The organism is Acidovorax sp. 1608163 (assembly GCF_003669015.1).
Lineage (GTDB): Bacteria > Pseudomonadota > Gammaproteobacteria > Burkholderiales > Burkholderiaceae_C > Acidovorax.
The window spans coordinates 1118346-1349031 of record NZ_CP033069.1 but is presented as its reverse complement, the minus strand read 5'-3'; the positions used below and the strand labels follow the sequence as shown (position 1 = coordinate 1349031).

Below are 230686 nucleotides of genomic sequence, written 5' to 3'. Positions count from 1 at the left end.
GGGCTTTCTCGGCCCACTCGGCCGCGATCGCTTCTTGCCCCTTGGCCCGGCGAATCTCATCCAGACGCTCGCGCACCGCGCGGGCCGCGCCCTTGTCCCGGCCACTCAGCTCCTTGAACACCTCTTGCAGTTGCTCAGGCGCCGGCTGCGTGGTGAGCCAATCGCGGATACGCGAAGCGCGCTCACCAGAGGTCGCTGCTGAAAAAGCACCACCAGTCAGTGCGTCCAGCGGGTGCAACTCTTGGGTTTTGGCCGGGGCCGGATTCACTTCAGGGGCTTCAGACATTTTGCTGCGGGAAAAAAAAGGAAACATGGATCAATCAAAAACGAATGGGGCCTGGAGGCCAACACCCCTAACCAGACCAGCCATGGCACCGGCCTTACAGACAGGCCATGGCAAAAGAAACTATTGTCACAGACAGGCCAACCGACCTGCGTGGGGATGATGCCCGGGCATCATCCCGATCAACATGACATGGCACAAACACCCCCTGCCCATGCACAGCAACCCTGCTGGCCAGTGACCAGGGTCTAGGGCAACCCCAAGGGCAACAGCGCCCATTATCTATATATATGCAAAGGCACCGATTGACAGCCCCTGGAGCCGAGGAAAAACCAAAGGGGTGTCAACCACACCAAGCGCCAGCCCACAAACAAGAAAGCCCGATGAACACGGCCATGTGGCTTGCTCACCGGGCTTGACGGCTGACACAACGGTCTTTGCCATCGCTTCGCAACGCGGAGGTTCACGTCCCCGCTGCGAGGGGGCAATGGATTGCCCCCATGGGGTGCCATGAAAGCCTCGTCTGCTGCACCTAGGCACTGAATGCGGTTGGAGGGAGATTTGGCTTCGTCCGGCGATGCCTGATCTTTCAGGCGCCTCCACGTTAACAAACTACGCCAACCGCTTCAAACAGCAATTTCAATCACCACACATCAATTGATTGAAAAAATCTTTCAAACAACACCCTCCCCTCGACAAACCGAGGCCACAAAGCACTTCCTCCGTCAAAAATATGGATGCAATCACAGTGTTTTTATAATTTTTATGTCTTAAAATAATTTTTGATAGTATTGACCATGAATTAAGTACCCTCCTAGAATCCGCCAGCCTTCAAAACCAAGGCTGGTAAAAACCCCAACCCGCTGCCGAACCCGGCTAAGTCAACTCTGCCAGCGTCGCAACCTGCGATCGCACCGACACAGAGTTTGATGGCGTACCAATCCAAGCGGACACCCGCAACCGCACTGCCAACACCGGCAGGCGCCCCGTGCGGAATCCGCCTCAGAAAGGAAGAGCTATGACAGCGTCAGGAAAAATAGTCTCCGGCGTACGAACCTTCGTTGCCGATGTGACCAACGGTTTTCTTGAGATCACCCACAACAGCTTTGCCCTCATCGGCTTGGCAGTTGCCTTTGTGGCCATCACTTTGACGGCCCGACCCGACCTGCGCCAAGCCGGCGAGGAGCAGCTCATGGGCTGGCTTCAGGCCCGGCAGGTCGCAGCCATTGGCATGCCCGTTGAGCCCGAGGCCAGCGAGCGCGCCACGGCCAGCAACCCCAAAGACCTGCCCAAAGAGCAGGCTGCGGTGGCCTTCTGGCTCAGCAAAAAATACAAGGTGGCAGCAGAGCCCCTGAGCGCGCTCGTGGCGGAAGCCTACGAAATCGGCGGGCGTACCAAGCTGGACCCCACGCTCATCCTTGCCATCATGGCGATTGAGTCCAACTTCAACCCCTTCGCGCAAAGCGCGGTGGGTGCGCAGGGCCTCATGCAAGTGATGACCACGGTGCACACCGAGAAGTACCAGAATTTTGGCGGCCACTTTGCCGCGTTTGATCCCGTCTCCAACCTCCGGGTTGGCGTCAAAGTGCTGCAGGAATGCATTGCACGTGCAGGCTCGATCGAAGGCGGGCTGCGCTACTACGTGGGCGCAGCCAATTTGGCAGACGACGGCGGCTACACCGCCAAGGTGATGGCCGAACATGCCCGCCTGAAGCAAGTGGCCAGCGGCCGCTCGGTGCCACTGAACGCACCGACGATGCTGTCAACCCAGGCGCCAGCGACACCAGCCCAGGCAACCCCCACAACCTCGCGCAACACGCCTTCCGCAGCAGGGAACGACAGCAAGGTCGCGCTGCTCACGACCGGGCTCTGACAACCCGGTCAGCGGGCCACCAAGGCACCGCCATGGCCCGCAGCGGGAGCACATTGCTTCGCACAGCCCCACAGCAAAGTCAGGCAAAGTGGCAGTCCCCAGACCTCAGCTACACTACGCGGGTACGCAACTGGCGATAGGCGCAAGGCCCTCACGGGTGTTGCCGCTGACGTGGAAACCAGCAAGAACCTGCTTCTTGTGAACCACTGGGGAGCGTGCCGCAAGGTCCCAAGACTTTGCGTTCCGCCGTTCGCCTGGGCAGCCCTTGTTTCAAGGGACACAAGTTCATAGGACTGCCAACACCATGTACGACCGCAATATTCTTGTCGAACAAACCGATCCCGAGCTGTTTGCCGCCATCCAGGCTGAAAACGCCCGCCAAGAGCACCACATCGAGCTGATCGCCAGCGAGAACTACGCATCCCCTGCCGTGATGTGGGCGCAAGGCACCCAGCTCACCAACAAGTACGCCGAAGGCTACCCAGGCAAGCGCTACTACGGTGGCTGCGAGCATGTGGATGTGGCCGAGCAACTGGCCATTGACCGCGTCAAGAAGATCTTCGGCGCCGATGCCGCCAACGTGCAGCCCCACTGCGGCGCCTCCGCCAACGAAGCCGTGTTCCTGGCCTTCCTCAAGCCCGGCGACACCATCATGGGCATGAGCCTGGCCGAAGGCGGCCACCTGACACACGGCATGCCGCTGAACATGTCGGGCAAGTGGTTCAACGTGGTCAGCTACGGCCTGGACAAGAACGAAGCCATTGACTACGACGCAATGGAAGCCAAGGCCCGCGAACACAAGCCCAAGCTCATCGTGGCCGGTGCATCCGCCTACAGCCTGCACATCGACTTTGCCCGCTTCGCCAAGATCGCCAAGGAAATCGGCGCGATCTTCATGGTGGACATGGCCCACTACGCGGGCCTGATCGCTGCGGGCGTGTACCCCAACCCCGTGCCCCACGCTGATGTGGTGACATCGACCACCCACAAGAGCCTGCGCGGCCCCCGTGGCGGCATCATCCTGATGAAGGCCGAGCACGAAAAGGCCATCAACAGCGCCATCTTCCCCGGCCTGCAAGGCGGCCCGCTGATGCACGTGATCGCAGCCAAGGCCGTGGCCTTCAAGGAAGCAATGCAGCCCGAATTCAAGGCCTACCAGGAACAAGTGGCCAAGAACGCCAAGGTCGTGGCCGAGACGCTGACCGCACGCGGCCTGCGCATTGTGTCGGGCGGCACACAAAGCCACGTGATGCTGGTCGACCTGCGTGCCAAGGGCATCACCGGCAAGGAAGCCGAGGCCGTGCTGGGCGCCGCCCACATGACCATCAACAAGAACGCGATCCCCAACGACCCTGAAAAGCCGATGGTGACCAGCGGCGTGCGCATTGGCACCCCTGCTATGACCACACGCGGCTTCAAGGAAGAAGAAGCCCGCATCACGGCGAACCTGATCGCCGACGTGCTGGACAACCCACGCGATGAAGCCAACATCGCCGCCGTGCGCGCCAAGGTCAACGCCCTGACCGCACGCTTCCCTGTCTACCGCTAAGCCGTCAAGCCGATAGCGATCAGCGACCATGAAATGCCCCTTCTGCAGCCACCTGGAAACGCAAGTCGTTGAAACACGGGTGTCTGAAGACGGGGTGTTCATTCGCCGTCGCCGCCAGTGCGGCGCGTGCGATAAGCGCTTTACCACCTACGAACGGCCGGAAGTGAACTTCCCGGCCATCGTCAAAAAAGACGGCCGCCGCATCGAGTACGAGCGCGGCAAGCTGCTCGCCTCCTTCAACCTGGCGTTGCGCAAGCGCCCGGTGAGCACCGAGCAAATCGACAGCGCCATTGAGCGCATTGAAGAAAAGCTGCTGAACCTGGGCCAGCGCGAAGTGAACTCGGGCCGCATCGGCGAGTTGGTGATGCGCGAGCTCAAGAAGCTCGATAAGGTCGCCTACATCCGCTTTGCGAGCGTGTACCGCAGCTTTGAAGACATTGATGAGTTCCGGGCACTCGTAGACGAAGTACGCAAGTAAGTCACTGCACCTTGCATTGGCGACCCAGGGCAAAACTGCCGCAGACTGCACTGCAGTCATTCCACTTCTTCGGTAGCCCAGCGCCCAATTGCTACCAAATTTATAGCTGCCAGCGCTTTAAGCACAATCGCTAGAGGCCTTTTTGACTTAAACTCCAGCAAAAGCCCCAGCGCGCTTGCCGCCTGATGTGCAGTGCGAGGCAACGATCCCACAGGCATCCATCCCAGGCGGCGGGCTCACCCCGCAGTGGGCCGGGTCCGTAGACCTGGTAGCCACCGCGCAGGGCGAAGCCCCTCAAGCCATCAGCGCACCACCCGCTGGATGCGATTGGTGGCAGGTGGCACCACCGGGTTCTGCGCCCGCACATAGGCCTCCAGGGCATCCAGGTCCTGATCCCCCCCAGGGTGTCACGCCCCTCAGAAAATACGGTGAACCCATCGCCCCCACTGGCCAGAAAGCTGCTGATGGCCACGCGCACCTGGGCGCCCTCTTCCAGCGGCTTGCCGTGCAAAGTCATGTGGCTGATGCGAGCCCCCGCAGGTTGCGAAAGGTCGTACCGGTAGCCAAAGCCTTCAGACACCGACAGCACCCGAGGCGCCTCTGGCCGGCTGGTGCCGCCGCTGAACTGCTGCTCCAGCACCGCGCGAATCTGAGCCCCGGTGTAGGTGCGCACCATGATGTTGTTGCCAAAGGGCTGCACGCTGAACAGCTGCCCATAGCTCAAGCGGCCCTGGACATCAGGCACCAGGTCGGCACGCAGGCCACCGGGGTTCATGAACGACAGCTGGGCACCGCCCTTGTCGGGCGCCTGGGTAGCGGCCAGCTGCGCGTCGGCAATCAGGTTGCCCAGCGCGCTTTCCTGGGATGCGGCACGCGCCCGCAGCACCGGGGCGCTGGCCCGCCCCACAGGCCGCTGGGCCAGTGGCTCGGCCGCAGCGCGGTAGCGGGCCACCAGTTGGTGCACGAAGGGGTCTGCAGCGAAGGCTGGCACGGCCGGGTTCAGCGGCACCAGCCCCTGGCTGCCGGTAAAGGCCTCGCCTTGCACGATGTGGTTGTGTGCCGCCTTGCGCACCACGCGGCGGGTGCTCAGGTCCACCTGCAAAGCCACCTCGGTCACCAACGAGCCATATTGCCCCGCACTGGTCAGCAAAAAGGGCCGTGCGGGATTCACCCGGCCGTAGTCGCACACATAGGCCTGGTGGGTGTGGCCCGACACCACCACATCCACCGCAGGGTCCAGCCGCTCCAGGATGGGCACGATGTCCCCATTGATGCCCGAGCAGCTCTGCTCCAGCACCTTGGCGTTGGTATAGCCGCCTTCATGGATGGCCACCACAATCACATCGGCGCCTTGGGCACGCAACTGGGGAATCAGCGCATTGGCGGTGCTCGCCTCGTCTTCAAAGCGCAGGCCCTTCACCCCCGAGGGGCTGACCATGGTGGGCGTGGCCTTGAGGGTCATGCCAATAAAGCCCACGGTCACGGTCACCCCGCCTTGGGTAAAGCGCTTGATGCCCGTGGCAGGCAGCAGCGGCTGCCCGTCTTCACGCAGGGTGTTGGCGGCCAGAAAGCCAAAACGCGCCCCCTCAAAGGGCTTGCTGATCTGGCACGGCTCGCGCACCGTGAACTTCTCGCAGCCGCCCCGCTGCAGGCGCAGCAGTTCCTGCCAGCCCCGGTCAAACTCATGGTTGCCCACGGCAGAAAAGTCGATCTGCATGTGGTTCACCGCTTCGATGGTGGGCTCGTCCAGAAACAAGGCCGAGACCAAGGGCGAGGCCCCCACCATGTCCCCAGCCGTGATCACGGCGTGGTGCGGGTTGCGCGACTTGAGCTGGGCGATGGCACTGGCCAGGTAGGCCGCTCCACCGGCAGGCACGCGTTCGACGCCAGCGGCACCACGGATGGGCACCGCGATGTGCGGTGGCTCCAGGTTGCCATGCAGGTCATTGAAGGCGATCAGCCCGATGTCCATCGTGGCGGCGCCAGGGGCTACCGCGCCGGGCTGCATCGCCGGGCCCGCTTCAGGGCCATGGGCACAGCCCACCAATGCGGCCGCAGCCAGCACGCAGGCCGCAGCACCCACCCATCGCACTTTGCCCGTTTGAATCTGATTCATGTCATCTCTCCCTATTCACTGCGGAAGGCGGGCAGCCAGCCGCCCCACCCTCCACGCACACACACAGGCCAGCAGGCTGCTGCCCATGGCCAGCCAGTACACCGAGGCCAGACCCAGCGCCGCGCCCACCGCACCACCGGCCAAGGCCCCCAGCACCCCTGGCAGGCCATAGGCCAGCACCGAGTACAGCGCCTGCCCCCGGCCACGCAAACGCCCTGGAAAGAACTGCGACAGCAACGCAATGCACGCCGTGTGGTGCGCGGCAAACGTCAGGGCGTGCAGCACCTGCGCAGCGCACAACACCGCCCACCACTCGCCGCCTGCCGCCGTCATGCCCATGCGCAAAGCCATGGCGGCAGCGCACACCAGCAGCCAGCCCGTCAAGGGCCAACGCGGCAGCCACCGGCTTTGGGTAAAGAACCAAACGATCTCGACCACCACCGACACCGCCCACAAAATGCCAATGGTGGATTTGGCGTAACCCAGCGCGTCCAGGTACAGCGAAAAAAACACATACACCGCCATGTGCGCCAGCACATGGAAAAACGCGGACGCAAAAAACCACCGCACCACGGGCTGGCACAGCACCGGCCACACAGGCGGGTTCAGGGTGCCGGGCGTAGCGGCCTCGGCAGCGTCTTCCTTGAGCCCCGGCAACAGCCAGGTGCTGACCACCACGGCCAGCAAGGTACCCAGCGTCCAGCCCGGGAAATGCGCCATGCCATGGCGCTCAAACCAGGCCCCAGCCGCAAACACCGTGACCAAAAAGCCCAGCGAGCCCCACAGCCGCACCCGGCCATAGCGCCGCGCATCAAAGCTGCCACCCTGGCTGACAAGGTGCGCCATGGCGGCCTCGCTCATGGGCATCATGGCGCTGGTGTGGGTGAACATGAGCAGCAGCACAGCAGCCAGCCAGAACACACCAGCCTCCCACCACAAGCCCAGCGACACCACCAAGGCCACCGTGGCACACAAGCGCAGCCAGCGCACCCGCTCGCCCGTGTGGTCGCTGAGCATGCCCCAGCCATAGGGCGCAAACAACCGCGTGAGGGACTGCACCGACGTCAGCACGCTGATGGTGAGCAATGGCAAGCCCAGGCTTTTGAGCCACAGCGGAAGGTACGGGTTAAAGAACCCGATGTGCGCAAAATAGCTGGCCGACAGCGCAGCAAATGGCAGCAAGGGGCGGCTCGCCCAGGCCGTGCGCAGCCTGTTCATGCCTGTCAGGCCGCGCAGGCACAACGTGCCCGCGCAGCAACGCCCATGCCATCACGCTGCAAATTGCGCACAGGCCGTGCGGGTCTTCAGAGGAACGAGGCTTTGATCGGTGCCACGTCGTGCACCACATCGCCGCACTGGGCGCGGTGGCGCAGGGCATGGTCCATCACCACCAGCGCCAGCAGCGCTTCTGCAATAGGGGCTGCACGGATGCCCACGCACGGGTCGTGGCGGCCCTTGGTGATGACTTCGGTGGGGTTGCCGTGGATGTCAATGGAGTCGCGCGGACTGATGATGGAGCTGGTGGGTTTGATGGCAATGCTCACTTCCAGGTCTTGCCCGGTGCTGATGCCGCCGAGCACGCCGCCCGCGTTGTTCGAGAGAAAGCCGTTAGGCGCCATCGAATCGCCATGCGTGGTGCCCCGCTGGGCCACGCTGGCAAAACCGGCACCAATCTCCACGCCCTTGACGGCATTGAGCCCCATCATGACAAAGGCAATGTCGGCATCCAGCTTGTCGTACAAGGGCTCGCCCAAGCCCACTGGCACACCCGTGGCCTGCACCCGGATGCGCGCACCACACGAATCACCCGCTTTGCGCAGGGCATCCATGTAGTCTTCGTACTGGGCCACATCGGCTACCGGGGCAAAAAACGGGTTGCTGCGCACGTGGTCCCAGCTCTCGAAGGGAATCTCCAGCTCGCCCAGCTGCGTCATGCAGGCGCGGAACTGCGTGCCATATTGCTGCTGTAGCCACTTTTTGGCCACGGCGCCCGCCGCCACGGTGGGGGCCGTCAGGCGTGCAGACGAGCGACCACCGCCCCGAGGGTCGCGAATGCCGTACTTGTGCCAGTACGAATAATCGGCGTGGCCAGGGCGAAAGCTCTGGGCGATGTTGCCGTAGTCTTTGCTGCGCTGGTCGGTGTTGCGAATCAGCAGGGCAATGGGGGTGCCGGTGGTCTTGCCCTCGTACACGCCCGAGAGGATTTCCACCGCGTCAGGTTCGTTGCGCTGGGTCACGTGCCGGCTGGTACCAGGGCGGCGGCGGTCCAGGTCGATCTGGATGTCGGCCTCGGTCAACGGCATGCCGGGGGGGCAGCCGTCAATCACGCAGCCAATGGCTGGACCATGGGATTCACCAAAATTGGTGACAGCGAAAAGGGTGCCTAGGGTATTGCCGCTCATTCAAGGATTATCCCAGAGCAAACCTGTCCCGCATGCGTATCCAGCGCTTGGCAGAGCGCCCGCCAAGGGCTAGCATGGGGTACGACTCCTCCTGAGAAGCGCATGCCAGCCTCCATACTGCCCCCCGGAGACCCAGCCACCGCTGCAACGCAGCCAGCACCGGCCCCATTGCCGGAACTGGCCAATGGCCCTTTGCGCAACGCCCTGGACTGCAGCGACAACGCCATCGCCATGACCAACAGCGACCGCCAGGTCGTGTACGTCAACCACGGCTTCACGCGCCTGTTTGGCTTCAGCATGGACGACATTCGCGGCAAATACCTCAGCAACCTGCTGCAAGGGCCGCACACACAGCAAGGGCTGACCGACGCCATTCGCAACGGGCTGCGCCTGCACGGGCACTACCACGGCGATGCCCTCATTTACAGCCGCGACGGCCAGCCCCGCTGGGTGTCGATGGTGGTCAATGCGGCCGACGAAGCTGTGGGCGGACCCGGTGGGTCCATCACCGTGCTGACCGACATCACCCTCACCAAGATGCACGAAGTGCTGCAAAAGCGCGTGCTGGAGAGCATGGTCAGCGAAACCAGCCTGCCCGCGCTGATGGCCAAGGTGTGCAAAGAGGTCGAAGGCATTGCCCCCGAAGTTACTGCCTCCATCCTGGCGGTGGATGCCAACGGCCTGATCCACCCGCTGGCAGCCCCCGGCTTGCCGCCAGATATTTGTGCAGCGCTGGACGGCTTGCGCATTGGCCCCAAGGCGGGCTCGTGCGGCACCGCCGCCTACTGGGGGCTGCCCGTGGTGACCACCGACATTGCCACCGACCCACGCTGGGACGACTACCGAGCTCTCTTCCAGCCCACCGGGCTCAAGGCCTGCTGGTCCAGCCCCATCCGCGACCACCAGGGCCTGGTGGTGGGCACCTTTGCCTTCTACTTCAAAGAGCCCCGCGAACCCAACGCACTGCACCAAAGCCTGGTGCAGGTGTGCCTGCACCTGTGCGCCCTGGCCATCGAGCGCGATGCCGCACGCCAGCGCATCCACCAACTGGCGTTTTTTGACGCACTCACCGGTCTGCCCAACCGCGCCATGTTCCGCAGCAATGCCGAGCGGGCCCTGTCCCAGATGGAGCGAGACCACCAAAGCGGCGCTGTGCTCTTTGTGGACCTGGACCGGTTCAAGCAGGTGAATGACACCCAGGGCCACGCAGCGGGCGACGCACTGCTGCGCGAAGTGGCACAGCGCCTGGGCGAATGCGTGCGTGCGCAAGACGGCATTGGTCGCCTCTCGGGTGATGAATTCGTGCTGCTGCTGTCCAATTGCAGCAGCCAGCAGGCGGTGCAAACGGCCCAGCGCGTGCTGTCCAGAATCGCCCACCCGGTGGACATCCAGGGCCAGGTCAACCTGCCCAGCGCCAGCATCGGCATTGCCATCTACCCAGACGACGGCACCGACATCGACACCCTGCTGCTGCACGCGGACCAGGCCATGTACCAGGCCAAAAGCGATCATCTGCACAGCCTGCAGCTCTTCAGCCTGGAGATGAACCGCCGCGCCCAAGAGCGCGCGGCCATGGAAAGGGCCTTGCGCCAGGCACTGGAGCAGCGCCAGCTCACGCTGCACTACCAGCCGCAGACCACAGCGGACCCAGTGCTCACCCTGCACGGAGTGGAAGCCCTGGCCCGCTGGAGCCACCCCGAATGGGGCGCCATCTCGCCAGCCCAGTTCATCCCGCTGGCCGAAGAAACGGGTCTGATCCACCCTCTGACGCGATGGCTGGTGGACGAGGCCTGTACGCAGCTCACGGCCTGGCGCGCTGCGGGCCTGGTCGTGCCACATGTCGCACTGAACCTGTCGGGCCGCAGCTTCCACCAAAAAGGTTTTGCGCAAAGCATCAGCGCAACCCTGCTCCAGCACGGGCTCTGTGCCCAAGACCTGCTGCTGGAGATTACCGAGAGTGTGGTGATGGATGGCCGCGCCGTCACCCAAGAGAACATCGAGCAGCTCAGCCAGCAGGGCTTCAAGCTATCGCTGGATGACTTTGGCACCGGGTATTCCAGCCTGAGCTATCTGCACCGCCTGCCCATTGCAGAGCTCAAGCTGGACAAATCGTTTGTGCAAGACCTAGAACACAGCGAAACCGCACGGGCGCTGACCATTTCGGTGCTCAGCATCGCCAAAAGCCTGCACATGACGGTGGTTGCCGAAGGGGTGGAAACGCAGCACCAATGCCGCTGGCTCAAGGACCACGGCTGCGAGGTAATGCAGGGCTATTTGCTGGGCCGCCCCATGCCAGCAGAGATGCTGGCGTCGTGGATGCCAGGGGCTAGTACGGCCTGCTGCGCCTAGTGCTGCCGGACAGGGACTGTGGTTGCCAGTGATGACCTGCCCCACCTGGGCAGGCACCACATTGGCGCCCTAAAAACACCGTGACTTGTCAGGCCTTGGTGTCGTCCTCAGCGGGCCAGTCGCGGATGTAGGCCTTGAGCATCTGGTTTTCAAAGTTCTGGCTGTCCACCACGGCCTTGGCCACATCGTAGAAGCTGATGACCCCCATGAGCATGCGCTTGTCCATCACGGGCATGTAGCGGGCATGGCGGTCCAGCATCATGCGGCGCACCTCGTCCATCTCGGTTTCCAGCGTGCAGGTCAGCGGCGCATCGTCCATGGCCGATCGCACCCGCAGCGTGCCCACCGAGCCCCCATTGCGCACCACGGCCTGGATCACCTCGCGGAAGGTGAGCATGCCCACCAGGTCACCCAGCTCCATCACCACCAGCGAGCCAATGTCTTTCTCGGCCATCACCTGAGCGGCGTCGGCCAAGGGCTCGTCCGGTGTCACGGTGTAGAGGGTGTTTCCTTTGACGCGCAGGATGTCGCTGACTTTCATGGGGCAGGGTCTCCGAGGGGATGCGCGCAGCGCTGTAGGCTGCGTCTTAAGGCTGATTCCGGGTAAATATAGCCCACAATTTGCGCCCATATCGACAACATCGGAGACAGACACCTATGCCCGGATATTCAGACCCCGGCTTTGACACGCTCGCCTTGCACGCAGGCGCCGTGCCCGACCCCGCCACCGGCGCGCGTGCAGTGCCCATCCACCTGACCACCTCGTTCGTGTTCGAGTCCAGCGAACACGCTGCCTCGCTGTTCAACCTGGAGCGGCCCGGCCATGTGTACAGCCGCATCAGCAACCCCACCAACGCGGTGCTGGAACAGCGTGTGGCCGCTCTGGAAGGCGGCGTGGGCGCCATTGCCGTGGCCAGCGGCCAGGCCGCGCTGCACCTGGCCATTGCCACGCTGATGGGCGCGGGCAGCCACATTGTGGCCAGCACGGCGCTGTACGGCGGCAGCCAAAACCTGCTGCACTACACGCTGAGCCGCTTCGGCATTGAAACCACGTTTGTAAAGCCCGGTGACATCGACGGCTGGCGCGCCGCCGTGCGCCCCAACACCAAACTGTTCTTTGGCGAAACCGTGGGCAACCCTGGCCTGGATGTGCTGGACATCCCCACCATCAGCGCGATGGCGCACGAGGCCGGGGTGCCGCTGCTGGTCGATTCGACCCTCACCTCGCCCTGGCTGATGAAGCCGCTGGAGCATGGGGCCGATCTGGTCTACCACTCGGCCACCAAGTTCCTCTCGGGCCACGGCACCGTGGTGGGCGGCATTGTGGTGGACGGCGGCAGCTTTGACTGGGATGGCGCGCGCGCGGCAGGCCGCTTTGCCGAACTCACGGCCCCCTACGCGGGCTTTCACAACATGGTGTTCACCGAAGAAAGCTCGGTGGGCGCCTTTTTGCTGCGTGCGCGGCGCGAGGGCTTGCGCGACTTTGGCGCCTGCATGAGCCCGCACACGGCCTGGCTCATCCTGCAGGGCATTGAGACCCTGCCCCTGCGCATGGAGCGCCACATGCGCAACACGGCGCGCGTGGTCGAATTCCTGGCCAGCCAGCCCTTCGTCTCGCGCGTGGGCCACCCCATGCTCGCATCGCACCCCAGCCACCAGCTCGCGCAAAAGCTGCTGCCGCGCGGCGCGGGCTCGGTGTTCAGCTTTGACCTCAAGGGCAACCGCGAGCAAGGCAAGAAGTTCATCGAAACCCTCAAGGTCTTCAGCCACCTGGCCAATGTGGGCGACTGCCGCAGCCTGGTCATTCACCCCGCCAGCACCACGCACTTCCGCATGAGCGATGAGGCGCTGGTGCAGGCGGGCATCACGCAGGGCACCATCCGCCTGTCCATTGGTCTGGAAGATGCGGACGACCTCATCGACGACCTCAAGCGCGCACTCAAAGCGGCAGAGAAGGCAGGGGTCTGAGCCATGTACACCACCGTCAACGGACACCGCACCTTCTGCTACACCGGCGGCAAGCCCTTCGATGCTGCCAAGCCCACCGTGGTCATGGTCCACGGCGTGCTCAACGACCACAGCGTGTGGGCCCTGCAAAGCCGCTACCTGGCGCACCACGGCTACAACGTGCTGGCCGTGGACCTGCCAGGCCACTGCAAAAGCGCGGGCGATGCCCCCGCTACGGTAGAGCAGGCGGCCGACTTCATCGTGGCGCTGCTCGATGCCCTGGGCATTGCCCGCGCTGCGCTGGTGGGCCACAGCTGGGGTTCGCTCATTGCGCTGCAGGCCGCAGCCCAGCTGGGCGAACGCGCCACGCACCTGGCCCTGGTGGGCACGGCCTACCCCATGAAGGTCTCGCCCGCGTTACTCGAATCGGCCCTGAGCGAGCCCGAAAAAGCCCTGCACATGGTCAACGTGTTCTCGCGCTGCTCGCTGGCATCGCCCTCGGGCGCCGGGTTCTGGGTGTTTGGCGCTGGCATGGCGCTGGGGCGCAAGGTGCTGCGCAGCAATCCCACCGTCAATGTGTTCCACCGGGGCTTCAACGCCTGCAACACCTACGCCCATGGCGAACAGGCCATGGCGCAAGTCACCTGCCCGGTGCTGTTTGCGCTGGGCGAGCAAGACCAGATGACCCCACCCAAAGCGGCGCAGACCCTGGTGAAGGCCGCCCAGGCCGCAGGCAAAGCGGTGCAGATCCGCCACCTGCCCAGCGGCCACCACCAGATGACCGAAGCCCCTGAGGAGACGCTGGCAGCGCTGCGCGATTTTCTGGCGCAGTAAAGTGCGCACTCACGAGGAATGCAGCGGGCCACAGCCTACCCAGCGCAGGTAGGCACTCCAGGCCCCGTTCCTCGAGGGAGAAAACATGAATCTGCGCACCGCTTGGCTGGCCCTCGTCCAGCACCACGCGCTGGACCGCCCCACCGCGCTCCAGCTCGAATCCCTGGCCCCCTGGCACGAGCCCCCACCCCAGCTGCAGCGCCACCTGTGGCGCACCGTGGCCGTGCTGGCGGCCGCCCTCGGCGGCCTGGGCATCGTGATGTGGATCGCATCGAACTGGGACACGCTGGGCCGCCCCGCCCGCTTTGCCCTGCTGCAAGGCTTTGTGGCCGTGATGTATGCCGGGGCGCTGTGGCGTGCTGCGGCACGGGTGCCGCTGGGCATTCTGGCGCTGCTGGGCACGGGCGCTCTGTTTGCCTACTTCGGGCAAACCTACCAAACCGGGGCCGACCCCTGGCAGCTGTTTACCTGGTGGGCCGTGTTGACGCTGCCCCTGGCCGTAGCCGGGCGCAGCGATGCGCTGTGGGCCCCATGGGTGCTGGTGGCCACCACCGGCATTGCGCTGTGGGCGCAGGCCCACACGGGCCACCGCTGGCGCGTGCTGCCCCAGGACCTGGGCGTGCACCTGCTGGCGCTGTCGGCGGCGCTGGGCGTCACGGCCGCCATGCTGCCCCTGCCCGCCTTGCAGCGCGTGACGGGCGCCGGGCTGTGGTCCTTGCGCACCGCGGGCGCGCTGGCCATCACGCTGGTGACCACCACGGCCCTGCCCGCACTGTTCCACTCGCCGGTGGCGCCGCACTACGCGCTGGGCTTGTTGCTGCTGGCGGGCACTGCGGCCGTCACAGGGCAGCGCCGGTGTTTTGACCTGTTCTTGCTCAGTGCCTCCACGCTGGGGCTGAACGTGCTGCTGGTCACCGGGCTGGCCCGCTTGCTTCTGGAGGGCTCGCGCGGCGATTTGATAGGCGGGCTGCTGATGGTGGGCCTGATGGCCGCAGGTTTGCTGGCAGGCAGCGTGCAGCTGGTGATGCGCATGGCGCGCAATGCCCAGGCCCTGGACCCGCAACCCCAGCCAGCCCACAACAGTGCCGATGCCCACGCAGACGCCACCAAGGACAACGCATGAGCCAGACCGCGATGCCTCATACGGACAACACCCAGGCAAACAACGATTTGCCTGGATCGCCGCTAGAAAAAATGCTGCACAGCGCCCGAGCCCTCGGCCTGTTGCCCGCCAACGCTCAGCCCCCCGCAGACCCCGGCCGCCCCTGGCCCGTGGTGCTGCTGACCCTGCTGGGCGCATGGCTGGCAGCCCTGCCCGTGCTGGCGATTTTTGCGCTGTTTGCCGGCCGCTGGCTGCTGGACGGCGCGGGCACCTACGTGGTGGGCACGCTGGCCCTGGCGGGTGCCGTGGCGCTGCTGCGCGCAAAGGGGCTTGCCCTGTTCCTGGAGCAGATCGCCATCCCTGCGCTGTTCACCGGCGGGTGGCTGCTGGGCTTTGCCCTGGTACGCGATGGGCCTCACTTGCTGGCCGCGGCCACGCTGCTGTTGATCACGCTGGCCGTGGCCGCAGCCGTGCCCCAACACTGGCTGCGCACCCTGCTGGGGGGCGCGGCCGCAGGCCTGTGGGCCTGGACGGTGGGGGGCAGTTGGCACCACCTGCACCGCAGCATCGACGTCACTATTTTGTGGGGGGCCCTGCATGTGGCGCTGCTCACCTGGGTGGGCCTGCTGGCCCTGCAACACCAAGCCCTGGGCCAGCACAACCGGCTGGCCGTGGCGCTGGAGCCCCTGGCCTGTGGCTGGGTGGTGGCGGTGCTGTGCGGGCTGGCCCAACTGTCGGGCATGACGTTCATGCTGGCGGGCGTGCTGGGCGGCAGCGGTGGGCTGTGGGAGCCTGCCAACCACACCACGGGGTCGGGAGCCTCGTCGCTGGTGTCCGTGAACCAGGTGGGTTCTGTGGCGCTGGTGCTGGCGGCAGGCTGGGTGGCGCAGCGGGCCTGGCCTGCGCTGCGCCAGCCCCAGGCGGCTGTGCTGCTGCTGGTGCTGGCCGTGCTGGGCTTTTTCATGCCCACGCTGGGGGCCGCCCTGCTGGCGCTGGCCATCACCGGCACCACGCAGCGCTGGCGCCAGGCCGCTGTGGCCGCGCTGGCTGCGGCGTGGATGGTGGGCAGCTTTTACTACCAACTGGCCTGGCCCCTGGCCACCAAGGCCATGGTGCTGGCGGGCTGCGGCGCCGTGCTGGGGCTGCTGGCCTGGACGGCACTGCACGCAGCGCAACACACCGCCACCGCCCAGCCCGCCCACAGCACCGCGCCCGCAGCCCTGGCTGCTGGTGCTATCGGGGCTATCGGGGCTACACCGCGCATCGCCACCTGGGCCCTGGTGCTGGGCCTGGCCTGCACGCTGCTGGTGGCCAATGTGGGCATTGCGCAAAAGGAGCACACCATTGCCCAGGGCCGCAAGGTGTTTGTGCCCCTGGCCCCGGTAGACCCACGCTCGCTGATGCAGGGCGACTACATGCGGCTGAACTTCCAGCTGCCTGCAGAGCGCCTCACTTACGAGGAACTGGCCTGGGGCCAGCGCCCCCACGCCGTGGGCACGCTGGACGAGCGCGGCGTGGTGCAGTGGCTGCGCATCGACTTGGCCGAAGCACCGCTGCAGGCCGGGGAGATGCGCTTTGCACTGACCCCACGCGACGGGCAGTGGACGCTGGTGACCGATGCCTGGTACTTCCGTGAGGGCGATGCGACCCGGTGGGAAGCCGCGAAGTTTGGAGAGTTTCGCGTAGAGCCCGATGGCAAGGCCCTGCTGGTGGGCTTGGCGGATGCGCAGTTGCGCGGGATTGCCCCCTGACGGAGCAAAGGGTGCAAAGGGGGCAGAGCGCGACGCGAGCGGCTGCCCCGCGCGCCGCAATCTATTTCACACCAAACGCCTGATTAGCAACCTGCCCCAGACCGCTTACCCCCAAGCCGTTCGGGCTGAGCCTGTCGAAGCCAGGGCGCCTTTTGCCAACAGCCCTTCGACAAGCTCAGGGCGAACGGTCTATCCGAGGCAATTAGCCCTGATTGGCGACCTGCCTTAGACGCCTTCTCGTCCCCACCCGTTCGGGCTGAGCCTGTCGAAGCCTTGCACGCACGCGGCAAGCTCTGGCTTCGACGGGCTCAGCCCGAACGGATAGAGTGGTATCTGAGGCAAGTAGCCTTTCAGAAAAAAAGCCTCTAGCGCCTATTTCACAAGCGCTAGCAGCTATTTAATTGATAGCAAATCCTGCAACCGAAGCCGCGCAAATCCAGCGGCATCCCACAGGGGGGCCAGCCGCACGGTCTGGTCCAGCAGCAGGCGTTGCACCAGCGGCTCCAGCGCGGTGCGCTCGGGGTCGGCCAGCAGCACGTAGCGCAGCTCGGGGGCGTCGGACGGGCCCGCCACCGCATCGCTCACCTGGGCAATCCAGTCCAGCGACGTCAAGGTCTCCAGCACAGGCTCCAGCTGCAACGCATCCACGCGCAGCAGTTCGGCCAGTTGCGCTGCCCGCAGGCCTTTGCTGGGCAGCTGACGTGCGCGGTGCAGCTCTTGCAGCACCTCTACCGCCAGCTGAAACCCCCAGCCCGCCACCGTGCCACGCCGCGCCACGCCTGCCAGCAGGCTGGGCAAATACGCCGTGACCACCGCCCCCAACAGCACGATGACCCAGGCCACGTAAATCCACACCAGCAAGATCGGCAGCGTGGCAAACGCACCGTACACCACCGAATAGGTCGGCACCTTGGCCAAGTAGGCGGCCAGCACCTTCTTGGCCAGCTCTATGCACACGGCCACAAACAGGCCGCCCACCCAAGCGTGCTGCCACTTCACCGGCGTGTTGGGCACATAGTGGTAGAGCCCCGCCATGCCCGCCGCCAAGATCAAGAACTGGATCGAATCCACCAGCAGACCCACCCCATCGGGCAGCGTGCGCACCAGCCCGCTGGATGCCGACATGACATACGACGTGAGCGCCAGGCTGCCGCCCAGCAGCAAAGGCCCCAGCGTGATGGCCGCCCAGTAGATCAGCACCCGCTGGCCCAGCGGGCGCAGCCGCCGCACGCGCCAGATGTTGTTGAGCGTGCGGTCGATGGTGAGGATCAGCATGAGCGCTGTGCCCAGCAAGATGCTGAAGCCCAGCGCCCCCAGCCCGCTGGCCTTGGCCGCAAACTGGGTGAGGTAGCCCAGCACCTGGCGCGAGATGCTGTCGGGCACCAGGCTTTCAACCAGCCACTTCTGCACCACGCCCTGCAGCTTGCCAAAGATGGGAAAGGCCGTGAACACCGCCAGTGCCACCGCCAAAAATGGCACCAGCGCCAGCACCGTGGTGAAGGTGAGGCTGCTGGCCGTCAGGCCCAGCTGGTCCTCGCGAAAGCGCTCGCGCAGCGTCTGCGCCGTGGTGCGCCAAGGAAATTTCGACAGATCTTCCAGCAGCATCTCAATGCGCTGGGCCACTGTCTGCAAGGTCAATCGCATGGCCTATATGATCCAAAGCCCGTGATGGGCCCCAAGGGTTAAACGGGCGCCTGGCAGCTGCAGACCCATGGCCTGCAGCTGCCAGGGCAACAGCGCGCATTGTGACCGCTTGCCGCCCCCTGCCCTGCCCGGCCGCCTGCCCATGGCGCCCATCCCCCTGCACCCAACGTTTGCCCATGACCGACACCGCCCACCCCGCCCCGCTCCAAGCCGCCCCCCCGAAGTGGCGGCCACCCGCTGGGTGGCCACCGCCAGCCTCATCGCCCTGATTGCGCTGTGCGTGGCCTGGGAGCTGGTGCTGGCACCGCTGCGCCCCGGCGGCACCTGGCTGGCCATCAAGGCGCTGCCGCTGTGCATCCCGCTGGCAGGCATTCTCAAAAACCGCATGTACACCTACCGCTGGGTCAGCCTGGTGATCTGGCTGTACTTCACCGAAGGCGTGGTGCGCGCCTGGAGCGACAAGGCCCCCGGCAACTGGCTGGCCATGGCCGAGATTGCGCTGTGCCTGGTGCTGTTCACGGCCTGCACACTGCACGTGCGGCTGCGCCAGCGCAATGCGCGTGCGCTGGCCGCCACGCAAGAGCCAACCCTGCCCGCCAAGCCAGCCCACCCTGACACCGCGCAAGCCGACACCTCGCGAACTGACACCCCGCAAAGCGATGCAGCCAGCGCACCCACAGCCCTCACCGAACCTCTCGCGCGAAAGGACTAATGCCATGCCGAACCTGACGACCCCGCTGCTCGATACCCTGCGCTCCATCGTGGGCGATGCCCATGTGCTGACCGAGGGCGACCTCACCGCCTGGGAGCAAGACTGGCGCCGCCGCGTGCGCGGCAAGGCCCTGGCCGTGGTGCGCCCCGCCAGCACGCCCGAGGTGGCTGCCGTGGTCAAGGCCTGCGCCGCCGCGGGCACCGCCATCGTGCCGCAGGGTGGCAACACCGGGCTGGCCGTGGGCTCCACGCCCGACGACACCGGCACGCAGATCGTGCTGAGCCTCACGCGCATGAACGCCGTGCGCGCCGTGGACACCGCCAACCTCACCATGACGGTGGAGGCGGGCTGCATCCTGCAAAACCTGCAAGAGGTGGCGCGCAACGCGGGCCTGCTGTTCCCGCTGTCGCTCGCGGCCGAGGGCAGCTGCACCATTGGCGGCAACCTGGGCACCAACGCGGGCGGCACGCAGGTGGTGCGCTACGGCAACACGCGCGACCTGTGCCTGGGGCTGGAAGTGGTCACCGCGCAGGGCGAGGTGTGGAGCGGCCTCAAGGGCCTGCGCAAGGACAACACCGGCTACGACCTGCGCGACCTGTTCATCGGCAGCGAAGGCACGCTGGGCATCATCACCGCCGCCAGCATGAAGCTCTACCCCCAGCCCGCCGCCAAGCTCACCGCCTGGGCCGCAGTGCCTTCCATCGAGCACGCCGTGCAGCTGCTGGGCATGGCCCACAAACAGCTGGGCGCGGGCCTCACGGGCTTTGAGGTGATGGGCCAGTTTGCACTGAGCCTGGTGGGCAAGCACATGCCCCAGCTGCGCGTGCCTTTCTTGGGCCAAGACGACGCCCCCTGGTGTGTGCTGCTCGAAAACTCCGACAGCGAATCCGAAGAGCACGCCCGCGCGCGGTTTGAAGCCTTGCTCGAATCCGCCTTTGAAGCCGGCTGCGTGACCGACGCCGTGGTGGCCGAGAACCTCACCCAGGCGCACCAGCTCTGGCACATCCGCGAGAGCATTCCGCTGGCCCAGGCCGAAGAGGGCCTGAACATCAAGAACGACATCTCCATCCCCATCTCGCGCATCCCCGCGTTTGTGGCACACACCGACGCGCTGCTGCAAAGCCAGATCCCTGGCGTGCGCCTGGTCAACTTTGGCCACCTGGGCGACGGCAACCTGCACTACAACGTGCAAGCACCGGCCGAGGGCGATGCCAAGGCCTTCCTGCGCGACTACGAGGCGCAGGTCAACCACTTGGTCTACGAAGCCGTGGCCGAGTTCGGCGGCTCGTTCTCTGCTGAGCACGGCATCGGCGCGCTGAAGGCAGACAAGCTGGAGAAGTACCAATCGCCCGTGGCCCTGTCGATGATGCGCGCCATCAAGCAGGCGCTAGACCCGCAGGGTCTGATGAACCCCGGGCGGGTGCTGAAGGCCTGAACGGCCACCACCATGCAGCGCTGGCAATGACACCCACATCCCAAGGTTGCCCATGACCTCATCCGTTTCAGTGCGCCCCGCCCAGCCACACGATTACGCCGCATGGCGCCCGCTTTGGGATGGCTACAACGCCTTCTACGGCCGCTTTGGCGCCACCGCGCTGCCCGAGCACATCACGCAGACCACCTGGCAACGTTTGCATGACGCGGCCGAGCCCATGCTCTGCCTGGTCGCGCAGGACGATGCCAGCGGCGACCTGCTGGGCCTGGCGCACTGCGTGTTCCACCGCAGCATGACGCGCATCGAGCCTGTGTGCTACCTCAGCGACCTGTTCACCCGCGAAGCCGCCCGGGGCCGGGGCGTGGGGCGGGCGCTCATTGAAGGGGTGTATGCCGCCGCCCGCACAGCCCGGTCGCAGCGGGTGTACTGGCAAACCCAAGCCACCAACGCCGCTGGACGCCAGCTGTACGACAAGCTGGCCAAGCACCAAGGCTTCATCGTGTATGCGCACGAGCTTTGAGCGCACCAAACGCTACAAAAACAATAGCTTCTAGCGCTTATAGATAAAGCGCTAGAGGCATTTTTTAATTGAAATCTCCTTGTGTGCAGGCAGGCATTGCACACGCAACCCGCAGCGCCGCGTTGTGGGCCCCGTTCAAAGCCGCTTGCACATGGGCTGCGCCTGCAACCCCGCCCAGGCCTGCACAGCGCCTGCAGGCTCGTAGCCATGGCACCGGTAAAAAGCCTCTGCCGTGCGCGTGCTCTCCAGCACCAACGCAGCGATGCCCGCCTGCCGCGCACCCGCTTCTGCCGCCAGCAGCAAAGCCCGGCCTACGCCCTGGTGCAATGCCTGCGGCACCACATAGCACAGGGCCAGTTTGTCTTGCGTGAGCAGCGCAAAGCCCACCATCGTTGAGCCCGCCTCTGCGCCCCGATCAGCACCACGGTCAGCACCCAAGCCAACGCCCCAATAGGCTCCCCAGGCCATCGCGTGCGGCGCAGCCATCCATGCGGCAAGGTGATCTGCCGTTTTGTTGGCCAGCCAAGCGGCCAGCACGGCCGGGTCGTGGCGATGGTCCAGAGCACAGCAGTGGGTGATGGACTGGCGAACCACTTCGCAGGCCTGCGCGGCCTGCGTGGCTTGGGCGCGGCGCACCGCTGTGGGGGGCAGAAAAGGCGTGTCTGGCATGGCCCGCATTTCAACACGCCCGCCCACGGCCCCGGCACAGCAGACCGGTGCGCAGTGCGCCCTAACACCTCATCGCACGGCATTGCATGTCCGTTTCCAGCGCGACGGCAGCGTCCGCTTTGCACAAACTGGGCGCCTGATTTCAACGCAACCGCAAAGCAACGATTGAGAAGGACAACCTATGAATGCATTGACCGGCAAAGTGGCCATCGTGACGGGCGCCAGCTCAGGCATTGGGCGCGCAGCGGCCCTGCTGTTTGCACAAAACGGCGCACGCGTCGTGGTGGGCGCGCGGCGCCAGGCCGAGCTGGACAGCTTGGTCGCACAGATCCGCGCAGCAGGCGGAGAGGCACACAGCGTGGCGGGTGACGTGCGCGATGAAGCCTATGCACAGCGCCTGGTACAGCGAGCGGTAGAGCACTTTGGGGGGCTGGACGTGGCGTTCAACAACGCGGGCATCATCGGCGAGAGCGGCCCCACGCCCGGTATCTCGGCCGCAGGCTGGCAAGAGGCCATCGACACCAACCTGACCAGCGCTTTCTACGGCGCCAAGCACCAGATCCCCGCCATGCTGGCGCGGGGCGGTGGCTCCATCCTTTTCACATCCACCTTTGTGGGACACACCGTGGGCTTTCCTGGCGTAGCGGCTTACGCCGCCAGCAAGGCAGGCCTGATCGGCCTGACCCAGGCCCTGGCCGCAGAGTGCGGCCCCCACGGCGTGCGCGTGAACGCCCTGCTGCCCGGCGGCACCCTCACCCCCATGGCCCACGCCATGAACGGCACCCCCGAGGCCTTGGCCCAAGTCGCCAGCTTGCACGCCTTGAAGCGCCTGGCCCAGCCCGAAGAACTCGCCCAGGCCGCGCTGTACCTGGCGTCAGATGCATCGTCCTTCATGACCGGCACGGCCATGCTGGTGGATGGAGGGGTGTCGATCAACAGGACTTGAGAGGCGTGCAGGAAACATCTGCACAACGCAGGCGAGGCACGTACCGGGGCTGTTCGCAGGTCTGGCTAGCAGCGCGCGGCGGTGGCATTGACAGCCCACCGCTCATGATCGCGCCAACGTCCGCCAATCTTGAGGTAATGGGCTGAGAACCCCTCTTTGCGAAATCCACAGGCCTCCACCAATGCCAACGAGGCCTGGTTTGCAGGCTGAATATTCGCCTCCAGCCGATGCAGTTTGAGAACGCCAAACGCCTGCTTGACCACCGCCTGCAGCCCCTCGCGCATCAACCCTTGGCGCTCATAGCCCGCGAATGCGTAGTACCCCAAGTACGCACTCTGAAAGCAACCTCGAACGATGTTGGTGACGTTGATGACGCCCACCATCTCGTCCGTAGCGCGCAGACAAACCAGATACCCCTGGTTGGCTGGAAGCGCCATGGCATCGAGATACTGCCCAAACGCATCGGGCGTGCTGGGTGGCGAGACCCAAGGGCGATGGAGTGGCTTGCTCTGCCGTACGGATTGAAGAAAGGCGGGCTCGTCCGCAGCAACAGGTGAGCGGAGGTCAATGCGAGGTTTCATGGAATGGAGCAGAGATCAGCCGCAAGCAGGGGCAGCGAGGCAAATTACCAGTGGATGAACAACGGGGTACGCATTCAAGGAGCCCGTTCACACGCGTCAGGCCAACGATGCAACCCCAGCGGCAGCCAGGCCCAACAGCACGTAAAACGCCAGCCCAGCCAACTGCATACCGCTCCAGGTGAAAACCCGCTGGCCATCGCGCGAGAACGAGAGCGCGCCCGCAGGCCCATGCATGCGGCCCTCTGCGCCACTCAGCGACTCACCGCGCCAGCGGCCCAGGCTGACGCATTGGACGAACAGTTTTCCTGAGAGGACAAGAGCAAGCTCCATCGCACCCCACGCAAGCGCAGCAAGAAGTTCGAGCATTTCAGTCTCCCGGCACAAGAACGGGACACAGGATACATCCCGAATGAGAGAAGGAGGTCTGCAGCTCCACTTCCGCATTGGCAGAAAACCTGTGAAAGGCTTGCCCTAACACCGGACCAGCCGTACAGATCGATGGATGGGCTTCGATCAATAAAGCGTGAAGCTACCGACGGGACCAAGCAACGCGCCTAGCCCTGGCCCCCGCGCCACAAACACCGTAGCGGCGCGGCCTTTGAGACTGTTCCACCTGACCTATCTGCGACCACCAAGGATGTAGATGGGCACGTAAATGGCAGGGCTTACACACGCACTGGACACCGGCATCGCCCGCGTTTCTGCGCGCCGCACCTCGCCCGTCACGTTCGGATAGTGGGTCCGAAGGTAACGTGTCGCAGCGGCGATGTCGTCGCGGTACTGCACACCGATCTGAGCCCCCGATGGGGTGTATTCAATATCGCCAAGATAGACCACCGAGGCTTGCGGAACTTTGAGCACCAGTGCCTTCGCGCCGTTGCAGGGGGCATAGGGTTTCGCAAACGCTCCGGCGCGTGTATCGGCGATCATGGTCAGTCCGATCAACTGTTCAGACTTCACTTTGGCGACGAGATAGCCGTCGGTAGGGATGCCATTGATCACGGCATTCGACCAGCTGCTCTTGACGAATCTGCCTTGTTCCTCGGAACCAGGAAAAAACAGCACTTTGTAATGCGCCGGTTTGATACCAAGCACAACGACGGTTTCATCGGCTGCAGGCGCCTCCGCTCCCGCCTGCAAAACGGCAGAAGTACCGCAGGCCGACAACAGCGCCATGGATGCGCAAACGATGAGAGCTTGTATACGGTTCAAAAAATCTCCGAAAGTCTTTACAAAGATGTTGCCAACATCTCCGGTTGCTGGCCCGATCCGATGACCTGCGGCAAAACCAGCACCGTCTCAGGCAGACGCTTTGAATCAGCTAGGCGCGACACACACGACGCAATTCCGACAGCCCAAAACGTCGAGATGGTCAAAGCACGGCCCTTCGCAAGCGAAGCACACCATGCGGCGGTACGTATGGGTGATGTTTGCGCTACTAAACGGTCACTGTTTTTTGAACGACGACCACGCCCACCAGACGACCCAACCCAGCACCAAACCACCCACAGCGGCGCCAACGAATGAGCCGATGACTTCAGGGGTAGCAAGCTCCTTGCGGTTCACAAAATTATTGATGCGGACCACAAGACTGATGACAGTGGCAACCAGCAAGAATTTCCAACGAGCTTGACGCGCCGACTCTCTGACAACCATAGAACCTCTGTTGAATGAAGAAATCGGCGGCATGTTATCGATGGATGCTGTGCAAAGCTGATTCCATTTGTACGCAACCAATGCCCCCTCCAGAGACTCGTTTACCAGCGAGCGATCATGCCGTCTGCGCCGGATGCTTTTGCGCCCAATCCACCGCAGCCTCCCACCCCGGCGGCACACACCCCTGCTCCATCACGCACAGGCTGGCGCTGGCCAGGGCGTGGCGCAGGGCCTGTTGGCAGGCGGTGTCTGAAAGCGCCGCCAGACACTGCGCAAACGAGCCAGTCCCCGCTGCTTGAGACTGGCGCAGCAGGTGGGCCAACAGGCCTGCCAAAAAGCTGTCGCCCGCGCCCACGGTGTCGGCCACGGGCAAGGGCTGGGCCTCTTGGGCAAAGCACTGGGTGCCGTTGCGGTGCAGCAGCCATGCGCCGTTGGCACCGAGTGTGAGGGCCAGCAGGTGGGCTTGGGGGTTGGCGGCTAGCAGGTGACAGGCGCGGGCCAGGGCGTCGGCGCCGGGCACGGCGAGGTGGTCCAGGTCTTCGTCGCTGGCCTTGATGAGGTGGGCGTGCGCCAGGGCGGCGTGCACGGTGCTGCGGTAGGCAGCCAGGTCGGGCATGACGGAGGGGCGCAGGTTGGCATCGACCACCACGCAGTGGCCTGCGGTGCGCTGGGCGGCCAGCCAGGGCAGGTAGGTGGCGGCGTCGCGGGCATCGAGCGCCAGGGCGCCGGTGCAGACCACCTGCAAAGCGGGCAAGGCGGTGCAGGCTTCACCCAGGCCGTGCGCCGACACGGCTCGGTCGGCCACGCCTTCGCGGTAGAAGGCGTAGTCGGGGTGGCCGTGGGCGTTGAGGTTGACGACGGCCAGCGAGGTGACTTGCTGCACCGGATCGGGCTGCGCCAGGTGCACGCCATCGGCCACCAACTGGGCGTCCAGCTCGCGGCCAAAGCGGTCTCGGGACAAGGGGTTGAGGTACTGCGTGCCCACGCCCTGGCGGGCCAGTGCGCGGCACAGGTTGTAGAGCGCACCGCCCAGGCACGGCAGGTAGCTGCCGTCAGGGCGGCGGATCAGGTCGATGAGGGCTTCGCCCGCGATGGCGGCCTGGATGGAGGTTGCGGCGGGCATTGGAGAGAGATCAACAGCGTTCATGGGAATCGGTGGTGGGGTGGTTCAGGCACACATCCCGTTCACCCAGAGCTTGTCGAAGGGCCTGCATGGCACACGCCCTGGCTTCGACAGGCTCAGCCTGAACGGTGGTGGTGGCTTGGATACAAAACGGCCTGTAGACCAGATAAATTAAGCGCTGGAAGCTATGGTTTTTGATGATTCTGTGCCCAGGTTTCGACAGGCTCCGCCCGAACGGCGGGAGGAATTCACGGTGGGATTGCATGGGCAGCAATGCGCTACGGCCGTCAGAACTGCGCTTGCAGCGCCGGGTACAGCGCCACATAGCGGGCATAGCGCTCGGCCAGCAGGGCTTGCTGGGCGGGCTGCGGATCGAAGGTGGCATCGGCCACCAGGGGTTGGCACCAATGGGCTTCGTCGCCACCGCAGGCCATGGCGGCCAGGCGGGCTGCGCCCAGCGCGGCGGCAGCGTGGGCGCCCTCGGGGCGCTGCAGTGGGGTGCCCAGGGCGCTGGCCAGCAGCTGGGCCCAGGGGTTGCTACGGGCGCCACCGCCGACCAGGGCCAAGGGGCTGGAGTGGATTTCAGTGGTGGAACGGGGACGGGCTTCCACAGGCTCAGCCTGAACGGCTGGGGTGGAACCCGCAGCGCGCATGGCGTTGAGGCCGTCGAGCAAACCAAAACCCACGCCCTCCATCACGGCATAGGCCAGGTCAGCAGCGTCGTGCTCGGCCCGCAAGCCCATGAAGACGCCGGTGGCAGCGGCGTTGTTGTGCGGGGTGCGTTCACCACTCAGGTAAGGCAAAAACAGCGGGGCCTGGGCCTGACGCGCGCAGGGCAATGCGCCGACTGCGGCAGACAGCTGGGCCTCGTCGCCCCGGCCGGTCAAGCGGGTGACCCAGCCAAAGGCGCTGGCCGCGCTGAGCATGACGGACATGTGGTGCCAGCGCTGGGGCAGCGCGTGGGCAAAGGCGTGCACGGCGCGCTCGGTGGCGGGGGCAAAGGCATCGGTCACCCGAAACACCACGCCCGACGTACCCAGCGACACAAAGCCCTGCCCCGCAGTGCGCGCCCCCACGCCCACGGCGCTGGCGGCGTTGTCGCCCGCGCCTGCAGCCACGACCACGCCTTCGCCCAGCCCCCAGCGGCGGGCTACGTCACCCAGCAGCGTACCGGTGGGGGCATTGCCCTCAGCCAGGGCGGGCATGTGCGAGGCATCCAGCCCGCAGGCCTGCAGCATGGCCGGGCTCCAGGCGCGGCCCTGCACGTCCAACCACAGGGTGCCTGATGCATCGGACATATCGCTCACCGCCGTGCCGGTGAGCTGCAGCCGCAGCCAGTCTTTGGGCAGCAGCACGGTGCGGATTTGAGCGAAGACTGCGGGCTCATGCGTGCGCAGCCACAGCAGCTTGGGGGCGGTGAAGCCGGGCATGGCGAGGTTGCCGGTGATCTGGCGCGCAGTGGGCACGGCCTGTTCGAGCGCAGCGCACTCGGCGCTGGCGCGGCCATCGTTCCACAGAATGGCGGGGCGCAGCACCTGGCCCTGCGGCCCCAGCACCACCGCGCCGTGCATGTGGCCCGACAAGCCGATGCCACGCACCTGGGCCCAGGCGGTGGGCACCTGCGCGCGCAGCTGAGCCACAGCGGCTTCGACGGCGGCCAGCCAGTCAGCGGGGTGCTGCTCACTCCAGGTGGGCTGGGGGCGGTACTGGGGTACGGCGGCATCGGCCGTGGCGATGACGGTGTGTGCTGCGTCCAGCAGCAAGAGCTTGACGCCGGAGGTGCCTAAGTCGATTCCGAGGTACATGGGGTGGTGATGCTATGGGTCAGCCAAGGAAGGCAAGGACGGTGTAAGTGCGAGTGCGGTGGGCTGGCTTCGACAGGCTCAGCCCGAACGGTTGGGGGAAAGCTGGGAGCACAGGTTCTCAGACATCACCCCTTGCCAAACCGGCCCACGCCCTGCTTGCGGTATTCACTGGGCGTCATGCCCTTGATGTCCAGAAAGCGGCGGTTGAAGTTGGCCATGTTGTTGAAGCCCACGTCATAAGCAATGTGGGTGATGTAGCGGTCGGTCTCCATCAGCAGTTGGCAGGCGCGGTTCACGCGCACCAGGTTCACAAAATCAGTAAACGTGTTGCCCGTGGCGCGGCGAAAGAAGCGGGAGAAGCGGCTCTCGGTCATGTCCAGCTCTTGCGCCAGATCGGCAGCCGACAGCGGCTCAGCCAGGTGGTCGGTGATGCGGCTGACGATGGCGTTGATCTGTGCGAGTTGGGTGTCGCTGTCTTCGCTTTGCAGCTGGGCGCTGGAGAGCAGGCGATAGTCCGTGCAGCGGGCCAGCTCGCCCATCCATTCGCAAAACGCCGCAAAGCGCGCCAGCCCCTGGGTGGACTTGATGCGCCGCCAGTGCTCCGTGGCCTGGGCCTGCTGGCCAAAAAACTCGATGCCGTGGCGGGCGCGCTCCAGCAAGGGCAGCACTTCGCGCAGCTCAGGAATGCCCTCGCTGGCATCGACCAGTGGCTGGTGCGGGAACTGCACCACCAAGTCGCGCTCGGGGTAGCCCGCCTCGGGCACGTCCATGCTGATCCAGTTGTGCGGCAGGCGCGGCCCTGTCAACACCAGCTGGCCGGGGGCGAACTGGCCAATCCAGTCGCCCACAAACAATTTGCCCGACGAGGCCGTGATGAGGTGCAGCTCGTACTCGTCGTGGTAATGCCAGCGCGCCAGCGGGGTCGGAAAGCCGTGCGACAGGCAGCGGATAAAGCCCGCGGTCTCAGGCGGCTCGTAGCCGAGCTCGGGTGAGCGGGAGTAGGCATGCTCCAGCTCGGGCTTGGTCTGGCGCGGCAGTGCATGAAGCGAGGACATGGCGTTTGGAATGCAGAGTCGGGTGAGGTGACGGCTTATTGTGCGGCGGTGCTGCTGCCCTGCCCCACCGTGCGCGGGTGCCGGGCCACAAACGCGGCCACCTGGGCGCTGGCCGTGCGCAGGGCCTGCACCAAGCGCGGATCGCCCGCCAGCTCGCCCCACAGCACCTTGTCGGCAGCAAACGCAGCCACAGGGTCAGCGGCTTCGCAGATGGCATGGGCGGCGGCTGGGTCCATGGCCTGGTCTTGGTAGGTGTAGGGGATGTGCCCCGCGTGCCAGCGCTGCAGATAGGCCAGGAACAGCGCAGGCAGCACGGCCACGGCGGCAATGCCCTCGCCCCGGGCCAGGCGTTCGCGCACCGTGGGCGCGATGAAGCCGGGGATCTTGCTGTAGCCATCCATGGCCACGCGCTGGTTGGTGTCCTCAATGGCGGGGTTGCCAAAGCGCTCCAGCACCACGTCGCGGTAAGCGGCCAGATCAATGGGGCTGGGTTGCAGCACGGGGATGGTGTCTTGCGTCACGTAGTCAAACGCCAGCTGACGGATGGCGGCGTCGTGCGTGCCTTCGTGGATGAAGCGGTAGCCCACCAAGGTGCCCGCCCAGGCAATGCAGCTGTGCGTGGCGTTGAGCAGGCGGATCTTGGCCTCTTCGTACGGCGCAACGGACTCGACCAGCTCCACGCCCACGCGCTCCCATGCGGGGCGGCCATTGGCAAAGCGGTCTTCAATGACCCACTGGATAAAGCTCTCGCCCATCAGCGCAGCGGGGTCGGCGCGGCCGGTGGCCGCTTGCACGCGCGCCGCCACATCGGGGGTGGGCCGGGGGGTGATGCGGTCCACCATGGCGTTGGGGCTGGTGGTATGGGCTTCGATCCAGGCGGCCAGCTCTGCATCGCCCAGGGCCTGCACAAACTGCAGCAGGCCGCTGCGCGAGCGGTCGCCGTTGTGGCGCAGGTTGTCGCAGTTGAGCAGCGTGACGGCCCCTGCCCCGGCCTGCCTGCGCGCGCGCAGCAGGGTCGTGAGGGCACCATAGATGGTGCTGCCCGCGCGGCCTTCCCGCAGGGCTTGCAGGTCGGCCTGCAGATCGGGCGCGCTGGCCCAGTCGAGTTGGTGGCGGCTGTCGAGGTAGTAGCCCGCCTCGGTGACGGTGAAGGAAATGATGCAGGTGCTGGGCTGCGCGGCAATGGCGATGAGCCCCGCCAGATCGGGCGTGTAGGGCACCACGGTGCGGATGGACTCGACCCAGGTGTAGCTGCGCTCGCCCTGGGCGGTCACCGTCTCCAGCGTGTAGGCGCCGCCTTGGGCTTGAAGGGCGGCAATGGTGTCTTGCATGTCGGGGCGCAGGTTGCCGCCGGCCAGCACCCAGCGGGTGTCACCCAGCTGGTGCAACTGGTGCAGGTACAGCGCCTGGTGCGCGCGGTGGAAAGAGCCCAGCCCCAAGTGCAGGATGGTGAGCGTGTCTTGTGCGGTGGTCATGGAATGCGGCGTCTGAAATGCGAAATCGGGGTTGCAAACGAATGGGGAATCAGCGGGCAGTCAACGGGAATTGGCCTGGGCCAGCACCACACGGCCTGCGCTGTCAAACCAGTGGGCCTGCTCGGTGGCCACGTTGAGCGACACGGCATCGCCCGGCAGCAGCAGCGTGCGTTCATTGAGGCGGGCCACCAGTTGCGCGCCCTCGGCGGTGCGCACATACAGCAGCGTCTCAGCCCCCAGGGCTTCGACCAGCTCGACCTGGCCGGTGATGGCGCCCTGCCCTTTGGGCTGCACCGTCACGGCCTCGGGCCGCAGGCCGATGGAGCCCCCCGCTGCCGCGCCAGGCGCCAGTTGCTGCACCGCCGCAGGCAATTGCGCCAGGGGCACAACGTTCATCTGCGGGGTGCCGATGAACTGCGCCACGAACTGGTTGGCGGGGCGGTCGTACAGCTCCAGCGGCGTGCCCACTTGCTCGATCTGGCCGTCGCGCAGCACCACCACTTTGTCGGCCAGCGTCATGGCCTCGACTTGGTCGTGCGTGACGTAGATGGTGGTGGCGCCCAGGTCGCGGTGCAGCTTGGCAATCTCCACACGGGTCTGGCCACGCAGGGCGGCGTCGAGGTTGGACAAGGGCTCGTCAAACAAAAACACCTTGGGCGCGCGCACGATGGCGCGGCCAATGGCCACACGCTGGCGCTGGCCGCCCGACAGCTCCTTGGGCGTGCGCTGCAGGTACTGCGTGAGGTTGAGGATGCGCGCCGCGTTCTGCACTTTCTCGTCGACGACCTGCTTGTCCACCTTGGCGAGCTTGAGCGCAAAGCTCATGTTTTCGTACACGCTCATGTGCGGGTACAGCGCGTAGCTCTGGAACACCATGGCCAGGTCGCGCTTGCTCGATGGCTGGTCGGTGATGTCGCGGCCGTCGAGCATCAGCGTGCCACCGTCGATGGCTTCGAGCCCCGCGATCAGCCGCAGCAGCGTTGACTTGCCGCAGCCCGAGGGGCCGACGAAGACGATGAACTCGCCCTGGTTGATGGTGAGGTCAATGCCCTTGATGGCACGGTGCTCGCCAAAGAATTTTTCGATGCCGCGCAGTTGAAGGTAGGCCACTCTAGTGCTCCGAATAACAGGTTGATTCCGATCCGCCAGCAGCGGTGGTTTGAACAGGGGCGCAAGGCGCGGTAGCCGCGCAACCGGCTTTGCCGGGCCGCTGGCTGCGCCCCCTGCAGGGGGAGGCGCCGAAGGCGCTTCGGGGGGGAGTCATTTCACAGCACCGAAGGTCAGGCCCTGCACGAGCTGCTTCTGGCTGAACCAGCCAAACACCACGATGGGCGCAATCGCCATGAGCGACGCGGCAGACAACTTGGCCCAGAACAGGCCCTCGGGGCTGGAGTACGACGCGATCAGCGTGGCCAGCGTGCCCGCCTTGGCGGCGCTGAGGTTCAGGCTCCAGAAGGCCTCGTTCCACGACAGCACCAGGCACAAGAGGCCGGTGGATGCGAGGCCCCCCATGCCCAGCGGCAGCAGCACCAGGCGCACCTCTTGCCACAGCGTGGCGCCGTCCATGCGGGCGGCCTCCAGGATCTCGCGTGGGATGTCCTTGAAGTGCGAATACAGCATCCAGACCATGATGGGCAGGTTGGACAGCGCGAACACGATGATCAGCGCGAGCTGCGTGTCGAGCAGGTGGCTCTTTTGCGCCAGCACGTAGATGGGCACCAGCGCGCCCACGGCGGGCATCATCTTGGTCGAGAGCATCCACATCAAAATGTCCTTGGTGTACTTGCCCTTGAAGAACGCCATGGCATAGGCCGCGGGCGCTGCCAGCATCAGCCCCACCAGGGTGGACAGCACGCTGGTGATGACCGAGTTCTTGGCGTACAGCAGGTAGTCGCTGCGCTCTTGCACTTCGTGGAAGTTTTCGAGCGTGGGCGTGAACAGGATTTGCGGGGGCACTGCAATGGCCTGCAGCTCGGTCTTGAAGGCGGTGAGGAACAGCCAGGCCAGCGGAAACACCAGCAGCAAGGCCACGGCCCAGGCCACGGCAGTGCGCAGGGCCAAAAGGCCGAGCGGGAATTTGGAACGGCGGCGAGCAGTCATGGGCGTTCTTTCTTATTTGTCCAGGTTCTTGCCAACCATGCGGATCAGGAACACAGCCGCGATGTTGGCCAGCACCACCGCAAACAGCGCCCCGGCCGAGGCCACGCCCGCATCAAAGTTGAGCAGCGCCTGCTTGAAGATGAGGAAGGTGACGTTGGTGCTCGCATCACCCGGGCCACCGCCTGTGGTGGTGTAGATCTCGGCAAAGATGCTGAGCAGAAAGATCAGCTCAATCATCACAACCACCGCCACCGAGCGCCCCAGGTGCGGCAGGTACAGGTAGCGCAGCTGCTGCAGGTAGGTGGCGCCATCCATGCGGGCGGCTTCGAGCTGCTCGTGGTTCATGCTTTGCAGCGCGGTCATGAAGATGAGCGTGGCAAACGGCAGCCATTGCCACGACACCATGACGATGACGGAGAACAGCGGAAAGTCGGTGAGCCAATCCACCGGCTGCGCGCCAAAGAACATCCACACCTGCGCCAGCACGCCGTAGATGGGGTTCATCATCATGTTCTTCCACATCAGCGCGTTCACGGTGGGCATGACGAAGAACGGCGAAATCAGCAACACCCGCACAATGCCGCGCCCCGGAAACGGGTCGTTGATGAGCAGCGCAATCGCAATGCCCACCACCACCGTGATCAGGATCACGCTGCCCAGCAGCCACACGGTGTTGAGCACGGCGGTGCCAAACGACGGGTCGGTGACGAAGTACTCGAAATTCTCCAGCCCCGCAAAGCCCGACTGGTCGGGCTGCATGAGGTTGTAGCGGATGAGCGAGAAGTAGATCGTCATCACCAGCGGCACGATCATCCACAGGAAGAGCGTGGCCATGGCTGGCGTGAGCAGCAGGCGGGGGAGCAGGCGGTTCATGGGAGGTCCGAAATGGCGCGAATAAGGGGCGAGCGATCAGCACGCCAAGGTCTGACAAAACCAACGACACCCCAAACCGTTCGGGCTGAGCCTGTCGAAGCCAGGGCACTCTGGCACACAGCCCTTCGACAGGCTCAGGGCGAACGGGGATCACACCGATGATCCCGGTCGCGTCGCGGGTTTGCAGAGCCCCGGCTTACTTGTAATACCCGCCCTTCTTCATCTCACGCTCGGCGGTCACCTGGCTGGCCTTGAGCGCGGCGTCCACCGTGGTCTTGCCCGCCAGGGCTGCGCTCATCTGCTGGCCCACAGCGATGCCGATGGCCTGGAACTCAGGGATGGCAGCAAACTGCACGCCCACATACGGGCTCTTGGGCAGGGTCGAATCGGTGGGGTTGGCCGAGTCGATGGCCGTCTTTTCTGCGGCGGCAAAACGGGCGGCTTTCTGGAATTCAGGCGACGCGTAGGTGCTCTTGCGCGTGCCAGTGGGCACGCTGGCCCAGCCATTGGTTTTGGCCACGAGCTGGATGTAGTCCTTGCTGGTCGACCAGGTGATGAACTTCTGCGCGGCGTCGACCTTCTTGGAGCCTGCGGGGATGGCCAGATTCCACGACCACAGCCAGTTGGCGCCCTTGGGCGTGTTCATGGTGGGGGCCTGGGCAAAGGCCATGTGCTCGGCCACCTTGGACTGCTTGGGGTCGCTCACGAACGAGGCCGCAATGGTCGCGTCGATCCACATGCCGCACTTGCCGGAGTTGGTGAGTGCCAGGATTTCATTGAAGCTGTTGGACGACGAGCCGGGGGGGCCGTAGTTCTTGAGCAGGTCGACGTAGAAGGTGATCGCGTCCTTCCAGGGCTTGGATTCGAGCTGGGGCTTCCACTGCATGTCAAACCACTGGCCGCCAAAGGTGTTGACCAGCGTGGTGATAAAGGCCATGTTGTCACCCCAGCCGGGCTTGCCGCGCAGACAGATGCCATACACGCCGTTCTTGGGGTCGTGCATCTTGGCGGCCAGGTCCTTGATCTGCGGCCAGGTGGGGCGCTCGGGCACCTGCACGCCCGCCTTGTCGGCCAGGTCCTTGCGGTACATGAGCATGGAGCTTTCCGCATAGAACGGCGCGGCAAACAGCTTGCCGTCCACCGACAGGCCGCTGCGCACGGCGGGCAGCAGATCGTCTGCATCGTAGGCGGCGTCGGTCTTGAGCTCTTGCAGCCAGCCCTTCTTGCCCCAGATGGGCGCCTCGTACAGGCCGATGGTCATCACGTCGAACTGGCCGCCCTTGGTGGCGATGTCGGTCGTCACGCGCTGGCGCAGCACGCCCTCTTCCAGCGTCACCCACTTGAGCTTGATGTCGGGGTTGGCCTGCTCGAAGTTCTTGCTGAGCTTTTGCATCTCGATCATGTGGCCGTTGTTCACGGTGGCGATCACCAGCTCGGTCTGCGCGCTGGCAGCGCCGCACAACGACAGGGCCAGTGCAGCAGCCAGAGCGAGGCGCTGGGGAGCAACAACACGGGGGGAATGTGGCATCGGAATGTCTCCTTCGTAATTGGTATGGGATCGACCGTTCAACGCCAGTGCAGGCATACGGCATTGACGAACTGAACGATACCGATGCTGCAATGCTCGATTGGTACTGCAATCGCCATCACAAATACTAATTTGCACCAGATACTCAGGATTTACACCTAGAGCTGTCAATTGGGTATCTGGTTCTGGATTGTGGCGCTGGCTACCCGCGATTGCCTCCAGAGACATTTACTATCAAATATATAGCTGCTAGCGCTTATACATAAAGCGCCAGAGGCCAATTTGAATCATATTTTCAATCACTTCGCCGCACGCGGCTGCAGCGTGACCCACCAGCGGGTGATGTAGGCAACATCCACCGGCACCGCCGCCGTCAGAGCCAGCAGCGCTTGGTCGGTGTCGGCCAGCGGCAGTGTGCCGGTGACGCGCAGGCCTGCAATGGCAGGGTCAACGCCCAGATGGCCGGGACGGTGGCGCGCCAAAGTGGCCACCACCTCGGCCAGCGGCTGGTTGTCCACCACCAGCATGCCGTCCTTCCACGCATCGGCGTCTGTCCGCGCCGTGATCGACTCCATCTGGCCGCCGTGCAGACGCAGGGCCTGCCCGTTGGGCACGATGCGCTCTGACGTGCACAACTCCACCGGCGTGATGGCGCAACGTGCCGGGCGTGCTGCAACGGCGGACTGCAATACGGTGACCTCGGTGCCGCCGTCCTTGCCGGTTGCACTCTCGCCCCTTGCCCAGCGACGCACGACGAAACGCGTGCCCAGCGCACGCAGGCTGCCGTCCTCGGTCACCACGACGAGAGGCCGCTGCTCGGCAGGGTTGGCATGGCTGGTTTCCACCGCCACCTCACCCGCGCGCAGCCGCACTTCGCGCATGTCTTTGTTGAATGCGATGTCCACGGCGCTGCGGGTGTTCAGGTGCAATACCGTCTGGTCCGCCAGCACGATGGTGCGGCGCTCGCCCGTGCCCGTGTGGTGGTCGGCCAGCAACTGGCTCACGGGCTGAAAATGGTTCAGCATCGCCGCCCCGCAGGTGACGGCCAGTGCCACCCCCAGTGCGGCGCGCACGGCACGCGCCGGTGCCCGCGTGCGGCGCAGCACCGCAGCGCGCGCAGACGGGCCGCCCACGGCAGAAAGCTGGTGATGGATCTCGCCCAACTGGCGCCAGGCACGTGCGTGGTCAGGGTGTGCCGCCAGCCAGTCGTTCAGTGCCTGCGTGTCAGCCGCCGACGCGCCGGCATCGCCGACGCAGCGCAGCTGCCAGCCGATGGCCGCGTCGAGCACTGCAGCCGACACTGGAAGCGTGTCCATTGCGTCCCCGGGCACGACGCTTGCGGCTTGTGCAGTGTTCATTGCGTCGCACCGAAGCGCAGGCGATAGGCATGGCGCATCGCGTTCTCCAGCAGTTGCCGCACGCGCGGCACCGACACCTGAAGTTGCTGTGCGATCTCGGCCTGAGTGAGGCCGTCAAGCCGGCTCATCAACCAGGCAGCGCGCGTCTTGGGGGTCAGCCCCTGCATCAGCACATCCACCGCCCTGAGCATTTGCATGGCCGCCAGCCGCTCTTCGGGGGATGGTTGCAGTGCCTCGGGCTGCAGCGCCAGATCTGCCAGGTAGGCACGCTCAAGCTCACCACGTCGCCAGAAATCCACCAGCAGGCCTTTGGCGACGGTAGTGAGGTAGGCACGCGGCTCACGCAGGACTTCAGAGCCCTCTAAAGCAGCAGGACGCGCCAACAAGCGCACGAAGGTGTCCTGTGCCAGATCCGCTGCATCGTGCGTGCACCGCAAACGCCGCCCCAACCAGGCCTGCAGCCAGCTGTGGTGTTCGCTGTAGAGACGGTGCAGGGGGTGGGGAGCTGCGGACATGATCAAAATGAGAATGATTCTCGATTATAAGATCAATGACAGACAAATCACCTGCAGCCAACCGTGCCGGCCAATGTGCCAATGGCCGTTCAACCCCCGCGTTCGATACCCAATTGCCAGCGCCAGGCACGGATTTCGACAACTGGGTCAGGCCGACGCAAGGCGCATGTCACCTCGCGACGGTCGGCCGTTGGAACATTCTTTCAACAGGTGTTGAGAGATTACGGCCTCACTTCAGAAGTCGACACTGGCCGACAGTGCCAAGGTTCGCGGTGCACCTACAGACAATTGGCCCGATGACGCCGTGGCCGATGCCCAGTAGGCGCGGTCCAAAGCGTTGGTCAACTGTGCGCGCAATGTCAGCGTCCGCCCAACAGCCTGCATCCGGTAGGCTGCGCCCACATCCAGGCGCGTCCATTGCGGGATGCCCAGCGCATTGTTCGCCGTCACGCTCTGCCGCCCGGTGTACAACACGCCGCCGCTCAGCGTCAGGCCCGGCACGGCGGGTACATCCCAATCGATGTGGGCGTTGGCCTGCACACGCGGCGCCCCCACGGCTCGGCGGCCGTCGTTGGTGCCGCCTGCCGTCCGGCTCTGCCTCGCATCCAGCAGCATGAGCCCCGCCATCAGGCGTGTGCCCCGCGCCACCTGGCCAAATGCATTGAGTTCGACACCCCGGTTGCGCTGCTCGCCATCGACACGAAACTGAGGCAAGCCGCCGCCCGACACGGGCACGCTGATGGCGCTGGGTTGCTGGATCTGGAACAGCGCCACCGTGGCGCCCCAGTCCTGAAAATCGAACTTGCTGCCTATCTCGGTTTGCCGCGCGACATAGGGCGCAAAGATTTCGCCCGCGTTGGCGGTGCCCACAGGCGCCACCGGCCCCTGGGACAGGCCCTCGATGTAGTTGCCATACAGCGTGACCCCCGGCCGCAGCTTGAACGCAAGCGCCGCCGCTGGCGTCGCGCGGCGCTGGTCGTAGACCGGCAGCGTGACGGCCCCACTGGCCCCGTAGTTGACGCTGCCGACCGTCTGCAGGCGCACGCCCAGCGTCAGTTGCACCCGCTCATCCATGAACGACATCGTGTCGGCCAACGCCACGCTGGACAGCCGCTGGCGGTTCAGCAGCAGCGGCTCTGTGGAATACGTCGACAGATCAGGCTGCGGCACAAACACCGGCGTGTGGATGTTGGATGTGCCCGTGGCCACCGTGTGCGTCAGGTTGTAGCGCACCTGGCGCAGGGTGCTGGCACTCAACACCACGCGGTGGTTGACCGCACCGGTGTCGACGCTGCCGCGCAGCCCCACTTCGCCGGTACGCGAATTCACGTCGTCAAAGAAATACAGGTTGCGCTCGGTGAATGTCCCATCGGCGCGCGTGATCGCGGGAATGCTGACCAGCAGGTCTGTCGGGTTGTTGCGAAAGCCGGCCGCCACATAGGCGGTGAGGTTTCGGGTCAGCTCCACTTCGCCACGCAACGCGCCATGGAGCGACTCCAGGCCGACATAGCCCCAGAGCTGGGCAAAGTTGGTCCCTGCCCTGGGCGCCGAGGGCACGGATGTCAGCCCCGCAGCCACGCTGGCTGCACGCATCGGCGCACGCGAGGTCCGCTTGAGAGAGCCCAGGTCGGCACTGAGCATGACGCCATCGCCGCGATAGTCCAGCCCCGCAGCCAGGTGGCTGATGCGCGCGCCCTGCCGGTCGGTGGCCGTATCGCCGTCGCCATGCACGGCATTGACGCGCAGGCCCAGCGCCTTGTCGGGGCCAAAGCGGCGCCCCACATCAACGTGGCCCTGCATGTACCCCCCCGTTTCATAGCTGGTGATGAGGCGCGCCAATGGCTCGTCGCCCGCGCGCTTGGGAACCAGGTTGATCACCCCGCCCAGGGACGCACTGGGCGAGACGCCCGACAGCATGGCGCTGAGCCCCCGCATGACTTCCACCCGCTCCACGCCTTCCAGCGAGGTGAAGGTTCGGGGCGCAATGCCGTAGAGCCCATCGAAGGCGATGTCTCCTGCGCCGAGTGCAAAGCCGCGCATCGTGAAGCTGTCGCTGTAGCCGCCGCGCGAGGACCAGTCGCTGCGCACCGATGCCTCATTGGCCAGCAAATCGCCCAGCGATTTGGCCTGCTGCTGCTCGATGACCTCGGCGGTATAGCCCGCGACGGAAAACGGTGTGTCCATCAGGTCCTGATTGCCCAGCAGGCCAACGCGGCCGCCCCGCGCGACCTGCCCCCGGCAAAAGCGGGCGGCAGGTCGCCAGCCCGATCAGCACTGGCGGTGACGCGCACGGCGGGCAACGTGGTGCTTGAAGCATCGGGCATGGTGGGCGTGGCGGGCCCGGGTCGCAGTGTGTAGCCCCCTCCGCTGATCGCCAGCAGTTCGAGCCCCGAGCCAGCCAAGGCCTGGCGCAGTGCCGTGGCCGCATCCAGGCGGCCTCGCACGGCGGTGGCACGCCGCTCGGCGACCAGAGCGGCATCCATGGTCAGGGCCAAACCGGCATCACGCGCGATGCGGTTCAGGGTGGCCGCCAGCGGGCCTGCAGGCAAATCGTAGTCACGCAGAGCCGCAACGTCCGACATTACTTGCGCCTGCACCACACCATGTGACAGAAACGGCCAGGCGAAAGCGATCAGCGTGGCCAATGCCAGAGGCCTGGCACGAAACGGCGGACGGGAAAGAGGGGCAAGACAGGCAGGCAAGGCTGGCTCCGGCAGTGAGGTGGATGGAACAAATGAGTGACTTCAACCTGCTTGCCGTATGAGCCCGCCAAAGTGAGAGGGGTGTGCAGAATATTTTTTGCGCCTGCGCCCTCCCCGCAACACGGTCGCGGGCCTGTTTAACGCATGCGCCCTGCATATCCTCCTGGCGGCATCGGCAGACAGTGCCTCGGGGACCCTGAGGGACCTTGGGGGGCCTTGGTCCTGCGCACCCTATTCTTCATCACCGGTCAGCAGCTCTACCAGCGAAGTGTCGGTGGCGGTGTAGACCATGATGGCGGCTGCCTCGGCGCTGCTTTCGTGCGGCCGGTTGCCAGTGATGGTGTGCATGGAGCCGCCCTGCCGCAGCCGGCCGCTCACCAGCAAGTTCTGCAGCAGCATGTGGTGGCTGGGGAGACCGAGCAGCCCACGAGAGCCAGCTTAAGAACTCGGAGCCCACCTCCGAGCCACGGTAGCGGCAGGGCGCCAAAGACGCGCACGGTGCTCTCACCCTAAAATCGGCGGTTTCGCACTTCTACCGCCATGACCGAACACGCCCGCCCCGTCCGCTCGCAATACGAAGACTTCATGCGCCATGTGTTCACGCACGGTGTCGCAAAGGCGGACCGCACCGGCACAGGCACCCGCAGCGTCTTCGGCCACCAAATGCGGTTCAATTTGAAGGAAGGCTTTCCGCTGGTCACCACCAAGAAGGTGCACCTGCGCTCCATCATTCAGGAGCTGCTGTGGTTCCTCACGGGGTCGAGCAACAACAACTGGCTGAAAGAACGCGGCGTCAGCATCTGGGACGAATGGGCGCGCGAGGACGGCGAGTTGGGCCCCGTGTACGGCGTGCAGTGGCGCAGCTGGCCCACGCCGGACGGCGGGCACGTCGACCAGATCAGCGACGTGATCCAGACGCTCAAGACCAACCCCGACTCGCGCCGCATCATCGTGAGCGCCTGGAACGTGGCCGAGCTGAACAAGATGGCGCTGATGCCTTGCCACGCGTTCTTCCAGTTCTACGTGGCCCCGGCGCAAGAGCCCGGCGGGCGCGGCACGCTGAGCTGCCAGCTCTACCAGCGCAGTGCGGACATCTTTTTGGGCGTGCCGTTCAACATTGCCAGCTATGCGCTGCTCACCCACATGGTGGCGCAGCAGTGCGACTTGGACGTGGGTGACTTCATCTGGACGGGTGGCGATTGCCACATCTACAGCAACCACTACGAGCAAGTCACCACGCAGCTGGCGCGTGCGCCCCACCCCTATCCCACACTGAACATCAAGCGCAAGCCGGCCAGCATCTTCGAGTACGAATACGAAGACTTTGAGGTGCTGGACTACCAATGCCACCCCGCCATCAAGGCGCCTGTGGCGGTGTGATTCCATTTCCACATCATCCGTGTCGTTGTTGCTTCGCCTTGCCGTGCTACAGCACTGTCTGCGGCTTCGCGCCTAGACACGAATAATCTGGAAACGGAATGACACCAGTCCCCCGTTCGCTTTGCGCTGCAGCGGCTCCTCGCGCAGGGCAGCCCTGATTGCCGTTGCGGCATCCACTCAACAACCATCATCACAAAGAGCACCCACCATGTCTTCCGGCGGATTCCACGTACACGGCCCCCACGACCATGCCATCGAGCACGCCACCCAAGGCCACGGGGACGACCACGCCCCCGGCCACGGCGAGCAAGGGCACGGCGGCGGCAGCAGCACCAACAAGATCGCAATGTTCACCGCCATCGTGGCCACGGTGGGCGCCATCTTTGCCTACATGGGCGGCGCCACGCAGGCCAATGCGGGGTTGATGAAAAACGACGCCGCAATCAAGAAGACCGAGGCCTCCAACCAGTGGAATTACTTCCAGTCCAAAAGCACCAAGCAGTCCCTGGCCGAGCTGGCCCGCGACCTGACACCGGGCGAGCAAGAGAAGACCAAGTACCAGGCCAAGATTGACCGCTACGAGACCGAAAAGAACGAGATCAAGAAAGTGGCCGAGGGCCTGGAGGCCGATGCCCGCGCGTTTGACCACCAAAGCGATGCCCAGATGCACCAGCACCACCGCTGGGCCCAGGCCACCACGGCGCTGCAAGTGGCCATTGCCCTCGCCGCCATTGCCCTGCTGACGCGCAAGAAGTGGCTGGAATGGGGCATGTATGGCGTAGCAAGCATTGGCCTGGGCGTGGGCGTGCTGGCCATGCTGCACATCTGATCGCACCACTGACCGAAGCCCCCGCGCCATGACCCTGCCGCCACTGCACCTCATCTACGCCCGCGCTGCCAATGGCGTGATCGGCAGAGACAACGCCATGCCCTGGCACCTGCCGGAAGACATGGCGCACTTCAAGCAGCTCACGCAGGGCTGCGTGGTCATCATGGGGCGCAAGACCTGGGACTCGCTGCCCCCGCGTTTTCGCCCGCTGCCTGGACGCACCAACATCGTGGTCACCCGCCAGGGCGACTGGCAGGCCGAGGGTGCGCTGCGTGCAGACAGCCTGGAGCAAGCTCTGCAGCAAGCCCAGGCGGCCAGCACCGAGCCCGGCCGCCCTGTGTGGGTGATGGGCGGCGCGCAAATCTACGCCCAGGCCCTGCCCTTGGCCAGCCGGGTCGAGGTGACAGAGATTGCGCAAGACTTTGACGGCGATGCCTACGCCCCCACGCTGGACGCGCAATGGGTGGAGGCCGTGCGCACCCAGCACGTCAGCACCAACGGCCTGCCTTTTCACTTTGTGAGCTATGTGCGGGGCTGAGCGATAGCCACACCGCACACGGCCAATCGCTAACCGCTCCTTATTTCATAGCTGCTAGCGCTTATTCAAGAAGCGCTAGAGGCCTTTTTCATCCAAACCACAGGCCCATCTGCCTTGCCTGTTTTTCATTGGCTTGACGTAACACGCGTGTTACAACGACGACTTTCTTCGGAGGAAAAGCGTCCATGGCCCATCGGAAAAGTCTCAACCGCACGGCAAAGCAACGCCGCATCGCGCACTTCTTGTCACAGCCCCTGCAAGCGGCGGCCCCTGGCCAAAGCGCCACGCTGACGGCGGCCCAAAAAGCCGACCTGGAATCCCGCACCGTCGGGCACGTGGTCTTCCCGTGGGACCCCGACTACGACACGGACCGGCAGGAGACCAACCCTGCGTTCCAGTACTACCCCCTGGTCATTGTTTACTGCGCTTGCGAAACCGACGTGCTGGTGAGCATGGCCGTCGCACGGGACGCGGGGCTGGTGGTATCTGTCCGCTCGGGCGGGCACAGCACAGCAGGCTATTCCGTCAACACCGGCGGCATGGTGATTGACCTGAGCGAGATGAAGGGCGTGGTGCTGGACGAAGACCGGGCCCTGGTGCATGTGCTGTCCGGCACGCCGTTTGAGGTGTTCAACGGCGCACTCAATGGCACGGGCTGGCACGTGCCCACGGGGGCTTGCGGCAGCGTGTGCGTGGCCGGGTTTGTGCAAGGCGGGGGCTATGGCTATACCTCGCGGACCTATGGCATCCAAAGCGACAAGGCGGCGGCGTTTCGCGTGGCGCTGGCCAGTGGCAAGGTGGTGACCGCCAAGGCCGACGGCGAACATGCCGATCTGTTCTGGGCCTTGCGGGGCGGCACCGGCGGCAACTTTGGCGTGGTGCTGCAGGTCAGCTACCACATGGTGCGCCTGCCCTCGGTGTGGGGCTGGTCCATCACCTGGCAGGCCGAGCAGGCCGCGCAGGTGCTGGAGCTGCTGCAAAAGGATTACACCCGCCAGGGAGCCCCCGACCAGCTGGGCTACATGATGAACCTGGGCTACTACAACGGGGAGGTGGTGTACATGGTGCAGGGCATGTACTGCGGCCCGCGCGACGAGGGCTACGCAGCCATCCAGTCGCTGCTGCAAATCCCTGGCGCGCAATTGGTGGTGGACAAGGTAGGTACCTACCCCGATCTGAACAACTACTTTGAAGACCACCCCTACCCCCTGCCGCAAGACCTGCCCGACGGCATTCGCGAGACCAAGGCCAGCGGGTATGTCGACAAGCCCATCCCCCAGGCGGTGTGGCAAAAGGTGATCGACCAGTTCCACAAGGCCGTCAACCCCTGGAGCATGGTCTACACCGAGCCCTATGGCGGCGCGATTGCCCGCTACCCGGTGAAAGACAGCGCCTTCGTGCACCGCCATGTGGACATGGACATCGTGATCGATGGCTGCTGGCGCAATGAGGAAGAGCGCGTGAAGGTGCAGGCCTGGATCGACGGGCTGTACGACCTGCTGCGCCCCTACATGAACGGGCACGTGTACCAGAACTACCCCAACCGGGACCTCAAGGACTTTGCCCAGGCCTATTGGGGCGACGAGGCGTACCTGCGGCTGCGCGAAGTCAAGACGAAGTACGACCCGACCAACTTCTTCTGCTACGAGCAGAGCATTGCGCCTTTGTGAGCGAAGCGGCGCCCGTGGGCGCCGCGCCTTGCCGGACTGCTTGTGCAGCCCATTAAACGGGGGATGGGACGGCGTAATGCACGCTGCCCTTGCCACCCCGTTTGGCCTCGTACATGGCGTGGTCAGCACGGGTCAGCAGCTCGTCCACCTGCGCAGGCAGCGGTGGGTGGGCGGCCACCCCAATGCTCACGCCCAAGGTCACCCGCACGCCATCGGTGTCGGGCAGCGCAAAGGGCGTGGCAAAGGCCTGCATCAGGCGTTCGATGAACAGCTTGAGGTCGTGCGGGCTGGGGTTGCCACGCATCAGGATGGTGAACTCATCGCCCCCCAGCCGGGCCAGCGTGTCGCCCGCGCGCACGACGTGGGCCAGGCGCTGGGCCACCAGGCGCAGCACGGTGTCGCCCATGTGGTGGCCATAGCAGTCGTTCACGCCCTTGAAGCCATCGAGGTCCATGAACAAGATGACCACGCCATCGGTCGCGCCATCTGCCTCGTCCAGGCTGCTCACCGCCTCTTGGGCCCGGACAATGAACGCCCCCCGGTTCAGCAAACCCGTCAAAGAGTCGTGCTGTGCCTGGTGCAACAGGCGCTCGGCGGCGGCCACGCGTTCGGTGATGTCCTCGATCTGGCACATGATGGAGACCGTCTCGCCACGCAGGTTGATGAGCGCAGAGTTGAACCACATGCAATGCTGCACGCTGCCATCTGGTCGGACAAAGGAGGCCTCTACGCGGTTTTGGCGCTCGGCCCCTGACAGCAGCTGACCCAGTCCCTTGCGCAGAACGGTCACTCGCGCGCCTTCACCCACCAGGTTCAGCACCGACTCCCCCTGGTGCGAGGCGTGGTGCCAGCCAAACCACTCGGTGGCACGGCTGGAGCAATGCACCAGCCCCAGCTGGGCATCCAGCTCCACCACGGCCAGCGGGCTGTTTTCCATGTGCGAGAAAAGCTTTTGGTTGGCCGCACGCAAAGCCTCGGTGGTGACTTTGAGTTCGTGCACCTCCAGGGCCGAGTTCACTACGCCCCCCACCTGCCCATCCCGGTCCAGCCAAGGGTGCAAGCTGATGGAGAACCAGACCTCTTGCCCATCGGAGCCGCAAATCTGCCGCTGGTAGGTCACCTCGTGGCCTGCCAGAGCGCGGTTGATGTGGGGCTGGAACTGCACACGGGCGGCTTCGCTGTAAAGCGAGATCAGAGTGCGCCCCAGCAACTCACTGGGCCGTGCCTTGAACCAGTTCGCATAGGCCTCGTTGGCATACAGGATGTTCAAATCGTTATCGACCACGCAGATCGTCGCGCCGGTATGGCGAGTGACAATCTCCAGCAAATGCGGCGCTGGCAGTGACTCGACAAGGGCAGAGGAATAAGACAGACGATCGTTCATAGAGGACAGGTCGACACCGCGTAGCAACCGTTGCGCGCGGGGTCCAAGCCCATCCGGGACCCTCGCTCCAACGCCATCCCCCAAGCCAATGAAAACCGCCGAGGGCTGAAACCACCGCGTAGCGCCACTAGGATAACCCAGGCCACCCCAAACAACACCCCAAATTGCAGGGCAATCGGGCCTCAGAACCCCCTCAAACCGGTTCAGAGTCGAGCGGCCACCACAATGCGGCCTTGCGCATCGACCCCGTGCCGCACCGGGGTGCCCAAACGGGGTTCTAATGCGCTCCATCCTTGGCCCTCACACCCCACCCATCCCATGAAGCTTGCCACCTGGAACGTCAACTCCCTCTCGGTTCGCCTGCCCCAAGTGCTGGCCTGGCTGGCCGCCAACCCGGTCGATGCGCTGTGCCTGCAAGAGCTGAAGCTGACCGACGACAAGTTCCCCCACGCCGCGCTGCAAGAAGCGGGCTACCAAGCCGTCGCTTTCGGGCAAAAAACGTACAACGGCGTGGCCATCCTCAGCCGCCAGCCGCTGCGCGATGTGGTGCGCAACATCCCGGGCTTTGCCGACGAGCAGTCCCGCGTCATTGCCGCCACGCTGGACACACCTGAAGGGCCCTTGCGATTGCTCAATGGCTATTTCGTGAATGGGCAGGAACCAGGCTCAGAAAAGTTTGCCTACAAGATGCGCTGGCTGCAGGCCCTGCACGACTGGATTGCCACAGAAATGGCCACCCACCCACGCCTGGTGCTGGTGGGCGACTTCAACGTGGCCCCAGAAGACCGCGACTCTTACGACCCTGAGGGCCTGCGCGAGACGATTCACCACACTACCGAAGAGCGCAACCACTTCAAGGCGCTGCTGACACTGGGCCTGACCGATGCGTTTCGCCTGTTTGAGCAGCCTGAAAAGAGCTTTTCGTGGTGGGACTACCGCATGCTGGGGTTCCAGAAAAACCGGGGACTGCGCATTGACCACATCCTGGTCAGCGAGGCCTTGCGCCCCACCGTGACGGCCTGCGTGGTAGACCGTGCGCCACGCAAAAACCCGCAGCCCAGCGACCACACCCCCGTGGTGGTGACGCTGGGCGAGTCACCGAGCGAATAACTGCCGCCGCAAGGCCAATGTGCAAAAGCGCCAAGGGCAGCGAGCATGGTGCGCGCTGTCCTTGGAAATCAACATATCACTATAAATTTAATAGCTGCCAGCGCTTTATTAACAAGCGCTAGAGTGCTTTTTAACCCTCATCCGGCGCATCCAGCCCCAGCTCCTGGATCTTGCGGGTGATGGTGTTGCGGCCAATGCCCAGGCGTTGTGCGGCCTCCATGCGGCGGCCATGGGTGGCCGCCAAGGCCGTGCGAATGAGGCGCGACTCAAAGCGGCGGGTCAGTGCGTCCCACACATCGGGCTGGCCAGAGGCCAGCAGCTTCTGCGCATCACTCTCCAGCGAATGCTCCCAGCCAAGTACGGCGGCAGGCGCTTGCGACGCGAGGGCCGCAGGGGCGATGGAGGCAGGGCCCGCACCCGACGCGTCATACCTGTCTGCGCCAGCACCCACAGGGACGGCAGCAGCCGGAGCGGCATAGGGCACCGCCGGGCTCACACCCGCAGGTTGCCAATCGGCAGGCACCGCCGCCGCAGGCGCAGCCACGGGGGCCAATGCCACAGGCACGGCCAGGGCAGGCTCGTGTGTTGCCACAGGTGCTGCGGCTGGCGCTGCAGCGGCCACCGGCACCAAGGGGGCTTCGAGCACCTCAGGGGGCAGGTCTTGCAACGAAATCACCTGGGCGGGCGCCATCACCGTGAGCCAGTGGCAAATGTTCTCCAATTGGCGCACATTGCCAGGAAAGGCAAACTGCTCCAGGCGGGCCAAGGCCGCGTCGGCAATGCGTTTGGGCTCCACTCCCAGTTGCCGCGCGCTTTGCTGCAGGAAATGGCGGGTGAGCATGGGCACGTCGGCATGGCGCTCGCGCAGTGCTGGCAAGCGCAGGCGAATCACGTTCAGGCGGTGGAACAAGTCCTCGCGAAACCCGCCCTCTTTGACACGCTGCTCCAGGTTCTGGTGGGTTGCAGCGATCACGCGCACATGCGACTTGACGGCCGCATGGCCGCCCACGCGGTAAAACTGCCCATCCGACAGCACGCGCAGCAAACGGGTCTGCAGGTCAAAAGGCATGTCGCCAATTTCGTCGAGGAACAGCGTGCCGCCCTCGGCCTGCTCAAAGCGGCCACGCCGCTGCGTTTGCGCGCCGGTGAAGGCACCCCGCTCATGGCCGAACAGCTCGGACTCCAGCAAGTCTTTGGGGATGGCTGCGGTGTTGATGGCCACAAAGGGGCCGTCTGCCACGGGCGAATGCTTGTGCAGCGCACGCGCTACCAGCTCTTTGCCCGAGCCCGATTCGCCGGTGATGAGCACCGTGACCTGGCTCTGCGAGAGGCGGCCAATGGCGCGGAACACGTCCTGCATGGCGGGCGCCTGGCCCAGCATCTCGGGCGTCTCGGCCTGGCGCTCCTCAGTCACCTCTTCGCGCTGGCTTTCTTCCACCGCGCGGCGGATCAGCTCGACCGCCTTGGGCAGGTCGAAAGGCTTGGGCAGGTATTCAAACGCACCGCGCTGGAAGGCCGAGACGGCGCTGTCGAGGTCGGAGTACGCCGTCATGATGATGACGGGCAGCCCAGGCTGCAGCTCGCGCACCTTCTCCAGCAACTGCAGGCCCGAGCCACCAGGCATGCGAATGTCGCTGACCAGCACCTGCGGGCCTTGCCGGGCGGGGTCGCCCGCGGTCACATCGGCCAGCGCATCCAGCACTTCGCGGGGGTGGGTGAAGCTGCGCGTGGGCAGGTTCTCGCGGGCCAGCGCTTTTTCCAGGACGAAGCGGATCGACGGGTCATCATCTACTAACCAGATCGGCTTCATGTGTTTCTACCTTCCCTGTGGTTGTGTGCCTCGGACCTCAGGGGAGTGGAATCAGGATTCGGAAGTCGGTGCGACCCGCCACGCTGTCGCACTCGATCAACCCATGGTGGCGCTGCACAAACGTCTGTGCCAGCGTCAAACCCAAGCCCGACCCGCCATCGCGCCCCGACACCAGAGGGTAAAAAATCCGCTCTTTGATGGCATCGGGCACCCCCGGTCCGTTGTCGATGACATGCAATTCCAATGCCAGGCGATAACGCTGCCGGCCAAAGGTGACCTGCCGGGCCACGCGGGTGCGCAGGGTGATGACGGCATCGCCTTGCGCAATGCGCTCGGTCAGGGCCTGGGCGGCGTTCTGTACCACGTTGAGCAAGGCCTGAATCAGCTGGGCGCGGTCGCCGCGAAACTCAGGGATGGAGGTGTCGTAGTCGCGCACGACTTTGAGGCCCTGCGGGTATTCCACCAACACCAGCGAGCGCACACGCTCACACACCTCGTGGATGTTCACATCCCCCACCAAGTGGGGGTGGCGGTGGGGGGCCAGCAAGCGGTCGACCAGGCTTTGCAGCCGATCGGCTTCGTGGATGATGACCTGGGTGTACTCCTTGAGTTCACGGCTTTCCAGGTCCATCTCCAGCAACTGGGCTGCGCCGCGAATGCCCCCCAAGGGGTTCTTGATTTCGTGCGCCAGATTGCGAATCAACTCTTTGTTGGCCAGGGCCTGTTCCCGCAGGCGCTCCTCGCGGTCCTGCCGGGCCTGCTGCTCCAGCGGCCACAGCTCCACCAGCATTTCACCCAGGCGCTCTGAAGCCGCCACGTTCACATGCACAGGCACTGGGTCCTGGGTCAGGCGCCGCAGGCTGGCCTCAAAGCGCAGCGCGGCAAAGTCCTGCACCTTGGCACCCGACAGGGCCGTTTGCAGCAAGGCGGGGTCGGTGAAAAAGGCCGAGAAGTCAGCCCCCTCGAGCGTGCGGCGCGACAGCCCCAGCGTGTTTTCCAGAGCCGCATTGGCAAACTGCACCGAGCCATCGGTGCGCAACACGGCGATCAGGGTGGACAGCAGGTCCAGCGAATGAAAACGGCTGAGGCCCTGAGTGGCATCAGCCGTGTGGTTTGTTGTCACAGTGAAAATATCAGTTGGCGGGTAAACGGCTCAGTTCGCGTTTGATGCCAGCGACATCGCTCTCGCTGCGGGCGACTGCGGCCTTGAGCTCGGCAGTGCGCTCCATGTAGCGCTGTGGGTTGCGCAAATCCAGCGCATTGCGCTCTGGCGCGCCGCCGTTGTATTCCTTGACCAGTTCCGCCTGCCGAGCCTCGGCCTTGCGCAACTCGGACTCGAGGATTGCGCGTGCATCAGAGTCGCGCGCACGCTGGTCGTTGTTGCTGACACGCGGTGCTCCAGCGGGGGATGACGACGAGGCAGAGGAAGAAGCGGAAGAGCCACCAGACGAGGCCCCGCCGCCGCCCGAAGGCCGCGACCCCTGGATGACGGTGACGTTGCCACCTTCAACCAGTTTGCAGCCACGCTCTTTGGCCTGGGTGGCATTGTTGGTGTATTCGTTGCCGCAGCGGTAGATGCGGTCTTGCGCCAGGGCGGCGACTGGCAGCGCCGCCAAGATCCACAGGGTGAGTAGCGTTTTGTTCATAGATTTTCCTCGCACAGTGCATGCAGGGTTGCCGTGGAGTATCTCCCAATCACTCCGCATCGCCAATGTAGCGATGGGCACGGCTGGCAGGGATTTGTGTAAGGATGCAACGCTTTACACGACGGCCCTGCTGGGGTGGATAAACCGCGCTCACCAATGTTCCATAAAAAAAGGCGGCCGAAGCCGCCTTTTTGGCAAGTGACAGCCGCGTTGCGGGCTATCAGAGCGAGTAGTACATGTCGTACTCGACAGGGTGCACTGCCATGCGGAAGCGGGTCACTTCGTTCATCTTCAGATCGATGTAGGCGTCGATCATGCTGTCGGTGAACACACCACCCTTGGTCAGGAATGCACGGTCCTTGTCCAGGTGCTCCAGCGCTTGGTCCAGGCTGTGGCACACGGTAGGCACCAGCTTGTCTTCTTCTGGGGGCAGATGGTACAGGTCCTTCGTAGCGGCTTCGCCAGGATGGATCTTGTTTTCCACGCCGTCCAGGCCCGCCATCAGCAGGGCTGCGAAGCCCAGGTAGGGGTTCATCAGTGGATCGGGGAATCGGGCTTCCACACGACGGCCCTTGGGGTTGGCCACGTAAGGGATGCGGATCGAGGCAGAACGGTTCTTGGCCGAGTAAGCCAGCTTCACCGGGGCTTCGAAGTGGGGCACCAGGCGCTTGTAGCTGTTGGTACCAGGGTTGGTGATGGCGTTCAGGGCACGGGCGTGCTTGATGATGCCGCCGATGTAGTACAGGGCATAGTCAGACAGGCCTGCATAGCCGTCGCCAGCAAACAGGTTCTTGCCATCCTTCCAGACGGACTGGTGCACGTGCATGCCGGAGCCGTTGTCACCGTGGTATGGCTTGGGCATGAACGTAGCCGTCTTGCCGTAGGCGTTGGCCACGTTGTGGATCACGTACTTTTGCAGGATGGTCCAGTCAGCGCGCTCAACCAGCGTGCTGAAACGGGTGCCGATTTCGTTCTGGCCAGCGCCCGCCACTTCGTGGTGGAACACTTCGACGGGAATGCCCAGGGATTCGAGGATCAAGGACATTTCAGCGCGCATGTCTTGCGTGCTGTCAACCGGAGGCACGGGGAAGTAGCCGCCCTTGACGGTGGGACGGTGACCACGGTTGCCACCTTCGAGCTTGGCGCCAGTGTTCCAGGGGGCTTCGTATTCGTCGATTTCGTAGAAGGTGTTGTTGGGCTCTGTGCTCCAGCGAACGCCGTCGAAGATGAAGAATTCTGGCTCGGGGCCGAAGTAAGCTGTGTCGCCCAGGCCAGAAGCCTTCAGGTAGGCTTCAGCGCGCTTGGCGATGGAGCGTGGATCGCGGTCATAGGCCTTGCCATCGCTGGGCTCGATCACGTCGCAGGTCAGGATCAGCGTGGTTTCTTCAAAGAAGGGATCGATGTTGGCCGTGCTGGGGTCAGGGATCAGCTGCATGTCGGAGGCTTCAATGCCCTTCCAACCAGCGATTGAAGAGCCGTCAAAGGCGTGGCCCGAAATGAACTTGTCTTCGTCGAAGTGAGAGACAGGCACCGTGGTGTGCTGCTGCTTGCCACGGGTATCGGTGAAACGGAAGTCAACGAACTTGACTTCGTTTTCCTTCACCATCTTCATCACATCTGCAACGGTCTTGGCCATCAGGTTCTCCTGGGTAAAGCGCTTGTTGAAAAAATTTAACGAAATTAAGCAGGTTGCGTGCCAACTGGCCACAACCACTGCACTACCGTGGCGCAAAGCCTTGGCATCTGAAGTGCCGAGGACAAAGCAATGCACCAAAAGAAATCAAACCTCACAAAAAACCAACCCACTCACAAAGATCGCACCAATTCAGGGCCTAAATTTGCACCAATTGAGTGCAATCCCTGCAGCAAGCTGCTCCAACCGGCGGGCACCAGGTCTTTGGGCCCCTTCACCCCGAGCTCAATGTGGCGCCCATATTGGGGGTGATCCACACTGGGCAGGCTGAAAACACGCAGGCCATGGTGGCTTTGCTCAATCTGCTCCATGAGCGGCGTCAGCGACGACTCCATGGCGCCAAACACAATCACCGAGCGCTCGACTTGGGGGCTGAGTGAAAGTGGTCCTGGTAGTAGTGGTCTAACGCCCACTCCATCATGGGCCACGCCATGACGGGAAAGCCGGGTACGAAATGTACCCTGCCACCACCCTCGCCCAGACAACTGAAACCTGGAATTTTGTTGTACGGGTTAGGAATGATTTCTGCCCCTTGAGGGAAGACACCCATGTTCAATCGATGCAGATTGTCCGCGCGCTCGGGCTCATATGCAACGCCCTGCTCCCGCGCCACATCCTGCATTCGCTCGCGGATCAGCGCTGCGGCACCTTCGTGCAGCGCCAGCTCACGCCCCAACGCAGCCCCAGCGCATTGCCTGGTGTGATCGTCAGGCGTTGCGCCAATCCCACCGCAGGAGAAGACCACGTCACCCGAGGCAAAGGCTCGCTGCAACGTGGCCGTGAGGCGGGCGGGGTTATCTCCCACGTAGTCAGCGTAGGACAGCGACAGGCCACGGGCTGCAAGCAACTCTATGGCCTTGGGCATGTGCTTGTCCGCACGCTTGCCGGACAGGATTTCATCGCCAACGATGATCAAACCAAAGTGAGGGGTCATGGCGCAGCTCTATGTTGCTCTGTGAGGTTGTTGGCATCAGGCGCATGGGGAGGGTCAGACGCCGAGACATCCCGGGCCAGGGAATTCCCCTCGACAGGTTGGGCCCGCAGTTCACGCTCCGCTCGTAAACGCTCCAGCGCATGAAGACAAAAATGGGCAAACCAGAGCGAGGAAAACGCAAAGACCAGGGTGTAAATCCAGATCGCTAACGGTAGCAGCGCCACAAAAGCCGCGGCAAACACCACACCGGAGGCCCAAACAATGCTCGGTGCAGCCCCCAGGTATCCGGTCAATATGCCGATCCCTAGCAAACTGGGGCGGTACCGTTTAAACAGCTCCATGCGCTCTTCCTGGGTCGCATGCTCTGCCAAGGCATCGAATGCCATGACCCTGTAGCTCAGCCAGCCCCAAATCAATGGCGGCAGCACCAGCACCAGAGGTGGCACCAGCCAGAGGGGCATAGAGACCACCAACGCCACCAGCGCCATCAGCGTGGACGCGATGGACCAAAGCAGGCCAGAGATGAAAGTCCCCCCTTGCTTACGCATCAGCTGGGGAAATCGCCTGGCAGCCACCATGTTGACCAAGGCAGGCGTCATGAGCAGTGCCACCCCCAGGAGTGACAACACAACCAAAACAGGAGACACCAGTAGCACCAGCATCAGCGGCGCCAGCCAGTCCAGCACGCTCGACACGCCCCAGGCTTCCAGCCACGTCAAAACACTGGACAAGAGGGAGGAGCCATCCAGCAATCGGGTCATTGCAGCAACGGCGCTATCCCAATAAAAGTGATGCGACACCAACGCCAAAATCGCCATCAATACCAGCGGCGCCGCAGACAGCAGCATGACGCGTGGGCGCAAACAATATGCGGCAGCACGCCAAAAGGAATCAAAAAGCAGACCCATAGCGCGAGCATAACGCGCCTGCAGAAAAGCCTTGAATACGCCTACGCGCGCCCCAACAAACGCAACACTCCGCGCCATTGCTGCGACCAGAATCCCTGCCCATAGTCACGTACCCTGCCATTGGCGTCGGGCTCGATCTGATCGCGGACTCCAGTGGGGTCATAGCGTTGTTCAAAATTAGCGGTCCCCATCAACATGTCCCACCAGGGTAAGAGCACGCCAAAATTATGGCCACCCAGCACGACATGTTTTGCCGGTACAACCTGCCCATCTGCACCACGGCGGGCGTCCTTCACAGTTTCATGGCCGATACCGATGCTGTGATGCAAGCGGTGGAATCGCGGGCTCACCCAGAGGCGCTCACCAATCACTCCAAACCACACTCGTAGGTTGGCGTGCTGAAAGCTCTCGCTCAACTGGGCAATCGCCACGATCGCAATGAACTGGGCCGGTGCCACGCCAATGCACTGTGCAACGACCACCCAAATGACATCCCGCAATACGTCATCCAACAGGTGATTGCGGTTATCGGTCCACATGGTCATTTGCCGCTGCGAGTGATGCAGTGCGTGCAGCTTCCACCACCATTCAAAATAATGTTGACCTCGGTGAATCCAGTAGTCCACAAAATCGAATACCACCAAGTAAACGATCAAGCTGACCCAAGGAATATCTGTCCAGCCAGGCAGCAATCCGTCTAGTTGCAAAGGGCTGAAACCCGCCAGCCTCAGCACGCCAAACAGCGAATCCATCACTGGCGCCAAAAGAAAGAACATCGCGACGCGGAACAACCCAAGTCGATGGATCAAGGTGTAAAGCACATCCACGCGCACTGCGGCGCGATCCACCACCAGCTCTACAGGCCGCCATTTCTGCAAGGGCCCAATCACCAGACAAATCACTGCAATTTGAAGCGCACCAACCAGTAGCCAACCTGCCGCGTCGTAACCTGACTCAAGGATGCCCCCCAAGCCCATCGCAAACAAAAGCGGCTGCATGACGCTTTCAAAAATCCACTGCTGCGCGGCATCAAAAATACTGGCGACCCATTCCATAAAACAGCGACCTCAATTTCTTTCAACGCAAGCGACCGCAAAGAATCATCGACGACCAACAAGACCAAGCTGGGGATGTTCTCTCAAGGTCTTAAAGCAAAACCCTTTTTGCTTCAATCCCACGATCAAAGGCTCCAACACGGCGGGAGCCCAGGGCTCTTGCCGTGACCAGATTCCAAGATGGGCCATCAAAATATCGCCACTGCGTATGTCCCGCAGAGCCTTGGCAAGTAACTTGGCGTTACCGAACTTTTCGCTGGGCAGTTCATCACCCAAAAAACCTGCTTGAGCCCAGCCTACGTGGCTGTAGCCGCAGGATTTTGCGGCCTGCTCCAATGCCGGGGAGAGCTTTCCACCAGGCGCCCGGAACAGTGGCAAGGTCGCCTGCCCGGTGAGAGCTTCAAGTCGTTGTGAAGCTTGTGTGAGTTCAGAGCAATAGGCTGCAGTGTTCATCACAAAAGATTCGCCTTGGCGAGACCCTGCCGAAGGCTTGACCCTGAAGGCAGACGCGCTCACATCCGATTGCCAGTAAACGTGGTTAAAGGTGTGCGATGCAAACGCATGCCCCTCTTTTGCCCGATCACGCCACCAAGGAGCCCAATAGTCACCCAGGCTGCCATCGCCTTCTTTGGTTTTCTCATTTGCCGCGAAAAAAGTGACCAGCACCTTGTGTCTCGCCAACACATCCGCGATCAATGGGGCCACGCCCATGTGGCCCGTATCAAATGTCAAATAAAGCGGCTGACGACAAGGCTCGACGGACGTTGCGAAGACTGAAGAAGCAAACAACACTCCGCAAGACAGCAAAGGCACAACCAAGGCTCGCATGTTGAGCTACTTTTTGTGCGTATCAACGCGGTGCGTGCTGCAAAGTCCAGACGCCATGGGGTGATTTGCCTACCGGAACCTGGCGGACGACTTTTTTCTCAACGGTGTCGACGACCGACAGCTTCTTCGCCCAGCGGGAACTCACATAAATATATCGACCATCTGCAGACACATCCATGCAATCGGGGCCACCCGGCACTGGATAGCTCTCAACCACCTCCTGGCGTTGCATATCAATCTTGCTGATCGTATTGGCCACTCGGTTGCTCACATACAGATGTTTGCCGTCCCCTGTCGCGCGAAAAGCATGTGCGCCACTGCCCGTTTTGATTTTCTTGATGCTCTGAGGCTGCGAAGCAGACACGTCAAAGACCTCTACGCTGTCACTGCCGGTCAGCCCGACAAATAACTTCTTGTCATCTGCGCTGCCATACACATCGGCAGGCATAGGTCCGGTTTTGATGCGCCACTTGATGGACTGAGAGGCGATGTCCATTGCAACCAGCTCGTCACTGTCCTGCATCGTGACGTAAGCCGTGGTACTTTTGCTATCAATCCAAACATGGCTAGGGGTGCGTGAGGTAGCAACCCGCTTCACCAAGGTCAAATCCTTGCCATCCCATTTATAAAAATCCACGTGATTCAAACGGTTGGCAGCCGTAACCAACCACTTCATGTCTGGCGTAAAACGCAATTGGTAGGGGTCGACAATGTCCCGGACTGTCCGCTGCACTTCTGCAGTACGAGGATCGATAAACGTCAAAGTGTCACTCAAGGCGTTCGCAATGATCAGCGAACGCTCATCGGGCGTCAGATACAGGTGATGCGGTTCTTTGCCGGTAGCAATCCGCTGTGTCTCAGTCCAGGTCTCTGGGTTGATCACGCTGACGTTTGCATCCAGCGAGTTCAGCACAAACAATGGTGGGGACTGAGCGGCGAAAGCTGACACGGAGAGCAGCGTCGATGCCAAAAAGATGGGGACAAAACGGGAATAGACAGAAAAACCCACAAGCTACCTTTTGAATAAACGCACTCTAAGCATGCAAAGCACGTGCAATGTTCACAGACCTCATGAAACCAATCACGCGCGGAAGCCCAACTCTTTCAGATGGGTTGCATCCAGCCACATCCAATCGCCGGGCTTCATCGACTCAGGCAAAACAAGCGCCCCAATCTGCGACCGGTGCAAACGCTCCACGCGGTTCCCCACTGCTGCAAGCATTCGTTTGACTTGATGGTACTTGCCTTCCAGCAAAGTGAGCTTCAAATGCGTCGAACCCACCATCTGAGCCGCTGCGGCGCGCACAGGCACGGGATCATCATCCAAAACCACGCCACCTAACAGGCGTTGAATTTGATTTTCATCAAGAGGGTGCTTGGTTGTGACCTCGTAAACCTTAGGCACATGCTTTTTAGGCGAGGTCATCCGATGGATGAACTGCCCATCATCACTGAGCAGCAGCAAACCTGTAGTGTCTTGGTCTAGGCGCCCAACCGCTTGGACCCCCTGAATCGCATTTTTGTTGGGTCGTTGCCTTAGAGGGGCAGGTAAAAGCGTGTAAACGCTGGGGTGGATTGAGGGCTTTTGGGAGCACTCTGTGCCCTCGGGCTTGTACAACAGAATGTAGGCCTTCTCACACCATGGCCACTCAACACCCTGTACACGTAACCGCAAATCCTTGGGATTGAAATCCCGGGTTGAATCGGTAATCAACTCAAAACTGTCAGAGGAAGGAACATCGGCGACCGACACCCAACCTTGCTGAACCAACCCTGCACACACGCGACGCGTACCAAACCCCTGAGAAAAAAGAATATCTTGTAACTGCATTGCGATTCGGACTTGCCATTTATTGCAAATTCAATACCCATAACGCAAAACCCCCCAATCCTTATGGACTGGGGGTATTGGGGCTATAAGAGCCTGACGATGACCTACTTTCACACGGGAACCCGCACTATCATCGGCGCAAAGTCGTTTCACTGTCCTGTTCGGGATGGGAAGGAGTGGTACCAACTTGCTATGGTCATCAGGCATAACTTGGTGCTGGGCTGTTCGTGGAACAGCCTGGCGAATTCATAGAGTTTGGAATCAGATTTTATGTGTTTTGACTGCGTCAACTTGGCATAACAATCTTTGAGCTTTTCACACAAGCATGACTGCTTGAGCGTTGGCTATCAAAGTTATAGGGTCAAGCCTCACGAGCAATTAGTATCAGTTAGCTTAACGCATTACTGCGCTTCCACACCTGACCTATCAACGTCCTGGTCTTGAACGACTCTTTAGGGGGCTCAAGGCCCCGGCAGATCTCATCTTGAAACGAGTTTCCCGCTTAGATGCTTTCAGCGGTTATCTCTTCCACACTTAGCTACTCGGCAATGCCACTGGCGTGACAACCGATACACCAGAGGTGTGTCCACTCCGGTCCTCTCGTACTAGGAGCAGGCTTCCTCAAATCTGCAGCGCCCACGGAAGATAGGGACCAAACTGTCTCACGACGTTTTAAACCCAGCTCACGTACCTCTTTAAATGGCGAACAGCCATACCCTTGGGACCGGCTACAGCCCCAGGATGAGATGAGCCGACATCGAGGTGCCAAACACCGCCGTCGATATGAACTCTTGGGCGGTATCAGCCTGTTATCCCCAGAGTACCTTTTATCCGTTGAGCGATGGCCCTTCCATACAGAACCACCGGATCACTATGTCCTGCTTTCGCATCTGCTCGACTTGTCAGTCTCGCAGTTAAGCACGCTTATGCCATTGCACTATCGTCACGATGTCCGACCGTAACTAGCGTACCTTCGAACTCCTCCGTTACGCTTTGGGAGGAGACCGCCCCAGTCAAACTGCCTACCATGCACTGTCCCCGATCCAGATAATGGACCTAGGTTAGAACCTCAAACACACCAGGGTGGTATTTCAACGTTGGCTCCATGAGAACTAGCGTCCTCACTTCAAAGCCTCCCACCTATCCTACACAGATCTGTTCAAAGTCCAATACAAAGCTACAGTAAAGGTTCATGGGGTCTTTCCGTCTTTCCGCGGGGAGATTGCATCATCACAAACATTTCAACTTCGCTGAGTCTCAGGAGGAGACAGTGTGGCCATCGTTACGCCATTCGTGCAGGTCGGAACTTACCCGACAAGGAATTTCGCTACCTTAGGACCGTTATAGTTACGGCCGCCGTTTACTGGGACTTCAATCAAGAGCTTGCACCCCATCATTTAATCTTCCAGCACCGGGCAGGCGTCACACCCTATACGTCCACTTTCGTGTTTGCAGAGTGCTGTGTTTTTATTAAACAGTCGCAGCCACCGATTTTTTGCAACCCCTTTGGGCTCCCTCTGTACGAGTTCACCTACTTGGGGCATACCTTCTCCCGAAGTTACGGTATCAATTTGCCGAGTTCCTTCTCCTGAGTTCTCTCAAGCGCCTTAGAATACTCATCTCGCGCACCAGTGTCGGTTTGCGGTACGGTCGTCAATAGCTGAAGCTTAGTGGCTTTTCCTGGAAGCAGGGTATCACTCACTTCGTCTGCAAGCAGACTCGTTATCACCCCTCATCTAAGCCCGGCGGATTTGCCTACCAGGCACGACTACAGGCTTGAACCAACATATCCAACAGTTGGCTGAGCTAACCTTCTCCGTCCCCACATCGCACTATTGATCGGTACAGGAATATTGACCTGTTTCCCATCAGCTACGCATCTCTGCCTCGCCTTAGGGGCCGACTCACTCTACGCCGATGAACGTTGCGTAGAAAACCTTGCGCTTACGGCGAGGGGGCTTTTCACCCCCTTTAACGCTACTCATGTCAGCATTCGCACTTCTGATACCTCCAGCATCCGTTACCAGACACCTTCACAGGCCTACAGAACGCTCTCCTACCACGTGCAATAAATTGCACATCCGCAGCTTCGGTAACTGGCTTAGCCCCGTTACATCTTCCGCGCAGGACGACTCGATCAGTGAGCTATTACGCTTTCTTTAAATGATGGCTGCTTCTAAGCCAACATCCTGACTGTTTTAGCCTTCCCACTTCGTTTCCCACTTAGCCAATTTTAGGGACCTTAGCTGGCGGTCTGGGTTGTTTCCCTCTTGAGTCCGGACGTTAGCACCCGGTGCTCTGTCTCCCAAGCTGTACTCGTCGGTATTCGGAGTTTGCATAGGTTTGGTAAGTCGCCATGACCCCCTAGCCTAAACAGTGCTCTACCCCCGACGGTAATACTTGAGGCACTACCTAAATAGTTTTCGGAGAGAACCAGCTATTTCCAAGTTTGTTTAGCCTTTCACCCCTATCCACAGCTCATCCCCTAGTTTTGCAACACTAGTGGGTTCGGACCTCCAGTACCTGTTACGGCACCTTCATCCTGGCCATGGATAGATCACTTGGTTTCGGGTCTACACCCAGCGACTGATTCGCCCTATTCGGACTCGATTTCTCTACGGCTTCCCTATTCGGTTAACCTTGCCACTGAATGTAAGTCGCTGACCCATTATACAAAAGGTACGCAGTCACCCTTGCGGGCTCCTACTTTTTGTAAGCATGCGGTTTCAGGATCTATTTCACTCCCCTCCCGGGGTTCTTTTCGCCTTTCCCTCACGGTACTGGTTCACTATCGGTCGATTACGAGTATTTAGCCTTGGAGGATGGTCCCCCCATATTCAGACAGGATTTCTCGTGTCCCGCCCTACTTTTCTCTAACTTAGTACCACACGTCTGTTTTCGCATACAGGGCTATCACCTGCTATGGCCGAACTTTCCATTTCGTTTTGCTAACAGTCGTGCTATCACTAGAAGGCTCTTCCGATTTCGCTCGCCACTACTTTCGGAATCTCGGTTGATGTCTTTTCCTCGAGCTACTGAGATGTTTCAGTTCACCCGGTTCGCTTCGCATACCTATGTATTCAGTATGCGATACCTCTTGCGAGGTGGGTTTCCCCATTCAGAAATCTCCGGATCAAAGCTTATTTGCCAGCTCCCCGAAGCTTATCGCAGGCTATCACGTCTTTCGTCGCCTGTAATCGCCAAGGCATCCACCACATGCTCTTAGTCACTTGACCCTATAACTTTGACATCTCTTTCAAGATATCGCCATTATTTTCAAGGACTTGCCAGGTCTTTCACCTGACGCGTTATGCCGTAATGTGAATAATTCCTCGACTCCAGGTATTTCTACCTTTCATCTGAGAACATTCGTCATTACTGAATTTCAATCAGCTTTCGCTTATTGAATATTCGTTTTGACGCAATCAAAAAATTGTCATCAGAGGCACGGTCTGCACTAAACCTTTACGAATGTGCAGTTTCCTCTGACAACTCTGATTCGACTCTATGAATTTTTAAAGAACAGCCGATTGATCAATCGATATTGATCAACAACAAAGTGGCCTTTTGCAAAGCCGCTTTGGTGTTGAAGTCCTATGCTTGTTGGTGGTGGAGGATGACGGGATCGAACCGACGACCCCCTGCTTGCAAAGCAGGTGCTCTCCCAGCTGAGCTAATCCCCCAATTTCCTCTCACGTATCCGTCTATTGGAATATGGTGGGTCTAGTTGGGCTCGAACCAACGACCCCTGCGTTATCAACACAGTGCTCTAACCAGCTGAGCTACAGACCCATTCCGCCTTCTTGCGAATGACTTCGCAAGTCAGCAGCTTGTTCCAACAACCGATAAGTGTGGGCGTTCAATATTGAATGCAGTTTTCCAGAAAGGAGGTGATCCAGCCGCACCTTCCGATACGGCTACCTTGTTACGACTTCACCCCAGTCACGAACCCTGCCGTGGTAAGCGCCCTCCTTACGGTTAGGCTACCTACTTCTGGCAGAACCCGCTCCCATGGTGTGACGGGCGGTGTGTACAAGACCCGGGAACGTATTCACCGCGACATTCTGATCCGCGATTACTAGCGATTCCGACTTCACGCAGTCGAGTTGCAGACTGCGATCCGGACTACGACTGGCTTTATGGGATTAGCTCCCCCTCGCGGGTTGGCAACCCTCTGTACCAGCCATTGTATGACGTGTGTAGCCCCACCTATAAGGGCCATGAGGACTTGACGTCATCCCCACCTTCCTCCGGTTTGTCACCGGCAGTCCCATTAGAGTGCCCTTTCGTAGCAACTAATGGCAAGGGTTGCGCTCGTTGCGGGACTTAACCCAACATCTCACGACACGAGCTGACGACAGCCATGCAGCACCTGTGTTATGGCTCTCTTTCGAGCACTCCTCTATCTCTAAAGGATTCCATACATGTCAAAGGTGGGTAAGGTTTTTCGCGTTGCATCGAATTAAACCACATCATCCACCGCTTGTGCGGGTCCCCGTCAATTCCTTTGAGTTTCAACCTTGCGGCCGTACTCCCCAGGCGGTCAACTTCACGCGTTAGCTTCGTTACTGAGTCAGTGAAGACCCAACAACCAGTTGACATCGTTTAGGGCGTGGACTACCAGGGTATCTAATCCTGTTTGCTCCCCACGCTTTCGTGCATGAGCGTCAGTACAGGTCCAGGGGATTGCCTTCGCCATCGGTGTTCCTCCGCATATCTACGCATTTCACTGCTACACGCGGAATTCCATCCCCCTCTACCGTACTCTAGCTATACAGTCACAAATGCAGTTCCCAGGTTGAGCCCGGGGATTTCACATCTGTCTTATATAACCGCCTGCGCACGCTTTACGCCCAGTAATTCCGATTAACGCTTGCACCCTACGTATTACCGCGGCTGCTGGCACGTAGTTAGCCGGTGCTTATTCTTACGGTACCGTCATGGACCCCAGGTATTAACCAGAGTCTTTTCGTTCCGTACAAAAGCAGTTTACAACCCGAAGGCCTTCATCCTGCACGCGGCATGGCTGGATCAGGCTTTCGCCCATTGTCCAAAATTCCCCACTGCTGCCTCCCGTAGGAGTCTGGGCCGTGTCTCAGTCCCAGTGTGGCTGGTCGTCCTCTCAGACCAGCTACAGATCGTCGGCTTGGTAAGCTTTTATCCCACCAACTACCTAATCTGCCATCGGCCGCTCCGTTCGCGCAAGGCCTTGCGGTCCCCTGCTTTCATCCTTAGATCTTATGCGGTATTAGCAAAGCTTTCGCTTCGTTATCCCCCACGATCGGGCACGTTCCGATGTATTACTCACCCGTTCGCCACTCGTCAGCATCCGAAGACCTGTTACCGTTCGACTTGCATGTGTAAGGCATGCCGCCAGCGTTCAATCTGAGCCAGGATCAAACTCTACAGTTCGATCTTGATAAATTTAAAGTCTTTCGACTTAACTCATAAAAACGGAATTGAAGTGAACTTCACTTCTATTCTCATGAGCGTTTGTAGTGCTAAGCACTAGTTCCAAAGAACTTGGCACTCGCCATCAAACGCCCACGCTTATCGGCTGTATATTTTTAATGAACCGGATCACAAAGCAACCGAAGTTTTCTTTATTTTCCCGACTTAGCTGCAATCAGCTGAGCCTTGAATTCTAGCACAAGTTTTAAAGTCCTGTCAAACTTGAGGGTCTTTGCAGTTTGCAGCAATTACCCTTTTCAGAACAACCACCGCATTTAGCGCAGCCTTTGATTGTACAACAGTTTTTAACCCGCCGACAACAAAAACCTAACTTTCTGCAATCCCCTTCGCCACCTTAACAATCTAAACCGTCTCAGTAGCGAAGCCCTCGATCATAGCACTACTTTGCCCCCCAAACCTCAAAGCTTCCACTTTCCCAACAACCTATCGGGTCCCAAACTGTCGTAGCCTTCGAAAGGCTGATGTATCCAAGGGTTTGAGGGCAAGAATTCAACAGAATAGTCCGGAATGAAAGAAGACACCCCCTTTGTCCAGATCACGGCACTGCGAAGCTCTGTGATTGGCGCATAGTTTGTTCTCAACATATCCAGCACTGCCCTGAGCGTGTGACCCGAATCGGCCAAGTCATCCACCAACAGCACTCGCCCAGCAATTTCGCCTTTGGGTGTCGTGATGAAGCGCGCGATGTCCAAATGGCCTTGAACAGTGCCCGCTTCCGCTCGGTATGAACTCGTAGACATGATCGCCAGCGGTTTCGAGAAAATTCGACTGAGAATGTCTCCCGGCCTCAAACCACCTCGTGCCAAACAAAGAATCGTGTCAAATTCCCAGCCAGATTGATGCACCTTGAGTGCCAATTTTTCAATCAGGCTATGGTACTCATCGTAGCTTACGTATAGGTGCTTGCCATCTTCTGTCAGCATCATCTTGCTCCAAGCGTCAGTTCATTGCATAGGGGTGACGCATCAGGATCGTGTGATCACGGTCCGGACTGGTCGAAATCATCGCAATCGGGACGCCAGTAACCTCTTCTATGCGCTCCAAATAGCGCCGCGCATTCGCTGGCAACTTTGCATACTCCGTCACACCCACTGTAGAGTCCGCCCAACCGGGGACGCTTTCGTAGATAGGAACGCAGCGGGCAATATCGTCTGCCCCCATGGGGAGCAGATCAACACGCTCACCATCAAGCTCGTAACCAATACACAGCTGCAACTCGGTCAAGCCATCCAAGACGTCTAACTTTGTGATGCACAAACCACTTAAACCATTCACTTGGGCACTGCGCTTCAGCAGCGCAGCATCAAACCAACCGCAACGGCGGCTCCGACCAGTCGTCACGCCCTTTTCTGCACCGATCGTGCTCATGTGATATCCAGGAGTTCCTGGAACCTCCCAATCCAACTCCGTGGGGAACGGACCGCCGCCGACACGCGTGCAATAAGCCTTGGTAATCCCCAAAATATAGTGAAGCATTCCCGGCCCAACCCCTGCCCCCGCAGCAGCATTGCCAGCAACACAATTGCTAGAAGTCACATAGGGATAGGTGCCGTGATCAACATCAAGCAACGTACCCTGCGCACCTTCGAACAACAGATTGCTACCTTGACTGTGTGCAGCATTCAACTCGCACGACACGTCCGCCATCATGGGACGCAACAACTCGGCATGCCGCATTGCTTCGGAGTAGACCGGATCGAATTGGACTTCTCCATTCTTGAGATACGGAGCAAGCGACTCCCCGAACACGAACTTGGCCGAGCCCAGGTAGGTCGTTAGAACATGGTTGTGGAGGGCCAACAATTCCTTGAGCTTCGCGGCAAAACGATCTGGATACTTGAGATCTTGAACGCGCAAGGCACGACGGGCAATCTTGTCCTCGTATGCTGGGCCGATACCGCGACCAGTCGTTCCAATTTTTTCTACCCCACCCTGCTCACGTACTGCTTCACGGGCCACATCCAATGCCGCATGAAAAGGGAGGATCAGAGGACAGGCTTCACTCACACGCAAACGAGAGCGGACTTCAACACCTGCACGCTCAAGACCTTCAATTTCCTCAAACAATTTGGCAGCAGACAGCACCACACCATTGCCGATATAGCACTTGACCCCAGGCCGCATGATGCCGCTGGGGATAAGGTGCAAAGCCGTCTTTACTCCGTTGATCACCAATGTATGACCAGCATTGTGACCCCCTTGAAAGCGGACCACCCCTTGAGCACTCTCGGTAAGCCAATCAACGAGCTTGCCCTTGCCCTCGTCACCCCATTGGGTACCAACTACGACGACGTTACGACCTTTGGTTGCTTTCATCTCAAACCCAATTCAATTTTCAAAATCTTAGATTGCACGAACAGTCCAGCGACCGGATATTTCAACCAGCTCTCGGTCAAAGTTGAATTCATCAGCATCACTCTCATGTCCAGGAAGTATGCAGACAACAGTCTCACCTTGGCTGCGCAATGCGATAACCGCCTGGTTGACGGCCACACAATCCACCCAAGGAGCGCGTATTGCTGTTTGAAGAGATCTAGCAGGAACGACGCCCACAATCTGCTTGATATCCAAACTAAAGCCCGCAGCAGGTCGGTTGCGCCCAAACGCAGCACCGACCTCGTCATATCGACCGCCGCGGGCCATAGCGTCAGGGGCGCCAGGAGCGAACACAGCGAAACGCACACCGCTGTAATACGAATATCCACGCAAATCGGCCAAGTCAAAGGTAACGGTCTGATCGCTAAATGCTGAAGCCAAACGCTTCAACTCGTCAACCAAGTCAGTCACCCCGGGGAAGCTACTCAACACCCGCAGGGCCCTGTCCAAAACCGACGCATCGCCGAAAAGCCCCGGAAGGGCCATCAGCCCATCTCGGCTTGCCTTTGGAAAGGGCTGCGAAAGACGGTCAATTTCCGTCAAATCTTTGCGAGCCAATGCTCCATGCAAATCTCGCAATACAGACGGGCTTACTTGCACACCAGCAAGAAGGCAACGAACGATACGAACATCTGCAAGATCAATCGTCATTTTGACAATGCCAGCCCGATGCAAACACTCAACAGCCAGAGTCAGAGCCTCAATGTCAGCTTCCAGCCCTGCATGTCCATAAATTTCAGCTCCAAACTGGAGGGGCTCTCTCGTAGCATGCGGCTTGTCGGGTCGCGTATGCAAAACAGGCCCGCAATAACAAAGCCGAGTTACGCCTGGACGATTGAGCAGATGGGCGTCAATCCGTGCCACCTGTTGTGTAGTGTCAGCACGCAAGCCCATAGAACGGCCAGACAACTGATCGACCAATTTGAACGTTTGTAAACTTAATGCTTCACCCGCACCCGTTAACAAAGAATCCAAGTGCTCCAACATGGGTGGGATGACCAATTCGTACCCATAGCTGCGCGCAGTATCGAGCATGCCTCGGCGCAACTCTTCGATGTGTCGAGCCTCTGAGGGCAGAACATCGGCAACGTGATCCGGCAGGATCCAAGCAGACATGTAGAAAGAGGGAGGCTGTTAAAACCGCAATTCTACCGGGTGAGCGAACAAGGACCAGCAATCCCTACCGGTTCGTGCCGATCAGCATGCAAAAACTTCAGACAGATCGGTGCCGAAGAATCATGCGATCGGGCAAGCGACTAGCGACGAGCAGAGGCACTGCCAGCACCCTGCCCATCGCGAAAGACCTTGAAAAAATCTGATGTCGATGGATCCACAACAATCAAATCAGATTTCTTGCTCAAAGTCGCTTTGTAAGCCTCCAGGCTGCGATAAAAATGTGCAAACTGAGCATCGCGACCAAAAGCCTCGGCATAGACGCGAGCAGCCTCAGCATCACCCTCACCCTTGACTCTCTGAGCGTCTCGATTTGCATTTGCAATCGCAACTTCGCGCTGGCGATCTGCATCGGCGCGAATTTTCTCACCTTCAGCAGCACCTGTTGAGCGCAACTCGTTGGCAACCCGCTTACGCTCCGCCTCCATCCGACGGTACACGGATTCGGTGATAGCTTCCACATAATCGACCCGTGTGATGCGGACATCAACAACATCGACACCCCAAGGCTTTGCGCCACGCACGGCACCCAATACCTCTCGCTTGACGTCTTCCATGACGGCTTCTCGCTTCAGAGAGAGGAGTTCCTTGACCGTGCGTTTATTGATTTCTTCCTGGAAAGCATTCCGAACAACGCGATTGAGTTGAGCGGCGCCTGCCTCCTCATCCAGCCCGACATTGCGGATGTATTGGGCAGGTTCCGAAATACGCCAGCGCACATACCAATCAATCACGACCCGCTGCTTTTCGGCCGTCAGCATAGGCTCCGTGTCCTTGCTGTCCAGCGTTAGAAGCCGCTTGTCAATGTATGAAACATTCTGAAAAGGCGGCGGTAACTTGAAGTTCAAGCCGGGTTCGGTGATGACCTCTTTAATTTGTCCTAGTGCGTAGACGACACCAAACTGGCGTTGATCAACCACGAAGAACATAGAACTCATCAAGGCCAGCACAACCAGAAAAGTTGTAGCAATAAATCCAATTCGATTCACAAAACTCTCCTAGCGAACTTCGCGCTCACGGCTACGACCACTGTCACGCCCCCTGACGTCAACGGGCGCCGAGTTTGAAGAGGCTTGCGGAACAACGCTCCCCGAAACACCGGAAGCAGGCTCAATCAAAGCAGCCCCCGGAGCACTGGCAGCACTTTGCATGATCTTGTCCAAAGGCATATACAACAGGTTCGAACCTTGGCGAGACTCCACAATCACCTTAGTCACATTCCCATAAATTTGCTGCATCGCATCAAGATACATGCGATCCCGGGTGATCTGAGGCGCTTTTTGGTACTCCGTCAAAACCGAGGAAAACCGCTGCGCATCACCTTGGGCTTGGGCAACGATTCTTGCCTTGTATGCAGAAGACTCTTCAGCAAGCCGAGACGCCGCCCCCACAGCTCGCGGAATAACGTCATTGGCATAGGCCTGCGCTTCATTTTTCGCGCGTTCACGCTCTTGCCCTGCCTTCAAGACATCATCGAACGAGGCTTGTACCTGCTCAGGAGGTCTAACCCCACCCTGTTGCAAATTGATGCCGACAACCTCAACACCCACCTTGTACCGATCCAGGATCGTCTGCATAAGTTGACGCACCCTAGGAGCGATTTGGTCTCGTTCCTCAGATAACGCCGTGTCCATTCGCATCTTCCCAACGACCTCACGCACAGCGGTTTCTGCAGCCTGGACTACAGCGTCAGAGGGGTTTTTGCTCTCAAACAACCAAGCTCTGGCATCACTCAATCGGTACTGCACAGCGAACTTGATTTCGACGATGTTTTCATCCTCGGTCAACATCGCTGATTCACGAAGCCCAGTACTCTTGACAATCGAATCCCTGCCAACATCCGCAGAACGAATTTGGGTCACGAACACCAACTCGTGGCGCTCGATTGGATAGGGCAGTCGCCAGTTGAAACCAGCCCCTACAGTTGACTTGTACTTTCCAAACTGGGTGATGACGGCCTGCTGACCTTCTTTGACAATAAAAAAGCCCGAGGCCATCCACACCGCCAAAGCAATCCCCCCAATCAGGGCGATGCCAACACCCGCATTGCGCATGTCAGGCTGCCCACCTTTAGGAGCCCCGCCACCTGAGCCTCCACCAAAGAGACCGCTCAGCTTGCGGTTGATATCTCGCCAGAGTTCATCCAGATCGGAGGACTGCCCGCCGCCTGCCGCCTGGCCACGGTCTCTTGGACTGGGCGTTTTGTCCCCGGGTTGGCGACCTTCATCGGGCTTATCTTCGCCCCGCCCCCATCTAGGGTCATTCAGATTGAAAACCCCTAATGCCAACCTCTGCAATGCAGCTAAGCGCGAATCGCGATTTTGAAAATTCATGCGCAAAATCTCTTGGTCTCTATAGGTAACGATCAGAGCAGCATTGTGCCCAATCAAGCCGAAAGCTCTGAAAATTCAGCCCCGTCAGCTGGGGACATCTCTGCGGCTTCACGCGAAACGATCTCAGAGAGTATTTCCCTCAGTACGCCGACACCCATCCCCGTCAAGGCACTCACAAATACCCGCGTGCACAAAATGCCATTCAAGTCGTAAGTGTCTTTTGACACAAGAGGATGAGACGCCTCCGCCAAAGCATCAGACTTGTTAAATACCAAAATCTGAGGAATTCGGTCAGCGCCAATTTCGGTCAGCACGCGCTGCACTTGCTGAATTTGCTCGGGAAAAGCAGGGTTGGCCGCATCCACAACATGGAGCAACAAATCAGCATCCACAGCCTCTTGCAAGGTCGCCTGAAACGCATCGACAAGTCCGTGCGGAAGATCACGAATGAATCCAACCGTGTCAGACAAAGAGATTGATCGGCCCGCGTCAGCAAGGTACAGCTGTCGCGTTGTAGTGTCCAACGTTGCAAACAGCTGATCGGCAGCATAGGCACGTGCCTTGACCAAGGCATTGAACAAAGTCGATTTGCCTGCGTTCGTGTAACCCACCAGTGAGATGGTGAACGCGTCACGCCGCTCGCGCTGCTTGCGCTGCGTAGAGCGCTGGCGCTTGACCTTGAGCAACCGCTCCTTCGTCCGCTTAATGGCGTCTCCAATCATGCGCCGATCAAGCTCAATCTGCGTTTCCCCAGGGCCACCACGTGTGCCGATACCACCGCGCTGCCGCTCCAAGTGGGACCACCTTCGCACTAAACGCGTGCTCAAATACTGCAGCTTGGCAAGTTCCACCTGCAGCTTGCCTTCGTGGCTGCGGGCACGTTGAGCAAAAATTTCCAGAATGAGGAGAGTACGGTCGTTGACAGGAAGCTCTAAATGTCGCTCAAGGTTGCGCTGCTGCGCAGGACTTAGAGACTGGTCAAAGAGCACCTCGACGGCGCCATGCATTTGCGCCAGCATTCTGATCTCATCGGCCTTGCCACTACCAACGAACAAAGCGGCATCCGGAGCTTTGCGCTTGCAAGTCACACGCGCAACAGGGCTCAACCCCGCCGTTTGAGCAAGCAAACCCAATTCCTCCAGCTCAGCATCAAAATGAGGAAGCCCCATATCAACACCGACCAAGATGACTGGAGGTGTCGTTTGGGGCTTCATTGTGCAGACCTCGGCACGCTCTTAATGAGATATGCCACAAGCAAAGGAGAGTTTAGGGCGGTGATGAGCGTCAGGACTGAGCACTAACGTCCGTGTCCGATGACTCTGCAGTCGAAAAATTCACAGCACGTCCAGGAACGATCGTGGAGATCGCGTGCTTGTAGACCATCTGGGTCACAGTGTTACGCAGCAAAACGACGTACTGATCAAAAGACTCAATTTGACCTTGTAACTTGATTCCATTCACTAAATAAATGGACACTGGAACGTGTTCACGCCGCAGTGCATTCAGGAATGGATCTTGAAGAAGTTGACCTTTATTGCTCACGATATGCTCCGTGTTCAAAATGTTGTTGTAAAGCAGCACCATACCACACCAAGGATAGCTGGCAGGTGAAATGATGCATTGCCCTTTGGCCCTGACGGACAGTCAACCCACCGAGCCATTGGTTCAAGCGCCTTTCAAGCCAACGAAGCCACTGGGCTACGAGCTCTCGCCGTCCTTGAAGGGATTGTGAGACGTTTTCATCTCGATTCTCAGTGGCGTACCGACCAGTTCAAACTCTTTGCGAAAACGACCTTCAAGGAACCGTTTATACGCCGCAGTCACATGTTCCAGCGAGTTACCGTGGATCACGATCACTGGTGGATTCATGCCACCCTGGTGGGCATAACGCAGCTTGGGCCTGAACATGCCTGATCGCTGAGGGCTCTGAAATTGCACGGCCTCCAATAGCAACCTCGTCAAGACAGGTGTAGGCATTTTGCAGTTTGCGGCCTTGTGGGCCTGCGCAATGGATGCCCACAACGGACCAAGGCCCTGCCTCTTCTTCGCAGAGATGTAGTGCAAAGATGCAAATTTCAAAAAGGACAGCCGAGACTCGATAGAACGCTCGAGCAGTTGACGCTGGTAATCATCCACAGCATCCCATTTGTTCACTGCTATCACAACAGCCCGCCCACTCTCAAGAATGTACCCAGCGATGTGAGCATCTTGATCTGTCACCCCTTGGGTCGCATCCAAGAGCAGCAAGACGACGTTGGAGGACTCAATCGCCTGCAGGGTCTTGACCACCGAAAACTTTTCGATCGCCTCAAAGACCTGCCCTTTGCGTCGCAAGCCCGCTGTGTCAATCAACTCAAATTTCTGGCCATTTTTCTCAAACGGCACAGAAATCGCGTCTCGCGTGGTACCCGGCATGTCAAAAGCGACCAAGCGCTCCTCACCCAGCCAAGTATTGATCAACGTCGATTTCCCGACATTAGGTCGCCCTGCTACAGCCAGCTTGATGACATCAGAGGAAGTTTCCGAAACCGCCTCATCATCAAGATCGGGGATGTTGAGAAGAGCAAACGCGGCATCGACGATGCCGCGAATACCCTGGCCATGGGCCGCGGATGCAGGGACCACAGCCCCCAAACCCAACTCATAGAACTCAGCAAGCTGAACACCCTCCACCATACCTTCGGCCTTGTTCGCCACAAGCAGGCAGGGCTTGCTCAGGCGTCGCAGGTATTTGGCAATGTCATGGTCTTGTGCGGAAACGCCAGCACGAGCATCCACGATAAACAAAACCACATCAGCTTCGGCAACCGCTTGCTGGGTTTGTTTGGCCATCTCGCGGTAAATCCCCGCAGAAGCATCTGGCTCGAATCCACCAGTGTCCACCACGATGTACTCGTGCTTGCCCTGCCGCCCATTGCCATAGTGACGATCACGCGTGAGACCCGCAAAATCAGCAACGATAGCGTCCCGCGATTTGGTTAAACGGTTGAAAAGTGTTGACTTCCCAACATTTGGGCGCCCGACAAGGGCAATAACTGGCTTCATTCAATACCTATCACTATCAATCTGGACGGAAGCCGTACACGCCGCCACTACGCGTGACAACAACCAAAGTATCTGCAGCAACCACTGGGGCCGTAACCATGCCCGAGGAATCAGTCATGACGCGATTCAGAGGAGCGCCATCGGCGCGCGACAAAAAGTGGACCCAACCGGACTCATCGCCCAAGACCACAGATCGCCCCAAGACCAAGGGTGCTGTCAACTTTCGCAATCTGAGTCGATCAGAAGACCACAAGCGTGTTCCATCATCGCGGCGCCAAGCAATCACATGTCCATTGCTCTCAGCACCATAGATGGCTTCAGAGTCACCGTGAACACCTTCAGAGCCACTGGCCTGCTGAGACCAAACAACATTGGCCCGATCTCGGACCACATTCACACAGCCCACAGAGGCTTGGAATGCACGCACACAAACCGAATCCCCCACACGGCTAACGCGTCCCACCAACTCCACCAAACGCTCAACGTCATTGATTCCACGTGGACTGGCCAAGGGAGCCTCCCAACGAACCGTCCCAGTGTCAGGATTCAATCCGACCAGCCGACCTGACATACCAACCACCAAGGTATCACCCACAGCCGCTATCACGCCACCTTGCCTCAAGACCAAGGCTTCGCCTCCGGACCGTGCCTGGTTCCAGAGCTTTCGCCCCGTATTCAAATCAAACGCTGAAACCGAACGATCTGCAGCCAAGACGAATACGCGGCCACCAGCGACCAAAGGTGCCGTAAATACCTGCGAAGCAAGACTTTGACGCCACGCTTCTTTACCCTGGTCCAGCACGATCAGGGCATTGGATCGAGAGACAACCGCCGTATACCGAGCGTCACCACCGACGCCAGCCGATAAAGGCGCCCCAAGACTTGCACGCCACAAATCACCACCGGTTCGGGCGTCAATCGCAACCAGGCTGCCTTCGGACGATGCAATCGTCACCCGATAGTCCTGAACACGGACATCCAACGCTGCGCCAGACGAAGCGCCAACCTTGGCACTCCAAGCCTGACGAACACCCAGCACCGGGATATTTTCTCCCAAATCAGGGGCGACAGCTTTGCTTCCACCCCACATGGAGCAGCCGCTCAAAGCGATTGCAATCACCAGAGGAGCAACTCGCGCACACCATCTGGACGGACGAAGTGAAGACATGGAAGCTATTGATTTCATTTCTTTACATCCGGCGAAGCAATAGCACCAGAGGACGTGCTTTGAGGATCGACACCCAGTGCATTCAGTTTGACTTCCACCATGCGCCGGTATTCAATGGTTTCATCCAGTGCCTTGTAGGCCCGGCCGTACTCAACCACAGCGTCTGACCGGCGATCAAGCAACATCAGAACATCACCTTTGCGGTCGGCTGCGACACCCTCAAACTCAGGTGGGAAGCTGCCCTGCAATTGCTGCAAAGCTGCATCAAACTGCTTTTGCTCCATCAGCACACTAGACAACCGCAGCCTGGCAATGGCCTTGTAACCCGCATCCGTAGATTGCTCGGCCACCCAACCAAGCGCGGATTTAGCAGCATCCAGGTTGCCGGCTTCCTGCATCGTCTTTGCCAAAGCAAAACCCGCCATATCGGCCTGTGGCGTACCAGAGTACTTCGCCTTGATATCGGTAAACGCCTGCTCTACGCGTGATTGATCTTTTGCTTGGGCGGCAACTTCCACGGCATCCAGCAAAGCAGCCGCCTGAGAGGCTTGTCGATTCTGCCAATATTGGTAGCCATTCCAAGCCGCAAGCCCTCCCATCACCACCAGCAAAACTGCAGAAATAGGTGTACCCCAGGTATTCCAAAAATGCTTGAGTTGATCAAGCTGTTCTTGTTCTTCCAGATCTAAGTGATTTGCCATGAATGCTTTACGTCAGTTCAGTTGGTTGGGCGCGATTGTAGGTTGCCAGCCCAAAGAGAAACGGTTTCCAAGGATTGCTCGACCTGGGCCCCCACCCCATCGCGAAGTGATTTGATGGATACGACGCCACGCGTTAGCTCTTCATCACCAAAAACGAACGCATACGCAGCACCACTGCTATCGGCCCGTTTGAATTGCGATTTCATGCTACCCATCGAGCCATCAGCAGATGCCGACGCGTGCATCTGAATAGAGAGACCCAAAACACGGAGTTGCTCTATCGTCCTCATTGCCACAGGGAGGGACGAGATACTGGGAACCACTGCATACACATCGGGGGCTAGTGAAATCGCGGCCTTGTCCTGCTCTTTCAACAACTCCAACACACGCTCAACTCCCAAAGCCCAGCCGACGGCGGGAGCGGCCTTACCACCCACTTGCTCCATCAAATAGTCATAGCGCCCGCCACCACAGATAGTGCCCTGAGACCCAAGCTGGTCCGTCACAAACTCAAAAACAGTGAGGTTGTAATAGTCCATGCCGCGGACCAGCCTCGGATTGAGAGTCCATGCCACACCATTCGCATCCAAAATCGCCTTGACCCTGTCAAAGTGGGCCAGTGACTCTGGACCCAAGAAATCGATCAATCTCGGGGCCGCATTCACAATGGCCTGCAGCCCAGGGTTCTTCGTGTCCAAGATACGCAGCGGATTGCTATGGAGTCGGCGACGGGCCTCTTCGTCAAGGGATTCGCTGTGTTGCTCCAAGTACGCAATCAACGCGGCCCGGTGGGCTTGTCGCTCCTGCGGCTGACCAAGGCTATTCAACTCCAGGCGCACACCTTGCAGTCCCAACTCCCGCCATAAAGAATTGGCCAGAAGTATCAGCTCCGCATCCACTTCCGCCCCAGGAAAGCCAAGCGCTTCGGCACCGATCTGGTGAAACTGGCGATATCTTCCACGCTGCGGCCGTTCGTGGCGAAACATAGGCCCCATGTAATAAAGGCGTTTCCCACCGTCATAGAGCATGGAGTTTTCAGAGACAGCCCGCACAACGCCAGCAGTGGCTTCTGGGCGCAAGCTCAAATGCTCTCCGTTGAGACGGTCTTCAAACGAATACATCTCTTTTTCCACGATATCCGTCACCTCGCCCAAGCCGCGCACGAATAACGCTGTAGGCTCCACAATGGGGGTGCGGATGTTGCGGTAGGAGTAGCGATCCATCAGCGTGCGAACCTTACCCTCCAGCCATTCCCAACGGGCGGAGTCTGGGGGCAAGATATCGTTCATCCCCTTCACCGAGGTCACTTTTTCCGCCTTTGAGGCGGTTACGACTTTGTCTGTGCTCACAGCTTTGCTTTTCTAAAATCTGATATTTCAAGGGTGCGAAAAAACGCGCACCTCGTCGAGAGATGGCTAGGCAGCAACCACGCCACCGAATCGGCGTTCAATGTAGCTCTCAACGATCTGATGGAATTCGGCGGCAATGTTCTCGCCACGCAGAGTCAGGGCTTTTTCTCCATCAATAAACACAGGGGCCGCAGGCGACTCACCCGTGCCTGGCAAGCTGATACCGATATCCGCGTGCTTGCTCTCCCCAGGGCCATTCACAATGCAGCCCATGACAGCCACACGCAATCCCTCAACGCCGGGGTACTTGACACGCCACACCGGCATCTGCGAGCGCAAGAAGTCATCAATCTGCTTGGCAAGCTCTTGAAAGGTCGTGCTGGTGGTTCTCCCACAGCCAGGGCAAGCCGTCACACTAGGGACAAATACACGCAAACCCAGAGCCTGCAAAATCTCGGAAGCAACCACGACTTCCTGATTCCGAGACTCACCAGGTTGGGGTGTCAAGGACACGCGAATCGTGTCGCCAATCCCTTCTTGCAGAAGCACCGAAAGGGCTGCAGCAGACGCCACAGTGCCTTTGGTTCCCATACCTGCCTCCGTCAACCCCAAGTGCAATGCGTAGTCACACCGGCGTGCCAACTCACGGTACACACCGATGAGGTCCTGCACACCGCTTACCTTGCACGACAAAATAATCTGGTTGCCGTCCATCCCCATTTCCTCTGCGCGGTGCGCAGATTCAATAGCCGAGGAAATGAGCGCCTCGTACATGACTTGACGGGCATCCCAAGGCTGGCTTCGGCGGCTATTCACATCCATCAAACTCGCCAGCAACTCCTGGTCCAAGCTCCCCCAGTTGACGCCGATGCGAATGGGCTTATTCCAGCGCATCGCAGCTTCAATCATCTGACCAAACTGACGATCACGCTTCTCACCCTTGCCTACATTTCCCGGGTTGATCCGGTACTTTGACAAAGCCTCTGCGCACGCAGGAAACTGCGTGAGGAGCGTGTGCCCGTTATAGTGAAAATCACCCACAAGCGGAACGTTCTCACCCATACGATCCAGTTGCTCACGGATGTATGGAACGGCCGCCGCCGCTTCAGGCGTGTTGACCGTGATGCGCACAAACTCAGAGCCCGCCTGGGCGAGCTCTTTGACTTGAATCGCGGTGCCGATAGCGTCGACGGTATCCGTGTTGGTCATCGACTGGACGCGCACCAAAGCACCACCACCCACCGTGACAACACGATCGCCCCAAACCACTCGCGCCTGGCGAGATTTACGCACGGCAGGAGCTACCAACGGAATGGGGCCTGAAACGTTTGTGAAGTTGCTCACTATTTCACCTCAAAGCGCGCGACGTTCTCACGCGACACAGCATTCAGCTCCAGGGGCTTGCCACGAACGAAGACGTCAGTCACATCGGCACGCCCCACAACCACGCTCAAGGGCAAAACCCCCGACACGGGTGCTGCATCTCCTGAAGCTAACTTCTTCTCGAAAACCACGCGCCCTAATGCATCACGCACTTGAACCCAGGAGTCCCCTCGCGCGCGCAGCATCAACAATGCAGCAGACGTATCAGCGATCGCTGGCAACGCAGCAGAAGCGGGTGGAGCGACTGCAGGAGAAGGGACCACGGGCAAGGCAACCGCACTACTGGCAACCGTATTGATGGCAGCAGGCGCTGGCTCTACCGCCACCGGCGGCTGAACAGCAGCAGCGATCTCCTCAGTCTTTGAAGCCGACGCCTCTTGGCCCGAAGGGGTAACAGCGGCGCTACCCACCAAGGAGAGTGGTCCCGAATTCCAAGGCTGAAAGCCAGCAGGCCAATAAAAAACGGCAGCAGCTCCAATCAACAGCACGAACACACCGAACATCAACCACGACGAATGTCTCGAACCACCGCTGGAAACAAAAGTCTTGCCGGCCACACTTTTCACGGGTGTGTTGATATCGGATCGCTCAGGAATCAAGCGCGGATTTTTTGACTGAGGCAGAAGAGACAAGACTTGCGCAGGATCCAGCTTGAGTGTCCGGCACACACTGGAAGCCAAAGCCCGCATAAATACGGTATCGGGAAGCAACTCAAGCCGATTGGACTCCAACGCTTCCAGCTTGCTGACAGGCACCTTCAGAGCCACTGCCAACGCCTCAATGTGAACACCCGACGCCTCACGGGCACTGCGCAAAATTTCACCCGCAGTGGGCTGAGTCGTACCGTCTTGAGCCGATGCCAGGGCAACCGTGGACTCACTCATTGAAGGCTCCACGCTGGTACGCACCCATTTCAGCCGACTCTGGGAAGCGCTTGCGCAGTTGGTCAGCCAACTGAAGCATTGCGACGTTGTCGCCCAGCGCCTTCTCGACCTTAATTCCCAGCCAAAGGGACTCGGAGTTGGCCATGCCGCTGTTGTTCAGTCGCCGAATATAAAACTGCGCGCGCGTCAGTTCTTGGCGGCGAAACAGTAGCGAAGCAAGGTGATAACTCACCACCGGATTGCCGGCATCCAGTTGGTATGACTTGAGCAAGGATTGCTCGGCATCCTCTAATTTTCCAGAACTCGACTGACACAGACCCTTGCCCATCAAGGTCTTGCTTCTGGCTACGTAAGCGGGGTTCGCCAACGCCCTATCGAATTGCTGATCTGCTTCTGCATACTTTCTTTGCTGACAGAGCAACCAGCCATAGTTATGCAGCAGATTCGAGTCTGTAGAACGCATAGAAATCGCACGGCGGAAGCTGTCCTCCGCTTGGGCCACATCATTCAGCTGCATGTAAATCAACCCACGCATATTGAGGGCATCTACATAGGTGGGATCAGTTGCGAGTGCCTGCTTGACCTCATCCAACGCGACGCTGGCCTGTCCGTTTTCGAAATACTTGGCCGCCAACTCAAGCCGGATGCGGGCACGCCGACGCACGTCTGACTCGTCAGAGGGCGTCACCACACTGGAACTGGTGTCAGAGGCCTGCCCCCCCCATTTGTCGCACAACCAGGAAGTAGAAAACCCGTGCTTGCCACACCTAACACCCAAAGCGCCCCACGGCAATAGATTCGAATACGCCCCACCAATCTCACCATACAACGCCCCTCTTTGTGTCAGTGAATCAAGCTATCGGCTTCAGCACAATGGTGCGTTGTTTAGCCATGCGCTCTGCAGCGCGCGTTCTGTCCTTAACATCTCCAGCCAGTTGCCCGCAAGCAGCATCGATATCATCACCGCGCGTTTTGCGAACTGTCGTGACAATACCTGCATCGCTGAGCAATTTGGCGAAAGCAAGCACCTGATTCTGCGGCGATCGCGTCAAACCCGATGCTGGAAATGGATTAAATGGAATCAGATTGAACTTGCACCGAACACCGCGACCGCGTGCGGGTTGAACCAGCTCAATCAACTGCCTGGCATGCTCAGCTTGGTCATTGACGCCGTCCAGCATGCAATATTCGAAGGTGATGAAGTCACGCGGAGCATGCTCCAAATAACGCTGACAGGCATCCAGCAATTCATGGATGGGATATTTGCGATTGAGCGGGACCAAGTTGTCCCGCAGGGCATCATTCGGGGCATGCAGCGAAACCGCCAGCGCCACAGGGCAGTCTTGGGCCAACCGATCCATCATCGGAACAACGCCTGATGTAGAAACCGTCACCCGCCGCCTGGACAGGCCATACCCATGGTCGTCCAGCATGACGCGCAAAGCCGGAACCAACGCAGAGTAGTTCTGCAAGGGCTCACCCATGCCCATCATCACCACATTGGAAATCACCCGGTCAGAGGTATCCAACCGGGCACGCAGCGCATGCTCGGCAAACCAAAGCTGCGCGACGATCTCACCCGAAGTGAGATTGCGGCTGAAACCTTGGTGACCTGTGGAGCAAAAGCGACACCCCACGGCACAACCGGCCTGCGATGAAATACACAAGGTGCCTCGATCATCCTCGGGGATAAAGACCGACTCCACCGCGTTTCCATCGCCCACGTCAAAAAGCCATTTGACGGTGCCATCCGCAGACACATGCTCACTGATGACGGGTAACGCTTCGATGTGCGCGCAGCCTTTGAGCTTTTCTCTCAATGCCTTGGCCAAATCGCTCATGGCATCGAAGTCGCTGGCCCCGCGCTGGTGAATCCAACGAAATAACTGGGTCGCGCGAAAACGCTTCTCGCCCAATCGCTCACAGAAAGCGATTAGCGCATCCAGGTCAAATTCAAGGAGGTTGGTGGTCATTGCGGCAGCCTTGCGCGAGACCGCTCGCAGCTGTCCCCATGGCACATACACCCCACGCAGGTGGGACAGGTCATGGGGACCGCCATCTCAGCGGGAGTAAATGTTCAGGCCAGGGAAGAAGAAGGCAACTTCCACTTGCGCTGTTTCAGGAGCATCAGAACCGTGCACGGCGTTGGCATCGATGCTGTCTGCAAAGTCAGCGCGGATCGTGCCAGCGTCAGCCTTCTTAGGATCGGTAGCGCCCATCAGTTCGCGGTTCTTCAGGATGGCGTTCTCGCCTTCCAGAGCCTGGATCATCACAGGGCCGGAAATCATGAAGTCCACCAGGTCCTTGAAGAAAGGACGTGCCTTGTGCACAGCATAGAACTGCTCTGCTTCCAGGCGCGACAGGTGGGCCATGCGGGCAGCCACCACCTTGAGGCCAGCAGCCTCAAAACGGGCGTAGATCTGGCCGATCACGTTCTTGGCCACTGCGTCAGGCTTGATGATGGAGAGAGTGCGTTCGATAGCCATGTTGATATTCCTGAATAAATGTTACTGAAATTCTTTTGCCTAGCAGACAAAACCCTCGATTCTAACCGTGCTGCGTGGTCAAGAACGACCACGGCCGCGTCGAGCCCCACCACCACCCGGGGCGCGTTGCGCCTGGCGTTGGCGGGAGAGGCTATCGGACCCGATGTATCCCACCGACGTTTTCATCGGGTCGGGCTGGGCTCCACCACGCTGGCGATCACCTGCCGAGCCTGAACCACCATCATCACGACGGCGTGAACGTTGTCCGCCAAAGGCGCCCACAGCACCTCGGTCGTTGCGGCGGGCTGGCGCACCCGGGCCACCACTTTTGCCACGGGGGTTTGCACCTGCACGCCGCTGCGCGCCCGCATCGCCATCGCGGTCAGGCGCGGCACCGTTGCCCTCGCCTGCGGCGCGCAACAGCGAGCGGATATCGGAATCATCCAACTCCATCCAGGCCCCGCGCTTGAGCCCTCGGGGCAGCATCATGGCGCCATATCGGATGCGAATCAGACGACTGACGGCATGCCCGACCGACTCAAGCATGCGGCGCACTTCCCGATTGCGCCCCTCAGAGATCGTGACCCGATACCAGCAGTTTGATCCCTCACCGCCACCGTCTTCAATGGAGCCGAAGGCGGCCATGCCATCGTCCAGGCGCACACCATCAAGCAGCCGCTGCTTCTCTTCGTTGCTGAGCGCGCCCAAGACACGCACAGCGTACTCGCGCTCCAGCCCGAACCGGGGGTGCATCAGCTTGTTGGCCAGCTCTCCGGAGCTGGTAAACAGCAACAAGCCCTCGGTGTTCAAGTCCAAGCGCCCCACAGACTGCCATTTGCCATTTTGGAGTCGGGGCAATTTGCGAAACACCGTGGGCCGATTTTGCGGATCATCGTGGGTCACCACTTCGCCGACGGGCTTGTGGTACGCGATCACCCTGGGTGGCGGTGGGTCGATGCGGTAGCGAATGGGCTTGCCGTTGACCTTGACTTGGTCGCCGTACTGGATGCGCTGACCCACGTGGGCAGGCTCATTGTTGACAGAGATCCGCCCCTCCAGAATCAATTGCTCCATCTCAAGGCGCGACCCCAAACCCGCCTGGGCCAAGACCTTGTGCAACTTGGGGGTTTCCACCTGTGGCAACAGCACCCGCTTGACCGGCAGGGCATCACCCTCGGCATCCTCATCGTCAAACCGGCCCGACACCACGTCAGAGAATTGATAACCCTGCGCAGCACCTGCAGAGGGCTGAGGCTTGGCACCAGGACGCCCGCCACGGGACTTAACGGCCGAAGCCTCGGGTGCAGAATTTTCCAGCGCGGCGCCAGACACTACTGGCTCCACAGCAGCGCCAACACCATCTGCCAGGTCCGCCGCAGAGGATGCTGGTTTTTTGGCTGCGGCACGCTTGCGTGGAGCCCGTGCTGCAGGCGCAGCATCATCTTGGGTAAGTGGCTCGCGCGGAAGGTCTTCCGCATTCACTGGAGTCGAATCATTCATGTGGGGTTCCTGTGACGCCATCACTGGCATCTACCTGGTCATTGCGGAGCGTGTCCTCCGCCATTTCAAACAAATCACCGCCCAAAGCACCACCCGCGCCCGCAGCCTGCGCTGACGGCACATCAGCTGCAGCCTCCAGCGGAGTCAAGTCGCTCCCGCCACCTTCTTGTACACCTGTGGACTGGGCCGCTGCCATCGCCTCCAACACATTGGCGTGGGACGAAGGATCGTCCAACACCGGCAGTTGGTCCAGCGATGAAAGCCCCAGGTCATCCAAAAACTGCCGGGTCGTTGCAAACAATGCAGGACGACCCACCGTTTCCCGGTGACCAATCACCTCCACCCACCCTCGGTCTTCCAGTTGTTTGATGATCAGACTGTTCACGGTCACACCGCGAATGTCTTCAATATCCCCCCGGGTGACCGGCTGGCGGTACGCAATGATGGCCAAAGTTTCCAGCGTGGCGCGGGTATACCGGGGCGGCTTTTCAGGATGCAGGCGGTCCAGATACTCGCGCATCTCAGGCTTGCTCTGAAAGCGCCAACCTGTCGCCACTTGCACCAGTTCCACACCACGAGATTCCCAGTCCCGCTGCAAGTCTTGGAGCAGCATTTTCAGCGTGTCTGAACCCAGGGCATCATTGAACAACACCCTCAACTCACGCAAAGGCACGGGCTGAGGAGCACAGATCAGGGCAGTCTCTAGGACCCGCTTGGCATCCACCGTATTCATGGTTCAGCGATTCCGGAAAATGGCCCTCGCAACAGGAAGGGCTCACCGATAGCAGGGATTGGTCAAAGGGCGCTGAAAGCGCGGTCGGTATACGACAGGGCCCGGCGGGATTCCGTCTTCGGGCATTCTCAGGCCTCACGGCCCATTGCTACGGATTGTAGCTCAGGCCCCAATCGGACAGCGCCAGGCGCATATCCGCAGGCACAGGCGCCTCCAGCACCAAGTCCTCACCTGTGACCGGATGCCTGAAGGCCAGACGGTAGGCATGTAACGCCTGCCGTTGTATTGCCCCCACGGGAGAGCCGCCATACAACGCGTCCCCTACCAGCGCATGCCCCAGCGAGGCCATGTGAACGCGAATCTGGTGCGTGCGCCCCGTGTGCAAGGTGCATTCTACCCAGCACCCCTGCCCACAAGACTGCAGCAGGCGAATATCAGTGCGCGCCGCCTTGCCTGCATGGGCAGAGAGATCCACCACCGCCATGCGCAGCCGATTGCGAGGATCACGCCCTATTGGTGCATTCACCGCACGCAGGGCATTACCGACCCAGGGCTTGTGCGCCAACGCCAGGTACTTGCGGCTGACGTCGCGGGCCGCAATCATGGTCACCAGCGCGTCCATCGTTGACCGATCGCGCGCCACCACCATCAGGCCACTCGTGTCCTTGTCGAGTCTGTGCACAATGCCCGCACGAGGCACCAAAGCAGCCCGCTCATCACGCCCCAAAAGGCCATTGAGCAAGGTACCGCTCCAATTGCCAGGCGCCGGGTGCACCACCAAACCCGCAGGCTTGTTGATCACCAGCAGATGGGCGTCCTCGTACACCACATCAATGGGCATGGACTCTGGACGAAACGCCTGGCTTTGCAACGTAGGGCGCATTTCCAGCACCACTGCATCACCGGCCTTGACGCGGGTTGACGGCTTGGGCACCACCCGGCCATTGACAGCCACCAGTCCCTGCCCCAGCAGTTGCTGCAAATAGCTGCGTGAAAACTCAGGCACCAACTCTGCCAGAGCGCGATCCAAACGCTCACCGTGCTGCGATACAGGCACAGACATGGTCCGCAACTCAGACTCTGCCGCAATGCCATCGGCCAGCTCGCCCTCCAAACCCTCCTCTGCCACAGACTGGATGACGCCCAGGGCCCCATCTTCGGATTCAGGCTGCGCGACGGGCGGTGCTGCGTTTGCGCTCTCCAAAACGCTCAAAGGGGCTTTCGCCCCTTTGACTGACACAGATTTGGCCACGTTCAACGGGCCGCCAAGTAGCGCGCCGGGTCTACCGGCTTGCCCTGACGGCGAATCTCAAAATGCAACTTCACACGGTCTGCATCCGTGTTGCCCATCTCGGCAATCTTCTGACCGCGCCGCACCGCCTGGTCTTCCTTCACCAGCAAGGTCTGGTTGTGGGCATAAGCCGTCAAGAACGTGTTGTTGTGCTTGAGGATGATCAGGTTGCCATAGCCACGCAAACCAGCCCCCGAATACACCACACGGCCGTCTGCTGCAGCCAGCACCGCGTCTCCAGCCTTGCCGGCAATGTCATAGCCCTTGTTGCGGGCTTCATCAAATCCTGCCAACAAAGCGCCGGACGCGGGCCAGATGAAGGACACATCGTCTTCGACCGCACCTGCGGGAGGTGCCGCTGGTGCAGGGGCAGGCGTTGGCGTTGCAACGGCCACCACAGGCGCCGCACCAGAGGCAGGCGTCTTGGGAGCGCTGGATGCGCTGGCCGCAGCGGCTGGCGTCACAGACGACGATGTGACGGGACGCGTCACCACGCCGGTGTCGGAAGCAACGGCCGCAGAGGCGGCTGGCGCGGGAGCAGGCACTGAGGCACTCACTCGCAACACCTGCCCGACCTCAATCAGGTTAGGGTTCTCCAGATTGTTCCAGCGGGCAATGTCTTTCCAGCCCTGACCATTTTCCAAGCCGATGCGGATCAGGGTATCCCCAGGCTTGACGGTGTAGTAGCCCGGTTTGCCGGCATTTTCAGCGCCAGGCAACGGCTTGATGGGCGTTGCCACCACCACACCAGGCTGAGAGCTGGAGCCAGACGCGTTGCCAGAAGACGTTCCCCGATCTTCCACTGGGGCCTTGCTCAGCCGGGTGCCGCAGCCGGACAGCAGAACCCCCGCCATCGCCACAGAAAACCCAACGACAAGACCACGCGATACGAACATAAGCAATTCCCTTCAGGCAATCCCCGATTTTAGAGGGACAAAATGAACCGGTTCGAGCACGTTTTGTTTCAAACCGTGCACCGTTTTGTCGATTACGAGCAACATTTGCTGACCACCGGCCACCGCCATAGGGGCCACCAAGCGCCCCCCCACGGCCAATTGGTCGCACCAGGCCTGCGGCACCGAGTCGCCACCCGCCGCCGCAATGATGGCGGCGTAAGGGGCGCCCTTGGCATATCCAAGCATTCCATCGCCAAACAGCAGATGCACATTGGGCAAGCGAAAGGGGCGCAAATTGTCACGGGCTTTTTCATGCAGATTGCGCACACGCTCCAGCGTATAGACCTCGCGGGCCAGCAGGCTCAGCACCGCCGCCTGGTAGCCACAGCCCGTGCCAATTTCCAGAACGCGCCCCATCCCACCCGCGCGCGCACCTTCAGCACCCAGAAGCAACTCGCACATGCGGGCGACGATGCTGGGCTTGGAGATGGTCTGCCCCATGCCAATGGGCAAGCTGGTGTCTTCGTAGGCCTGGTTGCCCAAGGCGCTGTCGACAAAGCGATGGCGCTCCACCGCCCCATGGCCTGCAGCACCTGGGGTGAAGCAATGCCTGCGGCTGCCAGCTTTTGCACCATGCGGGCACGCACCGCCGCAGAATCAAGCCCCGTGCCCACCGCCGTCGGCACGGCCACCCGGCCCGCCACGGGCAAGGCTGGTGCCGGGGGCTTGGCCGCCGGGGCGTTGGACGCCCCCGGCAATTTGGCGGGGAAACCTGGGCGCCGCTGCATCAGTGCCCGCCTCCGCCAGTACCGCCAGACTGCATGCGGGCCGCGGTTTGCGCCCAATACCCCAGGTGGTCGTGGTCTGTCAGGTCAACCTTCAGGGGCGTCATCGACACATGGCCCTGCGCCGTGGCATGGAAGTCCGTGCCCTCGGCATCGTCTTTGGCAGGCCCCGCGCCGCCGATCCAATACATCACCTCGCCCCTGGGGCTTTCCTGTGTGATGACCCGCTCTGCAGCATGGCGACGCCCCAGGCGGCACAGCTTCAGGGGCTTGAGCGCTTGCAGCGGCATGTTGGGAATATTGACATTCAGCAGCCAAGGCGCTGCCGCCGAAGACGCCACAGGGGCCACCAAATTACTGTGCAGCAACTGCGCCACGATCTCACGCGCCTTGGCGGCCGCAGCGTCAATCTCGCCCCAACCCTTGTCCACCTGTGAAAAAGCGATGGCCGGAATGCCGAACAGATAGCCCTCCATCGCCGCCCCCACGGTGCCCGAGTAAATGGTGTCGTCCCCCATGTTGGCGCCGTTGTTGATGCCAGACACCACCAGATCGGGCCGGTAACCCAACAACCCCGTGAGCGCAATGTGCACGCAATCTGCGGGGGTGCCATTCACGTAGCGAAAGCCATTGGCCGCCTTGTGCACGTACAGGGGGGAATGCAGGGTCAGCGCGTTCGACTTGGCACTGTTGTTGTGCTCCGGGGCCACCACCTCAACGTCTGCCAGAGACTTGAGCGCCTCGTACAACGCCACAATTCCGGGCGCCTGGTAACCGTCGTCGTTGGAGATGAGAATTTTCATGGGGTACAGGTGCTGATTGCAGCGCATTGTAGGAGGGGTGCCCAAGAATGCCCCAAGTGGACATTCGCTGCTTTGGCGATACAGATCAACCCGGGCCCAACCATCCTGGCCACGAAGCGGCCGAGACGCGGGCCGGCGCCTGCCGAGGGTCTTTGCTGTCGGTTCCCGGGGGTCGCTCGTGGGACATCGCCCCACCCCAGCCCCACCTATCATCCGCGCCCATAACGACCCAAGGAGACAACCATGCACGCCTGGCTTTGCACCAACCCCACTGGCGTAGATGCGCTGGCCTGGACAGAACTGCCCACGCCCACCCCTAAAGCGGGCGAGGTGCTCATCGAGATCAAGGCCGCCAGCCTGAACTTCCCCGACCTGCTGATCGTGCAGAACAAATACCAGATGAAGCCACCGCTGCCGTTTGTGCCGGGCTCTGAGTACGCGGGCACCGTGGTGGCCGTGGGCGATGGCGTCAAGCACCTGCAGGTGGGGCAAAGCGTGGCCTGCCTCTCCGGCACCGGGGGTTTTGGCACCCACACACTGGCGCCAGCGGCGCTGTGCATGCCACTGCCCGCAGGATTTCCGGCGGTGGACGCTGCGGCCTTCATCATGATTTACGCCACCTCGCACCACGCCTTGGTAGACCGCGCCCAACTCAAGGCGGGTGAAACCGTGCTGGTGCTGGGCGCCGCCGGGGGCGTGGGCACCGCAGCCATCCAGATTGCCAAAGCCATGGGCGCCCGGGTGATTGCGGCCGCGTCCAGCGATGAAAAGTGTGCGCTGTGCACCTCCATCGGGGCAGACGCCACCATCAACTACAGCAAAGAGAACCTGCGCGATGCCATCAAGGCCCTGACCGATGGCAAAGGCCCCGACGTGATCTACGACCCCGTGGGGGGCGACTTTGCCGAACCCGCCTTCCGCTCCATCGCGTGGCGGGGCCGCTACCTGGTGGTGGGATTTGCCTCGGGGCCCATCCCAGCGCTGCCGTTCAACCTGGCGCTGCTCAAAGGCGCGTCCATCGTGGGCGTGTTCTGGGGCGACTTTGCCAAGCGCGAGCCCCAGGCCAATGCCGCCATGATGGCCGAGCTGGCCCAGTGGTACGGGCAGGGCAAGATCAAACCTGTGATTGACCGCACCATGCCCATGGCCGAGTTGCCCGCCGCCTACGCCCACATGGGCTCGCGGGGCGTCATGGGCAAACTGGTCATGGTCAACGGCTGACCGCCCACAGTGCCAGCCACCACGCCCCAGCCAGGGGCGTGCAGACGCCCCAAAGGCCACCAAAAGGCCACCGCGCCGCAGCGGGGCTGTGTCACACTCGGGCACCCTTGCTGTCCTTGATACTGGTGTTCGCACATGGCAGACCGTCAACCTTACGAAATCGCGCGCGAAACGCTCAAACAACTGGCCACCCGCCGGCTGGCCCCTACGCCAGACAACTACCTGGCCATTTACGACGAGATTGCCGGCACCCGTAGCAGCCAGCCTTTTCCTGACGCCCAGTTAAGCAGCATCCAGCGCCTGCTGCCGGCGCAAACGCCGCCCCAAAAGCGGCTGCTCACCCAGTTTGAAAAGGCTATTGCCAACAAAGACTGGTCGGCGCTGCAAAGCGTGATGGTGGGCTACGCCAACCTGGGGCTGAGCCCCGTGGCCGCAACGCCCGCAGCTGCCCCAGAGGGCGCCACCAGCGGCGTGCTGCCCCCCGACTTTGCCGAGCTGCTGGCCCGCCTTATCGACAACACCCTGCCCGCCCTGGGCGAAGACGATGCGCGCGTGCACGACATGGCCGGGCAGCTCACCGGTTTTCTGCGCGAACCTGCGCCGCCACTGTCCACCGTGCAACTCATGCTGGGCAACTTCACCTACCGCCTGTCGTTCGCCACCGAAGACCAGGCCGCCATCCGCGCCAGCCTGCTGCAATTGCTGCACATGGTGTTTGAGAACATTGCCGTGCTCAGCGTGGACGACCGCTGGCTGCGCGGGCAGGCCGAGGCGCTGATGGCGGCCTCGACCCCGCCGCTCACGCTGCGCCGCCTGGACGACGTGCAACTGCGCCTGAAGGACGTGATCTTCAAGCAGACCGAAGCCAAGGCCCGCACGGCCGAGGCCCAGGAGCAGATGAAGGACATGCTGGCCACCTTCATCGAGCGCCTGGCGCAGATGACGGCCTCCAGCACCACCTACCACGACACCATGGAGCGCTGCGCCGACCTGATCGGCAAGGCCAACAACCTCCAGGAAATCGCCCCGGTGCTCGAAGAGGTGATGACCGCCACCCGCGCCATGGCCCTGGACACCAAGCTCACCCACACCGAGCTGCAAGAACTGCGCGAACGCACCGACGCCAAGCACGCCGAGGTGGCCAAGTTGCAGCAAGAGCTGGACCGCGCCAGCGCCCAGGCACGGCACGACCCGCTGACCGGCACCCTCAACCGCAAAGGGCTGGACGAGGCCATGGAGCGCGAGGTGGCCCGCGCCCGCCGCCTGGGCAACCCCCTGTGCCTGGCGCTGCTGGACATCGACAACTTCAAGAACATCAACGACCGCCTGGGCCACACCGTGGGCGACGCGGCCCTGGTGCACCTGGCACAAGTCACCCGCGAAGTGATGCGCCCCCAGGACCTGCTGGCCCGCTACGGCGGCGAAGAATTCGTGCTGCTGCTGCCCGACACCAACGTGGACAGCGGCGTGGCCGCCATGACGCGGCTGCAACGCGAGCTGACCACGCGCTTTTTCTTGCAGGGCAGCGAAAAAATCCTCATCACCTTCAGCGCGGGCGTGGCCCAACTGCACGACAGTGAAACCAGCGTGGACGCCCTCAAGCGGGCCGACCAGAGCATGTACCTGGCCAAACGCTCGGGCAAAAACCGGGTGATGGCCGCGTGACCCCAAAGCCCCCGAGTCGCCTGCGGCGCCTTCCCCCACCGGAGGACGCCGCCTGCGCACGGAGCGAAGCCGACATTGGCATGTCGGGGCGGCCCTTGCGCGGCGGCTGCGCGCCTCGCGCTGTGCGATCTTGAAACGCTGCATCCCGCTACCACCGCACGTGACAATCCACGCGGGCTGGTAACGCAAGGGAACAACACAGCCCCGGAGCCTGCCATGCCCCCCAAGCAGAGACGACTCTTTTTGCAGCGCGCCGCCTTCGCTGCAGCCGCCACCACCCTGCCCCGCTGGGCCTGGCTGCAAACCGCGCACCTGGCGGACGACCCCTTTGCCCTGGGGGTGGCCAGTGGCGACCCGACCCCTGATGGCGTGGTGCTGTGGACGCGCCTCATCGCCCCGTCCGGCCAGCCCCTGCCCGCGCAGACCGTGCACTGGGAAGTCGCCCACGACGAGGGCTTTCAACGCATCGTGCAAAAAGGCCAGGCCACCGCCAGCCCTGAGCGGGGCCACAGCGTGCATGTGGAGGTGCAGGGGCTGGAGGCCGCCCGGTGGTACCACTACCGCTTTTTGCTGGGGCAGGCCACCAGCGCCACCGGGCGCACCCGCACCGCACCGGCGGCTGACGCCCTGGTGGCCAGGCTGCGCGTGGCCTTTGCCTCCTGCCAGCGCTGGGAGCACGGCCACTACGCCGCCTGGCGCCACCTGTGCGCCGATCAGCCAGAGCTGGTGCTCTTTTTGGGTGACTACATCTACGAATACGCCACGCCCAAAAACACCGACGGGCTGGCGCGCACCCACAGCCTGCGCCACGCCACCACACTGGCCGATTACCGCGACCGCTACGCCCTGCACAAAAGCGACCCCGCCCTGCAAGCCGCCCACGCCGCCTGCCCCTGGACCGTGACCTGGGACGACCACGAGGTGCAAAACGACTACGCGGGCACCAGCAATGGCCAGGGCGATGCCACCGCTTTCTTGGCGCAGCGCGCCGCCGCGTGGCAAGCGTTCTACGAAAACATGCCCTTGCGCGCCAGCAGCCTGGTCAATGCACAGTTTGGGCAATTGCAGGTGTACCGCCACCTGCGCTGGGGGCGGCTGGCCCAGCTGCACCTGCTGGACGACCGCCAATACCGCGCCCTGCAAGCCTGCCGTAAACCGGGTGCCAGCAACGCAGGCGCCGTGCGCCCAGGCGACTGCACCGAGCTGGCCGACCCCGCCCGCAGCCTGCTGGGCCCTGCGCAAGAGCAATGGCTGGACGCAGGCCTGGCCGCAGACGCGAAAAACGACCACACCCGCTGGAGCGTGCTGGCCCAGCAGACCCTGTTCTCGCCGCGCCACTACCCCAGCGGTCAGGTGGCTACTGATGGTTGGGACGGCTACCCTGCGGCGCGCGAGCGCCTGCTGCAGTCGGTACAGCGCCACCGGCCGCGCAACACCGTGCTGCTGGGCGGCGACATCCACCAGAACTATGTGTGCAATGTGCACGCCCCCGGTGCGGGCGCCAGCGGTGGCAGCCTGCCGGTGCTGGCCAGCGAGTTCTGCGGCACCTCCATCAGCTCGCGCGCGGGCACCACGCAAGACAAGGTGGATGCCATCGTCCGCCACAACCCCCATGTGCTGCTGGCCCGTTGCGAGCAACGCGGCTACGGCCTGGCCGACATCACCCCCACGCGCTGGACCACCACCTTGCGCGTGGTGGACAACCCGATGGACGCGGCCAGCACCGCCAGCACCCAGGCCCGCTTTGTGGTGGAAGACCGCAAGCCGGGGCCCGTGGCGGCGTAGGCCTGCGGTGCCAGGTGGCTTTAAATGCTATCAAATAAATAGCTGCTAGCGCTTATCGATCAAGCGCTAGGAGCCAAAATCATTGAAAACCCAGCCCCTCAAAGCCTGCCCAAGGCTGGTGCCAGGCGGCTGCGATGCTTCAGCACGGTGCTGTTGCGCAATTTTTAACAAAAAAGAGGGTGTAGCGCTCACCGAATAAGCGCGAGCAGCTATCAAAACATGAGCAATCATGGCAAGATTGCCCGCTCTGGAGAGCCTGCCGACGATCTCGCAAGAGGTCGTGACCCGGTTCTTGCTGCCGCCTTGCGGCCCCTCCACCCTGTTGCCCCGCACCACCATGCACACCACGCCCCGCCGCTGTCCGACCCTGCCCCTGCCTTCCCGCCCTGCATTGCGCACCGCCTGCCTGGCCGCCACGCTGTGGGCACTGGCGGGCTACAGCGTGGCGGGCAGCCTGCCCGCAGCCGCCAAGGCCGAGGTCAACGCCCTGCTCACCCGGCTGCAAACGTCTGGTTGCGATTTCAACCGCAACGGCTCCTGGTACACCGGCACCGAGGCCAAGGCGCATTTGCTCAAGAAGCTGGACTACCTGGACGGCAAGAACGCGGTGCAAACCACCGAGCAGTTCATTGAGCTGGGGGCCTCGTCCAGCAGCGCCAGCGGCAAGGCCTACCAGGTGCGCTGCGCCGGGGCGGCGGCGGTGGACGCCGGGCCCTGGCTCAAGGGCGAACTCAAAGCCGTGCGGTCAGGCGCTGCGGCGCCGATGGCGCCCGTCGCTCCTGCGGCGCCTGCGGCCAAGTAAGCCCAGCCACCTCACACGTTGATCGCGCTGGCCGACCCGGCCTGCTTGCGCAGCTCAAACTTCTGGATCTTGCCCGTGCTGGTCTTGGGCAGCTCGCCAAACACCACAGCGCGGGGCACCTTGAAGCCCGCCAGGTGCTTTTTGCAGTGCGCCACGATGTCTTCGGGGGTGGCGGTGGCGCCCGCCTTCAGCTCCACAAAAGCGCAGGGGGTTTCGCCCCACTTGGCATCGGGCTTGGCCACCACGGCAGCGGCCAGCACGTCGGGGTGGCGATAGAGCACATCCTCCACCTCGATGGACGAGATGTTCTCGCCGCCCGAGATGATGATGTCCTTGCTGCGGTCCTTGATCTTGATGTAGCCATCGGGGTACTGCACCGCCAAATCACCGCTGTGGAACCAGCCACCGCGAAAGGCGTCCTCGGTGGCCTTGGGGTTCTTCAGGTAGCCCTTCATTGCAATGTTGCCCTTGAACATGATCTCGCCCATCGTTTCACCATCCCAAGGCACGGGCTGCAGGGTTTCCGGGTCCAGCACACGCACATCGCGCTGCAGGTGGTAGCGCACGCCCTGGCGGGCGTTGAGGCGGGCGCGCTCGCCAATGTCCAGGGCATCCCACGCCTCGTGCTTGGCGCACACGGTGGCGGGGCCATACACCTCGGTCAGGCCGTACACGTGGGTCAAATCGAACCCCATCTTCTCCATGCCCTCGATCATCGAGGCCGGTGGCGCCGCGCCCGCCACCATGGCCTTGACGCCTGCGGGCACGCCCACCTTCATCGCATCGGGGGCGTTGACCAGCAAGCCGTGCACGATGGGCGCGCCGCAGTAGTGCGTGACGCCGTGGGTGCGAATGGCGTCAAAAATCGCCTGTGCCTCCACGCGGCGCAGGCACACATTGACGCCCGCGCGCGCCGCAATCGTCCACGGAAAGCACCAGCCGTTGCAGTGGAACATGGGCAGCGTCCACAAATACACGGCGTGCTTGGGCAGGTCCCACTCCAGCACGTTGCTGATGGCGTTGGTGGCCGCGCCCCGGTGGTGGTAGACCACGCCTTTGGGGTTGCCGGTGGTGCCGCTGGTGTAGTTCAGGGCAATGGCGTCCCATTCATCGGCGGGCAGCTCCCAGGCAAATTGCGGGTCACCGCTGGCCACAAAGGCTTCGTAGTCTGGGCCCGGCAAGGTCTGGGCTGGTGCGCCGTACAGGTCGTCTTGCACCTGCACCACCAGCAGCGGTGCGGTGGACTGGCGCAGCGCCAGGGCCTTGGCCAGGGTGGCGGTGAACTCCGGGTCCACGATCACGGCCTTGGCCTCGCCGTGGTCCAGCATGAAGGCGATGGTTTCCGGGTCGAGCCGGGTGTTCAGCGCGTTGAGCACGGCCCCGGCCATGGGCACGCCAAAGTGGGCCTCGACCATGGGTGGGGTGTTGGGCAGCATCACGGCCACGGTGTCGTTTTTGCCGATGCCGCTGCGCTGCAAGGCGCTGGCCAGCTGGCGGCAGCGGGCGTAGGTCTGCCCCCAGGTCTGGCGCTGCGCACCGTGCACGATGGCCAGGCGGTCGGGGTAAACCTCAGCTGCCCGCTCCAAGAACCCCAACGGGGACAGGGGTGCAAAGTTGGCCGGGTTGCGCGGCAGGTGCTGGTCGTACGCAGAGGTCATCACATCCATCCTTGGGCAGAAAAACAGGTAATTTCCCATTACAGCCCCCCGGGCTGACAGCGCGCTGAAAGCGCCCTGGCCGCAATTTACGGCGCCCCGCCCGGGAAGCACCACGCATGGGCGAAAATACCCCCGTGTCCATCCCCCAGTCGTTCATCCAAGAGTTGCTCTCGCGCGTCGACGTGGTCGATATCGTGGGCCGCTACGTGCAGCTCAAAAAAGGCGGCGCCAACTTCATGGGGCTGTGCCCCTTCCACGGGGAAAAGTCGCCCTCGTTCAGCGTCAGCCCCTCCAAGCAGTTCTACCACTGCTTTGGCTGCGGCAAGAACGGCAACGCCATCAGCTTCCTGATGGACCATGCGGGCATGGGCTTCATCGAGGCCGTGAACGACCTCGCCCAAAGCGTGGGCCTGCAGGTGCCTGACGACGACATCTCCCCCCAGGAGCGCGAGCGCGCCGCTGCCGCCCGGCAAAAGCAGGCCACGCTGAGCGATGTGCTGGAAAAAGCCGCCGACGCCTACCGCCGCCACCTGCGCGAGTCGCAGCGGGCCATTGGCTACTTCAAGGGCCGGGGCGTGTCGGGCCATGTGGCCAAGCAGTATGGCCTGGGCTACGCGCCCGAGGGCTGGCGCAGCCTGGCCAGCGTGTTCCCGGCGTACGACGACCCGCTGCTCGAAGAAAGCGGCCTGGTCATCGTCAACGATGAAGACGGCGGCAAGCGCTACGACCGCTTCCGCGACCGGGTGATGTTCCCGATCCGCAATGTCAAAGGCGAGTGCATTGGCTTTGGCGGGCGGGTGCTGGGCGACGACAAGCCCAAGTACCTGAACTCGCCCGAAACCCCGGTCTTCCACAAAGGGCGCGAGCTGTACGGCCTGTTTGAAGCCCGCACGCCCATCCGCGAGGCAGGTTACGCGCTCGTGACCGAGGGCTACATGGACGTGGTGGCGTTGGCGCAGCTGGGCTTCCCCAACGCTGTGGCCACGCTGGGCACGGCCTGCACGCCCGAGCATGTGCAAAAGCTGCTGCGCTTTACCGATGCCGTGGTGTTCAGCTTTGACGGCGACGCCGCCGGGCGCCGCGCCGCGCGCAAGGCACTCGATGGCGCCCTGCCCCACGCCAGCGACACGCGCAGCATCAAGTTCTTGTTTTTGCCCGCCGAGCACGACCCCGACAGCTACGTGCGCGAGCATGGCACCGACGCCTTTGCCCGCTGCATTGCCGAGGCCATGCCGCTGAGCCGCTTTCTGGTCGAAGCCGCCAGCGATGGCTGCGACCTGGCCACGGCCGAAGGCCGCGCCCACATGGCCAGCAACGCCCGCCCCCTGTGGGCCAGTCTGCCCGACGGCGTGCTGCGCCGCCAGTTGCTCAGCGAGCTGGCCCAGCTCACCCAGTTGCCCGCAAACGACCTGTCTGACCTGTGGAGCCAGGCATCGGCGCAAGACCACCACCGCCGCCCCGGCCCCAGCGCGGGCGCGCAGGGGCACAGCGCACCAGCCCATTCCCCCTACCACTCGCCGGACGAGCCGCCCTGGGGCGGGCCACCCGATGGCGCCGAGCCCTGGCATGGCGCCCCAGATGCGGGCTACGACGCAGGTTATGGCTCACACCAAGGCCAGGGCGGCAGCGCCAAGCCCCCGTTTCGCAAAAGCGGCGACTGGAAGGGCAAGGGCGACTGGAAAGGCAAAGGCAACTGGAAAAAGCGCGACGACAGCCCCTGGCCGCCCCAGCCCCGCCTGCCCAACACCCCCATGGCCAGCCGGGTGGACCATGCGGCGCGGCTGCTGCTGTCGCACATGGCGTTTTTGGAGCACCTGGCGCCGGACGACCATACCGCCCTGTGCGCCCTGCCCGCGCCCCACGGCCCGCTGTTTGCCTGGCTGGAGGCGCAATTCATGGAGCAAGGCCCCCTGGCCTGGGCGGTTCTGCGCGAGAGCCTGCGCGGCCACGAATGCGAAACGCTGGCCGTGAAAGTGATGACCGGCGCCCATGCGCAAACCGAAGGCGACGTGGCCGAGCTGCGGGCCGAGCTGAGCGACCTGCTGACGCGCATCCAGCTGGAGCAGATCAAAGAGCAGCTGAGCGCGGCCAGCGCCAGCGGCGACCTGGCCCTGTGGCGCGAGCTGGATGCGCGCTCGCGCACGCTCAAGGCCGCGCTGGAGCCTGCGGCGCCCAAATAACGCTCAGATAACGCCCCAGCAGCGCCTGGGCCCAGTGGCGTGGCAGCGCGCAGGCCACCGTCCACACGCCAAAACCAAAAAACCACAAAAGCCACACTGCGGGCCCCAACGGCTGAGAATTACAGCGAAAGTCCTTGAAAAAGCCCCCCGCTGGTATAATGTAGGGTTTTTCGGCAAGAGCGACAGCAGCACCTCCGAGCCGGGCCATCGTGACACGCGCGCACATCAGCGCAGATCAGCCCACTTATCGCAAGGACTGCACACCAAATGTTCGCCCAGACATCTTGCCAATGAGGGCCTCCCCTCCAAGCGCCTGAGCTTTTGCGCTCATGCGTTGCCACCCGCGCCGGGATCTGTGGCGTTTGCGTTTTCTTTGTGTCCGTTTTTGATTCTGAGGTTTTTCATGCCCGCTCAAAAGTCCGCGAAGCCGCCCAAGACTGCTCCAGACACCGCCGCCAAGGCTGTCTCCAAAACCGCTGCTAAAGCGCCTGCCAAGGCTGCAGCGACCAAGAAAGTCCAGACCGTGTACAAAAGCCCAGCCGAGCTGAAAAAAGCCGCCGATGAACTGCTGAAGAAGAAGCCCACCCGCGCCAAAGCCGCGCCGGCCGCCGAGGAAGAAGAAGCTGCTGCTGCCGAAGCCCCCAAGAAGAAGCCAGGTCGCCCTGCCAAGGCTGCAGCCTCCGCCGAAGCCAAGGTGCCCGCCAAACGTGGCCGCAAGCCCAAGGCAGCCGCAGCGGGCGATGACAGCGGTGACGACACCGACCTGTCGGACATCGAAGCAGACTTGGAAGGCGAAGTCGAGGAAACGACCGAGACGGCCGCTACGGTCGAGAAGGTCAAGCCTCTGCGCATGAAGATCAGCAAGGCCAAGGAACGCGCCTTGATGAAGGAATTCGGCCTGGACGAGACCGTCCTGTCCGAAGAAGACCTGCAAAAGCGCCGCTCGCGCCTGAAGACGCTGATCAAGCTGGGCAAGACACGCGGCTACCTCACGCACGTGGAAATCAACGACCACTTGCCCGACAAGCTGGTCGATGCCGAAACCCTCGAAGCCGTCATCACCACGCTGAACGACCTGGGCGTGGCGGTGTACGAGCAAACGCCTGACGCCGAAGCGCTGATCATCACGGACAACGCCCCCGCAGGCGCCACCGAAGAAGAAGCCGAAGAAGCCGCCGAAGCCGCGCTGTCCACCGTGGACTCGGAATTCGGCCGCACCACCGACCCCGTGCGCATGTACATGCGCGAAATGGGCACCGTGGAGCTGCTGACCCGCGAAGGCGAAATTGAAATCGCCAAGCGCATCGAAGGCGGCCTGATGGCCATGATGGAGGCGATCAGTGCATCGCCTGCCACCATTGCCGAAATCCTGAACATGGGCGAAGAGATCCGCGAAGGCAAGGTCGTCATCTCGACCATCGTGGACGGCTTCTCCAACCCCAATGAGGCCGACGACTATGTGGCCGAAGAAGACTTCGACGAGTTCGACGAAGCCGACGACGACGACGGCAAGGGCGGCTCTAAGGCGCTGACCAAGAAGCTCGAAGAGCTGAAGAAGCAGGCGCTGGAGCGCTTTGACAAGCTGCGCGAGCTGTTCGAGAAGATCCACAAGATCTATGACAAGGAAGGCTACGGCACCCCTGCCTACATGAAGGCCCAGGCCTCTTTGTCGGAAGAGCTGATGACCATCCGCTTCACCGCCAAGACCATCGAAAAGCTGTGCGACATGGTGCGCGGCCAGGTGGACGATGTGCGCAAGAAGGAGCGTGAGCTGCGCCGCATCATCGTGGACAAGTGCGGCATGCCCCAAGAGACGTTCATCAAGGACTTCCCACCCAACCTGCTGAACCTGCAGTGGGTCGAGAAGCAAGCCGCCGCTGGCAAGCCCTGGTCGTCCATCATTGCGCGCAACATCCCGCCCATCCAGGACCTGCAGCAAAAGCTGATGGACCTGCAGTCGCGCGTGGTCGTGCCGCTGACCGAGCTCAAGGGCATCAACAAGCGCATGAACGAAGGTGAAGCCACCTCGCGCGATGCCAAGAAGGAAATGATCGAGGCCAACCTGCGCCTCGTGATCTCGATCGCCAAGAAGTACACCAACCGTGGCCTGCAGTTCCTCGATTTGATCCAGGAAGGCAACATCGGCCTGATGAAGGCGGTGGACAAGTTCGAATACCGCCGGGGCTACAAGTTCTCGACCTACGCGACGTGGTGGATTCGCCAGGCCATCACCCGCTCGATCGCCGACCAGGCGCGCACCATCCGTATCCCGGTGCACATGATCGAGACGATCAACAAGATGAACCGCATCAGCCGCCAGCACTTGCAAGAGTTTGGTTTCGAGCCCGATGCGTCCATCCTGGCGGCCAAGATGGAGATCCCGGAAGACAAGATCCGCAAGATCATGAAGATCGCCAAGGAGCCGATCTCCATGGAAACGCCGATCGGGGACGACGACGACAGCCACCTGGGCGACTTCATCGAGGACGGTGCCAACACCGCGCCTATCGAAGCCGCCATGCAGGCCGGCCTGCGCGATGTGGTCAAGGACATCCTTGATGGCCTGACCCCCGCGAAGCCAAGGTGCTGCGCATGCGCTTCGGTATCGAAATGACCAGCGACCACACGCTGGAAGAAGTGGGCAAGCAGTTCGACGTGACCCGCGAGCGCATTCGCCAAATAGAAGCCAAGGCGCTGCGCAAGCTCAAGCACCCCAGCCGCTCGGACAAGCTGCGCAGCTTCATCGACTCGCTGTAAAGCGCTGCGAAGCTCTGTGCAGGGCCCGCCAGCCGGTGTCCCTGCCCCAGTCTTTGGACACCTAGCCCGCCGCCTTTGAACAGGCTGGCGGGCTTTTTCATTGGCGGGGTGGATTATTTAAACAAAATCAGGCCCTAGCGCAATCTAGATAAGCGCTAGCAGCTATGTTTTTCATAGCGAAATGCCACACGATGCAGCGCCTGCGCTGAGGGCCTCTGTTCAATCCCCTCAATACACATCGCGCCGGTAGCGCCCCTCGCGCAGCAAGTGGTCCAGGGCGTCTACCCCCAGAATCTGGCGCAGTGTGCTGTCCACTGCCTGGGCCATGCCCTGCAGGCTGCCGCACACGTACACCGCTGCGCCTTGCGCCACCCAGGCGCGCACAGTGTCGGCCTCGGCCGCCAGCAGGTGCTGCACGTACACGCGGGTAGGCTGGTCGCGCGAGAAGGCCACATCCAGCCGCTGCAAGGTACCTTGCCGGTGCCAGCCCTCCAGCTCGGCCTGGTGGTGAAAGTCGTACGCGGCATTGCGCTCGCCAAACAGCAGCCAGTTGGGCCCGGCCCCCACGGCCGCCCGGGCGCGCAGGTGGGCGCGCAGCCCGGCCAGGCCCGTGCCGTTGCCAATCAGAATCAAGGGGCGCTGGGCATTGCCCTCCAACCGGAAGTTGCTGTGCGCACGCAGCCGCAGGGGTATGGCTGCGCCCACGGCAGCACCCTGCGTGAGCCAGCCCGAGGCCAAGCCGAGCGAGCCATCGCCCCGCACCGCCTGGCGCACCAGCAAGTGGACGCCGCCGTCGCTGGCGATGGAGGCCACCGAGTACTCGCGCGGGTGATCGGGATCTTGCGGGGCACGCACCTGCACCAGGTCGCCCGACTCCCATGCCACGGCAGCGCCTGCAAGGTCTGCGGGGGGCACCAGTTCGAGGTGAAACACCACCCCGCCCGCGCTGCCGGGGTTCAGGTGCGTGCGGCCAGCCAGCACCCAGTCGGCAAACTCGGGCGCCTGCCAGGCGGGCAAATCGCTGACATGGGCCACCTGCCCCAGGTGGTGCTGCCACCGCTGCAGCGCCTGGGCATCGCCGTTGTCCATCTCCACGGTGTCAAACAAGCGCGTGGCGCCACAGCGCTGCAGCCACGCGTCCACCTGGCGCCCAAAGCCGCAAAAGTGGGTGTACTGCCGGTCGCCCAGCGCCAGCAGGCCGTAATGCAAGTTCGCCAAATGCGGCTCGCTGGCCAGGGTGTGGCTGGCAAAGGCGGCGGCGTGGTCGGGCGGGTCGCCCTCGCCGCAGGTGCTCACCACCCACAGCGCGCATCGCGCCTGGGCCAGCGCCTCGGGGGTGAGCTGGTGCACGGGGCACAGTTGCACGGGCTCTCCGGCGGCGTGCAGCAGGCGGGCGGTTTCTTGCGCCAGCTCCTGGGCCTGGCCGGTCTGGCTGGCGTACACCACCAGCAGCGCATGGAGCCCCTCGCGGGCAGCGGCCAGCGACGCGGCTTGCGCCTGGGCCGCCTGGCGCTTGTGGCGCTCGCGCCACCACACGGCAGCGCACAAGGCGGCATACAGGGCCACCAGGCCTGCGGCGGCCATCCAGCGCGCAGCACCCACCATCGCCATTTCACCCAAGAGCCCCATGGGGTTTTCCCAAAAAATCAAACCACCCGAGCGGGCAGGTCCAGCTGTTCAAAAGCAGCACTGGTGTGCACCACCAACCCCGCATCCGTGTGTTCGCACAGCAGCGCGGCAATGCCTTGGCGCTGCGCAAAGGCCAGCCCCTCGTGCGGCCCCAGCACCGTGAGCACGGTGGCCAGGGCATCGGCCTGCATGCATTCGGCATGCAGCACCGTGACGCTGCTGAGCCGGTGCAGCACCGGCTCGCCCGTGCGCGGGTCCAGCGTGTGCGAGTAGCGGCGCCCGCCCAGCTCGAACGCATGCCAATGGTCCCCCGAGGTGGCCACGGCCCTATCGCGCAGCGGCAGTACGCGGAGGGCAGCCCCCAGGGGCTGGCGCGCCCCATCGGCCACGCCCGCAATCTGCACCCGCCAGGGCTGCCCATCGGGGCGCTGGCCGCTGGCGCGCAGCTCGCCGCCCACCTCCACCAAAAAATGTTCAAAGCCCAGGCGCTGCAGGGTGCGCGCCACCAGGTCAACCCCATAGCCTTTGGCAATGCCGCTCAAATCCAGCTGCGCGCCGCCGGGCTGGAGCACACGGCGCTCGGCCGGGCTCAGTTGCAGCCGCTCAAAACCCACACGGGCCCGGGCCGCCTGCAACCGCTGCGGGTGGGGCAACTGGGCACGGTGGTCTGCCAAAGGGTTGGCACGCGGGCCAAAGCCCCAGGCGTCCACCAGCGGGCCCACGGTGGGGTCCCACGCGCCCTGGCTGGCGCGTGACCAGTGCAGCGCACACGCCATCACTTCCATGAACTCGGGCGATATGACCTGCCACGCGCCCGCCTCCGCGCGGTTGAAGCGGCTGATTTCTGAATGGGCCTCCCAGTGGCTCATCTGCTGCACCACGGTGTCCAGCGCCTGCTGCACCGCAGCCTGCACGGGCTCCAGCGCCTCAAACCCTGGGTTGGCCAGGCGCACCGACCACGTCGTGCCCATGGTGGCGCCCGCCAAGGTGTGCAGCGCAGCCGGATCGCGCGCGCGCAGCCCTGCGGCTGGGCCGGTGGCGTAGCCAGAGGCTGCGGGGGTCAAAGGCGCGGTGGGCAAACCACCCGGCCAGCAACCGGCCCCGTAGCGCACGCGGATGCGCGGGGCCTGGGGCGTGGTGTGCTGGGCGTACAAGGTGTGCGGTGCGCTCAGGGCAACACTTCCAGGGTGCCGACGTACGACAGGCGGCGCTCCTTGGCCTGGGGCACCGAGGTCTTGTCGTCCTTCACATCGGCATCCACCCAGTACATGCCAGCCGCTGGCCAGGTGATGCTGAACTGGCCCTGCGCATCGGTCTTGGCCTTGATCTCGCCGAGCTTGTCGCGGTAGCGCGAGCTGCCCGCCACCACCACCACCTCCACGCCTGCGGCAGGCTTGCCATCCACATGGAAGGCGAAGGTGGCTTTCTCGCCCTGGGCCAGGTCGTTGGGGTGCGTCACGGGCACCAGCTCCAGCCCCTTGCCGCTGGCCTTGACGGCGCTGGGCTTGCCCACGGTGACATAGGTTTCCACCCGCCCGGCAGACTGGGTGACCTTCAGGTCTTGCGCATCGGCTGGCACTTCGGCAGCGAACTTGTCGGGGGTACCGCGCCAGCGCTTGGGCTGCCCGGCCTTGTCCTTGTAGGTGGCCATCAGGCCGCCATTGAGCACGGCCAGGCGGTAGGTGCCGGGCTGGGTCAGGTTCAAATCAAACACGCTGCGCAGCTTGCCTTTGTGGGCATTCTCAGGCGCCAGCGTAGAACCATCGGGCGCTGTCACCACCAGGTTGTCCAAACCCAGCGGCACGTGGTTGAAGAAGAAGAGGTCGTTGGACACCGCAGCGTCCACCGTGATCCATTCCGACTTGGACAGCACGGTGCTTGAAGGCAGCAGCCACACGTTGTGGGCCTGGGCGGCCGAAGCAGCCGCCAACATCAGCGCCACGCCAGCGGCCAGGTGCGCCCACCGGGCGCGTGCAGGAACAGGAAATTTCATCAATGACTCCAGTTGGGCGAAGAGAGCAAAAAGAGCGAATCAAAAAAGGGGATGTGCCGGAGCAGCTCAGGGCTTCAGCTCCAGGGTGATCTCGCCCAGCTCACTGCTGCCTGCGGCGCGCAGTTGCTGCGCCTTGGCCGCAGGCCAGGTGAAGGGCACCGACACCACCTCGCGCCCACCCACCTCGCGGGCGGCTTCCACCACCAGCTTGTAGTTGCCTGCGGGCAGGGCGGCCAGCGGGCTCTTGCCTTCGGTGAACTGCAGCTGGTGCTTGCCTGCGGGGCGTGTGGGGCTGGTCACGCCATCGATGGGCATCTCCAGATCGCGCCCGGCGCGGCGCCACCACTGGCGCATGTCCTTGAGCCACTTGGTGCCCGTGCCCTCGGCGTTCTTGAGCTTGACGTCGTACCAGACCGACAGGGTCGATGCCACGGTGTTGTCTGCGCGCTCCAGCCAGATGGCCACATAGGGGCGGTGGTACTCGGCCACGTCCAGACGGGGGATTTCCACCCCCACATTCAGCCCCGCCGCAAAGGCAGGGGCGCCCAGGCATGCGCCCAGGGCCACGGTGTAGCGCAGTTTGGATGGGGAAGGCTTCAGCATAGGCAGGCTTTCTTTCGTGAAAGTTCAGTGGATAAACAAGAGCGCCAGCAGCGCAGGCACCACCAGGCCCAGCCCCACCATGGGCCAGGTCCAGGGGCGGTTGCCCGCGTGCATCTTCAAAATGAACAGGCCCGTGAAAGAGAACACCAGGCAGGCCACGGCAAACAGGTCGATGAACCAATTCCAGGCCACGCCGGTGTTGCGGCCCTTGTGCAGATCGTTCAGGTAGGCAATCCAGCCCCGGTCGGTGCTTTCGTACTCGGCCTCGCCGTCTTGCAGCCCCAGGCGCAGCCAGGCATCGCCGCCGGGGCGTGGCAAGGAGACATAGACCTCGCCGTCAGTCCACTCGGCCTCGCGCCCAGCCAGTGAGACACCCCACTGCGCGTGGGCCCACTGCGCCAGCTCGGGCGGCACGGCAGAGCGCTTGCCCGCACTCTGGGCCCGCGCTGACAGCACCTGCTGCAACGCCTGCGGGGCCTGCGCCTGGGCCCGCAACACGCGGGGCTTGGATTCGATCTGCCCTGCATGGTTGAGCGTGATGCCCGTCACCGCAAACAACAGCATGCCCAGCAGGCACAGGGCCGAGCTGACCCAATGCCACTCGTGCAGGGTTTTGAGCCAGAAAGAGCGCCGCCGGTGGTCTTGTAACTTGGTCATGCCTGGGGAGAAAGGAACACGAGGCCGCCCCAACCCGCCTTGGAGAGGCACAGCCCAAACCCGGCATTGTAGTTTTCAAAACGACAATCATTCTCATTTGCAAAAACTTTACACACCACATGACGCGCAACTAGGGGCCTTCTCACCGTGACCGCAACGGTAGTAACCCCTACAACCCAGACAGCAAACTGACAGCTTTGCAAGTCACGATTACATCCATTACAAAAACTTCCAGGCATGGGCCCGCTCGCCGGGCTGCATGACTTGGCGTGGCGCCGACTGCACCCACCGCAGAGCCTATGGAGACAACAAAGCAGGGCCCACAGACACCCCAACCGTTCGTTGTTCCATCGTTCGTTGTCTGGGTGCAGGCCATGAGCCCGCACCCGCTTCAGCCCATTTCGCAAGGACCCAAGGTTCCATGACCATGCAACGCAGACAGATCCTGGCGCGCAGCGCCGCAATGGCAGCCCTCCTGACCCCGCTGGCACCTGCCGCCCTGGCCCAGGCCACCGCGCCGCGCCCCGGCGCACCCGCCCCCAAGGCCGCCAAGGTGGCGGGCACGCTGCGCATCGTCATCCCGGCCAACCCCGGCGGTGGCTGGGACCAGACAGGCCGCGCACTGGGCGCCGCCCTCAAGGCCGTGGGCGCGGCCGACCAGGTGGAGTTTGAGAACATTGGCGGCAAGGGCGGCACCATCGGCCTGGCCAAATACGCCGAGAAGTACGGCAACGACGCCAACACCCTGCTGATGGGCGGCATGGTGATGGTGGGCGCTGTGGCCCTGCAAAAGCCTGCCGTGGACATGGGGCACATTCAGCCCATTGCCCGGCTGACCAGCGATTACCTGGTCACGGCGGTGCCCACATCGTCGTCCATCAAAAACGGCAAAGACCTGGCCGAAGCCATGCGCCGCGACCTGCCAGCACTGCCTGTGGCCGGGGGCTCCGCAGGCGGCGTGGACCACATCTACGCAGGCGTGCTGGCGCGCGCGGCCAAGGCCAAACCTGAGACCTTGGTGTACCGCCCGTTTGCCAGCGGCACCGAGGTGGTGGAGTCGCTGCTCAAAGGCGATGCCGCCGTGGGCATTTCGGGCTACAGCGAGTTCAGCGATGCCCTGGCAGCAGGCAAACTGCGGGCCATCGGCGTGTCGGCGCGGCGCAGTGCGTTTGGCATTCCGGCCTTCAAAGACCAGGGCATTGACGCCGTCATGGCCAACTGGCGCGGCGTGTTCACCGGCAAGGGCGTGAGCCCCGCCCGCACCGCCGAGCTGCTGGCGGCGGTAGAGCAGGCCACCCACCACGAAAGCTGGCTGCAAACGCTCAAGCAAAACCGCTGGGAAGCCTCCTGGCTGGCGGGCAAAGACCTGACCGAGTTCATGGAACTGGACCTGACCACCGCACGCGTGATGGTGTACCTGCTCAAGCTCAAGGCCTGAGCCCGCTCTCCAGCCCCCTGACTCAGCCCACTGCGGGGTCTGGGTCCGCACGGCCCAGCTGAGAACCTGTTCAAAGTCTTTTTGGAGTTGCACAAGTGTCTGGCCGGGATGGGATGCAAGGCGCGGTGCGCAGCCAATAGCTCGGCTATTGGCAAGCGCCGCAACGCAGCAGACCGCCCGGCAAGCCACTTGCCCGAAGGGTTGGAGTGAAATCGGGCGATTGGACGCCCCGGCTGCTTGCATGGGCACGAGCCCATGCGGCGCACCCGAAGCATCCACTCATCCCGATTGCACTCCAATGCAATCTCCAAAAAGACTTTGAACAGGTTCTGAGAGGTGTTGTAAGCCGCCCTCACCCGCCATGCCCCCCGCACAGCCCCGCTTGCGGGGCGCCGCCGCCCTCGGCACACTGGATTCAGCCCAGGTGCTTTTCTGGATCGCTGCACAGCCAGGCAGGCTGCGCCCGTGCCGGAGGGGGCCTGGAGCCGCAGTGCATCCCATTTTTGACCCGCCCTGACCCGCGAGGCTTTTTATGAAAATGTCCCACTTCTCCATTGGTGCACGCATGGCGGGAGCGCTTGGGCTGGTGCTGGCGCTGTTGATTGGTGCCGCACTCTTTGGCATTGCCGCGCTGTACAAAACCCTGGGCACCTACGACAGCACCGTGCTGCAACGCGTGGCGCAAGAGCGCGCCGTGAGCCGCATGGAAAGCGAGTTCAAAGCCCAGGTGCTGGAGTGGAAGAACACCCTGCTGCGCGGCGAAGATGCCCGCAAGCGCGAGCTGCACTGGGGCGCCTTCCAGGCCAGCGAGAAGCGCGTGGCCGAGGCCGCAAAGGCACTGGAGCCCCAGCTGACCGATCCGCAAGAAAAGGCAGCGCTGCAGAAGTTCACCGAGGCGCACACGCAGATGGCCCAGGGCTACCGCAAGGGGTTTGAAGTGTTCCAGTCCCTCGGGTTTGTGCCTTCCGCAGGCGATGCCGATGTGGCCGACATCGACCAGGGCCCGGCCAAGCTGCTCACCGCGCTCAGCGAGCAAGTGGCCAGCAGCAGCGCCGCCATTGCGCAAGAGGCCGCCCAGGACGCACGCCACGCGCTGGTCAGCAGCCTGGTGGCGCTGGCGCTGGTCACCGGGCTGGGCGTGGTGGCCGGGCTGGTGCTCACCCGCTCGGTGGTGCGGCCGCTGCGCGAGGCGGTGGCTGTGGCGCACAAGGTGGCTGCGGGCGACCTGACATCGACCATTGCACTGGAGGGCCAAGACGAGCCCGCCCGGCTGCTGCAAGCCCTCAAGGCCATGCAAGAGAACCTGGAGAACGTGGTGTCAGGCGTGCGCAGCAGCGCCGAGAGCGTGGCCAGCGCCAGCGCTGAAATCGCCCAGGGCAACGCCGACCTGAGCATGCGCACGGAAGAGCAAGCCTCGTCCCTGGACGAGACCGCTTCGTCCATGCAGCAGCTGCAGCAAACCGTGCAGCAAAACGCCGCCAACGCCCAGCGCGCCAGCGAACTGGCCCGCAACGGCTCGGCCGTGGCCGAGCGCGGCGGCGCCGTGGTGGAACAAATGGTGCAGGTGGTGCAAGGCATCCAGGAAAGCTCGCGCCGCATCGCCGACATCATTGGCGTGATCGACTCGATTGCTTTTCAGACCAACATCCTGGCGCTGAACGCTGCCGTGGAAGCCGCCCGAGCAGGTGAACAAGGCCGGGGCTTTGCCGTGGTGGCCAGCGAGGTGCGCAACCTGGCCACCCGCAGCGCCAGCGCCGCGCAAGAGATCAAGACCCTGATCCAAACCAGCGTGGAGCGCGTGCAGGCAGGCTCGGCCCTGGCCCAGAACGCGGGCGGCACCATGGCCGAGGTGGTGGCCTCCATTCGCGGGGTGAGCGAGCTGATGCAGGAGATCAGCCACGCCAGCAGCGACCAGACCAACGACATGCAGCGCGTGACCCAGGCCATCGTGCGCATGGACGAGGCCACCCAGCAGAACGCCGCCCTGGTGGAAGAAAGCGCGGCCGCCGCAGGCAGCCTGAGCGGCCAGGCCAGCGAACTGGTGCAGGCCGTAGCGGTGTTCCGCGTGCGGCACCAGGGCTCCCACGCACCGGCCTTGTTGCGTTGAGAACCTGCTCCTGATTAGCTACTTGCCAGATACCCCTGCATCCGTTCGGGCTGAGCCCGTCGAAGCCAGGGCTTGCCGCGTGCGTGCAAGGCTTCGACAGGCTCAGCCCGAACGGGTGGGGACGAGAAGGCGTCTGAGGCAGGTCGCCCATCAGGAACCTGTTCAAAGCGCCACGCAAAAGTACTGCGACACTCGCTCACATATTCATAGCTGCTCGCGCTTTATTAGCAGGCGCTAGAGGGCAAAAACACTGTTAACCCCGCCTCAATCCACCTTCACGTTGGCGGCTTTCACCACCTGCGCCATGCGCGCCGCCTCGGTGCGGAAGAAGGCGGCAGCGGCATCAGGCGGGGTGAGCTTGATGTCGTAGCCCTGGGCGATGAGGGCATCGCGCGCCTCGGGCATGTCCATGGCGGCCTTGAAGCCGTTGAACAGGCGGGCCAGCTCCGCCTTGGGCAGACCGGTGGGCGCCACAGGGGCGATCCAGCCGTCCAGCTCGTACGCGGGCAAACCTTGCTCTGCAATGGTGGGCACGCCGGGCAGCGAGGCCACGCGCGTGGCCGTGGTCACGCCCAGGGCGCGCAGCGATCCCGACTTGATGTGCGCGGCCGCTGGCGCCACAGCCACCACCGCCAGCTGCACCTGGCCGCCCAGCACGTCGTTCATCAGCGGGCCCATGCCCTTGTAGGGAATGTGCTGGATGGCGACCTTGGCCTGGTCCACAAACATGGCAGCCCCCAGGTGCAGGATGGTGCCGTTGCCCGACGAGCCGTAGTTGAGCACCCCGGGCTTGGACTTGGCGTAGGCGATCAGCTCCTGCACATTTTTGGCGGGCACCGACGGGTGGGCCACCAGCACAAACGGCGTGGCGCCCAGGATGGTGATGGGCGCAATGTCGGCCAGCGAGTCGAACGGAATGTTCTTGTACACGCTGGGATTGACCACATGGTTGTTCGACACCACGCCGATCACCGAGCCGTCCTTGGGCGCCCGCACGATCTGCGTGGTGCCGGTGATGCCGCCCGCGCCGGGCAGGTTTTCAATCACCACCGGCTGGCCCAACGCCTTGGCCAGGCTGTTGCTGATGGCGCGGATGGCGCCATCGGCCCCCGAGCCTGCAGACAGCGGCAAGATGATGCGCAATGGCCGGTCGCCCAGGCTTTGCGCCCGCACCAGGCCCGGGCGGGTGATGGCGGCAGCGCCCAGGGCGGCGGCCCCCAGCCACAAGGCTTGGCGCCGGGTGGGGGATACCAGAGATGCCGGGGTGGCAGAGGGAGCAAAGGGGCTGCACAGGCCTGGGGCCACGGCTTTCGGGGGCTGATTCGTCATGGTGTGTTCCGTTATGGTGGTCAATCCGCCGTGGGCCGCGCAGTCTGTTGCTGTGCTGGTCTCAGGCGGGGGTGTTCAAGGCCTGCCCAGTCAGTTCAGGCCACGGCGCCCGCCTGCTGCAGCGCCTGCACCTGCTCGGGCGTGTAGCCCAGCTCTTGCATCAAAGCCGCCGTGTGCTGGCCCAGCACCGGGGGCTGCAGGCGCACGCCCAGGCGCTGGCCGTCCATGGCCAACGGGAGCAGCGTGGTGCGGGCGGTTTGCCCGGCGCGCTCGCCGTCGGGCAAGGTGATGTCGGCCAGGCCGCCAGTAGCGTTGAGGTGCGGGTCGTCCAGCAACTGCTCGGGCCGCGAAATGGGGGCAAACGGCAGGCCGTGCTTTTCAAAAATGGCGGCCAATTCCGCCGCGCTGTGGGCGGCCAGGCGCTGGCGCAGGTCGGGCATCAGCGTGGGGCGGGCGCGCACGCGGTCGTTGTTGGTAACGAGTTGCGGGTCGGCCTTCAGGTCGGCATAGCCCATGGCGTCGCAGAAGGTGAGCCACTGCGCATCGCTCACGGCGGCCAGAAAGATCTGCTCGCCCTCTTTGACCGTGAACACGTCGTACAGCGCCCACGAGGAGATGCGGTCGGGCATGGGGGCGGCGGGCTTGCCGGTCACGGCGTACTGCATCATGTGCTGGCCGACGAGGAACACGTTGTTCTCGAACAAGGCCGAGTCCACCTCTTGCCCGCGCCCGGTGATGCCGCGCTGCATTAGCGCCGCCATGGCGCCAATCGCGCCAAACATGCCGCCCATGATGTCGTTGACGCTGCTGCCTGCGCGCAGCGGGTCGCCGGGGCGCCCGGTCATGTAGGCCAGGCCGCCCATCATCTGCACCACCTCGTCGAGCGCAGTGCGGTGCTCGTACGGCCCGGCCAGAAAGCCGGTGTGGTTCACGTAGATGAGCCGGGGGTTGAGCTGCGACAGCGCTGCGTAATCCAGCCCGTACTTGGTCATCACGCCGGGCTTGAAGTTTTGCGCCACCACGTCGGCCGACGCGGCCAGCTTGCGGGCCACTTCCAGCCCTTCGGGGTTGCGCAGGTCCAGCGCGATGCTTTTCTTGTTGCGGTTGAACATGGGAAAGAAGCCCGCCCCGGCGCCCAACAGGTGGCGAGTGCGGTCGCCCTCCACGGGCTCGACCTTGATGACCTCGGCCCCCAGATCGCCCAGCACCATGCCGCAGGTGGGGCCCATGACCATGTGGGTGAACTCAACGACCCGCAGGCCCGCCAGGGGCAAGGGGCCTGCGGACGATTTGGGCGATTCGGACGGGGAAGAAGAAGTAGAGGTGGTGCTTGTCATGGGCGAACGATACAGAAATCAAACCGCTGCAGCGGCCAGGTGGAGCGGTGTGTGGCGGGGAAGGCCTGCTTGCCACAGCGCACCGTGCAACACCTCGCCCGCCAGCCAGCCAGCCAGCCGCTGGCGCAGCGCCAGCAGCGCAGGCACGTCGACGCCGGTGGCGACGCCCATGCGCTGCAGCATGTATTCCAGGTCTTCGGTGGTGACATTGCCGCTGGCGCCCGGCGCGTGGGGGCAGCCGCCAATGCCCGCCAGGCAAGCGTCAAAGCGGGTGATGCCGGTTTGCCAAGCCGCGTAGGCATTGGCCAGGCCCATGCCGCGCGTGTCATGAAAGTGCGCGCAGGCCAGCCGCTCGCCCACCAGGGCGCGGGCCTTGGCAAACAGGCGCTGCACGCTAGCCGGGTCGGCAAAACCTACCGTATCGGCAAGGCTCACGCGGTCGGCCCCCGCGTCGAGCAGGGCTTGCATCAAGCGCAGCACTTCGCTCTCGACCACCTCGCCCTGCAGCGTGCAGCCAAAGGCGGTGCCTACGCCGCCTTCGATCAGCGTGGCGCTGCCTGCCGCATCGCGGGCAGCGCGGATGCGGGCCACCTCGGCCACCACCTCGTCGGGCGTCTTGCGCAGGTTGGCCAGGCTGTGGGCGTGGCTGGCCGACAGGGGCACGACCATCAGGTGCGCGCCACATTCCAGCGCACGCTCGGCCCCTTTCAGGTTGGGCACCAGCACCGAGGCGCGCAGGCCCGGCAGCGTTTGCGCGTAGGCCAGCACCTCGGCGGTGTCGGCCAGCTGGGGCAACAGGCGGGCGGGGACGAAAGAGCCCACCTCGATCTCGCGCTGCCCGGCGGCGTAGGCGGCGTTCACCCACTCGATCTTCTGGGCCGTGGGCAGCACACGGGCAATGCTTTGCAGGCCGTCACGCAGCCCCACTTCGCGAACGATGGCGCGGGCCACGGGGGGCTGCAGGTCTGACGGGATCGGGGAAGTGCTCACGGGATGTCTCTTTGGGGTGGGTTTGGGGACGATTCTAAAAATTCCAAAAAGAATCAGAAAATACATCTCGGAATCCATAACATTCCCAAACAGAACATCACACTCCCTGGAGACTTGCCATGCGCGACCTTGATTTGCAGACCCTGCGCCTGTTTGCCGCCGTGTGCGACCAGCGCAGCATTGCGCGGGTGGCCGAGCAGGAATCCATCGTGGGTTCGGCCATCAGCAAGCGGCTGGCGCAGTTGGAAGACGTGGTGGGCACGCCCCTGCTGCTACGCAAGCGCCGGGGCGTGGTGCCTACCCCGGCGGGCGAGACGCTGCTGGAGCACGCCCGCACCATGCTGGCCAGCGTGGGGCAGATCGAGCGCGACATGGCCGCGTATGCCACCGGCACCCGGGGCCATGTGCGCATGCTGGTCACGGCCTCAGTCATGGCGGAATCGTTGGCCGATGATGTGGCGGCGTTTTTGCAAGACCCTGCCCACCGCGACATCCAGATCAGCATGGAAGAGCGGGTGAGCCCGGACGTGGTGCAGGGCATCCGCGAGGGCAGCGCGTCCATCGGCATCTGCTGGGACGCGGCCGACCTGAGCGGCCTGCAAACGCGCAGCTACCGCAGCGACCACCTGGCCATCGTGGCCCACGCATCGCACCCTGTGGCACAACTGCCCACGGTGCGCTTTGCCGATGTGCTGGGTTACGAGTTTGTGAGCATGCCCGCGCTGAGCGCGGTGCAGGTGCTGCTGGCCCGCGCTGCGGCGGTGGAGGGCAAGACGCTGGCCCACCGGGTGCTGGTGTCCAACTTTGACGCGGCCCTGCGCGTGGTGCGGGCCAACCTGGCCATCAGCGTGGTGCCCCGCGAGGTGGCTGCGCCCTTTGCCAGCACAGCGCCGGTGCGCATCGTGCCGCTGAGTGACCCGTGGGCCCAGCGCCGCTTTGCCATTTGCTTTCGCGATGAGGCGGCGCTGCCCCCTGCAGCGCAGCTGCTGCTGCAGCACCTGGCCGTCCAACTCCCGGCTGCGCAGGCCCTGCCCGCGTAGCCTGCGTGCCACACTGGTCAGCCCACCCACGGCCAGGGTTGCCTGTGCCAAAAATCGGTGGCTGCACGGGCGAAAACCCCTGACAAAACCCCGCTGGGCAGGCATAAAAACAAGGCCCAAAATCAAGGGTCTATCGCATATGCAGATTGCCTTTTGAGCTACCAAACTTGTAGCAAAATAGGTTCCGCGCTATAGTCGCAGCGCATTGGCAGGTGCGCAAGCACCCTGCTCCCAAATAACCGACCCAACACTCGCGCAAGGAGAAGCATCCATGAGCTCCAAAGAAAACGCCGCCATCCACCAGCTGTTTGAACGGCTCGAATGCCGTTACGCGCTGCGCGTGCTGTGGGCCCTGCGGGACGGGCACCCCCAAACCTTCCGCCTGCTGCAAGACAGCGTGGGCGGCATCACCCCCAACACCCTGAACACCCGCATCAAAGAGCTGCGCGAAGCTGGCCTGCTGGACCACGGCAACGACGGCTACACCGTGACCGCCTCGGGCGCCGACCTGCTCAAGCGCCTGAACGATGTGCAAGCCTTCGCCACACGCTGGGTGGCAGGCCGCGCCAAGAAGCAGGCCTGAACCCGGCCCGCTGATGGCAGCGCCCAGGCGGCGCAAACATCAAGCAAAAACACCCCCTAAGGCTTGATAGACAAGCGCTACAAGCTATATTTTCAATAGCAAAAGGACATTCCATGGCCCTCACCACCACCGCCTCTGGCCTGCAATACGAAGACACCACTGTGGGCGAAGGCGCCGAAGCCACCAAGGGCGCCAGCGTTTCGGTGCACTACACCGGCTGGCTGTACAAGGATGGCGAGCAAGGCGCCAAGTTCGACTCCAGCCGCGACCGCAATGACCCCTTCGAGTTCTCGCTGGGCGCTGGCATGGTCATCAAGGGCTGGGACGAAGGCGTGCAAGGCATGAAGATCGGCGGCCAACGCACGCTGATCATCCCCGCAGCCCTGGGCTACGGTGCACGCGGCGCGGGCGGCGTGATCCCCCCGAACGCCACCCTGAAGTTTGATGTGGAACTGCTGAAGGTGCGCTGAGCGCTGGCAGCCCCGCGGCTCACGCCCCCCAACAAAAAAGCCAACCGGATCGGTTGGCTTTTTTCATGGTGAATCCGCTGGGTTGGGGCGCCCCTCCATCACCCAAACAGCGCCTTGCGCAGGGGTTCGTACTTGGCCTCTCCCACCGCTTCCTTGATCTTGGGGGCCAGTGCAGCCAGGTCTTCAAAGCTCGAAGCCGCCTCCACCGCCAGGTTCAGTCGAAAACCGCGCAGGCCCAGGGCGGCCGTCATGGCCGTGGCCACGGGGTAGGCATCTTTGTAGCGTTGCTGTGACGGCCTGGCAGTCTCGCCCGCCCCGCCCTCCGCAGGGGTTGCCGATGGCGCGGCAGCAGGTGCTGCAACCGCTGCTGCGGGCAGCGCAGCACCGCCCACGGGGGCCAGCAGGCCTTGCTCGATCATGGCCTGCACATCGTCCTGCGTAATGCCCATGGCGGCCGTGGCGGCCAACACCTCGCCCAAAGTCCGCTTGCCATCAAACAGGATGAATGCCGAGCGTTGCCTGGACGTCAGTCCACCGTGCCGATCCTTCATTGCATCCTGACCTGCCTGCGTTTTGACGAGAACCATGTGCCTCCTGGGTTTAAATCAGGCTGCACCGCTGGGCGCAACCTGGGGCACAGCGTGGCACATTTGGTGACAATTGGGTATGGGGTTTATCCATAAGAATTGGTTCACCTTTGTCGAACGCCGTGCAGCGCCGGAACAGAAGCCGAATCGCCACCGCAGGGGCTGAGACAGATTCTCAGATTTCGAGCCGCACCCCGGTGGGCACGGGCGCCGGGCGCGTGATGCGGCTGACCACCGCTGCCGCAACAAACCCCGCCGGCACACCAAACACCCCGGCCGAGATGGGCTGGATACCAAACCACAGGCCATTGGCCAGCAGCCATCCAGGCAGCGCACCGCGCACAGCAGGCACATGCGAGAGCAGGTAATACACCGCCACACCCAAGCCCGCCAACATGCCCGCCACCGCCCCCTTGCGGGTAGTGCCGCGCCAAAAAATGCCCAGCACCATCACCGGCACAAAGGCCGACGCTGCCAGCGAAAACGATGCCGAAACCATGGTCAGGATCTCGGACGGTTTGAGCGCTGCCACAAAGGCAGCCGACAGCGCCACCGACAGCAGCGTGAACTTGGTGAGAATCACCCGCTGCTCTGGCGATGCATCGCGCTTGGTACCCCTGAAGTACAGGTCGCGCACCAACGCATTGCTGATGGTGAGCAGCAGCCCATCGGCCGTGGACAGCGCCGCCGCCAGCCCCCCCGCCGCCACCAGGCCCGACACCACATAGGGCAAGCCCCCCAGCTCTGGCGTGGCCAGCATGATGAGGTCGGCCCCCAGGCGGATTTCGCCAAACTGCACGATGCCGTCGCCGTTGACGTCCTCAATCGACAGCAGCGAGCTGTCCACCCGCGCCCACTGGGCCATCCAGTTGGGCAGGGCCTCAAAGCTGCTGCCCACCAGGTTTTGCATGACCTCGAACTTGACCAGCACCGCCAAGGCGGGCGCGCTCAAATACAGCAGGGCAATGAAAAACAGCGACCACGCCACCGACGCCCGCGCCCCCGCCACCGTAGGCGAGGTGTAGTAGCGGGTGAGCAGATGCGGCAGGCCCGCCGTGCCCACCATCAGGCAGAACATCAGCGCCAGAAAGTTGCGGCGCGCCAGGTCGTATTCGCGCTGCTCTTCGGGTGTGCCGTTGGGGTCGCCCGCATAGGCCTGGCTGTGCAGCGGCAACCCGCCCAGGGGCTTGGCGCGCTCGTAGTTCTCGTGCATTTCGCGGGTCCAGCGCTCGCGGGCACCCGCTACGTCGCGGGGCAAGGCAGCCAGCTCGCGGCTGGCCGAGACGATCAGGCCCACATCGGCGTTTTGGGCACGCAACTGGTGGATGCGCTCACGCCCCAACTCGCGCTCGCGCTCCAGGGCGCCCTCCACATCCTGCAACCGCGCTTCCAGGTCTTTGGCGCGGCGCAGGTAGGCTTGCACCACCTGGTGCTCTGACGGCGAATCCAGCAGCTGCGCTTCCAGGTCCGCAATCTTGCCAATCTGCGCGCCATACACGGCGGGCGCCAGGGGGTTGCCCAGTTGCTTGTAGGCCAGCCAGGACACAGGAATCAAAAACGCCAGCAGCAGCACCACGTACTGCGCCACCTGCGTCCAGGTGATGGCGCGCATGCCGCCCAGAAACGAGCACAGCAACACGCCCCCCAGGCCGAGCATGATGCCGATCTCGAACTGCACCCCTGTAAGGCGCGAGGCGATGAGCCCCACCCCGTAAATCTGTGCCACCACGTAGGTGAACGAGCACAGCACCGCCGCCAGCGCCGCGATGATGCGCGGCCAGCGCCCGCCAAAGCGCACATGGAAAAAATCGGGCACGGTGTACAGGCCCATGGCCCGCAGGTGCGGCGCAATCAGCATCGCCACCAGGCAAAAGCCGCCCGTCCAGCCCAGCAAATAGGCCAGCCCACCGGCCTGCCCCGAGGTACCCGAAAACCCCTGCAGGTACAGCGCCCCGGACAGGCTGATGAACGAGGCCGCGCTCATCCAGTCGGCGGCAGCGGCCATGCCGTTGTACATGGGCGGTATGCGCCGCCCGGCCACGTAGTACTCCTCCGAGTCAGACGTGCGCCCGTACACGCCGATGCCGGCGTACACCATCACGGTGAGAAAGAGAAAGATCGGCCCGATCCAGTGGCGCGACAGGCCCTGGCTCTCAGCCCAGGTCATGAGGGCCAAAAAGCCCAGCACCCCCAGCACATAGAGCAGAAAAAACCGGTGGGGGCGCAAAAAGGAAGGCAGCCACCACCCCGTGGGGCGGCGCTCAGGCACGGTAACGCTCCGCCGATGGGCCGGGCCGCTGACCACCTGGTGCGTGGGCAGCCGCTGCGGCGCGTGCCGCCGCATCCTGGCGTTCAAACCGGCTCATGGCCCAGGCATACACCACCACGATGCCGATGAACACCAGCACGGCGCCCTGGGCGGCAATCCAGTAGCCCAGGGGCCAGTCACCCAGGGTGATGTGCTGCAGATCGCGTGCAAAGTAGGTGGCCACAAAAGACACCAGCACCCACACGCCCAGCAACCCGGCCTTGAGCCACAGGTGGCGCACGTCGTGCAGGTCGGGCGGAAACGGCCCCGCGAGCTCAGGTTCGGGCTGCGGGGGGACTGTGGATCGGGGCGCAGGGGCTCGCATCGGTCAGCGTCTCTTCAGCCGTGCATGCCCCAAGTGCCCCGCCTCTGGCCAGGGCGATCAGCCCGCCAGTTGCTGCCAGGTGGCAACCACGCTGTCAGGGTTCAGCGAGATGGACGAGATGCCTTCGCTGGACAGCCATTGCGCAAAGTCGGGGTGATCACTGGGGCCCTGGCCGCAGATGCCGATGTACTTGCCCTGCGCCAGGCAGGCCTTGATGGCCTGGTGGATCAGCGCCTGCACCGCAGGGTCGCGCTCGTCAAAGTCGTGCGCCAGTAATTCCAGGCCCGAGTCGCGGTCCAGGCCCAGGGTCAGCTGGGTCAGGTCGTTGGAGCCGATGGAGAAACCGTCGAAGAACTCCAGGAAGCGCTCGGCCAGGATGGCGTTGCTGGGCACCTCGCACATCATGATGACCTTGAGGTCGTCCTTGCCGCGCTCCAGGCCGTGGGCGGCCAGCAGCTTGGTCACGCGCTCGGCCTGGCCCAGCGTGCGCACAAAAGGCACCATCACCTGCACATTCGTCAGGCCCATGTCATTGCGCACGCGCTTGAGCGCCTCGCACTCCATGGCAAAGGCTTCACCAAAGTCGGCACTGATGTAGCGCGCTGCACCGCGGAAGCCCAGCATCGGGTTCTCTTCCTCCGGCTCGTAGCGGCTGCCGCCAATCAACTTGCGGTACTCGTTGGACTTGAAGTCCGACAGGCGCACGATGACGGGCTTGGGCCAGAAGGCGGCCGCAATGGTGGCCACGCCTTCAGCAACCTTGTCCACGTAGAACGCGCGGGGCGATGCATGGCCACGGGCCACAGACTCCACGGCCTTCTTCAGGTCGGCATCGATCTGGGGGTAGTCCAGGATGGCCTTGGGGTGCACACCAATGTTGTTGTTGATGATGAACTCCAGGCGCGCCAAACCAACCCCTTCATTCGGCAGCTGGGCAAAGTCAAACGCCAGCTGGGGGTTGCCCACATTCATCATGATCTTGGTCTTGATGGGGGGCATGGCGCCGCGCTGCACTTCGGTCACTTCGGTTTCGAGCAGGCCGTCGTAAATGTGGCCAGTGTCGCCCTCGGCGCAGCTCACGGTGACCAGGGTGCCGTCCTTCAGGCGCTCGGTCGCATCGCCACAGCCCACCACAGCGGGGATGCCCAGCTCACGCGCAATGATGGCGGCGTGGCAGGTGCGGCCGCCCCGGTTGGTGACGATGGCGCTGGCGCGCTTCATCACGGGCTCCCAGTTGGGGTCGGTCATGTCGGTCACCAACACGTCACCGGGCTGGACCTTGTCCATCTCGGAGATGTGGTGCACCAGGCGCACGGGGCCGGTGCCGATCTTCTGGCCAATGGCGCGGCCTTCTGCCAGCACGGCGCCCTGGCCCTTGAGTTTGTAGCGCAGCTCGGCCTGGCCTTTGGACTGGCTTTTCACGGTCTCAGGACGGGCCTGCAGGATGTAGAGCTGGCCGTCGGTGCCGTCCTTGCCCCACTCAATGTCCATGGGGCGGCCATAGTGCTGCTCGATCACCAGCGCGTACTGGGCCAGCAACTCCACATCGGCATCGGTCAGCGAATAGCGGTTGCGTTGCTCGGTGGGCACATCCGTGGTTTTGACCAGCTTGCCGGTGGCAGCCTTTTCTTCGGGTGTGGAGAACACCATCTGGATCAGCTTGCTGCCCAGGTTACGGCGGATCACGGCCTTCTTGCCCGCCTTGAGCATGGGCTTGTGCACATAGAACTCGTCAGGGTTCACGGCGCCCTGCACCACGGTTTCGCCCAGGCCGTAGCTGCTGGTGATGAACACCACGTCTTCAAAGCCAGATTCGGTGTCGATGGTGAACATCACGCCCGCTGCGCCCAGGTCCGAGCGCACCATGCGCTGCACGCCCGCCGACAGGGCCACCACATCGTGCTCAAAACCCTTATGCACGCGGTAGGAGATGGCGCGGTCGTTGTACAGCGACGCGAACACTTCCTTCATCTTGTGCAGCACGTCATCAATCCCCACCACGTTGAGGAAGGTTTCTTGCTGGCCCGCGAACGAGGCATCGGGCAGGTCTTCCGCCGTGGCGGATGAGCGCACTGCGAACGATGCACTGGGGTTGCCCGCGCTGAGCTTGGCGAATTCGTCGGCAATGGCCTTTTGCAGATCGGCCGGGAACGGCTGGGCCTCGACCATGGCACGGATTTCAGCGCCGACCTGCGCCAGGGCGCGGACGTCTTCGGTATCGAGTTTCGCCAGTTTGGCGCTGATCTTGTCGGCCAGACCATCGTGGGCCAGGAACTGGCGGAAGGCATGGGCCGTGGTGGCAAAGCCGGTGGGCACCCGCACGCCCTGGGGCAGCTGCGAGATCATTTCGCCGAGGGAGGCGTTTTTACCGCCTACCGACTCGACATCGGTCATTCTCAGGTTTTCAAACGGTACGACCAGGGCGGTCGGGCTGAAAAGTGCAGACATGGGAAAGCTCCAGAAGTTGAAACCGGGTCTGCATGCCTGGCCTCGGCGGGCGTCAGGCAAGCGGCCATGCACAGGCTGCAGCTTTGTCGTTGTGGTTGTAGGCCGACGGTGTGCATGGTGAGAATTTGGATAATTGTGACAATTGTAGGCCCGAGCTTCTGGCAACGGGCTGACGACGCAATAGGGCGGACACAAATCGGGACGCAACGCCTGCCCCAACCCTGTTTGGCGTCCATCGTGTTTACAAAAGGGCCTCCATGCACACCCGCACCGTATTTTTCGTGTCTGACGGCACCGGCATCACCGCCGAGACCTTCGGCAACGCCATCCTGGCCCAGTTTGAGATGAAGCCCCGCCATGTGCGCCTGCCCTTCATCGACACCGTGGACAAGGCCCACCAGGCGGTGCGGCAAATCAACCACACCGGCGAAGTCGAGGGCAAGAAGCCCGTGGTCTTCACCACCCTGGTCAACATGGAAGTGCTCAAGGTCATCCAGGACGGCTGCAAGGGCATGCTGCTGGACATGTTTGGCACCTTCGTCAACCCGCTGGAAGAAGAGCTGGGCATCAAGTCCAACCACCGCATCGGACGCTTCAGCGACGTGAGCCGCAGCAAGGAATACAACGACCGCATCGAAGCCATCAACTTCAGCCTGGCGCACGACGACGGCCAGAGCAACCGCGACCTGGCGGGCGCTGACGTGATCCTGGTGGGCGTGAGCCGCAGCGGCAAGACCCCCACCAGCCTGTACCTGGCCATGCAGTGCGGCCTCAAAGCGGCCAACTACCCGCTGATCCCCGAAGACTTCGAGCGCCGCCAGTTGCCCCCCGCCCTGGTGCCGTTTCGCAGCAAGATTTTCGGACTGACCATCAGCCCCGACCGCCTGGCGGAGATCCGCGCCGAACGCCGCCCCAACTCCAAATACGCCAGCCTGGAAAACTGCCGCGCCGAAGTAGCCGAGGCCGAATCCATGATGCGCCGCTCGGGCATCCGCTGGCTGTCCACCACCACCAAGTCCATCGAAGAGATCGCCACCACCATCTTGCAGGAAGTGCGGCCTGAGCGGCTGGTGTATTGAAACGGCAGCGCTCCATCCGGCTGCATGGCAGCACGAGGATCTGGCACAAGACGGCAGGTGCCTGAAGTGTCGGATCACGGCCTCGACGGCCTGGCCATCCATCAACGAACGCAGAAACCACCACCACGGGGGAGAACCGGACCCATGCTGACCTGTAAACACGCGCTGTGGGGCGCTATCGGCTTGCTGATTGCCCAGCCGCTTCTCATGCCGCACGCTCATGCGCAGCAAAGCCGCCAAGTGCCTGCCTACGACAAAGCCCAGACCCGAACGGTGCTTGATCGCAGCGTCTTCTATCTACCGATGTTTGGCGCGGTGTACCGCGACAAATTCACGGCACTGCTGCCGCGCCACCCCAATCTGCGCGGGCTGGTCATTCACAACCATGGCTGCGGCGGCATGTGGGGCTGGGAAACCACCGTGGCACAGTTCTACTACCGCGAGGGCTTTGCCGTCATCACGCCAGAATTTGTGACCCGAGAAGGCAACAAACTGGGATGCCCTGGAGGAACGCCCGAGGAAATGCTCAAGCGCGGTGGAGAGCGCGCACGCGAAGGCGTGTACACGGCGGTGAACCCGGCTCGACTTGATGCTCGGGGCGATGACATTGCGGAGGTCATCCGCTGGTTCGAGGCCTACTCGAACCTGCCCATCTTGCTGAGCGGCCACAGCGAAGGCTGCCGCACCACCTACCACTGGGATCGCGCCGATCCTCAGGTCGTGGGTGGCATCTGTCACAAACAAAGCGTGAACCGGCAGTACGAGCACCTGTGGAAGTGGGACACGCGGCTGCCCATGTGGTCTTCCATCGAAGACGAAGACCCCTGGGCCGGAGGCAGCAAGCAGCGGCCCGCCGTGGGGTTTCAGGAAAAGTTCAAGGACCACCCGGAAAACCTCACGGAGTTTCGCTACGCCGGCAACAGCCATGACCCGCTGGTGCGGCCCGGCGAAGGGCAGAGCTTGCGCGAGTGGCTCAACAAGCAGGTCGCCATACCGGCACAGAAAACACAAAATGGCTTCAACTACGAAGATGTGTTGCCGGCAGTGCAGGACGCAGTGGGACGGTCGGCGCGCTGAGAGGGCTGCACCCCGATGCCAAAAATCGCCGAGACAGTGCCAGGTGCCAGCTCTTGGCGATGGCCCACCGGCCCTCTTTCGCAGCGCCCCACAGCCCACCGAGACAAAGAACAGAGGGCGATCCCGCCAAGAGGCTATTTGCTATTTTTTATATAGCACCTAGCGCTTGACTATATTGCGCTAGCGGCCAAATCGTCCAAAAACCTCATCCGCCGCACACCGTCGATTCAGCCCCACAAAAGCAGCTGGCGCACCCCGTCGGCAGCCTGCACCGAGGTGCAACCCACACCCCACACCCGGCCCACGGCCTCAGGTGTGATGACCGCATCCACAGCGCCAAACTGCCCGCAGCCCTCGGCCAGCAGCACCGCGTCGTGCGCGTAGCGCAGGGCCAGGTTCAGGTCGTGCAGCACCACCACCACGCCCACACCGTGCTGCTCGGCCCAGTGGCGCAGCAGGCGCAAGGTTTGGTGCTGGTGGGCCAGGTCCAAGGCGGCGGTGGGTTCGTCCAGCAGCAGCCAGCGGTGCGGGGCGTCTGGCAACGGCTCCCAGATTTGCGCCAAGGCCCGTGCCAGGTGCGTGCGGGCGCGTTCCCCGCCTGAGAGGGTCGTGACGCTGCGCCCGGCCAGATGCGCGACGCCCGTGGCCTGCATGGCGGCGTCCACCACCTGCACCTCGTTGGCGCTGGGCTGGCGGCGGTGCGGGTAGCGGCCCATGTCCACCACCTCGCGCACCGTGAAGTCAAACGCCACGGCAGTGTCCTGCGGCATCACGGCGCGCCAGCGGGCGATGTGCTCGGGCGGGTGCGCCGTCACCGCCCTGCCCTGCAGCAGCACCTGCCCGTGTGCGGGCTCGGCCAGCCCCGCCAGCAAGCCCAGCAGGGTGGATTTGCCCGCGCCGTTGGGGCCCAGGATGGCCGTCACGCGCCCCGGTGCAAAGGTGCCGCTGGCCCGCACCAACACGGGCTGCCCCGGCGGGGCCACGCCCACGTCCAGGCATTGCAACCCGTGCCCGGCGCGGGCCAGCGGTGGCCGCTCAGCCGCCTCTCCTTCTGCCTCTCCCTCTGTAATCCCGTCGGGGTACCGCCTCACACCCGCCCCTTGAATTGCCGCAGCATGACCAGAAACAGCGGCGCGCCCAGCACCGCGGTGAGCACACCCAGCGGCAACTCCGCAGGCTTGACCGCCGTACGTGCCACCGTGTCGGCCAACAGCACCAGCGCCGCCCCCAGCAGGGCCGATGCGGGCAACACCACGCGGTGGTCTGGCCCCGCCAGCAAGCGCACGCCGTGCGGTGCCACCAGGCCGATGAAGCCGATCACGCCCGTGGCGGCGGTGACAGCGCCCACCGCCAAGGCGGACACACCGATGGCCAGGCGCTTGGTGCGCTCCACCGGCACACCCAAGAGGCGCGCCTGCGCCTCGCCCAGCGCCAGGGCATTGAGCGGGCGGGCCAACCAGCCAGCGCCTGCCGCCGCCACGCACACAGCCAACGCCACCACCAACGCCGTGCCCCAGCGCGCGCCGCCCAGGCTGCCCATCAGCCACATCTGCAGGTTGCGCAGTTGCTCATCGGTCGAGACAAAACTCAGGTACCCCAGGCCCGCCATGGCCAGCGCATTCACCGCCACACCCGCCAGCAGCATGAGCCCCACCCGCGTGCCACTGGCCGACTGGGCCAGCATGTAGATAGCGAGCGTGACCACCAGCCCACCGGCAAACGCCATACCCAGCAGCGGCCAGCTGCCCAGCGAGCGCGGCAGGCTGGGCCACCACAGGCCACCCAGCACGATGGCCGTGGCCGCCGCCAGTGCCGCGCCACTGCTCACGCCCACCAGGCCCGGGTCGGCCAGGGGGTTGCGGAACAGCCCTTGCATCAACGCCCCAGCCAGGGCCAGCCCGGCGCCTGCGGCGGCGCCCAGCAGCAGGCGCGGCAGACGGATGTGCATGAACACCAAATGGCCCGAGCCCGCAGGCTCCGCACCGGTCAGCGCGCTCAGCAGCACCTGCAGCAACTCTCGGGGGCTGAGTGCGTAAGCCCCCTGGGTACTGGCAATGCCAAGGGCAAGCAACGCCAAGGCTCCTGTCAGGCCCAGCACCCACCGGGCGGGCAAACGCCGCTGGCCCAGGGCCTGCAGGGCACGGCTGGCGCGCTGCCACCAGGGTAGGCGGGTGTTCAAAGCAGCCATGGCAAAGGCTGTGGATGGCATGGAAGTCCCCGTCCGTGCGGATCAAGCCACCAGGCTGCGCATGCGCGTGTGCAGCGCTTGCACCACACCGGGCAGGCGGGGCCCAAAGCCCAGCAGGTGGTTGGCCTCCATGGCCACCAGGGCCTTGCGGGCAAAGGCAGGGGTCAGGGCCAACTCGGGCCGCTGCCAGAAGGCCTCTTCACCGCCCATGGCTTCGATGCCCTGGGTGGTGTTGAGCAGCACGTCGGGCGCGGCCTCGGCCAGGGCTTCGGCCGTCCAGGGGCGGTAGCCCGCAAACCCGGTGACGGCATTGACACCGCCCGCATAGCGGATGAGCGCATCGGCCGCCGTGCCCGTGCCAGCCACCATGGGGCTGCCGCCGTGCGACAGGATGAACAGTGCACGCGGCTTGCGCGGGGCGGCAGCCACCTGCTGCTGCACACGGGCCCAGTCGGCATCCAGGCGCACCAGCAGGGCCTGGGCGACGCTCTCGCGCCCCACCACCTGGCCCACCACGGCCACCTTGCGCTGCACCTCGGCCCAGTTGTGGCTGGCGGGCACCAGCTCGATGCGCACCCCGGCGCTGCGCACCTGGTCCAGCACCACGCGGGGCCCGGCCTCTTCGGTGCCCAGCAAGCAATCGGGCCGCAGCGACAACAGCCCTTCGGCCGAGAGCTGCCGCATATAGCCCACCTTGGGCGTGCGCTGAGCGGCTTCGGGGAACAGGCTGGTGGTGTCCGTGCCCACCAGTTGGGCCTGCGCCCCCAGCAGGTACACCACCTCGGTCAGCGCGCCGCCCAGCACCACCAGGCGCTGCGCCGCACGTGCAGGGGTGGTCTGCGCCGACGCTGCAAGGGGGAAAGCCCATGCCGACGCACCCAATGCGCCCATCGCGCCCAGCACGGCTCTGCGCGGCAATGAACAGGCCGCAGAGCTGGCGGTTTTCATCTCGTGCTTCATGGCTGCAGCACCGGCATATCGACACGGGGCAAGCCCGCCACCAGGTCGCGCCAACCCATCAGCTCTGCTTGGCCGGGTTTGCGCTCGCCAAAGAACATGGCCATCAGCTCGCCGTCGTGGTCAAAGGCCTCGACCGAGGTCACCACGCCATCGGCCGTGGGCTTCTCCACCGCCCACACGGCGGCGATGCGGTCGGTGCGCAGGTGCAGGTTGAAGCCCGGGTCCAGCACATTGATCCAGCGGGCCTCGGCCGTGTCCATGGGGCGAATGGTGTGCACCGGCCCCGTGTGGATCTGGATGCAGCCACCACTGCCCACAAACACCATGATGGGCAAGCCATCGCGTGCGGCGCGCTCGAGCAGCCAGGGCACGGCCTGGACCTGCAGGCGCTGGGTGAACTGCCCCTCCACCAGCCGAAAGCTCTGCTGCCGCTCTGCGCCAAATTGGCGCAGCAGGCCAAAGAACTCGTGTGTGTCCTGCATGTCGCTCCAGCCCTGGCGCAGGCCCGGGGCGTCAATGTCCCCATCGGTCTGCACGGCGGGCTTGGGGCCTGCGGGCTGGAACACATAGCCCGCGCTGGGCTCGGCAAAGCGCGCCACCACGGCGTTCCACACAGCCAGGTCGGTCTGCTCGCGCACATAAATTTTGTGCACCGCATGGCCCTGGGCGTTGAAGAACTGCAGGCTTTGCGCGCTCGGGTGGCCGGGGCGGCCCGGCTCCGTCACGGCAAAGCCGGCATGCCACTGGGCAAAGAACAGGCGCAGGTCAATGTCTGGCCCCAGCGCCAGCCCCACAGGCCCGGTGGCCGAGACGTTCTGGTACACACCGGTCTTCTCGTGCACGGTGGATTCGTTGCGGGTCAGCGCCATCAGCGGGCCGCAGGCCTGCAAGGCTTGCAGCAACTCCAACCACGGCCCGCGCAGCGCCAGTGCCTTCAAGGCATAAGCGTGCTCGCCCGCATGGGCCGCCACCACAGCGCCCTCGGGCTGCTGCATGCGTTCGGCCGCATCGCGGGCGCGCAGGCCCTGGGCGCGCAACGCGGCAAACTGCTCGCGGATGGCGGGGGCCAGGGCCGCGGGCGGCACAACGTCCAACGGCGAAGACAGCACGGCGCTCATTGCACAGCCTCCGGTGCGGCCAGCCACAGCGCGCGGCGCTGCTCTGCCGCCGTGAGGGCTGCGCTGGCGTGCTCTTGCAGACCTTGCGGTTGCCAGCGCGCCTGCAGGTTCCACAGCATGGTGCGAAAGTGCGGGCTCAGCGCCTGGGCCTGGCCCAGCGCCTCCAGGTTGGTGGCGATCTTGCGGGCCATGGCTTCGCGGTGGCTGTCGCAGCAGGCCTGCGCGTAGCCGGTCATCAGCGCCAACGTGCCTGCCAGCAGGGCCTCCATGCATGGCATGCTGTATTCCTCGTCGCGGTTGGCCTCTGGGGTGGCGGTGTTGTCACCGGGGATGGTGCCCATGGGGTTCTCCTGGTTGGGGTGGACAGGGGTTGGGGTAGCGTGCGTCAGAAGTCCGCCACCAGCGACACGCGCACCGAGCGCCCTGGCTGGCTGTAAGCGTCGATGGTGCTGTTGCCAGCAGCCAGCCCACGCACATCGGCCCAGCGCCAGTACTTCTTGTCGGTGAGGTTGTAGAGGCCTGCATTCAGGCGCAGGTCCTTGCGGATGCGCCACTGGCCGCTCAGGTCCAGCGTGGTGTAGGCGGGGGTGAGGTATTGCGTGCTGCCCGCAGCGGTGTAGACGTCGTCTGCCTTTTTGGCAGCGCTGTGGGTGGCATCGAGGCGCACATGCCAGGCGGCGGTGTCGTAGCGCACACCGGCCGTCAGGCGCTGCGGCTCCACCGAGTTGACGGCTCGGCCCGTGTTGGTGTCGCGCCCGCGCGCCTGGCCGTAGGCAAAGGGCGTGCTGATGCGCCCGCCCTGCCAGTCGCCCCAGGCCATGTTGCCCTTGATTTCAAAGCCGTCGATCTTGACGCGGCCCAAGTTGATGGACTGATAGACCACAGGATTGCCAGGCGCACCCGTGCCGCCAACGACCTGCAAGTCCTCAATGAAATCTTTGTAGCGCCCCGTGAAAGCAGCCGCCTCGATGGAAAAAGCCTGCAGCCGCCCGCGTGCACCCACTTCAAAGTTCTGGCTTTTCTCGGGGCGCAGGTTGGGGTTGGGAATGCTCTTGTATCCCTGGGCGGTGTTCTCAAAGAACGCATTCACCTGCCCGGCATTGGGCGCACGGAAGCCTGCCGCGTAGTTGCCATACAGGCTCCATGCCTCGTTGGCACGGTAGAGCACGCCCAGCTTGGGCGATGTGGCGTGGCCCGAGAGCGAGACGGCGTTGGCCGCAAAACCAGCCTGGTCGGCTTTGATGCGGAAGCTGTCGAAACGCACGCCAGGCGTGATGCTCCACGGCCCACGGATGAACTCGTCCTGCACATACAGCGCAGCGCTGCTCTCGGTGGTGTCGGGGAAGCGCTTGAGCGGGAAGGTTTCGCCCGCAGGCGGCGTCACGCCGGTCTGCAGGTTTTCAACCTCTGCACGGGTGTAGTCCAGCCCGTAGGTGAGCTTTTGCGCCCAGGCATCTGCGCCCGACCCCATGCGGATCAGCTTGCTGCCCTGCAGGTTGGCCTGCAGCGTGCGCTCGTCATAGGTCACATCGCGCACGCGGTCGGCAGCGGTGTTGCGGTCTTCGGTGATGTACTCGCGCGACTGCGCATCCTGGTAGCTGAGCACCGCCTTCACATCGTCGGCCCAGGCGGTGTTCACGCGCCAGTTGCCCTCCCAGGTGGCGCGGCTGCGCTGCATGTCGGTGAACGAGGTGGAACCCAGCACCGAGGTGCTGGTGAGCGGCGCCTTGCTGCGGGCGCTCAGCAGCTCGTAGTCGGCCGTTTTGTCCACATGCTCCAGCGTGAACACATGGCGCTGTCCGCCGCCGGGCGTGACCACCACCTTGCCCAACACCGAGGCGTTCTTGTCCTTTTGCGGGTTGGGCAGCGTGCGGTCCACATTGGCCGCATCGTTGGTGCCCATGTTCTCTAGTTCGTTGGCACGGCCCACGTTGGCGCTGACCAGCCATTGCACTGTGTCATTGGTGCGGCCCGCCAGCGTGGCGCCCAGGCGCTTGCCATCGTCATCACCGTCATAGGCCGCACTCACGCGGCCACCCAGGGTTTTGCCGTCCTTCAAAAAGGCGGACGGGTCGGCCGTGATGAAGTTGACCAGCCCGCCCATGCCGTCAGACCCATACAGGGCCGACGTAGCGCCACGCAGCACCTCGATGCGTTGCAGCAGCCCCACGTCCACATAGTCACGGCCAAAGGCGTTGGCGCTGAACACATAGCTGCGCGGCAAGCGAATGCCATCGACCAGCATCAGCACCCGGTTGCCCTCCAGGCCCCGGATGTTGAAGCCCGCATTCTGGTCACGCCCCGTGGAGCCGCTGGCCAGCGTGAAGCGCGCAGGCGAGCGCGGCACGGTGATGTTGGGCTGATCGCGCGCCACATCGCGCAGGTCGCGCACCTGACCCTCTTCCAGCGCCTGGGCATTGATCACATCAATGCGCATGGGCAGGTCGTCCGGGTTTTGCTCGCTGCGCGTGCTGCTGATAACCACCTCTTTGAGCAGCGGCGTGCCACCGGCCTGGGCCAGCAGCTCTTGGCCGTGCACTGCCGACAAGGACGCGACGGTGAGGGCCGCTGCCAGCGCGACCGGCTTGAGGGGGAGCGGAGAACGAAAAAAGGATGCGTGAACGTGCGCCAAAGCGGGCCTCTTCCTGGGTCAAAAATGCGTGACAAGAAGCTGGCTCCGCGTGCAGACCATGCCCCAAGCATGGGCAGGCCTGCGCTGGCTGGCGTGGATGCAATATATTACATGAGAATAATTATCAATACCAACAACTCCCCCACACCCTCCAAGGAACTTGGCACAGCCACCCCATGAAAAAAGCCGGGGCAGCATCGCCACCCCGGCTTTCTGTTCAGCGCTGAAGGCGCCTGATTTGCTACGTTTTCTATAGCTTCTAGCGCCTTATCTATAAGCGCTAGAGCCCAATTTCACTCACATCAAGCGGCCACAGGCATGCGAATCATGTGATCGAACGCACTGAGCGCTGCCGTGGCACCGGCACCCGCCGCAATCACGATCTGCTTGTAAGGCACTGTGGTGCAGTCACCGGCGGCAAACACGCCGGGCACATTGGTGTGGCCCTTGGCGTCGATCACGATCTCACCGAACTTGGAGAGTTCGACCGTGCCCTTGAGCCATTCGGTGTTGGGCACCAGGCCGATCTGCACGAACACGCCTTCCAGCGGCACCAGATGCTCTTCACCCGTGGCGCGGTCCTTGTACTTCAGACCGTTGACCTTGCCGTCGGCACCCGTGATTTCGGTGGTCTGGGCGTTGGCGTGGATGGTCACGTTGGGCAGGCTCTTGAGCTTGTTGACCAGCACGGCGTCGGCCTTCAATTGGTCGGCAAACTCGATCAGCGTGACGTGCTGCACGATGCCCGCGAGGTCAATCGCCGCTTCCACGCCCGAGTTGCCGCCGCCGATCACCGCCGTGCGCTTGCCCTTGAACAGCGGGCCGTCGCAGTGCGGGCAATAGGCCACGCCCTTGTTCTTGTACTCGGCTTCGCCGGGCACGTTCACATTGCGCCAGCGGGCGCCGGTGGACAGGATCACCGTCTTGGACTTGAGCGTGCCACCGTTGGCCAGTTGCACCTCGATCAGGCCGCCGGGCTGCGCGGCGGGGATGATCTTCTCGGCGCGCTGCAGGTTCATGATGTCCACGTCGTAGGCGCGGGTGTGGGCTTCGAGGGCAGCGGCAAACTTGGGGCCGTCGGTTTCGAGCACCGAGATGTAGTTCTCAATGCCCAGCGTGTCGTTGACCTGGCCGCCAAAGCGCTCGGCAGCCACGCCGGTGCGGATGCCCTTGCGGGCGGCATACACCGCCGCTGCGGCACCAGCGGGGCCACCGCCAACGATGAGCACGTCGTACGCATCCTTGGCGCTGAGCTTGGCAGCTTCGCGGGCCGCAGAGCCGGTGTCGAGCTTGGCGACGATTTCTTCCAGCGTCATGCGGCCCGAGCCAAACAGTTGGCCGTTCAAAAACACCATGGGCACGGCCATGATTTCGCGCTCGGTCACTTCGGCCTGGAAGGCGCCGCCTTCGATCACCGTGGTCTTGACCTTGGGGTTCAAGATGGCCATGAGCGACAGCGCCTGCACCACGTCCGGGCAGTTGTGGCAGGTCAAGCTCATGTACATCTCGAAGTTGAAGTCGCCATCCAGCGCCTTGATCTGGTCGATGACTTCTTGCTCCACCTTCGGTGGGTGGCCGCCCGTCCACAGCAGGGCCAGCACCAGCGAGGTGAACTCATGGCCCAAGGGCAATCCTGCAAACCGCAGGCTGTTGTCGCTGCCCACGCGCTGCAGGCTGAAGGATGGCTTGCGGGCATCGTTGCCGTCGGTGCGCAGGGTGATCTTGTCGCTGCGCAGGGACTGGATGGTTTCGAGCAGCTCACGCATCTCGCGGGCGGTGTCGCTGTCGTCCAGAGAAGCCACCAGTTCAAACGGCTGTTGCACGCGTTCCAGATAGGCCGAGAGTTGCGATTTGAGTTGGTCGTCGAGCATGGTGGCTTCCTGAAAATTCGAGTTGTGGTTTTGTAGGTTTAAGGGCTTCAGGCGATTCATTCAAGCCTGATGGCCAAATTCCGGGCGAAAAAAAGCCGGACGGCATGGCGCGAACGCCATGGCGCTGTCCGGCTTTGGGGAGCGCGCTGCAGTCGCGCGCTCAGCCGACGCAATGCAGGGCTTAGATCTTGCCAACCAGGTCCAGCGATGGAGCCAAAGTCTTGGCGCCTTCCTTCCACTTGGCGGGGCACACTTGGCCAGGGTTGGCGGCGGTGAACTGGGCAGCCTTGAGCTTGCGCAGGGTTTCCGACACGTCGCGGGCGATTTCGTTGGAGTGGATTTCCAGGGTCTTGATCACGCCATCGGGGTTGATCACGAAGGTGCCGCGCAGTGCCAGGCCTTCTTCAGGGATGTGCACGCCAAAAGCGTTGGTCAGGGTGTGTGTTGGGTCGCCGACCAGGGGGAACTTGGCCTTGCCCACGGCGGGGGAGGTTTCGTGCCACACCTTGTGCGAGAAGTGCGTGTCGGTCGTCACGATGTAGACCTCTGCGCCAGCGGCCTGGAAGGCTGCGTAGTTGTCAGCAGCGTCTTCGATTTCGGTGGGGCAGTTGAAAGTGAAAGCGGCAGGCATGAAGATCAGCACGGACCACTTGCCCTTCAGGCTTTCTTCCGTCACGGTGATGAACTCACCCTTGCCATTGCGGTTCACAAAAGCTTCGGTCTTGAAAGGCTGGACTTGCGTATTGATCAGGGACATTGCTGTTTCCTTAAAGGGTTGGTTGACTGAACAGGACTGAAGTCTAGGCGCATTGGAGCCATGCATCCAATTAATTGATTTCATTGAATCAATTGCCTGTGACTATTTTATGAAAGAGTATCTGGTCCCCCAAAGGCCCGCGAATGCAAACGGTATTGCGCATCACACGCAGCCAATGCGGGCCAACAGGGGCTTGTGTTGTCAGCGCACGCACAGGCCCGGCACAATCGCGCATCCACACAACAAACAAGGAAGGAGCCCCCATGAAAGGCGACGCACAAGTCATCGCGCACCTGCAGGCGCAACTGAAGAACGAACTCACGGCCATCAACCAGTACTTCCTGCACTACCGCATGCTCAAGCACTGGGGCTTCGACAAGCTGGCCAAGAAGGAATACGAAGAGTCGATTGGCGAGATGAAGCATGCCGACTGGCTGATGGACCGCATCTTCATGCTGGACGGCCTGCCCAACCTGCAAGACCTGGCCAAGCTGCAAGTGGGTGAAGACGTGCCAGAGATCCTGGCCTGCGACCTGCGCGCAGAACAAGGCGCACAAGCCACCATCAAGGAAGGCATTGCCCACTGCGAAAGCGTGCGCGACTATGTCTCGCGCGACCTGCTGCAAAAAATCCTGGATGACACCGAAGAGCACATCGACTTTCTGGAAACCCAGATCGACCTGCTCGACAAAGTGGGCATCCAAAACTACCTGCAGTCGCAAATGGGCGACGCGGACTGATCACACCGGGGCGTGCTTGGCACGACCTCGTTGCGGCACCACCGCACTCTCAACGGGCCCAGGCCCGTTTTTTTTCGCCCAGGCTTGGCCCACGCACCCGCTTTAGGTCGTTGCAATCTTGCGCCAACACAAGCAAATCTTTACAAAATGAATACGAATACTTCTCAATAAAAGTAGAATCGCGGCCCAGCAAGCCAGCATGACCGGAGCCAACCCGGTGAGCAGCCAGCCTTTGAATTGGTCCTGAGGACCACCCCAAACTGGAGCCCCTGCCATGCCGCGCCGCGCACTCTGCACCCATCGTTTTGCCCCACGGGTGCAGCCATGAAAACCGCCCGAGTCGATTGGCGGTACCGCCTCACCATTGCCTCACGCACCCTGGCCGCTGCCGCCGGGGGCTATGCCGTGGCGGCGGCGTTTGCGGCGGCGCTGTCGCTGGCGCTGGCAAAGGCCATGCCCCGGGTGGATGCGGTGCTCACGGCCACCATGCTGGCCTGGCTGGCCTACGCTGCGGCGGTGGCCTGGGTGTTTTATGCGCGCACCAGCTGGGGTGCCTGGCTGGGCACGCTGGCGCCCGCAGCCGTGATGGGCGCTGCGGCCATGGCTCCGCGCTGGCTGGGGGCTGCAGCATGAGCACGATGCCAGCCACCGAGAGCGCCCTGCCCGCACAGGCAGGGGCCAAAGCCAAGACACCGAACGACCGCGAAGGCTTTCGCCAAGCCATGTCGTGGCTGCACACCTGGGCCGGGCTGGTGCTGGGCTGGCTGCTGTTTGCCATCTTCCTCACAGGCACGCTGTCGTTCTTCCGAAACGAGCTGAACCTGTGGACTCACCCTGAGCTGCACGGGCTGCCTGCCACCGCCGCAGACACCGAGACGAACACGGCAGAAAAAGCCCTGGCCGCCCTGCACCGCAAGGTGCCGGATGTGACCCAATGGATCATGCACCTGCCCGACGAGCGCGACCCGGCCGTGAACGTGCTGTGGCGCGACACGGGCAATGGCCGCTTTGAAACCTTGCGCATGAACCCGCAAACGGGCGAGGCGGTGGACATCCGCCAGTCCATGGGGGGCGACTTTTTCTACCGCTTTCACTTCGAGCTGCGCACCGCGCAAAAGGGCCGCTGGACGCTGGAGGGCCGCTGGGTGGTGGGCGTGGCCACGCTGCTCATGTTCATTGCCCTGCTGACCGGTGTGGTCACGCACCGGCGCATCTTCAAGGACTTCTTCACCTTCCGCCCCAGCAAAGGCGGCCAGCGGGCCTGGCTGGATGCGCACAACGTCTCGGGCGTTCTGGTGTTGCCGTTTTACCTGATGATCACTTTCAGCGGGCTGATGATCTTCCACTCGCTGTACCTGCCCAGCGGCATCGCCACGGCGTATGTCGGCGCCGATGGCAAGGTGGACTCGAACACCTACTTTGCCGACCTGCAGGGCGACAAGCCCGAGCGCCGGGCCCGGCGCGACCCAGGGGCCAAGGTCGAGCCCCTGCCGCTGGTGCCCGTGGCCACCATCATGGCCGCGGCGCAAAAGCACTGGGAGGGCGGCCGCATTGGCGCCATCCAGGCGCGGCGCGACACCAAGGGCAACCCGGTGGTGGAAGTCACCCGCCACGAGGGCGACCGCCTACAATACCGCCCGCCCCGCCTGCTGTTTGATGCCACCACCGCGCAACCCATTGCCGAGGCCAATCCCAACAGCGCTGGCATCACCACCTATGGCGTGCTGTATGGGCTGCACCTGGCCCGCTTTGCAGGCACGGGCCTGCGGTGGACGCTGTTTGGCTTTGGCCTGCTGGGCAGTTTGATGATTGCCACCGGCATGGTGCTGTGGTCCGTCAAGCGCAGCGCGCAGGCCCAGCGCAAGAACGCCGCCCAGACCCCACCGCGCCTGCCGCTGGGCGAGCGCCTGGTGGCGGGCCTGAACATTGCCACCCTGGCGGGCCTGCCGCTGGCCTGCGGCGTGTTCCTGGCCGCCAACCGGCTGCTGCCACTGGCCCTGCCCGAGCGCGCCGACACCGAACTGGCCTGCTTCTTTGCCACCTGGGCTCTGGCCCTGGTATGGGGCCTGCTGTGCCCCCGGCGTATGGGCTGGACCGTGGTGGTGGCCCTGGCCGCTGTGGTGTGGGCCTTGCTGCCCGTGCTCAATGCCTTGACCACATCCGCCCACCTGGGCATCACCTTGCCTGCGGGCGACTGGACCTGGGCGGGGCTGGACCTGGCCTTTTTGGCCACCGGTGCCGTGCTGGGTGCGGTGGCGTGGCACCTGCACCGCCGCCAGCCGACCAAGGCGTCCCCCACCCAACAACGGCCCGCCCGCCCCCACACGGCAGCGCCCCAAGCCTCCGCACCGGCGGCGCATGCCCTGCCCAACGCGGCCTCAGAAATCACCGCAGGAACCTGAACCCATGTCTGCCTTCCTGTTTTGCTTTGCGGCCTGGCTGGCCATGGCCCTGGGCATGGACAAACACCACGAAGACGCCTTGGGCCAAGAGGCCGCCGCCGCACGCCTGCGTACGCTGCGCCGCGTGGGCTGGGTCATCTTGCTGGCCTCGTTGTGGCTGGCCACCCGCACGCCACCGGGCGTGCCAGCCTCCATCGGTGTCACGGTGTGGGCCGCAGCTCTGTCGGTGGCGGCCGTGGCGGCCACCGCCACCGTGACCTGGTTGCCCCAGCGCGCCCCCCCACTGGGCGCCACAGCGCTGGCGGCAGGGCTGCTGGCGTACTTCAGCGGGTTTTAGCCCAGCGGGTTGCAACACCCAAGCGGCTTTCACTGCCGCCGTTGACCCATCTTCCAGTGCAGCGCCACCGAGCGCAGGCTGTTGCCTGCGCGGTGGTGCGGCGCCCCTGTGTTTCATCCACTCTCCGTCAGGAATCTCGTATGCGTTCATCCTCCCTATCGCCCGCATTGCGGCACACCGCGCCCTTGGCCCACACCCTCAGCCCACTCGCTGCAGCCGTGCTGTTGCTGGCCTGTGGCTCCGCCCTGGCCCAAGGCACCCCGGCCGACGCCGCAGCCCCCAAGGCGCTGGGCGAAGTCACCATCAAGGCCGCGCCGCAAGACGACACCTACACCCCCACGGCCACCTCCACCGCCACCAAGGGCAGCGCGCCCCTGCGCGATGTGCCACAGGCCGTGAACGTGGTGCCTGCCCAGTTGCTGCGCGACCAGGGCGCCCGTTCGATGGAAGACGCACTGCGCAACGTGCCCGGTGTGGCCATGAGCCACGGCGACGGCCAGCGCGACCAGGTGGTGATTCGCGGCTTCACCGCCATTGCCGACCAGTTTGTGGACGGGGTGCGCGACGACGCGCTGTACTTCCGAGACCTGGCCGACATCGAGCGCATCGAAGTGCTCAAGGGCCCGGCCGCCGTGCTGTATGGGCGCGGGTCTTCGGGCGGCCTCATCAACCGCGTCACCAAAAAGCCGCAGTTTGGCGAGACCTCTGGCGAAGCCTCGGTGGGTGTGGGCAGTTTTGACTATCGCCGCGCCACGGCCGACCTGAACGTGGGCATCAGCGATGCAGCGGCCTTTCGCCTCAATGCCGCCGTGGAAGACTCTGGCAGCTACCGCGACCAGCAGTTTGTGAAGCGCCACAACTTTGCGCCGTCGCTGGCCCTCAAGCTCGCGCCGCAAACCGATTTGCTGCTGCAATACACCCACGCCCGCGACAAGCGCCTGACGGACTTCGGCATCCCGGCGCTGAACGGGCGCCCGGTCAACGTGGCGGCCAGCACCTACTACGGCTCCAGCAACGCCGCGCAGGACGACACCACCACCAGCGCCATGCAGTCGTTCACCGCCACGCTCAACCACCGCTTCAACGACGACTGGTCGGTGCGCAACGTGACGCGCGCCTACGACTACAGCCTGGACCGCTACAACACCCTGCCCGGTGGCACCACCGACCCCGTCGCCATGACGGTGGGCCGCACCCGCGCCTTCATCCTGCGCGACGAGAAGGGCGTGTTCAACCAGACCGATGTGACCTGGCGCAACCAGCTCGGCGGGCTCAAGCAAGAGTGGCTGATGGGCATGGAGCTGGGCCAGCAAAAGAAGCGCTCTGAATCCGTCTCGGGCGGGGCCGACCGCGTGTCCATCCTCAACCCCAGCGGTGCAGCCCCCGTCATCCCGGCGGCCAACTACAACGCCGACAACGCCATCCCCAGCCACACCACACAAGACACCGCCGCGCTGTACTGGCAAGACCAGATCACCCTGGCCCCCCAGTGGAAGGCCCTGGTGGGCGCACGCTGGGACGTGTACGGGCAAGAGACGCGTTTTGACCGCAAGCTCGCCACGCTCTCGCGCACCGACAAAAAGCTCAGCCCCCGCGCCGGTCTGGTGTGGCAGCCCAGCGATACCGTCTCGTACTACGTGTCGTACAGCAAGTCGTTCCAGCCCTCGGCCGAGGCCTTTGCCCTGGCCACCAACATCACGGCGGCCGAGCCAGAAATCACCCAGAACAAAGAAATTGGCGTGAAGCTGGACCTGCTGGACGGCAAGCTGAACCTGACGGGCGCCCTCTTCAACCTGGAGCGCACCAACATCAAGAACACCGACCCCGCCAACCCATCGCGCCAGATCAACGTTGGCACGCAGCGCACCAATGGCTTTGAGCTGACCGCCAACGGCCGCCTGCCCGGCCGCTGGGATGTGAGCGCAGGCTACGCCTACCTGGACGGGCGCATGACCAAGTCGCTGGCCACCACCACCTCGTCGCAGCTGCCCACCGCCGCCGTGCCAGCCCTGGGCAAGGTGCCCGCCCTCACCCCCCGCAACAGCGCCTTTGCCTGGGTGATGAAGGACCTGGGCCAGGGCCTGCGCCTGGGCGGCGGTGTGAACCATGTGGGTGAACGCTTCACCTCGCTCACCAACCTGGTCACCCTGCCCGCCTACACCACGGTGGATGCGGCCCTGCAATACACGCTGGGCCAGTGGGACCTGGACGTGAACGTGAAGAACCTGGCCAACCGCAAGTACTACGTTTCGAGCCACGGCAGCAACGACAACCTGATCCTGCCGGGCTCGCCCCGCGCCCTGCAGGTCACGCTGCGCACGCACTTCTGACCCCCGCACGCAAACCGGCGTGCGCATCGCTCGCGCACGCCATTTCAAGCAAAACAGGCCTCCAGCGCTTTATCAACAAGCGCTAGCAGCTACAAATTCAATAGCAATATTTCAAACATCGGGGAGGAGAAGCACCATGCGCATGCACCCACTGGCCCTTGCGGTCTCGCTGCTAGCCACCATGGCGATGGCCCAGCAAACCCAGGCACAGACCACCACCGCACTACCCGAGGTGAAGGTGACCGACGGCGCCGACAGCGCGGCCACCGAAGGCTCGGGCCAGTACACCGCCCGCGAGGTGAGCGTGGGCAAGCTGGTGCAGTCGCCCCGCGAAACGCCGCAGTCCATCAGCGTCATCACGCGCCAGCGGCTTGATGACCTGAACATCACCAAGCTCGAAGACGCCGTCAAGCAGACCACCGGCGTGAACGTGACGCGCCTGGACGGCGCGGGCAACTACAACACCATCCAGGCCCGCGGGTTCGACATCGGCGCCATCCAGCTCGACGGCATTGCCATCCCACAGGGCGCCAACTTTGCGACGGCGCTGGACACCGCCATCTACGACCGCATCGAAGTGCTGCGCGGCCCCTCCGGCCTGCTGCAAGGCGCGAGCGAGCCGGGCGGCACCATCAACCTGGTGCGCAAGCGTGCGCGCAGCCAGCTGGGCCTGTCGGCCAACCTGTCCGCAGGCGCGTGGGACATGCGCCGTGCCGATGTAGACATCACCGGCTCGCTCAACGCCACGGGCAGCCTGCGCGGGCGGCTGGTGGTGGTCTCTGATGAGCGCAAGAGTTTTGTGGACACGCTGTCCAACGACAAACAAGCGGGCTATGGCACGGTGGAGCTGGACATCAACGCAGCCACCACACTGTCGGTGGGCCACACCCGCCAGCGCGTGCGCGCCACCATCGACCAGGGCCTGCCCGCCTATGCCGATGGCCGCCTGCTCGACGTGCCCCGCTCCACCTTTGCCGGGCTGGCGCGCAACCAGCAAAACCTCGACACCACCGACACCTTTGCCGAGCTGGAACACCGCCTGGCCAATGGTGGACTGGTGAAGCTGGCGGCGCGCCAGGTGCAGCGCGAATCGTTCTACAGCGCCGCCCGCGCCAACTCGGCCGTGGCCGCCAATGGCAGCTACCAGATGCAAACGGTGGACTACCTGCAGGAGAACACCGACCGCAACTACGACGCCTACCTGACCACGCCGGTGCAGTGGCTGGGCCGCACCCACCGCGTGCTGCTGGGTGCCAGCCACAGCCAGAACAACAGCCTGGGCGGCAACTACGTGTACGGCCCCACGTCCACCGCCAACATCTTTGCGCCCAACTACATCGCACCCTACCCCGTGCTGACGCTACCCGGGTATGACAGCGACACCCGCCGCACCGAGAACGCGATGTACGGCCAGGCCCAGCTGAGCGTGACCGACCGCGCGCGCGTGCTGGTGGGCGGGCGCCTGTCGTGGGCCAAGGTAGAGACCGTGCGCCTGAGCGACGGCAAGATCACCTCCACCGCCAACCCGGGGCGGCAGTTCATCCCGTCCGTGGCGGCACTGTATGACCTGAACGCACAGACCACGGCCTACGCCAGCTATGCCGAGACCATGGTGGTGCAGTCTGCGTTGACCGCTGCTGGCAGCCTGCTGCCCCCGCGCACGGGCTCGCAGGTCGAGCTGGGGGTGAAGGGCGAATTCCTGAACAAGCGCCTGCAGGCCCATGCGGCGGTGTTTCGCATCCTCGACAGCGACCGCGCCATTGCCGACCCGGTGGTGACCACCGCGTCCATCCCGGGCGGCAAAGTGCGCAGCCAGGGCCTGGAGATGGAAGTGAGCGGCCAGGTGGCGCCCGGCTGGGATGTGCTGGCGGGTTACGCCTACACCGACACCAAGTACCTGCAGGCACCCGCTGCGCAGCAAGGCCAGGTGTTCAGCCCGGTCACCCCACGCCACAGCCTGAACCTGTCCACCCGCTACGCCTTGCGCAGCCCCGGTTTGCAGGGATGGAGTGTGGGCGGTGGCGTGTCGTATCGCAGCGAGTTCTACGCACAAAGTGGCGCGCTGCGGCTGGTGTCGGGCGACTATGCGTTGCTCAACGCACAAGTGGCCTACCAGATCAATGACCACCTGGGCGTGAGCCTGACGGTGGACAACCTGCTGGACAAAACCTACTACGAAAAAGTGGGCAACTTGGGCCGCCAGAACTTTTACGGGGAGCCCCGCCGCATCACCGTGGCACTGAAGGCCAAGTACTAGTCCACCGAATCAGTGCAATCGAGGGTACGCCGGGGCTGCAGGGTGAGGGCTGCGCATTTCGGCGCAGGCGGGTGGCTCGGCCGCCGCTGTGCTTACATCGACGCCAGATGCTGGCGCGCATGCCAACCCGAAAGGTAGCGCTGCACCGCATCGTGCAGGGCCTCCAGGTCCATGCCTTTGACTTTGGTGGTGCCCACCACCAGTTTGTTCTTCTGGGGGCGGTAGGTGACACGGCGCAGGTTCGTGTGGGGGGCCTGCAGGCGCGGGGCGGCAGGGTCCAGGTCAAAGGTCATGACCATGTTGGAGCCGTTGACCACGGTGGAAGAATAGTTCGCCACGGCTGACCAGGGCACCACCTGCGGCCAGCCCGGCACGCGCATGCCCTCGGCCGTGAGCTGCATCACCATGACCGATGAGCGACGCCAGAACAACCAGGCCATACCTGCCAGCCCACCAAAGCAGGCCAAGGCAATCATCACCACATCCTGCACACGGGCAAACGACTTGCCCGCCACGAGGGCCTGGACGGTGATGGCCACGGCGCTGATCAAAGCCACCAGCGCCAGCCCACCAAACAGCCACACATTGCCCCGGCGCTCATACAGCTCCAGCGAGCCTTGCGCTTGCTGCACCGCCTCGGCCAGATCCTTGCGCACCTGCTCGTTGTGCTCTTGCGCCACGCCTTTGAAGTCATTCAACAGCCGTGCCTGCAGGCCCTGGCTGTCGGCGAACAGTGAGCGCACCCACACCAGCGCCTGCGCATCGGGCTGCACCAGGGCGGCTTGCACCATGGCATCGGTCACGGGGGCGTTCACGGCCTTGGCGCGTTCCAGCGTGGGGGGGTGGGTGTCGGTCGGGTGCACGGTGGCCACTTCGGTGGCGAAGTTGGGGGCCGTCAGGCCCTTGGCCTGCACAGCGTCGTGCAGCATCTGTACCACGTCACTGCCCACTTCTTGCGGGCGGCGGCCAATCTCATGGAGGACATCGCTCACCACCTCATGCAAGGCCGTCACGCGCACCAGCGAGCGGGCGATGGCGTCGCCGCTGACCAGCTTTGCCGCCACTTGGTCGGCGGCAAACTCGCGCTCGCGGCTCCAGTGCTTCACCGCCAGGTCAAAGCGCTCCAGCAGGTATTCGATGAACGAGGTGGCGGGCAGGTCCATCCACGGGCTGCTGTCCTCGCGCCCATAAATGGCGTGCAGGCTGGCCACCAGCCGCTGGTAGATGGGCGAGAACTGCAGGCTGTAGGCCGTGTCGGCCCCGGCAAAGTGGCCCAGCTCGTGGGCCAGGATGGCGCTGATCTCATCGCGCTGCAGCAGCGACAGGTAGGTGAGCGGCAAGTACATCGTCTCGCCCGTGAGCTGCTGGCCGCTGGGCACCAGGCGCATGGCATGGGCCGTGACGTAAAAGCCATCGGTCAACCCCACCACCAGGTGGGCGGGGGCTGCGGCACCGGCGCCCTGGGCCAGGGTGTCCACATAGGCCCACAGCGCGGGGGCCTCCTGGCGCGACACGGTCACGCCCATCACTTCGCTGGGCTCATCGTGCAGCTCTTGCAGCGACTTGTACAGCGCGCGCAGCAACGTCGCGCCGCACCACAGCACCGTACCCGCCAGGATCAAGATGAGCGCCTGGAACTTCATCTCACCCTTGCCTGCATGGCCCAGGATCACCACCTGGTACGCCACGCCCAGGCGCACCACCAGCAGCGCCCCCACCGTGGCCAGCAGCAGGCCCATGTGCACCGTGAGGTAGGTGGGCAGCAGGTTGCGCCAACGGGCAAACTGCACCATCAACGCATCGCGCGACTGCAAAGCCCGGCGGCCTGCGGCGTTGACGCCCCACAGCCCTGCCAGCGCCACCAGGGCCGCCAGCACACCCATCACCATGGCCACGATGCTGGCCGGGCGCACCACCGACGCCACCTGGTCATGGGCTTCGCTGTCGCCCTTGGTGCTTTTGGCGATCTGCTGCAGCTTGAGCGATGCAGAGAAACCGCTGTACTTTTGCCCATCGATGGTGAGTGAGGCGCGCGGGTTCTCGGCCAGTGCGGCCTGGGCCTGCGCCACCTCTTGCAGCAGCTGCAGCTGCGCTGGAGACAAAGCCGGGTGCTGGTACTGGCGGTACTCCCACAGCCCGATGCCAGACAGCAGCAAGGGAATGCACACCGCCCACAGCACCAGCTGTGCGCTGCTGGGCAAGCGGTTCCAGGCCTTGCGGAATTTTTGACCCAATGAAGATGCCATAGTGATTTGAATCGTTGGTTTGAATGGACAGGTAGGGCGTGGCCCAGAGGGTGCGCAAAGCGCACAGTGCCGGGCGCACAAGGGCTGCCTCCACGTCAGCCCCCCCCCGCGCAGCGAGCCCCATTGCCAGGGCCAGCACTGCAAGCGGGCCGATTCTGCCGCCACCCTGGGCCGCAGCGCGCAGCCCGCGCAACCAAGAAGCAACCGTTTGTGTATTTGTGCACGAAGGGGCGCGTGCATCGCATTGCCTGTCACCGCCCTGGCTTTCATGCCATGCACCACAGCTGTAACAAATATGACTTATGCGTTGTTTAAATTGGTAACAGCGGCTGCCAGAAAGTCACCGTCATCCTCTTCGATCAATTCAACTCATATCACGGCAATGAAAACAAAAAAAACGCGCTCGCACTACCTGGCACTTGCCATTGGCACATTGGTGACCTCTGCTTCCAGCTTGGCATTGGCGCAATCCTCCGTCACCGTTTTTGGCGTGGTGGACGTCGGCATCACCAGCGCCAAGGTTGGCAACGCCAGGCTCAATGCATTGAATTCCAGCCAAGGCAAGACCAGTCTGATTGGCTTTCGCGGCACTGAAGACCTCGGCGGTGGCAACCGTGCTCAGTTCTGGCTCGAAGGCGGCCTCAACCCAGACACCGGCAGTGGCGGTAGCAACGGCTCTTTGGGCTTCGAGCGCCGCTCCACCATCGGGCTCATCAACGACTCTTGGGGAGAAATCCGCCTGGGTCGTGACTACACCCCAGCTACAACATCTTTACCGCTTTTGGCGGCCCCGACACTACGACAGGCGTGCAGGCCAACCTGTTCCAGACGATCCGCCAGACTGCCTATAGCGCAGCCAGCCAGAGCGGCACCGTGGACCGCACGCGCATCAGCAACTCCGTAGGCTACTTGCTCCCGCAGGACTTGGGCGGTGTCTACGGCCAGGTCGCGGTTTCCTTTGGTGATGAAAACGCCTCCAACTCTGGCGCAAGCAAGGCGCGCAAATACGTCGGGGGTAACCTGGGCTATCGCTCTGGGCCACTGAACGTTGGCATCGGCTACGGCAAGATGAACGGCACTGCAGCCGTGACTTCGCCCAGCGCCATTGCCGCAACCAGCGATCTGGAAGATTTGGTGCTGGGCGCTTCCTACAACTTCGGTAGTTTCGTGCTCAATGGCGGATACAACAGCCTGAAGTGGGAACCCGCCAACGGCACAACCTCCGGGAAGGTCGATGGTTTCTACCTGGGCACCACCATCCCGGTGGGGCCGGGCAGCCTTCGCATCAAGTACGCCAGCGCCAAGTTCAGTGGTAACGCCACAGCCCTCACTCGCAGTGGTGGCAAGTCCGACAAGTATTCCGTCGGTTACGTCTACGACTTCTCCAAGCGCACATCGTTGTACGCAGGGGTTGCACGTGTCAGCAACAAAAACGGTGCCAGCACTGGCCTGATCGGCGGTCCCGCAGGTGTGGCAAATACCGGATCGACCGGTTTGGACCTGGGCATCAGCCACTCTTTCTGAGTCGCACAACGCTTCTTTCCATCACGAAGTCGCCAAGGTTGAGCAGGCCCTTGTCCACGAGGGCCTGTTTTTTTTGGGGCTTCCACTTCTCCAAGCCATTCTCACCATGCGCCACCTCACTTCTTCATCCTGCTTGATGGCAGTGACCGCCGCGGTTGCCTTGCTGAGCGCCTGCGCCAACACCCGCCCATCCGATGTCGCCAGCTCCGAGACGGTCACGCAGACCACCGGCGTTGGCAGCATCAGCGCCATCGTCACACGCCAGGACATCCAGTTCGACGACAAGTTCTATTTCCCCTATGAAGGTCACCACCCTGCCACCAAGGCCGATTTCCCCAAGGGCTTTCTGCCGGCCTACGGTTCCGGCCTGGCCTTGAAGGGCAGGCGCGCCGACGGAACGCTGGAGTTCTACGCCATCACCGACCGCGGCCCGAACGCCACCACCGGCCCCATCACGCAGATCACCGACGGCTCCAACCCCATGGGGTTCTCCAGCTCCACGGTGTTTCCTTCGCCCAACTTCACACCGTCCATCGGCGTGATCACCCTCGGCAAGGACGGAGCCAAGCTCGTCTCCACCCTGCCGATCAAGTTCAGCGCCACGCAAAATGCCAATGGTCGCGTCCAGCCACGCGGCATCACAGGCAACACAGGCGAACAAGTTTTAGACGACTCCTTCACCTACCCCGGTAAGGCCAAGGGCTACAGCGAGTTCGGCCTGGACACCGAATCCGTGGTGGTGGATACCGCACGCAATGCGCTGTGGGTGTCCGACGAATACGGGCCCTTCATCGTGAAAATTGATCCGGCTACCGGCATCATCCAGAAGAAATACAAGCCCGGCACTGGTGAGGCCGATCTGCCTGCCATCCTTGCCAAGCGCCGTGCCAACCGTGGCATGGAGGGCCTCAGCATTGATCTGGCCAGCGGCAAGCTGCACGGGTTCCTGCAAAGCCCGCTGAACGACGGCAAGGCTGACTACACCACCTCAGCCGTTCCTGACGCGACCGGCAAGTCGGAAAACGTGCGCGATTACGCCCGCTTTGTGCGCTGGGTGGAGTTTGACCCGACGACAGAGAAAACCCGTCTGTTTGCATTGCCCGTGGACAGCAGTTGGTACAGCCAGGGCAAGACCGGCAATGCCAAATTTGGTGATGTGGTCTCTCTGGGCAAGGGCAAGTTCATCGCCATTGAGCAAGGCACAGGCAAAGACAAAAAGGGTTTTAACGATTTAGTGTTGATTGAGTTTCCGGCCAACGCTACCGACATCACCGCGCTGGGCTCCGACCTGGAAAAGAGCAGCATGATAGGCAAGCCGGTCCATGGGGCGGACTATTCCAAGGTAGTGGCGCTGAAGAAAACCCGGCTCTTCAACTTGAATGCCACCGGCTGGACGGCCGAGAAGGCCGAGGGCTTGGCACTGGTCGACGACCACACCTTGGCGCTGACCAACGACACGGACTTCGGTGTCTCGCTGGCCGTGCTGGATACCAGCGGCAAGGAGATCGAAGGCTCCGACGTGACCCAATGCACGGTAGATGCCGACGGCAAAATCGTGAACGATGGCCACTGCGCCAAGGGTGCTGCGAGCCTGCGCTTTACCACCAATGACGTCAACGATCGCGCCCAGCGACTGTGGACCTTTCAGTTCAGCAAAAAGTTGAGCGAATACGGCGCTCACTGAACTACCGTGGCTGCGCAAGCGGCTTTCTGCTTCAGTGCGATGCGCCGCTGCACCGGCTCAGTCGACCCGATCGCACGAAGGCTGGCGCTTGTCTGCGCGGGCCGTAGCGCACATCCCAGGCATGGTGGCTCAAGGTGATGGCAGGGACTGAAATGCCTTTGCAATGGGGCGTTTTCTTGCATCCCCCTTCACCCTTGAAGATTCCGATTTTTCGCGCCCACGGCGGTCTTCTTTCTCAACGCTGCGCCATCGCTGACCGCTGCGACCCGCCGACCGCACTGTTGCAATCACACACAAAATCGATAAAAAGAACCATTCTCATTTAGAATGTAGCCTCACTGCGAGCCACCGCAGCGGGCACTCAGGCGACACGCCGCCCCGCGCACCAGCCAGCAATCGCCCTTCACCCCTTTCGCGGGCTGGACAGGGTTGGAGATGGGCTGGCCCTGCGCTTTTCTTTTCCATGGCCTGCGCGCCCTCCTCCGGCCCACACCCAGCTGCCCCGGGGCCAGGGCTATCGCCCCCTCTGACGACACCGCTGCCACAGCGTGCGCCCTGCGCACCAAACGCTGCCGCCGCGCCTTCGCTCTGGGTCCATCGCCATGCATTTCTTCACGCCTTTGGGTCACTCTTTCATGCACAGCCAACGTCGCCCCGCCCTCCAACCCACCGCCTTGGCTGCCGCCCTGGCCTGCCTGCTGACGGTGTCTGCCGCCCACGCACAAGACACGGCAGACAAAGCCCTGTCCACCGTCACCGTCAACGCCAGTGCCGACGCATCGGCCCAGGGCCTGTCGCCCGCCTACCCCGGCGGCCAAGTGGCGCGCGGCGCGCGTGCGGGCATCCTGGGCACGCGCGATGCGATGGACACGCCGTTCTCGGCCATCAGCTACACCAACGAATTGATCCTGGACCGTCACGCCCGCAGCGTGGGCGATGTGCTGCAAAACGACCCCACCGTGCGCGTGGCGCGCGGTTTTGGCAACTTCCAGGAGTCGTACTTCATTCGCGGCTTCCTGCTCGATTCGGACGACACCGCCTACAACGGCCTGTACAGCCTGCTGCCACGCCAGTACATCGCCACCGAGCTGTTTGAGCGCGTGGAGGTGTTACGCGGCGCATCGGCCTTCTTGAACGGTGCCAGCCCCGCAGGCGGCGGCATTGGCGGCAGCATCAACCTGCTGCCCAAGCGCGCGCCCAACGAACCCCTGAACCGCGTGAGCTTTGGCGTGGGCAGTGGCGGCAGCACGCAGCTGGCGGCCGACATTGCCCGCCGCTTTGGGCCGGACGGCAACACCGGTGTGCGCCTGAACGCGGCCACCCACAACGGCGGCACCGCCATCAACGACGAAGACGCCAAGCTAGGCCTGCTGGCTGTGGGCCTGGATTGGCGCAGCCGCGATGTGCGTCTGTCGGGCGACATTGGCTGGCAAGACCACAAGCTCAAGCGCACCCGCACCAACGTGACGCTGGGGGCTGGCGTCACCAGCGTGCCCAAGGTGCCCGACAACCAAACCAACTACGCCCAGCCCTGGAGCTACTCGAACGAGCGTGACACGTTCGGCACCTTCCGTGGCGAATGGGACATCACCCCCGACGTGACCGCCTGGGCCGCTGCCGGTGCGCGCCGCAGCGAAGAGGCCAACTCGCTGGCCAACCTCACCGTGAACAACGGCAGCACGGGTGCGGCCACCACCTACCGCTTCGACAACACCCGCGAGGACAGCGTGAACACCGGCGAGCTGGGCGTGCGCGGCAAGCTGCAAACGGGCAGCGTGGGGCACGAATGGGTCGCCACCGCATCGGTGTACGACTTTGAAAAGAAGAACGCCTACGCCATGGACTGGGGCAACACCCAGGCCACCAACCTGTATGGCCCCGTGTCCACCAACCTGCCTGCCTTCAGCGCGGGCACGCTGTACGGCGGCAGCTTGGCCAACCCGCTGCGCACCGGCACCACGCGCCTGACCAGCTTTGCCGTGGGTGACACCCTCACGCTGCTGGACAAGCGCCTGCTGCTCACCGCTGGCCTGCGCCACCAGAAGATCAACATTGCCAACTACCTGTATGCCAACAGCGCCCTCACCGACCGCTACGAGCAAAGCCGCACCAGCCCCCTGCTGGCCGCTGTCTACAAGCTGGACAAGAGCGTGTCGCTGTACGCCAACTACGTGGAAGGCCTGAGCCAGGGCCAAACCGCCCCCAGCACCGCCACCAACCGGGGCGAGATGCTCAAGCCCTACGTGGCCAAGCAAAAGGAAGTGGGCGTGAAGTACGACGCGGGCCGCGTGGGCGGCAGCCTGGCCTTCTTCAGCACCGACAAGCCCCGTGCTTACCTGGACGCCAACAACCTCTTTGGCACCAACGGCAAAGACCGCCACCAGGGCCTGGAGCTGGCAGTGCAGGGAGAAGCCACCAAGGGCCTGCGCCTGCTGGGCGGCCTGACCTGGCTGGACGCCAAGCAGCAGACCACCGGCTCTGCCACCACCGACGGCAAGCGCGTGATTGGCGTGCCTGAGGTGCAGGCCAACATTGGCGCCGAATGGGATGTGCCCGGCGTGCGCGGCCTGGCCGTGGACGGCCGCCTGGTGCACACCGGATCGAGCTACGCCAACGCTACCAACACGCTGAAGGTAGGCGGCTGGAACCGCCTGGACCTGGGCGTGCGCTACCTCACCGAAATGCAGGGCAAGCTCGTCACCCTGCGCCTGCGCATCGACAACGTGGCCGACAAGAACTACTGGGCCTCGGTCGGTGGCTACCCCGGCTCAGGCTACCTGACGGTGAGCGCACCGCGCACCGTGAGCCTGAGCGCCAGCGTGGACTTCTAAGCCCTCCAGGGCCTACCTGGGCGCAGGCTCTGCGCAGCCCGCGCCCAGCACACCCATCGCCTGACGCCGTGAAGCCGTACAGGCCCGCAGCCCCTGCAAAACAGGGGGCTGCACCCAAAGGTTTTAAGCAAAAACAGCCACCAACGCTTATCTAACAAGCGCAGGCAGCTATCAAAACATGAGCATTTTCGACCCCACCCACGTGGGGCGGGATGTGCTCGCCCTGTGATTTCTCAAACCCGTTTCGTTGAACCCACCGCAAGGAGCTGACTGACATGAACCAACCTTTGAACACCCGCACCCCAGGCCTGGCCCGTAACCTGCTGGCCGCCGCCCTGCTGGCCACCACCGGCCTGGCCGCACAAGCCCACCAAGTGTGGCTGGAGAACTCTGGCGGCCAAGCCAAGCTGCACTTTGGCGAATACAACGACAACCTGCGCGAAACCTCGCCCGGCCTGCTCGACAAGTTCAAGGGCGTGCCGGTGCTGGAGCAATCAGTCGCAGGCGCCAAGCAGCGCGTGGAAGGCCAGCTCACCAAAGAAGCCTTCACCTACACCGCCGCTGCGAATGCCGAGACACTGTTTGCCGACGCCGCCTACCCCGTGATCGACCGCACCAAGGCCAACCTGCCCGCACTGCTGTGGAAACCCACTGCCCGCTGGGTGGCCAGCCTGGCCCAGCCCGTGGCCCCCACCGCCGCGCTGGACCTGGTGCCCACCGGCAAGCCCGGTCAGCTCAAGGTGGTGTTCAACGGCGCCCCGCTGCCCAAGGCCAAAGTCGAGCTGGTGTCCCCATCAGGCTGGGCGCGCGAAGCCACCAGCGGCGACGACGGCACCGTCACCTTCGCCCTGCCCTGGAAGGGCCAGTACGTGGCCGAGGTCAAGCACAGCGACAAAACCCCTGGCGAGGCCCAGGGCCAGAAGTACGGCGAAGTGAGCCACCTCATCACGCTGAGCTTTGTGCAAGCCGAAGGCATGGCATCGCCAGCGATGCCTGCGGCCCACGCGCACTGAGCCGTACACCGCGCTGGCTGGCTCTGACGCCACCGGCCACCCCCATGGTGGCCGGTGAGCACCGGTGGCGCGGAGTTGCCCCATTTTTGGCCTCACGTTTGGCCCATTGCAACCCATTGCGCCCCATCGCACAGCACCATGATTCACCCCCATTTCTTGCGCACGGCCGTAGCCCACGCCGTGATGCTCGCCATGTGCGGCACAGCCTGGGCACAGACCAGCACAACGCCCGCTGCCCACACTGCAGAAGCCCCCACGGCAGCGCCCTCTTTGCGCCAAGTGGACGTGGTCGACTCCACGGCGGGCGCAGCGGCCACGCCTGCGCGGCGCGCGCAAAGCAGCTCGCGCCTGGGCCTGTCGGTGCTGGAGACGCCGCGCTCGGTCAGCGTGATCGACAACGCGCTGCTGGAGCAGCAGATGGCGACCACCGAGCGCGACGTGCTGCGCAACGCTTCGGGCGTTTCTGCGCGCAGCGAGTACTACGGCTCGTACTCGCAGTTCGCCATCCGGGGGCTGTGGGCCAACAACACCTACAACTTCCTGCGCGACGGCGCCAAGTTCGTCCACCTGCTGGACCCGCCGCTGTTCAATATCGAACGTGTCGAGGTCATCAAGGGGCCTGCCGCGCTGGAGTTCGGCCAGGTCGCACCGGGCGGCCTCGTCAACTACGTGAGCAAGCGCCCCCAGGCCGACCCACTGCGCACCGTGAAGATCGGTGCAGGCAGCGATGGCTGGCGCAGCGCCGAGTTCGACCTCACAGACCCGCTCAACGCCGATGGCACGCTGCGCTACCGGCTGGATGGCGGCGCCAGCCGGGGCGGCAGTTTTGTGGATGGCAATACCCCGCACAAACAGGGCGTGGCGGGCAGCCTGGAGTGGCAGATCACGCCCGACACTGTCTGGCGCGCGCAGGCGGAGACCCAAAGCGCCGACGGCATCTCCACCTCGGGGCTGGCCGTGCCCGACCCCAAGAACCCACGCAGCGCCGATGCGCTACCGGTGGGCGCGTTCTACGGCGAGCCATGGTTGAAGACCGACGGCCATCTGCGCTTTTACTCCACCGAGCTGCAGCACCGTTTTTCAGACCAGGTGGAAGCGCGTGTGCACTTGTCGCGCAACGAAACCTTTCGCAACGTGAACATCGTCTCGCCCATGGGCCCGGTGACCAACGGCCGGGTGGCGCGCACCTACTGGATGGCGCCGGGACAAAAATACACGTCGGACACTGCGCTGGCCGAGCTGCGCGCTCAGCTGCAAACCGGCGCCGTGAAGCACACGCTGCTGGCGGGTGTGGACTGGCGCACCATCTCTGGCTTTTACGGCGCGCGCACCTCGGGCAATCTGGGCAGCATCGACCTGTACAACCCCATCGCAGGTCTGGTGCCGCCCGTGGCCTCCACCGGCGTGGGCAAGCTCTCCTCCGACGCCCGCAACACCGGTGTTTTCGTGCAAGACCGCATGGTGTGGGGCGACTTCGGCTTGCTGCTGGGCCTGCGGCATGACCAGTTCAAGGACGTATACACCACCCCCATCACCGACGTGAGCAAGACCCAGCCCAGCGCCGCGCTGAGCTGGCAAGTGCAACCCGGCAGCATGCTGTACGCCAGCCATGCACGCTCCTTCCAGGCCAACTCGGGCACGCTGCTGTGGGGCGACCGCGCCGCGCCGCCGTCCGAAGGCAAACAGTTCGAAGTGGGCTGGAAGCAAGAGTGGCTGGGGCAGCGCCTGATGACCACGGTCTCGGCATTTGACCTGGAGTTCACCAACGCCCCCGCCGCCGATCCGGAACACACGGGCTACTCCGTGCTCACGGCACGCCAGCGCATCAAAGGCGTAGAGCTGGAGCTGCAAGGCCGCATCAGCCCCGGCTGGACGGTCACCGCCCAGACCAGCTTCCTGGACCCCAAGGTGCTGACCGACACCACGGCCGGCGCCAACGTAGGCAACCGCATCCAGCAGGCCACGCGCCGCACCGCATCGCTGTGGACGCAGTACCGCGTGCCGCAACTGCCAGGCCTATGGGTCGGTGGTGGCCTGGTGCACCAGGGCGACAAATTCACCGCCAACGACAACAAATGGCGCCTGCCCGGCTACACCGTGGTGGACCTGGCGATGGGCTACCAGTTCGCAGGCGGCGTGCGGCTGCAAGCCAACCTGAAAAACGCAGGCAACCGGCGCTACTACATAGACGGCACCACCACGGCCGCAGGGTTTGGCGCCGTGGTACCCGGCCAGCCGCGCAGCCTGCAGGTGTCGCTGGACTACACGTTCTGACGCTGCACCGTGCTCGCAGTGCCTACCCCACCGCGCACTGCGGGCGCCCTGCAAGGCCAGCGCAGCCCGGCGCACATGCCACGCGCACAACGCGCGCCCTTTCGTGTTTTTATTTTTGGAAAGACCACACCATGACCCCATGCACCACCCTGTGCCGCACGGCCATCGCACAAGCCGCCCTGCTTGCCCTGTGCGGCGCAGCCTACGCACAAACGGCCAGCGATGCTACGGCCCCGTCGGCAGAGAAGGCCTTGGCCCCCGTTACGGTCAATGCCAACGGGGGAAAAGAGAACCCCACCGGTCCCGTCACCGGCTTTGTGGCCAAGCGCGCCTTGAGCGCCACCAAGACCGACACGCCCTTGCTGGAAACCCCACAGGCCATCAGCGTGATCACCCGCGACCAGATGGAAGCCCAAGGCGTGCAAACCCTGCGCCAGGCCACGGCCTACACGGCGGGTGCCGTGTCCAACTACTTCGACAGCCGCGTGGACAGCTTCAAGGCACGGGGCAGTGACGTGAGCCAGTACCAAGACGGGCTGCTGCGCAGCTACGGCACCTACAACACCAGCCGCCCCGACCCTTACACGCTGGAGCGGGTGGAATTTTTGCGCGGCCCCACCTCGGTGCTGTACGGCCAGGGCAGCGTGGGCGGGGTGCTCAACCTCAGCAGCAAGCGGCCCCAGGCCGAGCCATTGCGCGAAGTGCAAGTGCAGCTGGGCAACTACAGCCGCAAGCAAATCGCCACCGACCTCACGGGTGCACTCGACCAGGAAGGCCAGTGGCTCTACCGCCTGGTGGCCGTGGGCCGCGACAGCGGCAGCCAGGTCGACCATGTGGACGACAACCGCGTGGTGCTGATGCCCTCACTCACCTGGAAGCCCAACGCCGCCACCTCGCTCACGCTGCAAGGCTTGCACCAAAAGGACAAGAGTGGCTCGCTGATCGGCTTCTTCCCCTGGCAAGGTACGCAACTGCCCAACCGGTATGGGCAAATCCCCACCAACACCTTCATCAGCGAACCGGGCTGGGACGCCTACGACACCACCAACAACTCCTGGGGCTACCTCTTCAGCCACCAGTTCAACAGCGACTGGACCCTGCGCCAGAACCTGCGCCGCACCGTGAGCGAGGTGGACTACCGCACCCTGTACACCAGCTTCGCGGCCAACGCCGCTGCAGGCCGCCCCGCTCGCCCTGTGTTCAACAGCGATGGCCGCACCGTGGTGCGCGATGCGGTCTGGCAATTCAACACCGGCCGCATGCTGCTCATCGACACACAGCTCGAAGGCAAGCTCAAGGCAGGCAGCACCGAGCACAACCTGCTCACCGGCATCGATATCCAGCGCAACCACACAGGCCAGTCGGTCTGGCGTGGTCTCGCATCGTCCATCGATGTCTACAACCCTGTGTATGGCAACTTCACGCCCCCCACGGCATCGCAACTGGTGCGCCAGCCCAACGTGGAGCAAAAGCAGCTGGGCTTTTACGCGCAAGACCAGATCAAATGGGGCCGCTGGACTGCCACGCTGGGCCTGCGCCACGACAGCGCCCAGACCGAAACCGAAGGCCGCCCTGCCGCAGCCGTGGACGACAAGGTCTGGACCAAGCGCGCGGGCGTTACCTACCAGATGGATGGCGGCTGGGCACCGTACGCGGGCTACTCCGAATCCTTCCAGCCCCTGGGCGGCGTGGACGTGTATGGCACAGCCTACAAGCCCCAGCGCGGCGAGCAGTGGGAGGCTGGCGTGAAGTGGCAGCCGCCGGGCCAGGGCATCAGCGCCTTTGCCGCGGTGTACACCCTGCGCGAGAAGAACCGCAAGACCAGCGACCCCAGCAACCCGCTCAACAGCCTGCAGATTGGCGAGGTGAAGGTCAATGGCTTTGAAACCGAAGTGCAGGCCAGCCTGGCCCGCCAGTGGGACTTCACCCTGGCCTATGCCTACACCGACGCCAAGATCAGCCGCAGCAATGCAGGCGACCAGGGCCTGCCCGTGGCCAGTGTGCCCAAGCACACCGCATCGGCCTGGCTGAGCCACCGCTTTGCCGCCGAAGGCCGTGGCGGCTGGACGGTGGGGGCAGGCGTGCGCTACACCGGTTCGCAATGGAGCGGCACCACCGCCATCAGTGCACCGGCAGCCACCATTGCCGACGCCATGCTCGCCTACGACGCAGGCGACTGGCGCCTGGCCTTCAACGTGGCGAACCTGACCGACAAGGTGCAGATCACCCAGTGCCAAGCGCGCGGGGATTGCTTCTATGGGCAGGCGCGCACCTACACGCTGACGTCGACCTACCGCTTCTGAAGCGCCCCCCGCCCGCTCCCCGGTGCCAAGGCGTGCCCGCCCTGGCACCGGGCCCGCCCGCCGGGCCTGCGCCCCTGCCAAGCCAGGCCAGACCCCAAGCGGTATCCCGCGATCGAAGCAACGCGGGTCGATCACACCACTGGCCCTCCAACGGTTCTCCAACCTTCTACCCATGTAAAAGCCATGACCACATTCACCACCCATCGGCCCGCGCTGACTGCCGTGGCGCATGCCACCTTGGCGCTGCTGTGCGCCTGCGCAGCGCAGGCGCAGGCGCAAAGCGCTCCAACACCGGCCGCCGACAAAGCCCTGCCCTCGGTCACCATCAATGCCGCAGCCGAAGGGGGCGAAACCGCTACCGGCCCGGTCACCGGCTTTGTGGCCAAGCGGGCCCTCAGCGCCACCAAGACCGACACGCCGCTGCTGGAAACCCCGCAGGCCATCAGCGTCATCACGCGCGACGAGATGGAGGCGCAAGGCGCGCAAACGCTGCGCCAGACCACGGCGTACACCACCGGGGTGGTGTCCAACTATTTCGACAGCCGCCAGGACTCGTTCTCGGCACGGGGCAACGACCTGTCGCAGTACCTGGACGGGCTGCTGCGACAGACCGGCTACTGGAACGACACCCGCCCCGACCCCTACACGCTGGAGCGGGTCGAGGTGCTGCGCGGGCCATCGTCCGTGCTGTACGGCAAAGGCACCGTGGGCGGTGTGCTGGCGCTCACCACCAAGAAGCCCCTGGCCGAAACCCAACGCGAAGTACAGATCGAACTGGGCAACCACCACCGCAAGCAAATCGCCGCGGACCTGACCGGGACCATCGACAAGGACGGTGAGTGGCTCTATCGCCTGGTGGCCGTGGGGCGCGACAGCGACACCCAGGTGGACTACGTCAAGGACGACCGGGTGGTGATTGCCCCATCGCTCACCTGGAAGCCCAACGCCGCCACGTCGCTCACGCTGCAGGCCACCCACCAGCGCGACAAAAGCGGCTCGCTCATCGGCTTCTTTCCGTGGCAAGGCACGTTGCTGCCCAACACCTACGGCCAGATTCCGACCTCCCGCTTCAATGGCGAGCCGGGCTGGGATGCCTACAACGCCAGCAGTGACGCGATTGGCTACCAGTTCAGCCACCAGTTGAACGACAGCTGGACGCTGCGCCAGAACCTGCGCCGCACGGTCAGCGATGTGGACTACAAGACGCTGTGGACCAGCTTCTCTCCGCGCCCCGTGTTCACGGCAGACAACCGCACCGTCCAGCGCGATGCCAACTGGCACCTGGGCAACGTGCGCATGCTGCTGGTAGACACCCAACTACAAGGCAAGCAGCAGTGGGGCGCCACCGAGCACAACCTGCTCATGGGCATGGACGTGCAGCGCGTGCGCTCGGGTGCATCAGACTGGTTCCAGTCCAACGCGGCCGACCTGGACCTCTACAACCCCGTGTACGGCAACTTCACTCCGCCCACGGCGGCAGACCTGACCCTGCAGCCCAGCGTGAGCGAGCGCCAGCTGGGCTTCTATGCCCAAGACCAGATTCGCTGGAACGCCTGGACCTTCACACTCGGCCTGCGCCACGACAAGGCCCGCTCTGCCACCGATGACAGCCCCGAGGCATCGACCGAAGACAAGGCCTGGAGCAAGCGCGCAGGCGCCACCTACCAACTGGGCAACGGCTGGGCGCCGTACGTGAGCTACGCGGAGTCATTCCTGCCGGTTGGAGGCGTTGACTTCTACGGCAAGCCCTACAAACCCACACGCGGCAAACAATGGGAGGCTGGCGTGAAGTGGCAGCCCGCAGGCCAGGGCATCAGCGCCTACGCAGCCCTGTACCAATTGCGCGAAACCAACCGCAAGACCAACGACCCCGCCAACCCCATGAACAGCCTGCAAGTGGGCGAAGCCAAGGTGCGCGGCCTGGAGGCCGAAGTCAAGGCCAGCCTGGCGCGCCATTGGGATGTGAGCCTGGGCTACGCCTACACCGATGCCCGCATCTCGCGCAGCAACGACGGTGACCAGGGCCAGCGGCTGGAGAGCGTGCCAAAACACACTGCATCGGCCTGGCTTTCACACCGCTTTGCCAACGCAGGCCGCACCGGCTGGACGGTGGGCGCAGGCGTGCGCTACACCGGCTCACAGTCAAGCAGCAGCGGCACGTATGCCATCAGCACCCCGGCCTCCACCATCGCCGACGCCATGCTCGCCTACGACGCTGGCGACTGGCGCGTGGCCTTCAATGTGGTGAATCTGACCGACAAGGTGCAGATCACCCAATGCCTGGCCCGTGGGGACTGCTTCTATGGGCAGGCGCGGACGTATACGCTGACGTCGACCTACCGGTTTTGAATGGACAGCGTGCGGGGTGTCCCCGCACGCTGGAGTTCAGCCGTCACAGGTCGGGCACTTCACCTGTCGCTGTGCCATGAATGAATTGCCTGCAGGTGTCAGCGATTCCTTGGGAGAAACTATCGGGGTCCACCCCGTCGTCTTGCGCAAACTCGGTCATCGCAGCGCACATGGCTTCAAAGTGCTTGGAGGCAATCGTATTGCGCTCGTACCGCTTTTGATAGCGCTCCAGAAGCTCTCTCGCGCTCTCCGAATGCTCGGCCAACGCGCTCAGATACTCGGCGTACTTAGCCTCCACAGGGGCTTGTGCCATATGGTCCGTCCACAGACGCCAACCCACTAGCAGAGCGAGGACGACAATACCGAAAGCGATGAGAGGACCCCACTCGCGTGCGAAAGATCTGGGTTGCGGCAAGGACGATGAGGTCGAAGAAGGCATGGAGACAATGTCGAAAGCGTGGGACCGCAGCTTGCGCAGCAGGTGCAGAAAGACGCGAAGCCTACCGCATACCGGCCTTGTGCAAGCACGCGGTGCCGAACACGACCTGCCTCCATGCCGTCCCCTCAGGTGGCAGAGCAGCTAAAGCTCTCTGCCTTGGCGGGGTCTCCCGTGCCGTTGTAGCGCGGGAACTGCGGGAACTCGCACACCGGGCGCTGCAGCACAGGCGTCTTGCTGCCCGCAGCAAACTTGGTGGCCACCAGCTTGTCGGGCGCGGTCTGCTTTTCTACCCAGCTGTCCAGGGCCGTGAGCAGGTCGATGGAGAGCGGGTCGGTGCCTGCACCATCCAGGTTGTGGCCCACGGATGGTGAGGTGAGCATGCGCGCAAAGCCCCGTGCCTTGGTGGCGCCCACCTGTTGCTTCATCGACTCAAAATAGTCGGCCGTGCGGTACACCGATACGCAAGCATCGGCCAGGCCGTACCAGATGAGCAGCTTGCCGCCGTTGTCCGCGAAGGCAGAGATATCGGGGTTGGTCGAATCGATCATCTCGGCCAGCCGCAGGTACTGCGACGGGAAGCGGGTCGGGTCGTGGTCGAGCAGGCTGAGCTTGGGGTTGCCCTCCACCAGGCGCGCGGCCTCTTGCGCCGCCATGAAGTTGAACGAATCCCGTGCGGCAAAGCTGTTGCCGAACATGTAGTCCTTCCAGTCTGACGTGGAAGCACCACCCCGCCCATAACGGGGGTAACCCCGTGCGCCCCGCGAGAGCGTGACAGGTGTGTCGTGGTCGGCGTAGATCAGGCGGATGGATTCGATCTGTCCAGCCGTCAGGCACGTATCGTTTTCGGCCCCGGTGCACAGCAGCTCGGTAGGCACGTAGTTACACGCCGCCACATTGCCGATGATGCCGTCCTTGAGGCCATCGAGTGCATCGCAGGCCGCCGTCTCGGCCTTGGCATACAGGGCGACCTTCTCAGCGCTCAGCCAATTCTCGGGTTTGGAAAAGATGTGCTTGAGCACCGTAGGCCCCAGGTTGACCTGGTGCGCCTGCTGGCTGATGGCGGGCTCCATGGCGATCACGCCGTCGTAATCCTTGGGGTAGCGCTGGGTCGCGGCCAGGGCCGATCGGCCGCCGTTGGAATGCCCCATGTGATAGCGGCGCACAGGCCGTTTTCCGTAGAAGTCGGTCGCCATCGCCGTGCCCACTTCCAGCACCAGGTGGTTGGCTTCAAACGCATGGTTGCGCAGCGCTACGTCGCTAGAGCCCCATGAGAAGCCTGCTGGCCCGTGCCCCGAGTCCGAGCTGATCTTGACGTAAGGGTTGGCCGATGGGCCGACGAGCTGCTGGTAGAACACATCGTCCGTGGGGATGAAGCCATCGAACCCGCCGCCCCCGATGGTGAGCGTTTTGCCATTCCACAGGCTGCCGCTGGGCAGCTCCACCGCCCAGTGGATGGTGGAATCGGCCGACGAAACGATTTCGCCACGCACGATGCACACGTCTGGCAGGCTGCCGTTGGATTTGCGGACCTCCGTGGCCGTGACCTTGGCACCGCCGGGCAATGCAGCCGGGCGGTAGGTGGGGCAGGCTTCGGCCAGAGGGCGGGCAGAGGGCGATGGCGTGCCGCCGCTGCCGCCGCCGCAGGCGCTCAAGGCCAGCGCGGCCACAACAGCCAGCGCTGTGCCCGCAGCGTTGCGTGCCAGCAAGGCCCTGCCCGGCGAGCGCAACGCAGACGCGTGAAAGGTGGGGGAAGTCATGTGCAAAGTCTCCATATGTCGTGATGGTTTTAGGAGCCCTGCTGGCGGTATGCAGGCAGATGGGCAGAGTGCCCCACATGCCTGCCGCTGCAATGGCTCCGGGCGCCACGATAGGAGGCCAGGGGCACAAATAAGCCTCTGCAAATGCAGAGGGGAAGGGAAAGTCCTGAGCGCACGTTCTGAGCCCCTTCAGCCTGTGCCGCGAAGGAGGAAGGCCCCTATTTGCGCAGGGCGCTCACCAGCTCGACCTTGTTGCGCACGCCCAGCAGGCCGTAGGCACTGCGCAGATAGGTGCGCACGGTGGCGGGTGACAAGCCCAGTGCCAGCGCAATGTCTTTGTACGAATGCCCGTGCGCATACAGCGTGGCCGCACCCAGCTCACGCGGTGCCAAAGGCGACTGCGACGGTGGCTGCGCACTGCCCGGCTGGCGCACCACCAAGCTGATGAGGACCAACGGGCCACAGGCCTCAAACCGCAGCCGGGTGCTCTTGCCCAGCGCCACGGTGCCAGGTAGCTTGCACAGCCCCGCATGCAAGGCGGCAGGCAGTGCGGGGCCGAACCACTGCGGGTGGGCCTGGTGCAGCGCCTGCCCCAGGCGCAAACCCACGTAAAGCAAATTGCCATCTGGCTCGGCCAGCGCATGGCCATCCCACGGGTGGGCCGATGGCAGCGCCTGCAGGCGCTGCAACGCATGGCGCCAGTGGCACAGCAGGTGGGCAACAAACTCTCCAAATAACTCTGCCTCCTGCCCCGAGAACGGCGGGCCTTGCGGTGGACGGTAAACAGAGACGAAGAACATCATCCCACTGCCCGGCAGTTCCACCGTGATGGCCATGCAGTGGAACAGGCCGTGGCGGCGGCAGAAGGCTTCCAGCTCCGGGGGGATGGCGCCGGGCGCATCCGGGCCGTTCTCGCAGATGACCTCACCCAGGCGCTCCATGGACATGCGCGCAAACTCATCGCCCGCCGCCAGCGCGTTCCACTCCTGGGCAAACCGCTGGCTCAGGCCGATGCTGCCATGCAACCAGTTGCGCGGCGCAGCCTGTGCATTGCCTGCGGACACTTCGCCCCACCATGCTGAATCAAACGGCACCAGCCGCTGCAACAGGTGCAGCGCGTCGTGCAGCATCTGCTGCGGCGGAGTTTGATGGGCCAGTGCCGTCAGATCCAGCAGGCTGGCGCTGAGGGCTTGCAAGGGTGGCAGGGGCGGCGCGTGCAGCCAACGCTGTGGGCGGGGTGCGCTGCCAACGGTGGGGGGCATGGGGCGTCTCCTGGTTATTTTTCATAACCAATGTACCGAAACACCCAGGTGCTGCGTACCCGTACATGCCCTGCCGCAGACGCGAGGCCCATCGGCGTGCAAACGCCCTCAGCGCAGTACATATTTCAGGTCAAATCAGGCTCTAGCGATTATTCAATAAGCGCCAGCAGCTATTAAAAATGTAGCAAATCACCGCAAAATCAGTGGAACTCCAGGCGCACATACCCCGCCTGTGCAAGCGCTTCAGAGCCGAAGCTGCCCCATCATGGGCAATGCCACGGGGACAGTCTGGCTCCGTCCCCAGGCCTCAGTGCCCGCCAAACGTCCCCACCTGCCGCAACCCGCCCGTCAGGCCCCACAGGCTGATGCACCAACCGTCACAGCCCTCCACCACCACCAATCCAGGCAGGTCATTGCCGTCGATGTCGACATAGCTCTCGGGCGCGCCCGGCACCTCGCCCATGTAGACGTAAGCGTCCTGCTTGCGCACAAACACATGGTGCCGCTGGGCTTCGTAGAACGCATTCACATCGCGCACCACCTTGCCCGGCACCACCAACGTGGTGCGCGCATCCGCCGCCGCCTGGGGCAGACGAACAGACATGGCCGATTCCCAGCGCAACTGGGGCTGTAGCCAGCCAAAGCGGCGCGTGTCGGATTGCAGATAGGCTTGCAGCCCGGCGCGGTGCTCAGGCTCGATCTTGCGCACATCCCACCTGGGCGTGGCGGGTGGCGTGAGTGAAAAAAGGCCGTACTCCCGGCGGTCACTCTGACGTGCAAGACCCTGCACCGTCACCCCCACAGACTCCCACTCGTCAGCGCCTGAAGCGTTCTTAAACACCTCGGCCTTGCACTGGTACTTGGCCCCGGTCTGCAACGCAAACACGGCCTTGCCTGTATTGCAGTGCTGCGCCAGTTGCTGCAGCGGTGCCTTGTCATTGAACCGCGCAATCACCTGCTCCACATCGGGCGTCAGCATGGCAAAGAAGAGGCCGCCACGGGTGCTGTGGCTTTCTTTTTCCATGCCGGCGAAGGCGGGCAAGGTGCAGGCGAGGGCCAGCAGGGAGGCAAGCAGACGTGGCAAGGTCATGGCAGCTTCTTATGGATAACTAGGGGATGCTAACGCGATGGGGGCTGGCAGCGTTGGGCCAATATTCTGCGATAACGTCGACGCCGAACTTCACGGGGGTATGTTGACCCTTTCCAATTCCGAACTCCGACTCCTTGTAGATATAGTTCGCCGATACGGCACATACCAGCAAATCTCTCTGGGTTTCCGCAATACACGCGCTAGCAGGACTAAGCCATGCACATTCGTTGCGAGTCTGATTTCTACGTTTCGATCGAGAGTGCAGAGCCTTCAAACGAAGACGTCCTCGTCATCGTTAAAGCCAGATGCCCCGGATTCCATGGCGAGATTGACACCTGGATTGCCCGAGATGCTTGGGTTGGGTTTTGCAACCAGTTGGCGGTCCTGAATGAACATCGCCAAGGTCAAGCTACTGTCGAGAGCATCAGCCCCAAGGAATTGCACCTCATTGTCCGATCCATAGATCGCTTAGGTCACATGGGGGTGGAAGGCGAGCTAGGCTATCGAGGTGTCCATGGCGAAACCCATCTTCGTTTCTCGACCATGGCATTTGATCCATCGACGCTTCCGCAGCTTCTGACTGAGGCACGTGAAATCGCGGGCTAAAAATCGACCGCAGCGGACCGACACCATCCTCGCTGGCTGGCCTGCTGAATTCAGATTTTGAGCGACCACTTTCATTGCGGCTGAACGGCTGCGCCGGGCCGATATCCGCCGTCATTTCATGGCGTTAGCGCCAGGGATTTTTCCGTCTACCTGAATAAGTATCGACTCATCGAGTTCGACGACCTCGAATCGACCGCCTTCTCGCTCATAGACTTCACCCGACAGAAATTGAACAACCGTCGAGCCGATCAGGGCATGGATCTCAATGACATTGCTTGTTGTTCCATCCCGTCGAAGCTTCAGGATTGTCATGAGGCCTGTCGGAAGTTCAGAAAGCTCCCGATGTCTAAAAATGCCAGACGAGGAATCAATCCGCATTAGCCCTTTGTCCATGGCTGAGCCCACGTAAAGCCCGTGCACCCCAGTTCCATCTTCGCACTGTGATTGCAAGGAAAGCGTTTGCCCGTCAGCAAGGGTCACGCAGACATCGACAAACTGCAGATAGGGGACATTCGGATGGCTCCACACAATCTCGCCTGGAGCGAAAGACGCCATCCCAGAGGCGTCCATTTCCCAGCTACCGCCCTCGGCCAATGCCATCTCGCAGCCCGTCCAGCGGACAACTACTTGTTGATCAAGCTTAGAAACCGAGTTGGGTAAAACAGTGATCATCAGCTGTGGTTGAAAAAAGCAGGCGCTAATTTTGAACTGAAAAAGCGAATGTCCGTGCTGGCTGATAGCAGCTAGCCACTCCAACACAAACAACGGGCCACTGCTTATTGCATTGGCCTCGCTGGTAACAAAACCCCTTCACATAACAGACACCATGGGCAGCGCGCCTTGCGCGCACCGCCCAACAGCGCCTGCAGTGTCAGAACATCACGCGTTCATGATCGACACCAGGCGTGTATTCAAGTGCGCCTCAATGGCTTCCGTGCCGCCTTCTGAGCCATAGCCCGAATCCTTCAAGCCACCAAACGGCAGCTCAGCCGCAGGGGCCGCAGCCTGGTTGATCCAGAGCATGCCCACTTCCAGGCGCTGGGACAGCAAGTGGGCGTTTTTCAGCGAGGTGGTGAAGGCGTAACCGGCCAGGCCAAACGGCAGGCGGTTGGCTTCGGCGATGGCGTCTTCGATCTTTTCAAAGCCACGCACGGCTGCCACGGGGCCGAAGGGTTCTTCGTTAAAGATGCGGGCCGACAGGGGCACGTCGTTGAGCACGGTGGGCTGGAAGAAGTTGCCTTCCGATCCAATGCGCTGGCCACCGACAGCCACCTGGGCGCCGTGCTGCACGGCGTCGGCCAGCAAGTCAGCCATGGCGGTGATGCGGCGGGGGTTGGCCAGAGGGCCCATCTGTGTGCCTTCGGCCAGGCCGTCGCCCACTTTCAAGCCCTGCGCGTGGCGGGCCAGTGCGGCCACAAATTCACCGCGGATGCTTTCGTGCACCAGAAAGCGCGTGGGCGAGATGCACACCTGCCCCGCGTTGCGGAACTTGGCACCGCCTGCGGCGCGGATGGCCAGCTCAACGTCGGCGTCCTCGGCCACGATGACGGGGGCGTGGCCGCCCAGCTCCATCGTCACGCGCTTCATGTGCTTGCCAGCCAGGGCCGCCAGTTGCTTGCCCACGGGGGTAGAGCCGGTGAAGGTGACCTTGCGGATGACCGGGTGCGGGATGAGGTAGTTGGAGATTTCTGCCGGGTCGCCATAGACCAGGCCCACGGTGCCTGCAGGCAAGCCTGCATCGGCAAAGGCGCGGATCAGCTCGGCGGGGCTGGCGGGGGTTTCTTCAGGCGCCTTAACGAGGATGGAGCAGCCTGCGGCCAGGGCGGCAGCGAGCTTGCGCACCACCTGGTTGATGGGGAAGTTCCACGGCGTGAAAGCGGCCACAGGGCCCACGGGGTCCTTGATCACCAGCTGCTGGGCCTTGAGGTTGCGCGAGGGCACGATGCGGCCGTACACGCGCTGGGATTCGTCGGCAAACCATTCGATGATTTCTGCGGCCGACATGGTTTCGACCTTGGCTTCGGCCAGGGGTTTGCCCTGCTCTTGCACCATGATGGCGGCGATGGCGTCGGCGCGTTCGCGGATCAACGCAGCGGCGCGGCGCATGGTCTTGGCGCGGTCCACAGCGGGGATGTCGCGCCAGGCTTCAAAGCCTTTTTGGGCGGCTTCCAGGGCGCGGTCCAGGTCGGCCTTGCCCGCGTGGGCCACCCGGCCAATTTCCTTGCCGGTGGCGGGGTTGTGCACGGCAATGGTCTTGCCGTCCGCAGCGTCCTGCCATGTGCCTGCAATGAAAAGACGGGTGTGGGGGTAGCTCATGCAAAAACTCCTGTGGATGGAACAAAAGACGGTGGCCAGCCCCGGGCCGGGCACCCTGGTGAATCTGCTTGAGCCCCAACAAGGCGTTGGGGGCCAAGCGCGCCCCACACTATAGGCGCAGCGCCAGCGGGCCGCCGTGGTTGTATGACAACCCGAGGCGAAGGTGGGGGTACTTGCCCCCTGCCCTTCGCACCCTGTCCACGCCCGCCGTCGCGCTGCGCCCTCGCCTGCAGGTCAGGGGGCTGCGGCCACACGCGGGGCCGCATCGCCCCAGTCGCCACCCAGGGCCCGGATGAGCCCCACCGTGGCCGTGTACTGCGCGGTGCGCACCTGCAGCGCCTGGCGACGGTTGCGCAGTTCGCTGCGGCGGGCGTCCAGCAGTTCCAGCTGGCTGACCAAGCCGTTGCGGTAGCGCGTGTCTGACAGCTGCGTGGCGCGGCGGGCGGCCGTCACTGCGCGGCCTTGTGCCTCGGCCTGGCCAGCAAGCCAGCGCAGCGAAGCCAATTGGTCTTCCACCTCGCGGAAGGCGGTGAGCACCTGCTCGCGGTGGCTGGCCAGGGCCTGCTCCAACCGGGCGTTGGCGCCCTGCACTTGCGCGTCGCGCTGGCCGCCGTCCCACAGGGGCAGCGAGAGCAAGGCACTCACGCCCCAGGCGCGGGCCGACCACTTGAAGAGGTCGCCCAGCTCGGGCGATGCGTGGCCCGCATTGCCCGTGAGCGTGATGGCCGGGAACCAGGCCGTTTGCGCCACACCCACACGGGCCTGCGCGGCCATCACTGCAGTCTGCGCAGCCGACACATCGGGCCTGCGGGCCAGCACGGTGCCAGGCACGCCGGGGGGGATGACCGGCAGGGCAGCATCGCTGGCAGCGGCGGGCAAGGCAAAGCCGCCAGGCACCTCGCCCACCAGCACGGCCAGGGCGTTGGACAGCAGCGCCTGCTGGCGTTGCAGGGCCAGGGCTTCGGACTCGGTGGCGGCCACCTCGGTCTGCACGCGGGCCACGTCCAGTTCGGCCACATCACCGGCCTGCTGGCGGCGCTGCGTCAGGCGCAGGGTGTCTTGGTACGCGGCCAGGCTTTCATTGACGAGTTGCAGCTCGGTCTGCGCAGCCCGCAGCTGCAAATAGGTTTGCGCCACGTCGGCCTGCACCAGGAGGCGCGTGCTTTGCAGCAGCGCGGCGCGGGCATCGGCATCCAGCCGCGCAGCATCGCTGGTTTGCGACAGCTTGCCAAACAGGTCCAGCTCGTACGACACATTGAGCCCGGCCGTGCCCAGTGTGGCGGGGGTGGCACTGCCCGTGGTGGCGGCACCGGCCTGGCGCGTCACGCCCGCCGATGCGCCCACCTGCACCGAGCGCGCAGCGTCGGCCGAGCGCAGCAGCGAGCGGGCCTCGGCCAGCCGCCCAGCGGCTTGCTGGATGCTGGTGTTGGCGCTGCCTGCGCGCTGTACCAGGTCGGCCAGCGCCGGGTCCTGAAAACCCAGCCACCACTCGCCGCGGGGTTGGGCCTCAGCGGGAGGGGCTACCGTCCAGGGGGCGGGCGGCACGGCGGCTTGCTGGCTGCCTGCGCTGAAGGACTCGGGCACGGGCACACCGGCGTGCGGTGCGGGCACCACCGGCTGTGTCATGCAGCCGGCCAGCACCAGCGCTGCGACCAGGGGGGCCAGCAGGCTGCGCCTGCGGGCTGCGGGGGTTGGCACGGCCCCGGGGTGATTTGCGTTGTCTGTCATGTTGAATCTCCTGCCGGGCCCACAGCCCCGGTCTTCCAGGGCTGTGGGCGGCTTTGGGCGCAGGGCCTGGGCCCATTGCAAATAGCTCAAAGGCACAAAGGCGTTCAGGCACCTTCATGGGGGTGGCGGGGCGCTGCCAGCACGGGGTGCGCGGCACTGCCTGCGGCGTGCGGAGCATGCGAGATGGGCGCCACATGCGCGCCATGCTCCACCAGCGGGCGGTTGCCTGCCAGCTTGCGCAGCAGCACGTAGAACACGGGTGTGAGGAACAGGCCAAAGGCTGTCACCCCAATCATCCCGGCGAACACGGCCACGCCCATGGCGCTGCGCATTTCTGCGCCCGCACCGGTGGACAGCACCAGGGGCAGCACGCCCATCACAAACGCCAGCGAGGTCATGAGGATGGGGCGCAGACGCAGGCGGCTGGCCTCAATGGCGGCCTGCACGGGGCTGCGACCCGCAAACTCCAGCTCGCGCGCAAACTCCACGATCAGGATCGCGTTCTTGGCCGATAGCCCCACCAGCACGATGAGCCCGATCTGCGTGAACACGTTGTTGTCGCCCTTGGTGAGCCACACCCCCGTCATCGCCGCCAGCAGGCCCATGGGCACGATCAAGATGATGGCAATGGGCAGCGTGAGGCTTTCGTACTGCGCAGCCAGCACCAGGAACACCAGCAAGATGGCCAGCGGGAACACCAGCACCGCAGAGTTACCCGCCAGGATTTCCTGGTAGGTCAGCTCGGTCCATTCAAACGTGATGCCCTGGGGCAGCGTCTCGGCTGCAATGCGCTCGATAGCGGCCTGGGCCTGGCCCGACGAGAAGCCGGGCGCAGGGCCACCATTCACATCGGCGGCCAGGTAGCCGTTGTAGCGCATGGCACGCTCAGGGCCAAAGCTGGGCTCGATCTTCATCAGCGCAGACAGCGGCACCATCTCGCCCGTGCTGGAGCGCACCTTGAGTGCAGCCACGTCCTCGGCCCGCGCGCGGTAGGCCGCATCGGCCTGCACGCGCACGCTGTAGGTGCGGCCAAACTGGTTGAAGTCGTTGGCGTACAGGCTGCCCAGGTAGATTTGCAGGGTGTCGAAGATGTCCGTCACGGGCACGCCCAGCTGGCGCGCCTTGGTGCGGTCGATGTTGGCGTACAGCTGCGGCACGTTGACCTGCCAGCTGGTGAACAGCCCAGCCAGCTCGGGCGTCTGGTAGGCCTTGCCCATGAAGGCCTTCACGGCGCCGTCCATGGCTTCGTAGCCCAGCGAGGCACGGTCTTCGATCTGCAGCTTGAAGCCGCCGGTGGTACCCAGGCCTGCCACGGGTGGCGGCGGGAACATGGCGATGAACGCTTCCTGGATGCTGCCAAACGCCTGGTTCAACTGCATGGCCACGGCACCGCCGCTTTGGTCAGCACGGGTGCGCTCGGCAAAGGGCTTGAGCGTGACGAACACGATGCCCGAGTTGGAGCTGTTGGTGAAGCCGTTGATCGACAGGCCCGGGAAGGCGATGGCGTCTTCCACATTGGGGTTGGTCTTGACGATTTCACCCATGCGGCGGATCACATCTTCGGTGCGGTCCAGCGTGGCGCCATCGGGCAGCTGGGCAAAGCCCACCAGGTACTGCTTGTCTTGCGCAGGCACAAAGCCGCCAGGCACCACCTTGAACAGGCCCCAAGTGGCACCCACCAAGGCCAGGTAAACGACCAGCATCAGCGCCTTGCGGCCAATGACGCGCTTGACGCCACCGCTGTAGGCGTCCGAGCCGCGCTGGAACACGCGGTTGAAGGCGCCAAAGAAGCGGCCCAGCACCTTGTCCATGCCGCGCGTGAGCGCGTCCTTGGGTTCGTGGTGGCCCTTGAGCAGCAGTGCGCTCAGCGCGGGTGACAAGGTCAGCGAGTTGATGGCCGAGATCACCGTGGAGATAGCGATGGTGACCGCAAACTGGCGGTAAAACTGGCCCGTGAGCCCGCTGATAAAGGCCAGCGGCACAAACACGGCCACCAGCACCAGCGCAATCGCGATGATGGGGCCAGAGACTTCACGCATGGCGCGGTAGGTGGCTTCACGCGGGGTCAGGCCCGCCTCGATGTTGCGTTCGACGTTCTCGACCACCACGATGGCGTCGTCCACCACGATGCCGATGGCCAGCACCAGGCCGAACAGGCTCAGCGCGTTGATCGAGAAGCCCAGCAAATGCAGCACCGCAAACGTGCCCACCACCGACACCGGCACGGCCAGCAGCGGGATGATGGAGGCGCGCCAGGTCTGCAGGAACAGGATCACTACGATCACCACCAGGGCGATGGCTTCGATCAGCGTCTGGATGACGGACTTGATGGACGCACGCACGAACTGTGTGGGGTCGTACGCAATGCGGTACTCCACACCTTCGGGCATGTTCTTCTGGATCTCGTCCATGGTCTTGCGCACATTGGCCGAGATGTCGAGCGCGTTGGAGCCCGGGGCCTGGAACACGCCCATGCCCACGGCGGGGTCGTTGTTGAGCAGCGAACGCAGCGAATAGTCGGCAGCACCCAGCTCCAGGCGGGCGATGTCGCGCAGGCGTGTCACCGCGCCGTCGGCGCTGGTCTTGACGATGATGTCGCCAAACTCTTCCTCGGTCGTCAAACGGCCCTGGGCGTTGATGGACAGCTGCAGGTCCACGCCCGGCAAGCCGGGCGATGCACCCACCACACCGGCAGCCGCTTGCACGTTTTGCCCACGGATGGCAGACACCACATCGCTGGCCGAGAGGCCGCGCTGCGCTACCTTTTGGGGGTCGAGCCACACGCGCATCGAATAGTCGCCGCCGCCAAAGATCTGCACCTGGCCCACGCCGCCAATGCGGGCGAGCCGGTCCTTCACGTTGAGAACGGCGTAGTTGCGCAGGTAGTCGATGTCGTAGCGGTTGTTGGGCGAAACCAGGTGCACCACCATGGTCAGGTCCGGCGCGCTCTTGACGGTGGTAACACCCAGGCGGCGCACTTCTTCAGGCAAGCGCGGCTCGGCCTGCGAGACGCGGTTTTGCACCAGCTGCTGTGCCTTGTCCGGGTCGGTGCCCAGCTTGAAGGTCACCGTCAGCGTCATCACGCCATCGGTCGTGGCCTGGCTGCCCATGTAGAGCATGCCTTCCACACCGTTGATGGATTCCTCCAGCGGCGTGGCCACGGTCTCGGCGATCACCTTGGGGTTGGCACCTGGGTACTGGGCGCGCACCACCACAGACGGCGGCGCGACCTCGGGGTACTCAGAGATGGGCAGACCGCGCAATGCGATGAGCCCCCCCAGGAAGATGAGCACCGACAGCACCCCGGCAAAGATGGGGCGGTCAATGAAAAAACGGGACAGGTTCATACAAATATTCCTGATAGCTCAAATCACTCGCTGCGCTCACACAGCGGGCGACTTGGTGGCGCCTTGGGCTTGCTTGCGCTCACCGGGCACCTCTGCTTTGGCCGACATGGGCACGGCTTGCGGTGCCAGCACAGCACCGGGGCGCACGCGCTGCAGGCCGTTGACCACAATGGTCTCGCCCGCCTTCAGGCCCGAGGTGACCACGCGCAGGCCGTCCACCGGGGCGCCCAGCGTCACCTCGCGGTACTCGGCCTTGTTGCCTTCGGCCACCACCATCACAAACTTCTTGCTCTGGTCGGTGCCCACGGCACGCTCGTTGATGAGCACCGCCTGCGTGTTGCGGGCCTGGCCCATGCGGATGCGTGCAAACTGGCCGGGGATGAGTGCGCCGTCGGCGTTGTCAAACACCGCACGCACGCGCACGGTGCCGCTCTTGGCGTCCACCTGGTTGTCAATCAGCTGCAGGTGGCCGGCGTGCGGCGTGCCGCCACTGGTGCTGGTGCCCGTGCCCATTTGCACAGGGATACGCTCCAGCAACTGGCGCGCACTTTGCCCCTTGGAGCCGCTGCCCAGGTCTTGCAGGGCCTTCACCACGATCTGCTCGTCGGTGTCAAAGCTCGCGTAGATGGGGCTGACAGAGACGAGCGATGTCAGCACCGGCGCGCCCGCACCGGCGGACACCAGGTTGCCCACCGTGACTTCGGCGCGCCCCACGCGGCCCGCCACCGGCGCGCGCACCTGGGTGTACGACAGGTTCAGGCGTGCGGTTTGCAATGCGGCCTGCGCAGCGCGCAGGTTGGCATCGGCCTCGCGGTGGGCGTTCTGGCGTTCGTCGTGCTCGCGCTGGGCGATGGCGCTTTCTTGCAGCAGACGGGTGGAGCGGTCCAGCTCACTGCGGGTGTATGACACCCGGGCCTGCGCGGCGGCCACCTGGGCTTCGGCGCGGTCCACCTCGGCGGCGTAGGGGGCGGGGTCCACCGTCACCAGCAGGTCGCCCTGCTTGACGAGGGCACCCTCCTTGAAGTGCACGGCCTGCAGCGCACCCGCAACGCGGGGGCGCACCTCTACGCGCTGCACGGCCTCCAGGCGGCCCGAGAACTCGTCCCACAGGGCTATGTCTTTTTGCAGCACAGCGGCCACCGACACGGGTACGCCCTGCGGGGCGGCCCCTGCCGTGGGCGATTCAGCGTGCGAGTCTTGCAGGCCCAAGGCCGTGCCCCCCACAGCCACAGCCGCCGCAATGGCGCCTGCCGTGGCCCACCAGCGGCGGCGGGGCGAAGAGAGAAGTGCGTTGTTCATGGTGTTTTCCTCCGTGTCATTGATTCGGTTCATCAGGTCTGTCCAGGTCTGCCGGGCATGCCGCTGGTGGCGGGCCCGCAGGGCTCAAAAGGCTCTCAGCGCCATTCGGAGCTGTCTCAAACGCCCCATACAGGAGCGCGGTGCAAAGCACAAAAATCCAGGCAAAGCACATCCCTCCGGCACTTCGGGCCAGATTCAAAATAGGTTGCGAAATCCAAGGGCAAGGCTGCGCCCAGCCAGCTCTGCAAGCAGGCTGGGCCAGCGGCGATCAAGCGCCGGTCCAGGGGTCAAGTCATCGGTGCGATCTGTGTCAGGACGGGGCCCGACATCGGGTGGCTTCAAAAAACCGCCGGAACTCCTCTTGCACCGCACCGGCGCAAGGGCATTCGTGCGGGCCAGTCTCCAGCAAAGGCTCTGGCCATTTCTCGGCCTTGGCAAACACATGCTGCGTCACCACCAAGCCTGCGGCACGCAGCCGGGCGGCATAGGCCAGGGCCTCGTCGTGCATGGGGTCGGTGTCACCCACCAAAATCAGCGTGGGGGGCAAGCCTGCCAGGCGGTGCGCAGAAGCCGGTACCGCGTAGGGGTGCTCGGCATCGCGTGGGCAGCGCAGGAAGTTGCGCCAGCCCTCCACCCACTTGCAGTCCACCGCGTCACCTGTCACCTGCCGCTGCGAGGCTGTGCCCACGCAGGGGTCGAGCATGGGCGAGAGCAAAATTTTCCCAGCCAGCGGAGGGTGGGACTGGTCACGCGCCATCAGGGCCACGGCGGCAGCCAGGTTGCCACCAGCCTCTTCGCCCGCCAGGTACACCAGCGCGCCCTGTCCGCCCAGCTTCGTGCGGTTGCGGTGCACCCACTTGAGTACGTCGTAGCCGGTGTCCACGGGTTGTGGAAACGGAGTGAGCGGGTAAGCCACCGACACCACCACGGCGCCAGCGCCTTCCAGCAAGCCACCCACGGTGCAGCCATTGTCCAGGTCACCCGACACAAAGGCGCCGCCATGAAAGTGCACCACCACTGGCGAGGTCTGGCCCGTCTTCTTGCGGCCGTACATGCGCACCGCCACGCTTTGGCCGGCAGCCAGTTCAATGGCGCTATCGACACAACGCGCTGCGGCTGGCTGCACCTTGGGTGCGGCGGCTGGCTTGGACTGCGGGGCGGGACGGGGGGCGTCGGGTTGCATGGCATGGCCCCGGAAAGGGGACCCTAAATCTTGGGATGGTTGAAATGTACCGACACAGCAGCACCTGATAAACCCGGCAAACACCACCGCAGTGTTTCCAAAAGCTCAACAATCAAGCCATAGGTTGCGTGTGAGAATTCTTCAGCCCCCGCAGAACAAAGTTCTGCGGGGGCTGATCAACCCGTTTCGAGGAGGGGCCATGGACCAAATTCAGGCCATGCGCATATTCACCCGTGTCGTAGAAGCAGGCACATTCACGCGGGCAGCCGACTCTTTGTCGCTGCCCAAAGCCACCGTCACCAAGCATGTGCAGGCGCTGGAGGAGCGACTGCGCGTGAAGCTGCTCAACCGCACCACGCGCCGCGTGACCGTGACGGCCGACGGCGCCGCTTACTACGAACGTACGGTGCGCCTGCTGGCCGACCTGGACGACATCGAAGCCAGCATGACCAACGCCCGCGCCAACCCGCTGGGGCGGTTGCGGGTGGACGTGGGCACCTCGGTGGCGCAGTTGCTCATCATTCCGCACCTGGCCGAGTTCCAGGCCCGCTACCCCGACATCCAGCTGGACCTGGGCGTGAGCGACCGCACGGTGGACCTGATTGGTGACAACGTGGACTGCGTCATTCGCGGCGGGGCGCTGAGCGACCAGTCGCTGGTGGCGCGGCGCATCGGCAACCTGGAGTTCCTCACCGTAGCGTCGCCCGACTACCTGGCGCGCAAAGGCACGCCCGCGCACCCCCTGGAAGTCGAAGAAAAGCACTCCAGCCTGCTGTATTTCTCGCCCCAGTCTGGGCGGCACTACCCGCTGGAGTTCCGCAAGGGCACCGAGTCCATCGACATCCACGGGCCGTACCAGGTCAGCGTGAACGAGGCCAATGCCTATGTGTCTGCAGCGGTGCAAGGCCTGGGCATCGCGCAGATCACCAGCTTTCAGGCGCAGCGGCACTTGCAAAGCGGTGCGCTGGTACAGCTGCTGCCTGAGTGGACCCAGCCCTTGCTGCCCGTCTATGTGGTGTACCCGCCCAACCGACACCTCAGCGCCAAGGTGCGCGCGTTTGTGGACTGGGCCGCAGAGCTGTTTCAGCGCGAACCTTACATGCAGCGCACCGAATCGCCTTCGGCGTGAGAACCTGTTCAAAGGCCGGTGCCCACAGCATCCAGTCGCTTTATGCTCTGGACCTATGAACACACCCCAAGCGCCCCAGGGGCCGCAGCCCCACAGCACTGACGCGCCAAACGGCACCAGCCCCGTGGCCGCCCCCTCCACCACCCCCAAGCCCACGGTGGCCGCCCCTGCCCCACCCGCCAAGCAGGCGCGCAATCCCTTGCATGGCATCACGCTGGAGGCCATCGTGGTGGCACTGTCAGACCACTATGGCTGGGCAGAGCTGGGCCGACTGGTGCCGGTGCGCTGCTTTCAAAGCGACCCCAGCGTCAGCTCCAGCCTGAAGTTTTTGCGCAAGACGCCGTGGGCGCGCGAAAAGGTAGAGAGCCTCTACCTTTTCATGCTGCGCCAGCAACGGCGCAACGGGTAAACCGCGCCTGGCGCAGTGGTCAGCCTCAGTCGCTGACCGCCACCAAAAAGTCGCGGCTGATGCCCGCGCCCAACTCGTTCACCTTGTCCAGGAACTGGGTCAGGAAGGCATGCAGGCCCTGCGACAGGATCTCGTCGATGCGGCCATATTGCAGATCGGCCAGCAGACGACCTGCGCGGCGCTGGGTTTCTGAAGAGTGGTCGTTGGCCAGCACGCTCAGGTTCTCCACCACTTCGTGCAAGCTGGCATGCAACGAGCGGGGCATGTCGCGCCGCAAGATCAGCAAATCCGCCACCCGCCCGGGCGTGATCACGTCGCGGTACACCTTGCGGTAAACCTCAAACGCCGAGACGCTGCGCAAGATAGCGCTCCAGTGGTAGAAGTCGTTCTCCTGGTTGCGCTCGCTGGCGCGGCCAAAGAAGTCGTTCTGCACAGCATGGAATTTCACATCCAGCAAACGCGCCGTGTTGTCGGCCCGCTCCAGGAACGTGCCCATGCGCAGAAAGTGAAACGCCTCGTCTTGCAGCATGGTGCCCAGCGTCACGCCGCGTGAGAGGTGCGAGCGGTATTTGACCCATTCAAAAAACTGCCCCGGGTCGCGCTCAAACGCATTGCCTTCCAGCTGGCGGTGCAGCTCCAGCCAGGTCTGGTTGATGGTTTCCCAGACCTCGGTGGTCAAGGCACCGCGCACGGCCCGTGCGTTTTCGCGCGCTGCGCGCAGGCACGACACGATGGACGATGGGTTGTTGCCATCACGCACCATGAACTCCAGCACACGCTCGGGCGTCACCTCGCCATGCTTGGTGGTGTAGGCAGGGATCAGTTCGCTGATGGACAGCAAGCCCTCCCACCCCTCTTGCGCGGCCTCGGCAGCCTGGGGCAACAGCGAGGTGTCGTAGCTCACGTTGAGCATGCGGGCGGTGTTCTCTGCCCGCTCTGTGTAGCGAGACATCCAGAACAGATGGTCGGCAGTGCGGCTCAGCATGATTCGGTCCCTCCATTTCCCAGCACCCAGGTGTCTTTGGTGCCGCCGCCTTGTGACGAATTGACCACGAGTGAGCCCTCTTGCAGGGCCACGCGCGTGAGGCCACCGGCCACCATCTGCACTTCACGCCCGCTGAGCACGAAGGGGCGCAGGTCGATGTGGCGTGGGGCAATGCCACTGTCCACAAAGGTGGGGCAGCTCGACAGGCTGAGCGTGGGCTGCGCGATGTAGCCCGCTGGGTTGGCCAGCAGGGCACCGCGAAAGGCTTCGATCTCGGCCTGCGTGGCGGCAGGGCCGATGAGCATGCCGTAGCCGCCCGCGCCGTGCACTTCCTTGACCACCAGGTCTTTGAGGTTTGCCAGCACGTACTGCAGGTCGTCCTGCTTGCGGCACATCCAGGTGGGCACGTTTTTCAGGATGGGCTCCTGGCCCAGGTAGAAGCGAATCATCTCGGGCACATAGGGGTAGACCGATTTGTCGTCAGCCACGCCGGTGCCCACGGCGTTGCAGATGGCCACGTTGCCTGCGCGATAGGCCTCCATCAGGCCGTAGCAGCCCAGGGTGGACTTGGGCCGGAAGACCTGAGGGTCAAGGAAGTCGTCGTCCACACGGCGGTAGATCACGTCCACCCGCTGCAGGCCGCGCGTGGTGCGCATGTAGACGAACTTGTCGCGCACCACCAGGTCTTGCCCTTCCACCAGCTCCACGCCCATTTGCTGGGCCAGGAAGGCGTGCTCAAAGTACGCGCTGTTGTGCATGCCCGGCGTGAGCACCACCACGGTGGGGTCGTCCGCCGTGGCGGGGGCGCTGGCGCGCAGGGTGTCCAGCAGCATGTCGGGGTAATGCGCCACCGGCGCCACTTTGTACTGGCTGAACAGCTCGGGGAACAGCCGCATCATCATCTTGCGGTTTTCGAGCATGTAGCTCACGCCGCTGGGCACGCGCAGGTTGTCTTCGAGCACGTAGTACTCGCCCTTGCCCTGGGCATCGGGCGCACGCACGATGTCGATGCCTGCAATGTGCGCGTAGATGTTCTGCGGCACCTGCACACCGGCCATTTCGGGGCGGTATTGGGCGTTGTTGAGGATCAGGTCGGCAGGAACGATGCCCGCGCGGATGATGTCTTGCCCGTGGTAGACGTCATGGATGAAGCGGTTGAGCGCCGTGACCCGCTGCACCAGGCCCTGCTGCATGCTGCTCCATTCGTGCGCAGGAATGATGCGGGGGATGAGGTCGAACGGGATGAGCCGTTCGTTGCCCGCGCCGCCCTCGTCCTTGGCGCCATAGACGGCGAAGGTGATGCCCACGCGCCGGAAGATCATTTCGGCTTCGGCCCGGCGAGCCTGCATCACGTCAGGGGGCTGTTGGGACAACCACTGCGCATAGCGCTTGTAGTGTTCGCGCACATCGCTGCCTGCATAAGGAAGCGTGGCGTACATCTCGTCAAATTTCTGCATGAACTGGCCTCCTGCGGTCAGGATAGCAAGTTGTGCGCCCGACTCTCGGCTGGATGCCCCGAAACCAGCACAAACCCTGACAAGGGTCGAAGGCGAACGCCGTTGCGCGCCCCATCCTTCGGGGATCTCTCAGAACCTGCTCTCAGGGCACCGCGTGCTGCCAATACCGGCGCCCGGTGTCGCGCTCACAGGCCACGGCCTGGGGCTGCGCAGACGACCAGCTCGCCGCGCCGCAGCGGGCAGACTCCACCACCGGCACATTGCGCTGGGCATAGCGCTGCAGCACTTCGGGCGCGGGGTGGCCAAAGCGGTTGCGGTAGCCAGACTGCACCAAAGCAGTGCGAGGCTGGACGGCATCCAGGAACGCGCCGCTGGACGAGGTTTTGCTGCCGTGGTGCGGCACCAGCAGCACATCGGCCTTCAGGGGCGCCGCGCGGGCCAGCAGGGCCTGCTCTTGCGGGGCTTCGATGTCGCCCACCAGCAAGGCCACGGCCTGCGTGCCAGGCATGCCTGCGGCGCTGGCCACCCGCAGCACACAGCTCATGGTGTTGGGGCGAACAGGGCGATCAAGGTGGTCGCTGCGGTCCAGCTCAGCGCCCGTGGGGTGCAGTACCTCCAACGCCACGCCATCCCACTCCCAGCGCTGCCCGGCCACACAAGGGGTGGCCGGGCGCAGGGCCTGCAGCGCATGCTCGGCTTCGATCGAGCCCGTCAAAGCCGCTGCGGGCTGCTGGGCCAGCACGGCCGCCGCGCCTCCGGTGTGGTCGGCGTCGCGGTGACTGAGCATGAGCACATCCACCCGCTCGCCCAGTGCCCGCAGCAGTGGCACCAGCACGCGGTGGCCCGCATCGCTCTCGCGGCTGAAGCGCGGGCCGGCGTCGTACAGCAAGGTGTGCGTGGCCGTGCGCACCAGCACCGCGTTGCCCTGGCCAATGTCGGGCGCCAGCAGCTCAAACTGGCCCACCGCAGGCCGGGGCGCCTGCCAGCACAGCAGCGGCACCAGCAAGGGCACCGCCCACAGACGCAACGGCCAGGGCAGGCGCATGGCCAACAAACAGCCACCCAGCAAAGCCAAAGCGCCGGCCCATAACGGCGCAGCAGGCAAGAACACCACGGCCCAGGGCCAACTGGCCAGCCACTGCAGCCCGGCCGCCAGGGGCTGCAAGGCCCACGCCGCCAGCGACCACAGCGGCGCCCACACCACCCCGGCCAGCGCCAGGGGCGTGACCACCAGCGTGACCCACGGTATGGCCAGCAAATTGGCCGCAAACCCCACCACCGACACCTGGCCAAACAGCAGCAGGCTCAGCGGCGTGAGCGCCAGCGTCACCACCCACTGCTCTCGCAATAATGCATAAAAATGGCCTCTAGCGCTTTTCTGATAAGCGCTAGCAGCTACAAAATCAGTAGCAAACAACACCCCCACCGCCACAAAGCTCAGCCAAAACCCCGCCTGCCACAGCGCCCAGGGGTCCGTCAGCACCACGGCAGCGCAGGCCAGCAGCCACACCTGCGGCCAGGGCCAGCGGCGGCCGCTAAGCTGCAGGGCCGCCACCACGGCCAGCATGGTCACCGTGCGCTGGGCAGGCACACCCCAGCCGCTGAACAAGGCGTAGCCGCCCGCCAGCACCACGCCACACACCAGGGCCGCCGTAGGGGCAGGCACAGCCAGGCACAGGCGCCGCGAACGCCGCCACAGCGCCCCCACCACGGCCGCCGCCAGCCAGGCAAACAAGGTGATGTGCAGGCCCGAGATGCTCATCAAATGGGCCACGCCCGTGGCGCGGAAGATGTCCCAATCGGCACGGTCAATGGCCCGCTGGTCGCCAGTGACCAACGCGGCCACCACGCCAGACACACGCGCTGCGGCAGGCGCACCCAGCGCACTCGGGGCATCCTCGTCCCCCACGGGGCTGCCTGCCAGGCGCTGCACGATGGCATCGCGCACCGACTGGCGCCACTGCTCCACCGGGTGGCGCCAGGTGCTGGCCAACCGCTCTGGAGGCGGGTCCTTAGGCCCAGCACGGACGTAGCCTGTGGCCTGCACGCCCTGCTCCCACAGCCACAGCTCGTAGTCAAAACCGTGCGGGTTGCGCAGGCCGTGGGGGGCCTTCAGGCGCACCGTCATGCGCCAGCGCTCGCCCGCGCGCAACTCGGGCGGCTGGCGCTGCAAATCGGCCAGGCCCTGTGCGTCACGCAGCGCGCGGCCGTACCAAGACACATCGATCAATGCGGGCACCTGCGGCGCGGCGCTCTGCCGATCGGGTGGACGGGCCTTGCCCGGCGTCCCTGGCACCGTCGCCCATTCGGCCGACTCCACCTCCAGCCGCAGGCGCACACCGGCCTCGCTGCGCTGGGGCATGGCCGCCACCACTGCGGTGATGCGCAGGTCCTGCCCCTCCAGGGCCGCAGGCAGGCCCTGCGCGGCAAACAAGCTGGCCCGCAAGCCACACAGGGCAAAGGCAGCCACCAACCCCCAAGCCAGGGCAGCCACCCACCACCCCGCCTGCCACCTGGGCGCCGCCCCCACAGCCCCCAAAGCCCCTGCAGGCCCTGGGCGCAAAGCCCTGTCAAGCCATCGCCTGCGCAAGGATTTGCGCCACACCACGGCGGCGCCCGCCCCCAAGGCCCCCAGCAAAGCCCAGCCATACACCGCCACAGGCCACAGTACGGGTTGCCACAGTTGCAGGGCCGACCCCACCACCACACCCATGAGCACCGCAGGCAAGCGCCAAGGCTGGCGCGAATCATCGTGGCCCTCATGCTCTCCATGCCCGCCGTGCGCCCCTTGCCCCGTGGCGCCGCCATCGCCCTCCCCCACCTCACGGGGCAGCGGCGGCGGGACATTAGAAGGACTTATGGCAAACATGGGCTGATGCTAATGCGCCTTGCAGCAGCCCTGCGCGCGCAGTGCACAGCCCCGGCTGTGTAACACTTGGCGCCGCAGCCCGGTGCAGGCATTGCCAGCACCGGGCCTTTATTTCTCGCACCGTTTTCCCGCGCCGATGGCGCACATCAACCAAGGAAGCCAACCATGAGCGTTTACGACAAACTGAGCGAACTCAACATCACCCTGCCCCCCGTGTCGGCCCCCGCCGCCGCCTACGTGCCTTATGTGCAAACGGGCAACCTGGTGTTCCTCTCCGGCCACATCGCCCGCAAGGACGGCAAGCCCTGGGCCGCGCAGTTTGGCAAGAACATCACCACCGAAGAAGGCAAGCTGGCCGCCCGCGCCGTGGCCATTGACCTGATGGGCACACTGCACGCGGCCACGGGCGGTGACCTCAACCGCATTCAGCGCATCGTCAAGGTGATGAGCCTGGTCAACTCGACCGGCGACTTCACCGAGCAGCACCTGGTGACCAACGGTGCCAGCGAGCTGCTGGGCCAGGTGTTTGGCGACAAGGGCGTGCACGCCCGCAGCGCCTTTGGCGTGGCCCAAGTGCCCATGGGCGCTTGCGTGGAGATTGAACTGATTGCCGAGCTGGCTTGATACCGAGCTACTGCGCACAACAAAAAAGCCAACCGTCGCCGGTTGGCTTTTTTACTTTCAGGCCAGCGGGTGTCACTCCACGCGGGTCACCGCGTTGGGCTTGAAGCCCAGGTCTGCCGCCTTGCCCTTGCGGCCGCGCGCGGCACGGGCGTTGTTCAGGCTGCGAATCTCCAGCGTTTCATCGCGCACCTTGCCGCCCCGGCCAATGCCATCGAGGCGAATGCTGCGCGTGTAGGCTGCAGCGCCTGCGAGCTGGTCTTTGTCTTCCAAGTCGATCAGCATCAGGCCCCGGCCGCCGTTGGCCATGGTTTTCAGCTCGGTGATCTCGAACGTGAGGATGCGCCCGCCCGTGGAGGCACAGGCCACATGCGTAGCGGGCAGCACCGGCTTGCTGCCCGTGGTGCCTGTGGCGTGCGACGGCACACACACGGTTTCGCCCTCGCCCAGCGTGAGGAAGGCCTTGCCGCCCTTTTGGCGCGACACCATGTTCTCGACCGCCGCCAGAAAGCCGTAGCCACCCGAGTTGGACAGCAGCAGCGTGGCGTTGGCGGGCCCTGCAAAGTAGTGCAGCACCTGCGTGCCAGTTTCCAGCTCGATGAGCGTGGTCACCGGCTGGCCGTCACCGCGTGCACCGGGCAGCAGCGACACGGCCACCGAGTACACGCGGCCATTGCTGCCAAAGGCCAGCAGGGTGTCGACCGTGCGGCACTCGAACGTGCCATACAGCCCGTCGCCCGCCTTGAAGGCAAAGCTCGCGGCCTCGTGGCCATGGCCGGTGCGGGCGCGCACCCAGCCCTTTTGCGAGACGACCACGGTCACAGGCTCGTCCACCACCTTCACCTCGGCCACGGCCTTTTTCTCGGCCTGGATGAGGGTGCGGCGGGCGTCGGCAAAGGTCTTGGCGTCCGCCTCGATCTCTTTGACCATGGTGCGGCGCAGCGAGCCGGGGTTGTTCAGGATGTCTTCAAGCTTGCCCTGGCTTTCGCGCAGTTCTTTCAGCTCCTGCTCGATCTTGATCGCTTCTAGGCGCGCCAACTGGCGCAGGCGGATTTCAAGAATGTCTTCGGCCTGCCGGTCGCTCAGGTTGAAGCGCGCAATCAGCGCCGCCTTGGGCTCCTCGGCGTGGCGGATGATGGCGATCACCTCGTCGATGTTGAGCAGCACCAGCTGCCGCCCTTCGAGGATGTGGATGCGCTCCAGCACCTTGTTTAAACGGTGCTGCGTGCGGCGGGTGATGGTGGTCTGGCGGAAGGCAATCCACTCTTCCAGCATCTGTCGCAGGGATTTTTGGGTGGGTCGGCCATCCAGCCCCACCATCGTGAGGTTGATGGGGGCCGAGGATTCGAGGCTGGTGTGGGCCAGCAGCGCGGTGATCAGTTCCTGCTGCGGAGTCTTGCCCGTCTTGGGCTCGAACACCAAACGCACGGGGGCGTCTTTGCTCGACTCGTCACGCACCACGTCCAGCACGGCCAGCATGCTGGCCTTGAGTTGGGTCTGGTCTTGCGAGAGTGCCTTCTTGCCCGCCTTGACCTTGGGGTTGGTGATTTCCTCGATCTCTTCGAGCACCTTTTGCGTGCTCACGCCGGGTGGCAACTCGTTGACCACCAGCTGCCACTGGCCACGCGCCATGTCTTCGATCTTCCAGCGCGCGCGCACCTTGAGGCTGCCCCGGCCCGTGCGGTAGGCATCGGCAATGTCGCCCGCGCTGCTGATGATCTGGCCGCCACCGGGGTAGTCCGGGCCGGGCACCAGGGCCAGCAGTTCTTCCTGGCTGAGCGACGGCGTCTTGATGAGCGCAACGCAGGCGTCGGCGATCTCGCGCAGGTTGTGGCTCGGGATCTCGGTGGCCAAGCCCACGGCAATGCCGCTGGCGCCGTTGAGCAGCGCGAACGGCAGGCGTGCGGGCAGCTGGCGCGGCTCTTCCGTACTGCCGTCGTAGTTGGGCATGAAATCCACGGTGCCTTCGTCGATCTCATCCAGCAGCAGGCTGGTGATACGCGACAGGCGCGCCTCGGTGTAGCGCATGGCGGCTGCGCCGTCGCCGTCGCGGCTGCCGAAGTTACCTTGGCCGTCGATCAGCGGGTAGCGCTGGGCAAAGTCCTGCGCCATGCGCACCAGCGCGTCGTAGGCCGACTGGTCGCCGTGCGGGTGGAAGCGGCCCAGCACATCGCCCACCACACGGGCGCTCTTGACGGGCTTGGCCGCTGCACTGCGCGTGGGGCCGCTGTAGCCCAGGCCCATGCGGTCCATCGAATACAGAATGCGCCGCTGCACGGGCTTGAGGCCATCGCACACATCGGGCAGCGCACGGCCCTTGACGACCGACAGCGCGTATTCCAGGTAGGCGCGCTGGGCATAGCCCGCAAGGCCCAGGGAGTCGCCCCCGTCGTCGCCTGCGGTGGTGAAATCTAAAGTGGGTTGGTCGCTCATTCGTTAGCGCTCATTCGTTCGGAATCGTCGGTAGAGGTTCGTTGCTGGCGCGGGTGTGCGCCACCAAAGTGTCGGGCGGCAGGTTGCCACGGCCTTGGGCGCCGCCCTGCAATTGCATGCGCACCCGCCCCGGCGCTGCGCGCTGGGCCAGCACGGGGGCGGGCGGCTTGAGCTGGGTGTACAGCGCCAGCACCGTGCGCACGTAGTTCTGGGTTTCTTTGAAGGCAGGTATCTGGTTACCGGCTTTTTGCACCGCCCCCTCGCCCGCGTTGTAGGCCGCCAGGGCCAGATCCATGCGGCCGGGGAACAGGTCGAGCAGGTAACGCAGGTAGCGCGTGCCCGTGGGCACGTTCACGGCGGGGTCGGTCAGCTTTTGCTCCAACGAGCGCTTGGCATCGGCCCGCACGCCAAAGCGGCTGGCCGTGGCGGGCATGAGCTGCATCAGGCCCACCGCACCCTTGGGCGAGACGGCCTGCGCATCAAAACCCGACTCTGTGGCAATCAGCGCTTGCAGCAGTTCGTAGTCCACCGCCTGCTGCTCTGCGGCGGCGCGCAGGTGGTGCTTGATGCTTTTGTAGCCGGGAGCGATGTCAAAAAACGCCAGCAGGCGCGCACCTGCACTGGGCATGCCGTGCGGGGTGGCGGGTGTGCCTGCAGGCATGTCACGGGTCGAATCGAACTCGGTGCCCCGAAAGAAGAGCTGGTACCGCGCATCGAGCTGCTCGGCGGCAAAGTGCGTCACCCCGCGCTCGTCCACATGCGCCCACAGGTCGGCATGGGCATGCTGCTGCAAAAAGCAGAGCAGCAAACCCAATGCAGACCAGCGCAAGAGGCCTATTTTGCGAAGTGGTGTCATGGCAAGCAGCGTGGGCGCCTGTGGCTCAGCCCGTCAGATGTCGATCTCGACCGCATCGCCATGCAGCTCCATCAACTCACGGCGCGCGGCGGCTTCGCCCTTGCCCATGAGCTTGGTGATGAGGCCTTCGGTGGCGGCAAAGTCCACGTCGCCCAGCTGCACGGGCAGCAGGCGGCGGGTGTCGGGGTTGAGCGTGGTTTCCCACAGCTGCTCAGCGTTCATCTCGCCCAGGCCCTTGAAGCGGCTGATCTGGCACTTCTCTTTTGGCACACCATCCTTGGCGCACTTGTCGAGGATGGCAGTCAGTTCGCCATCGTCCAGCGCATACATCTTGGCGGCGGGCTTCTTGCCGCGTGCGGGCACATCCACGCGGAACAACGGCGGGCGCGCCACGTAGATGTGGCCGGTTTCGATGAGCTTGGGAAAGTGGCGGAAGAACAGCGTGAGCAGCAGCACCTGGATGTGCGAGCCGTCCACATCGGCATCACTCAGGATGCAGACCTTGCCGTAGCGCAGGCCGCTCAGGTCGGGCATGTCGTTGGGACCGTGCGGGTCCACGCCAATGGCCACCGAGATGTCGTGGATTTCGTTGTTGGCAAACAGGCGGTCGCGCTCCACTTCCCAGGTGTTGAGCACCTTGCCGCGCAGCGGCAGGATGGCCTGGCTTTCCTTGTCACGGCCCATCTTGGCACTGCCACCGGCGGAGTCCCCTTCGACCAGGAAGACTTCGTTGTGGGCGATGTCCTTGCTTTCGCAATCGGTGAGCTTGCCGGGCAACACCGCCACGCCAGAGCCCTTGCGCTTTTCGACCTTCTGGCCGGCCTTCTGGCGGGTTTGTGCGGCCTTGATGGCCAGCTCGGCGAGCTTCTTGCCGTACTCGACATGCTGGTTCAGCCAGAGTTCGAGCGCCGGGCGCACAAAGCCGCTGACCAGACGCACTGCGTCGCGCGAGTTCAGGCGCTCCTTGATCTGGCCCTGGAACTGCGGGTCGAGCACCTTGGCCGACAGCACATAGCTAGCGCGCGCAAACACGTCCTCGGGCAGCAGCTTCACGCCCTTGGGCAACAGGCTGTGCAGTTCGATGAAGCTCTTGACCGCGTTGAACAGGCCGTCGCGCAGGCCGCTTTCGTGGGTGCCGCCCGCGCTGGTGGGGATCAGGTTGACGTAGCTCTCGCGCACGGGCTGGCCGTCTTCGGTGAAGGCCACGCACCACGAGGCACCTTCGCCTTCTGCAAAGCTCTCATTGCCGCTGTCGGCAAAGCCTTCGCCTTCAAACAACGGGATCACCGGGTCGCCGTTGAGCGTCTGCATCAGGTAGTCGCGCAGGCCGCCTTTGTACTGCCAGGTCTGGGTGTCGCGCGTCTTCTCATTGACCAGCGATACGGACACCCCCGGCATGAGCACCGCCTTGCTGCGCAGCAGGTGGGTCAGCTCGCCCATGGGCAGCGCACTCGACTCGAAATATTTGGCATCAGGCCACACCCGCACCGAGGTGCCCTGCTTGCGCTCGCCCGCCTCCAGCGGGCGGGCCACCAGCGGCTCAACCACATCGCCGCCCGAGAACACCAGGCGGGCCGACTGGCCCTCGCGGTGGCTGGTGGCTTCGAGCCGCGTGGCCAGCGCGTTGGTCACGCTCACGCCCACGCCGTGCAGGCCGCCCGAGAAGCTGTAGGCCCCACCCTTGCCCTTGTCGAACTTGCCGCCCGCATGCAGGCGGGTGAAGACCAACTCAATCACCGGAGCCTTCTCTTCGGGATGCATGCCAAACGGAATGCCCCGGCCGTCGTCTTCGATGCTGACCGAGCCGTCGGCGTGCAGCGTGACTTTGATCTTTTTGCCGTAACCCGCCAAAGCCTCGTCGGCGGCGTTGTCCAGCACTTCCTGGATGATGTGCAGCGGGTTGTCGGTGCGGGTGTACATGCCCGGGCGTTGCTTGACGGGCTCCAGGCCCTTGAGCACGCGGATCGAGCCTTCGGAATATTCGCTAGCGGAGACAGTAGTGGGTTTGGCAGCCATGGCGCGGATTGTAGTGCGGCAGCGCAACAAAGGCTGGATAAAACAACAGCCCAAACGCCTCAGCGGCCCTCCTCCCGCAGCCCCGCCCCTGCTGCCAACTGTATTGGTCGCCTCTGTACCAGCGCATTTCCCTCAATCTGGCTACATTCCCCCGCATGCATATGAATCCTCCCAAACTATCCATGCTCCAGGTGCTGGCCTGCGGCGCGGCCATCGTCACTTTGTCGATGGGCATTCGCCATGGCTTTGGCCTGTGGTTGCAACCCATCACCCAAGAGATGGGCTGGACCAGGCAGTCATTTGCCTTTGCGATTGCGCTGCAAAACCTGTCGTGGGGGGTGATGGGCATTTTTGCGGGCATGGCGGCCGACCGGTTTGGTGCCTTCCGGGTGTTGATGGGGGGCGCTGTGCTCTATGGGCTGGGACTGGCGGGCATGGCGCTGTCGCCCACCCCGCTGCTGTTTGCGCTGACCACCGGGCTGCTGATTGGCGCGGCGCAGGCGGGCACCACCTATGCGGTGATCTACGGCGTGCTGGGCCGCCAGATTGCGCCCGAAAAACGCTCCTGGGCCATGGGCGTGGCGGCGGCGGCTGGCTCGTTCGGGCAGTTTTTGATGGTGCCTGTGGAGGGCTGGCTGATCACCGGGCTGGGCTGGCAGCAGGCGCTGCTGGTGCTGTCGATGGCGGTGCTGATGATCGTGCCGCTGGCCTTTGGCCTGCGCGAGCCCGGGTTTCAGGGCGCAGCGGCGCCCAAGCGTGAGCAAACCATTGGCCACGCGCTCAAGGAAGCCTTCAGTTACCCCAGCTTCAATCTGCTGATGGCGGGCTACTTTGTGTGCGGCTTCCAGGTGGTGTTCATCGGGGTGCACATGCCCAGCTACCTCAAGGACCACGGCCTGTCGCCCCAGGTGGCCAGCTATGCACTGGCACTGATCGGGCTGTTCAACGTGTTTGGCACCTACATCGCAGGCACGCTGGGGCAGCGCATGCCCAAGCGGTTCATCCTGTCGTTCATCTACCTGGCCCGCGCCGTGGTCATCACCATCTTCTTGCTGGTGCCGCTGTCACCGCTGTCGGTGTATGTGTTTTCGGCCGTGATGGGTGCGCTGTGGCTGTCCACGGTGCCGCCCACCAATGCCACCATTGCCCAGATTTTTGGGGTGCAGCATCTGTCCATGCTGGGCGGCTTTGTGTTCTTCAGCCACCAGATCGGCAGCTTCCTGGGCGTGTGGCTGGGTGGCTATCTGTATGACGCCACGGGCAGCTACGACATCGTCTGGTACATCGCCATTGCGCTGGGCGTGCTGGCGGGGCTGGTGAACCTGCCGATCAAGGAAGCCCCCATCCAGCGGGCGCAACCCCACGCGGCCTGACACCTTAAAGACCGTATTGAAAGAGGCCTGCCGTGAACCCCTCCCAGCCCACCACCCCATCACTGCACGCCCCCCGCGCGCGGCGCAGCTGGCTGCGGGCGCTGGGCTGGCTAGCGGCCGTGGCCGTTTGCCTTGGGGTGTTTGCGATGTACACCGTGCCAGACTTCATGGTCATGGTGGCAGACAAAGTCTGGTCGTGCTTTTGATTTGTGGTATTTTCGGCCTCTAGCGCTTGCTATATAAGCGCAAGCAGCTACCAATTTAATAGCAAACAACACATGCACGGCACGGAAGCCCCCTCTGCCTGGGTTCAGCAATGGACGCACCTGGTCCCACCGCACGCCCATGTTCTGGACGTGGCCTGTGGCGCGGGCCGCCACATGCGCTGGCTGCAAGCCCAGGGCCATCCCGTCACGGGCGTAGACCGTTCGCCCGAGGCCATCGCCGCCTGCGCCGGGTTGGGTGAGTTGATTTGCGCCGACCTCGAAAACGGCCCCTGGCCCCTGCAAGGCCAGCAGTTTGGCGCCGTGGTGGTGACCAATTACCTGTGGCGCCCGCTGCTGCCCACCTTGCTCGCCAGCCTGGCGCCCGGTGGTGTACTGATTTACGAAACCTTTGCGCAAGGGCACGAAACCGTGGGGCGCCCCAGCCGGGCCGACTTTCTGCTGCGCCCGGGCGAGTTGCTGCAGGCTTTTGGGGCGCTGCGCACGGTGGCCTACGAGGACGGCTACCTCGAAAACCCGGCCCGGTTCGTGCAGCGAATCGCGGCGGTACGGGAAACACCTCACCCAGAGGCCCCCGCGCGCCATGGGCCGCAGCCCGCGTCTAGTTAGAATGCCCTTTTACCGTTTTCATCTGCGGACATGACCTCTTCCTCCGTGCCTCTTACCGGCAGCATCGTCGCCCTCGTCACCCCCATGCACGAGGACGGTAGCGTGGACTACCCCACCCTGCGCAAACTGATCGACTGGCACATCGCCGAGGGCACAGACTGCATCGGCGTGGTGGGCACCACGGGCGAATCGCCCACGGTGAATGTCGAAGAACACTGCGAGATCATCCGCGTGGCCGTGGAGCAAGCCGCCAAGCGCGTGCCCATCATGGCGGGCTGCGGTGCCAACTCCACCGCCGAAGCGATCGAGCTGGCCAAGTTTGCCAAGAAGGTCGGTGCCGACACGCAGCTGCAGGTCGTGCCTTACTACAACAAGCCCACCCAAGAAGGCCAGTACCTGCACTTCAAGGCGATTGCCGAGGCCGTGGGCGATCTGCCCACCGTCCTCTACAACGTGCCCGGCCGCTCGGTGGCCGATATGCAGCACGACACCGTGCTGCGCCTGGCCCAGGTGCCCGGCATCATCGGCATCAAGGAAGCCACGGGCAACATCGAGCGCGCGCAGTGGCTCATCCGCGAAGCCCCCAAGGGCTTTGGCATCTACTCAGGTGATGACCCGACCGCTGTGGCACTGATGCTGTGCGGCGGCCACGGCAACGTGAGCGTCACAGCCAACGTGGCGCCCAAGCTGATGCACGAGCTGTGCGTGGCCGCCATTGCGGGCGACGCGCGCCGCGCCATGGAAATCCAGTTCAAGCTGATGCCCGTGCACAAGCACCTGTTCGTCGAAGCCAACCCCATCCCCGTCAAGTGGGCCATGGCCCGCATGGGCTTGTGCGGCGGAACCATGCGCCTGCCCATGACTCCATTGACCCAGGGCAACGAAGCCGTGGTCGAAGGCGCCCTGCGCAGCAGCGGCCTGCTTTGAGCCTGCCCACCCCTCACCGACATTCCAAGGATTTCCGAGTGAAAGCAAATACCCGTCTGGGCCTGCTGGCCCTTGTTGCTGCCCTGTCAGCCTGCTCGACCCTTGAGGGCGACAAGATCGACTACAAAAGCGCAACCAAGGGCTCGACCCTGGAAGTGCCCCCGGATCTGACCCAGCTCTCCAAAGACTCGCGCTACGCCGTGCCCGGCGGCGCCGTGTCTGCCGCCGCACTGCAGGCCAGCCAACAGGCTGCACAGCCCTCCGCAGCCAGCCAGGCAGCCGCGACAACCATTGGTGACGTGCGCATTGAGCGAGACGGCAACCAACGCTGGCTGGTGATAAACCGCCCCGCCGACAAGCTGTGGGAGCCTGTGCGTGAGTTCTGGCTGGAGAGCGGATTCATCTTCACCCAAGACCAGTCCAACCTCGGCATTCTGGAAACCGACTGGGCCGAAAACCGCGCCAAGCTGCCCCAGGACATCGTGCGTTCGACCCTGGGCAAGGTGTTTGAATCGCTGTATTCGACTGGCGAGCGCGACAAGTTCCGCACTCGCCTGGAGCGCAATGCCAATGGCGGCACCGACATCTACATCAGCCACCGCGGCATGATCGAGGTGTACACCAACACGCAAAAAGACCAGACCATCTGGCAGCCCCGCGCCGCCGACCCCGAGCTGGAAACCGAATTCTTGCGCCGCCTCATGGTCAAGCTGGGTGTGAGCCAAGAGCAATCCAAAGCGATTGCAGCCACCGCCACCCCAGTGCAAGTGGCACCCGCAGCCCGTATCGCCACGGTGAACAACGCACCCGCTGTGCAGTTGGCTGAGAACTTTGACCGCGCCTGGCGCCGCGTAGGCTTGGCACTGGACCGCACCGGTTTCACCGTGGAAGACCGCAACCGCAAGGACGGCCTGTACTTTGTGCGCTACGTCGCCCCCAACGCAGACAAGAAGGAGCCTGGCTTCTTCGGCAAGCTGTTTGGCGGATCGTCGGCAGCCATTCCTCCACTGAAGTACCGCATCGCCGTGCGCAGCGAGGGCAACGCCTCCACCGTGTCCGTGCTCAATGAAGCTGGCGCCCCGGAAACGTCGGCCAATGCCGAGCGCATCGTGCGCGTGATTGCAGACGAACTGAAGTAACCAGCCCAATGCGGGGCACAGAGCACCGTGCCCCCATCCCGCCCCGCAGCCCCACACAGGAGCTGCGGGGCTTTTTTAATGGACAACACGGGACGCTGGACATGCTGCGCCTCAAAAACCTTGGCAGCGGCAGCTCGGGCAATGCCACCCTGATTGAAGGCAGCGATGGCCTGCACACACGGCGTCTGCTGGTCGATTGCGGCCTGGGCATACGCCAGCTGGAGGCCCGCTTGGCAGAGGCCGGGCTGGCACTGGCCCAGATTGACGCCATCTTCATCACCCACGAGCATTCCGACCACATTGGTTGCGCCCGCTCGTTGGCACTGAAACACCGCATTCCCGTCTGGATGAGCCATGGCACCCATGCCGCCCTGGGCTCCCCTGACCTGGACGGCCTGCTGCGCACCGCACACGATCTGGAGCCCATTGATCTGGGCAGTTGGCAAGCCACCCCCTTCACGGTGCCGCACGACGCCAGGGAGCCCCTGCAATTGCACTGCACCGATGGCGCCACACGCCTGGGGGTGCTGACGGACCTGGGGCACGCCAGCGCGCATGTCAAAGAGCAATTGGCGGGCTGCCACACCCTGATGCTGGAGGCCAACCACGATCCGCAGATGCTGGAGGCGTCGCGCTACCCGGCCTTCCTCAAGCGCCGCATCAGTGGCAAATACGGCCACCTGGCCAACACTGCAGCGGCCGAACTGCTCCGTGCCTTGCAACACCCCGGTTTGGCCTGTGTGATTGCGGCCCACCTCAGCGCACAGAACAACACCCCGGCGCTGGCCCAGCAGGCGCTGGGGGCTGCATTGGGCTGGCCCACCGAGCGCATCACCGTGGCCAGCCCGGCCAATGGAACGCCCTGGATCACCGTCGGGGCCGCATAGCCACAAGGGGCCACCGAGTGCACATGGGGCCGGAACAGCCAGCGCTTCCGAAAAATGGACGCCCCAATGCAAAAGCCCCGCTTTTTTGCAAAAGCAGGGCTTTGGTGTGTGGTTCAAGCCGTCCCTTGCGGGAGGCTACGACCCCTCCACGAATTACTTGGCTTGCGAAGCAGCGCCGGTGGCAGCAGCGGCAGCAGTGTCAGCAGCAGCCTTGGCAGCGTCAGCAGCAGGAGCGGCTTCAGCGGAAGCAGCAGGAGCGGCTTCGGAGGCAGCAGGAGCAGCTTCAGAAGCGGCGGGTGCTGGAGCTGGAGCGGGTGCTGCCACGGGAGCTGGTGCTGCAGCTGGTTCTTCTTTTTTACCGCAAGCGGCCAGGGCAGCAGCAGCGATCAGGGCGGCCAGAACGACGGAGTTCTTCATTTCAATTTCCTAGTTGGACAGACAAAAAGCTTGAAAAGCCACGGCGACCGGCCGGTTAAAGCCCTGGTACGCATTGGCGCAATGCACTTGAGGGTTGCACCATTTTCAGGCGCAGCCATAAATTATATTGGTATTTAGTCAATAGTGACTAACACCGAAAAAAGGTTTACGGCAAGTTGACATAGGCACAGACGCAACACCGCCGCGCGTGGCAGCCCCTCAGGCCAAGCCACAGCCCCTTGATTCGGATCAAAGCCCCAGTGTGGTGGACGGAAAACCTGGGGAGCTCTTGCTGCGCACCCACTCGTTCAACGACTCACGCACCAGAACGCGGCGATCCGACTCGGGGCCCGCCACGCCCACGCACCGTTCTGGGTCAAGCCGCTGCATCACCCAGGCAGGCGACCACAGCACGCTGGGCAGGTCCAGGGGGTCTGCCGAGGGGCTCTTGCGGCAAGTGATGATGTGGTCCCAAGTGCCACGCCACTGCACAAAGCGGGCATGGCGCCGGATGACCTCGTCGTAGTTCACTGCCAGCATGCTGAAACGGCGCCCGCTCCGCGCCCAGGCCTGGAGCGACTCCACCACCGCCCGTTCACCCAGCGGCCAATCGTGAAAGTGCGCGTCGCTGATCCAGATTTCAGGCCACCCCTCGCGCGCCGCCGTGGCAAAGGCATCGCGCACCATTTGCTGAAACGCCTCTCGCCCGCTGAAGCGGCCCTCTGGCAAGCCGGGCTGATCGGGTGAGCCATTTACGGGGTGGTCTGTGGAGGTCATGGGGTGGCTTCGTCGTCGGTGCAGGCGTGTGCCCAGCCGTCATCGCACCAGATGGACAGCAGCTCCAGCGCATCGTCGCTGGCGCGCTGGACCTCTTTGGCACTGAGGTAACGCTGGTTGGCCAGGCGGCGCATCAAGGTGGCATCCTTGCCTGCCGCACGGTAGCTTTCACCATTGATGAAGACATGCTGGGCGTCGTACATCATGCGGGTGCGGCGGTCCAGGCGCACCGCCTCCATCATGGCGCCTTTGCCACTGGCGTCAAACCAGACGCTGGGCTTGGGGTCAGTAAGGTACTCACCCAGCGCGCGCTCCAGAGCCAAGGGCTGCGACAAGGCACGCTCCAGCGCTTCGCGGGCAAAGGCCTGCAGGGTGGCAGGGATGGCACCAGGCTCGGCCACGGCCTCTTGCTTGGCGTCGCGGTACATCTGCACCTGCTCGTCGTCGGCCGCGTCTTCCGACAAGCGCACCAGCAGCTCCTGCGCCAGCTCGGCTCGGGCTGGAGAGCGAAAGCCGATGGAATACGTCATGCACTCGCCTTCGGCGATGCCGTCGTGCGCGTAGCGGGGCGGCAGGTACAGCATGTCGCCTGGCTCCAGCACAAACTCTTCCTCGGGTTCAAACTCGGCCAGCACCTTCAGGGGAATGCCCTCCTTGAGGGTCAGGTCCTTCTGGCGGCCAATGCGCCAACGGCGGCGGCCATGGGCTTGCAGCAGAAACACGTCATAGCTGTCAAAGTGCGGCCCCACCCCGCCACCATCGGTAGCGTAGCTGATCATGAGATCGTCCAGCCGGGCCTCAGGCACAAAGCGAAACTGCTGCATCAGGCGGTGCACAGCGTCGTCGTGCAAGTCCACGCCCTGCACCAGCAAAGTCCATTCGCGCTGGTTCAGCGCTGGCAGGGCTCGGCGCGAAAATGGGCCGTGGCGCAGCTTCCAGCCACCCTTGACTTGCTGCACCAGACGGGACTCCACAGACTCTTGCGCCGCCAGCGCAAACATTTCGGCGCGCAGCACCGGGGGCTGAAAATTCGGGATCGCCTGGCGCACCAGCAAAGGCTTTTTGTGCCAATGGCGGCGCATGAACTGCTCGGGTGTAAGCCCGCCCAGCAGGGACAAAGGTTGTTGGATATCCATGAAAAGGCACCTGCCCCTGGCGGGGCTGTTGGTCAAACTGCGACAATTCTCCTATGGAAATTACCCAACAATGTGTGGTCGCACTGACCTGGACCCTCAAAGACACCCTCGGAGAAGAGCTGGACGTGCTGGATGAGCCGGTGGAGTTCCTGCTCGGCGGCAACGATCTTTTGCCCCGCATCGAAGAAGCCCTGCAAGGCCACAGCGCAGGCGCCAAGCTGGCGCTGCACCTGGAGCCTGAGGATGCCTTTGGCGACTTCAACGACCAATTGCTTTTTTTGGAGCCGCGCCAGCTGTTCCCGGCCGAGATCGAGGAAGGCATGACCTTCGAGGGCTCCGCCCTGCCCGCCGAATGCAATCCGGCTGCGCCCCGCAGCGGCCTGTACACCGTGACCGAAATCTACCCCGAGCATGTGGTGCTGGACGGCAACCACCCGCTGGCAGGCATTGCGCTGCGCCTGCAGCTGAAAGTGGAATCGGTGCGCGAGGCCACCGAAGAAGAAGTGGGCCGGGGCACCACAGGCACGGGCTTCTTCCGCATTGAAGCCCAAGCCCCCGGCAGTCAACTGCTGCACTGACCCGCACCCCACGCCCGTCAGTGCCCGGTGGGCGTGGGTGCCGCCGCTGTGTTCGGCTTACTGGCGGGAGATTTGCCCGTTGTAGAGGCGCACGCGGTCTCCGATGCGCAGATCGCCCGGCGAACCCACGTCATACACGCGGTAACCGCCATGGTCCAGCTGGACGGAAATCCGGTAGCCCTCGACGTAGTCGCCAGAGCTGTTGCGGCCCTCGATGGCGTTGCCCGCCACGGCACCGCCGATCACCCCCACCGCAGTGGCGGCAGCGCGCCCACTGCCCTTGCCCACCTGGTTGCCCAGCAAACCACCCACCACGGCCCCCAGCACGGCGCCGCCGCCCGATGTCTGGCCAGAGCCACGGCTTTGCAGCACTTCGATGTTGGAGACACGCCCAAACTCCGTACCACGGGGGTTGTTCACGGGATAGGACGGTGCGGCCCCTTGGTAACCACCGCCATAACCGCCGCCGTAGTATGGGTCGGGCCGGTTGTGGCCGCAGGCGGACAGGGCCAGCACTGCGGCGATGGAGCAAGCCACGACGGCAGAGCGATTGAATTGGGGCATAAAAGGTCTCCTTGAGAGGATGTGCCGAAGGCCCTGTGGATTGCAAGGGCCCCGCACGGGTATCAGGTACAAATTACACCAACGCGCCAAGGATGCGCCCAGTGCACAGCCCCCTGATGAAGCGTCGGTAAAAAGCCCAACGAAACGTAAGAATCGACCGACGCCCATGCTGGCGGCGCGCCAGAGGCACCGCAGCGATCAGGCCTTGCCTGTAGAACCGTACCCGCCCGCACCACGCTCGGTGGCCACAAAGTCCGTCACCACGTTGAACTCGGCCTGCACCACGGGCACGATGACCATCTGGGCCAAGCGCTCCATGGGCTCGATGGTGAAGGCGACATCGCTGCGGTTCCAGGCACTGACCATCAACTGGCCCTGGTAGTCGCTGTCGATCAACCCGACCAAGTTGCCCAACACGATGCCATGCTTGTGCCCCAGGCCCGAGCGGGGCAGGATCAGCGCGGCGTAACCGGGGTCCTTCAGGTACACAGCAATGCCCGTGGGCACCAGTTGCCAGGCATTGGGTTGCAGGGTCAGGGGGGCATCCAGGCAGGCGCGCAGGTCCAGCCCCGCGCTGCCAGGGGTTGCGTAAGCCGGAAGTTGCTCGGCCATGCGGGGGTCCAGGATCTTGACGTCAATCTTCATAAGGTTCGCTCTCGAAATAAAACCAGGCGCAATGCCATAAAAAAAGCCCTCTGCGCTGGCATGGCCCGGCAGAAGGCGGTGCGTAGAAAAGGAGGGACCGGTGGTACTGGTTGCTTACCGCGCTCTCAGCGCTGCAGACGCCGGGCGATTTCGCCCACCAGTTGCTGGGCCAAGGCGCGCTTGGAGGCGCGCGGCAGTTCGCTGTGCCCCTGCGCATCCACCAACAACAAGGCATTGTCATCCTGCCCAAACGTGGCCGGGCCAATGTTGCCCACCAGCAGCGGCACACCCTTGCGGGCACGCTTGGCCGTGGCGTGCGCCAGAAGGTCGTGGCTTTCTGCGGCAAAGCCCACGCAGTACAGCGCCCCCGACTGGGCCTGGGGCGACTGGGCCACGCGGGCGAGGATGTCGGGGTTCTCCACAAAATGCAGCGCGGGGGGCTGGCCCGAGCCGTCTTTCTTTATTTTCTCGGTCGACTGCGCCGCCACGCGCCAATCGGCCACCGCCGCAGTTGCTATGAATACAGTAGCAACTTGCGCTTGTTCCTCAACCGCTTGCAGCATATTTTGTGCAGATCTCACATCCACGCGCCGCACCCCGCGGGGGGTGGGCAAGTGCACAGGCCCAGCCACCAGGGTCACGTCGGCCCCAGCCTCACGCGCCGCACGGGCAATGGCAAAGCCCATTTTTCCGCTGGAGAGGTTGGTAATGCCCCGCACCGGGTCGATGGCCTCAAACGTGGGACCGGCGGTGATCAGCACCCTCTGCCCGGCCAGCACCTTGGGTGCAAAAAAAGCGATCAATTCTTCCAGCAACTCGCTGGGCTCCAGCATGCGGCCATCGCCGGTCTCACCGCAGGCCTGGTCGCCATTGCCCACCCCCAGCACCGTGGCGCCATCTGCTGCCACCTGGGCCAAGTTGCGCTGGGTGGCAGGGTGTGCCCACATTTCGCGGTTCATGGCAGGCGCCAGCAACAGGGGCACGCGGTCGATGGGGCGGGCCAGGCACATCAGGCTCAGCAGTTCGTCCGCGCGGCCCTGCACCAGGCGGGCGATGAAATCGGCACTGCAAGGCGCAACCACGATGGCATCGGCCTCGCGGCTGAGGTTGATGTGCGGCATGTTGTTGGGCTCGCGCGCGTCCCACTGCGATCCGTACACGGGGCGGCCTGACAGGGCTTGCATGGTGACAGGCGTGATGAACTGCCCGGCCGCTTCGGTCATCACCACCTGCACGGTGGCCCCGGCCTTGATGAGCTGGCGGCAAAAATCGGCCGCCTTGTAGCAAGCCACGCCCCCACTCAGACCCAGAACAATGTGTTTGCCAGCAAGCTCATTCATGGGCGCGAATTTAGCAGACCCCGACCAGGGCTCAGCCGGCAGCTGCTTTCATGCCCCATCTATAATCCCAATTTCCCACCACCATAAAACGACATGACCAAATTTGTCTTCGTCACCGGCGGTGTGGTGTCTTCCCTCGGTAAGGGAATCGCCTCAGCCTCCCTTGCCGCGATCCTCGAATCGCGGGGACTCAAAGTCACCCTCATCAAGCTTGACCCCTACATCAACGTAGACCCAGGCACCATGTCCCCCTTCCAGCACGGCGAGGTCTTTGTGACCGACGACGGCGCGGAAACCGACCTGGACCTGGGCCACTACGAGCGTTTCATTGAAACGCGCATGAAGAAGTCCAACAACTTCACCACCGGCAAGATCTACCAGTCCGTGCTCGAAAAAGAGCGCCGTGGCGACTACCTGGGCAAGACCGTGCAGGTCATCCCGCACGTCACCAACGAAATCCAGGAATACATCAAGCGCGGCGCGGGCATTGGCACCGACGACGCGGTGGATGTGGCCATCTGCGAAGTGGGCGGCACCGTGGGCGACATCGAGTCGCTGCCGTTCCTTGAAGCCGTGCGCCAGTTGAGCCTCAAGCTGGGCCCCAACAACTCGGCCTTTGTGCACCTGACCTACCTGCCCTGGATTGCCACGGCCGGCGAGCTCAAGACCAAGCCCACCCAGCACACCGTGCAGGAGCTGCGCAAGATCGGCATCCAGCCCGATGCGCTGCTGTGCCGTGCCCAAAAGCAGGTGCCCGAAGAAGAGCGCGAAAAGATCTCGCTGTTCACCAACGTGCCTGAATGGGGCGTGATCAGCATGTGGGATGTGGACACCATCTACAAGGTGCCCCGCATGCTGCACGAGCAAGGCCTGGACGGCCTGATCTGCGACAAGCTGCGCCTGAACACCCCGCCCACCAGCCTCAAGCGCTGGGATGAGTTGGTGTACGAAACCGAACACCCACGCGGCGAAGTCACCATCGCCATGGTGGGCAAGTACGTGGACCTGTCGGACAGCTACAAGTCCGTCAACGAGGCACTGCGCCACGCGGGCATGAAGAACCATGTGCGCGTGAAGATCGAGCACCTGGACTCGGAGACCATCGACAGCGCCAACGCTGCTGGCAAGCTGACCAAGTACGACGCGGTTCTGGTGCCCGGCGGCTTCGGCAGCCGCGGTGTGGAAGGCAAGATCAGCACAGCCCAGTTTGCCCGCGAGCACAAAGTGCCTTACCTGGGCATCTGCCTGGGCATGCAAGTGGCCACCATCGAATACGCCCGCCATGTGGCCGGGCTGACCGATGCCAACAGCACCGAGTTCAACCCCACCACGCCCCACCCCGTGATCGCCTTGATCACCGAGTGGAAGGACGCGGACGGCACCATCAAGAAGCGCGACGAGAACTCGGACCTGGGCGGCACCATGCGCCTGGGCGCCCAAAGCTCGGACGTGTCCAAGGACACGCTGGCCCACAGCATCTACGGCGATGTGGTGACCGAACGCCACCGCCACCGCTACGAAGCCAACGTGAACTACCTGGACCAGCTACGCAAGGCGGGCCTGGTGATTTCGGCCCTGACGCAGCGCGAGCAGCTCACCGAAATCGTGGAGTTGCCACAAAACGTGCACCCCTGGTTCATCGGCGTGCAGTTCCACCCTGAGTTCAAGTCCACCCCCTGGAACGGCCACCCGCTGTTCAACGCCTTCATCAAGGCGGCGGTGGAACACCAAAAGCAAGCGGCGAAAGCCTGAGGAAAACGGCTATGCAACTGTGCGGATTTGACGTTGGCCTGCAGCAGCGCTTTTTCCTGATCGCAGGTACTTGCTCCATCGAAGGCCTGGAGATGTCGCTCGACGTCGCGGGGCAGCTCAAGGAAGCCTGCACGGCCTTGGGCATTCCCTTGATCTACAAGGGCTCGTTTGACAAGGCCAACCGCTCGTCCGGCACCAGCCAGCGCGGCGTGGGCATCGATGCGGGCCTGAAGATCCTCGATGAAGTGCGCCGCCAGTTGCAGTTACCCATCCTGACCGATGTGCACGACACCTCCCACGTGGCCGAAGTGGCCAGCGTGGTCGATGTGCTGCAAACGCCTGCCTTCCTCTGCCGCCAGACGGACTTCATCCGCGCGGTGGCGCAAAGTGGCAAACCGGTGAATATCAAGAAGGGGCAGTTCCTCGCGCCCTGGGACATGAAAAACGTCATCGACAAGGCCCGCGCTGCCACCAAGGAAGCCGGCCTGTCGGAAGACCGCTTTCTGGCCTGCGAGCGTGGTGTGAGCTTTGGCTACAACAACCTCGTGGCCGACATGACCAGCCTGGCCGAGATGCGCAACTCGGGCGCGCCGGTGGTGTTTGACGTGACCCACTCGGTGCAAAAGCCCGGCGGCCTGGGCGCAGTGAGTGGCGGCGCCCGTGACATGGTGCCCGTACTGGCCCGCGCAGGTGTGGCGGTGGGTGTGGCGGGCCTCTTCATGGAGACCCACCCCAAGCCCGCCGAAGCCTGGTCGGACGGCCCCAACGCCGTGCCGCTCAAGCATATGAAGGCGCTGCTGGAGACCTTGGTGGCGCTGGACGATGTCACCAAGAAAAACGGATTCCTCGAAAACAACTTTGGAGCCTGAGACATGAGCAGTGGTTACGTCATCGCATCCGTCACCGTCACCAACCCCACGCAGTACGAGGAGTACCGCAAGTGGAGCACCCTGGCCATGCAAGCCCACGGCGCCGAAGTGTGCGTGCGCGGCGGCAAGGTGGAAGTGCTGGAGGGCGACTGGAACCCCGGCCGCACCGTCATCCTGAAGTTCGCCAGCTTTGACGCAGCCCGCGCGTTCTACGACACGCCCGAGTACCAAAAGGCCAAGGCCGCGCGCGAAGGTGCGGCCATCATGCGCATGGTGTGTGTCGAAGGCGTTTGACCGCCTTCGCACCTGATCGCTCACTAATTGATAGCTGCTAGCGCTTATTAGATAAGCGCTAGAGCCCGATTTGATTTAAAACTTCTGCAAAAGGAAAACCATGAGTGCCATCGTTGACATCGTAGGCCGCGAAGTGCTGGACAGCCGCGGCAACCCCACCGTCGAATGCGACGTGCTGCTGGAATCGGGTGTGATGGGCCGCGCTGCGGTGCCGTCGGGCGCCTCCACCGGCAGCCGCGAAGCCATTGAGCTGCGTGATGGCGACAAAAGCCGCTACCTGGGCAAGGGCGTGCTCAAGGCCGTGGAACACATCAACACCGAAATCAGCGAAGCCGTGCTGGGCCTGGATGCTTCCGAGCAAGCCTTCCTGGACAAGACCCTGATCGACCTGGACGGCACCGAGAACAAGAGCCGCCTGGGCGCCAACGCCATGCTGGCCGTATCGATGGCCGTGGCCCGCGCTGCCGCCGAAGAATCTGGCCTGCCCCTGTACCGCTACCTGGGCGGCATGGGCAGCATGCAGTTGCCCGTGCCCATGATGAACGTCATCAACGGTGGCGCACACGCCAACAACAGCCTGGACTTGCAAGAGTTCATGATCATCCCCGTGGGTGCACCCACCTTCCGCGAAGCGCTGCGCTGGGGTGCAGAGGTGTTCCACGCCCTCAAGAAGATCCTGCACGACAAGGGCATCAGCACCGCCGTGGGCGACGAAGGCGGCTTTGCCCCCAGCGTCGAAAGCCACGAAGCCGCCATCTTGCTGATCCTGCAAGCAATTGAAGCCGCGGGCTACACCGCTGGCGAACAAATCGCCCTGGGCCTGGACTGCGCTGCCAGCGAGTTCTACAAGGATGGCCACTACGTGCTCGAAGGCGAAGGCGGCATCAAGCTCACCGCCCAGCAATGGACGGACATGCTGGCATCGTGGTGCGACAAGTACCCCATCATCAGCATCGAAGACGGCATGCACGAAGGCGACTGGGACGGCTGGAAGATTCTGACCGACCGCCTGGGCAAGAACGTGCAGCTGGTGGGTGACGACCTGTTCGTGACCAACACCAAGATCCTGAAGGAAGGCATCGACAAGCACATCGCCAACTCGATCCTCATCAAGATCAACCAGATCGGCACGCTGACCGAGACGTTTGCCGCCATCGAGATGGCCAAGCGCGCGGGCTACACCGCCGTGATCTCGCACCGCTCGGGCGAGACCGAAGACAGCACCATTGCCGACATCGCCGTGGGCACCAATGCAGGCCAGATCAAGACCGGCTCGCTGTCGCGCTCGGACCGCATCGCCAAGTACAACCAGCTGCTGCGCATCGAAGAAGACCTGGGCGACATCGCTCACTACCCAGGTCGCGAAGCGTTCTACAACCTGCGTTGATGCCACCACGGGCGGTGCGCCGCAGTGCACCGCCCGGCTGAACGGCACCAACTGACCAAGTCCTCGATCCCTCGCACCCTTCACCGATTTCATGAGCACCCGCCTTGTCCCTGTGATCCTGCTGGCCTTGCTGGCCGCAGTGCACGCCCAGCTTTGGCTGGGGCGCGGCAGCTTGCCGCAGGTGACTGCGATGCAGCAGAAGATCGACGAGCAAAAGACCGCCAATGCCCAAGTGCGCCAGACCAATGAGCGTCTGGCCTCTGAAGTCCATGACCTCAAGGAAGGGCTGGACATGGTGGAAGAAAAGGCCCGCAACGAGCTGGGCATGGTCAAGCCCAACGAGGTGTACGTTCAGTTCACGCCGCGCTGATCGCTCGCAAGCGAGTGCGCCCCTCAGGTTGGCATCTGCCAGCCCTCTCCTCACATGACCGTCCACATCCTGGGTGCCGCCCACACGGGCGCAGAAGCGCTCTGGCAGGCCTTGGCCGAGCGGCTGGGGCCCTTAGCTGGGCGCTTGCATCCACCAGGGGCCATGCCCGATGAGGCGCCCGCCCTGACTCTGCCCGCCCTGGTGGTGCTGATGGGCCTGGACTGGCCCTGCTCCGCTGCGGAACAGCCCCAGCGCGCCGAACAGGATGCCCAGCTGCGCCAAGGGCTGGCATTGCGCGGCATCGCCTACCGTGTGTTGTACGGCCCACTGGAGCGCAGGTTGTCCAGTGTTTTAGCATCCCTGGACGAGGGCAAGACCAAACCGCCACAGCCCGCCATGGCGGCATCGGCGCCCACCGCGCCAGACAGTGAAAGCAACCCAGACACCCGAGCCAGGCTGCGCGCATGGGGATGCGAGAAATGCAGCGATCCGGTGTGCGAGCACCGGCTCTTTACGTCTTTGAAACTGGCGCCGCCAGCCTAGGCGCAGCCTTGGGGCCTGGCCTTAGGCACTCTCCTGGCTCACGCTGTGCCGAATGGACTTGAGCAGGATGACGATCTGGTTGGAGGCAAAACGGTAACCGCCGTTGAGAATGGCCACCACACGCTCCCACTCCCCTTGCTGGGCCAGCTCCACGATCTCGGCGGCTTGCTCGTGAAAGTAGCGGTGCCGCGCCAGCAGCATGGGGTATTCGGGGTGGTGTCCCAGCATTTCGCGCCCGACGCCGTGCAGCCAGCGGCCCAAGGCACTGTAGTTGTCGCGCCGAATCACTTCGGGGTCCAGCCCCACCTGAGAGCGCCCTTCCAGATAGTCCATCAGCCGCACTTTCCAGCGCTCATGGGCATTGATGGCGGCATCCACATCCAGCTCGGCGGGCACAGAATCAACAGGGGGCGAGGCCAATGCCAGCAGGCCATCGACTGGTGCGGTTGACGACACGGAATTCTGGGCCGACGCCCCCAAAAATCGGCGAAGAAAATCCATGAAAACCCTCCCTTATGGGGGCGAATCTTATGTGAGGACTTGTCGCCAATGTGTCAACAATCGTCACATACGGGGAGCGGTTTCCAGGGGCCAGCGACAGGCCGCAGCCCGCCATGGGCAGCATTCAAGGTGCGCGTTTTGGCTGGGAATCAGAAGCAAAGCAACAGATCGGCGCCCCAAGCCAGGGCGCCGCCGCCGTTACTGCACCCCTGAAGGTGCGGGCGGTTGCGCCACCGTGGGGGGCACAAAGATCTGGGCAGCATCCACGGCGTCAAAGCGGTACTGCTGGCCGCAAAACTCGCAACCCACTTCGATCTCGTTGCGCTCGGCCAGGATGCTCTCGGCTTCTTCCGCCCCCAGGCTGCGCAGCATGTTGGCCACGCGCTCTCGGCTGCAGGTGCAGGCAAAACGGGGGCCCGACTCCCCTTGCTGCGGCTCAAAGCGCAGCAGCTTTTCTTCCCAGAACAGGCGGCGCAGGATGGTGTCCACATCCAGCGTCAGCAGCTCATCGCGGGTCAGGCTGGAGGCCAGGTGCGCAATGCGGTTGTAGTCTTCGTTGTGGCCGATCTGGTCTTCGTTCTCACGGTGCGTCAGCCCCTGCGCCAGATTGCCTTCGCCCTTGAGCGGCATGCGCTGGATCAGCAGCCCGGCGGCAACCTGGCTGTTGGCAGCCAACACCAGCACCGTATCGAGCTGCTCGGACTGCAGCATGTAGTGCTGCAGCACGTCCGACAGGCGATCGAGCTTCTCATGGTGGTCGCCATGCAAAGGCACCACGCCCTGGTAGGGCTGTTGGCCTGGGTGGCGGTCCTTGGGGTCCAGGGTGATGGCGCAGCGCCCACCGCCGCCCACGTTCACCATCTGGCTCAGCTTGGCATCTGGCGGCACCTCGCCATTGACCGTGGCGGTGGCCCGCAGGCTCAGGTCTGACTGCACCTCGGCCACGGCCACCTTGACGGGGCCATCACCAAAGACCTGCAGCACCAGCGCCCCATTGAACTTGATGTTGGACTGCATCAGCACACCAGCCGCAGCCATCTCGCCCAGCAGCTCCTGCACCGGGGCCGCATAGGCGCCCGTGGCTGAGTTGCTGGCACGGCGCTGCAACACATCGGTCCAGGCATCGGTCAGGCGCACGATCATGCCGCGCACAGGCTGGCCTTCGAAAAGAAACTTGTGGAGTTCAGACACTCAGGGATTCCAGAAAAACGTAAAAAAGGAGACGCACAACCAGCGGGGCTGCTGCGCGTCAGTCGATGCGGCGCAAGCCCGCCTTGAAGCGGCGGGCGTTCTCGATGTAGTGCAGCGCACTTTGGCGAAGGCCCTCGATCTGCTCGGGCGTCAGCTCGCGCACCGCCTTGGCCGGGCTGCCGATGATCATGGAGCCATCGGGAAACTCTTTGCCCTCGGTCACCAGGGCCCCGGCACCCACCAAGCAGTTCTTGCCGATCTTGGCGCCGTTGAGCACCACAGCGCCAATGCCGATCAGCGATTCGTCCCCAATCGTGCAGCCGTGCAGCATGACCTGGTGGCCCACCGTCACGCGCGCCCCCACCACCAGGGGTTTGCCAAAGTCGGCATGCAGCACGCTGGCGTCCTGGATGTTGGTGCCCGCACCGATGGTGATGCTGTCGGTGTCGCCCCGCACCACCGCACCAAACCACACGCTGGCGTCTTCACCCAACGCCACCCGCCCCATCACCTGGGCGCTGTCTGCCACCCAGGCCGATGCGGGCACCTGGGGGGCCACACCATCCAGTTCATACAAAGCCATGCCACACACTCCGGTTGAGGTAAAGAAAGAAACCCATCAAGAAACAAATGGCTGCCAATTGTTTACAAAGCGTGAGCAGTGCGGTAGGTGGCAGGGCCTAGAATTGTAAGGATGGAGCTTCGCCAACGTGCACTGCAGGTTTTATGCCTGACAGACCCAGACCAAAAAGCGGCCGCAGCGCTTGATCTACAAGCGCAACTAGCTACATATTCGATAGCAAACACATTCCCCACCGACACCGTAGACCCGGCCTGCTTGCCAGGCCACCCGGCCCGCCCCGCGCTGATGCGCCACACCGAAGTGGCCCGACGCTCACCCGCTACGGCGCAAGGCCGCGCCATCCTGATCCACGCCATTGCGCACATTGAGTTCAACGCCATCAACCTGGCGCTGGACGCCGTATGGCGCTTTGACGCCATGCCCGCTGACTATTACCGGAACTGGGTGCAAGTGGCGGCAGAAGAAGCCATGCACTTTGGCCTGCTGCGCGACCACCTGCGGGCCCAGGGGCATGACTATGGCGACTTTCCCGCGCACCAGGGCCTGTGGACCATGTGCGAGAAAACCCAGCACGACATCGTGGCGCGCATGGCGCTGGTGCCCCGCACCATGGAAGCGCGGGGCCTGGACGCCACCCCACAGATCCAGAACAAACTGCGGCAAGTGGGCACGCCCGACGCCCTGGCAGCGGTTGAGATTTTGAACATCATCTTGCGCGACGAGGTCGGGCATGTCGCCATAGGCAACCACTGGTACCGCTGGCTGTGCGAGCGCCAGGGGATCAACCCCGAGACGCACTACGCCGAACTGGTCAAAAAGTACGAAGCCCCCCGGCTCAAGCCCCCGTTCAACAACGCAGCCCGCCGCCAGGCAGGCTTTACCGAGGCAGAGTTGCAGTGGCTACAGCAGGGCTGAAAAGCCTGTCGGAATTGCGCGTTACCTACAATCGATGGCCCTGCCAGATGCCTTTCATGAACCGTCCACCCGTGAGTAACTCACCATGTCCAACACACCAGCCCCTGCAGCAGCCTACCCTGCAAGCGCCACACCGGGGCAATCCGCTGTGGCCATGATTGCTCGCCAGGCCATCGTCAATGCGCAGCAAGCGGTCATTGGCTATGAGCTGTTCAACCGATCACGCACGGGCATTGGGCACACGGCGGCCACAGACGTCACCCTGGTGTTCACAGCGCTGTCGCACGCAGGCACCGAAGAGCTGGTGGGCAAGAAGCTGATTTTTGTGAACTGCACGCACGAGAGCCTCTCGGGCGGCCACCTGGAATTGCTGGACCCTGACAAGGTCGTGCTGGAGATCCCCCCCCTGGGCCATGCTGCGGCACAGGAAGTGGAAACCCGCCTGCCCATCCTGATGGGCCTGCGCGAACGCGGTTTCCATCTCGCGTTCAACCACACCGTGCTCGAATCGGCCTACGCGGCCTGGCTGCCCCTGGCGGACTACATCAAGCTGGACTTGTCGGTGCTGGCAGCGGACCAGCTGACGGTGCTCATCCGTTACGCGGCCCGCCACACCCAGGCCGAGCTGATTGCGGAGAAAGTGGAGACCGCGCAGCAGTACGACATGGTCTCCAGCCAGGGCGTGCAGCTGTTCCAGGGCTACTGGTTTGCGCGCCCCTCGCTGGTCGAGACCAAGCTGCTGTCCCCCGCGCAGACCAGCATCGTGCAACTCATCAACCTGGTGCGCAAACAGGCCAGCACCGACGACATCGAAGAGGTGCTGAAGAAAGACGCAGGCCTGGCCTTCAACCTGATGCGCCTGATCAACTCCGCAGGCTTTGGGCTGAACCGCGAGATCACCTCCTTTCGCCAGGCCGTCATGCTGCTGGGGCTCAAAAAACTGTTCCGCTGGGCGGCGCTGCTGCTCACTGCTGCACGCACGGGCGGCGCACCCTCGTCGGTGGGCCAAACGGCCGTGGTGCGCGGCCGCTTGATGGAATTGCTGGCCCTGGAGAGCATGCCTGCGGAAGAAGCCGATCAGGCCTTCGTGGTGGGCATCTTCTCGCTGCTGGATGTGATGCTCTCCATCCCCATGGAATCGGCCCTGGGCCTGCTGACCGTGCCCGATGCCGTGGCCGCAGCCCTGTTGCGCCGCGAGGGCGTGCTGGGCGATCTGCTGACCCTGGCCGAAGCCTGTGAATCCAGCGACGACGCGGTGTTCCACAAGGCGGCGGGCACCCTGCACCTCACCAGCCAGCAAATCAACCTGGCCCACCTGCAGGCACTGGCCTGGGCCGATCAGATGGCCGACTGAGGGACGCGCCATGCGCTCGGGTGTGTGCGCTGCGCCACCTGGCACGGCCACAGGCGCATGGGCCGGCCCGGCAGGCCCTAGAATCTTGTGAAGCGCTTCGCTCAACCCATTCTTTAGCCGCACCATGTCGAGTACCCCAGACCAAGACACCCCCGACGTCGAGACCGCAGCCCCACAGGAAGACGTTGATGCCAGCAACCTGGCGATCATTGCCCGTCAGGCCATCGTGGACCACAACCGCATGGTCTATGGCTACGAGCTGTTTGACCGCTCTACCGCCGCAGACGCCCACACAGCAGCCAGCGATGCAGCGCTGCTCTTCAACGCCCTGTCCTACGCGGGCACTGAGGCGCTGGTGGGCAAGAAAACCGTGTTCATCAACTGCACGCACGAGAGCCTGGCTGGCGGCCACCTGGAGCTGATCCACCCCGAGAAGGTGGTGCTGGAAGTGCCTCCCCTGCCCGACACGGCCACCCAAGAGCAGATCGATCAGCGCGTGCCCGCACTGCAGGCGCTGTGCGAGCGCGGCTTTCGCCTGGCGCTGAACCAGAATGCGCTGCGCAAGCCTTACGCCAGTTGGATGCCTCTGGCCTCCTTCATTAAGCTGGACTTGCAGGCCTTCAAGCCCGAGCTGGCAGGCCCGCTGGTGAAGTTTGCAAGCCAATTCGCCAAAGCCAAGCTGGTGGCCGAAAAAGTGGAGACGGCCGAGCAGTTCAAGCTCATGTCCGACCTGGGCGTGAAACTGTTCCAGGGCTTCTGGTTTGCCAAGCCTTCGCTGGTCAAGGCCACCACCATCCGCCCCTCGCAGGCCACCATCATCCAGCTCATCAACCTGGTGCGCAAACAGGCCGACACGAGCGAGATCGAAGACCTGCTCAAGAAGGACCCCACGCTGTCCTTCAACCTGCTGCGCTTCATCAATTCGTCGGGCTTTGGCTTGTCGTGTGAGGTGACCTCCTTCCGCCACGCCGTGATGATCCTGGGCCTGAAAAAGCTGTTCCGCTGGGCGGCGCTGCTCATGACCACGTCACGCGATGGAGCCCCACCCGCCGTGGGCCAGACCGCCGTGGTGCGCGGGCGCCTGATGGAGCTGCTGGCCGCCGAAATGCTGCCCCCGAAGAGTGCGACAACGCCTTCGTGGTGGGTGTTTTCTCGCTGCTGGACTCGATGCTCAACGTCACGATGGAGAAAGCCCTGGAATCGGTGGCCCTGCCCCAGCCCGTGACCGATGCGCTGCTGCACGGCACTGGCGTGTTTGCACCGTTCCTGGCACTGACCAAGGCCTGCGAAAGCGGCGACGACGCCATGTTTGCCAAGATGGCCGACGAGCTGCACCTGTCCAACCGCCAAGTGAACTGGGCTCACTTGCAAGCCCTGACCTGGGCCGAAAGCCTGAGCATGGACTGAGCGGTCGTCGGCATACCGATGACCCCGTCAAAAAGGGCTCCCATGGTGGAGCCCTTTTTACATCGCGCTCAGTGCATCGGCCCGGCTCAGTCCCCCTGGATGCGCGCCGCGCGGATGATGCGGGCGTTGTTCTCTGACTCCTGCGCAATCTGGCGGGCAAAGTCGGCGGTGGTGCCGCCGGTGGGCACGTTGTCGGTCGCGTCCAGCTTGGCGCGCAGGTCCGTCTGGGCCAGGGCCTTGTTCACCTCTGCATTCAGGCGCGCCACCACGGCAGCAGGGGTCTGCGCCGGGGCAAAAATGCCAAACAACGAGGACAGGTTGGCCGCCGGGTGCTTCAGCTCCGCCAGGGTGGGCACATCGGGCAGCGAATCCAGCCGTGCAGGCGCGCCCACCGCCAGCGGCTTGAGCTTGCCTGCCTTGATGTGTTGCAGCACCGCCGGGCCCGCGTTGGTGGAGAGCACTTCAAACTGCCCGCCCAGCGCATCGTTCATCTGCTGGCCACCGCCCTTGTAGGGGATGTGCGTGATCTGCACCTTGGCCACGGCCTGAATTTGCTCCAGCATGATGTGCCCAAGGGACGCCTGGCCCGAAGTAGCCCAGCGCACACTGCCCGGCTGTGCCCGCGCTGCGGCCACCAGGGCATTGAAATCAACCGCCTTGCTGGCAGAGGTGCCCAGCAGCAGCACGGGCGAATACATCACGCTCACCACCGGGGCAATGTCCTTTTGCGGATCAAACGGCGACTTGCCCAGGTGCGGGTTCAGCGCCAGCGGGCTCACGGCCGCAAAACCCAGTGTGTAGCCGTCTGGCGCGGCCTTGGCCACCGCGTCCATGCCCAGGCTACCGCTGGCACCGGCCTTGTTTTCGATCACCACGGGCGTGCCCAATTGCGCCGCCAGTTTGTCGGCCAGGGCACGCGCCACGTTGTCGCTCACGCCCCCTGCGGGGTAGGCCACCACGATGCGAATGGGTTTGGCAGTGGGCCAGGCCTGGGCCGCAGCCCAGGTGCAGGCACCCAGAAGAAAAAGGCCCGTCAACAGTTTTTTCATGGTCAGAGAAATAGAGGAAGAGAAAACGAGAAACACCGCAGGCAGCGCCACACGCTCAGCCGCGCGGATGGTGCTGCGCATGCAGCGCCTTGAGGCGCTCACGTGCCACATGGGTGTAGATGGTGGTGGTCGAAATATCGGCATGCCCCAGCAGCAGCTGCACCACCCGCAAATCGGCGCCGTGGTTGAGCAAGTGGGTGGCAAACGCGTGGCGCAGCGTGTGCGGCGACAGCGGCACGGTGATGCCCGCCACCTGCGCCCACTTTTTGACGATCACCCAGAACATCACGCGGGTCATGCCCTCGCCGCGCTGGGTCACAAACAGGTCTTCGGTCTGCTGCCCGCCCAGAATGGCGCCACGCGCCTCGTGCAGGTAGCGCTGCAGCCAGCTGCGTGCTTCTTCACCAAAGGGCACCAGCCGCTCTTTGCTGCCCTTGCCCATCACGCGCAGCACACCTTCGTTGAGCCCCAGTTGAAAGGTCTTGAGCGTCACCAGCTCTGTCACGCGCAGGCCGCTGGCGTACATCAGCTCCAGCATGGTGCGGTCGCGCAGGCCCAGGGGGTTGCCCAGGTCGGGGGCGTTCAGCAGCGCCTCCACATGCGCTTGCGACAAGGTCTTGGGCACCCGCAGGGGCTGGCGGGCGGCCTGCAGACGCAGTGTGGGGTCTTGGGTGATGCGCCGCTCGCGCAGCGCCCAGTGAAAGTACCGGCGCAGCACCGTGAGCCGCCGGTTGGCCGAGGTGGCCCGCGTCTGCTCGTGGCGCGCGGCAAAGTAGCCGTTCAGGTGCGCCTCTTCGGTAGCGTCCAGCGCCAGCGGGGGCTGCTGCTGCGCCAGCCATTGGGCGTACAGCGTCAGGTCGCGGCGGTAGGCCGCCAGGGTGTTGCGCGAAAGGCCGTCTTCCAGCCATAGGGCGTCCACAAAGGTATCGATGGCACTCAGGCTGTCGTCAAGCATCTGAAAACGATAGCACGCGAAGCGGCAAGGGATGTCCTGCATAACCCTCGCGAGGCGGTGATAGCGCGGTTCGGGATGGGCCACAAGGCGTCTTTTTGCAGCCAATAGCCGAGCTATTGGCGAGAAAAGCAACGCAGTGGACCGCCCGAAGCCGTGCTGTCACCGTCCGCAGGGAGTTATGCAGGACATCCCTCTCCCATGAAAAAAGCCGCGCAGGCATGGCCAGCGCGGCTTTGTAGAAGAGGACCCATCAGGCCGATCAGTCGAGCGTCAGCTTCTGCTTGGCAACCACTTCCTTGTACACGCTGTACTCGGCCTTGATTTGCTCGGCAAACTGCTCTGGCGTGTTGCCCACCACCAAAGAGCCGGTGTCTTCGATGCGCTTTCGCACGGCCGGGTCTTCCAGCGCCTTGCGCACGGCGGCATTCACCTTGTCCACCACTTCCTTGGGCAAGCCCTTGGGGCCCAGGATGCCGTAGTAGGCCATGCGGTTCACTGGCTCCAGCCCCACTTCCTTGAAGGTCGGCACATTGGGCAAGGCTGCCACGCGCTGGGGCGCGGCCACCACGATGGGCACCAGGCGGTTTTCCTTGATGAAGGGCAGCGCGGAGGGCAGGTTGTCAAAAATCATGGGCACCTGGCCCGCCACCGTGTCGTTCAAGGCCGGGCCTGCGCCGCGGTAGGGAATGTGCGTCACGAAGGTGTTGGTCAGGCTCTTGTACAGCTCCATCTGCAAGTGGCCAATGCCCCCGGTGCCCGACGAAGAGTACGAATACTTGCCTGCCGATTTCTTCAGCTCGGCAATGAAGGCCTTGTAGTCCTTGGCCGGAAAGCTGGGGTGCACCGCAATGATGTTGGGCGTGGCCGCGATGTTCACGATGGGGGTGAAGTCGGTCAGCGGGTTGTAGGGCGTCTTGGGGTTGATGGCCGGATTGGCGGCCGTGGTCGACACCGTGGCAATGCCCAGGGTGTAGCCATCAGGGGCCGACTTGGCCGTTTCGTTGGCACCCACGATGCCGCCGCCACCCGCCTTGTTTTCCACGATGACGCTCTGGCCCAGGGCCTTGCCCAGCGGGTCAGCGATCACGCGGGCAATGATGTCGGTGGTGCCGCCGGGGGCGAAGGGCACCTGCAGCTTGATGATCTTGTTGGGGTAGCCTTGCGCTGCGGCAGATCCTGCGGCAGCGGCCAGCGCCAGGGCCATCCAGTGGCGACGGTTCATTGCATGCTCCTTTGTGAGGTTTTCAAACACCTGCGATGTTATGCGCAATGAATCCCCCCACCGCCTGGGGATTACGCACAAGCGCCCGAGCCATCTGACGGCCACGCTGCCTGCCGCCCACGGGCGCAGGCGGCTTCAGTTATTCTCGAAACGTGAACTACGCCCAGCTCCTGATCCCCGATTTTTCGCTCATCCTGTTTGGCTACCTGCTGTGCAGGTACACCGCCCTCAATCGCTCCATCTGGCAGCCGGTAGAGAGCCTGGTGTACTACCTGCTGTTTCCGGTGCTGCTGTTCCAGTCCATCGTCAAAAGCCCCATCGATGTGGGCGCGGCCTCCAGCCTGATCGCGGCGGGGCTGCTGTCGGGCGTGGCAGGCATTGCGCTGGCGTATTCGCTGCCCCACTGGCCCTGGCTGGGCCGCTTCGTCGACCAGCGCGACCACGCGGCCAGCGCGCAGATTGCGTTTCGCTTCAACTCTTTCATTGGCCTGGCGATTGCCGAGCGGCTGGCGGGCACGCAGGGCCTGCTGATGATTGCGGTGCTCATTGGCGTGTGCGTGCCGCTGTTCAACGTGGCCGCCGTGTGGCCCATGGCGCGCCATGGTGGCCAGGGCTTTGTGCGCGAGCTGCTGCGCAACCCGCTCATCCTCGCCACGGCCTCGGGGCTGGTGGCCAATTTGCTGGGGTTTCGCATCCCCGGCTGGCTGGAGCCCACGGTGAGCCGCATCAGCGCAGCGTCACTCGCGCTGGGCTTGATGGCGGCGGGTGCGGGCATGCAGTTTGGCCTGCTCAGCCGGGGCAAGGTGCTCACAGCCTCGGTGCTGGCCATCCGGCATTGGCTGCAGCCGCTGATCGCCTGGGGCCTGGCGCTGCTGTTTGGCCTCAACGCTGTGCAGACCACGGTGCTGCTGGCCTTCTCGGCCCTGCCCACAGCGTCCACCTGCTATGTGCTGGCCGCCCGCATGGGCTACAACGGGCCGTATGTGGCGGGGCTGGTCACGCTGTCGACCGTGCTGGGGGTGGTGAGCCTGCCGTTTGCGCTGGGCTTTTTGCGCTGAACCCGCAGCGGCGCGGGGCCCATCGGCAGCCCCAGCGCAAAACGCTACTTATTTGATAGCTGCTAGCGCTTATTAGATAAGCGCTAGAGGCATAAAACACTTAAAAAAATTTGACATCACGCCTGCGCCAGCGCCCAGGCCACATGCTCGCGCACCAGCGCGCTGGGGTCTTGCGCGCGCAGCGCCAGGGCGGCACGCAGGTCTTCCGCCCCGGTCTGGCGCAGGGCATTGCCCAGGGCCACGGCCACGTTGCGCAGCCAACGCTCGTGGCCAATGCGGCGAATGGGGCCGCCCTCGGTCAGGCGCAAAAAGGTGGGCTCGTCCCAAGCAAACAGGTGCACCAGTTGCTGGCCCGACAGGCCCTTGCGCTCGTCAAAATCGGGCAGGCGGCTGACCTGGGCGAACTTGTTCCACGGGCACACCAGCTGGCAGTCGTCACAGCCATAGATGCGGTTGCCCATGAGCGGGCGCAGCTCCAGCGGGATGGCGCCCGCGTGTTCGATGGTCAGGTACGAAATGCAACGCCGCGCATCCACCCGGTGCGGCGCCACGATGGCCTGCGTGGGGCAGGCATCGATGCAAGCGCTGCAACTGCCGCAGTGGGCGCTGACGGGCTCTGTGGCGGGCAAAGGCATGTCCACATAGATCTCGCCCAGAAAGAAGGTCGAGCCCGCTTCGCGGTTGAGCACCAGCGTGTGCTTGCCGCGCCAGCCCTGGCCGCTGCGGGCGGCCAGCTCGGCCTCCAGCACGGGGGCTGAGTCGGTGAACACGCGGTGGCCGAACGGGCCCACGGCCTCAGCGATGCGGTCGCTCAGCTTTTGCAGCCGGGCACGCAATACCTTGTGATAATCGCGCCCCCTGGCGTACATCGAGACAATGCCCTCACCGGGCTGCTGCAGGCGCTGCAACTCCATCGCCTGCCAGCCGCCCGCCTGGGCCACGGCCGGGTTGTGGTCGCGCCCCTGGGGCAGGTAGTCCATGCGCGCGGTGATCACGCTCACGGTGCCGGGCACCAGCTCTGCGGGCCTCGCACGCTTTAAGCCATGTGCGGCCATGTAATGCATGTCACCATGGAACCCTTGCGCCAGCCATTGCATCAACCCAGGCTCTGACGCGGACAAATCCACCCCCGCCACGCCGATTTGGGAAAATCCCAGCTCGCGGGCCCACTCCTGCATTTGAGGAACGAGTTGACTGTTGCACCACATACCGGCCAGATTGTAGAAAGCCCCAGCCCTGGCCCAGCCACATTCGTTTGGCGCAGCGAAGAAGACACCGCCGCCTGGGCCCAGCAGCTGGCCGCGCAGCCTGCGCTGGCCCATGCCTTCGTCACCCTGCACGGCGACCTGGGCGCAGGCAAGACCACGCTGGTGCGCCACCTGCTGCGCGCCCTGGGCGTGCAAGGCCGCATCAAAAGCCCCACCTACGCCGTGGTGGAACCCCACGAGACAGCGCAGCTGGCCATCTGGCACTTTGACTTCTACCGCTTTGACGACCCGCGCGAGTGGGAAGACGCGGGGTTCAGAGACATCTTTGCCAGCCCGGGCCTCAAGCTGGCAGAATGGCCTGAAAAGGCTGCAGCGCTGACCCCGACTGCGGACCTTGCTATCACCATTGAAGCAATGGACGAGACCGAAAGGAAAGTCACCCTGCACGCAGGCACCGCCACCGGGCGCAGCCTGGTGCAAGGCCTGACCCACGGATGCAGCCAAGGCAGCAGCCCAGGACGGAGCCAAGGACCGAGCGCATGACCGCTGACGCAAGCATGGACCACCCCGCCAAGACGGACAACGCCTACACCCCCAACCGCCGCCACCTGCTGCAGGCGGGCAGCCTGGTGCTGCTGCTGGGCACCCAGCAGATTGCGCGCGGCGCCACCATCGTGGCGGTGCGCGTGTGGCCCGCGCCCGAGTATTCGCGCGTCACCATCGAATCGGACACCAAGCTGGTGGCCAAGCAGTTCTTTGTGACCACCCCGCCGCGCCTGGCGGTGGACATTGAAGGCATTGACCTGAGCCCCGAGCTGCGCGAGCTGGTGGCCAAGGTCAAGCCCGACGACCCGAACATCGCGGGCATCCGCGTGGGCCAGAACGCCCCTGGCGTGGTGCGCCTGGTGGTCGATTTGAAGCAGGCCGCGCAGCCCCAGGTGTTCACCCTGCCGCCCATTGCGGCCTACCAGCACCGCCTGGTGTTTGACCTGTACCCCGCAGAGCCCGTGGACCCACTGGAAGCGCTGATTGCCGAGCGGCTGCGCGACGCGGGCACCCCAGGCCACGGCGGCGACAAGACCGCCGCAGCACCTGCGCCAGCGCCTGCCAAGGCGGCAGAGCCCGCCGACCCGCTGGGCGACCTGATCGCACAGCGCAGCAACCGCCCCGGCCCCAGCGCAGCGCCCTCTCCTGCCGAGCCTGCGACCACCACCGCCGCAGCCCCCGCCCCTTCCAGCGTCGCGACCAACCGCGCTGGCGGGCGCGCCACGGCCACGCAGACCGACCGCATCATCATCGTGGCGCTGGACCCCGGCCACGGCGGCGAAGACCCCGGCGCCATCGGCCCCGCAGGCACACGTGAAAAAGACGTGGTGCTGCGCGTGGCCCACCTGCTGCGCGACCGCATCAACGCCACCACCGTGGGCGGCAACCCCATGCGCGCATTCCTCACCCGCGACGGCGACTTCTTCGTGCCCCTGGGCACGCGGGTGGAAAAAGCCCGCCGCGTGCAGGCCGACCTGTTCGTCAGCATCCACGCCGATGCCTTCACCACCCCGGCCGCACGCGGCGCCAGCGTGTTTGCGCTGAGCCAAAGCGGGGCATCGAGCACCGCCGCCCGCTGGCTCGCCAACAAAGAAAACCAGGCCGACCTGGTGGGCGGGCTGAACGTGCAAAGCAAAGACCAGCATGTGCAACGCGCCCTGCTGGACATGAGCACCACCGCGCAGATCAACGACAGCCTCAAGCTCGGCACCGTGCTGCTGGGTGAGATTGGCAACATCGGCAAGCTGCACAAGCCCCGCGTGGAGCAAGCCGGGTTTGCCGTGCTCAAGGCCCCCGACATTCCCAGCGTGCTGGTGGAGACCGCCTTCATCAGCAACCCCGAAGAAGAGGCCCGCCTGCGCAGCAGCACCTACCAGCAGGAGCTGGCGGATGCGCTCATGCGCGGCATCACCCGCTACTTCGCCAAGAACCCGCCGCTGGCGCGCAGCCGGTCGGTGTAACGCTCCCTGGCCTGGGGGCACAGCCTGAGGAGCCTGTCGCGCTTCAGGCCTGTCTTCCTACAAGCTCCCATTCCGTTGGCCGACGCGGCAAACGCCGTGCCTGCGCCACAGTCTAGGCATGGGCTGCTGCACCGCAGCGGCTCAAGAAAAAGGTTCTCACCCAACCCCATGCCAAAGGAGCACACCATGCTGCAATCTCGTCACTGGATCGGGCTGACCGCCCTCACCGCCGCCCTGGCCCTGGGCGGCTGCGCATCGAACCCCACCAATGCACAAATCGGCACCGGCGTAGGGGCAGCCGCAGGCGGCGTGGCAGGCCATGTGCTGCTGGGCGGCCCCCTGGGCACCATTGGCGGGGCCGCAGCGGGCGCCCTGGTGGGCCATGAGATTGGGGAAGACAAGGACCAGCGCCAAAGACGCCGCTGATCCCAAAAAATCTAAAAAATAGCTGCTAGCTCTTGATTAGAAAGCGCTAGCAGCTATTCAATTGATAGCAAAATCAATCAGACCGTTGCCTTGGATGTGCGGCCCGCACGCCAGGCACCAAAGATGGCAATCAGTCCAGGCACAAAAATCATCGCCCAGATGATCTTGTCCAGGTTCTCCTTCACCCAGGCAAAGTTGCCGAAGAAGTAGCCCGCCGTGGCAATGCCCAGCACCCACAGCAGCGCGCCGCCCACATTGAAGGCCGTGAACTTGGCACGGCCCATCTCGGCCACGCCCGCCACAAAAGGCGCAAACGTGCGGATAAAGGGCATGAAGCGCGCGATCACGATGGTGATGCCGCCATAGCGTTCATAAAACGCGTGGGCCTGGTCAAACGCCTTGCGGTTGAACCAGCGCGAGTCTTCCCACTGGAACACCTTGGGGCCAAAGTAACGCCCGATGGAGTAGTTGCACTGGTCGCCCAAAATGGCGGCGGCCACCAGCACGGCACACGCCAGCGGAAAGCTCATCATCCCTGCGCCGCACAGTGCGCCCACGATGAACAGCAGCGAATCGCCCGGCAAAAACGGCATCACCACCACGCCGGTCTCCACAAACACGATCAGGAACAGCAGCGCATACACCCACATGCCGTAGGTCTGCACAAAGGCCTCCAGGTGCTTGTCCACGTGCAGGATGAAGTCGATCAGAAAGGTCACTATTTCCATGGGCTGGCCTTGAGGGCTTTGAGCGGGTTGAGCGGGCTTTGGGTTCAGCATGCATCCCAATGAACTGTTCACTGAGAGCAGTCGAAGCGACTGCGCAAGGTTTCGACAAGCTCAACCCGAACGGATATTTCAAGTTCTAAGAATCTGCTCAATAAAAAGCAGGGCGCATTATCGCTATCGCCCTGTAACCAAATCCCCACCAGAGCGACGCCTAAAATCCGTCCGGTGAACCCAACCGACTCCACCACCGACGCCCCCCTGGCCTCGCGCCGTCCCATCCGTGACCTGCCCGACGAACTCATCAGCCAGATTGCGGCCGGTGAAGTGGTGGAGCGCCCCGCCTCGGTGGTGCGCGAGCTGGTGGACAACGCCCTGGACGCCGGGGCCACGCAAATCACCGTGCGGCTGCTGGCCGGTGGGGTGCGGTTGATATCGGTCGAGGACGACGGCCTGGGCATTCCGCCCGAAGAGCTGCCCGTGGCGCTGCGCCGCCATGCCACCAGCAAGATCACCAACCTGCACGACCTGGAAACCGTGGCCACCATGGGTTTTCGGGGCGAGGCGCTGGCGGCCATCAGCTCGGTGTCGGAGATGGCCCTGCTCTCGCGCCCGCCCACGCAGGCCAGCGCCTTTTTGCTGGACGCCCGCAGCGGCGAGCTGCGCCCAGCCGCCCGAAGCCAGGGCACGACCATTGAGGTCAAAGAGCTGTTCTTCTCCACCCCCGCCCGCCGCAAGTTCTTGAAGACCGACGCCACCGAGCTGGCGCACTGCATTGAATCGGTGCGCCGCCACGCGCTGGCACGGCCCGATGTGGGCTTTGCCATCTGGCACGAGGGCAAGCTGGTGGAGCAGTGGCGTGCCACCTTTGTGCCCGGCGAGGGTAACCCGCAAGACGCGCTGGCCCGCCGCCTCTCAGACGTGCTGGGCGAAGACTTTGTGCAGCAGTCCGTCACCGTGCAGCACCGCGTGGGGCCCGTCACCGTCACTGGCCGCGCAGGCCTGCCCGACGCCGCCCGCTCGCGGCCCGACCACCAGTACTGCTACGTGAACGGCCGCTTTGTGCGCGACAAGGTGCTCACCCACGCCGCCCGCGCCGCGTACGAGGACGTGCTGCATGGCCACAAACAGCCCATCTACGCGCTGTATGTCGAGATCGACCCCGCCCGCGTGGACGTGAACGTGCACCCCACCAAGATCGAGGTGCGCTTTCGGGACAGCCGAGAGGTGCACCAGGCCGTGCGCCACGCAGTGGAAAACGCCCTGGCCGCGCCCCGCGCTGCGGCATTGGCAGCCGCCAACGCCGCACAAGCCGCTGGCGAAGGTGCGGCACCTGCGGCCCACACTGCAGACTTAGAACAAAAAAGGCCTCTAGCGCCCGCCTGGCAAGCGCAAGCAGCTATGAAATTTGAAGAACGCGGCCACCGTGTGCAAGACCTGCAGGCCCTGTGGGCGCCGCGCGAAACCCCTCCAGCAGCGGCACCAGATGCTGCGCTGGGCGGTCTGTGGGCGCCCTCGGCGCAGCCTGCGGCCGTGCAGCCCGGCGAGGCCACGGCCCATGGCACCGCCGCAGCCTCAATGGCTCTGCCCCCCAGCTCAGCGGGTGGGGCCGTGAACAATGCCTCAGGCGATGCGTCCCCCAGCGAGGCCATGGTGTGGCCCGAGCAGCGCGGCGACAACGCATCTGCCTGGCCGCTGGGCCGCGCCGTGGCGCAGCTGCACGGCGTCTACATCCTGGCCGAGAACGCCCAGGGCATGGTGATTGTGGACATGCACGCCGCCCACGAGCGCATCGTCTACGAACGCCTGAAATCTCAAGTGGACAGCGGCGCCCGCATTGCCAGCCAGCCGCTGTTGATCCCCGCCACCTTTGCCGCCACGCCGCAGGAAGTGGCCACGGCCGAAGAGTCTGTCGAGGTGCTGGCCACGCTGGGGCTGGAGGTGGTGCCCTTCTCGCCCAAGACCCTGGCCGTACGCGCCGTGCCCACCACGCTGGCGCAGGGTGATGCCGTGGAGCTGGCCCGCAGCGTGCTGGCCGAGCTGGCCGCACACGACGCCACCACCGTGGTGCAACGCGCCCGCAATGAAATCCTGGGCACCATGGCCTGCCACGGCGCCGTGCGCGCCAACCGCAAGCTCACGCTGGACGAGATGAACGCCCTGCTGCGGCAGATGGAAACCACCGACCGATCGGACCAGTGCAACCACGGCCGCCCCACCTGGCGGCAGTTGTCGATGAAAGAGCTGGACGGGCTGTTTTTGCGCGGGCGCTGAGGCGGCGCACCGGCGCAGTCCTGTCCGCACCAGTTAGCCAGCTCAGGATTCGCGCATCTTCGCGAAGGCCGCCAGCTTCTCGTACTTGCCGCTCTCTTCGGCCATGAAGCGGCCGATGTCTTCGCGCCCAGTGGCCAGCACCATGCCGGCGTCTTCCAGTTTCTTGCGCACGGCGGGGTCTTGCAGCGTGGCTTGCAGGTGGCTCGCCAACAGCGCGGTCACGTCGGCGGGCAGGCCCTTGGGGGCCATCAGGGCGTACCAGCCCACCAGCTCATAGCCCTTGAGGGGCGCAAACTCCGTCATCGCGGGCACCTGGGGCAGGCTGCCCAGGCGCTGGGTGCTGCTCACGGCCAGCGCGGTGATGCGGCCGCTGCGGATGAAGGGCATGGCCGAGCTGGGCGACAGCACGGCAAAGTCCAGGCTGCCACCGGCCAGGTCGCTGGTGAGCGGCGCCACGCCCCGGTAGGGAATGTGCGTCATGTACACGCCCGCCTTTTGCTTGAACAGCTCGCCCGCAAAGTGCAGCGTGGAGCCCACGCCCGAGCTGCCGTAGCTGTATTTGCCCGGGTTGCGCCGCAGCAGATCCAGCAGCTCAGGGATGGACTTGATGCCCGTGTGCGGCGCCGCCGTGAGCACCACCGGGGCGGTGGCCATCATGCCGATGGGGGTGAAGTCCTTGAGCCCGTCGTAGCGCTGCGCGGGGTTGACCATGCGCGTGCCCACCAGTTCGTTGCTGGAGCCGACCAGCAGCGTGTACCCATCGGGCGCGGAGGTGGCCACGCGCTGCGCGGCAATCGCGCCCGCAGCGCCGCCCTGGTTGTCCACCACGGCCGTGGCCTTGATGCGCGGGGCCATGGCATCGGCCAGCACGCGGCCAATCAGGTCCACCGAGCCCCCGGCGGGGTAGCCCACCACCAGCTTGATGGGCTTGGAGGGGTAGGCCTGCGCATGCCCCGGCAGGGCCAGCCCGGCGGTGCCCAGGGCAGCCAGCGCGCGCAGCACGTCACGGCGGGATGAAGAGGTGCCATGGAGTGCGTCGGCAGAGGTGAGGAAATCGTTCATGGTCGTGGCTCGCAGAAGAGGGGATGAAAAAGAGCGTCAGGCCGCCGCGTTGGCCGCCAGGAAGTGCTCGGTGAGCTGCACCCAGTACGAAGCCGCCACGGGCAGGATGCGGTCATTGAAGTCGTAGCCCGGGTTGTGCACCATGCAGCCGCCCGTGCCATGCGTCTCGCCCACGCCGTTGCCCACGATGAGGTAGCTGCCCGGGCAGGCTTCGAGCATGAAAGAGAAGTCTTCACTGCCCGTCAGGGGTTGCAGTTTGGGGATGAGGGCCTCCTCCCCAAGCCAGTCCACCACCACCTGGCGGGCGATGGCGGTGCAGGCGGGGTCGTTGACCAGCGCGGGGTAGCGCCAGCGGTACTCCACCTCGGCCTCGGCCCCCAGCGCAGCGGCCTGGGCATGGGCCAGCGCGGTGATGCGCTCACGCAGCTGCTGGCGCACCTCGGGCCGGTAGGCGCGCACCGACAGGCGCAGTTCCACTTCGTTCGGAATCACGTTGGGCGCATCGCCCGCATGGATGGCGCCCACGGTGACCACGGCCATGTCGCGCGGATCCACATTGCGCGACACCACGGTTTGCAGCGCCAGAATCAAATGGGCCGAGGCCACGACCGGGTCCCACGACAAATGGGGCGCCGAGCCGTGCCCGCCCTTGCCGCGCACCTTGATAATGACGGTGTCAGACGACGCCATGAACGAGCCTGGCATGAAGCCAAACTGCCCTGCGGGGAAGCCCGGCATGTTGTGCAGCGCAAAGATGGCATCGCACGGAAACAGCTGAAACAGGCCGTCTTCCACCATCTTGCGCCCCCCGCCCAGGCCCTCTTCGGCGGGCTGGAAGATCAGGTGCAGCGTGCCATCAAAAGACCGCGTCTGGGCCAGGTGGCGCGCTGCGGCCAGCAGCGTGGCGGTGTGCCCATCGTGCCCGCAGGCGTGCATCTTGCCCGCGTGGCGGCTGGCGTAGGGCAGGCCCGTGGCCTCGTGGATGGGCAGCGCGTCCATGTCGGCCCGCAGGCCCAGGCGCTTGCTGCCCTGGCCCACACGCAGCGTGCCCACCACGCCCGTGCCGCCCAGGCCCCGGTGCACCTCGTAGCCCCAGGCGGTCAGGCGCTCGGCCACCAGGTCGCTGGTGGCAAATTCTTCAAAAGCCAGCTCGGGGTGGGCGTGGATGTGGTGGCGCAGGGCCACCATCTCGGTCTCCAGCGCGCGGATGCCGGGCAGCACGGCGGTTTGCAAAAGGTCTTGGGTCATGCGGCGCAGTCTAGGCAGCGCCTGGCAGCGGCAGAAGACCAGCATTGCTTGGCCCGACAAGCTGCGCCATGCCCCTGCAGACCCAAGGCACAGAAAGTGCATCATCCCAGGCATGGACGCCGCGCGCACGCCCCCTCACCTGTCGATGAAGCTGCACCAGATCCGCTACCTGGTGGCGCTGGCCGAGTACGGCAGCGTGCGGGCCGCAGCGCGCACCCTGGGCGTGACGCAAGCCGCCGTGACCCAGGGCCTGCGCGAGCTGGAAGAGGCCCACCGTCTGCCCCTGTTCCAGCGCCACAGCAGTGGCATGGTGCTCACGGCTGCGGGGCAAGTGCTGCTGCGGCACGCCCAGCTCGTTACCGGCCAGCTGGAGCAAGCCGAGGCCGAGATGGCCGCGCTGCGCGACCCACAGGCCCACATCCGCCTGTCTGTGGCCGTCACCCCATGGATTGCCCACAGCCTGCTACCCCCCGTGCTGGCCAGCTTCCGTGCCGAGCTGCCCCAGGTGCGGCTGGAGCTGTTTGAAGGCCTGTCGGCCGTGGCCCTGCCCCGCCTGCGCGAGGGCAGCATTGACCTGCTGATTGGCCGCGTGCCCACTGGCAGCGCCGCACAAGACCTGCATGCCACGCCGCTGTTTCGCTACGAGGCGGCCGTGGTGGCGCGCACCAGGCACCCGTTGGTGCAAGCACGGTCGCTGCACGATTTGCACGACTGCGACTGGCTGCTGAACTACACGCCCAGCGAAGAAAGCGCCATTTTCGAAAAGCTGTTTTTGCGGCACGGCATCGCGGTGCCCACCCGGCGCATCCACCTGGTGCACTCGGCATCGCTGCTGCTGCACCTGGTGGCGCACAGCGACATGGTGTCGTTTTGCCCCTGGCCGCTGATAGAGACCGAAGGCCCCCACGGCCGCATCACGCCGCTGCGGCTGCAGGAACCCTTTGAGCCCCACACCGCCGGGGTGCTACAGCGCGGCCACGGCCCCCTGCCCTTTGCAGCGCAGCGGTTTGTGGCGCACCTGCTGCAACAGGTGCATGCCTGCCAGCACACGGCCGACCCGCAGTTGCAGCGGGTTTTCCGCTCGATCGACGTGCTGGATTAGGAACCTGCTCAAACACAACGGCCATGCAGGCGATGGGCTTGCATGGCCGTTGGTGCTGCGTGCCGCGCTGCGGCACGCGCTCATCCGGTGCCCGGTATCAGTTGTCCCGCGCCGCCTTGGCCGTGTCGGCAAAGTCGCTGAACACGCCGTCCACCCCCAGGTTGAAGAACAGCTTGTACTCGGCCTTGGGGTCGCCCTTGAAGTCCGAGGCCAGGCGCTTGGCTTCGTTGCGGAAGGTGTAGGCGTGCACAAACAGGCCGGCGGCGTGGGCATCCTTCACCACCGAGGTGGCGGGCATCATCACGCGGTCACGCTCGTCGATCTTGCCGTCGCCGTTCAGGTCGTCGGCCTTGCCATCGTTGTTGGCGTCCACTTGCTTGGAGGGGATCAGGTACGGCTTCCAGGGGCCAATGCCGTCAGCGTAGGTCTTGACTTCCTTGAGGCCTGCGGGGGTGAGCAGGCTGGCGAAGGTGCGGGCATCACCGGCCACCGCAAAGTCGTAGGGCTTGTCGTACGGGGCCACCAGCGACATGGTGCCATTGGGGTTCACATCATCGGCATCGACCAGTTGCACCAGGCGGATTTGTGTCTTGGTGCGCAGGTACTTGAGGTTGGACACCTCAAACGACTGCACGATCACTGGCGAAGCCTTGGTGGTGTAGCCATATTTGGCCAGGATGGTGAGCAGGCGGTCTTCCAGCGGCAGGCCCAGCTTGGCGTGGAAGGTGGGGTGCTTGGTCTCAGGGTACACGCCCACGGTGCGGCCCGCTTTGGCGCCTTCGGTCTTGGCCAGGTCCAGCACTTCTTCCAGGGTCGGAATCGAGAATTTGCCGTTGTACGACTGGTCGCGGTCCGACAGGGGCTGCACGGCGCGCAGGGTCTTGATTTCGGCCAGGGTGAAATCCGAAACAAACCAGCCTTCTTCCTCCACACCGTCGACCACCTTCTTGGTCTTGCGGCTGGCAAATTCAGCGCGGGTGGAGACATCGGTGGTGCCCGTGATGTTGGGCTCGTGGCGGGCGACCAGCACGCCGTCCTTGGTGGCGACCAGGTCGGGTTCGATGAAGTCGGCGCCCATGTCGATGGCGAGCTTGTAGCCCTCCAGCGTGTGATCAGGCCGGTAACCGGCCGTGCCCCGGTGGCCAATCACCAGCGGGGTTTCGCCATTGAGTGTGGGGTAGCTGGGGCTGTCGTTGCCGCCGCAGGCCGCCAGGGCCAGCGCGGCGGCCAGGGCCAGCGCAGCGGGCCGAATGCCATGGGGAATGCCCCGGGCAATGTCTTTGGAAATGCGATCGATATAGGTGTGCATTGCGGTTCTCCTCGTTGTATGTGATCCCAGCGGCGCACTGTGGGCCCGCCTTGTGACAGCGCCATGACGGTGTGCCAGCCGTGTCATGTGCCAGACATACCCACAGCATCAAAGCACCAAAACAGAGCAAAAACAGAAGACAAAAGCACCAAAACAATGCAATTGGCCTATCGAATCACCAAGTTTGTGCATTACCTTATGACGGTTTGACATAATTTGGTGCGCAGCGCCTTGCCTGTTGTTTTGATGCAGAAAGCCTTTTCCGACATGAAATACGAATCCGTGGACAGCTTCCTCTCCCAGGTCTCTCTTCGCAATCCGGGTCAGCCCGAGTTTCTGCAAGCTGTCACAGAGGTGATGGAAAGCCTGTGGCCTTTCATCCAGAAGAACCCCCGCTACGCTGAGCACGGCCTGCTGGAGCGCCTGGTGGAGCCCGAGCGCACGGTGATGTTTCGCGTGTCGTGGGTGGACGACCACGGCAGCGTGCAGGTCAACCGGGGCTACCGCATCCAGCACAGCATGGCGATTGGCCCCTACAAGGGCGGGCTGCGTTTTCACCCCTCGGTGAACCTGTCGGTGCTGAAGTTTTTGGCGTTTGAGCAGACCTTCAAGAACGCACTGACCACCCTGCCCATGGGCGGCGGCAAGGGCGGCAGCGACTTTGACCCCAAGGGCAAGAGCGCGGGCGAGGTGATGCGGTTTTGCCAGGCCTTTGTGACCGAGCTGTACCGCCATGTGGGCCCCGACACCGATGTGCCCGCAGGCGACATCGGCGTGGGCGGCCGCGAGGTGGGCTTCATGGCAGGCATGTACAAAAAGCTGGCCAACAACGCGGCCAGCGTGTTCACCGGCAAGGGCCTGTCGTTTGGCGGCTCACTGATCCGCCCCGAGGCCACGGGCTACGGCACGGTGTACTTTGCGCAAGAAATGCTCAAAACCCGTGGCCGCTCGTTTGATGGGCTGCGCGTGTCCGTCTCTGGCTCGGGCAATGTGGCGCAATACGCAGTGGAAAAGGCCATGGAGCTGGGCGCCAAGGTGATCACGGTGTCGGATTCGAGCGGCACCATCGTGGACGAAGACGGCTTCACCCCCGAGAAGCTGGCCATCTTGATGGACGTGAAGAACCACCACTATGGCCGCGTGAGCGACTACGCAGAGCGTACGGGAGTGAAGTTTGAAGCGGGTGTGCGCCCCTGGCATGTGAAGGTGGATGTGGCCCTGCCCTGCGCCACCCAAAATGAGCTGGACGCCCACGACGCCAAGCTGCTCATCCAAAACGGCGTGCTGTGCGTGGCCGAAGGCGCCAACATGCCCTCGACCATCGAAGCGGCCAAGGCCTTTGAAGCCGCAGGCGTGCTGTATGCGCCCGGCAAGGCCAGCAACGCAGGCGGCGTGGCCACCTCAGGCCTGGAGATGAGCCAGAACGCGGCCCGCCTGTCGTGGCCGCGCGAAGAAGTGGACGCCCGCCTGCTGCAGATCATGCAGGGCATTCACACCGCCTGCCTGCGCTACGGCCAGCGCGCCGATGGCAGCGTGAGCTACATCGACGGCGCCAACGTGGCAGGCTTTGTGAAGGTGGCCGACGCCATGCTGGCCCAGGGCGTGGTGTAAGGCGCAGGCCCTCAGGGCCGCCAAGCAAGGGGGCTACAGGAACCTGTTCCAAGCCCCCTTTTTTCATTTGGCCGACCACTCCAATGCCAGTATGCTGGCCGACAGTCTCCCGCCTGAGGCCAAGAACACCTTCAAGGCCCCGGCGGTGCAACCCGTGAAGGAACACAGCGCATGGAAATCTTCAACTTCCTGAACCTCATGGTCGAGAAGGCGGGCTCGGACCTGTTCTTCAGCGTGGGCGCGCCCGTTAACGTGAAGATCGAGGGCATCACCCACCCGCTCAAGATGCCCGCGCTGTTGCCGGGCCAGGTCAAGCAGCTGGCGTACTCGATCATGAACGAGCGCCAGATCAGCGAGTTCGAGGCCAAGCAGGAGATGAACCTGTCCATCTCGGCCGAGAACCTGGGGCGCTTTCGGGTGAATGTGTTTGTGCAGCGCGGCGAGACCGGCATGGTGGTGCGCTATATCAAGAACAAAATCCCGCCGCTGGCCGCACTGGGCCTGCCCCCGGTGCTGGAGAAGCTGGTCATGCTCAAGCGCGGGCTGGTGCTGGTGACGGGCGCCACGGGCTCGGGCAAGTCCACCACGCTGGCGTCCATGCTCAACTTCCGCAACGAGAACACCACGGGCCACATCCTCACCATCGAAGACCCGCTGGAGTTTCTGCACTCGCACAAGCTCTCGGTGGTCGACCAGCGCGAGGTCGGCATTGACACCCAGTCGTACGAAGAGGCCCTCAAGAACGCTCTGCGCGAGGCGCCCGACGTGATCATGATTGGCGAGATCCGCGACCGCAACACCATGAAGCAGGCCATTGCCTATGCCGAGACCGGGCACCTGTGTCTGTCGACCCTACACGCCAACAACGCCAACCAGGCCATGGAGCGGGTGATCAACTTCTTCCCGGAAGACGCACACCACCAACTGCTGATGGACCTGAGCCTGAACCTGGCGGGCGTGGTGTCGCAGCGGCTCATCCCCGGCCTGCAAGAAAAGCTGGTGCCTGCGGTCGAGGTCATGCTCACCTCGCCCTACATTGCCGACCTGATCGGCAAGGGCGAGTTCTCGGGCATCAAGGAGGCCATGGGCCACAGCACCGAAATTGGCATGTGCACCTTTGACCAGGCGCTGTACAAGCTCTACACCGAAGGCCGCATTGCGCTGGATGAGGCCCTGCACAACGCCGACTCGCGCACCGACCTGGCGCTGCGCGTGCGCCTGGCGGCAGGGGTAAATACCTCGGATGCCGGGGATTTGACCATTGAGCCCACATCGCCCCAGCACCGGGCGTCACAGCATTTTTGATACGTTGCGGCCTGATCCTGAGAACCTTCGTGGCAGAACTTTCTGCCCCCGGGCCGACTCAGTCGCTTTCATGAGACGCACGCCCCTCTTCATCGCCCTTGCCGCCGCCGTGGCCATCACCGCTGGTTGCGCCACGCTGGACGCCAAGCAGCGCGAATGGATCTTCCAGCCCAGCGACCGCAGCTGGGGCGGCGCCCAGTCCACCGAAGACATGCAGGACGTGTGGATCGAATTCCAGTCGGCCACCACTGGCCGGGCCGAGCGCCTGCACAGCCTGTGGATGCCGCAGCCGCGCGCCGGCGCCCCCGTGCTGCTGTACCTGCACGGTGCACGCTGGAACGTGGCGGGCTCGTCCGGCCGCATCCGGCGCATGCACGAGCTGGGCTTTTCGGTGCTGGCGATTGACTACCGGGGCTTTGGCAAAAGCAGCGCAGGTCTGCCCTCTGAGGTGACCGCCGCCGAAGACGCCCGCGCCGCTTGGCAGTGGCTGGCGCAACAGCACCCCGATGCGCCCCGCTACATCTTCGGCCACTCGCTGGGCGGCGCCATCGCCATCGAGCTGGCCCGCAGTGTGGACGACGAACGGGGCACCCTGGTGGAGGGCACCTTCACCAGCATCGCCGATGTGGTGAGCACCTTCCGTTGGGGCTGGCTGCCGGTGTCGCCCCTCATCACCCAGCGCTTTGAATCGGTGCGCAAGGTGGCAGACATTGGCTCGCCCCTGCTGGTGGTGCACGGCAGCGAGGACACCCTCATCCAGCCCGCCCTGGGCCGCAAGCTGTTTGAAGCCGCCCAGGAGCCCAAACAGTTCATCCTGGTCGAAGGCGGCTCGCACCACAACACCAACGCCGTGGGCCAGGGGCAATACCGGCAGGCGCTGGCCTCGCTGTTTCAGATCAAAGCCCCCTGAATCCAGCGGGCATCCACCCTTGCGCAGAGGGGCTCTCCAGCCTCCCCATCTGGTACCCTCAGCCGGTTATGTCTGCCCCTTCTGCCACCGCAGGCGCTGCGCCGCTCACGCCTGCCACACCGCCTTCGCCCACACCCGGCCTGGCCATTCTGGTGCTGGCCCTGCTGCTGAGCATCCAGCCCGTCACCACCGACCTGTACCTGCCCGCGCTGCCCGCCCTCACCCGCGACCTGGGGGCCGCTGTGGCCGCAGGCCAGCTCACGCTGAGCGCGCTGCTGCTGGCCTTTGGCTGCTCGCAACTGGTGTGGGGCCCACTGTCTGACCGCTTTGGCCGCCGCCCGGTGCTGCTGGCAGGCCTGGGCATTTACACCGCCGCCTCGGTGGCCAGCGCCCTGGCGCCCAGCATGGGCATGTTGATCGTGTGGCGCGTGCTGCAAGGCGCGGCCATGGGCGCGGTGGTGATGTGCGCCCGCGCCATCGTGCGCGACCTGTACACGCCGCTGACCGGGGCACGCGCCATGTCCAAAGCCCTGACGGGGCTGGGCGTGGTGGCCTGCCTGTGCGCGCCTCTGGGCGGCATGCTGGCGCAGTGGCTGGGCTGGCGCGCCGCGCTGCTGGCCCTCACGGCCTACGCCGTGGGCACGCTGGCCCTGGTGGCCCTGCGCATGCCCGAAACCGTGCAGCACAAAAACCCGCAGGCACTGCAGCCCGCCACCCTGCTGCGCACCTGGCGGCAGGTGCTGGGGCACCCCACGTTCTGGGCGTTTTCGCTGCTCACCAGCGCCACCTATGGCGGGCTGTTCACCTTTTTGGCCGCATCGTCGTTTGTGTTCATCGAGGTGCTGCAGCTCACGCGCACCGAATATGGCTGGATGCTGCTGTCCACCAGCGCGGCGTATTTTGTGGGCACCTTCTTGTGCCGCTATCTGCTCGCGCGCCTGGGGCTGCGCCGCACCGTGGCGGTGGCCGGGGGCATGAGCCTGCTGGGGGGCTGCGGCATGGCACTGGTGGCACTGGCGGGCTGGCACCAGCCAGTGGCACTGCTGGCGCCGTTTTACCTGTTCATGCTGGGCCACGGCATCCACCAGCCCTGCGGGCAAACGGGCTCGGTCGGGCCGTTTCCGCAGGCGGCGGGTGTGGCCTCGGCCCTCAATGGTTTTGTGATGATGATCGCCGCCTTTGCCACGGGCGGCTGGATTGGCGCCCACCTCAACGGCACCATCTGGCCGCTGATCTACGGCGTGCTGTTTTGGTCGGTGGTGCTGGGCGCCACGTCCTGGACTTTGGTACAAAAATTTGGAGAACCGCGACATGCTGCCTGAACACCTGCCCAACATTGCGCTGGCAGGCCCCACCGCCTCGGGCAAAACCGCTGGGGCACTGGCACTGGCAGCGGTGCTGGGGCGGCGCATGCCGGTCGAGATCATCAGCGTGGACTCGGCCCTGGTCTATCGGGGCATGGACATTGGCACCGCCAAGCCCACGGCGGCAGAGCGTGCCGCCGTGCCCCACCACCTCATCGACATCCGCGACCCGCTGCAGGCCTACAGCGCCGCCGAGTTTGTGCAAGACGCCACCCGCCTCATCGCCGAGATCCGCGCACGCGGTGCCCTGCCCCTGCTGGTGGGCGGCACCATGCTGTACTTCAAGGCGCTGATCGACGGCATTGACGACATGCCCGCCGCCGACCCCGAGGTGCGCGCCCAGCTCGAAGCCCAGGCCCAGGCCATTGGCTGGCCCGGCATGCACGCCGAGCTGGCCAAGGTAGACCCCACCACCGCCGCGCGCCTGGCGCCGGGCGACAGCCAGCGCATCCAGCGTGCGCTGGAGGTGTGGCATGTGTCGGGCCAGCCGCTGTCGAGCTTTCACACTACAAAAAAAGGAGCTGCCAGCGCAAGCGCAGCAAGCGCTACAGCCCTTTTTTCTTTAGAACCCGACAACCGTGCCTGGCTGCACGAGCGCATAGCCCAGCGGTTTGACGCCATGCTGGCCGCAGGCTTTATGGACGAGGTGCGCGCCCTGCGCGCACGCGGCGACCTGCATGCCGACCTGCCATCGATGCGCTGCGTGGGCTACCGCCAAGCGTGGGACGAGCTGGACTACCAGGCCCGCAAAGGCCCCGACGCGCCGCTGAACATCGCCCACTTCCGCGAGCGCGGCATCGTTGCCACGCGCCAGCTGGCCAAGCGCCAGGTGACCTGGCTGCGCAGCATGCCCGAGCGCCACGCCATCGCCTGCGACCACCCCACCGCCGTGGCCTCCCTGGTGCAGGCCGTGCTGCAGCGGCTTGACCAGCCCCAGTCCACCAACCCCAACCCCGCCGCCGCTTGACGGCCTGCGCGCCAGCGTCAACGCCACGCGCCACACACCCCATGATGGCCCACACCGCTAGCGACACCACCCCCGCCACCCTGCGCGTGCAACACCTGGGCAAGCACTACGGCAGCACGCCGGTGTTCTCGCAGGTGGACTTCAGCGTGGCGCCCGGTGAGTTTGTGGCCATCGTGGGCGATTCGGGCGTGGGCAAGTCCACCCTGCTCAACTGCCTGGCCGGGCTGGACCAATGGGACGAAGGCAACATCACCTACACCGCCCAGGGCGGCACCCACACCCGCCTGGCGGACCTGGACGACACCGCCCGCGCCCTGTGGCGGCGCGCCCATGTGGGCTTTGTGTTCCAGGCCTTCCACGTGCTGCCGCACCTGGACGTGGCGCAGAACGTGGCCCTGCCGCTGATGCTGCTGGGCCAAGCCGACCCCGCCCGCGTGCAGCGCATGCTCGATGCCGTGGGCCTGGGCACGCTGGGCAACCGCCTGCCGCAGCAATTGAGCGGCGGGCAACTGCAGCGCGTGGCCATTGCCCGCGCCCTGGTGCACCGCCCCGGCCTGCTGCTGGCCGACGAGCCCACGGGCAACCTCGACCCCACCACGGCGGCGTTGGTCATGGACCTGCTGCTGGCCCAGACCCGCGAGCACGGCGCATCGCTGGTGCTGGTCACGCACTCCGATGCCGCCGCAGCCCGGGCCGACCGGGTGCTGCGGCTGACGGCCAGCGGCATGGTGGGCTGAGCCAGCCGAAGCTGGTAAACCCCCCCAGACCCCGTAGGTCGGGTTAGCCCAAAAGAGCGTAACCCGACACCCACAGGGCACACCGCGTTCAGCCGTATGGGCGTCGGGTTACGCTGCGCTAACCCGACCTACACAGCAACCTACCCGTTCAGGCTGAGTCCGCCGAAGCCAGGGCCCTCACACCACCCGCCCTCACTCAATATGCAGCCGCTGCGCGTTGCTCGCCTGCTTCTTGGGCAGGGTCAGCGTCAACACCCCGTTGTCGTACTTGGCCTTGGCCTGGCTGGCGTCCACGTCAGCAGGCAGTGCAAAGCTGCGGGCCACCGAGCCAAAGTAACGCTCAGACCGCAGCAGCTTTTCGCCATCCTTTTGCGCATCGTGCTGGCGCACCTCGGCACGCAGACTCACTACGTTGCCTTCGAGCGAGACATGGATGTCCTCCTTGGCCACGCCGGGCACCTCGGCGTGCACGGTGTAGCCGCCGTCTGACTCTTTCACATCCACTTTGATCTGTGCAGGCGAGGGCAGGCCGTCGCCGTGCAGCGGGCGCACGTAAAAGCCCGGCGCCACATCTTTGAAGAACTCGTCCAGCAAACTGCCGCCACGGGGAATCAGAGAACTCATGGTGATGCTCCTTGAAGAAAGTCAGTGAAACAAACCTCCTGGCGCATGGGCTGAGCCCCGCATGCGTGCCAGACCACAGAGTGCAGCAAGGCATCCCAAAGATCACGGCACGCCTTCACGCACTCACCTCTCGCAAATTACGGCGCGCCCTCCACCATTTCAAGAGGTAGCGAGAAGGCTTTTGATCCTTCTCAAATGGCCCCCGCCGCCCGCCCAGCACCACCCCGGCGGCACAATGCCCGCATGCTCGCACTGCTTCGCACCTTCTCGTGGCAAGACCTTCGCCACCACCCCTGGCGCAGCGCCGCCGCCGTGGCTGCCGTCATGCTGGGCGTGGCGCTGGCGTTTGCCGTGCACGTCATCAACGCATCGGCGCTGGACGAGTTTTCGCAGGCCGTGCGCGCCGTCAACGGCCAGCCCGATCTGGAAGTGCGCGCCATGCAGGGCACGTTGGGCGAAGACCTGTTTGCCCAGATCGCCAACCACCCCGACGTGGCCCGCGCCAACCCCGTGCTGGAAGCCACAGCCATGGCCCGCCCTGCGGCACAGGCCCCAGGCAATGCCCCCATCCCCCTGCGCCTGCTGGGGGCCGATGCCCTGCTGCTGCCCGCCATGGCCCCGGCCCTCATGCCCCGGCCGTGGGAAGGCGCTGCGCGCGATGCCCTCTTTGCCCCCGCCACTGTCTACCTCAACCCCGCTGCGCTGCAGGCGCTGGGCGTGCCGCCCGAGGGCACCCAGCCCCGCCCCACCCTGCAACTGCAAACCGGCCTGCAAACCCTGACCGTGCAGGTGGCAGGCACCGTGAGTGCGCCGGGCGCCCCACTGGCGGTGATGGACATTGGCGCCGCGCAAGACCTGCTGGGCCGCGTGGGCCACCTCACCCGCATCGACCTGCAACTGCAGCCCGGCACCAACCGCAGCGCCGTCATGCCTGCGCTGCAAGCCCTGCCCGGCTGGCCCGCCCAGGCCACGCTGGCCGAGCCGGGCGATGCGGCGCAGCGGGTGAGCAACCTCTCGCGCGCGTACCGCGTCAACCTGACGGTGCTGGCGCTGGTGGCGCTGTTCACCGGGGCGTTTTTGGTGTTCTCAGTGCTGGCCCTCAGCGTGGCGCAGCGCGGGCCGCAGTTTGCGCTGCTGGCCGTGCTGGGAGCCACGCCGCGCCAGCGGCTGGCGCTGGTGCTGGCCGAATCGGCCCTGCTGGGCGTGGTGGGCAGCCTGGCCGGGCTGGCGCTGGGCACGGCCCTGGCCAGCGCGGCGTTGCAGTTGCTGGGCGGTGACCTGGGCGGTGGCTACTTTGCCGGGGTGCAGCCCCGCCTGCAATGGAGTTTGAGCGCCGCCCTGCTCTACGGCAGCCTGGGCGTGGCCGCTGCGGTGGCTGGCGGCTGGTGGCCCGCCCGCGCCGCGCAGGCCCTGCCCCCGGCCCAGACCCTGAAGGGCATGGGCAGTGCCAGCGGGCGCGCTGGGCGGGGTTGGGTTGGTATGGTTTTGATAGCTGCCAGCGCTGGTTTGGCGGCGCTTCCGCCCGTTTTTGGCATTCCACTGGCGGCCTATGTGGCGATTGGCCTGCTGCTGGTGGGCGGCATTGCGCTGCTGCCCTGGGGCGTGGCCTGGCTGCTGCATCGCCTGCAGCCGCTGGCCGTGCGCCACCCGCTCACCCTGCTGGCGCTGGAGCGCGCCCGCCGCATGCGTGGCACCGCCGCCATTGCCGTGGGCGGCGTGGTGGCCAGCCTGAGCCTGGCCGTAGCGCTGACGGTGATGGTGGCCAGTTTTCGCGGCTCGGTCATCCAGTGGCTGGACGCGGTGCTGCCCTCGCCGCTGTACGTGCGCTCGGCCCTACAAGCTGCGGGCGGCGACGCCGCCCTGCTGCCCCCCGGCTTTGCCGAAGCAGTGGCCCGCCTGCCGGGCGTGGACAAGGTATCGCCCCTGCGCACCAGCCCCCTGCAGCTGAGCGCCGCCCGCCCCGCCCTCACCGTGCTGAGCCGCCCGCTGGGCACAGACCCCGCCCAGGTGCTGCCCCTCACCGGCCCCGCCCTGCCCGTGCCCGCCGGGCACATCGGCGTGTATGTGAGCGAGGCGGTGGTGGACCTGTATGGCGTGCGCACCGGCCAGGCGTGGCCCGAGCTTTCAAAGGCTTTTGTACCTGTAGCGCTTGATAATCAAGCGCAAGCAGCTACGTTTTTTATAGCAGGCGTGTGGCGCGACTATGTGCGCCAGACCGGGGCCATCACCCTCGACAGCGCCGCCTACCAGCGCCTGACGGGCGACACCCGCATCAGCGACCTGGCCCTGTGGCCTGCCGAGGGGGTGGACTTGGCCGTGCTGCAGGCGAACATTCGCCACTTGGCCCAGCCATCGGCTTCGCCACCCGTTGCGCCCCCAGGGGAAAGGGCCGACACATCGCCCCAAGCCTCGTCCGCAGCAGCCGATGGAGCGCGGCCAAACGGCACAAGCAGCGACCACCCCAACGGCGCGGCCAGCCCATCCCCTAGCCTCATCGAATTTGTCTCCGCCCAATCCATCCGCGAACGCTCCCTGCAAATCTTCGACCGCAGCTTCGCCGTCACCTACTGGCTGCAGGCCGTGGCCATCGGCATCGGCCTCTTCGGCGTGGCCGCCAGCTTCAGCGCCCAGGTGCTGGCCCGCCGCAAAGAATTCGGCCTGCTCGCCCACCTGGGCCTCACCCGCCGCCAGATCCTGGCCGTGGTGGCAGGCGAAGGCGCGGCATGGACGGGCATTGGCGCCATCGCTGGCGTGCTGCTGGGCCTGGCCGTGTCCGTGGTGCTGGTGCACGTCGTCAACCCGCAAAGCTTTCACTGGACGATGGAGATGAACATCCCTGTGCCGCGCTTGTGGGCGCTGTGCGCGGCGGTGGTGGTGTCAGGGACGGTGACCGCGTGGCTGGCTGGGCGGGCGGCTGCGGGGAGGGATGCGGTGATGGCGGTGAAGGAGGATTGGTGAGGTGCATTGGGGGTTTGACGCAGCCAATCACATTACCTTCGCTAAGATGAAACCGCCCCACTCGCCAGCTACAGTTCGTCCAGGTAAGGCTTGCAGGGTCCATCCGAGTTTTTAGCTCTACACATGCATAGCTCCCATACGGCAACCCAGACTGCATGCCTGTTCTCACAGGCGTGAGATACACAACATGCCTCGCACGGTTCATTTTTTCGCAGGCTCTGCGAGACACATTTTTAAGCCCTCGGAATGACTGATCGCCTTTCTGCTGAACGTCCAGCCTTGGCAAATTCAATCAAAGCGCTTGAGCCTGCCTCGCAGCAACAACTTGCGCAAGAGTTAGCGGCGCTGCTACTTGCACAGTTCCCAGCGCTCGCGAAGCGCTTACGTACGGACGTCCCGAATCGGGCCGACTTGGCAGTTGCGTTTTCGGATGAAATGGACACTCACTACTTCGCGCTTCAGGACGCGGGCGATAACCAGTGCTTGGCAGCCTTCGAGCTCGCGAGAGCAGCGGCTGCAGTTGGCCTCGCGGACAGTGGAGATCCATGCGAAGCAGTTTATGAAGCCTTACACGCATTCGAGGACCCAGAGGTAGTTCTGGCTTTGGTCAAACGGGGTTTACGCGATGAGACCTGATTACTCCATTGAGCATGGTCGTCGTGCCATCGCACATTTCGAACCTGAAAACCAATGACCAAACATTTGTCCGCACGCGCAAAGCGTAGAGAGGAGCTCCTCTCAGGCGAAATGATCCATCGCGTCATGGCAAACACATTTCCACGCCGCAACGACTATGGCCAAGGCTCGTTCGAGGAGCTTGTACCTGAGCTTGCCAAATTTGGCATCACAACGCTGGGCAAATTCCAGCGGCTGATGATCAAGCACCGCAAAGAACTACTTCGAATTGACCGTGATCTACTCAGCCCCGCAGAGGAGCGCCAATATGCCGAGTGGTGGGGCGCAACATTCGTCAAAGACGCCGTGCGCAGACAATATTGGTTTGCCTATCCGGGCCTGGTCCGTATCGCAGCCGAACTAGAGTTCGGTGAGGGCGAAGCCATTACCGCAACAGAGCTCGACCATGGAGATGGACCTTGATACGCTGCCTCCCATCGGTCAGCACTGACATTGGGTTGCCAGACAGGTAACGTCCAATCCAAGCATCGTAATTCGACTACACGCCTTCATTCTGTCTACTCCCATGACCCTCCCCTCCCCCTGGCTCCACGAAGCCATCGCCCGCATCGAAGCCGATTACCAGCGCAGCGCCGATACGCACCTGATCCCGCTGCGCCTGCCCTCCTTTGCCGCGCACGGCATTGACCTGTACCTCAAGGACGAATCCACGCACCCCACGGGCAGCCTCAAGCACCGTCTGGCGCGGTCGCTGTTTTTGTATGCGCTGTGCAATGGCTGGCTGCATGAGGGCTCGACGGTGGTGGAGGCATCGAGCGGCTCCACCGCAGTGAGCGAGGCCTACTTTGCGCGGCTGCTGGGCCTGCCGTTTGTGGCGGTAATGCCGCGCAGCACCTCGCCCGAGAAGATTGCGCAGATCGAGTTTCACGGTGGGCGCTGCCATCTGGTGGGCAGTGCGGGCCAGGTGTATGAGGAGGCCCGCGCCATTGCGGCGGAGACGGGTGGGCATTACATGGACCAGTTCACCTATGCCGAGCGGGCCACCGACTGGCGGGGCAACAACAACATTGCCGAGAGCATGTTCACC

The 230686-nt window shown here is 63.8% G+C and carries 186 protein-coding genes, 2 tRNA genes, 3 rRNA genes, 7 pseudogenes and 1 riboswitch (2 of these 199 only partly in view); of the genes and pseudogenes, 80 read left to right on the top strand and 118 right to left on the bottom strand.

Annotation, left to right across the window (positions count from 1 at the left end; genetic code table 11):
- Positions 1 to 313: the start of a DUF349 domain-containing protein gene (locus EAG14_RS06035; protein WP_121728358.1), read on the bottom strand. 2429 nt of this gene lie to the left of the window's left edge; only the first 313 of its 2742 coding nucleotides appear in the window; it begins with the start codon at positions 311 to 313; its stop codon lies off the left edge, out of view.
- Positions 314 to 1301: 988 nt separating this feature from the next.
- On the opposite strand from EAG14_RS06035, the gene EAG14_RS06030 reads away from it, so the two are divergent.
- The 3 genes from EAG14_RS06030 to nrdR all read left to right on the top strand — a co-directional run bounded on the left by EAG14_RS06030 (position 1302) and on the right by nrdR (position 4183).
- Entirely contained in the window at positions 1302 to 2156 is an 855-nt protein-coding gene (locus EAG14_RS06030) for a lytic transglycosylase domain-containing protein (protein ID WP_121728357.1), read from the top strand.
- Positions 2157 to 2272: 116 nt separating this feature from the next.
- Positions 2273 to 2423: riboswitch (ZMP/ZTP riboswitch) on the top strand.
- A 37-nt stretch (positions 2424 to 2460) separates the two neighbouring features.
- Complete coding sequence (gene glyA, locus EAG14_RS06025) at positions 2461 to 3705, top strand: serine hydroxymethyltransferase (protein ID WP_099656215.1); 1245 nt, start codon at positions 2461 to 2463, stop codon at positions 3703 to 3705.
- 28 nt (positions 3706 to 3733) lie between these two features.
- Entirely contained in the window at positions 3734 to 4183 is a 450-nt protein-coding gene (gene nrdR / locus EAG14_RS06020; RefSeq protein ID WP_044402746.1) for a transcriptional regulator NrdR, read from the top strand.
- Positions 4184 to 4485: 302 nt separating this feature from the next.
- Here nrdR and EAG14_RS06015 read toward each other — a convergent pair.
- From EAG14_RS06015 to aroC, 3 genes and pseudogenes are all read right to left on the bottom strand, one after another.
- A pseudogene (locus EAG14_RS06015) lies at positions 4486 to 6299 on the bottom strand (bifunctional UDP-sugar hydrolase/5'-nucleotidase).
- Between the two features lie 15 nt (positions 6300 to 6314).
- Positions 6315 to 7517 (bottom strand): MFS transporter, encoded by a 1203-nt coding sequence (locus EAG14_RS06010; RefSeq protein WP_099658733.1) that lies wholly within the window; start codon positions 7515 to 7517, stop codon positions 6315 to 6317.
- A gap of 86 nt (positions 7518 to 7603) precedes the next feature.
- A complete protein-coding gene (gene aroC, locus EAG14_RS06005; RefSeq protein WP_099656217.1) occupies positions 7604 to 8701 on the bottom strand; it encodes a chorismate synthase in 1098 nt (365 codons plus the stop codon).
- Between the two features lie 102 nt (positions 8702 to 8803).
- Between aroC and EAG14_RS06000 the strand changes: the two genes are divergently transcribed.
- The gene (locus EAG14_RS06000; RefSeq protein WP_121728356.1) at positions 8804 to 11050 is read left to right on the top strand and encodes an EAL domain-containing protein; all 2247 of its coding nucleotides are present in this window, start codon (positions 8804 to 8806) and stop codon (positions 11048 to 11050) included.
- A gap of 88 nt (positions 11051 to 11138) precedes the next feature.
- On the opposite strand, the gene EAG14_RS05995 is transcribed toward EAG14_RS06000, so the two are convergent.
- Positions 11139 to 11591, bottom strand: coding sequence for a CBS domain-containing protein (locus EAG14_RS05995; RefSeq protein ID WP_099656219.1), 453 nt, complete (start codon positions 11589 to 11591; stop codon positions 11139 to 11141).
- A 116-nt stretch (positions 11592 to 11707) separates the two neighbouring features.
- Here EAG14_RS05995 and EAG14_RS05990 point away from each other — a divergent pair, with 116 nt between their 5' ends.
- From EAG14_RS05990 to EAG14_RS05975, 4 genes are all read left to right on the top strand, one after another.
- Complete coding sequence (locus EAG14_RS05990) at positions 11708 to 13018, top strand: O-acetylhomoserine aminocarboxypropyltransferase (protein ID WP_121728355.1); 1311 nt, start codon at positions 11708 to 11710, stop codon at positions 13016 to 13018.
- A gap of 3 nt (positions 13019 to 13021) precedes the next feature.
- Entirely contained in the window at positions 13022 to 13831 is an 810-nt protein-coding gene (locus EAG14_RS05985) for an alpha/beta fold hydrolase (RefSeq protein WP_121728354.1), read from the top strand.
- An 85-nt stretch (positions 13832 to 13916) separates the two neighbouring features.
- Positions 13917 to 14954 (top strand): DUF2157 domain-containing protein, encoded by a 1038-nt coding sequence (locus EAG14_RS05980; protein WP_121728353.1) that lies wholly within the window; start codon positions 13917 to 13919, stop codon positions 14952 to 14954.
- On the top strand, positions 14951 to 16684 hold the full coding sequence (locus EAG14_RS05975) for a GDYXXLXY domain-containing protein (protein ID WP_240456954.1): 1734 nt from the start codon (positions 14951 to 14953) through the stop codon (positions 16682 to 16684). Before EAG14_RS05980 ends, EAG14_RS05975 begins: the two co-directional genes overlap by 4 nt.
- Positions 16685 to 17077: 393 nt before the next feature.
- On the opposite strand, the gene EAG14_RS05970 is transcribed toward EAG14_RS05975, so the two are convergent.
- Positions 17078 to 18328, bottom strand: a complete 1251-nt coding sequence (locus EAG14_RS05970; RefSeq protein WP_121728351.1) for a YihY family inner membrane protein — start codon at positions 18326 to 18328, stop codon at positions 17078 to 17080.
- 142 nt (positions 18329 to 18470) lie between these two features.
- Here EAG14_RS05970 and EAG14_RS05965 point away from each other — a divergent pair.
- The 3 genes and pseudogenes from EAG14_RS05965 to EAG14_RS05955 all read left to right on the top strand — a co-directional run.
- Positions 18471 to 18914 (top strand): annotated as a pseudogene (locus tag EAG14_RS05965) (DUF2069 domain-containing protein); the annotation flags it as partial.
- A 130-nt stretch (positions 18915 to 19044) separates the two neighbouring features.
- Positions 19045 to 20475: an FAD-binding oxidoreductase gene (locus EAG14_RS05960; RefSeq protein ID WP_121728350.1), complete on the top strand. Its 1431-nt coding sequence runs from the start codon at positions 19045 to 19047 to the stop codon at positions 20473 to 20475.
- A 52-nt stretch (positions 20476 to 20527) separates the two neighbouring features.
- Positions 20528 to 20995 carry a GNAT family N-acetyltransferase gene (locus EAG14_RS05955; protein WP_099656227.1) on the top strand — a complete coding sequence of 156 codons (468 nt, stop codon included), beginning with the start codon at positions 20528 to 20530 and terminating at the stop codon, positions 20993 to 20995.
- Positions 20996 to 21130: 135 nt separating this feature from the next.
- On the opposite strand, the gene EAG14_RS05950 is transcribed toward EAG14_RS05955, so the two are convergent.
- A complete protein-coding gene (locus EAG14_RS05950) occupies positions 21131 to 21664 on the bottom strand; it encodes a GNAT family N-acetyltransferase (RefSeq protein ID WP_121730329.1) in 534 nt (177 codons plus the stop codon).
- A 181-nt stretch (positions 21665 to 21845) separates the two neighbouring features.
- Here EAG14_RS05950 and EAG14_RS05945 point away from each other — a divergent pair, with 181 nt between their 5' ends.
- Positions 21846 to 22610: an SDR family oxidoreductase gene (locus EAG14_RS05945; protein WP_121728349.1), complete on the top strand. Its 765-nt coding sequence runs from the start codon at positions 21846 to 21848 to the stop codon at positions 22608 to 22610.
- Between the two features lie 65 nt (positions 22611 to 22675).
- Here the strand turns inward: EAG14_RS05945 and EAG14_RS05940 are convergent, their stop codons facing one another.
- The 17 genes from EAG14_RS05940 to EAG14_RS22675 all read right to left on the bottom strand — a co-directional run bounded on the left by EAG14_RS05940 (position 22676) and on the right by EAG14_RS22675 (position 39780).
- Positions 22676 to 23191 (bottom strand): GNAT family N-acetyltransferase, encoded by a 516-nt coding sequence (locus tag EAG14_RS05940; protein WP_121728348.1) that lies wholly within the window; start codon positions 23189 to 23191, stop codon positions 22676 to 22678.
- Between the two features lie 96 nt (positions 23192 to 23287).
- Positions 23288 to 23557: a hypothetical protein gene (locus EAG14_RS05935; RefSeq protein WP_121728347.1), complete on the bottom strand. Its 270-nt coding sequence runs from the start codon at positions 23555 to 23557 to the stop codon at positions 23288 to 23290.
- A 252-nt stretch (positions 23558 to 23809) separates the two neighbouring features.
- Positions 23810 to 24367, bottom strand: coding sequence for a hypothetical protein (locus EAG14_RS05930; protein ID WP_121728346.1), 558 nt, complete (start codon positions 24365 to 24367; stop codon positions 23810 to 23812).
- Positions 24368 to 24637: 270 nt separating this feature from the next.
- A complete protein-coding gene (locus EAG14_RS05925) occupies positions 24638 to 24928 on the bottom strand; it encodes a hypothetical protein (protein WP_162995923.1) in 291 nt (96 codons plus the stop codon).
- Between the two features lie 34 nt (positions 24929 to 24962).
- Positions 24963 to 25994, bottom strand: coding sequence for a PfkB family carbohydrate kinase (locus tag EAG14_RS05920; protein WP_240456953.1), 1032 nt, complete (start codon positions 25992 to 25994; stop codon positions 24963 to 24965).
- Between the two features lie 263 nt (positions 25995 to 26257).
- Positions 26258 to 27775 (bottom strand): xylulokinase, encoded by a 1518-nt coding sequence (gene xylB, locus EAG14_RS05915; protein ID WP_121728343.1) that lies wholly within the window; start codon positions 27773 to 27775, stop codon positions 26258 to 26260.
- 125 nt (positions 27776 to 27900) lie between these two features.
- Positions 27901 to 28830: an AraC family transcriptional regulator gene (locus EAG14_RS05910; RefSeq protein WP_121728342.1), complete on the bottom strand. Its 930-nt coding sequence runs from the start codon at positions 28828 to 28830 to the stop codon at positions 27901 to 27903.
- A 35-nt stretch (positions 28831 to 28865) separates the two neighbouring features.
- The gene (gene dalD / locus EAG14_RS05905) at positions 28866 to 30305 is read right to left on the bottom strand and encodes a D-arabinitol 4-dehydrogenase (protein ID WP_121728341.1); all 1440 of its coding nucleotides are present in this window, start codon (positions 30303 to 30305) and stop codon (positions 28866 to 28868) included.
- Positions 30306 to 30365: 60 nt separating this feature from the next.
- On the bottom strand, positions 30366 to 31415 hold the full coding sequence (locus tag EAG14_RS05900) for an ABC transporter ATP-binding protein (RefSeq protein ID WP_099741724.1): 1050 nt from the start codon (positions 31413 to 31415) through the stop codon (positions 30366 to 30368).
- 150 nt (positions 31416 to 31565) lie between these two features.
- Positions 31566 to 32405: a carbohydrate ABC transporter permease gene (locus EAG14_RS05895; protein WP_121728340.1), complete on the bottom strand. Its 840-nt coding sequence runs from the start codon at positions 32403 to 32405 to the stop codon at positions 31566 to 31568.
- A gap of 12 nt (positions 32406 to 32417) precedes the next feature.
- Positions 32418 to 33278, bottom strand: a complete 861-nt coding sequence (locus EAG14_RS05890) for a carbohydrate ABC transporter permease (protein WP_099656239.1) — start codon at positions 33276 to 33278, stop codon at positions 32418 to 32420.
- Positions 33279 to 33474: 196 nt separating this feature from the next.
- Positions 33475 to 34806 (bottom strand): sugar ABC transporter substrate-binding protein, encoded by a 1332-nt coding sequence (locus EAG14_RS05885; RefSeq protein ID WP_121728339.1) that lies wholly within the window; start codon positions 34804 to 34806, stop codon positions 33475 to 33477.
- A 299-nt stretch (positions 34807 to 35105) separates the two neighbouring features.
- The gene (locus EAG14_RS05880; protein ID WP_121730328.1) at positions 35106 to 36122 is read right to left on the bottom strand and encodes a FecR domain-containing protein; all 1017 of its coding nucleotides are present in this window, start codon (positions 36120 to 36122) and stop codon (positions 35106 to 35108) included.
- Between the two features lie 38 nt (positions 36123 to 36160).
- Entirely contained in the window at positions 36161 to 36679 is a 519-nt protein-coding gene (locus EAG14_RS05875; RefSeq protein WP_121728338.1) for a sigma-70 family RNA polymerase sigma factor, read from the bottom strand.
- A 234-nt stretch (positions 36680 to 36913) separates the two neighbouring features.
- Entirely contained in the window at positions 36914 to 38863 is a 1950-nt protein-coding gene (locus EAG14_RS05870; protein ID WP_121728337.1) for a TonB-dependent siderophore receptor, read from the bottom strand.
- Positions 38863 to 39261, bottom strand: coding sequence for an STN domain-containing protein (locus tag EAG14_RS05865; protein ID WP_162995922.1), 399 nt, complete (start codon positions 39259 to 39261; stop codon positions 38863 to 38865). Before EAG14_RS05865 ends, EAG14_RS05870 begins: the two co-directional genes overlap by 1 nt.
- 351 nt (positions 39262 to 39612) lie before the next feature.
- Complete coding sequence (locus tag EAG14_RS22675) at positions 39613 to 39780, bottom strand: hypothetical protein (protein WP_162995921.1); 168 nt, start codon at positions 39778 to 39780, stop codon at positions 39613 to 39615.
- Positions 39781 to 39921: 141 nt separating this feature from the next.
- Here EAG14_RS22675 and EAG14_RS05860 point away from each other — a divergent pair, with 141 nt between their 5' ends.
- From EAG14_RS05860 to EAG14_RS05845, 4 genes are all read left to right on the top strand, one after another.
- Positions 39922 to 40761: a thymidylate synthase gene (locus tag EAG14_RS05860; protein ID WP_121728335.1), complete on the top strand. Its 840-nt coding sequence runs from the start codon at positions 39922 to 39924 to the stop codon at positions 40759 to 40761.
- A 208-nt stretch (positions 40762 to 40969) separates the two neighbouring features.
- Positions 40970 to 41590, top strand: coding sequence for a DUF4337 domain-containing protein (locus EAG14_RS05855; protein WP_121728334.1), 621 nt, complete (start codon positions 40970 to 40972; stop codon positions 41588 to 41590).
- Positions 41591 to 41618: 28 nt separating this feature from the next.
- Entirely contained in the window at positions 41619 to 42128 is a 510-nt protein-coding gene (locus tag EAG14_RS05850; RefSeq protein ID WP_121728333.1) for a dihydrofolate reductase, read from the top strand.
- Between the two features lie 185 nt (positions 42129 to 42313).
- Complete coding sequence (locus EAG14_RS05845; protein ID WP_121728332.1) at positions 42314 to 43798, top strand: FAD-binding oxidoreductase; 1485 nt, start codon at positions 42314 to 42316, stop codon at positions 43796 to 43798.
- Positions 43799 to 43850: 52 nt separating this feature from the next.
- On the opposite strand, the gene EAG14_RS05840 is transcribed toward EAG14_RS05845, so the two are convergent.
- Positions 43851 to 45182 carry a diguanylate cyclase gene (locus tag EAG14_RS05840; protein WP_162995920.1) on the bottom strand — a complete coding sequence of 444 codons (1332 nt, stop codon included), beginning with the start codon at positions 45180 to 45182 and terminating at the stop codon, positions 43851 to 43853.
- A gap of 318 nt (positions 45183 to 45500) precedes the next feature.
- On the opposite strand from EAG14_RS05840, the gene xth reads away from it, so the two are divergent.
- Positions 45501 to 46292 carry an exodeoxyribonuclease III gene (xth, locus tag EAG14_RS05835; RefSeq protein WP_121728330.1) on the top strand — a complete coding sequence of 264 codons (792 nt, stop codon included), beginning with the start codon at positions 45501 to 45503 and terminating at the stop codon, positions 46290 to 46292.
- A gap of 130 nt (positions 46293 to 46422) precedes the next feature.
- On the opposite strand, the gene ntrC is transcribed toward xth, so the two are convergent.
- From ntrC to surE, 37 genes and pseudogenes are all read right to left on the bottom strand, one after another.
- Positions 46423 to 48102, bottom strand: a complete 1680-nt coding sequence (ntrC, locus tag EAG14_RS05830) for a nitrogen regulation protein NR(I) (protein WP_121728329.1) — start codon at positions 48100 to 48102, stop codon at positions 46423 to 46425.
- A 37-nt stretch (positions 48103 to 48139) separates the two neighbouring features.
- A complete protein-coding gene (glnL, locus tag EAG14_RS05825; protein ID WP_099658735.1) occupies positions 48140 to 49162 on the bottom strand; it encodes a nitrogen regulation protein NR(II) in 1023 nt (340 codons plus the stop codon).
- Between the two features lie 73 nt (positions 49163 to 49235).
- On the bottom strand, positions 49236 to 49748 hold the full coding sequence (locus EAG14_RS05820) for a hypothetical protein (RefSeq protein ID WP_099656248.1): 513 nt from the start codon (positions 49746 to 49748) through the stop codon (positions 49236 to 49238).
- A 220-nt stretch (positions 49749 to 49968) separates the two neighbouring features.
- Entirely contained in the window at positions 49969 to 51384 is a 1416-nt protein-coding gene (glnA, locus tag EAG14_RS05815) for a type I glutamate--ammonia ligase (protein WP_099656249.1), read from the bottom strand.
- 170 nt (positions 51385 to 51554) lie between these two features.
- Positions 51555 to 52375 (bottom strand): annotated as a pseudogene (locus EAG14_RS05810) (competence/damage-inducible protein A).
- Positions 52372 to 53283 carry an EI24 domain-containing protein gene (locus EAG14_RS05805; protein WP_121728328.1) on the bottom strand — a complete coding sequence of 304 codons (912 nt, stop codon included), beginning with the start codon at positions 53281 to 53283 and terminating at the stop codon, positions 52372 to 52374. The pseudogene EAG14_RS05810 and the gene EAG14_RS05805 overlap by 4 nt, the downstream one beginning before the upstream one ends.
- A 41-nt stretch (positions 53284 to 53324) precedes the next feature.
- Positions 53325 to 54338, bottom strand: coding sequence for a sterol desaturase family protein (locus tag EAG14_RS05800; protein ID WP_121728327.1), 1014 nt, complete (start codon positions 54336 to 54338; stop codon positions 53325 to 53327).
- A gap of 45 nt (positions 54339 to 54383) precedes the next feature.
- Positions 54384 to 55166 (bottom strand): polysaccharide deacetylase family protein, encoded by a 783-nt coding sequence (locus tag EAG14_RS05795; RefSeq protein ID WP_121728326.1) that lies wholly within the window; start codon positions 55164 to 55166, stop codon positions 54384 to 54386.
- A gap of 22 nt (positions 55167 to 55188) precedes the next feature.
- On the bottom strand, positions 55189 to 56142 hold the full coding sequence (locus tag EAG14_RS05790) for a YncE family protein (protein ID WP_099658736.1): 954 nt from the start codon (positions 56140 to 56142) through the stop codon (positions 55189 to 55191).
- 105 nt (positions 56143 to 56247) lie between these two features.
- Positions 56248 to 56997 carry a 16S rRNA pseudouridine(516) synthase gene (locus EAG14_RS05785; RefSeq protein WP_121728325.1) on the bottom strand — a complete coding sequence of 250 codons (750 nt, stop codon included), beginning with the start codon at positions 56995 to 56997 and terminating at the stop codon, positions 56248 to 56250.
- Between the two features lie 91 nt (positions 56998 to 57088).
- Positions 57089 to 57201: ribosomal RNA gene (rrf, locus tag EAG14_RS05780) — 5S ribosomal RNA — on the bottom strand.
- Between the two features lie 153 nt (positions 57202 to 57354).
- Positions 57355 to 60233, bottom strand: a 23S ribosomal RNA gene (locus tag EAG14_RS05775).
- Between the two features lie 371 nt (positions 60234 to 60604).
- Positions 60605 to 60680 (bottom strand) — tRNA-Ala (locus EAG14_RS05770).
- Positions 60681 to 60712: 32 nt separating this feature from the next.
- Positions 60713 to 60789 (bottom strand) — tRNA-Ile (locus EAG14_RS05765).
- 91 nt (positions 60790 to 60880) lie between these two features.
- A 16S ribosomal RNA gene (locus EAG14_RS05760) occupies positions 60881 to 62409 on the bottom strand.
- The 16S, 23S and 5S rRNA genes sit together here with 2 tRNA genes alongside, the layout of an rRNA operon.
- Before the next feature lie 458 nt (positions 62410 to 62867).
- Positions 62868 to 63392 (bottom strand): phosphoribosyltransferase, encoded by a 525-nt coding sequence (locus tag EAG14_RS05755; RefSeq protein ID WP_121730327.1) that lies wholly within the window; start codon positions 63390 to 63392, stop codon positions 62868 to 62870.
- A 16-nt stretch (positions 63393 to 63408) separates the two neighbouring features.
- The gene (locus tag EAG14_RS05750) at positions 63409 to 64785 is read right to left on the bottom strand and encodes an adenylosuccinate synthase (RefSeq protein ID WP_121728324.1); all 1377 of its coding nucleotides are present in this window, start codon (positions 64783 to 64785) and stop codon (positions 63409 to 63411) included.
- A 27-nt stretch (positions 64786 to 64812) separates the two neighbouring features.
- Positions 64813 to 65961: an ATP phosphoribosyltransferase regulatory subunit gene (locus tag EAG14_RS05745; RefSeq protein ID WP_121728323.1), complete on the bottom strand. Its 1149-nt coding sequence runs from the start codon at positions 65959 to 65961 to the stop codon at positions 64813 to 64815.
- A gap of 140 nt (positions 65962 to 66101) precedes the next feature.
- Positions 66102 to 67007 carry a protease modulator HflC gene (gene hflC / locus EAG14_RS05740; RefSeq protein ID WP_099656257.1) on the bottom strand — a complete coding sequence of 302 codons (906 nt, stop codon included), beginning with the start codon at positions 67005 to 67007 and terminating at the stop codon, positions 66102 to 66104.
- A 9-nt stretch (positions 67008 to 67016) separates the two neighbouring features.
- The gene (gene hflK, locus EAG14_RS05735) at positions 67017 to 68351 is read right to left on the bottom strand and encodes an FtsH protease activity modulator HflK (protein WP_121730326.1); all 1335 of its coding nucleotides are present in this window, start codon (positions 68349 to 68351) and stop codon (positions 67017 to 67019) included.
- Between the two features lie 53 nt (positions 68352 to 68404).
- Positions 68405 to 69565, bottom strand: a complete 1161-nt coding sequence (gene hflX / locus EAG14_RS05730) for a GTPase HflX (protein WP_121728322.1) — start codon at positions 69563 to 69565, stop codon at positions 68405 to 68407.
- Positions 69566 to 69635: 70 nt separating this feature from the next.
- Entirely contained in the window at positions 69636 to 69893 is a 258-nt protein-coding gene (hfq, locus tag EAG14_RS05725; protein ID WP_121730325.1) for an RNA chaperone Hfq, read from the bottom strand.
- A gap of 156 nt (positions 69894 to 70049) precedes the next feature.
- Positions 70050 to 71396: a ribosome biogenesis GTPase Der gene (gene der / locus EAG14_RS05720; RefSeq protein WP_099656259.1), complete on the bottom strand. Its 1347-nt coding sequence runs from the start codon at positions 71394 to 71396 to the stop codon at positions 70050 to 70052.
- 16 nt (positions 71397 to 71412) lie between these two features.
- On the bottom strand, positions 71413 to 72564 hold the full coding sequence (gene bamB, locus EAG14_RS05715; protein WP_121728321.1) for an outer membrane protein assembly factor BamB: 1152 nt from the start codon (positions 72562 to 72564) through the stop codon (positions 71413 to 71415).
- Positions 72565 to 72578: 14 nt separating this feature from the next.
- Positions 72579 to 73265, bottom strand: a complete 687-nt coding sequence (locus EAG14_RS05710) for a tetratricopeptide repeat protein (RefSeq protein ID WP_121728320.1) — start codon at positions 73263 to 73265, stop codon at positions 72579 to 72581.
- A 17-nt stretch (positions 73266 to 73282) separates the two neighbouring features.
- Positions 73283 to 74554, bottom strand: a complete 1272-nt coding sequence (gene hisS, locus EAG14_RS05705; protein ID WP_240457027.1) for a histidine--tRNA ligase — start codon at positions 74552 to 74554, stop codon at positions 73283 to 73285.
- Positions 74555 to 74680: 126 nt separating this feature from the next.
- Positions 74681 to 75958: a flavodoxin-dependent (E)-4-hydroxy-3-methylbut-2-enyl-diphosphate synthase gene (gene ispG, locus EAG14_RS05700; RefSeq protein WP_121728318.1), complete on the bottom strand. Its 1278-nt coding sequence runs from the start codon at positions 75956 to 75958 to the stop codon at positions 74681 to 74683.
- On the bottom strand, positions 75958 to 76881 hold the full coding sequence (locus EAG14_RS05695; protein WP_121728317.1) for a RodZ domain-containing protein: 924 nt from the start codon (positions 76879 to 76881) through the stop codon (positions 75958 to 75960). The genes ispG and EAG14_RS05695 overlap by 1 nt, the downstream gene beginning before the upstream one ends.
- Positions 76874 to 77706: pseudogene (gene pilW / locus EAG14_RS05690) on the bottom strand (type IV pilus biogenesis/stability protein PilW). The gene EAG14_RS05695 and the pseudogene pilW overlap by 8 nt, the downstream one beginning before the upstream one ends.
- Positions 77707 to 77732: 26 nt before the next feature.
- Positions 77733 to 78854, bottom strand: coding sequence for a 23S rRNA (adenine(2503)-C(2))-methyltransferase RlmN (gene rlmN / locus EAG14_RS05685; RefSeq protein WP_121728316.1), 1122 nt, complete (start codon positions 78852 to 78854; stop codon positions 77733 to 77735).
- An 87-nt stretch (positions 78855 to 78941) separates the two neighbouring features.
- Positions 78942 to 79367, bottom strand: a complete 426-nt coding sequence (gene ndk / locus EAG14_RS05680; protein WP_099656266.1) for a nucleoside-diphosphate kinase — start codon at positions 79365 to 79367, stop codon at positions 78942 to 78944.
- A 78-nt stretch (positions 79368 to 79445) separates the two neighbouring features.
- On the bottom strand, positions 79446 to 80867 hold the full coding sequence (locus EAG14_RS05675) for a pseudouridine synthase (RefSeq protein WP_121728315.1): 1422 nt from the start codon (positions 80865 to 80867) through the stop codon (positions 79446 to 79448).
- Positions 80860 to 81600, bottom strand: a complete 741-nt coding sequence (gene scpB, locus EAG14_RS05670) for an SMC-Scp complex subunit ScpB (RefSeq protein ID WP_121728314.1) — start codon at positions 81598 to 81600, stop codon at positions 80860 to 80862. Before scpB ends, EAG14_RS05675 begins: the two co-directional genes overlap by 8 nt.
- A 148-nt stretch (positions 81601 to 81748) precedes the next feature.
- Positions 81749 to 82852: an RluA family pseudouridine synthase gene (locus tag EAG14_RS05665; protein ID WP_371414402.1), complete on the bottom strand. Its 1104-nt coding sequence runs from the start codon at positions 82850 to 82852 to the stop codon at positions 81749 to 81751.
- Positions 82853 to 82854: 2 nt separating this feature from the next.
- A complete protein-coding gene (locus EAG14_RS05660; RefSeq protein WP_121728313.1) occupies positions 82855 to 83787 on the bottom strand; it encodes a peptidoglycan DD-metalloendopeptidase family protein in 933 nt (310 codons plus the stop codon).
- A 12-nt stretch (positions 83788 to 83799) separates the two neighbouring features.
- Positions 83800 to 84575, bottom strand: a pseudogene (locus tag EAG14_RS05655) (protein-L-isoaspartate(D-aspartate) O-methyltransferase).
- Positions 84575 to 85375: a 5'/3'-nucleotidase SurE gene (gene surE / locus EAG14_RS05650; protein ID WP_099658742.1), complete on the bottom strand. Its 801-nt coding sequence runs from the start codon at positions 85373 to 85375 to the stop codon at positions 84575 to 84577. The pseudogene EAG14_RS05655 and the gene surE overlap by 1 nt, the downstream one beginning before the upstream one ends.
- Positions 85376 to 85618: 243 nt before the next feature.
- On the opposite strand from surE, the gene EAG14_RS05645 reads away from it, so the two are divergent.
- The 4 genes from EAG14_RS05645 (at position 85619) to EAG14_RS05630 (ending at position 90848) form a co-directional block, all read left to right on the top strand.
- Complete coding sequence (locus EAG14_RS05645; protein ID WP_121728312.1) at positions 85619 to 86596, top strand: NADPH:quinone oxidoreductase family protein; 978 nt, start codon at positions 85619 to 85621, stop codon at positions 86594 to 86596.
- Between the two features lie 135 nt (positions 86597 to 86731).
- Complete coding sequence (locus EAG14_RS05640; protein WP_099656272.1) at positions 86732 to 88261, top strand: diguanylate cyclase; 1530 nt, start codon at positions 86732 to 86734, stop codon at positions 88259 to 88261.
- Between the two features lie 216 nt (positions 88262 to 88477).
- Complete coding sequence (locus tag EAG14_RS05635) at positions 88478 to 90046, top strand: alkaline phosphatase (RefSeq protein ID WP_121728311.1); 1569 nt, start codon at positions 88478 to 88480, stop codon at positions 90044 to 90046.
- Between the two features lie 229 nt (positions 90047 to 90275).
- Positions 90276 to 90848 carry a DUF5329 domain-containing protein gene (locus EAG14_RS05630; RefSeq protein WP_240456952.1) on the top strand — a complete coding sequence of 191 codons (573 nt, stop codon included), beginning with the start codon at positions 90276 to 90278 and terminating at the stop codon, positions 90846 to 90848.
- Positions 90849 to 90859: 11 nt separating this feature from the next.
- Here the strand turns inward: EAG14_RS05630 and EAG14_RS05625 are convergent, their stop codons facing one another.
- The gene (locus EAG14_RS05625) at positions 90860 to 92506 is read right to left on the bottom strand and encodes an acyl-CoA synthetase (protein WP_121730321.1); all 1647 of its coding nucleotides are present in this window, start codon (positions 92504 to 92506) and stop codon (positions 90860 to 90862) included.
- Positions 92507 to 92622: 116 nt separating this feature from the next.
- Between EAG14_RS05625 and dnaG the strand changes: the two genes are divergently transcribed.
- Both dnaG and rpoD read left to right on the top strand, forming a co-directional pair.
- Complete coding sequence (gene dnaG / locus EAG14_RS05620; protein ID WP_240456951.1) at positions 92623 to 94686, top strand: DNA primase; 2064 nt, start codon at positions 92623 to 92625, stop codon at positions 94684 to 94686.
- 403 nt (positions 94687 to 95089) lie between these two features.
- Positions 95090 to 97443 (top strand): annotated as a pseudogene (gene rpoD / locus EAG14_RS05615) (RNA polymerase sigma factor RpoD).
- Positions 97444 to 97671: 228 nt separating this feature from the next.
- Here rpoD and EAG14_RS05610 read toward each other — a convergent pair.
- The 5 genes from EAG14_RS05610 to EAG14_RS05590 form a co-directional block, all read right to left on the bottom strand.
- Positions 97672 to 99072 carry a sulfite reductase subunit alpha gene (locus EAG14_RS05610; protein WP_240456950.1) on the bottom strand — a complete coding sequence of 467 codons (1401 nt, stop codon included), beginning with the start codon at positions 99070 to 99072 and terminating at the stop codon, positions 97672 to 97674.
- 17 nt (positions 99073 to 99089) lie between these two features.
- On the bottom strand, positions 99090 to 100190 hold the full coding sequence (locus EAG14_RS05605) for an FAD:protein FMN transferase (protein WP_121730318.1): 1101 nt from the start codon (positions 100188 to 100190) through the stop codon (positions 99090 to 99092).
- 50 nt (positions 100191 to 100240) lie between these two features.
- Entirely contained in the window at positions 100241 to 101065 is an 825-nt protein-coding gene (locus EAG14_RS05600) for a DUF4198 domain-containing protein (RefSeq protein ID WP_099741753.1), read from the bottom strand.
- A 66-nt stretch (positions 101066 to 101131) separates the two neighbouring features.
- Entirely contained in the window at positions 101132 to 101668 is a 537-nt protein-coding gene (locus tag EAG14_RS05595) for a DUF2271 domain-containing protein (protein WP_121728310.1), read from the bottom strand.
- 24 nt (positions 101669 to 101692) lie between these two features.
- A complete protein-coding gene (locus tag EAG14_RS05590) occupies positions 101693 to 102325 on the bottom strand; it encodes a PepSY-associated TM helix domain-containing protein (protein ID WP_121728309.1) in 633 nt (210 codons plus the stop codon).
- Between the two features lie 427 nt (positions 102326 to 102752).
- Between EAG14_RS05590 and EAG14_RS05585 the strand changes: the two genes are divergently transcribed.
- Positions 102753 to 103763 carry a Bug family tripartite tricarboxylate transporter substrate binding protein gene (locus tag EAG14_RS05585; protein WP_371414401.1) on the top strand — a complete coding sequence of 337 codons (1011 nt, stop codon included), beginning with the start codon at positions 102753 to 102755 and terminating at the stop codon, positions 103761 to 103763.
- A 532-nt stretch (positions 103764 to 104295) separates the two neighbouring features.
- The gene (locus EAG14_RS05575; RefSeq protein WP_121728307.1) at positions 104296 to 105870 is read left to right on the top strand and encodes a methyl-accepting chemotaxis protein; all 1575 of its coding nucleotides are present in this window, start codon (positions 104296 to 104298) and stop codon (positions 105868 to 105870) included.
- A 264-nt stretch (positions 105871 to 106134) separates the two neighbouring features.
- Here the strand turns inward: EAG14_RS05575 and EAG14_RS05570 are convergent, their stop codons facing one another.
- The 3 genes from EAG14_RS05570 to EAG14_RS05560 form a co-directional block, all read right to left on the bottom strand.
- Positions 106135 to 107199: a tripartite tricarboxylate transporter substrate binding protein gene (locus EAG14_RS05570; protein ID WP_121728306.1), complete on the bottom strand. Its 1065-nt coding sequence runs from the start codon at positions 107197 to 107199 to the stop codon at positions 106135 to 106137.
- A 95-nt stretch (positions 107200 to 107294) separates the two neighbouring features.
- On the bottom strand, positions 107295 to 108536 hold the full coding sequence (locus tag EAG14_RS05565) for a CaiB/BaiF CoA-transferase family protein (RefSeq protein WP_121728305.1): 1242 nt from the start codon (positions 108534 to 108536) through the stop codon (positions 107295 to 107297).
- Between the two features lie 18 nt (positions 108537 to 108554).
- Complete coding sequence (locus EAG14_RS05560; RefSeq protein WP_240456949.1) at positions 108555 to 109526, bottom strand: hydroxymethylglutaryl-CoA lyase; 972 nt, start codon at positions 109524 to 109526, stop codon at positions 108555 to 108557.
- Positions 109527 to 109645: 119 nt separating this feature from the next.
- Here EAG14_RS05560 and EAG14_RS05555 point away from each other — a divergent pair, with 119 nt between their 5' ends.
- The 3 genes from EAG14_RS05555 to EAG14_RS05545 all read left to right on the top strand — a co-directional run bounded on the left by EAG14_RS05555 (position 109646) and on the right by EAG14_RS05545 (position 111619).
- Positions 109646 to 110566 (top strand): LysR family transcriptional regulator, encoded by a 921-nt coding sequence (locus tag EAG14_RS05555; RefSeq protein WP_121728304.1) that lies wholly within the window; start codon positions 109646 to 109648, stop codon positions 110564 to 110566.
- A gap of 271 nt (positions 110567 to 110837) precedes the next feature.
- A complete protein-coding gene (locus EAG14_RS05550) occupies positions 110838 to 111149 on the top strand; it encodes a helix-turn-helix domain-containing protein (RefSeq protein ID WP_099656283.1) in 312 nt (103 codons plus the stop codon).
- A 113-nt stretch (positions 111150 to 111262) separates the two neighbouring features.
- Positions 111263 to 111619 (top strand): FKBP-type peptidyl-prolyl cis-trans isomerase, encoded by a 357-nt coding sequence (locus EAG14_RS05545; protein ID WP_099741760.1) that lies wholly within the window; start codon positions 111263 to 111265, stop codon positions 111617 to 111619.
- 98 nt (positions 111620 to 111717) lie between these two features.
- Here EAG14_RS05545 and EAG14_RS05540 read toward each other — a convergent pair whose 3' ends face one another.
- From EAG14_RS05540 to ppsA, 4 genes are all read right to left on the bottom strand, one after another.
- Positions 111718 to 112206, bottom strand: a complete 489-nt coding sequence (locus tag EAG14_RS05540; RefSeq protein ID WP_121728303.1) for a hypothetical protein — start codon at positions 112204 to 112206, stop codon at positions 111718 to 111720.
- A gap of 175 nt (positions 112207 to 112381) precedes the next feature.
- Positions 112382 to 114445, bottom strand: a complete 2064-nt coding sequence (locus tag EAG14_RS05535) for a VC_2705 family sodium/solute symporter (RefSeq protein WP_121730316.1) — start codon at positions 114443 to 114445, stop codon at positions 112382 to 112384.
- Positions 114446 to 114467: 22 nt separating this feature from the next.
- Positions 114468 to 114839 carry a DUF4212 domain-containing protein gene (locus EAG14_RS05530; RefSeq protein ID WP_121728302.1) on the bottom strand — a complete coding sequence of 124 codons (372 nt, stop codon included), beginning with the start codon at positions 114837 to 114839 and terminating at the stop codon, positions 114468 to 114470.
- 57 nt (positions 114840 to 114896) lie between these two features.
- Positions 114897 to 117287, bottom strand: a complete 2391-nt coding sequence (gene ppsA / locus EAG14_RS05525; protein WP_099656287.1) for a phosphoenolpyruvate synthase — start codon at positions 117285 to 117287, stop codon at positions 114897 to 114899.
- Positions 117288 to 117544: 257 nt separating this feature from the next.
- Between ppsA and EAG14_RS05520 the strand changes: the two genes are divergently transcribed.
- Positions 117545 to 118366 carry a pyruvate, water dikinase regulatory protein gene (locus tag EAG14_RS05520; protein WP_099656288.1) on the top strand — a complete coding sequence of 274 codons (822 nt, stop codon included), beginning with the start codon at positions 117545 to 117547 and terminating at the stop codon, positions 118364 to 118366.
- A gap of 144 nt (positions 118367 to 118510) precedes the next feature.
- On the top strand, positions 118511 to 119443 hold the full coding sequence (locus tag EAG14_RS05515; protein WP_121728301.1) for a hypothetical protein: 933 nt from the start codon (positions 118511 to 118513) through the stop codon (positions 119441 to 119443).
- Positions 119444 to 119670: 227 nt separating this feature from the next.
- Here the strand turns inward: EAG14_RS05515 and EAG14_RS05510 are convergent, their stop codons facing one another.
- From EAG14_RS05510 to ahpC, 8 genes are all read right to left on the bottom strand, one after another.
- Entirely contained in the window at positions 119671 to 120468 is a 798-nt protein-coding gene (locus tag EAG14_RS05510; protein WP_121730315.1) for a heme ABC transporter ATP-binding protein, read from the bottom strand.
- 62 nt (positions 120469 to 120530) lie between these two features.
- Positions 120531 to 121652: an iron ABC transporter permease gene (locus EAG14_RS05505; RefSeq protein WP_240456948.1), complete on the bottom strand. Its 1122-nt coding sequence runs from the start codon at positions 121650 to 121652 to the stop codon at positions 120531 to 120533.
- 21 nt (positions 121653 to 121673) lie between these two features.
- A complete protein-coding gene (locus tag EAG14_RS05500) occupies positions 121674 to 122522 on the bottom strand; it encodes a hemin ABC transporter substrate-binding protein (RefSeq protein ID WP_121730313.1) in 849 nt (282 codons plus the stop codon).
- 65 nt (positions 122523 to 122587) lie between these two features.
- Entirely contained in the window at positions 122588 to 123709 is a 1122-nt protein-coding gene (locus EAG14_RS05495; protein WP_121728300.1) for a hemin-degrading factor, read from the bottom strand.
- Positions 123706 to 124050: a hypothetical protein gene (locus EAG14_RS05490; protein ID WP_099658752.1), complete on the bottom strand. Its 345-nt coding sequence runs from the start codon at positions 124048 to 124050 to the stop codon at positions 123706 to 123708. The genes EAG14_RS05495 and EAG14_RS05490 overlap by 4 nt, the downstream gene beginning before the upstream one ends.
- Before the next feature lie 44 nt (positions 124051 to 124094).
- Positions 124095 to 126341 carry a TonB-dependent hemoglobin/transferrin/lactoferrin family receptor gene (locus EAG14_RS05485; RefSeq protein WP_121728299.1) on the bottom strand — a complete coding sequence of 749 codons (2247 nt, stop codon included), beginning with the start codon at positions 126339 to 126341 and terminating at the stop codon, positions 124095 to 124097.
- Positions 126342 to 126643: 302 nt separating this feature from the next.
- Positions 126644 to 128212 (bottom strand): alkyl hydroperoxide reductase subunit F, encoded by a 1569-nt coding sequence (gene ahpF, locus EAG14_RS05480; RefSeq protein ID WP_099656293.1) that lies wholly within the window; start codon positions 128210 to 128212, stop codon positions 126644 to 126646.
- A gap of 181 nt (positions 128213 to 128393) precedes the next feature.
- Positions 128394 to 128969 carry an alkyl hydroperoxide reductase subunit C gene (gene ahpC / locus EAG14_RS05475; RefSeq protein ID WP_099656294.1) on the bottom strand — a complete coding sequence of 192 codons (576 nt, stop codon included), beginning with the start codon at positions 128967 to 128969 and terminating at the stop codon, positions 128394 to 128396.
- Positions 128970 to 129232: 263 nt separating this feature from the next.
- Between ahpC and bfr the strand changes: the two genes are divergently transcribed.
- The 6 genes from bfr (at position 129233) to EAG14_RS05445 (ending at position 137035) form a co-directional block, all read left to right on the top strand.
- Positions 129233 to 129709 (top strand): bacterioferritin, encoded by a 477-nt coding sequence (gene bfr, locus EAG14_RS05470; RefSeq protein WP_099656295.1) that lies wholly within the window; start codon positions 129233 to 129235, stop codon positions 129707 to 129709.
- 324 nt (positions 129710 to 130033) lie between these two features.
- Positions 130034 to 130342: a DUF3649 domain-containing protein gene (locus EAG14_RS05465; protein WP_121728298.1), complete on the top strand. Its 309-nt coding sequence runs from the start codon at positions 130034 to 130036 to the stop codon at positions 130340 to 130342.
- A 5-nt stretch (positions 130343 to 130347) separates the two neighbouring features.
- Entirely contained in the window at positions 130348 to 132111 is a 1764-nt protein-coding gene (locus EAG14_RS05460; RefSeq protein WP_121730312.1) for a PepSY domain-containing protein, read from the top strand.
- Between the two features lie 4 nt (positions 132112 to 132115).
- A complete protein-coding gene (locus EAG14_RS05455) occupies positions 132116 to 132448 on the top strand; it encodes a DUF3325 domain-containing protein (RefSeq protein ID WP_121728297.1) in 333 nt (110 codons plus the stop codon).
- 140 nt (positions 132449 to 132588) lie between these two features.
- On the top strand, positions 132589 to 134778 hold the full coding sequence (locus tag EAG14_RS05450) for a TonB-dependent siderophore receptor (protein WP_121728296.1): 2190 nt from the start codon (positions 132589 to 132591) through the stop codon (positions 134776 to 134778).
- 136 nt (positions 134779 to 134914) lie between these two features.
- Positions 134915 to 137035, top strand: coding sequence for a TonB-dependent siderophore receptor (locus EAG14_RS05445; RefSeq protein ID WP_121728295.1), 2121 nt, complete (start codon positions 134915 to 134917; stop codon positions 137033 to 137035).
- Positions 137036 to 137127: 92 nt separating this feature from the next.
- Here EAG14_RS05445 and EAG14_RS05440 read toward each other — a convergent pair whose 3' ends face one another.
- Positions 137128 to 139281 (bottom strand): M48 family metallopeptidase, encoded by a 2154-nt coding sequence (locus tag EAG14_RS05440; RefSeq protein WP_121728294.1) that lies wholly within the window; start codon positions 139279 to 139281, stop codon positions 137128 to 137130.
- A gap of 295 nt (positions 139282 to 139576) precedes the next feature.
- Here EAG14_RS05440 and EAG14_RS23565 point away from each other — a divergent pair, with 295 nt between their 5' ends.
- The 8 genes from EAG14_RS23565 to EAG14_RS05405 all read left to right on the top strand — a co-directional run bounded on the left by EAG14_RS23565 (position 139577) and on the right by EAG14_RS05405 (position 153259).
- Complete coding sequence (locus EAG14_RS23565) at positions 139577 to 140185, top strand: porin (protein ID WP_256371476.1); 609 nt, start codon at positions 139577 to 139579, stop codon at positions 140183 to 140185.
- A complete protein-coding gene (locus EAG14_RS23560; protein ID WP_256371475.1) occupies positions 140089 to 140805 on the top strand; it encodes a porin in 717 nt (238 codons plus the stop codon). The genes EAG14_RS23565 and EAG14_RS23560 overlap by 97 nt, the downstream gene beginning before the upstream one ends.
- A 106-nt stretch (positions 140806 to 140911) precedes the next feature.
- The gene (locus EAG14_RS05430) at positions 140912 to 142489 is read left to right on the top strand and encodes an esterase-like activity of phytase family protein (protein ID WP_121728293.1); all 1578 of its coding nucleotides are present in this window, start codon (positions 140912 to 140914) and stop codon (positions 142487 to 142489) included.
- 635 nt (positions 142490 to 143124) lie between these two features.
- Entirely contained in the window at positions 143125 to 145320 is a 2196-nt protein-coding gene (locus tag EAG14_RS05425; protein WP_121730311.1) for a TonB-dependent siderophore receptor, read from the top strand.
- Between the two features lie 275 nt (positions 145321 to 145595).
- Entirely contained in the window at positions 145596 to 146333 is a 738-nt protein-coding gene (locus EAG14_RS05420; RefSeq protein WP_121728292.1) for a DUF4198 domain-containing protein, read from the top strand.
- 138 nt (positions 146334 to 146471) lie between these two features.
- Positions 146472 to 148607 (top strand): TonB-dependent siderophore receptor, encoded by a 2136-nt coding sequence (locus EAG14_RS05415; protein ID WP_121728291.1) that lies wholly within the window; start codon positions 146472 to 146474, stop codon positions 148605 to 148607.
- A 131-nt stretch (positions 148608 to 148738) separates the two neighbouring features.
- Entirely contained in the window at positions 148739 to 150910 is a 2172-nt protein-coding gene (locus tag EAG14_RS05410; protein ID WP_121728290.1) for a TonB-dependent siderophore receptor, read from the top strand.
- Between the two features lie 183 nt (positions 150911 to 151093).
- A complete protein-coding gene (locus tag EAG14_RS05405; RefSeq protein WP_121728289.1) occupies positions 151094 to 153259 on the top strand; it encodes a TonB-dependent siderophore receptor in 2166 nt (721 codons plus the stop codon).
- Between the two features lie 43 nt (positions 153260 to 153302).
- On the opposite strand, the gene EAG14_RS05400 is transcribed toward EAG14_RS05405, so the two are convergent.
- The 4 genes from EAG14_RS05400 to EAG14_RS05385 all read right to left on the bottom strand — a co-directional run bounded on the left by EAG14_RS05400 (position 153303) and on the right by EAG14_RS05385 (position 157807).
- Positions 153303 to 153572 (bottom strand): hypothetical protein, encoded by a 270-nt coding sequence (locus tag EAG14_RS05400; RefSeq protein ID WP_162995919.1) that lies wholly within the window; start codon positions 153570 to 153572, stop codon positions 153303 to 153305.
- Positions 153573 to 153823: 251 nt separating this feature from the next.
- Positions 153824 to 155455 carry a tannase/feruloyl esterase family alpha/beta hydrolase gene (locus EAG14_RS05395; RefSeq protein WP_240456945.1) on the bottom strand — a complete coding sequence of 544 codons (1632 nt, stop codon included), beginning with the start codon at positions 155453 to 155455 and terminating at the stop codon, positions 153824 to 153826.
- 218 nt (positions 155456 to 155673) lie between these two features.
- Complete coding sequence (locus tag EAG14_RS05390) at positions 155674 to 156717, bottom strand: helix-turn-helix transcriptional regulator (protein WP_121728286.1); 1044 nt, start codon at positions 156715 to 156717, stop codon at positions 155674 to 155676.
- 307 nt (positions 156718 to 157024) lie between these two features.
- Complete coding sequence (locus EAG14_RS05385) at positions 157025 to 157807, bottom strand: hypothetical protein (protein ID WP_121728285.1); 783 nt, start codon at positions 157805 to 157807, stop codon at positions 157025 to 157027.
- Between the two features lie 216 nt (positions 157808 to 158023).
- Between EAG14_RS05385 and EAG14_RS05380 the strand changes: the two genes are divergently transcribed.
- Entirely contained in the window at positions 158024 to 158413 is a 390-nt protein-coding gene (locus EAG14_RS05380) for a hypothetical protein (RefSeq protein ID WP_099741785.1), read from the top strand.
- A gap of 111 nt (positions 158414 to 158524) precedes the next feature.
- Here the strand turns inward: EAG14_RS05380 and EAG14_RS05375 are convergent, their stop codons facing one another.
- The 6 genes from EAG14_RS05375 to EAG14_RS05350 all read right to left on the bottom strand — a co-directional run bounded on the left by EAG14_RS05375 (position 158525) and on the right by EAG14_RS05350 (position 168286).
- Positions 158525 to 159178 carry a hypothetical protein gene (locus EAG14_RS05375; protein WP_121728284.1) on the bottom strand — a complete coding sequence of 218 codons (654 nt, stop codon included), beginning with the start codon at positions 159176 to 159178 and terminating at the stop codon, positions 158525 to 158527.
- Between the two features lie 114 nt (positions 159179 to 159292).
- Positions 159293 to 160729, bottom strand: coding sequence for an NAD-dependent succinate-semialdehyde dehydrogenase (locus EAG14_RS05370; protein ID WP_121728283.1), 1437 nt, complete (start codon positions 160727 to 160729; stop codon positions 159293 to 159295).
- Positions 160730 to 160963: 234 nt separating this feature from the next.
- Positions 160964 to 162457 (bottom strand): efflux transporter outer membrane subunit, encoded by a 1494-nt coding sequence (locus EAG14_RS05365; protein WP_121728282.1) that lies wholly within the window; start codon positions 162455 to 162457, stop codon positions 160964 to 160966.
- Positions 162458 to 162561: 104 nt separating this feature from the next.
- Complete coding sequence (locus tag EAG14_RS05360) at positions 162562 to 165804, bottom strand: efflux RND transporter permease subunit (RefSeq protein ID WP_121728281.1); 3243 nt, start codon at positions 165802 to 165804, stop codon at positions 162562 to 162564.
- Between the two features lie 36 nt (positions 165805 to 165840).
- Complete coding sequence (locus tag EAG14_RS05355) at positions 165841 to 167103, bottom strand: efflux RND transporter periplasmic adaptor subunit (RefSeq protein WP_121730310.1); 1263 nt, start codon at positions 167101 to 167103, stop codon at positions 165841 to 165843.
- A 310-nt stretch (positions 167104 to 167413) separates the two neighbouring features.
- A complete protein-coding gene (locus EAG14_RS05350) occupies positions 167414 to 168286 on the bottom strand; it encodes an alpha/beta hydrolase (protein WP_099656317.1) in 873 nt (290 codons plus the stop codon).
- Positions 168287 to 168485: 199 nt separating this feature from the next.
- Here EAG14_RS05350 and EAG14_RS05345 point away from each other — a divergent pair, with 199 nt between their 5' ends.
- Both EAG14_RS05345 and EAG14_RS05340 read left to right on the top strand, forming a co-directional pair.
- A complete protein-coding gene (locus EAG14_RS05345) occupies positions 168486 to 169415 on the top strand; it encodes a LysR family transcriptional regulator (RefSeq protein ID WP_099741790.1) in 930 nt (309 codons plus the stop codon).
- Between the two features lie 55 nt (positions 169416 to 169470).
- Positions 169471 to 169824 carry a VF530 family DNA-binding protein gene (locus EAG14_RS05340; protein WP_121728280.1) on the top strand — a complete coding sequence of 118 codons (354 nt, stop codon included), beginning with the start codon at positions 169471 to 169473 and terminating at the stop codon, positions 169822 to 169824.
- Between the two features lie 25 nt (positions 169825 to 169849).
- On the opposite strand, the gene EAG14_RS05335 is transcribed toward EAG14_RS05340, so the two are convergent.
- The 3 genes from EAG14_RS05335 to EAG14_RS05325 form a co-directional block, all read right to left on the bottom strand.
- A complete protein-coding gene (locus tag EAG14_RS05335) occupies positions 169850 to 170809 on the bottom strand; it encodes an alpha-E domain-containing protein (protein ID WP_099656320.1) in 960 nt (319 codons plus the stop codon).
- Complete coding sequence (locus EAG14_RS05330) at positions 170803 to 172266, bottom strand: circularly permuted type 2 ATP-grasp protein (RefSeq protein WP_121728279.1); 1464 nt, start codon at positions 172264 to 172266, stop codon at positions 170803 to 170805. The genes EAG14_RS05335 and EAG14_RS05330 overlap by 7 nt, the downstream gene beginning before the upstream one ends.
- Before the next feature lie 142 nt (positions 172267 to 172408).
- Positions 172409 to 174979 carry a DNA internalization-related competence protein ComEC/Rec2 gene (locus EAG14_RS05325; protein ID WP_240457023.1) on the bottom strand — a complete coding sequence of 857 codons (2571 nt, stop codon included), beginning with the start codon at positions 174977 to 174979 and terminating at the stop codon, positions 172409 to 172411.
- A 321-nt stretch (positions 174980 to 175300) separates the two neighbouring features.
- Between EAG14_RS05325 and EAG14_RS05320 the strand changes: the two genes are divergently transcribed.
- Entirely contained in the window at positions 175301 to 175759 is a 459-nt protein-coding gene (locus EAG14_RS05320) for a RidA family protein (protein WP_099656322.1), read from the top strand.
- Positions 175760 to 175831: 72 nt separating this feature from the next.
- Here the strand turns inward: EAG14_RS05320 and parC are convergent, their stop codons facing one another.
- Genes parC through EAG14_RS05305 form a run of 3 tightly spaced genes read right to left on the bottom strand, consistent with a single transcriptional unit; the run spans position 175832 to position 181061 of the window.
- A complete protein-coding gene (gene parC / locus EAG14_RS05315; protein WP_121728277.1) occupies positions 175832 to 178189 on the bottom strand; it encodes a DNA topoisomerase IV subunit A in 2358 nt (785 codons plus the stop codon).
- 10 nt (positions 178190 to 178199) lie between these two features.
- A complete protein-coding gene (locus tag EAG14_RS05310; RefSeq protein WP_121728276.1) occupies positions 178200 to 179045 on the bottom strand; it encodes a lytic transglycosylase domain-containing protein in 846 nt (281 codons plus the stop codon).
- A 33-nt stretch (positions 179046 to 179078) separates the two neighbouring features.
- Positions 179079 to 181061: a DNA topoisomerase IV subunit B gene (locus tag EAG14_RS05305; protein WP_121728275.1), complete on the bottom strand. Its 1983-nt coding sequence runs from the start codon at positions 181059 to 181061 to the stop codon at positions 179079 to 179081.
- A gap of 155 nt (positions 181062 to 181216) precedes the next feature.
- Between EAG14_RS05305 and EAG14_RS05300 the strand changes: the two genes are divergently transcribed.
- The 6 genes from EAG14_RS05300 (at position 181217) to EAG14_RS05280 (ending at position 186220) form a co-directional block, all read left to right on the top strand.
- Positions 181217 to 182434: an MFS transporter gene (locus EAG14_RS05300; RefSeq protein WP_099656326.1), complete on the top strand. Its 1218-nt coding sequence runs from the start codon at positions 181217 to 181219 to the stop codon at positions 182432 to 182434.
- A gap of 32 nt (positions 182435 to 182466) precedes the next feature.
- Complete coding sequence (locus tag EAG14_RS22670) at positions 182467 to 182640, top strand: hypothetical protein (protein ID WP_162995855.1); 174 nt, start codon at positions 182467 to 182469, stop codon at positions 182638 to 182640.
- 72 nt (positions 182641 to 182712) lie between these two features.
- Positions 182713 to 183267, top strand: coding sequence for a bifunctional 2-polyprenyl-6-hydroxyphenol methylase/3-demethylubiquinol 3-O-methyltransferase UbiG (locus tag EAG14_RS05295; protein ID WP_121728274.1), 555 nt, complete (start codon positions 182713 to 182715; stop codon positions 183265 to 183267).
- 30 nt (positions 183268 to 183297) lie between these two features.
- On the top strand, positions 183298 to 184194 hold the full coding sequence (gene dapA / locus EAG14_RS05290; RefSeq protein WP_099656328.1) for a 4-hydroxy-tetrahydrodipicolinate synthase: 897 nt from the start codon (positions 183298 to 183300) through the stop codon (positions 184192 to 184194).
- A gap of 38 nt (positions 184195 to 184232) precedes the next feature.
- Positions 184233 to 185333 (top strand): outer membrane protein assembly factor BamC, encoded by a 1101-nt coding sequence (gene bamC, locus EAG14_RS05285; protein WP_099656329.1) that lies wholly within the window; start codon positions 184233 to 184235, stop codon positions 185331 to 185333.
- A gap of 101 nt (positions 185334 to 185434) precedes the next feature.
- Positions 185435 to 186220, top strand: coding sequence for an MBL fold metallo-hydrolase (locus EAG14_RS05280; protein ID WP_121728273.1), 786 nt, complete (start codon positions 185435 to 185437; stop codon positions 186218 to 186220).
- 153 nt (positions 186221 to 186373) lie between these two features.
- Here EAG14_RS05280 and EAG14_RS05275 read toward each other — a convergent pair whose 3' ends face one another.
- The 3 genes from EAG14_RS05275 to EAG14_RS05265 all read right to left on the bottom strand — a co-directional run bounded on the left by EAG14_RS05275 (position 186374) and on the right by EAG14_RS05265 (position 188550).
- Positions 186374 to 186637 (bottom strand): hypothetical protein, encoded by a 264-nt coding sequence (locus EAG14_RS05275; protein WP_099741802.1) that lies wholly within the window; start codon positions 186635 to 186637, stop codon positions 186374 to 186376.
- 249 nt (positions 186638 to 186886) lie between these two features.
- The gene (locus EAG14_RS05270; RefSeq protein ID WP_099741803.1) at positions 186887 to 187414 is read right to left on the bottom strand and encodes a hypothetical protein; all 528 of its coding nucleotides are present in this window, start codon (positions 187412 to 187414) and stop codon (positions 186887 to 186889) included.
- Entirely contained in the window at positions 187411 to 188550 is a 1140-nt protein-coding gene (locus EAG14_RS05265) for a cupin domain-containing protein (RefSeq protein WP_099656333.1), read from the bottom strand. The genes EAG14_RS05270 and EAG14_RS05265 overlap by 4 nt, the downstream gene beginning before the upstream one ends.
- A gap of 53 nt (positions 188551 to 188603) precedes the next feature.
- Between EAG14_RS05265 and EAG14_RS05260 the strand changes: the two genes are divergently transcribed.
- A complete protein-coding gene (locus tag EAG14_RS05260; RefSeq protein WP_099741805.1) occupies positions 188604 to 189128 on the top strand; it encodes a peptidylprolyl isomerase in 525 nt (174 codons plus the stop codon).
- A 57-nt stretch (positions 189129 to 189185) separates the two neighbouring features.
- Here the strand turns inward: EAG14_RS05260 and EAG14_RS05255 are convergent, their stop codons facing one another.
- The 3 genes from EAG14_RS05255 to coaBC form a co-directional block, all read right to left on the bottom strand.
- Positions 189186 to 189692 (bottom strand): glycine zipper 2TM domain-containing protein, encoded by a 507-nt coding sequence (locus EAG14_RS05255; RefSeq protein ID WP_121728272.1) that lies wholly within the window; start codon positions 189690 to 189692, stop codon positions 189186 to 189188.
- A 198-nt stretch (positions 189693 to 189890) separates the two neighbouring features.
- Positions 189891 to 190337, bottom strand: a complete 447-nt coding sequence (gene dut / locus EAG14_RS05250; RefSeq protein ID WP_099656336.1) for a dUTP diphosphatase — start codon at positions 190335 to 190337, stop codon at positions 189891 to 189893.
- A gap of 125 nt (positions 190338 to 190462) precedes the next feature.
- Complete coding sequence (gene coaBC / locus EAG14_RS05245; protein WP_121728271.1) at positions 190463 to 191677, bottom strand: bifunctional phosphopantothenoylcysteine decarboxylase/phosphopantothenate--cysteine ligase CoaBC; 1215 nt, start codon at positions 191675 to 191677, stop codon at positions 190463 to 190465.
- Positions 191678 to 191770: 93 nt separating this feature from the next.
- Here coaBC and EAG14_RS05240 point away from each other — a divergent pair, with 93 nt between their 5' ends.
- From EAG14_RS05240 to EAG14_RS05215, 6 genes are all read left to right on the top strand, one after another.
- Positions 191771 to 193429 (top strand): CTP synthase, encoded by a 1659-nt coding sequence (locus tag EAG14_RS05240; RefSeq protein ID WP_121728270.1) that lies wholly within the window; start codon positions 191771 to 191773, stop codon positions 193427 to 193429.
- 11 nt (positions 193430 to 193440) lie between these two features.
- The gene (gene kdsA / locus EAG14_RS05235) at positions 193441 to 194298 is read left to right on the top strand and encodes a 3-deoxy-8-phosphooctulonate synthase (RefSeq protein ID WP_121728269.1); all 858 of its coding nucleotides are present in this window, start codon (positions 193441 to 193443) and stop codon (positions 194296 to 194298) included.
- 3 nt (positions 194299 to 194301) lie between these two features.
- Positions 194302 to 194592 (top strand): DUF1330 domain-containing protein, encoded by a 291-nt coding sequence (locus EAG14_RS05230; protein WP_056173684.1) that lies wholly within the window; start codon positions 194302 to 194304, stop codon positions 194590 to 194592.
- Positions 194593 to 194692: 100 nt separating this feature from the next.
- Positions 194693 to 195979, top strand: coding sequence for a phosphopyruvate hydratase (eno, locus tag EAG14_RS05225; protein WP_099741808.1), 1287 nt, complete (start codon positions 194693 to 194695; stop codon positions 195977 to 195979).
- 91 nt (positions 195980 to 196070) lie between these two features.
- Positions 196071 to 196349, top strand: coding sequence for a septum formation initiator family protein (locus tag EAG14_RS05220; protein ID WP_099741809.1), 279 nt, complete (start codon positions 196071 to 196073; stop codon positions 196347 to 196349).
- A gap of 54 nt (positions 196350 to 196403) precedes the next feature.
- Positions 196404 to 196892 (top strand): hypothetical protein, encoded by a 489-nt coding sequence (locus EAG14_RS05215; protein ID WP_121728268.1) that lies wholly within the window; start codon positions 196404 to 196406, stop codon positions 196890 to 196892.
- A 21-nt stretch (positions 196893 to 196913) separates the two neighbouring features.
- Here EAG14_RS05215 and EAG14_RS05210 read toward each other — a convergent pair whose 3' ends face one another.
- From EAG14_RS05210 to EAG14_RS05200, 3 genes are all read right to left on the bottom strand, one after another.
- The gene (locus EAG14_RS05210; RefSeq protein WP_121728267.1) at positions 196914 to 197393 is read right to left on the bottom strand and encodes a CZB domain-containing protein; all 480 of its coding nucleotides are present in this window, start codon (positions 197391 to 197393) and stop codon (positions 196914 to 196916) included.
- A gap of 198 nt (positions 197394 to 197591) precedes the next feature.
- Entirely contained in the window at positions 197592 to 198584 is a 993-nt protein-coding gene (locus tag EAG14_RS05205; protein WP_099656344.1) for an Hsp33 family molecular chaperone HslO, read from the bottom strand.
- Positions 198585 to 198642: 58 nt separating this feature from the next.
- A complete protein-coding gene (locus EAG14_RS05200; RefSeq protein WP_121453009.1) occupies positions 198643 to 199167 on the bottom strand; it encodes a gamma carbonic anhydrase family protein in 525 nt (174 codons plus the stop codon).
- A gap of 111 nt (positions 199168 to 199278) precedes the next feature.
- Here EAG14_RS05200 and EAG14_RS05195 point away from each other — a divergent pair, with 111 nt between their 5' ends.
- The 3 genes and pseudogenes from EAG14_RS05195 (at position 199279) to EAG14_RS05185 (ending at position 202843) form a co-directional block, all read left to right on the top strand.
- Complete coding sequence (locus tag EAG14_RS05195) at positions 199279 to 200082, top strand: ferritin-like domain-containing protein (protein ID WP_121728266.1); 804 nt, start codon at positions 199279 to 199281, stop codon at positions 200080 to 200082.
- A gap of 85 nt (positions 200083 to 200167) precedes the next feature.
- Positions 200168 to 201436, top strand: coding sequence for an EAL and HDOD domain-containing protein (locus tag EAG14_RS05190; protein WP_121728265.1), 1269 nt, complete (start codon positions 200168 to 200170; stop codon positions 201434 to 201436).
- A 124-nt stretch (positions 201437 to 201560) separates the two neighbouring features.
- Positions 201561 to 202843: pseudogene (locus EAG14_RS05185) on the top strand (EAL and HDOD domain-containing protein).
- 86 nt (positions 202844 to 202929) lie between these two features.
- Here EAG14_RS05185 and EAG14_RS05180 read toward each other — a convergent pair.
- The 3 genes from EAG14_RS05180 to EAG14_RS05170 form a co-directional block, all read right to left on the bottom strand.
- Complete coding sequence (locus EAG14_RS05180) at positions 202930 to 203892, bottom strand: tripartite tricarboxylate transporter substrate binding protein (protein WP_121730309.1); 963 nt, start codon at positions 203890 to 203892, stop codon at positions 202930 to 202932.
- A 55-nt stretch (positions 203893 to 203947) separates the two neighbouring features.
- On the bottom strand, positions 203948 to 204847 hold the full coding sequence (gene xerD / locus EAG14_RS05175; protein WP_121728264.1) for a site-specific tyrosine recombinase XerD: 900 nt from the start codon (positions 204845 to 204847) through the stop codon (positions 203948 to 203950).
- 259 nt (positions 204848 to 205106) lie between these two features.
- The gene (locus tag EAG14_RS05170; RefSeq protein WP_121728263.1) at positions 205107 to 206069 is read right to left on the bottom strand and encodes a tripartite tricarboxylate transporter substrate binding protein BugE; all 963 of its coding nucleotides are present in this window, start codon (positions 206067 to 206069) and stop codon (positions 205107 to 205109) included.
- Between the two features lie 152 nt (positions 206070 to 206221).
- On the opposite strand from EAG14_RS05170, the gene EAG14_RS05165 reads away from it, so the two are divergent.
- The gene (locus tag EAG14_RS05165; protein ID WP_121728262.1) at positions 206222 to 207127 is read left to right on the top strand and encodes an AEC family transporter; all 906 of its coding nucleotides are present in this window, start codon (positions 206222 to 206224) and stop codon (positions 207125 to 207127) included.
- 116 nt (positions 207128 to 207243) lie between these two features.
- On the opposite strand, the gene queG is transcribed toward EAG14_RS05165, so the two are convergent.
- Positions 207244 to 208305, bottom strand: a complete 1062-nt coding sequence (queG, locus tag EAG14_RS05160) for a tRNA epoxyqueuosine(34) reductase QueG (protein WP_121728261.1) — start codon at positions 208303 to 208305, stop codon at positions 207244 to 207246.
- Between the two features lie 12 nt (positions 208306 to 208317).
- Here queG and tsaE point away from each other — a divergent pair, with 12 nt between their 5' ends.
- The 3 genes from tsaE to EAG14_RS05145 all read left to right on the top strand — a co-directional run bounded on the left by tsaE (position 208318) and on the right by EAG14_RS05145 (position 210767).
- Positions 208318 to 208878, top strand: a complete 561-nt coding sequence (gene tsaE, locus EAG14_RS05155) for a tRNA (adenosine(37)-N6)-threonylcarbamoyltransferase complex ATPase subunit type 1 TsaE (protein ID WP_121728260.1) — start codon at positions 208318 to 208320, stop codon at positions 208876 to 208878.
- Entirely contained in the window at positions 208875 to 210341 is a 1467-nt protein-coding gene (locus EAG14_RS05150) for an N-acetylmuramoyl-L-alanine amidase (protein ID WP_205603501.1), read from the top strand. The genes tsaE and EAG14_RS05150 overlap by 4 nt, the downstream gene beginning before the upstream one ends.
- Positions 210342 to 210527: 186 nt before the next feature.
- Positions 210528 to 210767, top strand: a complete 240-nt coding sequence (locus tag EAG14_RS05145; protein ID WP_099658755.1) for a glycine zipper 2TM domain-containing protein — start codon at positions 210528 to 210530, stop codon at positions 210765 to 210767.
- 77 nt (positions 210768 to 210844) lie between these two features.
- Here EAG14_RS05145 and EAG14_RS05140 read toward each other — a convergent pair whose 3' ends face one another.
- Complete coding sequence (locus EAG14_RS05140) at positions 210845 to 211495, bottom strand: DedA family protein (RefSeq protein ID WP_121728258.1); 651 nt, start codon at positions 211493 to 211495, stop codon at positions 210845 to 210847.
- A gap of 225 nt (positions 211496 to 211720) precedes the next feature.
- On the opposite strand from EAG14_RS05140, the gene mutL reads away from it, so the two are divergent.
- Positions 211721 to 213766, top strand: a complete 2046-nt coding sequence (gene mutL / locus EAG14_RS05135; RefSeq protein ID WP_121728257.1) for a DNA mismatch repair endonuclease MutL — start codon at positions 211721 to 211723, stop codon at positions 213764 to 213766.
- Positions 213767 to 213808: 42 nt separating this feature from the next.
- Here the strand turns inward: mutL and EAG14_RS05130 are convergent, their stop codons facing one another.
- Both EAG14_RS05130 and EAG14_RS05125 read right to left on the bottom strand, forming a co-directional pair.
- A complete protein-coding gene (locus EAG14_RS05130; protein ID WP_121728256.1) occupies positions 213809 to 214828 on the bottom strand; it encodes a tripartite tricarboxylate transporter substrate binding protein in 1020 nt (339 codons plus the stop codon).
- 36 nt (positions 214829 to 214864) lie between these two features.
- Positions 214865 to 216076: a M20 aminoacylase family protein gene (locus EAG14_RS05125; protein WP_121728255.1), complete on the bottom strand. Its 1212-nt coding sequence runs from the start codon at positions 216074 to 216076 to the stop codon at positions 214865 to 214867.
- Positions 216077 to 216188: 112 nt separating this feature from the next.
- On the opposite strand from EAG14_RS05125, the gene EAG14_RS05120 reads away from it, so the two are divergent.
- Positions 216189 to 217178 (top strand): LysR family transcriptional regulator, encoded by a 990-nt coding sequence (locus tag EAG14_RS05120; RefSeq protein ID WP_240456944.1) that lies wholly within the window; start codon positions 216189 to 216191, stop codon positions 217176 to 217178.
- Between the two features lie 97 nt (positions 217179 to 217275).
- Here EAG14_RS05120 and EAG14_RS05115 read toward each other — a convergent pair whose 3' ends face one another.
- Positions 217276 to 218487, bottom strand: a complete 1212-nt coding sequence (locus tag EAG14_RS05115) for a glycerophosphodiester phosphodiesterase (RefSeq protein WP_233194988.1) — start codon at positions 218485 to 218487, stop codon at positions 217276 to 217278.
- Positions 218488 to 218754: 267 nt separating this feature from the next.
- On the opposite strand from EAG14_RS05115, the gene gdhA reads away from it, so the two are divergent.
- The 6 genes from gdhA to EAG14_RS05085 all read left to right on the top strand — a co-directional run bounded on the left by gdhA (position 218755) and on the right by EAG14_RS05085 (position 225381).
- The gene (gene gdhA, locus EAG14_RS05110; protein WP_121730307.1) at positions 218755 to 220098 is read left to right on the top strand and encodes an NADP-specific glutamate dehydrogenase; all 1344 of its coding nucleotides are present in this window, start codon (positions 218755 to 218757) and stop codon (positions 220096 to 220098) included.
- 171 nt (positions 220099 to 220269) lie between these two features.
- Positions 220270 to 221403, top strand: a complete 1134-nt coding sequence (locus EAG14_RS05105; protein WP_099656360.1) for a PilT/PilU family type 4a pilus ATPase — start codon at positions 220270 to 220272, stop codon at positions 221401 to 221403.
- Positions 221404 to 221473: 70 nt separating this feature from the next.
- On the top strand, positions 221474 to 222313 hold the full coding sequence (locus EAG14_RS05100; protein ID WP_121728254.1) for an alpha/beta hydrolase: 840 nt from the start codon (positions 221474 to 221476) through the stop codon (positions 222311 to 222313).
- A 68-nt stretch (positions 222314 to 222381) separates the two neighbouring features.
- Positions 222382 to 223635: a multidrug effflux MFS transporter gene (locus EAG14_RS05095; RefSeq protein ID WP_121728253.1), complete on the top strand. Its 1254-nt coding sequence runs from the start codon at positions 222382 to 222384 to the stop codon at positions 223633 to 223635.
- Positions 223625 to 224644: a tRNA (adenosine(37)-N6)-dimethylallyltransferase MiaA gene (gene miaA, locus EAG14_RS05090; protein WP_121730306.1), complete on the top strand. Its 1020-nt coding sequence runs from the start codon at positions 223625 to 223627 to the stop codon at positions 224642 to 224644. The genes EAG14_RS05095 and miaA overlap by 11 nt, the downstream gene beginning before the upstream one ends.
- 41 nt (positions 224645 to 224685) lie before the next feature.
- Entirely contained in the window at positions 224686 to 225381 is a 696-nt protein-coding gene (locus EAG14_RS05085) for an ABC transporter ATP-binding protein (protein WP_371414400.1), read from the top strand.
- 192 nt (positions 225382 to 225573) lie between these two features.
- Here the strand turns inward: EAG14_RS05085 and EAG14_RS05080 are convergent, their stop codons facing one another.
- A complete protein-coding gene (locus EAG14_RS05080) occupies positions 225574 to 226005 on the bottom strand; it encodes an Hsp20/alpha crystallin family protein (RefSeq protein WP_099656364.1) in 432 nt (143 codons plus the stop codon).
- Positions 226006 to 226248: 243 nt separating this feature from the next.
- Here EAG14_RS05080 and EAG14_RS05075 point away from each other — a divergent pair, with 243 nt between their 5' ends.
- The 4 genes from EAG14_RS05075 to EAG14_RS05060 form a co-directional block, all read left to right on the top strand.
- Positions 226249 to 228963: an FtsX-like permease family protein gene (locus EAG14_RS05075; protein WP_121730304.1), complete on the top strand. Its 2715-nt coding sequence runs from the start codon at positions 226249 to 226251 to the stop codon at positions 228961 to 228963.
- A 246-nt stretch (positions 228964 to 229209) separates the two neighbouring features.
- The gene (locus EAG14_RS05070; RefSeq protein WP_162995917.1) at positions 229210 to 229599 is read left to right on the top strand and encodes a hypothetical protein; all 390 of its coding nucleotides are present in this window, start codon (positions 229210 to 229212) and stop codon (positions 229597 to 229599) included.
- 54 nt (positions 229600 to 229653) lie between these two features.
- Positions 229654 to 230061, top strand: a complete 408-nt coding sequence (locus EAG14_RS05065) for a hypothetical protein (protein WP_121728251.1) — start codon at positions 229654 to 229656, stop codon at positions 230059 to 230061.
- 103 nt (positions 230062 to 230164) lie between these two features.
- Positions 230165 to 230686 carry the 5' end (the start) of a PLP-dependent cysteine synthase family protein gene (locus EAG14_RS05060; RefSeq protein ID WP_121728250.1) on the top strand. 534 nt of this gene lie beyond the right edge of the window, so the window shows 522 of its 1056 coding nt (coding positions 1–522); the start codon lies at positions 230165 to 230167; the stop codon falls past the right edge of the window.

What these genes read in the sequence shown, in the direction of transcription:
- EAG14_RS05195 (WP_121728266.1), top strand. Translation starts at nt 199,279, where the DNA reads ATGGAGCTTCGCCAACGTGCACTGCAGGTTTTATGCCTGACAGACCCA.
- EAG14_RS05590 (WP_121728309.1), bottom strand. Translation starts at nt 102,325, where the DNA reads ATGACCAAGTTACAAGACCACCGGCGGCGCTCTTTCTGGCTCAAAACC.
- EAG14_RS05745 (WP_121728323.1), bottom strand. Translation starts at nt 65,961, where the DNA reads ATGTCTGCTTGGATCCTGCCGGATCACGTTGCCGATGTTCTGCCCTCA.
- ntrC (WP_121728329.1), bottom strand. Translation starts at nt 48,102, where the DNA reads ATGAAGCCGATCTGGTTAGTAGATGATGACCCGTCGATCCGCTTCGTC.
- EAG14_RS05880 (WP_121730328.1), bottom strand. Translation starts at nt 36,122, where the DNA reads ATGGACACGCTTCCAGTGTCGGCTGCAGTGCTCGACGCGGCCATCGGC.
- xth (WP_121728330.1), top strand. Translation starts at nt 45,501, where the DNA reads ATGAAGCTTGCCACCTGGAACGTCAACTCCCTCTCGGTTCGCCTGCCC.
- EAG14_RS05820 (WP_099656248.1), bottom strand. Translation starts at nt 49,748, where the DNA reads ATGAACAAAACGCTACTCACCCTGTGGATCTTGGCGGCGCTGCCAGTC.
- EAG14_RS05340 (WP_121728280.1), top strand. Translation starts at nt 169,471, where the DNA reads ATGAACACACCCCAAGCGCCCCAGGGGCCGCAGCCCCACAGCACTGAC.
- hflX (WP_121728322.1), bottom strand. Translation starts at nt 69,565, where the DNA reads ATGAAGCCCCAAACGACACCTCCAGTCATCTTGGTCGGTGTTGATATG.
- EAG14_RS05910 (WP_121728342.1), bottom strand. Translation starts at nt 28,830, where the DNA reads ATGTCCTCGCTTCATGCACTGCCGCGCCAGACCAAGCCCGAGCTGGAG.
- EAG14_RS05980 (WP_121728353.1), top strand. Translation starts at nt 13,917, where the DNA reads ATGAATCTGCGCACCGCTTGGCTGGCCCTCGTCCAGCACCACGCGCTG.
- EAG14_RS05530 (WP_121728302.1), bottom strand. Translation starts at nt 114,839, where the DNA reads ATGCGAGCCCCTGCGCCCCGATCCACAGTCCCCCCGCAGCCCGAACCT.
- EAG14_RS05870 (WP_121728337.1), bottom strand. Translation starts at nt 38,863, where the DNA reads ATGGACACACCGTTTTCCGTCGCGGGCTATACCGCCGAGGTCATCGAG.
- EAG14_RS06000 (WP_121728356.1), top strand. Translation starts at nt 8,804, where the DNA reads ATGCCAGCCTCCATACTGCCCCCCGGAGACCCAGCCACCGCTGCAACG.
- EAG14_RS05845 (WP_121728332.1), top strand. Translation starts at nt 42,314, where the DNA reads ATGGCCCATCGGAAAAGTCTCAACCGCACGGCAAAGCAACGCCGCATC.
- EAG14_RS05355 (WP_121730310.1), bottom strand. Translation starts at nt 167,103, where the DNA reads ATGAACAACGCACTTCTCTCTTCGCCCCGCCGCCGCTGGTGGGCCACG.
- ndk (WP_099656266.1), bottom strand. Translation starts at nt 79,367, where the DNA reads ATGGCTATCGAACGCACTCTCTCCATCATCAAGCCTGACGCAGTGGCC.
- aroC (WP_099656217.1), bottom strand. Translation starts at nt 8,701, where the DNA reads ATGAGCGGCAATACCCTAGGCACCCTTTTCGCTGTCACCAATTTTGGT.
- EAG14_RS05890 (WP_099656239.1), bottom strand. Translation starts at nt 33,278, where the DNA reads ATGAACCGCCTGCTCCCCCGCCTGCTGCTCACGCCAGCCATGGCCACG.
- EAG14_RS05150 (WP_205603501.1), top strand. Translation starts at nt 208,875, where the DNA reads ATGACCGCTGACGCAAGCATGGACCACCCCGCCAAGACGGACAACGCC.
- EAG14_RS05385 (WP_121728285.1), bottom strand. Translation starts at nt 157,807, where the DNA reads ATGACCTTGCCACGTCTGCTTGCCTCCCTGCTGGCCCTCGCCTGCACC.
- EAG14_RS05115 (WP_233194988.1), bottom strand. Translation starts at nt 218,487, where the DNA reads ATGCACACCTATATCGATCGCATTTCCAAAGACATTGCCCGGGGCATT.
- EAG14_RS05610 (WP_240456950.1), bottom strand. Translation starts at nt 99,072, where the DNA reads ATGGGGCTCTTGGGTGAAATGGCGATGGTGGGTGCTGCGCGCTGGATG.
- EAG14_RS05310 (WP_121728276.1), bottom strand. Translation starts at nt 179,045, where the DNA reads ATGACACCACTTCGCAAAATAGGCCTCTTGCGCTGGTCTGCATTGGGT.
- EAG14_RS05895 (WP_121728340.1), bottom strand. Translation starts at nt 32,405, where the DNA reads ATGACTGCTCGCCGCCGTTCCAAATTCCCGCTCGGCCTTTTGGCCCTG.
- EAG14_RS05455 (WP_121728297.1), top strand. Translation starts at nt 132,116, where the DNA reads ATGTCTGCCTTCCTGTTTTGCTTTGCGGCCTGGCTGGCCATGGCCCTG.
- EAG14_RS05200 (WP_121453009.1), bottom strand. Translation starts at nt 199,167, where the DNA reads ATGGCTTTGTATGAACTGGATGGTGTGGCCCCCCAGGTGCCCGCATCG.
- EAG14_RS05065 (WP_121728251.1), top strand. Translation starts at nt 229,654, where the DNA reads ATGACCAAACATTTGTCCGCACGCGCAAAGCGTAGAGAGGAGCTCCTC.
- EAG14_RS05420 (WP_121728292.1), top strand. Translation starts at nt 145,596, where the DNA reads ATGAACCAACCTTTGAACACCCGCACCCCAGGCCTGGCCCGTAACCTG.
- EAG14_RS05920 (WP_240456953.1), bottom strand. Translation starts at nt 25,994, where the DNA reads ATGAACGCTGTTGATCTCTCTCCAATGCCCGCCGCAACCTCCATCCAG.
- EAG14_RS05080 (WP_099656364.1), bottom strand. Translation starts at nt 226,005, where the DNA reads ATGAGTTCTCTGATTCCCCGTGGCGGCAGTTTGCTGGACGAGTTCTTC.
- EAG14_RS05930 (WP_121728346.1), bottom strand. Translation starts at nt 24,367, where the DNA reads ATGGCGCTGTTGTCGGCCTGCGGTACTTCTGCCGTTTTGCAGGCGGGA.
- EAG14_RS05095 (WP_121728253.1), top strand. Translation starts at nt 222,382, where the DNA reads ATGTCTGCCCCTTCTGCCACCGCAGGCGCTGCGCCGCTCACGCCTGCC.
- EAG14_RS05335 (WP_099656320.1), bottom strand. Translation starts at nt 170,809, where the DNA reads ATGCTGAGCCGCACTGCCGACCATCTGTTCTGGATGTCTCGCTACACA.
- EAG14_RS05495 (WP_121728300.1), bottom strand. Translation starts at nt 123,709, where the DNA reads ATGAGCGCCGTGCTGTCTTCGCCGTTGGACGTTGTGCCGCCCGCGGCC.
- EAG14_RS06030 (WP_121728357.1), top strand. Translation starts at nt 1,302, where the DNA reads ATGACAGCGTCAGGAAAAATAGTCTCCGGCGTACGAACCTTCGTTGCC.
- EAG14_RS05105 (WP_099656360.1), top strand. Translation starts at nt 220,270, where the DNA reads ATGGAAATCTTCAACTTCCTGAACCTCATGGTCGAGAAGGCGGGCTCG.
- coaBC (WP_121728271.1), bottom strand. Translation starts at nt 191,677, where the DNA reads ATGAATGAGCTTGCTGGCAAACACATTGTTCTGGGTCTGAGTGGGGGC.
- dnaG (WP_240456951.1), top strand. Translation starts at nt 92,623, where the DNA reads ATGGGCGAAAATACCCCCGTGTCCATCCCCCAGTCGTTCATCCAAGAG.
- EAG14_RS05970 (WP_121728351.1), bottom strand. Translation starts at nt 18,328, where the DNA reads ATGCGATTGACCTTGCAGACAGTGGCCCAGCGCATTGAGATGCTGCTG.
- EAG14_RS05630 (WP_240456952.1), top strand. Translation starts at nt 90,276, where the DNA reads ATGGCAAGATTGCCCGCTCTGGAGAGCCTGCCGACGATCTCGCAAGAG.
- EAG14_RS05675 (WP_121728315.1), bottom strand. Translation starts at nt 80,867, where the DNA reads ATGAATGATTCGACTCCAGTGAATGCGGAAGACCTTCCGCGCGAGCCA.
- EAG14_RS05280 (WP_121728273.1), top strand. Translation starts at nt 185,435, where the DNA reads ATGCTGCGCCTCAAAAACCTTGGCAGCGGCAGCTCGGGCAATGCCACC.
- glnA (WP_099656249.1), bottom strand. Translation starts at nt 51,384, where the DNA reads ATGGCCAAGACCGTTGCAGATGTGATGAAGATGGTGAAGGAAAACGAA.
- EAG14_RS05085 (WP_371414400.1), top strand. Translation starts at nt 224,686, where the DNA reads ATGATGGCCCACACCGCTAGCGACACCACCCCCGCCACCCTGCGCGTG.
- EAG14_RS05985 (WP_121728354.1), top strand. Translation starts at nt 13,022, where the DNA reads ATGTACACCACCGTCAACGGACACCGCACCTTCTGCTACACCGGCGGC.
- ppsA (WP_099656287.1), bottom strand. Translation starts at nt 117,287, where the DNA reads ATGTCTGCACTTTTCAGCCCGACCGCCCTGGTCGTACCGTTTGAAAAC.
- xylB (WP_121728343.1), bottom strand. Translation starts at nt 27,775, where the DNA reads ATGTACCTCGGAATCGACTTAGGCACCTCCGGCGTCAAGCTCTTGCTG.
- EAG14_RS05540 (WP_121728303.1), bottom strand. Translation starts at nt 112,206, where the DNA reads ATGGTTCTCGTCAAAACGCAGGCAGGTCAGGATGCAATGAAGGATCGG.
- EAG14_RS05875 (WP_121728338.1), bottom strand. Translation starts at nt 36,679, where the DNA reads ATGTCCGCAGCTCCCCACCCCCTGCACCGTCTCTACAGCGAACACCAC.
- EAG14_RS05325 (WP_240457023.1), bottom strand. Translation starts at nt 174,979, where the DNA reads ATGGGTGTGGTGGTGGGGTCGGCCCTGCAACTGTGGCAACCCGTACTG.
- EAG14_RS05140 (WP_121728258.1), bottom strand. Translation starts at nt 211,495, where the DNA reads ATGGAAATAGTGACCTTTCTGATCGACTTCATCCTGCACGTGGACAAG.
- EAG14_RS05800 (WP_121728327.1), bottom strand. Translation starts at nt 54,338, where the DNA reads ATGGAATGGGTCGCCAGTATTTTTGATGCCGCGCAGCAGTGGATTTTT.
- hflK (WP_121730326.1), bottom strand. Translation starts at nt 68,351, where the DNA reads ATGAATTTTCAAAATCGCGATTCGCGCTTAGCTGCATTGCAGAGGTTG.
- dut (WP_099656336.1), bottom strand. Translation starts at nt 190,337, where the DNA reads ATGAAGATTGACGTCAAGATCCTGGACCCCCGCATGGCCGAGCAACTT.
- EAG14_RS05545 (WP_099741760.1), top strand. Translation starts at nt 111,263, where the DNA reads ATGGCCCTCACCACCACCGCCTCTGGCCTGCAATACGAAGACACCACT.
- bamB (WP_121728321.1), bottom strand. Translation starts at nt 72,564, where the DNA reads ATGTCTTCACTTCGTCCGTCCAGATGGTGTGCGCGAGTTGCTCCTCTG.
- EAG14_RS05070 (WP_162995917.1), top strand. Translation starts at nt 229,210, where the DNA reads ATGACTGATCGCCTTTCTGCTGAACGTCCAGCCTTGGCAAATTCAATC.
- EAG14_RS05440 (WP_121728294.1), bottom strand. Translation starts at nt 139,281, where the DNA reads ATGGCATCTTCATTGGGTCAAAAATTCCGCAAGGCCTGGAACCGCTTG.
- EAG14_RS05275 (WP_099741802.1), bottom strand. Translation starts at nt 186,637, where the DNA reads ATGAAGAACTCCGTCGTTCTGGCCGCCCTGATCGCTGCTGCTGCCCTG.
- EAG14_RS05885 (WP_121728339.1), bottom strand. Translation starts at nt 34,806, where the DNA reads ATGCCACATTCCCCCCGTGTTGTTGCTCCCCAGCGCCTCGCTCTGGCT.
- nrdR (WP_044402746.1), top strand. Translation starts at nt 3,734, where the DNA reads ATGAAATGCCCCTTCTGCAGCCACCTGGAAACGCAAGTCGTTGAAACA.
- dapA (WP_099656328.1), top strand. Translation starts at nt 183,298, where the DNA reads ATGACCTCTTCCTCCGTGCCTCTTACCGGCAGCATCGTCGCCCTCGTC.
- EAG14_RS05865 (WP_162995922.1), bottom strand. Translation starts at nt 39,261, where the DNA reads ATGTCGGACGTTGCGGCTCTGCGTGACTACGATTTGCCTGCAGGCCCG.
- EAG14_RS05785 (WP_121728325.1), bottom strand. Translation starts at nt 56,997, where the DNA reads ATGCAGTTACAAGATATTCTTTTTTCTCAGGGGTTTGGTACGCGTCGC.
- EAG14_RS05370 (WP_121728283.1), bottom strand. Translation starts at nt 160,729, where the DNA reads ATGAGCTACCCCCACACCCGTCTTTTCATTGCAGGCACATGGCAGGAC.
- EAG14_RS05425 (WP_121730311.1), top strand. Translation starts at nt 143,125, where the DNA reads ATGCACAGCCAACGTCGCCCCGCCCTCCAACCCACCGCCTTGGCTGCC.
- eno (WP_099741808.1), top strand. Translation starts at nt 194,693, where the DNA reads ATGAGTGCCATCGTTGACATCGTAGGCCGCGAAGTGCTGGACAGCCGC.
- EAG14_RS05520 (WP_099656288.1), top strand. Translation starts at nt 117,545, where the DNA reads ATGCACACCCGCACCGTATTTTTCGTGTCTGACGGCACCGGCATCACC.
- surE (WP_099658742.1), bottom strand. Translation starts at nt 85,375, where the DNA reads ATGAAAATTCTCATCTCCAACGACGACGGTTACCAGGCGCCCGGAATT.
- EAG14_RS05860 (WP_121728335.1), top strand. Translation starts at nt 39,922, where the DNA reads ATGACCGAACACGCCCGCCCCGTCCGCTCGCAATACGAAGACTTCATG.
- EAG14_RS05850 (WP_121728333.1), top strand. Translation starts at nt 41,619, where the DNA reads ATGACCCTGCCGCCACTGCACCTCATCTACGCCCGCGCTGCCAATGGC.
- EAG14_RS05795 (WP_121728326.1), bottom strand. Translation starts at nt 55,166, where the DNA reads ATGCGAGCCTTGGTTGTGCCTTTGCTGTCTTGCGGAGTGTTGTTTGCT.
- queG (WP_121728261.1), bottom strand. Translation starts at nt 208,305, where the DNA reads ATGCAGGAGTGGGCCCGCGAGCTGGGATTTTCCCAAATCGGCGTGGCG.
- EAG14_RS05585 (WP_371414401.1), top strand. Translation starts at nt 102,753, where the DNA reads ATGCAACGCAGACAGATCCTGGCGCGCAGCGCCGCAATGGCAGCCCTC.
- EAG14_RS05515 (WP_121728301.1), top strand. Translation starts at nt 118,511, where the DNA reads ATGCTGACCTGTAAACACGCGCTGTGGGGCGCTATCGGCTTGCTGATT.
- EAG14_RS05490 (WP_099658752.1), bottom strand. Translation starts at nt 124,050, where the DNA reads ATGGGCACCATCCCCGGTGACAACACCGCCACCCCAGAGGCCAACCGC.
- EAG14_RS05405 (WP_121728289.1), top strand. Translation starts at nt 151,094, where the DNA reads ATGACCACATTCACCACCCATCGGCCCGCGCTGACTGCCGTGGCGCAT.
- EAG14_RS05230 (WP_056173684.1), top strand. Translation starts at nt 194,302, where the DNA reads ATGAGCAGTGGTTACGTCATCGCATCCGTCACCGTCACCAACCCCACG.
- EAG14_RS05640 (WP_099656272.1), top strand. Translation starts at nt 86,732, where the DNA reads ATGGCAGACCGTCAACCTTACGAAATCGCGCGCGAAACGCTCAAACAA.
- EAG14_RS05600 (WP_099741753.1), bottom strand. Translation starts at nt 101,065, where the DNA reads ATGAAATTTCCTGTTCCTGCACGCGCCCGGTGGGCGCACCTGGCCGCT.
- EAG14_RS05320 (WP_099656322.1), top strand. Translation starts at nt 175,301, where the DNA reads ATGAGCGTTTACGACAAACTGAGCGAACTCAACATCACCCTGCCCCCC.
- EAG14_RS05380 (WP_099741785.1), top strand. Translation starts at nt 158,024, where the DNA reads ATGCACATTCGTTGCGAGTCTGATTTCTACGTTTCGATCGAGAGTGCA.
- EAG14_RS05365 (WP_121728282.1), bottom strand. Translation starts at nt 162,457, where the DNA reads ATGACAGACAACGCAAATCACCCCGGGGCCGTGCCAACCCCCGCAGCC.
- EAG14_RS23565 (WP_256371476.1), top strand. Translation starts at nt 139,577, where the DNA reads ATGACTTATGCGTTGTTTAAATTGGTAACAGCGGCTGCCAGAAAGTCA.
- EAG14_RS05130 (WP_121728256.1), bottom strand. Translation starts at nt 214,828, where the DNA reads ATGAACGATTTCCTCACCTCTGCCGACGCACTCCATGGCACCTCTTCA.
- EAG14_RS22675 (WP_162995921.1), bottom strand. Translation starts at nt 39,780, where the DNA reads ATGCTGCTGCAGAACTTGCTGGTGAGCGGCCGGCTGCGGCAGGGCGGC.
- parC (WP_121728277.1), bottom strand. Translation starts at nt 178,189, where the DNA reads ATGAGCGACCAACCCACTTTAGATTTCACCACCGCAGGCGACGACGGG.
- rlmN (WP_121728316.1), bottom strand. Translation starts at nt 78,854, where the DNA reads ATGACCACCAACCTCCTTGAATTTGACCTGGATGCGCTAATCGCTTTC.
- EAG14_RS05240 (WP_121728270.1), top strand. Translation starts at nt 191,771, where the DNA reads ATGACCAAATTTGTCTTCGTCACCGGCGGTGTGGTGTCTTCCCTCGGT.
- EAG14_RS05940 (WP_121728348.1), bottom strand. Translation starts at nt 23,191, where the DNA reads ATGAAACCTCGCATTGACCTCCGCTCACCTGTTGCTGCGGACGAGCCC.
- EAG14_RS05645 (WP_121728312.1), top strand. Translation starts at nt 85,619, where the DNA reads ATGCACGCCTGGCTTTGCACCAACCCCACTGGCGTAGATGCGCTGGCC.
- ahpC (WP_099656294.1), bottom strand. Translation starts at nt 128,969, where the DNA reads ATGTCCCTGATCAATACGCAAGTCCAGCCTTTCAAGACCGAAGCTTTT.
- EAG14_RS05305 (WP_121728275.1), bottom strand. Translation starts at nt 181,061, where the DNA reads ATGGCTGCCAAACCCACTACTGTCTCCGCTAGCGAATATTCCGAAGGC.
- EAG14_RS05350 (WP_099656317.1), bottom strand. Translation starts at nt 168,286, where the DNA reads ATGCAACCCGACGCCCCCCGTCCCGCCCCGCAGTCCAAGCCAGCCGCC.
- EAG14_RS05460 (WP_121730312.1), top strand. Translation starts at nt 130,348, where the DNA reads ATGCCAGCCACCGAGAGCGCCCTGCCCGCACAGGCAGGGGCCAAAGCC.
- EAG14_RS05660 (WP_121728313.1), bottom strand. Translation starts at nt 83,787, where the DNA reads ATGTTCGTATCGCGTGGTCTTGTCGTTGGGTTTTCTGTGGCGATGGCG.
- EAG14_RS05445 (WP_121728295.1), top strand. Translation starts at nt 134,915, where the DNA reads ATGCGCATGCACCCACTGGCCCTTGCGGTCTCGCTGCTAGCCACCATG.
- EAG14_RS05570 (WP_121728306.1), bottom strand. Translation starts at nt 107,199, where the DNA reads ATGACGAATCAGCCCCCGAAAGCCGTGGCCCCAGGCCTGTGCAGCCCC.
- EAG14_RS05075 (WP_121730304.1), top strand. Translation starts at nt 226,249, where the DNA reads ATGCTCGCACTGCTTCGCACCTTCTCGTGGCAAGACCTTCGCCACCAC.
- EAG14_RS05950 (WP_121730329.1), bottom strand. Translation starts at nt 21,664, where the DNA reads ATGCCAGACACGCCTTTTCTGCCCCCCACAGCGGTGCGCCGCGCCCAA.
- EAG14_RS05270 (WP_099741803.1), bottom strand. Translation starts at nt 187,414, where the DNA reads ATGACCTCCACAGACCACCCCGTAAATGGCTCACCCGATCAGCCCGGC.
- EAG14_RS05555 (WP_121728304.1), top strand. Translation starts at nt 109,646, where the DNA reads ATGCGCGACCTTGATTTGCAGACCCTGCGCCTGTTTGCCGCCGTGTGC.
- glyA (WP_099656215.1), top strand. Translation starts at nt 2,461, where the DNA reads ATGTACGACCGCAATATTCTTGTCGAACAAACCGATCCCGAGCTGTTT.
- EAG14_RS05840 (WP_162995920.1), bottom strand. Translation starts at nt 45,182, where the DNA reads ATGAACGATCGTCTGTCTTATTCCTCTGCCCTTGTCGAGTCACTGCCA.
- xerD (WP_121728264.1), bottom strand. Translation starts at nt 204,847, where the DNA reads ATGCTTGACGACAGCCTGAGTGCCATCGATACCTTTGTGGACGCCCTA.
- EAG14_RS06010 (WP_099658733.1), bottom strand. Translation starts at nt 7,517, where the DNA reads ATGAACAGGCTGCGCACGGCCTGGGCGAGCCGCCCCTTGCTGCCATTT.
- EAG14_RS05625 (WP_121730321.1), bottom strand. Translation starts at nt 92,506, where the DNA reads ATGACCTCTGCGTACGACCAGCACCTGCCGCGCAACCCGGCCAACTTT.
- EAG14_RS05215 (WP_121728268.1), top strand. Translation starts at nt 196,404, where the DNA reads ATGACCGTCCACATCCTGGGTGCCGCCCACACGGGCGCAGAAGCGCTC.
- EAG14_RS05550 (WP_099656283.1), top strand. Translation starts at nt 110,838, where the DNA reads ATGAGCTCCAAAGAAAACGCCGCCATCCACCAGCTGTTTGAACGGCTC.
- ahpF (WP_099656293.1), bottom strand. Translation starts at nt 128,212, where the DNA reads ATGCTCGACGACCAACTCAAATCGCAACTCTCGGCCTATCTGGAACGC.
- dalD (WP_121728341.1), bottom strand. Translation starts at nt 30,305, where the DNA reads ATGACCACCGCACAAGACACGCTCACCATCCTGCACTTGGGGCTGGGC.
- EAG14_RS05695 (WP_121728317.1), bottom strand. Translation starts at nt 76,881, where the DNA reads ATGAGTGAGTCCACGGTTGCCCTGGCATCGGCTCAAGACGGTACGACT.
- EAG14_RS05190 (WP_121728265.1), top strand. Translation starts at nt 200,168, where the DNA reads ATGTCCAACACACCAGCCCCTGCAGCAGCCTACCCTGCAAGCGCCACA.
- EAG14_RS05575 (WP_121728307.1), top strand. Translation starts at nt 104,296, where the DNA reads ATGAAAATGTCCCACTTCTCCATTGGTGCACGCATGGCGGGAGCGCTT.
- EAG14_RS05855 (WP_121728334.1), top strand. Translation starts at nt 40,970, where the DNA reads ATGTCTTCCGGCGGATTCCACGTACACGGCCCCCACGACCATGCCATC.
- hisS (WP_240457027.1), bottom strand. Translation starts at nt 74,554, where the DNA reads ATGAACGATATCTTGCCCCCAGACTCCGCCCGTTGGGAATGGCTGGAG.
- der (WP_099656259.1), bottom strand. Translation starts at nt 71,396, where the DNA reads ATGAAGCCAGTTATTGCCCTTGTCGGGCGCCCAAATGTTGGGAAGTCA.
- EAG14_RS05360 (WP_121728281.1), bottom strand. Translation starts at nt 165,804, where the DNA reads ATGAACCTGTCCCGTTTTTTCATTGACCGCCCCATCTTTGCCGGGGTG.
- EAG14_RS05710 (WP_121728320.1), bottom strand. Translation starts at nt 73,265, where the DNA reads ATGGCAAATCACTTAGATCTGGAAGAACAAGAACAGCTTGATCAACTC.
- EAG14_RS05400 (WP_162995919.1), bottom strand. Translation starts at nt 153,572, where the DNA reads ATGGCACAAGCCCCTGTGGAGGCTAAGTACGCCGAGTATCTGAGCGCG.
- EAG14_RS05635 (WP_121728311.1), top strand. Translation starts at nt 88,478, where the DNA reads ATGCCCCCCAAGCAGAGACGACTCTTTTTGCAGCGCGCCGCCTTCGCT.
- kdsA (WP_121728269.1), top strand. Translation starts at nt 193,441, where the DNA reads ATGCAACTGTGCGGATTTGACGTTGGCCTGCAGCAGCGCTTTTTCCTG.
- EAG14_RS05390 (WP_121728286.1), bottom strand. Translation starts at nt 156,717, where the DNA reads ATGCCCCCCACCGTTGGCAGCGCACCCCGCCCACAGCGTTGGCTGCAC.
- EAG14_RS05750 (WP_121728324.1), bottom strand. Translation starts at nt 64,785, where the DNA reads ATGAAAGCAACCAAAGGTCGTAACGTCGTCGTAGTTGGTACCCAATGG.
- EAG14_RS05125 (WP_121728255.1), bottom strand. Translation starts at nt 216,076, where the DNA reads ATGACCCAAGACCTTTTGCAAACCGCCGTGCTGCCCGGCATCCGCGCG.
- EAG14_RS05395 (WP_240456945.1), bottom strand. Translation starts at nt 155,455, where the DNA reads ATGACTTCCCCCACCTTTCACGCGTCTGCGTTGCGCTCGCCGGGCAGG.
- EAG14_RS05220 (WP_099741809.1), top strand. Translation starts at nt 196,071, where the DNA reads ATGAGCACCCGCCTTGTCCCTGTGATCCTGCTGGCCTTGCTGGCCGCA.
- EAG14_RS05975 (WP_240456954.1), top strand. Translation starts at nt 14,951, where the DNA reads ATGAGCCAGACCGCGATGCCTCATACGGACAACACCCAGGCAAACAAC.
- EAG14_RS05180 (WP_121730309.1), bottom strand. Translation starts at nt 203,892, where the DNA reads ATGAAAAAACTGTTGACGGGCCTTTTTCTTCTGGGTGCCTGCACCTGG.
- EAG14_RS05120 (WP_240456944.1), top strand. Translation starts at nt 216,189, where the DNA reads ATGGACGCCGCGCGCACGCCCCCTCACCTGTCGATGAAGCTGCACCAG.
- EAG14_RS05145 (WP_099658755.1), top strand. Translation starts at nt 210,528, where the DNA reads ATGCTGCAATCTCGTCACTGGATCGGGCTGACCGCCCTCACCGCCGCC.
- EAG14_RS05450 (WP_121728296.1), top strand. Translation starts at nt 132,589, where the DNA reads ATGCGTTCATCCTCCCTATCGCCCGCATTGCGGCACACCGCGCCCTTG.
- EAG14_RS05265 (WP_099656333.1), bottom strand. Translation starts at nt 188,550, where the DNA reads ATGGATATCCAACAACCTTTGTCCCTGCTGGGCGGGCTTACACCCGAG.
- EAG14_RS05345 (WP_099741790.1), top strand. Translation starts at nt 168,486, where the DNA reads ATGGACCAAATTCAGGCCATGCGCATATTCACCCGTGTCGTAGAAGCA.
- EAG14_RS05410 (WP_121728290.1), top strand. Translation starts at nt 148,739, where the DNA reads ATGACCCCATGCACCACCCTGTGCCGCACGGCCATCGCACAAGCCGCC.
- EAG14_RS05995 (WP_099656219.1), bottom strand. Translation starts at nt 11,591, where the DNA reads ATGAAAGTCAGCGACATCCTGCGCGTCAAAGGAAACACCCTCTACACC.
- EAG14_RS05100 (WP_121728254.1), top strand. Translation starts at nt 221,474, where the DNA reads ATGAGACGCACGCCCCTCTTCATCGCCCTTGCCGCCGCCGTGGCCATC.
- EAG14_RS05565 (WP_121728305.1), bottom strand. Translation starts at nt 108,536, where the DNA reads ATGACAAGCACCACCTCTACTTCTTCTTCCCCGTCCGAATCGCCCAAA.
- EAG14_RS05255 (WP_121728272.1), bottom strand. Translation starts at nt 189,692, where the DNA reads ATGCCCCAATTCAATCGCTCTGCCGTCGTGGCTTGCTCCATCGCCGCA.
- gdhA (WP_121730307.1), top strand. Translation starts at nt 218,755, where the DNA reads ATGAAATACGAATCCGTGGACAGCTTCCTCTCCCAGGTCTCTCTTCGC.
- EAG14_RS05955 (WP_099656227.1), top strand. Translation starts at nt 20,528, where the DNA reads ATGACCTCATCCGTTTCAGTGCGCCCCGCCCAGCCACACGATTACGCC.
- EAG14_RS05990 (WP_121728355.1), top strand. Translation starts at nt 11,708, where the DNA reads ATGCCCGGATATTCAGACCCCGGCTTTGACACGCTCGCCTTGCACGCA.
- EAG14_RS05330 (WP_121728279.1), bottom strand. Translation starts at nt 172,266, where the DNA reads ATGCAGAAATTTGACGAGATGTACGCCACGCTTCCTTATGCAGGCAGC.
- EAG14_RS05170 (WP_121728263.1), bottom strand. Translation starts at nt 206,069, where the DNA reads ATGAACCGTCGCCACTGGATGGCCCTGGCGCTGGCCGCTGCCGCAGGA.
- EAG14_RS05465 (WP_121728298.1), top strand. Translation starts at nt 130,034, where the DNA reads ATGAAAACCGCCCGAGTCGATTGGCGGTACCGCCTCACCATTGCCTCA.
- scpB (WP_121728314.1), bottom strand. Translation starts at nt 81,600, where the DNA reads ATGAATACGGTGGATGCCAAGCGGGTCCTAGAGACTGCCCTGATCTGT.
- EAG14_RS05595 (WP_121728310.1), bottom strand. Translation starts at nt 101,668, where the DNA reads ATGCTGAAGCCTTCCCCATCCAAACTGCGCTACACCGTGGCCCTGGGC.
- EAG14_RS05430 (WP_121728293.1), top strand. Translation starts at nt 140,912, where the DNA reads ATGCGCCACCTCACTTCTTCATCCTGCTTGATGGCAGTGACCGCCGCG.
- EAG14_RS05935 (WP_121728347.1), bottom strand. Translation starts at nt 23,557, where the DNA reads ATGCTCGAACTTCTTGCTGCGCTTGCGTGGGGTGCGATGGAGCTTGCT.
- EAG14_RS05260 (WP_099741805.1), top strand. Translation starts at nt 188,604, where the DNA reads ATGGAAATTACCCAACAATGTGTGGTCGCACTGACCTGGACCCTCAAA.
- EAG14_RS05505 (WP_240456948.1), bottom strand. Translation starts at nt 121,652, where the DNA reads ATGCCATCCACAGCCTTTGCCATGGCTGCTTTGAACACCCGCCTACCC.
- EAG14_RS05805 (WP_121728328.1), bottom strand. Translation starts at nt 53,283, where the DNA reads ATGGGTCTGCTTTTTGATTCCTTTTGGCGTGCTGCCGCATATTGTTTG.
- EAG14_RS05755 (WP_121730327.1), bottom strand. Translation starts at nt 63,392, where the DNA reads ATGCTGACAGAAGATGGCAAGCACCTATACGTAAGCTACGATGAGTAC.
- EAG14_RS05300 (WP_099656326.1), top strand. Translation starts at nt 181,217, where the DNA reads ATGCATATGAATCCTCCCAAACTATCCATGCTCCAGGTGCTGGCCTGC.
- EAG14_RS05945 (WP_121728349.1), top strand. Translation starts at nt 21,846, where the DNA reads ATGAATGCATTGACCGGCAAAGTGGCCATCGTGACGGGCGCCAGCTCA.
- EAG14_RS05415 (WP_121728291.1), top strand. Translation starts at nt 146,472, where the DNA reads ATGATTCACCCCCATTTCTTGCGCACGGCCGTAGCCCACGCCGTGATG.
- EAG14_RS05960 (WP_121728350.1), top strand. Translation starts at nt 19,045, where the DNA reads ATGCCGAACCTGACGACCCCGCTGCTCGATACCCTGCGCTCCATCGTG.
- EAG14_RS05210 (WP_121728267.1), bottom strand. Translation starts at nt 197,393, where the DNA reads ATGGATTTTCTTCGCCGATTTTTGGGGGCGTCGGCCCAGAATTCCGTG.
- bfr (WP_099656295.1), top strand. Translation starts at nt 129,233, where the DNA reads ATGAAAGGCGACGCACAAGTCATCGCGCACCTGCAGGCGCAACTGAAG.
- EAG14_RS05500 (WP_121730313.1), bottom strand. Translation starts at nt 122,522, where the DNA reads ATGGGCGCATTGGGTGCGTCGGCATGGGCTTTCCCCCTTGCAGCGTCG.
- miaA (WP_121730306.1), top strand. Translation starts at nt 223,625, where the DNA reads ATGCTGCCTGAACACCTGCCCAACATTGCGCTGGCAGGCCCCACCGCC.
- EAG14_RS05295 (WP_121728274.1), top strand. Translation starts at nt 182,713, where the DNA reads ATGCACGGCACGGAAGCCCCCTCTGCCTGGGTTCAGCAATGGACGCAC.